195 protein-coding genes, 1 pseudogene and 1 riboswitch (2 of these 197 running past the window's edge) are annotated in these 230,686 nt (G+C 73.4%); of the genes and pseudogenes, 74 read left to right on the plus strand and 122 right to left on the minus strand.

The window, feature by feature from the left end; translation table 11 throughout:
• From ACQPXD_RS36835 to ACQPXD_RS36860, 6 genes are all read left to right on the plus strand, one after another.
• Positions 1-717: the 3' portion of a CaiB/BaiF CoA transferase family protein gene (locus ACQPXD_RS36835; protein WP_432826290.1), read on the plus strand. It extends 498 nt beyond the left edge of the window; the window shows 717 of its 1,215 coding nt (coding positions 499-1,215); its start codon lies beyond the left edge, outside the window; the stop codon is at positions 715-717.
• Positions 714-2,345 carry a CocE/NonD family hydrolase gene (locus ACQPXD_RS36840; RefSeq protein WP_432826292.1) on the plus strand — a complete coding sequence of 544 codons (1,632 nt, stop codon included), beginning with the start codon at positions 714-716 and terminating at the stop codon, positions 2,343-2,345. Before ACQPXD_RS36835 ends, ACQPXD_RS36840 begins: the two co-directional genes overlap by 4 nt.
• Entirely contained in the window at positions 2,342-2,884 is a 543-nt protein-coding gene (locus ACQPXD_RS36845; RefSeq protein ID WP_432826294.1) for a MaoC family dehydratase, read from the plus strand. Before ACQPXD_RS36840 ends, ACQPXD_RS36845 begins: the two co-directional genes overlap by 4 nt.
• Entirely contained in the window at positions 2,877-3,680 is an 804-nt protein-coding gene (locus ACQPXD_RS36850; RefSeq protein ID WP_432826296.1) for an HpcH/HpaI aldolase/citrate lyase family protein, read from the plus strand. Before ACQPXD_RS36845 ends, ACQPXD_RS36850 begins: the two co-directional genes overlap by 8 nt.
• 383 nt (positions 3,681-4,063) lie before the next feature.
• Positions 4,064-4,846 (plus strand): BtpA/SgcQ family protein, encoded by a 783-nt coding sequence (locus tag ACQPXD_RS36855; RefSeq protein ID WP_432826298.1) that lies wholly within the window; start codon positions 4,064-4,066, stop codon positions 4,844-4,846.
• Between the two features lie 19 nt (positions 4,847-4,865).
• A complete protein-coding gene (locus tag ACQPXD_RS36860; protein ID WP_432826300.1) occupies positions 4,866-6,350 on the plus strand; it encodes an FGGY-family carbohydrate kinase in 1,485 nt (494 codons plus the stop codon).
• Positions 6,351-6,356: 6 nt separating this feature from the next.
• Here the strand turns inward: ACQPXD_RS36860 and ACQPXD_RS36865 are convergent, their stop codons facing one another.
• From ACQPXD_RS36865 to ACQPXD_RS36885, 5 genes are all read right to left on the minus strand, one after another.
• A complete protein-coding gene (locus ACQPXD_RS36865; protein ID WP_432826302.1) occupies positions 6,357-7,367 on the minus strand; it encodes a LacI family DNA-binding transcriptional regulator in 1,011 nt (336 codons plus the stop codon).
• Positions 7,368-7,393: 26 nt separating this feature from the next.
• Entirely contained in the window at positions 7,394-8,182 is a 789-nt protein-coding gene (locus ACQPXD_RS36870) for an SDR family NAD(P)-dependent oxidoreductase (protein ID WP_432826304.1), read from the minus strand.
• Positions 8,183-8,219: 37 nt separating this feature from the next.
• The gene (locus tag ACQPXD_RS36875; RefSeq protein WP_432826306.1) at positions 8,220-9,056 is read right to left on the minus strand and encodes an arylamine N-acetyltransferase; all 837 of its coding nucleotides are present in this window, start codon (positions 9,054-9,056) and stop codon (positions 8,220-8,222) included.
• Positions 9,057-9,074: 18 nt separating this feature from the next.
• On the minus strand, positions 9,075-9,599 hold the full coding sequence (locus ACQPXD_RS36880; RefSeq protein ID WP_432826308.1) for an aromatic-ring-hydroxylating dioxygenase subunit beta: 525 nt from the start codon (positions 9,597-9,599) through the stop codon (positions 9,075-9,077).
• A 113-nt stretch (positions 9,600-9,712) separates the two neighbouring features.
• Positions 9,713-10,996, minus strand: coding sequence for an aromatic ring-hydroxylating oxygenase subunit alpha (locus tag ACQPXD_RS36885; protein ID WP_432826310.1), 1,284 nt, complete (start codon positions 10,994-10,996; stop codon positions 9,713-9,715).
• 246 nt (positions 10,997-11,242) lie between these two features.
• Here ACQPXD_RS36885 and ACQPXD_RS36890 point away from each other — a divergent pair, with 246 nt between their 5' ends.
• From ACQPXD_RS36890 to ACQPXD_RS36935, 10 genes are all read left to right on the plus strand, one after another.
• Positions 11,243-12,664, plus strand: a complete 1,422-nt coding sequence (locus ACQPXD_RS36890; protein ID WP_432826312.1) for an amidase — start codon at positions 11,243-11,245, stop codon at positions 12,662-12,664.
• Complete coding sequence (locus ACQPXD_RS36895; RefSeq protein ID WP_432826314.1) at positions 12,661-12,843, plus strand: hypothetical protein; 183 nt, start codon at positions 12,661-12,663, stop codon at positions 12,841-12,843. The genes ACQPXD_RS36890 and ACQPXD_RS36895 overlap by 4 nt, the downstream gene beginning before the upstream one ends.
• Positions 12,843-14,453 (plus strand): gamma-glutamyltransferase family protein, encoded by a 1,611-nt coding sequence (locus tag ACQPXD_RS36900; RefSeq protein WP_432826316.1) that lies wholly within the window; start codon positions 12,843-12,845, stop codon positions 14,451-14,453. Before ACQPXD_RS36895 ends, ACQPXD_RS36900 begins: the two co-directional genes overlap by 1 nt.
• Positions 14,453-15,187: a cysteine hydrolase family protein gene (locus ACQPXD_RS36905; RefSeq protein WP_432826318.1), complete on the plus strand. Its 735-nt coding sequence runs from the start codon at positions 14,453-14,455 to the stop codon at positions 15,185-15,187. Before ACQPXD_RS36900 ends, ACQPXD_RS36905 begins: the two co-directional genes overlap by 1 nt.
• A 132-nt stretch (positions 15,188-15,319) precedes the next feature.
• Positions 15,320-16,276 carry an ABC transporter permease gene (locus ACQPXD_RS36910; RefSeq protein ID WP_432826320.1) on the plus strand — a complete coding sequence of 319 codons (957 nt, stop codon included), beginning with the start codon at positions 15,320-15,322 and terminating at the stop codon, positions 16,274-16,276.
• A complete protein-coding gene (locus ACQPXD_RS36915; protein ID WP_432826322.1) occupies positions 16,273-17,151 on the plus strand; it encodes an ABC transporter permease in 879 nt (292 codons plus the stop codon). Before ACQPXD_RS36910 ends, ACQPXD_RS36915 begins: the two co-directional genes overlap by 4 nt.
• Complete coding sequence (locus ACQPXD_RS36920) at positions 17,151-18,200, plus strand: ABC transporter ATP-binding protein (RefSeq protein ID WP_432826324.1); 1,050 nt, start codon at positions 17,151-17,153, stop codon at positions 18,198-18,200. Before ACQPXD_RS36915 ends, ACQPXD_RS36920 begins: the two co-directional genes overlap by 1 nt.
• Positions 18,197-19,150: an ABC transporter ATP-binding protein gene (locus ACQPXD_RS36925; RefSeq protein WP_432826326.1), complete on the plus strand. Its 954-nt coding sequence runs from the start codon at positions 18,197-18,199 to the stop codon at positions 19,148-19,150. Before ACQPXD_RS36920 ends, ACQPXD_RS36925 begins: the two co-directional genes overlap by 4 nt.
• A gap of 110 nt (positions 19,151-19,260) precedes the next feature.
• Complete coding sequence (locus tag ACQPXD_RS36930; protein ID WP_432826328.1) at positions 19,261-20,814, plus strand: ABC transporter substrate-binding protein; 1,554 nt, start codon at positions 19,261-19,263, stop codon at positions 20,812-20,814.
• 73 nt (positions 20,815-20,887) lie between these two features.
• Positions 20,888-22,465, plus strand: a complete 1,578-nt coding sequence (locus ACQPXD_RS36935; RefSeq protein ID WP_432826330.1) for an amidase family protein — start codon at positions 20,888-20,890, stop codon at positions 22,463-22,465.
• 25 nt (positions 22,466-22,490) lie between these two features.
• On the opposite strand, the gene ACQPXD_RS36940 is transcribed toward ACQPXD_RS36935, so the two are convergent.
• From ACQPXD_RS36940 to ACQPXD_RS36970, 7 genes are all read right to left on the minus strand, one after another.
• Entirely contained in the window at positions 22,491-24,212 is a 1,722-nt protein-coding gene (locus ACQPXD_RS36940) for a glycosyltransferase family 2 protein (RefSeq protein WP_432826332.1), read from the minus strand.
• The gene (locus ACQPXD_RS36945) at positions 24,209-25,768 is read right to left on the minus strand and encodes a glycosyltransferase family 39 protein (RefSeq protein ID WP_432826334.1); all 1,560 of its coding nucleotides are present in this window, start codon (positions 25,766-25,768) and stop codon (positions 24,209-24,211) included. The genes ACQPXD_RS36940 and ACQPXD_RS36945 overlap by 4 nt, the downstream gene beginning before the upstream one ends.
• Positions 25,765-27,156 carry a glycosyltransferase family 4 protein gene (locus ACQPXD_RS36950; protein ID WP_432826336.1) on the minus strand — a complete coding sequence of 464 codons (1,392 nt, stop codon included), beginning with the start codon at positions 27,154-27,156 and terminating at the stop codon, positions 25,765-25,767. Before ACQPXD_RS36950 ends, ACQPXD_RS36945 begins: the two co-directional genes overlap by 4 nt.
• Before the next feature lie 37 nt (positions 27,157-27,193).
• Positions 27,194-28,066 (minus strand): glycosyltransferase, encoded by an 873-nt coding sequence (locus ACQPXD_RS36955; RefSeq protein ID WP_432826338.1) that lies wholly within the window; start codon positions 28,064-28,066, stop codon positions 27,194-27,196.
• 234 nt (positions 28,067-28,300) lie between these two features.
• A complete protein-coding gene (locus tag ACQPXD_RS36960) occupies positions 28,301-29,686 on the minus strand; it encodes a carbohydrate-binding domain-containing protein (protein ID WP_432826340.1) in 1,386 nt (461 codons plus the stop codon).
• Positions 29,683-31,167, minus strand: a complete 1,485-nt coding sequence (locus ACQPXD_RS36965; RefSeq protein ID WP_432844088.1) for an oligosaccharide flippase family protein — start codon at positions 31,165-31,167, stop codon at positions 29,683-29,685. The genes ACQPXD_RS36960 and ACQPXD_RS36965 overlap by 4 nt, the downstream gene beginning before the upstream one ends.
• Positions 31,168-31,400: 233 nt before the next feature.
• On the minus strand, positions 31,401-32,042 hold the full coding sequence (locus ACQPXD_RS36970) for a TetR/AcrR family transcriptional regulator (protein WP_432826342.1): 642 nt from the start codon (positions 32,040-32,042) through the stop codon (positions 31,401-31,403).
• Between the two features lie 120 nt (positions 32,043-32,162).
• Between ACQPXD_RS36970 and ACQPXD_RS36975 the strand changes: the two genes are divergently transcribed.
• On the plus strand, positions 32,163-32,921 hold the full coding sequence (locus ACQPXD_RS36975; protein WP_432826344.1) for an SDR family NAD(P)-dependent oxidoreductase: 759 nt from the start codon (positions 32,163-32,165) through the stop codon (positions 32,919-32,921).
• Between the two features lie 51 nt (positions 32,922-32,972).
• Here the strand turns inward: ACQPXD_RS36975 and ACQPXD_RS36980 are convergent, their stop codons facing one another.
• A complete protein-coding gene (locus ACQPXD_RS36980) occupies positions 32,973-33,329 on the minus strand; it encodes an ArsR/SmtB family transcription factor (RefSeq protein ID WP_432826346.1) in 357 nt (118 codons plus the stop codon).
• A 53-nt stretch (positions 33,330-33,382) separates the two neighbouring features.
• On the opposite strand from ACQPXD_RS36980, the gene ACQPXD_RS36985 reads away from it, so the two are divergent.
• Positions 33,383-34,414, plus strand: a complete 1,032-nt coding sequence (locus ACQPXD_RS36985) for a cation diffusion facilitator family transporter (protein ID WP_432826348.1) — start codon at positions 33,383-33,385, stop codon at positions 34,412-34,414.
• A gap of 192 nt (positions 34,415-34,606) precedes the next feature.
• Here ACQPXD_RS36985 and acuI read toward each other — a convergent pair whose 3' ends face one another.
• The 12 genes from acuI to ACQPXD_RS37045 form a co-directional block, all read right to left on the minus strand.
• On the minus strand, positions 34,607-35,590 hold the full coding sequence (acuI, locus tag ACQPXD_RS36990; RefSeq protein ID WP_432826350.1) for an acrylyl-CoA reductase (NADPH): 984 nt from the start codon (positions 35,588-35,590) through the stop codon (positions 34,607-34,609).
• Entirely contained in the window at positions 35,590-36,249 is a 660-nt protein-coding gene (gene acuR, locus ACQPXD_RS36995) for an acrylate utilization transcriptional regulator AcuR (RefSeq protein WP_432826352.1), read from the minus strand. Before acuR ends, acuI begins: the two co-directional genes overlap by 1 nt.
• Positions 36,250-36,352: 103 nt before the next feature.
• Positions 36,353-37,132 (minus strand): IclR family transcriptional regulator, encoded by a 780-nt coding sequence (locus ACQPXD_RS37000; RefSeq protein WP_432826354.1) that lies wholly within the window; start codon positions 37,130-37,132, stop codon positions 36,353-36,355.
• A gap of 13 nt (positions 37,133-37,145) precedes the next feature.
• Positions 37,146-37,967 (minus strand): alpha/beta fold hydrolase, encoded by an 822-nt coding sequence (locus tag ACQPXD_RS37005; RefSeq protein ID WP_432826356.1) that lies wholly within the window; start codon positions 37,965-37,967, stop codon positions 37,146-37,148.
• On the minus strand, positions 37,964-38,938 hold the full coding sequence (locus tag ACQPXD_RS37010) for an ABC transporter ATP-binding protein (RefSeq protein WP_432826358.1): 975 nt from the start codon (positions 38,936-38,938) through the stop codon (positions 37,964-37,966). The genes ACQPXD_RS37005 and ACQPXD_RS37010 overlap by 4 nt, the downstream gene beginning before the upstream one ends.
• Entirely contained in the window at positions 38,926-39,936 is a 1,011-nt protein-coding gene (locus ACQPXD_RS37015) for an ABC transporter ATP-binding protein (RefSeq protein ID WP_432826360.1), read from the minus strand. The genes ACQPXD_RS37010 and ACQPXD_RS37015 overlap by 13 nt, the downstream gene beginning before the upstream one ends.
• Positions 39,933-40,844 carry an ABC transporter permease gene (locus ACQPXD_RS37020; RefSeq protein WP_432826362.1) on the minus strand — a complete coding sequence of 304 codons (912 nt, stop codon included), beginning with the start codon at positions 40,842-40,844 and terminating at the stop codon, positions 39,933-39,935. Before ACQPXD_RS37020 ends, ACQPXD_RS37015 begins: the two co-directional genes overlap by 4 nt.
• Positions 40,841-41,773 (minus strand): ABC transporter permease, encoded by a 933-nt coding sequence (locus tag ACQPXD_RS37025; RefSeq protein WP_432826364.1) that lies wholly within the window; start codon positions 41,771-41,773, stop codon positions 40,841-40,843. The genes ACQPXD_RS37020 and ACQPXD_RS37025 overlap by 4 nt, the downstream gene beginning before the upstream one ends.
• A 43-nt stretch (positions 41,774-41,816) precedes the next feature.
• Complete coding sequence (locus ACQPXD_RS37030; protein WP_432826366.1) at positions 41,817-42,068, minus strand: hypothetical protein; 252 nt, start codon at positions 42,066-42,068, stop codon at positions 41,817-41,819.
• 1 nt (position 42,069) lies between these two features.
• A complete protein-coding gene (locus ACQPXD_RS37035) occupies positions 42,070-42,387 on the minus strand; it encodes a hypothetical protein (protein WP_432826368.1) in 318 nt (105 codons plus the stop codon).
• Positions 42,388-42,415: 28 nt separating this feature from the next.
• Positions 42,416-43,378 (minus strand): hypothetical protein, encoded by a 963-nt coding sequence (locus tag ACQPXD_RS37040; protein WP_432826370.1) that lies wholly within the window; start codon positions 43,376-43,378, stop codon positions 42,416-42,418.
• Between the two features lie 33 nt (positions 43,379-43,411).
• Positions 43,412-45,070: an ABC transporter substrate-binding protein gene (locus ACQPXD_RS37045; RefSeq protein ID WP_432826372.1), complete on the minus strand. Its 1,659-nt coding sequence runs from the start codon at positions 45,068-45,070 to the stop codon at positions 43,412-43,414.
• 245 nt (positions 45,071-45,315) lie between these two features.
• Between ACQPXD_RS37045 and ACQPXD_RS37050 the strand changes: the two genes are divergently transcribed.
• Entirely contained in the window at positions 45,316-46,686 is a 1,371-nt protein-coding gene (locus ACQPXD_RS37050) for an MFS transporter (protein WP_432826374.1), read from the plus strand.
• A gap of 24 nt (positions 46,687-46,710) precedes the next feature.
• Here ACQPXD_RS37050 and ACQPXD_RS37055 read toward each other — a convergent pair whose 3' ends face one another.
• From ACQPXD_RS37055 to ACQPXD_RS37065, 3 genes are all read right to left on the minus strand, one after another.
• Positions 46,711-47,628: a fumarylacetoacetate hydrolase family protein gene (locus tag ACQPXD_RS37055; RefSeq protein WP_432826376.1), complete on the minus strand. Its 918-nt coding sequence runs from the start codon at positions 47,626-47,628 to the stop codon at positions 46,711-46,713.
• A gap of 28 nt (positions 47,629-47,656) precedes the next feature.
• Entirely contained in the window at positions 47,657-48,697 is a 1,041-nt protein-coding gene (locus ACQPXD_RS37060; RefSeq protein ID WP_432826378.1) for a cupin domain-containing protein, read from the minus strand.
• Between the two features lie 76 nt (positions 48,698-48,773).
• Positions 48,774-49,622: a MarR family winged helix-turn-helix transcriptional regulator gene (locus tag ACQPXD_RS37065; RefSeq protein ID WP_432826380.1), complete on the minus strand. Its 849-nt coding sequence runs from the start codon at positions 49,620-49,622 to the stop codon at positions 48,774-48,776.
• 232 nt (positions 49,623-49,854) lie between these two features.
• Here ACQPXD_RS37065 and ACQPXD_RS37070 point away from each other — a divergent pair, with 232 nt between their 5' ends.
• Both ACQPXD_RS37070 and ACQPXD_RS37075 read left to right on the plus strand, forming a co-directional pair.
• A complete protein-coding gene (locus tag ACQPXD_RS37070) occupies positions 49,855-50,622 on the plus strand; it encodes a DUF2470 domain-containing protein (protein ID WP_432826382.1) in 768 nt (255 codons plus the stop codon).
• Between the two features lie 33 nt (positions 50,623-50,655).
• Positions 50,656-51,351 (plus strand): CbrC family protein, encoded by a 696-nt coding sequence (locus tag ACQPXD_RS37075; protein ID WP_432826384.1) that lies wholly within the window; start codon positions 50,656-50,658, stop codon positions 51,349-51,351.
• An 18-nt stretch (positions 51,352-51,369) separates the two neighbouring features.
• On the opposite strand, the gene ACQPXD_RS37080 is transcribed toward ACQPXD_RS37075, so the two are convergent.
• Positions 51,370-51,615 carry a DUF3040 domain-containing protein gene (locus ACQPXD_RS37080; protein WP_432826386.1) on the minus strand — a complete coding sequence of 82 codons (246 nt, stop codon included), beginning with the start codon at positions 51,613-51,615 and terminating at the stop codon, positions 51,370-51,372.
• A 114-nt stretch (positions 51,616-51,729) separates the two neighbouring features.
• Positions 51,730-52,620, minus strand: coding sequence for an NAD(P)H-binding protein (locus ACQPXD_RS37085; RefSeq protein ID WP_432826388.1), 891 nt, complete (start codon positions 52,618-52,620; stop codon positions 51,730-51,732).
• A gap of 147 nt (positions 52,621-52,767) precedes the next feature.
• On the opposite strand from ACQPXD_RS37085, the gene ACQPXD_RS37090 reads away from it, so the two are divergent.
• Both ACQPXD_RS37090 and ACQPXD_RS37095 read left to right on the plus strand, forming a co-directional pair.
• The gene (locus ACQPXD_RS37090) at positions 52,768-53,982 is read left to right on the plus strand and encodes an AAA family ATPase (protein ID WP_432826390.1); all 1,215 of its coding nucleotides are present in this window, start codon (positions 52,768-52,770) and stop codon (positions 53,980-53,982) included.
• Positions 53,979-55,082, plus strand: a complete 1,104-nt coding sequence (locus tag ACQPXD_RS37095; protein WP_432826392.1) for a tetratricopeptide repeat protein — start codon at positions 53,979-53,981, stop codon at positions 55,080-55,082. The genes ACQPXD_RS37090 and ACQPXD_RS37095 overlap by 4 nt, the downstream gene beginning before the upstream one ends.
• 18 nt (positions 55,083-55,100) lie before the next feature.
• On the opposite strand, the gene ACQPXD_RS37100 is transcribed toward ACQPXD_RS37095, so the two are convergent.
• Positions 55,101-56,357 (minus strand): PKD domain containing protein, encoded by a 1,257-nt coding sequence (locus ACQPXD_RS37100; protein ID WP_432826394.1) that lies wholly within the window; start codon positions 56,355-56,357, stop codon positions 55,101-55,103.
• 131 nt (positions 56,358-56,488) lie between these two features.
• Between ACQPXD_RS37100 and ACQPXD_RS37105 the strand changes: the two genes are divergently transcribed.
• Genes ACQPXD_RS37105 through ACQPXD_RS37115 form a run of 3 tightly spaced genes read left to right on the plus strand, consistent with a single transcriptional unit; the run spans position 56,489 to position 58,580 of the window.
• Positions 56,489-57,211, plus strand: a complete 723-nt coding sequence (locus ACQPXD_RS37105; protein WP_432844090.1) for a histidine phosphatase family protein — start codon at positions 56,489-56,491, stop codon at positions 57,209-57,211.
• A complete protein-coding gene (locus tag ACQPXD_RS37110) occupies positions 57,208-57,531 on the plus strand; it encodes a hypothetical protein (protein ID WP_432826396.1) in 324 nt (107 codons plus the stop codon). Before ACQPXD_RS37105 ends, ACQPXD_RS37110 begins: the two co-directional genes overlap by 4 nt.
• Positions 57,528-58,580, plus strand: a complete 1,053-nt coding sequence (locus tag ACQPXD_RS37115; RefSeq protein WP_432826398.1) for a zeta toxin family protein — start codon at positions 57,528-57,530, stop codon at positions 58,578-58,580. The genes ACQPXD_RS37110 and ACQPXD_RS37115 overlap by 4 nt, the downstream gene beginning before the upstream one ends.
• Positions 58,581-58,593: 13 nt before the next feature.
• Here ACQPXD_RS37115 and ACQPXD_RS37120 read toward each other — a convergent pair whose 3' ends face one another.
• On the minus strand, positions 58,594-59,577 hold the full coding sequence (locus ACQPXD_RS37120; protein ID WP_432826400.1) for a YihY/virulence factor BrkB family protein: 984 nt from the start codon (positions 59,575-59,577) through the stop codon (positions 58,594-58,596).
• A 168-nt stretch (positions 59,578-59,745) separates the two neighbouring features.
• Between ACQPXD_RS37120 and ACQPXD_RS37125 the strand changes: the two genes are divergently transcribed.
• Both ACQPXD_RS37125 and ACQPXD_RS37130 read left to right on the plus strand, forming a co-directional pair.
• Positions 59,746-60,321, plus strand: a complete 576-nt coding sequence (locus tag ACQPXD_RS37125) for a TetR/AcrR family transcriptional regulator (RefSeq protein WP_432826402.1) — start codon at positions 59,746-59,748, stop codon at positions 60,319-60,321.
• 205 nt (positions 60,322-60,526) lie between these two features.
• Complete coding sequence (locus ACQPXD_RS37130; RefSeq protein WP_432826404.1) at positions 60,527-65,935, plus strand: AAA family ATPase; 5,409 nt, start codon at positions 60,527-60,529, stop codon at positions 65,933-65,935.
• Here ACQPXD_RS37130 and ACQPXD_RS37135 read toward each other — a convergent pair.
• The 6 genes from ACQPXD_RS37135 to ACQPXD_RS37160 form a co-directional block, all read right to left on the minus strand.
• A complete protein-coding gene (locus tag ACQPXD_RS37135) occupies positions 65,925-68,171 on the minus strand; it encodes a M4 family metallopeptidase (RefSeq protein ID WP_432826406.1) in 2,247 nt (748 codons plus the stop codon). The genes ACQPXD_RS37130 and ACQPXD_RS37135 overlap by 11 nt on opposite strands.
• 188 nt (positions 68,172-68,359) lie before the next feature.
• Positions 68,360-69,994, minus strand: a complete 1,635-nt coding sequence (locus ACQPXD_RS37140; RefSeq protein ID WP_432826408.1) for an ABC transporter substrate-binding protein — start codon at positions 69,992-69,994, stop codon at positions 68,360-68,362.
• A gap of 75 nt (positions 69,995-70,069) precedes the next feature.
• Positions 70,070-70,825 (minus strand): ABC transporter ATP-binding protein, encoded by a 756-nt coding sequence (locus tag ACQPXD_RS37145; RefSeq protein ID WP_432826410.1) that lies wholly within the window; start codon positions 70,823-70,825, stop codon positions 70,070-70,072.
• The gene (locus tag ACQPXD_RS37150; RefSeq protein ID WP_432826412.1) at positions 70,822-71,841 is read right to left on the minus strand and encodes an ABC transporter ATP-binding protein; all 1,020 of its coding nucleotides are present in this window, start codon (positions 71,839-71,841) and stop codon (positions 70,822-70,824) included. Before ACQPXD_RS37150 ends, ACQPXD_RS37145 begins: the two co-directional genes overlap by 4 nt.
• The gene (locus tag ACQPXD_RS37155; protein WP_432826414.1) at positions 71,838-72,737 is read right to left on the minus strand and encodes an ABC transporter permease; all 900 of its coding nucleotides are present in this window, start codon (positions 72,735-72,737) and stop codon (positions 71,838-71,840) included. The genes ACQPXD_RS37150 and ACQPXD_RS37155 overlap by 4 nt, the downstream gene beginning before the upstream one ends.
• Entirely contained in the window at positions 72,734-73,714 is a 981-nt protein-coding gene (locus ACQPXD_RS37160; RefSeq protein ID WP_432826416.1) for an ABC transporter permease, read from the minus strand. Before ACQPXD_RS37160 ends, ACQPXD_RS37155 begins: the two co-directional genes overlap by 4 nt.
• 121 nt (positions 73,715-73,835) lie before the next feature.
• Between ACQPXD_RS37160 and ACQPXD_RS37165 the strand changes: the two genes are divergently transcribed.
• Positions 73,836-74,411: a PadR family transcriptional regulator gene (locus tag ACQPXD_RS37165; protein WP_432826418.1), complete on the plus strand. Its 576-nt coding sequence runs from the start codon at positions 73,836-73,838 to the stop codon at positions 74,409-74,411.
• Here ACQPXD_RS37165 and ACQPXD_RS37170 read toward each other — a convergent pair.
• Positions 74,394-75,878: an MFS transporter gene (locus ACQPXD_RS37170; protein WP_432826420.1), complete on the minus strand. Its 1,485-nt coding sequence runs from the start codon at positions 75,876-75,878 to the stop codon at positions 74,394-74,396. The two genes, ACQPXD_RS37165 and ACQPXD_RS37170, sit on opposite strands and share 18 nt — an antisense overlap.
• 158 nt (positions 75,879-76,036) lie before the next feature.
• On the opposite strand from ACQPXD_RS37170, the gene ACQPXD_RS37175 reads away from it, so the two are divergent.
• The 3 genes from ACQPXD_RS37175 (at position 76,037) to ACQPXD_RS37185 (ending at position 79,171) form a co-directional block, all read left to right on the plus strand.
• Positions 76,037-76,720, plus strand: coding sequence for a cysteine hydrolase family protein (locus tag ACQPXD_RS37175; protein ID WP_432826422.1), 684 nt, complete (start codon positions 76,037-76,039; stop codon positions 76,718-76,720).
• A gap of 137 nt (positions 76,721-76,857) precedes the next feature.
• Positions 76,858-78,069, plus strand: coding sequence for an acyltransferase family protein (locus ACQPXD_RS37180; RefSeq protein ID WP_432826424.1), 1,212 nt, complete (start codon positions 76,858-76,860; stop codon positions 78,067-78,069).
• Positions 78,056-79,171, plus strand: coding sequence for an acyltransferase family protein (locus tag ACQPXD_RS37185; protein ID WP_432826426.1), 1,116 nt, complete (start codon positions 78,056-78,058; stop codon positions 79,169-79,171). The genes ACQPXD_RS37180 and ACQPXD_RS37185 overlap by 14 nt, the downstream gene beginning before the upstream one ends.
• On the opposite strand, the gene ACQPXD_RS37190 is transcribed toward ACQPXD_RS37185, so the two are convergent.
• The 11 genes from ACQPXD_RS37190 to ACQPXD_RS37240 are packed head-to-tail and all read right to left on the minus strand — an operon-like array spanning position 79,113 to position 91,246.
• Positions 79,113-79,976, minus strand: coding sequence for a TylF/MycF/NovP-related O-methyltransferase (locus ACQPXD_RS37190; RefSeq protein ID WP_432826428.1), 864 nt, complete (start codon positions 79,974-79,976; stop codon positions 79,113-79,115). The genes ACQPXD_RS37185 and ACQPXD_RS37190 overlap by 59 nt on opposite strands.
• The gene (locus ACQPXD_RS37195) at positions 79,867-81,219 is read right to left on the minus strand and encodes a hypothetical protein (protein ID WP_432826430.1); all 1,353 of its coding nucleotides are present in this window, start codon (positions 81,217-81,219) and stop codon (positions 79,867-79,869) included. The genes ACQPXD_RS37190 and ACQPXD_RS37195 overlap by 110 nt, the downstream gene beginning before the upstream one ends.
• Positions 81,219-82,385: a glycosyltransferase family 4 protein gene (locus tag ACQPXD_RS37200; RefSeq protein ID WP_432826432.1), complete on the minus strand. Its 1,167-nt coding sequence runs from the start codon at positions 82,383-82,385 to the stop codon at positions 81,219-81,221. Before ACQPXD_RS37200 ends, ACQPXD_RS37195 begins: the two co-directional genes overlap by 1 nt.
• Positions 82,373-83,377: a glycosyltransferase family 2 protein gene (locus ACQPXD_RS37205; RefSeq protein WP_432826434.1), complete on the minus strand. Its 1,005-nt coding sequence runs from the start codon at positions 83,375-83,377 to the stop codon at positions 82,373-82,375. Before ACQPXD_RS37205 ends, ACQPXD_RS37200 begins: the two co-directional genes overlap by 13 nt.
• Positions 83,335-84,624 carry an O-antigen ligase family protein gene (locus ACQPXD_RS37210; RefSeq protein WP_432826436.1) on the minus strand — a complete coding sequence of 430 codons (1,290 nt, stop codon included), beginning with the start codon at positions 84,622-84,624 and terminating at the stop codon, positions 83,335-83,337. Before ACQPXD_RS37210 ends, ACQPXD_RS37205 begins: the two co-directional genes overlap by 43 nt.
• Positions 84,621-85,754, minus strand: a complete 1,134-nt coding sequence (locus ACQPXD_RS37215) for a glycosyltransferase (protein WP_432826438.1) — start codon at positions 85,752-85,754, stop codon at positions 84,621-84,623. Before ACQPXD_RS37215 ends, ACQPXD_RS37210 begins: the two co-directional genes overlap by 4 nt.
• A complete protein-coding gene (locus ACQPXD_RS37220; protein ID WP_432826440.1) occupies positions 85,741-87,024 on the minus strand; it encodes a glycosyltransferase family 2 protein in 1,284 nt (427 codons plus the stop codon). Before ACQPXD_RS37220 ends, ACQPXD_RS37215 begins: the two co-directional genes overlap by 14 nt.
• On the minus strand, positions 87,021-87,866 hold the full coding sequence (locus ACQPXD_RS37225; protein ID WP_432826442.1) for a class I SAM-dependent methyltransferase: 846 nt from the start codon (positions 87,864-87,866) through the stop codon (positions 87,021-87,023). The genes ACQPXD_RS37220 and ACQPXD_RS37225 overlap by 4 nt, the downstream gene beginning before the upstream one ends.
• Positions 87,863-88,753, minus strand: a complete 891-nt coding sequence (locus ACQPXD_RS37230) for a methyltransferase domain-containing protein (protein ID WP_432826444.1) — start codon at positions 88,751-88,753, stop codon at positions 87,863-87,865. Before ACQPXD_RS37230 ends, ACQPXD_RS37225 begins: the two co-directional genes overlap by 4 nt.
• Positions 88,750-90,279, minus strand: a complete 1,530-nt coding sequence (locus tag ACQPXD_RS37235) for a lipopolysaccharide biosynthesis protein (RefSeq protein ID WP_432826446.1) — start codon at positions 90,277-90,279, stop codon at positions 88,750-88,752. The genes ACQPXD_RS37230 and ACQPXD_RS37235 overlap by 4 nt, the downstream gene beginning before the upstream one ends.
• Positions 90,272-91,246, minus strand: coding sequence for a sugar transferase (locus tag ACQPXD_RS37240; protein WP_432826448.1), 975 nt, complete (start codon positions 91,244-91,246; stop codon positions 90,272-90,274). The genes ACQPXD_RS37235 and ACQPXD_RS37240 overlap by 8 nt, the downstream gene beginning before the upstream one ends.
• A 123-nt stretch (positions 91,247-91,369) precedes the next feature.
• Here ACQPXD_RS37240 and ACQPXD_RS37245 point away from each other — a divergent pair, with 123 nt between their 5' ends.
• Positions 91,370-93,160, plus strand: coding sequence for a DUF4012 domain-containing protein (locus ACQPXD_RS37245; RefSeq protein ID WP_432826450.1), 1,791 nt, complete (start codon positions 91,370-91,372; stop codon positions 93,158-93,160).
• 50 nt (positions 93,161-93,210) lie between these two features.
• Complete coding sequence (locus ACQPXD_RS37250) at positions 93,211-93,741, plus strand: hypothetical protein (protein WP_432826452.1); 531 nt, start codon at positions 93,211-93,213, stop codon at positions 93,739-93,741.
• A gap of 29 nt (positions 93,742-93,770) precedes the next feature.
• Here ACQPXD_RS37250 and ACQPXD_RS37255 read toward each other — a convergent pair whose 3' ends face one another.
• From ACQPXD_RS37255 to ACQPXD_RS37285, 7 genes are all read right to left on the minus strand, one after another.
• On the minus strand, positions 93,771-94,310 hold the full coding sequence (locus ACQPXD_RS37255) for a gamma carbonic anhydrase family protein (RefSeq protein ID WP_432826454.1): 540 nt from the start codon (positions 94,308-94,310) through the stop codon (positions 93,771-93,773).
• 28 nt (positions 94,311-94,338) lie between these two features.
• Positions 94,339-94,914, minus strand: a complete 576-nt coding sequence (locus ACQPXD_RS37260; protein WP_432826456.1) for a DUF5134 domain-containing protein — start codon at positions 94,912-94,914, stop codon at positions 94,339-94,341.
• A 14-nt stretch (positions 94,915-94,928) separates the two neighbouring features.
• Entirely contained in the window at positions 94,929-95,336 is a 408-nt protein-coding gene (locus ACQPXD_RS37265) for a four-helix bundle copper-binding protein (protein WP_432826458.1), read from the minus strand.
• 89 nt (positions 95,337-95,425) lie between these two features.
• Positions 95,426-96,211 (minus strand): ABC transporter permease, encoded by a 786-nt coding sequence (locus ACQPXD_RS37270; protein ID WP_432826460.1) that lies wholly within the window; start codon positions 96,209-96,211, stop codon positions 95,426-95,428.
• Positions 96,212-96,224: 13 nt separating this feature from the next.
• On the minus strand, positions 96,225-97,010 hold the full coding sequence (locus ACQPXD_RS37275) for an ABC transporter permease (RefSeq protein WP_432826462.1): 786 nt from the start codon (positions 97,008-97,010) through the stop codon (positions 96,225-96,227).
• A gap of 19 nt (positions 97,011-97,029) precedes the next feature.
• On the minus strand, positions 97,030-97,965 hold the full coding sequence (locus ACQPXD_RS37280; protein WP_432826464.1) for an ABC transporter ATP-binding protein: 936 nt from the start codon (positions 97,963-97,965) through the stop codon (positions 97,030-97,032).
• A gap of 107 nt (positions 97,966-98,072) precedes the next feature.
• Complete coding sequence (locus ACQPXD_RS37285) at positions 98,073-98,549, minus strand: Lrp/AsnC family transcriptional regulator (protein ID WP_432826466.1); 477 nt, start codon at positions 98,547-98,549, stop codon at positions 98,073-98,075.
• A 149-nt stretch (positions 98,550-98,698) separates the two neighbouring features.
• On the opposite strand from ACQPXD_RS37285, the gene ACQPXD_RS37290 reads away from it, so the two are divergent.
• Positions 98,699-102,106 (plus strand): indolepyruvate ferredoxin oxidoreductase family protein, encoded by a 3,408-nt coding sequence (locus ACQPXD_RS37290; protein WP_432844092.1) that lies wholly within the window; start codon positions 98,699-98,701, stop codon positions 102,104-102,106.
• A gap of 46 nt (positions 102,107-102,152) precedes the next feature.
• Here the strand turns inward: ACQPXD_RS37290 and ACQPXD_RS37295 are convergent, their stop codons facing one another.
• The 11 genes from ACQPXD_RS37295 to ACQPXD_RS37345 all read right to left on the minus strand — a co-directional run bounded on the left by ACQPXD_RS37295 (position 102,153) and on the right by ACQPXD_RS37345 (position 114,301).
• The gene (locus ACQPXD_RS37295) at positions 102,153-103,097 is read right to left on the minus strand and encodes an ABC transporter substrate-binding protein (protein ID WP_432826468.1); all 945 of its coding nucleotides are present in this window, start codon (positions 103,095-103,097) and stop codon (positions 102,153-102,155) included.
• A 15-nt stretch (positions 103,098-103,112) separates the two neighbouring features.
• Complete coding sequence (locus ACQPXD_RS37300) at positions 103,113-103,508, minus strand: RidA family protein (RefSeq protein ID WP_432826470.1); 396 nt, start codon at positions 103,506-103,508, stop codon at positions 103,113-103,115.
• A gap of 12 nt (positions 103,509-103,520) precedes the next feature.
• Positions 103,521-104,348, minus strand: coding sequence for an alpha/beta fold hydrolase (locus ACQPXD_RS37305; protein WP_432826473.1), 828 nt, complete (start codon positions 104,346-104,348; stop codon positions 103,521-103,523).
• Positions 104,349-104,364: 16 nt separating this feature from the next.
• Positions 104,365-105,297, minus strand: a complete 933-nt coding sequence (locus ACQPXD_RS37310; RefSeq protein WP_432826475.1) for a hypothetical protein — start codon at positions 105,295-105,297, stop codon at positions 104,365-104,367.
• 31 nt (positions 105,298-105,328) lie between these two features.
• Positions 105,329-107,449: a hydantoinase/oxoprolinase family protein gene (locus ACQPXD_RS37315; RefSeq protein ID WP_432826477.1), complete on the minus strand. Its 2,121-nt coding sequence runs from the start codon at positions 107,447-107,449 to the stop codon at positions 105,329-105,331.
• A 53-nt stretch (positions 107,450-107,502) separates the two neighbouring features.
• A complete protein-coding gene (locus ACQPXD_RS37320) occupies positions 107,503-109,701 on the minus strand; it encodes a hydantoinase B/oxoprolinase family protein (RefSeq protein ID WP_432826479.1) in 2,199 nt (732 codons plus the stop codon).
• A gap of 129 nt (positions 109,702-109,830) precedes the next feature.
• Positions 109,831-110,310 carry a flavin reductase family protein gene (locus ACQPXD_RS37325; RefSeq protein ID WP_432826481.1) on the minus strand — a complete coding sequence of 160 codons (480 nt, stop codon included), beginning with the start codon at positions 110,308-110,310 and terminating at the stop codon, positions 109,831-109,833.
• A gap of 68 nt (positions 110,311-110,378) precedes the next feature.
• The gene (locus ACQPXD_RS37330; RefSeq protein ID WP_432826483.1) at positions 110,379-111,611 is read right to left on the minus strand and encodes an LLM class flavin-dependent oxidoreductase; all 1,233 of its coding nucleotides are present in this window, start codon (positions 111,609-111,611) and stop codon (positions 110,379-110,381) included.
• 111 nt (positions 111,612-111,722) lie between these two features.
• Positions 111,723-112,988: a PucR family transcriptional regulator gene (locus tag ACQPXD_RS37335; protein ID WP_432826485.1), complete on the minus strand. Its 1,266-nt coding sequence runs from the start codon at positions 112,986-112,988 to the stop codon at positions 111,723-111,725.
• 5 nt (positions 112,989-112,993) lie between these two features.
• Entirely contained in the window at positions 112,994-113,290 is a 297-nt protein-coding gene (locus ACQPXD_RS37340) for a DUF1330 domain-containing protein (protein ID WP_432826487.1), read from the minus strand.
• Between the two features lie 12 nt (positions 113,291-113,302).
• Positions 113,303-114,301, minus strand: a complete 999-nt coding sequence (locus ACQPXD_RS37345) for a quinone oxidoreductase family protein (RefSeq protein WP_432826489.1) — start codon at positions 114,299-114,301, stop codon at positions 113,303-113,305.
• A gap of 83 nt (positions 114,302-114,384) precedes the next feature.
• Here ACQPXD_RS37345 and ACQPXD_RS37350 point away from each other — a divergent pair, with 83 nt between their 5' ends.
• Positions 114,385-115,020 (plus strand): MarR family winged helix-turn-helix transcriptional regulator, encoded by a 636-nt coding sequence (locus ACQPXD_RS37350; RefSeq protein WP_432826491.1) that lies wholly within the window; start codon positions 114,385-114,387, stop codon positions 115,018-115,020.
• Here the strand turns inward: ACQPXD_RS37350 and ACQPXD_RS37355 are convergent.
• Together ACQPXD_RS37355 and ACQPXD_RS37360 are read right to left on the minus strand one after the other, a co-directional pair.
• Positions 114,953-115,462 carry a MarR family winged helix-turn-helix transcriptional regulator gene (locus ACQPXD_RS37355; RefSeq protein WP_432826493.1) on the minus strand — a complete coding sequence of 170 codons (510 nt, stop codon included), beginning with the start codon at positions 115,460-115,462 and terminating at the stop codon, positions 114,953-114,955. The genes ACQPXD_RS37350 and ACQPXD_RS37355 overlap by 68 nt on opposite strands.
• Positions 115,463-115,541: 79 nt before the next feature.
• Positions 115,542-116,213, minus strand: coding sequence for a TetR/AcrR family transcriptional regulator (locus ACQPXD_RS37360; RefSeq protein ID WP_432826495.1), 672 nt, complete (start codon positions 116,211-116,213; stop codon positions 115,542-115,544).
• A gap of 104 nt (positions 116,214-116,317) precedes the next feature.
• Here ACQPXD_RS37360 and ACQPXD_RS37365 point away from each other — a divergent pair, with 104 nt between their 5' ends.
• Positions 116,318-117,916, plus strand: coding sequence for a carboxyl transferase domain-containing protein (locus tag ACQPXD_RS37365; RefSeq protein ID WP_432826497.1), 1,599 nt, complete (start codon positions 116,318-116,320; stop codon positions 117,914-117,916).
• Positions 117,917-117,921: 5 nt separating this feature from the next.
• The gene (locus ACQPXD_RS37370) at positions 117,922-119,916 is read left to right on the plus strand and encodes an acetyl/propionyl/methylcrotonyl-CoA carboxylase subunit alpha (RefSeq protein WP_432826499.1); all 1,995 of its coding nucleotides are present in this window, start codon (positions 117,922-117,924) and stop codon (positions 119,914-119,916) included.
• A gap of 16 nt (positions 119,917-119,932) precedes the next feature.
• Here ACQPXD_RS37370 and ACQPXD_RS37375 read toward each other — a convergent pair whose 3' ends face one another.
• The 11 genes from ACQPXD_RS37375 to ACQPXD_RS37425 all read right to left on the minus strand — a co-directional run bounded on the left by ACQPXD_RS37375 (position 119,933) and on the right by ACQPXD_RS37425 (position 133,668).
• On the minus strand, positions 119,933-120,946 hold the full coding sequence (locus tag ACQPXD_RS37375) for a dipeptidase (protein WP_432826501.1): 1,014 nt from the start codon (positions 120,944-120,946) through the stop codon (positions 119,933-119,935).
• Positions 120,943-122,055, minus strand: a complete 1,113-nt coding sequence (locus ACQPXD_RS37380; RefSeq protein WP_432826503.1) for an ABC transporter substrate-binding protein — start codon at positions 122,053-122,055, stop codon at positions 120,943-120,945. The genes ACQPXD_RS37375 and ACQPXD_RS37380 overlap by 4 nt, the downstream gene beginning before the upstream one ends.
• Positions 122,052-123,020, minus strand: coding sequence for an aminotransferase class IV (locus ACQPXD_RS37385; protein ID WP_432826505.1), 969 nt, complete (start codon positions 123,018-123,020; stop codon positions 122,052-122,054). The genes ACQPXD_RS37380 and ACQPXD_RS37385 overlap by 4 nt, the downstream gene beginning before the upstream one ends.
• A gap of 17 nt (positions 123,021-123,037) precedes the next feature.
• Complete coding sequence (locus ACQPXD_RS37390; protein WP_432826507.1) at positions 123,038-124,264, minus strand: M20 family metallopeptidase; 1,227 nt, start codon at positions 124,262-124,264, stop codon at positions 123,038-123,040.
• A gap of 108 nt (positions 124,265-124,372) precedes the next feature.
• On the minus strand, positions 124,373-125,182 hold the full coding sequence (locus tag ACQPXD_RS37395; RefSeq protein ID WP_432826509.1) for a sulfurtransferase: 810 nt from the start codon (positions 125,180-125,182) through the stop codon (positions 124,373-124,375).
• Positions 125,179-125,586 (minus strand): hypothetical protein, encoded by a 408-nt coding sequence (locus ACQPXD_RS37400; protein WP_432826511.1) that lies wholly within the window; start codon positions 125,584-125,586, stop codon positions 125,179-125,181. Before ACQPXD_RS37400 ends, ACQPXD_RS37395 begins: the two co-directional genes overlap by 4 nt.
• Entirely contained in the window at positions 125,573-125,971 is a 399-nt protein-coding gene (locus ACQPXD_RS37405) for a cyclophilin-like fold protein (RefSeq protein ID WP_432826513.1), read from the minus strand. The genes ACQPXD_RS37400 and ACQPXD_RS37405 overlap by 14 nt, the downstream gene beginning before the upstream one ends.
• Positions 125,968-128,052, minus strand: coding sequence for a hydantoinase/oxoprolinase family protein (locus ACQPXD_RS37410; protein ID WP_432826515.1), 2,085 nt, complete (start codon positions 128,050-128,052; stop codon positions 125,968-125,970). Before ACQPXD_RS37410 ends, ACQPXD_RS37405 begins: the two co-directional genes overlap by 4 nt.
• A 56-nt stretch (positions 128,053-128,108) precedes the next feature.
• Positions 128,109-130,412, minus strand: coding sequence for a molybdopterin guanine dinucleotide-containing S/N-oxide reductase (locus ACQPXD_RS37415; RefSeq protein ID WP_432826517.1), 2,304 nt, complete (start codon positions 130,410-130,412; stop codon positions 128,109-128,111).
• Positions 130,409-132,151, minus strand: a complete 1,743-nt coding sequence (locus ACQPXD_RS37420; protein ID WP_432826519.1) for an FAD/NAD(P)-binding protein — start codon at positions 132,149-132,151, stop codon at positions 130,409-130,411. The genes ACQPXD_RS37415 and ACQPXD_RS37420 overlap by 4 nt, the downstream gene beginning before the upstream one ends.
• A 62-nt stretch (positions 132,152-132,213) precedes the next feature.
• Positions 132,214-133,668, minus strand: a complete 1,455-nt coding sequence (locus ACQPXD_RS37425) for a PLP-dependent aminotransferase family protein (protein ID WP_432826521.1) — start codon at positions 133,666-133,668, stop codon at positions 132,214-132,216.
• Between the two features lie 335 nt (positions 133,669-134,003).
• Between ACQPXD_RS37425 and ACQPXD_RS37430 the strand changes: the two genes are divergently transcribed.
• The 7 genes from ACQPXD_RS37430 (at position 134,004) to ACQPXD_RS37460 (ending at position 142,900) form a co-directional block, all read left to right on the plus strand.
• Positions 134,004-134,768 carry a PucR family transcriptional regulator gene (locus tag ACQPXD_RS37430; RefSeq protein WP_432826523.1) on the plus strand — a complete coding sequence of 255 codons (765 nt, stop codon included), beginning with the start codon at positions 134,004-134,006 and terminating at the stop codon, positions 134,766-134,768.
• A gap of 28 nt (positions 134,769-134,796) precedes the next feature.
• Positions 134,797-136,443, plus strand: a complete 1,647-nt coding sequence (locus ACQPXD_RS37435; protein WP_432826525.1) for a hydantoinase B/oxoprolinase family protein — start codon at positions 134,797-134,799, stop codon at positions 136,441-136,443.
• On the plus strand, positions 136,440-137,582 hold the full coding sequence (locus ACQPXD_RS37440; protein ID WP_432826527.1) for an ABC transporter ATP-binding protein: 1,143 nt from the start codon (positions 136,440-136,442) through the stop codon (positions 137,580-137,582). Before ACQPXD_RS37435 ends, ACQPXD_RS37440 begins: the two co-directional genes overlap by 4 nt.
• Entirely contained in the window at positions 137,579-138,463 is an 885-nt protein-coding gene (locus ACQPXD_RS37445; protein ID WP_432826529.1) for an ABC transporter permease, read from the plus strand. The genes ACQPXD_RS37440 and ACQPXD_RS37445 overlap by 4 nt, the downstream gene beginning before the upstream one ends.
• Positions 138,460-139,263 (plus strand): ABC transporter permease, encoded by an 804-nt coding sequence (locus ACQPXD_RS37450; protein ID WP_432826531.1) that lies wholly within the window; start codon positions 138,460-138,462, stop codon positions 139,261-139,263. The genes ACQPXD_RS37445 and ACQPXD_RS37450 overlap by 4 nt, the downstream gene beginning before the upstream one ends.
• 117 nt (positions 139,264-139,380) lie before the next feature.
• Positions 139,381-140,562: a S8 family peptidase gene (locus ACQPXD_RS37455; RefSeq protein ID WP_432826533.1), complete on the plus strand. Its 1,182-nt coding sequence runs from the start codon at positions 139,381-139,383 to the stop codon at positions 140,560-140,562.
• 262 nt (positions 140,563-140,824) lie between these two features.
• A complete protein-coding gene (locus ACQPXD_RS37460; RefSeq protein WP_432826535.1) occupies positions 140,825-142,900 on the plus strand; it encodes a WD40 repeat domain-containing protein in 2,076 nt (691 codons plus the stop codon).
• On the opposite strand, the gene ACQPXD_RS37465 is transcribed toward ACQPXD_RS37460, so the two are convergent.
• Entirely contained in the window at positions 142,897-145,326 is a 2,430-nt protein-coding gene (locus ACQPXD_RS37465) for a glycoside hydrolase family 65 protein (protein ID WP_432826537.1), read from the minus strand. The two genes, ACQPXD_RS37460 and ACQPXD_RS37465, sit on opposite strands and share 4 nt — an antisense overlap.
• 148 nt (positions 145,327-145,474) lie before the next feature.
• On the opposite strand from ACQPXD_RS37465, the gene ACQPXD_RS37470 reads away from it, so the two are divergent.
• A complete protein-coding gene (locus ACQPXD_RS37470; protein WP_432826540.1) occupies positions 145,475-146,620 on the plus strand; it encodes a site-2 protease family protein in 1,146 nt (381 codons plus the stop codon).
• 22 nt (positions 146,621-146,642) lie between these two features.
• Here ACQPXD_RS37470 and ACQPXD_RS37475 read toward each other — a convergent pair whose 3' ends face one another.
• The 10 genes from ACQPXD_RS37475 to ACQPXD_RS37520 form a co-directional block, all read right to left on the minus strand.
• Positions 146,643-149,273 carry a GNAT family N-acetyltransferase gene (locus ACQPXD_RS37475; protein WP_432826542.1) on the minus strand — a complete coding sequence of 877 codons (2,631 nt, stop codon included), beginning with the start codon at positions 149,271-149,273 and terminating at the stop codon, positions 146,643-146,645.
• 44 nt (positions 149,274-149,317) lie between these two features.
• Entirely contained in the window at positions 149,318-149,515 is a 198-nt protein-coding gene (locus tag ACQPXD_RS37480) for a hypothetical protein (protein WP_432826544.1), read from the minus strand.
• Positions 149,516-149,614: 99 nt separating this feature from the next.
• Entirely contained in the window at positions 149,615-150,238 is a 624-nt protein-coding gene (locus ACQPXD_RS37485) for a V-type ATP synthase subunit D (protein WP_432826545.1), read from the minus strand.
• The gene (locus ACQPXD_RS37490) at positions 150,235-151,635 is read right to left on the minus strand and encodes a V-type ATP synthase subunit B (protein WP_432826547.1); all 1,401 of its coding nucleotides are present in this window, start codon (positions 151,633-151,635) and stop codon (positions 150,235-150,237) included. Before ACQPXD_RS37490 ends, ACQPXD_RS37485 begins: the two co-directional genes overlap by 4 nt.
• Complete coding sequence (locus ACQPXD_RS37495; protein WP_432826548.1) at positions 151,632-153,434, minus strand: V-type ATP synthase subunit A; 1,803 nt, start codon at positions 153,432-153,434, stop codon at positions 151,632-151,634. Before ACQPXD_RS37495 ends, ACQPXD_RS37490 begins: the two co-directional genes overlap by 4 nt.
• Positions 153,431-154,018 (minus strand): hypothetical protein, encoded by a 588-nt coding sequence (locus ACQPXD_RS37500; protein ID WP_432826550.1) that lies wholly within the window; start codon positions 154,016-154,018, stop codon positions 153,431-153,433. Before ACQPXD_RS37500 ends, ACQPXD_RS37495 begins: the two co-directional genes overlap by 4 nt.
• Positions 154,015-154,248 (minus strand): V-type ATP synthase subunit F, encoded by a 234-nt coding sequence (locus ACQPXD_RS37505; RefSeq protein WP_432826552.1) that lies wholly within the window; start codon positions 154,246-154,248, stop codon positions 154,015-154,017. The genes ACQPXD_RS37500 and ACQPXD_RS37505 overlap by 4 nt, the downstream gene beginning before the upstream one ends.
• Before the next feature lie 2 nt (positions 154,249-154,250).
• Complete coding sequence (locus ACQPXD_RS37510) at positions 154,251-154,664, minus strand: ATP synthase subunit C (RefSeq protein ID WP_432826554.1); 414 nt, start codon at positions 154,662-154,664, stop codon at positions 154,251-154,253.
• On the minus strand, positions 154,661-155,944 hold the full coding sequence (locus tag ACQPXD_RS37515; protein ID WP_432826556.1) for a V-type ATPase 116kDa subunit family protein: 1,284 nt from the start codon (positions 155,942-155,944) through the stop codon (positions 154,661-154,663). Before ACQPXD_RS37515 ends, ACQPXD_RS37510 begins: the two co-directional genes overlap by 4 nt.
• Positions 155,941-156,405 (minus strand): hypothetical protein, encoded by a 465-nt coding sequence (locus tag ACQPXD_RS37520; RefSeq protein ID WP_432826558.1) that lies wholly within the window; start codon positions 156,403-156,405, stop codon positions 155,941-155,943. The genes ACQPXD_RS37515 and ACQPXD_RS37520 overlap by 4 nt, the downstream gene beginning before the upstream one ends.
• 141 nt (positions 156,406-156,546) lie before the next feature.
• Here ACQPXD_RS37520 and ACQPXD_RS37525 point away from each other — a divergent pair, with 141 nt between their 5' ends.
• The gene (locus tag ACQPXD_RS37525; protein WP_432826560.1) at positions 156,547-157,458 is read left to right on the plus strand and encodes a hypothetical protein; all 912 of its coding nucleotides are present in this window, start codon (positions 156,547-156,549) and stop codon (positions 157,456-157,458) included.
• 188 nt (positions 157,459-157,646) lie between these two features.
• Complete coding sequence (locus tag ACQPXD_RS37530; RefSeq protein WP_432826562.1) at positions 157,647-158,363, plus strand: hypothetical protein; 717 nt, start codon at positions 157,647-157,649, stop codon at positions 158,361-158,363.
• Between the two features lie 341 nt (positions 158,364-158,704).
• On the opposite strand, the gene ACQPXD_RS37535 is transcribed toward ACQPXD_RS37530, so the two are convergent.
• The 4 genes from ACQPXD_RS37535 to ACQPXD_RS37550 all read right to left on the minus strand — a co-directional run bounded on the left by ACQPXD_RS37535 (position 158,705) and on the right by ACQPXD_RS37550 (position 162,318).
• Positions 158,705-159,586: an SRPBCC family protein gene (locus tag ACQPXD_RS37535; RefSeq protein ID WP_432826564.1), complete on the minus strand. Its 882-nt coding sequence runs from the start codon at positions 159,584-159,586 to the stop codon at positions 158,705-158,707.
• Positions 159,583-160,167, minus strand: coding sequence for an ArsR/SmtB family transcription factor (locus ACQPXD_RS37540; protein WP_432826566.1), 585 nt, complete (start codon positions 160,165-160,167; stop codon positions 159,583-159,585). Before ACQPXD_RS37540 ends, ACQPXD_RS37535 begins: the two co-directional genes overlap by 4 nt.
• Before the next feature lie 78 nt (positions 160,168-160,245).
• Positions 160,246-160,845 carry a hypothetical protein gene (locus tag ACQPXD_RS37545; protein WP_432826568.1) on the minus strand — a complete coding sequence of 200 codons (600 nt, stop codon included), beginning with the start codon at positions 160,843-160,845 and terminating at the stop codon, positions 160,246-160,248.
• A 423-nt stretch (positions 160,846-161,268) separates the two neighbouring features.
• Positions 161,269-162,318, minus strand: a complete 1,050-nt coding sequence (locus ACQPXD_RS37550) for a DMT family transporter (RefSeq protein ID WP_432826570.1) — start codon at positions 162,316-162,318, stop codon at positions 161,269-161,271.
• Between ACQPXD_RS37550 and ACQPXD_RS37555 the strand changes: the two genes are divergently transcribed.
• Complete coding sequence (locus tag ACQPXD_RS37555; RefSeq protein ID WP_432826572.1) at positions 162,317-163,720, plus strand: PLP-dependent aminotransferase family protein; 1,404 nt, start codon at positions 162,317-162,319, stop codon at positions 163,718-163,720. The two genes, ACQPXD_RS37550 and ACQPXD_RS37555, sit on opposite strands and share 2 nt — an antisense overlap.
• On the opposite strand, the gene ACQPXD_RS37560 is transcribed toward ACQPXD_RS37555, so the two are convergent.
• Positions 163,712-164,092 (minus strand): STAS domain-containing protein, encoded by a 381-nt coding sequence (locus ACQPXD_RS37560; RefSeq protein ID WP_432826574.1) that lies wholly within the window; start codon positions 164,090-164,092, stop codon positions 163,712-163,714. The genes ACQPXD_RS37555 and ACQPXD_RS37560 overlap by 9 nt on opposite strands.
• 123 nt (positions 164,093-164,215) lie before the next feature.
• Here ACQPXD_RS37560 and ACQPXD_RS37565 point away from each other — a divergent pair, with 123 nt between their 5' ends.
• The 4 genes from ACQPXD_RS37565 (at position 164,216) to ACQPXD_RS37580 (ending at position 169,461) form a co-directional block, all read left to right on the plus strand.
• Entirely contained in the window at positions 164,216-165,205 is a 990-nt protein-coding gene (locus ACQPXD_RS37565; protein WP_432826576.1) for a hypothetical protein, read from the plus strand.
• A 14-nt stretch (positions 165,206-165,219) separates the two neighbouring features.
• Positions 165,220-165,642, plus strand: a complete 423-nt coding sequence (locus ACQPXD_RS37570; protein ID WP_432826578.1) for a DUF1003 domain-containing protein — start codon at positions 165,220-165,222, stop codon at positions 165,640-165,642.
• A gap of 153 nt (positions 165,643-165,795) precedes the next feature.
• Entirely contained in the window at positions 165,796-167,439 is a 1,644-nt protein-coding gene (locus ACQPXD_RS37575) for a hypothetical protein (RefSeq protein WP_432826580.1), read from the plus strand.
• A 123-nt stretch (positions 167,440-167,562) separates the two neighbouring features.
• Positions 167,563-169,461, plus strand: coding sequence for a glycoside hydrolase family 5 protein (locus ACQPXD_RS37580; protein WP_432826582.1), 1,899 nt, complete (start codon positions 167,563-167,565; stop codon positions 169,459-169,461).
• A 473-nt stretch (positions 169,462-169,934) separates the two neighbouring features.
• Here the strand turns inward: ACQPXD_RS37580 and ACQPXD_RS37585 are convergent.
• The 3 genes and pseudogenes from ACQPXD_RS37585 to ACQPXD_RS37595 all read right to left on the minus strand — a co-directional run.
• Positions 169,935-170,558 (minus strand): annotated as a pseudogene (locus ACQPXD_RS37585) (cation transporter); the annotation flags it as partial.
• A 139-nt stretch (positions 170,559-170,697) separates the two neighbouring features.
• On the minus strand, positions 170,698-171,063 hold the full coding sequence (locus ACQPXD_RS37590; RefSeq protein WP_432844094.1) for an ArsR/SmtB family transcription factor: 366 nt from the start codon (positions 171,061-171,063) through the stop codon (positions 170,698-170,700).
• 24 nt (positions 171,064-171,087) lie between these two features.
• Positions 171,088-171,402: a hypothetical protein gene (locus ACQPXD_RS37595; protein WP_432826584.1), complete on the minus strand. Its 315-nt coding sequence runs from the start codon at positions 171,400-171,402 to the stop codon at positions 171,088-171,090.
• An 82-nt stretch (positions 171,403-171,484) separates the two neighbouring features.
• On the opposite strand from ACQPXD_RS37595, the gene ACQPXD_RS37600 reads away from it, so the two are divergent.
• From ACQPXD_RS37600 to ACQPXD_RS37610, 3 genes are all read left to right on the plus strand, one after another.
• Positions 171,485-172,519 (plus strand): helix-turn-helix domain-containing protein, encoded by a 1,035-nt coding sequence (locus ACQPXD_RS37600; RefSeq protein WP_432826586.1) that lies wholly within the window; start codon positions 171,485-171,487, stop codon positions 172,517-172,519.
• Positions 172,520-172,665: 146 nt separating this feature from the next.
• Entirely contained in the window at positions 172,666-172,968 is a 303-nt protein-coding gene (locus tag ACQPXD_RS37605; RefSeq protein ID WP_432826588.1) for a hypothetical protein, read from the plus strand.
• Between the two features lie 165 nt (positions 172,969-173,133).
• Positions 173,134-173,994: an LLM class flavin-dependent oxidoreductase gene (locus ACQPXD_RS37610; RefSeq protein WP_432826590.1), complete on the plus strand. Its 861-nt coding sequence runs from the start codon at positions 173,134-173,136 to the stop codon at positions 173,992-173,994.
• Between the two features lie 27 nt (positions 173,995-174,021).
• On the opposite strand, the gene ACQPXD_RS37615 is transcribed toward ACQPXD_RS37610, so the two are convergent.
• Positions 174,022-174,348, minus strand: a complete 327-nt coding sequence (locus ACQPXD_RS37615; RefSeq protein WP_432826592.1) for a hypothetical protein — start codon at positions 174,346-174,348, stop codon at positions 174,022-174,024.
• Positions 174,349-174,499: 151 nt separating this feature from the next.
• Here ACQPXD_RS37615 and ACQPXD_RS37620 point away from each other — a divergent pair, with 151 nt between their 5' ends.
• From ACQPXD_RS37620 to ACQPXD_RS37650, 7 genes are all read left to right on the plus strand, one after another.
• Complete coding sequence (locus tag ACQPXD_RS37620) at positions 174,500-175,699, plus strand: cytochrome P450 (RefSeq protein WP_432826594.1); 1,200 nt, start codon at positions 174,500-174,502, stop codon at positions 175,697-175,699.
• Positions 175,700-175,779: 80 nt separating this feature from the next.
• Positions 175,780-177,162, plus strand: coding sequence for an AAA family ATPase (locus ACQPXD_RS37625; protein WP_432826596.1), 1,383 nt, complete (start codon positions 175,780-175,782; stop codon positions 177,160-177,162).
• Between the two features lie 1,045 nt (positions 177,163-178,207).
• Complete coding sequence (locus tag ACQPXD_RS37630) at positions 178,208-179,773, plus strand: DUF1996 domain-containing protein (RefSeq protein ID WP_432826598.1); 1,566 nt, start codon at positions 178,208-178,210, stop codon at positions 179,771-179,773.
• An 88-nt stretch (positions 179,774-179,861) separates the two neighbouring features.
• Positions 179,862-180,485 (plus strand): hypothetical protein, encoded by a 624-nt coding sequence (locus ACQPXD_RS37635; protein WP_432826600.1) that lies wholly within the window; start codon positions 179,862-179,864, stop codon positions 180,483-180,485.
• Positions 180,486-180,574: 89 nt separating this feature from the next.
• Positions 180,575-181,795 carry a sensor histidine kinase gene (locus ACQPXD_RS37640; protein WP_432826602.1) on the plus strand — a complete coding sequence of 407 codons (1,221 nt, stop codon included), beginning with the start codon at positions 180,575-180,577 and terminating at the stop codon, positions 181,793-181,795.
• A 4-nt stretch (positions 181,796-181,799) separates the two neighbouring features.
• Positions 181,800-182,453 (plus strand): response regulator, encoded by a 654-nt coding sequence (locus ACQPXD_RS37645; protein ID WP_432826604.1) that lies wholly within the window; start codon positions 181,800-181,802, stop codon positions 182,451-182,453.
• A gap of 68 nt (positions 182,454-182,521) precedes the next feature.
• The gene (locus tag ACQPXD_RS37650; RefSeq protein WP_432826606.1) at positions 182,522-183,151 is read left to right on the plus strand and encodes an alpha-ketoglutarate-dependent dioxygenase AlkB; all 630 of its coding nucleotides are present in this window, start codon (positions 182,522-182,524) and stop codon (positions 183,149-183,151) included.
• A 571-nt stretch (positions 183,152-183,722) separates the two neighbouring features.
• On the opposite strand, the gene ACQPXD_RS37655 is transcribed toward ACQPXD_RS37650, so the two are convergent.
• Together ACQPXD_RS37655 and ACQPXD_RS37660 are read right to left on the minus strand one after the other, a co-directional pair.
• The gene (locus ACQPXD_RS37655) at positions 183,723-183,956 is read right to left on the minus strand and encodes a hypothetical protein (protein ID WP_432826608.1); all 234 of its coding nucleotides are present in this window, start codon (positions 183,954-183,956) and stop codon (positions 183,723-183,725) included.
• 164 nt (positions 183,957-184,120) lie between these two features.
• A complete protein-coding gene (locus tag ACQPXD_RS37660) occupies positions 184,121-185,455 on the minus strand; it encodes an ROK family protein (protein WP_432826610.1) in 1,335 nt (444 codons plus the stop codon).
• Positions 185,456-186,148: 693 nt separating this feature from the next.
• Here ACQPXD_RS37660 and ACQPXD_RS37665 point away from each other — a divergent pair.
• Both ACQPXD_RS37665 and ACQPXD_RS37670 read left to right on the plus strand, forming a co-directional pair.
• The gene (locus ACQPXD_RS37665) at positions 186,149-190,450 is read left to right on the plus strand and encodes a discoidin domain-containing protein (RefSeq protein ID WP_432826612.1); all 4,302 of its coding nucleotides are present in this window, start codon (positions 186,149-186,151) and stop codon (positions 190,448-190,450) included.
• A gap of 110 nt (positions 190,451-190,560) precedes the next feature.
• Positions 190,561-192,600 (plus strand): cytochrome c oxidase assembly protein, encoded by a 2,040-nt coding sequence (locus tag ACQPXD_RS37670; protein ID WP_432826614.1) that lies wholly within the window; start codon positions 190,561-190,563, stop codon positions 192,598-192,600.
• On the opposite strand, the gene ACQPXD_RS37675 is transcribed toward ACQPXD_RS37670, so the two are convergent.
• Positions 192,552-193,133: a copper resistance CopC family protein gene (locus ACQPXD_RS37675; RefSeq protein WP_432826616.1), complete on the minus strand. Its 582-nt coding sequence runs from the start codon at positions 193,131-193,133 to the stop codon at positions 192,552-192,554. The two genes, ACQPXD_RS37670 and ACQPXD_RS37675, sit on opposite strands and share 49 nt — an antisense overlap.
• A 131-nt stretch (positions 193,134-193,264) precedes the next feature.
• Here ACQPXD_RS37675 and ACQPXD_RS37680 point away from each other — a divergent pair, with 131 nt between their 5' ends.
• Both ACQPXD_RS37680 and ACQPXD_RS37685 read left to right on the plus strand, forming a co-directional pair.
• The gene (locus tag ACQPXD_RS37680; protein WP_432826618.1) at positions 193,265-193,807 is read left to right on the plus strand and encodes a copper chaperone PCu(A)C; all 543 of its coding nucleotides are present in this window, start codon (positions 193,265-193,267) and stop codon (positions 193,805-193,807) included.
• 41 nt (positions 193,808-193,848) lie between these two features.
• A complete protein-coding gene (locus tag ACQPXD_RS37685) occupies positions 193,849-195,057 on the plus strand; it encodes a Dyp-type peroxidase (RefSeq protein WP_432844096.1) in 1,209 nt (402 codons plus the stop codon).
• Between the two features lie 570 nt (positions 195,058-195,627).
• Here ACQPXD_RS37685 and ACQPXD_RS37690 read toward each other — a convergent pair.
• Together ACQPXD_RS37690 and ACQPXD_RS37695 are read right to left on the minus strand one after the other, a co-directional pair.
• Positions 195,628-196,464, minus strand: coding sequence for a histidinol-phosphatase HisJ family protein (locus tag ACQPXD_RS37690; protein ID WP_432826620.1), 837 nt, complete (start codon positions 196,462-196,464; stop codon positions 195,628-195,630).
• A gap of 128 nt (positions 196,465-196,592) precedes the next feature.
• The gene (locus ACQPXD_RS37695; protein ID WP_432844098.1) at positions 196,593-197,378 is read right to left on the minus strand and encodes a class I SAM-dependent methyltransferase; all 786 of its coding nucleotides are present in this window, start codon (positions 197,376-197,378) and stop codon (positions 196,593-196,595) included.
• 148 nt (positions 197,379-197,526) lie between these two features.
• On the opposite strand from ACQPXD_RS37695, the gene ACQPXD_RS37700 reads away from it, so the two are divergent.
• The 4 genes from ACQPXD_RS37700 to ACQPXD_RS37715 all read left to right on the plus strand — a co-directional run bounded on the left by ACQPXD_RS37700 (position 197,527) and on the right by ACQPXD_RS37715 (position 201,097).
• Positions 197,527-198,114, plus strand: a complete 588-nt coding sequence (locus ACQPXD_RS37700; protein WP_432826622.1) for a cysteine hydrolase family protein — start codon at positions 197,527-197,529, stop codon at positions 198,112-198,114.
• Positions 198,111-199,016 (plus strand): GlxA family transcriptional regulator, encoded by a 906-nt coding sequence (locus ACQPXD_RS37705; RefSeq protein WP_432826624.1) that lies wholly within the window; start codon positions 198,111-198,113, stop codon positions 199,014-199,016. The genes ACQPXD_RS37700 and ACQPXD_RS37705 overlap by 4 nt, the downstream gene beginning before the upstream one ends.
• Positions 199,017-199,117: 101 nt before the next feature.
• Complete coding sequence (locus ACQPXD_RS37710; protein ID WP_432826626.1) at positions 199,118-200,122, plus strand: metallophosphoesterase family protein; 1,005 nt, start codon at positions 199,118-199,120, stop codon at positions 200,120-200,122.
• Between the two features lie 495 nt (positions 200,123-200,617).
• Entirely contained in the window at positions 200,618-201,097 is a 480-nt protein-coding gene (locus ACQPXD_RS37715; RefSeq protein WP_432826628.1) for a hypothetical protein, read from the plus strand.
• 9 nt (positions 201,098-201,106) lie between these two features.
• On the opposite strand, the gene cobN is transcribed toward ACQPXD_RS37715, so the two are convergent.
• Positions 201,107-204,670, minus strand: a complete 3,564-nt coding sequence (gene cobN, locus ACQPXD_RS37720) for a cobaltochelatase subunit CobN (RefSeq protein WP_432826630.1) — start codon at positions 204,668-204,670, stop codon at positions 201,107-201,109.
• A 39-nt stretch (positions 204,671-204,709) separates the two neighbouring features.
• A riboswitch (cobalamin riboswitch) is annotated at positions 204,710-204,901 on the minus strand.
• 697 nt (positions 204,902-205,598) lie between these two features.
• On the opposite strand from cobN, the gene ACQPXD_RS37725 reads away from it, so the two are divergent.
• The 3 genes from ACQPXD_RS37725 to ACQPXD_RS37735 are packed head-to-tail and all read left to right on the plus strand — an operon-like array spanning position 205,599 to position 209,171.
• Positions 205,599-206,993 carry a precorrin-3B synthase gene (locus ACQPXD_RS37725; protein WP_432826632.1) on the plus strand — a complete coding sequence of 465 codons (1,395 nt, stop codon included), beginning with the start codon at positions 205,599-205,601 and terminating at the stop codon, positions 206,991-206,993.
• Positions 206,990-207,610, plus strand: a complete 621-nt coding sequence (locus tag ACQPXD_RS37730; RefSeq protein ID WP_432826634.1) for a precorrin-8X methylmutase — start codon at positions 206,990-206,992, stop codon at positions 207,608-207,610. Before ACQPXD_RS37725 ends, ACQPXD_RS37730 begins: the two co-directional genes overlap by 4 nt.
• A 43-nt stretch (positions 207,611-207,653) precedes the next feature.
• On the plus strand, positions 207,654-209,171 hold the full coding sequence (locus tag ACQPXD_RS37735) for a precorrin-2 C(20)-methyltransferase (RefSeq protein WP_432826636.1): 1,518 nt from the start codon (positions 207,654-207,656) through the stop codon (positions 209,169-209,171).
• Here ACQPXD_RS37735 and ACQPXD_RS37740 read toward each other — a convergent pair.
• The 15 genes from ACQPXD_RS37740 to ACQPXD_RS37810 all read right to left on the minus strand — a co-directional run.
• Positions 209,158-212,646: a DUF2961 domain-containing protein gene (locus tag ACQPXD_RS37740; RefSeq protein WP_432826638.1), complete on the minus strand. Its 3,489-nt coding sequence runs from the start codon at positions 212,644-212,646 to the stop codon at positions 209,158-209,160. The two genes, ACQPXD_RS37735 and ACQPXD_RS37740, sit on opposite strands and share 14 nt — an antisense overlap.
• 103 nt (positions 212,647-212,749) lie before the next feature.
• The gene (locus ACQPXD_RS37745) at positions 212,750-215,341 is read right to left on the minus strand and encodes an ATP-binding protein (protein ID WP_432826640.1); all 2,592 of its coding nucleotides are present in this window, start codon (positions 215,339-215,341) and stop codon (positions 212,750-212,752) included.
• Between the two features lie 13 nt (positions 215,342-215,354).
• The gene (locus ACQPXD_RS37750) at positions 215,355-216,971 is read right to left on the minus strand and encodes a GAF domain-containing protein (protein ID WP_432826642.1); all 1,617 of its coding nucleotides are present in this window, start codon (positions 216,969-216,971) and stop codon (positions 215,355-215,357) included.
• Between the two features lie 229 nt (positions 216,972-217,200).
• Complete coding sequence (locus ACQPXD_RS37755; RefSeq protein WP_432826644.1) at positions 217,201-217,971, minus strand: hypothetical protein; 771 nt, start codon at positions 217,969-217,971, stop codon at positions 217,201-217,203.
• A 7-nt stretch (positions 217,972-217,978) separates the two neighbouring features.
• Positions 217,979-218,395, minus strand: a complete 417-nt coding sequence (locus ACQPXD_RS37760) for a PPOX class F420-dependent oxidoreductase (RefSeq protein WP_432844100.1) — start codon at positions 218,393-218,395, stop codon at positions 217,979-217,981.
• 58 nt (positions 218,396-218,453) lie between these two features.
• A complete protein-coding gene (locus ACQPXD_RS37765; protein WP_432826646.1) occupies positions 218,454-220,682 on the minus strand; it encodes a hypothetical protein in 2,229 nt (742 codons plus the stop codon).
• A 1,130-nt stretch (positions 220,683-221,812) separates the two neighbouring features.
• Positions 221,813-222,787 carry an ornithine cyclodeaminase family protein gene (locus ACQPXD_RS37770; protein WP_432826648.1) on the minus strand — a complete coding sequence of 325 codons (975 nt, stop codon included), beginning with the start codon at positions 222,785-222,787 and terminating at the stop codon, positions 221,813-221,815.
• A complete protein-coding gene (locus tag ACQPXD_RS37775; RefSeq protein ID WP_432826650.1) occupies positions 222,787-224,016 on the minus strand; it encodes a threonine synthase in 1,230 nt (409 codons plus the stop codon). Before ACQPXD_RS37775 ends, ACQPXD_RS37770 begins: the two co-directional genes overlap by 1 nt.
• Positions 224,013-225,017 (minus strand): LLM class flavin-dependent oxidoreductase, encoded by a 1,005-nt coding sequence (locus ACQPXD_RS37780; protein WP_432826652.1) that lies wholly within the window; start codon positions 225,015-225,017, stop codon positions 224,013-224,015. Before ACQPXD_RS37780 ends, ACQPXD_RS37775 begins: the two co-directional genes overlap by 4 nt.
• The gene (locus ACQPXD_RS37785; RefSeq protein WP_432826654.1) at positions 225,017-225,331 is read right to left on the minus strand and encodes an NIPSNAP family protein; all 315 of its coding nucleotides are present in this window, start codon (positions 225,329-225,331) and stop codon (positions 225,017-225,019) included. Before ACQPXD_RS37785 ends, ACQPXD_RS37780 begins: the two co-directional genes overlap by 1 nt.
• Before the next feature lie 2 nt (positions 225,332-225,333).
• Complete coding sequence (locus ACQPXD_RS37790; protein ID WP_432826656.1) at positions 225,334-226,554, minus strand: amidohydrolase family protein; 1,221 nt, start codon at positions 226,552-226,554, stop codon at positions 225,334-225,336.
• Positions 226,551-227,345: an ABC transporter ATP-binding protein gene (locus ACQPXD_RS37795; RefSeq protein ID WP_432826658.1), complete on the minus strand. Its 795-nt coding sequence runs from the start codon at positions 227,343-227,345 to the stop codon at positions 226,551-226,553. Before ACQPXD_RS37795 ends, ACQPXD_RS37790 begins: the two co-directional genes overlap by 4 nt.
• Positions 227,332-229,188 (minus strand): dipeptide/oligopeptide/nickel ABC transporter permease/ATP-binding protein, encoded by a 1,857-nt coding sequence (locus tag ACQPXD_RS37800; RefSeq protein WP_432826661.1) that lies wholly within the window; start codon positions 229,186-229,188, stop codon positions 227,332-227,334. The genes ACQPXD_RS37795 and ACQPXD_RS37800 overlap by 14 nt, the downstream gene beginning before the upstream one ends.
• 2 nt (positions 229,189-229,190) lie before the next feature.
• The gene (locus ACQPXD_RS37805; protein WP_432826663.1) at positions 229,191-230,102 is read right to left on the minus strand and encodes an ABC transporter permease; all 912 of its coding nucleotides are present in this window, start codon (positions 230,100-230,102) and stop codon (positions 229,191-229,193) included.
• Positions 230,103-230,192: 90 nt separating this feature from the next.
• On the minus strand, positions 230,193-230,686 hold the final stretch of the coding sequence (locus tag ACQPXD_RS37810) for an ABC transporter substrate-binding protein (protein WP_432826665.1). The gene runs 1,123 nt beyond the window's last position; the window shows 494 of its 1,617 coding nt (coding positions 1,124-1,617); the start codon falls outside the window, past its right edge; its stop codon occupies positions 230,193-230,195.

The raw sequence follows: 230,686 nt of genomic DNA on the forward strand, positions 1-230,686 counted from the left end.
CCTCCCGCGCGGGTCGGCATCGGAGCCATCGACCTCGGCGCCGCGCTGTGGGCTTCGATCGGCATCCAGGCAGCGCTCATGCAGCGCGACGCCACCGGTGCGGGCTCCCACATTCAGACCAGCCTGTTCGAGACCGCGACCTGGTGGATGAGCTACCACCTGGTGGGCTACCTCGCGACCGGGCAACCGCCCGGCCGGCAAGGCACGGGTACCCCGTTCATCGCGCCCTACGAGACCTTCCCCACCGCCGACGGCGATCTCCTGGTCGCCGCCGCCAACGACGGCCTGTTCGCCGGCTTGATCGCCGAGCTCGGGCTGCCCGCCATCGGCGGCGACGCCCGATTCGCGACCAATCCCGCACGGGTACGCCACCGCGGCGAACTGCGCGCCCTGCTCGCGCCCGCTTTCCTGCTGCGTACCGCGGCCGCGTGGGAGCGGCTGCTGACCAAGCGTGGCATCCCGTGCAGCCGCGTGCGGACCGTGGCCGACCTGGCGGCCGACCCCCAGCTCGACGCCCTCGGCATGCTGGTCCCCTACCCGCATCCCGCCGTTCCCGGCCTGCGCCTCGTACCCGTGCCGGTCAGCCTCGACGGCGGGCGTGGCGCGACCCGGAACCCGCCGCCGCGGCTCGGTGAGCACACCGACGCCGTCCTCGACGAACTGGACATCGATGCGGCCACCCGAGACCGGTGGCGCCGGCAAGGAGTGGTCGCATGACCGCGGCAGACACGATCGACGACGAGCTCCGGGCGGCCGCCGAGCATGCGATGGGCGGTCTCGGCGAGCACAACGTGCTGCACGAGACGGCCGAGGTCAGCACCCGCGACGGGACTGCGCTCAGCACCGACGTCTTCCACCCGGCCGGCGCGGAGCGGGGCCCGGCCATCCTGATGCGGACGCCCTACGGCCGCGGCAACTGGCACAACGACGGCGTCTACTGGGCCTCCCACGGCTACCGCCTCGTGCTCCAGGACTGCCGGGGCACCAGTTCCTACTTCGCCGAGGCCGGCGACGGCGCCGACACGGCGGCCTGGATCGAGCGCGCCCCCTGGTTCGACGGGTCCCTGTTCCTGCACGGCGCCAGCTACCTCGGGTTCACCGCCTGGGCAACGGCTTCGAACCGCCCGGCATCGCTGCGCGCCATGTCGGTGCAGATCTACAGCGCCGACCGCGTCTCCTCCTGGTACCCCGGCGGAACATTCGGCCTCGACATCGCGCTCCCCTGGTCGGCGAGCCAGGCCAGCGCGGAGGACAAGCCGGAACGGCGTGCCCTGACCGCCGCCTCGCCCACCGAAGGGATCGACGCCGCGTTCAATCACCTCCCCCTCCAGGAGGCCGACGTCGCGCTCGGCGGCGCCGTCATCCCGTTCTACCGCGAGCGCCTGCGCTACGGCGGCGACGACCCCCACTGGGCCCCGCTCAACTTCAGCGACCTGCTGTCCGGCCTCGACGTGCCCGTTCTGCTCATCGACGGCTGGTACGACTACCACCGCCGCTACATGTGGCAGGACTACCAGACGCTGCGGTCCCGGCCACACGCCGATACCCGCCTGGTGATGGGCCCCTGGTTCCACATCGGAACGGATCCGCACGTGGTCAACGAGGAGACGCGGCGCTGGTTCGACCGCCACCGGCACGCCGTCCCCGCGGACGCGAAGCTCTCCGTGCGGCTCTACGTCACCCCGGATCGCGGCTGGGTCGAGGCGCCGGGGTGGCCGCCGGCCGGCTCCACATCCACCACCCTGTACCTGAGCGCGGGCCGGGCCGCCGCCTCCGTAGCCGATGCGGACGCGGCGGCCGACACCTACACCTACGACCCGGGCGACCCCACGCCATCGGTCGGGATCTCCAGCTTCGGCGGCCCGGACGCGGCCCTGCCCACCGACAACCGTGCCCTCGAGGCCCGGCCCGACGTGCTCGTCTACACCGCCGAGGCGTTCGACCAGGCGGTCACGATCGTGGGGGCGGTACGAGCGCGGCTCTTCGTCAACTCCACCGAGCCCACCGCCGACTTCTTCGTCCGCATCACCGACGTCCACCCGGACGGGACCAGCATGAACGTCGTCGACGGCATCACTCGCATCCCGCACACGCCGCGGCTGGCCGGGGACGAGCCCGTCGAGATCGAGGTCGACCTCGGTCCCGTCGCGCACCGGATCGACGCCGGCCACGCCATCCGGATCCAGGTCTCCAGCGGCGCCCACCCGATGTACGCGCGCAACCCGGGCGGCACCGAGTCGCCCGCGACGACCATGCGACTGTTCCCCGCCACCCAGACGGTGCACCTGGGCGGCGACCGCGCTTCGAGAGTCCTCCTCGACCTCTACACCGAGGAGAACCCGTGAGCAGCACACCGGTCCGGAACCAGCCGCCGGAGCGGCCCAGGGTCGAGCAACGCGGGCTCTGGTTCGACGAGCTCGACCTCGGGGTCACCTACGAGCACCGCCCCGGCCGCACCATGACCGAGTACGACAACGTCTTGTTCAGCACCCTGTCGATGAACCCGCAAGCCCTCCACCTCGATGCGGCCTACAGCGCGACCCAGCCCTTCGGGCGGCAACTGATCAACAGCATGTTCACGCTGGCCACCCTGGTCGGACTCTCCGTCGCCCACCTCACCCGCGGCACCATCGTGGCCAACCTCGGGTTCAGCGACGTCCGGTTCCCCGCCCCGATGTTCCACGGAGACACCCTCTACGGCGAAAGCATTGTCGTGGACAGGCGAGTCTCCCGCTCCCGCCCCGGGGCCGGCGTCGTGACCCTCGAGCACACCGGCCGCAACCAGCACGGAACGGTGGTGGCGGTCGCGACACGACAGGTCATGATGCTGCGATCGCCCGCCGCACGGCCGGTCGCTCCCGGAGGCGAGGGAGCCGATGCCTGAGGGAGTCGCCTGGCTGTTCTGCCCGGCCAACAAACCCGGCCGGTTCGCCAAGGCGGCCGACCGCGCCGACGTGGTGATCCTCGACCTCGAGGACGCCGTCGGCCCCGGCGACCGCCCCGCGGCCCGACGGGCCCTCGCCGAACAGCGACTCGACCCGGACCGGACGGTGGTGCGGATCAACCCGGCCGGATCGCCGGATCACGACCTCGACCTTGCCGCCCTCAACGAGACGTCCTACACCACGGTGATGCTCGCGAAGACCGAGTCGGCCGCCGACGCGCGGGCTCTGGCGCCGCTGCGGGTTGTGGCGCTGTGCGAGACTCCCGCGGGGGTACGCAACGCCGGCGCGATCGCGGCCACCGGCAACGTGGAGGCCCTGATGTGGGGCGCCGAAGACCTCATCGCGGCCCTCGGCGGCACCTCCAGCCGGTTCCCGGGCGGACGCTACCGGGACGTCGCGCGCCACGCCCGCAGCAGCGTGCTGCTCGCGGCCGGCGCCGCGGGCAAGCTCGCCATCGACGCGGTCTACCTCGACATCCCCGACCTCGACGGACTGAACGACGAGTCGATCGATGCGGCCGCGAGCGGCTTCGGTGCCAAGGCCTGCATCCATCCCAGCCAGGTACCGATCGTCCGTGCCGCCTACGCCCCCACCAGCGAAGAGCTGCACTGGGCCAACCGCGTGCTCGCCGCATCGGCGTCCGGCGGCGACGCCTTCACCCTCGACGGCCGGATGATCGACGAACCCGTCCTGCGCCAGGCCCGACGCATCCTCGCCCGGGCCGTCGTCCGCTAGCACCCCTCGGGCGTTGCACGCCGGCCAGCACAGCGCAGCGACCGAAGATCGGCGCGGGGCGGGCGGACGTATTTCTCCGTGATCATGATGCCCGCGGTGGCCGCACCGCGGGTTTGCCATGATCCCGGAGACTTTCGGTACACGGGGGTACATCAACATTCCGTGATCATGAAAAACCGTTGGTGTCGATGCCGGGTTGCGCATGATCACGGAGACTTTCATCCGCCCCGGCCGCGCGGCGGCGGCAGGCTGCCACCCGATGGTTTCCGGCGGATCAACAATCTCGGCGAAGGGGCCACAACGGTCAGTCGTGCGTTGCCAAAGGTTCGTCGTGGCCGGTAGCGTCCGCCTCGGAGAAAAACGTTTTTGGTGGGAGTTGCCGAATGTTCGATCGCAAGCCCGTCGTGGCGATGGTGCACTTTCCGCCGCTGCCCGGCACGCCGGACTACGACGCGGCCGCAGGCGTCGCGGGGATCTACGACGCGGTGGCCCGCGACCTCGAGTACCTCCTGGTCGACGGGATCGACGCCGTGATGTTCTGCAACGAGGGCGACCGGCCCTACCAGCTGCGGGCCGGCTCGGAGATCGTCGCCGCGATGGCGTTCGTGATCGGGCGGGTGACGCCGCTGGACCGGCCGTTCGGGGTGAACGTGCTGTGGGATCCGCGCGCCACGCTGGGCCTGGCCGCCGGCACGGGCGCCGCGTTCATGCGGGAGGTGGTCACCGGCGCGTACGAGTCCGACATGGGACTCTGGCAGCCCGGCGCCGGACAGCTGGGCCGGGATCGCCGCTACCTCGACGCGCGGGACGTGGAGCTGTGGTTCAACATCACGCCGGAGTACGCCGCGCGGCTGTCCGCCCGGCCGCTGGGCATGGTGGCCCGTTCGGTGGTGCAGAGCAGCATGCCCGAGGTGATCCTGGTGTCGGGCCCGATGGCCGGGGTGCAGCCGGACGTCTCCGCGGTCGCCGAGGCGAAGGAGGCGGTCGGCGCGCGGCAGCGGGTGTACGTCAACACGGGGGTCAAGGCCGCTACCGTCGCGGGCTTCCTCGGCGTCGCCGACGGCGTCATCGTCGGCAGCGACCTGAAAGTGGACGGCAACACGTGGAACGCGGTGGACCCGGACCGGGTCGCCCGCTTCGTCGACGCCGCGGCCGCGGCGCGCTGATCGCGGACCGTCAGCGCCTATGCCCGCGTACACGATCGGCATCGACCTCGGTACCACCGCCACCAAGACCGTGCTGGTCGACGGGTCGGGGGCCGTGGTCGCCGGCGCCGCCCGCGCCGCCCGGGTGGACTCGCCCGCACCGGGCCACGCCGAGATGGACCCGCATCAGTGGTGGTCGCACGTGGCCGAGACCGTCGCCGAGGTCCTCGCCGCCGCCGGGTCCGACGGGCGTGACGTCGCCGGCATCGGCGTGAGCGGCATGGTACCGACGCTCGTCGCGGTGGACGCGGGCCTGCGGGTGCTGCATCCCTCGATCCAGCAGAACGACGCGCGGGCGGTCGCGGAGATCGACGAGCTCGCCCGGGCGGTGCCGGACGCGCTCGCCCGCACCGGCAGCGCCGTCACGGCGCAGAGCATCGGGCCGAAGTGGCACTGGCTGGCGCGGCACCGCCCGCGGGTCGCCGCGGACTGTGTGACGCTGCTCGGCTCGTACGGCTGGGTGATCGCGCGGCTGACCGGCGAGCGGGTGGCCGACGAGAACTGGGCGCTGGAGAGCGGGCTGGCCGGCTACGACAGCGGATGGCAGGCGGACATCTGCGCCGCGGCCGGCCTGGACCCCGCGCTGCTGCCGCCGATCCGCCCCAGCGGCGCTGTCGTCGGGTCGCTGCGCGCCGACGTCGCGGCGCAGCTGGGACTGCCGGCCGGCGTACCGGTCACCGCCGGCTACGCCGACCACGTGGTGTCGGCCTTCGCCGCCGGCCTGCTCGCGCCCGGCGACACCCTGCTCAAGCTCGGCGGTGCCGGGGACATCCTCGCGGTGAGCGCGGCGCCGGTGTTCGACCCGCGCCTGTACCTCGACCGCCATCCGCTGCCCGGCTACTGGATGCCCAACGGGTGCATGGCCACCTCCGGCGCGACGCTGCGGTGGTTCCAGCGGGAGCTGGCCGGCGGCCGGGCTCTCGGCGCGCTGGACGCCGACGCCGACGCGGTGGGGCCGGGTGCGGGCGGCGTGCTGGCGCTGCCCTACTTCCTCGGCGAGAAGACGCCGGTCATGGACCCGCTGGCCCGCGGCGCCTTCGTCGGGCTGCACCTGGGGCACACCCGGGCGCACCTCTACCGGGCCCTGGTGGAGGCGGTCGCGTTCGGCTTCGCCCACCACGTCGAGGTGTTCGCCGAACGGGGCATCGCCGTGGACGAGGTCCGGGTGACCAACGGCGGCTCCCGCTCCGCGCTGTGGAAGCAGACCCTCGCCGACACGCTGGATCGTCCGCTCGGCTCGATCGCCGCGCACCCCGGGTCGAGCTGGGGTGCCGCGCTGCTCACCGCGGGCGCCGTCGGGCTGCTGGATCCGGCCGAGGCGGTGCGCCGGCTGGCCCGGGTGGACGAGGTCTTCGCGCCGAGTCCGGCGGCGCACCGCGTGCTGCGCGCGCACTACGAGCGCTACGGCGCGCTGCGCGAAGCCCTGGCCCCGATCTCCCACGACCTGGCCGCGCAGGCCTGGTAGCCGGCGTCAGGCGCGGCGGGTGCTGTCGCGCTCCAGGAGCTCGACCGGGAGCACGATCTCGCGCGGGGACGCCTCCATCGTGACCATCTGCAGCAGCAGCCGGGCCGCCTCGGCGCCGATCTGCTGCGACTGCTGCGCGACGGTGGTCAGCGACGGGCGCACCAGCGCTCCCCAGGCGATCCCGTCGAAGCCGCAGACCAGCACGTCGTCCGGGACCGCCCGGCCGGCGGCGGCGAGACCCTCCAGGGCGCCGACCGCCTGCAGGTCGTCGGCGGCGAAGATCGCGTCGATGCGCGCGTCGCGGCGCAGCAGCTCCGCCGTGGCGCTCTGACCGCCCTCGATGGTGTACGGCGCGTGGATGACGCGCTCGGCGGGCAGGCTCCGGCCGGCGGCGCGCAGTCCGGCGCCGTAGCCCTTCCGCCGCTCGTTCGAGGTCGGCAGCGTCTCCGGCCCGGTGATCATCGCGCAGCGCCGCGCGCCGCGGGCGGTCAGGTGGGCGGCGGCCAGCCGGCCTCCGGCGACGTTGTCCGAGAAGACCCCGCCGGTGCCGGCGACGCGGATGCGCTCGTCGCAGATGACCATCTGCACGTCGTTGTCCACAAGGGACTGGATCTGCGTCATGCGGCTGCCGGTGTTGGAGGTCGGAAAGAACAGGATCCCGTCCGAGGCGGTGGCCAGCCGGCGCAGGTAGTTGTCCTCGCGGTCCTCGTCAAGCTCGGTGTTGCCGAGATAGACCGACCAGCCCAGGGCGTTGGCCGCGGTCTCCGCGCCGTGGGCGATCTCGGCGAAGAACGGGTTGGTGACGTCGGGGACCACCAAGCCGATCGCGTGGTGAACCCCGGTGCGCAGCGAGTGGGCCGCGGTGTTGGGGCGGTAGCCCAGTTGCTGAGCGGCGTCCTGGATGCGCTGCCGGGTCACCTGGGAGACGACCCGCTGCCCGGACAGGGCGTTGCTGACGGTCGACACGCTGACGCCGGCCAGCTCAGCGACGTCACGGATGGTTACCACGCTGCGCATCAATGGCTCCTTCGACCGTGCCGATCCTAGTCCATGAACGCCCCGCCGTTGACGGCCAACGCCTCGCCGGTGATGAAGGCGGCGTCGGCGCCGCAGAGGAAGGCGACCGCGCGGGCCACGTCCACGGGCTGCTCCAGCCGGCCGAGCGGGGTGTCGGCGATCATCGCGGCGCGCACCGCGGCCTCGTCGGTGCCGCGCAGCCCGGCCTCCCAGACCAGCTCGCGGTCCTGCATGCCGGTGCTGACGTAGCCGGGGCACACGGCGTTGACCCGCAGGCCGGACGGGCCCAGCTCGTACGCCATCGCCTGGGTCAGCCCGACCACCGCGAACTTCGAGGCGACGTAATGCGCGAGGTAGGGCACCCGCCCCTGCTTGCCGGCCATGCTCGCGACGTTGACGATGACCCCGGGGCGGCGCAGCCGCGCCGCGGCGACCTGCCCGCAGATGAACACCCCGGTGGCGTTGACGTCGAGATTGTGCTGCCAGTCGGCGAGCGGGATGTCGCCGAAGCGGTGCATCGAGGAGACCCCGGCGTTGGAGACCCAGACGTCCAGCGGCCCCAGCGCGGCCTCGGCACCGTCGGCGGCCTCCCGCACCGACGCCGCGTCGCGCACGTCGCAGGCCAGCGGCACCGCGGTTCCGCCCTCGTCGCGGATGGCCTTGGCCACCCCGGCGGCGAGGCCGCCGTCGATGTCGGTGACGGTGACCGCGGCACCGCGAGCGGCGAGCTCGCGGGCGATGGCGGCGCCGATGCCGGATCCGGCGCCGGTGACGAGGGCGTGGCGGGCCGCGAACGGCGGCGAAGAGGCGGACACAGGGCTCCAATCGGTGGTGCGTCGTCGGGGTGGGTGGTCACAGGAACGCGGGGCCCGCCGCGCGGTCGGCGGGCAGCGCCGCGAGCACCGCCGGCGCCAGGCCGAAGCGCGCCGCGAGCAGCGCGTCCCGCTCCCGCGCGGGCACCGGCGTGGTCCGCACCGCGCCGGTGGCGTCGACGCTGACCAGCTTGCCCCGGCCGTAGGAGTCGATGCCGCCGTCCCGGTTGCGGCGCACGAAGAGCTGGTCGTTGAACAGGCTGTACCCGCGGGTGCGCTCGTGCCAGGCCCGCACCCGCTCCGGCGCCACCTCGGCCAGGCTGATCTCGCAGCCGACGAAGTCGCCGCGGTGGTGCCCGGGCAGCCACTCGACGACCCAGGTGTCCGCGCCGGAGCGCCGGGCGCGCACCGGGTGCAGCGGATCGTCGTGCCGGACGGGCGCGTCGGCCAGGCGCAGCGGGGTCTCGAAGAGCATCGAGCTGTCCACCAGGTACACCTCGCCGTCCAGCGTGACCGCGGTGCTGGCGTGGTTGGGCCGCACCCCCGGGTCGGTGAGCATCACGCCGGTCACCAGCCGGGCCGCGAACCCGTACCAGCGGGCCAGCGCGACCAGCCCGTAGGTGCTCGCCCAACAGGTGCCGCCGGTACCCCCGGCGAGGAAGTCGCGCAGGAAGCGCCCGGCGTCGCTGCCGGGCACCTCGCCGCGCCCGCCCGCGGCGAAGAACAGCCGTTTGCGGACGTTGTCGAACGGAACCGTGCGGCACCAGGCCCGGTACAGCAGGCCGAGCCCGTCGAGGCCGGCCGGCAGGCGTGCGGGCAGCGCCAGGCGGGCCGCGATTCGCGACAGGTCCGCCTCGTCGGCGTCGAACAGGGACATCGGGCTCCTTGCGCCGGTTCAGAAGGCGAACGCGATATTGCCGACGGGCTTGTCGCAGTTGAGCAGCAGGACCGTCTTGCGGCGGATGCGCCAGGCGCCCGCGACCGGCACCAGGTGGTGCTCGACCCGGGCGATCCAATGCCGCATCCGGTCGTCGCGCAGCTCGGCCAGGTTCAGCGTGGACTGGACCAGCCGGACGCCGTCGAGCTCCCAAGCCTCCACATTGGACACCTGCCGCACCGTGCGCGACGGCGGCGACTGGGCATGCAGGTACGCGGACTTGAGCCACACCACCCGGTCGGTGAGCCGGCGCCGGTCCTCGTAGGAGATCGCGAGCTGCTCGTCGGCGCCCCGGTCCGGGTCGGTGGGCACCCAGTGCAGGCAGTCGTCGGTGTACAGCTCCAGCCATTCGTCGAAACGCCGCTCCTCCAGCAGCCGCGCCTCGTAGGCGAGCAGGCAGGCGCACTCCCAGGCCAGCGCCGGGTCGGTGACGGGGCCGAGGCCGCGGGTGAGCACCGTGCCGGGCCCGAGCCGGGTTTCCATATTTGCGGGGCCCGGGTCCGCGTCACTCGCCGACCGTTCCTCCCGGACGACTCGCTCGGCGCTGGCGCGCCTCCCTGCGACTCCGCGGTGCCAAGAACCGCCTGGCGGCGTGCTCATGCCGGCACGAGGGCGGTGTCGGCCGACATCTGCCGCTGCCAGAGCCGCCAGTACGAGCGGATCGGCGCCTCGTCGGTGACCCGCACGGTCGTCCCGCCGTCCGCGCGCGGCTCCGCTCGCTCGCCGGTGCTGCCCCGGGAGATGTCGTTCCACTCCATCTCGGCGGCGGCGTAGCCGTGCTGCGCCCGTTCCCACATCTCGATGTCGTCGGGCTCGCCGAAGTTGACGAAGTCCTCGCAGAAGCGCAGCCGCAGCCAGTTCACCTCGGCCGGCACGCCGTCGAGGGTCACCGCGTGCTCGTGCATGACGCTGCGCTGCGGGCTCAACGGCTGCAGGGTGGTCACGAAGTTCGCGTTCACCAGCAGGTTGGGAAAGACCGAGAGGTTCATCCCGCCCGGCGGGGCGAGCTCCAGCCAGCGCTCCGCCTCGTCGCCGTAGCGCTCCCGCAGCGCGGCGACCGCGGCCTCGACGCCCGGCACCGGCTTGGCGTGCGACCACAGCCCGCCGCCGAGGCTCGGGCGCTGGTCGAGCAACGCGTGGCCGTTGCCGTAGTCGTACGTGCGCATCGGCAGGTCGTCCGGGTCGCCGTCGAAGTGTGACAGCGAGAGACCTTCCCGGTGCCGGTTGGCGACCTCCAGCAGCGAGCGGTGGGTGAACGCCGGGTGGTAGCCGTCCGCGGCGTTGTCCCACACCACCTTCCAGTTCGCCTCGACCAGCACCCGCCGGGCGCCGTGGCGCAGCCGGATGCGGCCGGTCGGCGAGCGGGCGCTCCACTCGGCCAGTGCGTCGGCGGCCGGGCCGAGGTACTCCGGCAGCGGCTGCGGATCCGCGGCGAGGGTGCCGAAGATGAAGCCGTGGCTGCGTTCGACCCGCAGCTTGCCCAGGCCGAGCGCGCTCTTGTCCAGTGCGTCGCCGTACCCGCGCGGATAGGGAACGCCGGTCAGTTCGCCGGTGTTGCGGTAGGTCCAGCCGTGGTATTCGCAGCGGAACGAGGTGGCGCTGCCGCAGTCGCGGGTGGCCAGGGTGACCGCGCGGTGGCGGCATCGGTTGAGCAACGCGTGCACCGCGCCGTCCCGGCCGCGGGTGACCAGCAGCGGCCGGGTGCCCAGCCAGGACCGCACGAACGTGTCCGGCTCGGGCAGCTGGCTGTCGTGCGCCAGGTAGACCCAGCCCGCGCCGTAGACCCGGTCCAGCTCCAGCGCGAAGATCCCCGGGTCCACGTAGGCCAGCCGGTGCACCCGGGTCGCCTCGACCAGCCGGGCCGGGTTGAGTTGCGTCATGCCGCCGCCTTACGGGAGGTACAAAAACGATTCGCTCAGGACGACAGCCTGAGTCGGCCGAGCCGTGCTGTCAACGGCGCGCCGGTGCGGGATGAGGCTTTGCGCCGACTATGTCCGGTGCCGGAACGGTGCTGTAACGCAGAGTTGACCCCGCGGAGATTGACGTCGCGCGGTCGCGGCGCGAGATTCAGCGAAACGTTTTTGGTACCCCTCCGCCGCAGCGCGGCGCAGGAAGGGACGGCTCAAGTGGGCAACGAGACGGACGCGGCGCCGTACCGGACGATCACCGGCGCGGCGGCCGCGCTGCGGGACGGCGAGATCAGCAGCGTCGAGCTGACCGAGGCATTCCTGGCCCGCATCGATCGGCACAACGACGCGGTCCGGGCCCTCGTCGAGGTCTACCCGCGGCAGGCGCTCGCCGCCGCCGCACGGGCCGATGCCGACCGGGCCGCCGGGGTGGTGCGCTCGCCGCTGCAGGGCGTCCCGATCGCGGTCAAGGACGTCATCGCCGTCGAGGAGGGCCCCACCCGAGGCGGCGGCAACGCCTGGTCGCCGCGGTGGCATCCCGGCGACGCCCTCGCCGTGGCCCGCCTGCGCGCCGCCGGCGCGATCGTCCTGGGCAAGTCCCTCACCATGGAGTTCGCCTGCGGCATGCCCGACGAACGCGACGGTACGCCGGTCAGCGCGAACCCCTGGAACCTCGCCAACTGGGCCGGCGGATCGAGCTCGGGCGCGGGCGCCGGGCTCGCCGCCGGCCTGTTCCTCGGCGGCCTGGGTACCGACACCGGCGGCAGCATCCGCTGTCCCGCCGCCTGGTGCGGGGTCAGCGGGATCAAGCCCAGCTACGGGCTGGTGCCCACCGAGGGCATGATCCCGTGGGCGTTCACCCTGGACCACCTCGGCCCGCTGGCCCGCTCCGCCGCCGACTGCGCGCTGCTGCTGGAGACGCTCGCCGACGGCCTGCCGGCCCCGGCCGGCCACGCCGAGCGGGCGCCCGGTGACCTCACCGGGCTGCGGATCGGCGTCGAGCGCGCCCACCACCTGACCTCCGAGGTGGTCGAGCCCGCCGTGCGGCAGCGCTTCGACGAGGCGCTCGCCGTGCTCGCCGACGCCGGTGCGCGGCTGAGCGAGGTGGAGCTGCCGCTGTACGACACCGCGGCCGAGGCGGCCATGCTCATCACGCCGGTGGAGGGGTACAGCTACCACCGGGAGAACCTGCGCGAGCGATGGAGCGACTACGGCCGCCAGACCCGGCTGCAGATCGCCGCGGGCGCGGTCATCGGCGCCGCCGACTACGTGCAGGCCCGCCGGGTGGCGGTGCTCGCCCAGCGGCGCCTCGCCGCCCTGTTCGCCGGCGTGGATCTCATCGTCATGCCGACCACCGCCACCGGCGCGCCCCCGATCGCCGCTCTCTACGGGGCGGACCTGCGCCACCTCATCACCTCGACCATCTACACGCCCTACTGGGACGTGGTCGGCAACCCCGCCCTGTCGGTACCGATGGGGCTCAACGCGGCCGGGCTACCGCTGGGCCTGCAGATCGCGGGCGCCCACGGGGCCGACGCCCTGGTCCTGCACGCCGGCGCGGCCTTCCAGGCGCGCACCGACCACCACCTCGCCGTGCCGCCGCTGCGCCCGGCGCCGAGCAGCGCGGCGGTGCCGGCATGAACGCGCCGGACGTCGTGCGGGCCGGCGTCGCCGAGCAGCTCGCCGCGCAGGGGCTGCCCTGCTCGGCCGAGGAGATCGACGAACTCACGCAGACCATGCTCTCGATGCGCGAGCGGGCGGCGCTGTGCGACCGCGCGCTCGCCGGGGAACCCGACAGCGATCTCGCGGGCGGGCACTGATGCCGGTGCCGTCCGCCGAGATCCCGGCCACGCCGACCTTCCACGCCCGCCGGGCGATGGTGACCACCACGGATCACCTCGCCACCGGCGCCGGCGTGGCGGCGCTGCGGGCCGGTGGCAGCGCCGCCGACGCGGCCGTCGCCGCCGCGGCGGTGCTCGCGGTCACCTCTCCGGAGAAGTGCGGCCTCGGCGGCGACCTCTTCGCCCTCGTGCACCGCGACGGCGAGGAGCGGCCGGCGGCGCTCAACGCCTCCGGGCGGGCCGGCTCGGGCGCCGACGCGCAACGGATGCGGGCCGAGGGGCACCGCAGCATGCCGATGCGCGGCGACATCCGCACCGTGACCGTGCCGGGCTGCGTGGACGGCTGGCTGGCCCTGCACGGACGCTTCGGGCGGCTCCCCCTGGCGGAGGTCTTCGGCCCGGCGGTGGAACTGGCCGAGGCGGGCTTCCCGATGTCGGCCACCCTGGCCCGGGCGATGGGCGAGCTCGACGAGACCGGCGACCTGCGGCACGCGCCGGCGGCGCTGCGGGAGGCGCCGCGGCGGGCCGGCACGCTGCTGCGCCGCCCCGGCCACGCGCAAACACTGCGGGCCATCGCGGCGCACGGCCGCGACGCCTTCTACGGCGGTACCTTCGGCGAAGGACTGCTCGCCCTGGGTGCCGGACTGTTCAGCCCGGCCGACCTGGCCCGCGGCCAGGCGGACTGGGTGGAGCCGCTGGGCGTGACGGTGTGGGGCGCGCGGCTGTGGAGCGTGCCGCCGAACTCCCAGGGCTACCTCACGCTGCTCGGCGCCGCCGTCGCGGCCAGGCTGCCGCTGCCCGCCGACCCCGACGAGGCGGCCTGGGCGCACCTGCTGGTCGAGGCGGCGGTGGCGGCCGGCCACGACCGGCCGTCGGTCCTGCACGAGCACGCCGACGTCGGCCCGCTGCTCGCCGACGCCGAGGTCGCCCGCCGGGCCGGGCTGGTCGACGCGCACCGCCGCGCGCCGATCGGGCTGCGCGCCGCCGCCGGCGACACCACGCAGCTGTGCGTGATCGACGGCGACCGGCTGGGCGTCTCGCTGATCCAGTCCAACGCGGCCAACTTCGGCTCCACCGTCTTCGAGCCGTCCACCGGCATCGAGCTGCACAACCGCGGGGTCGGCTTCAGCCTGCGCCCGGGGGACCCGGCCGAGTGGGGCCCGGGCCGCCGCCCGCCGCACACCCTCTCCCCCGCGCTGCTGACCCGCCCGGGCGGCGGGCTGCGCGCGGTCCTCGGCTCCGCCGGCGGCGACGCGCAGCCGCACGTGACCCTGCAGCTGCTGGCCCGGCTGCTGCACGCCGGGCAGACCCCGGGCGAGGCGGTCGGCGCGCCGCGCTTCCGCCTCGGCGCGCCGACCGGCACCGGCTTCGACACGTGGGAGCACCCGCAGGGCACCACCGTGCTGCTGGAGCGGGGCGCCCCGGCCGGCTGGACCGGCGGGCTCACCGCCCGCGGCCACGCCGTGCGGGTGCTGCCGGTCGCCGAGGCGTACGCCGGCCACGCCCACCTGCTCGAGGTGGGCGCCGACGGCGTGCTCGCCGGCGCCACCGAACCCCGCGCCGGCAACGGCGCGGTCGGGGGTCTGTGATGACGGCGGCCGGCACCGGGACGGTCGACCTGACCGGGTCGCGCCCGCCCGGCCGCGTGGTCCGGCTGGCCACCGAGCCGGAGCCGATCCGGGTCGACCTCGCCCGCAGCGCGCTGCTGGTGATCGACATGAGCAACGACTGCGCCCATCCCGAGGGCTGGGCGGGCGTGTACGGCGGCGACATACGCCCGGCCGCCGGACTGGTGGCGCCGATCGCCGCCACCTCCGCCGCGCTGCGTGGCGCCGGAGCCCGGGTCATCTGGGTGAACTGGGCCGTGCGCTCCGACGCGGCGAACCTGCCCGCGGGGCTGCGCCGCGCCTACCGGCGGGCCGGGGGCGGCGGGCTCGGCGCACCGGTCGCCGGGCGCGGCCATCCCGCGATGGGGCGCGGCGGCTGGGGCGCCCGGGTGCTCGACGCGCTGCCGGTCGGCGCTGCCGACATCGTCGTCGGCAAGCACCGGGTCAGCGGCTTCTTCGACACCGAACTCGACGGCGTGCTCCGCGCCCAGGACATCGGCGTGCTGTTCTTCGCCGGGGTCAACACCGACCAGTGCGTGCTCGCCACCCTGGTCGACGCGGCCTGCCTGGGCTACGAGTGCGTCCTGCTGACCGACTGCACCGCGACCACGTCGCCCGGCTACTGCCGCCGGGCGGCCCTGCACAACGTGCGCGAGTGCTACGGCCACCTCGGCCTCGGCCGCGACCTGCGCGCCGCGATCGGGGGCGAGCCATGAGACCTGGCGGCGTCGCGCGTTACGCGCTGTTCACCGACCCGGCACGGCGCCGATAAACCCCGATGGTCGCATGACCTCGTTGAAAAAACGTTATATCAACCACTTCACCAGGCATTCCGGGAAGGGAGACCGATGATCGGCTACCTGTCGCGCCGGGTCGCGCTGGCCCTGCCCATCCTGCTCGGCGTCTCCCTGCTCGTGTTCGCGCTGCTGCAGCTGGCCCCGGGCAGCCCGGTGGACTCGCTCGTCGGGCCGTACGCCACCACCGAGGACAAGGCGGAGCTGTCCGCCGCGCTCGGGCTGGACCGGCCGCTGCCGCTGCAGTACCTGAGCTGGCTCGGCGACGTGCTGCGCGGCGATCTCGGCCAGTCGATCTCCAAGCAGACCCCGGTGGCCGGGCTGCTGCTGCCGGCGCTGCTCAACACGCTGCTGCTGGCCGCCTTCGCCGCGGCGGTGGCCATCCTGCTCGGCGCCGGCGTGGGGGTGCTGTGGGCCCGCACCCGCCACCCGTGGGTGCGCCACCTCGCCGAGGGCATCGCCACCACCGCCTCGGCGATGCCGCAGTACGTGCTGGGTCTCGGCCTGGTGGCGCTGGCCGCACAGGTGCTCACCTGGTTCCCGGTCTCGGGAAAGAGCAGTCCGTCCGGCGCCGGTGCCGGTGGCGCCGGGGACGTACTGCGGCACCTGATCCTGCCCGGGTTCACCGCGTCGCTGGTGATGCTCGGCATCGTCGCCCGCATGGTCCGCGTCTCGCTCGCCGACGTGCTGGCGCAGCCGTGGGTGCAGACCATGACGGCGCGCGGGCTGCGGCCCCGGCGGGTGCTGCGCCACACCGTGCGCAACGCGCTCCCGCCGGTGCTGACCATCGTCGGGCTCCAGTTCGGCTACCTGGTCGGCGGCGTACTCTTCGTGGAGATCATCTTCTCCTGGCCGGGCCTGGGCACCCGCCTCTACGAGGCGATCAGCGCCCGCGACTATCCCGTCATCGAAGGTGGGGTACTGCTCGGCGCCGCCGGTTTCGTCCTCATCAACATCCTGGTCGACCTGGCCAGCGCCGCGATCGACCCGAGGCTGCGGAGCGCGACGTGAGCGCGGCCGAACGAGCCTCCGCCGCCGAACCCGCCGCGCCGGCCCGGGGCGGGCTGCTGCGCCGGCTGCGCCCGAGCCGGCTGGCGGCGGCCGGCTTCCTGCTCGCGGTGATGCTGGTGGCGCTGCTCGCGCCGATCCTGCCGCTCGCCGACCCCACCGCGGGCAACGTGAGCGAACGGCTGCTCGGCCTCGGCGCGCCCGGCCACCCGCTCGGCACGGACCGGCTCGGCCGCGACATCCTCAGCCGGATGGTCTGGGGCGCCCGGGTCTCGCTGCCGGCCGGCCTCGTGCCGGTGCTGGTGGGCAGCCTGCTGGGCACCGGCCTCGGCGTCGTCGCCGGCCTCGGCCCGCACTGGCTGCGCACCCTCGTCATGCGGTTCCTGGACATCTTCTTCGCCTTCCCGGCGCTGCTGCTGGCGATCGTGATCGCGGCGACGTTCCGGGCCGGGCTGCTCATCGTGCTCATCGCCATCACCGTGATCGTCGTCCCGCCGGTGGCGCGCGTCGCCGAGACCGAGACGATACGGGTGCGGCACAGCGAGTTCGTCGTCGTCGCCCGCGCGTCCGGCGCGACCTGGCCGACCGTCGCCCTGCGGCACGTGCTGCGCAACGTCGGCCCGGCCGTCATCGTCTACAGCACCTCGCTGGTCGGGCTGGCCATCGTCTACTCCGCCGGGCTGAGCTTCCTCGGCCTCGGCGTGGCACCCCCCACGGCCGACTGGGGCGGGATGGTCAACGAGCTGCGCGGCCTGGTCTTCCGGGCGCCGGCGCTGGCGCTGCTGCCGGCGGTACCCATCTTCGCCGTCTCGATCGCCTTCACCGTGCTCGGCAACGGCCTGCGCGACGCGCTCTCGGTGGAATCGGAGGTGCGCTGATGCCCGGCGCGGCACCACCCGACCTGCTGCGGCTGCAGCGGCTGTCGGTCGCCTTCGCCCACGGCCCGCACCGGGTCCGGCCGGTGCGCGACGTGTCCTTCGCGATCGCGCCCGGCGGCACCCGGGTGATCCTGGGCGAGAGCGGCAGCGGCAAGTCGGTGACCATCCGCACCATCCTCGGCCTGCACGAACACGCGCACGGCGCGGGGGGCGCCGAGGTGAGCGGCGAGCGCGTCTTCGACGGCCGAGACCTGGGCGCGCTGAGCGCCGCGCAGTGGCGCGAGGTGCGCGGGCGCGGGCTGGGGTTCGTGCCACAGAACCCGCGCCACGCCTTCGATCCCACCCGCCGCATCGGCGCGCAGCTCGGCGAGGCGCTGCGCGAGCACGGCATCGCCCGTGGGCGCCCCGCCGCGACCGCCCGCGCCGCCGAACTGCTCGGCCAGGCCGGCATCCCCGATCCGGCCGGCGCCCTGCGCGCCTACCCGCACGAGCTGTCCGGCGGGCTGTGCCAGCGGGCGGCGATCGCGATGGCCGTGGCCTGCGGGCCGAAGCTCCTGCTCGCCGACGAGCCGACCACCGCGCTGGACATGACGGTCCAGGCGCAGATCCTCGACCTGTTCCGCACCCTGCAGCGGCGCTCGGGCATGAGCCTGCTGCTGGTCACGCACGACGTCGGCGTGGCGATGGACCTGGGCGGCGAGGTCAGCGTGATGTACGCCGGCCGGATCGTGGAGGAGGGGCCGGCCGCGCAGGTGCTCGGCGATCCCCGCCACCCCTACGTGCGGGCCCTGCTGCGGGCCCAGCCCACCCCGGACAGCGTCCGCGGCGGCCTGGCGGCGATCGCGGGGCTGCCCCCGGCACCGACCGACCCGGAGCCGCCCGGCTGCGCCTACGCCCCCCGCTGCGACCGCGCCGTCGCCGGCTGCCGCGAGCACCGCCCACCGCTGCTCCCGGCCGGACCCGGCCGCGCCGTGGCCTGCCCGGTCCCGCCCCGGCCGGTGCCCGCATCGGCCGAGGTCGACGTCCCGCACGATCGGGAGGTCGTATGAGCGAGCCGGTCCTGCGGGTGACCGACCTGGTCAAGACCTACCCGAGCGGTGTGCGGGCGGTCGACGGGGTCAGCCTCACCGTCCCGGCGGGCGGCACGCTCGGCCTGGTCGGCGAGTCCGGCTGCGGAAAGTCCACCGTGGCCCGGTCCGTCCTGCGCCTGGTCGAGGCCGACGCCGGGCAGATCCTGTTCGAGGGCCGGGACCTGCGCACCCTGCGCGGCCGGGCGTTGCGCGAGGCCCGGTCGCGGGTGCAACTGGTCCCGCAGCACCCGGACAACTCGCTCAACCCGCGGATGACCATCGGCGAGTCGATCGAGTTCAACCTCCTCGTGCACGGCTGGCGCGGCCCGGCCCGGCGGGACCGGGTGGCGCGGATGCTCGACGCGGTCGGGCTGCCGGCGGCGCTGGCCTCCCGCTATCCCCACCAGATCTCCGGCGGGCAGGCGCAGCGGGTGGCCATCGCCCGGGCGCTGGCCACCCGGCCGTCGCTGATCATCTGCGACGAACCGGTGTCCGCGCTGGACAAGAGCGTGCAGGCGCAGGTGCTGAACCTGCTGTCCGAGCTGCAGCGCGACGTCGGCGTGGCGCTGCTGTTCATCTCGCACGACCTCGCCGTGGTGGAGCACATGGCCGACACCGTGGCGGTGATGTACCTCGGCCGCGTGGTCGAGGAGGCCGCGGCGGGCCACCTGTGGCGCGGCGCCCGCCACCCCTACACGCAGGCGCTGCTGTCGGCGGTGCCCGGCGGCGGCCGCACCCGGATCGTGCTGACCGGGGAGCCGCCCAGCCCCCGGCGGCGGCCGCCCGGCTGCGCCTTCGCCGCGCGCTGCCCCGCCGTCCACGCGGCATGTTCCACGACCGACCCGGCGCCGGTCCTGGTCGCGCCCGATCACCGGGCGGCCTGCCTGCTGGTGACGGCCGCGCACAACGGCGGCCGCGAACCGGCGTAGCGGCGCCGGCCGTACCCAAGAAATCGCATCCACACCACCCCCAGCCCGGACCGACCAAGAGAGGTCCCATGAAAAAACGATTTACACGAGCCTTGGCGGCGAGTGTAGCCGTGGCGTTACTGACCTCGGCGTGCTCCGGCGCGACCGAGGACACCAGCACCACCAAGGGCTCCGGCGGGACCCTCACCGTCGGCATGACCCTGACCGACCTGCCCAACCTCGACACCTCCTACGCCTTCAGCGTCGGCGGCGAGAGCATGCGCTGGGCCGGCCTGTCCCTGTACGAGGGCCTGACCGCGTTCGACCTGACCAGCACGGACAAGATTCCCGGCGTCATCGGCGGGCTGGCGGAGTCCTGGACGGCCAGTGCCGACGCCACGTCGTACACGTTCAAGCTGCGCAGCGGCGTGAAGTTCACCGACGGCACGCCGTGGAACGCCGACGCCGCGGTCTTCAACATCGACCGGTACGTCAACAAGAGCGCCCCGCAGTACTCCGCGGGCGCGGCCGGCGTCGCCGGGCTCTTCCTCGGCGGCGTCGGTTCGGTCAAGAAGGTCGACGAGATGACCATCGAGATCGATACCCCGAACCACCAGCCCCGCGCGTTCCTGCTCCAGGACCTGGCCCTGCTGCCGATGGGCAGCCCGACCGCGATCAAGGCGGAAGGGGCCGGCTTCTCGGACAAGCCCGTGGGCACCGGCCCGTTCATGTTCGAGTCGCGGGTGAAGGGGCAGAGCATCACCCTCAAGCGCAACCCGGACTACTGGAAGGGCGCCGCGAAGCTCGACAAGCTGGTGCTGCGCTTCATCCCCGACCAGACCGCCCGCACCGCGGCCCTGCGCAGCGGCGAGGTCAACTTCATCGAGACCACCGCGCCGGACGACATACCCGACCTCAAGGCCCAGGGCTTCACCGTGAGCCAGAACGCGTACTCCAACGTCTGGCGGGGCGTGTTCGACACCACCAAGGCGCCGTGGAACGACGTGCGGGTCCGCCAGGCGGCGAACCTCGCCGTCGACCGGGAGGCGCTGGCCACGAAGGTCATGTCCGGCACGGCGACCGCCGCCTACCAGGTCGCCTCGGCCGCCGACCCGGGCTTCGACGCGGCCATCGGCGAGCAGTACAAGTACAACCCCGACAAGGCCAAGCAGCTGCTCGCCGAGGCCGGCTACGCCAACGGTGTCAAGGCCACCATGTCCTATCCCTCGTCCGGCTCGGGCAGCATGGACGGCAACTCCATCGCCCAGTACATCCAGTCCGACCTGGCCAAGGTCGGCATCACCCTGGACCTGGTACCGATGGAGTTCGCCACCCTCTCGGCCGAGCAGAACTCCGGCAAGATGCCCGGCGGCGCCTCGGTCGCGGCCTGGTCGGGGACCTTCGTCCTGCCGTCACTGTGGGCGGTCGTCACCAGCACGTCCAAGCTCAACGTCGGCAAGTACAGCAATCCCAAGGCGGACGACCTGTTCACCCAGGCGCAGGCCCAGGCCGACCAGGCCAAGCAGACCGAGCTGTTCCGGCAGCTCAACATGCAGGTCACCACCGACGCCGCCTGGCTGCCGGTGCTCACCGACGAGAACCCGCGGGCCATGTCCGCCTCGGTGCACGACTTCGTCAACCCCAAGTCGTGGTTCCTGGACCTGCGTACCACCTGGGTCTCCTGACCATTGGCCCGATCACGGGTGGGGTGCGGCCCGCCGCACCCCACCCCGCTCCGCCGTCATGTGAGGAACGACAATGCTGACACCCGATCCCGATGAACTCGCCGCGACCGCCGCCCGGCTGGGCATCCCGCTCACCCGCGAGGAACTCGCCGTCCTGCACGACCGCCTCGGGCCGGAGCTGGAGACCGCCGAGCGGCTGATGAACCTGCGGCTGCCCGCGGCCCGCCTGCCGCTGCGGTTCCCGGCCCGGGAGCCCGGGCACGCGCCCACACCCGAGGAGGATCCCGGCCAGGCGTGGGTGTGGCGCTGCGAGATCGGCGGCGGCGAGGGATCGCTCGCCGGGCTGCGCTTCGGCGTCAAGGACCACGTCGCCGTCGCCGGGCTGCCGATGACATTCGCCGCGTACGCGATGAGCGGGCTCGTCGCGGACCTCGACGCGACCGTGGTGACCCGGATGCTCGACGCCGGCGCCCGGCTGGTCGGCAAGCTCAACATGGACAACTACTCCAGCGCCGCGACCGGCCTCGGCGGATTCGGCGACGGGCTGCGGGTGCACAACCCGCATCGGCGCGACCACATCGCCGGCGGCTCCTCGTCCGGCGCGGCCGCGGCCGTGGCCGCCGGGGACTGCGACATCGCCCTCGCCGGCGACCAGGCCGGTTCGATCCGGGTGCCCGCCGCCTGGTGCGGCATTCTCGGGCTCAAGCCGACGTTCGGGCTGGTGCCGCACACCGGCGTGGTGAGCGCGTCCGAGCCGACCATCGACCACATCGGCCCGCTGACCCGCACCGTCGCGCCGATGGCCGCCGCGATGGCGGTCCTCGCCGGGCCGGACGGCCACGACTCCCGGCAGGCCGAGGCCGGCGCGCACCTGCCCGGCTTCACCCTGCCGGACCGGCCCGGCATCGCCGGGCTGCGCATCGGGCTGCTGGCCGAGGGCTTCGCCGAACCGATCGACCCCGAGGTACTGGCCTGCATCGACGCCGCCGTCGCCACGCTGAGCGAGCTCGGCGCCGCGGTGAGCCGGGTGTCGGTCCCGCTGCACGACGTCGTGCCGGACGCCTACTCGGCGCTGACCGTGGAGGGCGCCCGGTTCCTCTGGGACACCAACTGGGTCGGCGCCTTCACCAGGGACTACCTGCCCGAGCGCATCAGCGCCGCGCTGGGCCGGATGCGCGACGCCGACCTCGCCTACCTGCCGCCCAACATGAAGCTCAACTACCTCGTCGCCGAGTACCGCCGCCACCGCTTCAAGGGCGCCGTCTACGCCCGGGCCCAGAACCTCCGGCCGGCCTTCACCGCCGCCTACGACGACGCGCTCGAGTCGGTGGACGTCCTGCTCATGCCCACCGCACCGATGACGGCGCCGCCCTTCGAACCGGCCACCTCCACGCTGGACGCGCTGGATCGCACCCTGTTCGGCGGCAAGACCGGCACGCAACTGGTCGGCATCGGACGCAACACGCTGCCGTTCAACTACACCGGCCACCCCGCGCTGTCCGTCCCGTGCGGAACGACCCGGACGGGGCGGATGCCGGTGGGGTTCCAGATCGTCGGCCGGCACTTCGCCGACGACCTGCTGCTGCGGGTCGCCGCCGCGTACGAGCACCGGGTCGGCGCCGTAGAACCGGTCCGGCCGGCATCCCGCTGAGTCCACCGGCACCCGCGCGGGTGGATCATGCGCTGACGTTCGTCTCGCTCGCATTCGGCGTACCGTCGCCGCCGCGCGGGACCGCGCCGTCCGCCGGGATGCGGGGCTTGGCGATCCCGTCGGCGGCGCGGCCGGACGGCAGCGGCTGGGCGGGCGCGGTCGAGGCATCGGCGAGCACCGGCGGCGCGGCGGGAACGCCGGGACGCTCGGCCGCCGGTTCGGCGGCGACGACCCTGCGGCGCAGCACGCGCAGCGCGGGCGCGGCGCCCCGCAGCAGGATGGCGGAGTGTACGGCCGCGAAGGCAACGGCGTTGAGGACTCCCGGCGTGGGATCGTGCAGCAGCCCCCACCCGGACACGGCGACGAGCACGCCGGCGGCGACGAGCGACGGCGCGACGGCGGCGGGCTGCCACCCCACGTCGCCGCGCTTGGGCGTCACGACGAACCGCGCCGGTCGCCGCAGCAGCGCCCGGACCGTGCACAGGACCCCTATCCAGAAGCTGGTCGCGGCCAGCGCGAAGGCCGTGAACGTGTACGTGCCGAACCCGGCCACCGCGACGCTGACGATGGAGAGCAGGAAGTACGGCGCGAAGTGGAGGAGGAAGTCGGCCGCGCTCGCCGACGCCACCGGCTGCCAGCCGAAGGCGATCCGCGCCAGCGGCATCAGCATGTACACCAGGAGGGTCCAGCCGTAGAGGAAGTACGAGGCGGACAGCAGGTACTGCAGCCGCAGCCGCAGCGGCAGCCGGGAGCGCAGCACGAGCGGAATCGCCGAGATGCATCCGCGGGACCAGCGCAGCTGCTGGCTCACGTAGGACGGCATGTCCTCCGGTCCCAGTCCCTGAGCCAGCACCTCCGGGACGTACACCGACTTCCAGCCGTCCGCGTGCAGCCGCACGGAGAGCTCGAAGTCCTCGGTGACGGTGTCCTCGGGAAAACCGCCGGCCCGCTCCAGCGCGGCGCGGCGGAAGACGATGTTGGTGCCGCAGCAGAACATCGCGTCGAGTCCGGCCTTGCCGTTGGCGATGCTGCCGAAGAACAGGGCCTGCTGCGACCAGGCGGCCCGCGCCACCTCGTTGTCGTCCGCGTTGGCGTAGTACTGCGGTGACTGCACGAACGCGACGTCACGCCGGCGGAAATGCCCGACGGTGGCCTCGAGGAAGCGCGGGCCGGGCACGTGGTCGCAGTCGAGGACCGCCACCAGCGGCGAGCTCGTGCGGGTCAGGGCGTCGTTGATGTTGCCGGCCTTGGCGCCCCGGTTGGACCAGCGCCGCAGGTACCTCGCCCCGTGCCGTTTCGCGAGGGCCTGCATGTCGGGGTTGTTGCCGTCGTCGAGGATCGCCACATGCGCCCGCGCGCCTTTGAGCCGGACCGCGGCCGCCACCACGGGCTCGACGACCTCCACGGGTTCGTTGTAGACGGGGATCAGCACGTCCACGTCCACGTTCGCGGTCCGGCCCACCCTGGGCCGCGGCCCCGCCCGGTTGTGCGCACAGGTCCACCAGAACCCGAGCGCCTGCACGAGGTTGAACGTCTCGGCCAGCACCAGCACCCAGTACAGGACGGGATGGCCCACCCGGCCGGGCTGCAGCAACCATCCGAAGTACCAGACGGATGCGGCCAGGCTCACCATGATGAGCAGCCGGTACGCCATCGCCTCACGCCGGCTGGCCTGTCTGGGCTGCCATCGGGGCGCGGCGGTTCTCGGGTCGGCTCGCCGGTCGGCTCTGTTCTCGGTCGTGGTCATCGCAGAATCCAGATCGTGACGTTCTCCAGGTGCTCCAGCCGCTGCACCGTCCGCCCTTCGGCGGCCAGCTGGGCCAGCGCCTGGCCCACGAGGCTCGCGTTGTCCGGGTTGTCGAGATAGCTGGCCATGAGGAACGTCCGGCCACCGTGCTGTTCCGGCAGTGGGACGCCGCCGCTGACCGGCACGGCGGTGACGGCCGGGTGGTAGTAGCGGACCAGCACCTCGAGGTAGGCGGGGGCGAACAGGATCAGGTCGCCGGTCCTGGCCTCCTGGTTCACCAGGCGGAAGGCGCCGTTGTAGTCGTAGAGCCGCGGGTTGGACGGGTTGAGTTGCTGGTCCCCGAGGCCGGCCACCATGCTCAGCGCGACCGCGGCGACCACCGTCGCCCTCGCGGTCGCGTTGCGAAGCCATCCGGTCGCGGCGCGGGCGGTGAGGATGAGCAGCGGCGGCAGCACCGAGATGAAGTACCGGATCTCGAAGAAGGTCCGCTGCTTCGAGCCGAGCAGGTACGCCAGCGCGAAGGGAACGACGACGAGCGACACCAGCAGGGCCGTGGAGCGGGAACGCCCCCTGCCCAGCAGGAGCAGCACGACGAGCAGGCCGATCGGCCACAGCGCGACCAACTGCTCCATCGCGGCGTCGGAGTGGTACCCCCACGTCGCCCAGACCAGGTTGGCGAGGGCTACGTAGAAGGAGACGAAGCGGTGACCGTCGCCGCCGGAAGCCGCGCCGCCGGCGGGCCCGGTCGAGCCCGAGTTGACGAAGGCTCCGACCTGTTCCGCCGCGTACGGGACCAGCGGCAGCAGCAGCGCGAGCGTGACCACGGTCGCCGACAGCCAGCCGACGAGCAGCCTCCGGCCCCCCGGTTCCCGCTTGAGCCGGCGGTGGATCACGATGGCGGCGAACGCCGCGTGCTGCGTGCACAGCTGGAGCAGCGAGAAGTAGTGCGTGTAGACGAGGCCGGCCGATGCGACCGCGAACAGGCCCCAGTCCAGCCATCCCCCGCGCCGGATCGCCCGCGCCTGCCCGAGCACGGCCAGGAGCGACCAGAAGATGTAGAACGCATACATCCGCGCTTCCGCGGAGTACCAGACGGCGATGGGCGAGACCGCGGCGAACAGTGCCGCCGCGACGCCCGCGCGCCGGTCGTAGAGCTCGCGGGCGACCAGGTACATCAAGGGAATGGTGAGGATGCCGGCGATCAGCGAAGGGACGCGCACGGCGAGCGGGCCGTCGCCCAGCAGGCGCATGTCCAGCCAGAGCACGCTGCCCCACAGCGGTGGATGGACGTCGGTCGAGCTCAGGTCGTGCAGCATCGCGAGGTACGGCAGGCGCGCCTGCTGAATGCTGATCGCCTCGTCGAGCCAGACGCTGCGCAGCGGGACCAAGCGCAGTAGCGCTCCGACCGCGACGATGACGGCCAGCGCCACCGCCAGGCGCGGTGATCGAGGTTCGTCCGCGCGCCCGGCGCCGACCGGCTCCGCCGCCTGCTCGAGCCGCTGAGCGGAGGATTCGTGCGCGATCGCCGTCAGTTCTCGGGTCGTGGCGTTGCTCACGCGTACTCCAGCAGGTCGTGCGGCCGGCCGACCCGGACGCTGACGCGGACGTGGTCGCCCGGCCGCACCCCGGCGCGTTGCAGCAGGGTGAGCACGTCGATCTCGTCGGCGCCGTGGATGAGTCCGACGATCTTGTCGCCGCGCACCGACCAGGTGTCGGTGCGCCGGCTCCGCATCCGCAGCTCGTCGGCGCTGGGCAGTGCCGCGCCGGTCAGCTCGACGACCGTGACGACATCGCCCGCCGAGCGGTGGTCGGGCCCGCGCAGTGCCAGCCGGGTGGCTTCGGCCTCCAGTACCAGCCGGATCCGGCGGGCGGTCCGGTCCCACGTGAACCGCGCGGACCACGCCTGGGCCCGCGCTGCCCAGGCCTTCGCCTCCGACACGTCGCTGAGGCGCTCGATCAGGGCGACGATCGCGTCGGCGAGCTGCGACTCGTCATCGACCAGCACGCCGGTCCGGCCGTCGCGGACCGCGTCCTGGACCCCGGGCACCCGCAACGCCACGGCCGGCACCCCCAGCGCGGCCGCCTCCAGGATGCTCAGCCCCCATCCTTCGCCGGCGGACGCGCTGACGGTGATCCACGCCGTGCCCAGGATCGCCGATCGCTGGGCGTCGGTGACGCGTCCATGGACCAGGACGGAATCGTCAAGTCCGAGCCGCTTGATGTGCGCGCGAACGCTGTCCAACTCGGGGCCGTCGCCGACCAGGGACAGCTCGAGGTCGGTCAACACCGTCCTGGCCTTGGCGACGGCTTCGAGCAGGAGGTCCATGCGCTTGTGCGGCACGAGGCGGCTGACGCAGACGATGCGCGGCCGGGCCGCGCGCCGTCCGACGTCCGGCCCGTCGGGGCCGTCCATCCCGCACGGGACGACGAAGACGTCTCCCGTGAGGCGGAGTTCCCGGCGAATCGCGTCCCGCGAGGAGGGCGAGACGGTCACGATCGCGCGGCGGCCGTAGACGTATCCCGTGGCGTTCTTCTCCAGCCACCGGCCGATCCACCGCATCGGCCAGCCGAAGTACTCGGCGAACTGCCGCCGGTGGACGTGATGGATCAGCAGCACCACCGGGACCCGCCACCCCACGGCGAGCGGGGAGAAGAACGGAATCCCATTCTGCGAATCGACGACGCCGTCGACATGCTTGCGGTTGCGCCACAGCCACACCAGCACCGCCAGGTAAACCGTGAACGTCCCGCCCATGCGGATGATGCGATAGCCGTTTCGCTCTTCGACGGCGGCCCGGCCAGGTATTCGGGCCGTCAGATAGGTGACCGCCGCCCCCTGCCGGACCAGGTGTTGCGCTATTTGTTCGCAGTAAAGTTCGGCTCCGCCGGCGCGTGCGTGGCTCCTGTCCCGCCAATTGAGCACAGCGATGTGCTGAACGGTCACCGCGTTCCCCCGTAATGTCGAATGCAGCAGCTGCGCGTCATGTGCGGACGAGTACCGGCTCGCGCTCGCGGATCTGGCCGATGATTCCGGGCCGCAGCGCCAGCGGGTCGCCTGCGGCCGCGCCGAGCAGACGCAGACTGATCAGTTCCAGATACGCACGGGAACCGTCCTTGACCAGGCGCAAGGTCGAGCCACCGTGCTCCGTCCAGTCGACCGGCAACTCGGTGATCGGAATGTTCGACCGATGCGCGAGTGCGAGCAGTTCGAGGTCGAACGCGAAGCCCGACAGGCGCGATTGCGTGAAGAGTTGCCGGGCGAGTGCCGCTTCGAAGAACTTGAAGCCGCATTGCGTGTCGGACAGGTCGCCGACCATGCCCCGGCTCAGCGACCGGAATCCGAGGCTGCCGAGGCGCCGGATCAGGGGCTGGCGGACGAGGAGCCGGCCGCCGCTGCAGTAGCGGGATCCGACGACGATGCGGTGACCGGTGAAGAGGAGCTCGGCGGCGCGCGGGATCAGCTCGGCCGGCGTCGAGGAGTCCGCGTCGCAGAATCCGACCCACCGGGCTCGCGAGGTCAGGATCCCGCGCCGCACGGCGGCCCCCTTGCCCCGCCGGGAGCAACCGATCACGCGGACGGGCAGGACGACGCGGGCGCGGTCGGCGACGTCCGCGGTGCGATCCGTGCAGCCGTTGTCGACGACCACGATGCCGCCGCTGCAGGGCAGCCGGGCGATCTCGCGGGCCACGTCCTGCAGCGTCGTGCTGATGCGGTCCTCTTCGTTGTACGCCGGGATGATCACCTCGAGATCCACGGCGGGCCGGGCGACGTCGGAAATGAGCGGTCCGCTGACGCCACCGGCCGCATGAGCAGGTTCAGAATTGTCCGGATTCCGTCGGTCCTGCAGGTACAAATTCACAAGCCTCACCTATGTGTACCGAAAAGAGTTGTACGCATGATTGGTGCAGCCGCGACCAACCGGGAGAGAAACAAGATCCTTGAATGCCGGCCGCCTGTGCGGCCTCGCCCACGGGCGGTCAACACGCCGGGCAGTAGCTTTGTCCCGAGCGTAGCAGCCGCTATATCGGGCGGCGGAAGAACCCCGAAGAATTCATTTCATAGTCCATGTGCAGGAATGCCGTGGCACTCAGTCGGGAAGGCCGGCCGTCGGAATGTGCGGCGACGGTGGAAGCGCCGCCGAGTAGCTGCCGATTAGACTTGTCGATGCCTGCCGGACCAGGCCGGGGTCATCGATGTAATGATCCATCATGAAATTCCACGCAAATAGCCCTTCGTTCGTCAGCTCGGCCATCGAAGTATCGGTGAACATCGCCTTGCTGAACTTGTCGAACGCCTGCACCTGGCACGCGGGGTCGCCCCACAGCTTGAAATGGGAGATCATGACCGGTTTGCCGTAGGCTCCCAGCTGCCGCACGGAACTGCGGATCTGGGCGACCAGCGCGTTCTGCCCGTCCTGCTCGTTGTCGCAGGCGTGCATCTGCTGCACCGCGGTGAAGTCGCTCGCGGCGATCGCGTCGGACCACGGCGCCAGGTCGCGGTCGCCCTCGCCGCCCCACTCGTAGCCGCCGAAGCCGAGCGCGACCCGCGCGTCGGCGTATTCGGCGTGGATGGCCGCGGCCGCCCTGAGGTACGCCGTCTTCAGGCGCCCGGGGTACTCCGGGTCGGATGAGTAGGTCTCCCACTCGGTGAAGAGGACGACGTAGAGCGGTCCGTAGTGCGGCCCGCTGCCTTTCAACGCCGAGGTGACCGCCGTGATGTCGCGTTGGAACTGTTCACTCACCGCATAGTCCGGATGGTCCGCGAGCCACACCACCAGCTCGACCGCCTTGCCCGAGCCGTACAGGTCGGAGATCGTCGGCGGCTGGGCGTAGCCGCTGATCCACTCCAGGTCATCGGGACCGTTGAACCAGGTGGTGACCATGTTGACGCCGGCGTCGCGGTAGAGCGGGGCCTCGACGGCGTCGCTGATCCCGGGACCCAGCCCCCAGAGCACCCGGGACGGCGACTGCGGCACCGCGCCCTGGCTCGCCGCGGCGAAGACGGCGCGATCGATGTGGAGGTTGCGATCGCACGCCTCGGTGACGAGGTCGTTCGCGAAGCTCAGGGTCAGCGTGTGCGCACCGGCTCCCCAGGATCCGGCGACGGGGTAGTCCGTCCAGGACGACGCATGCACCTGGACCGTCTCGACCACCCGGCCGTCCACCTGCACCCGCATGACCGGAGCCCCCGAGCACTGGTCTCCACGGGCGCGCACGACGAGCCGGGTCGCCGCGGGCGCGGTGAGTTGCGTGCTCGCGGTCGCGGCCGTCCACATCTGCAGGGCCGATCCGCCGGAGGCGGCAGGATCGCGGTAGGTGCCGGCCGCCCCGGACGTCACCCGCATCGACTCCGCCTCGAGATCCACGGCGGTGGGCCGGGCCCGCGAGCCGTGCATGAACAGGCCGTAGCCCAGCACCATGACCGCGACGCACGCCCACGCGACCCACTGCAACACCACGGCCCGCCGGCTCATGCCCGGGCCGCCCGTCGCTTCGGTCGCAGCCGCCGCAGGAATGTCCTGATGCGCGTCACATCCTCGTCCCGCAACAGCCGGACCCGCACGGCGGTGACCGCATAGAGGGCGAGGCCGACCGCGATCACCGCCAAGGCGGGCAGTTCCGGCACGACGTCGGCCGCGGGGAGCAGCGCGGCCAGTGGCACCAGGGCCAGCGGGTAGCGCATGGCAATGCTCCGGCTCGGCCAGGGCGCGCCGTACCGGCTGATGAACAGGTGGCCGAGCAGCGCCGCCCCGGCCCAGCTCCCCGCGGCGAAGGCGGCGGCGGCCCCCGTCGTTCCCCACCGGGGCACGGCGACGACGAGGGCGACCACCTCGACCAGCAGCGCGATCGGGAGCCGCCGGGCCAGCGGCGCCGTGAGACCACGCGCGTACAGCGTCTTGAGCAGCATGTCGGCGGTCAGCAGTCCAAGGCTGCCGACGGCGAGGAGGCGCAGGATGCCGGCGCCCCGCTCGTACGGCGCGGGGAAGAACAACGCCAGCGCGGTCTCGGGGGTGACCAGCAGGATCAACTGCAGGGGCACCAGCGCGAGCGGCACCCATCGATAGGCGGCCAGGAACCAGGATCGCACCGCGGCCGCGGTCTCCGCCCTCGCGATGAAGGGAAACACGGCGCTGCCGAGGGCCTCGGCCACGAAGTAGGGCGCTCGCGCGAGGACCGCCGCCGCCTGGTAGACCGCCACGTCGACCGCGCTCACGCCGTGCCCCTGGCCGAGGAGGCTCAGCGCGATGACATCGGTCGTCAGGATCAGGCTGACCGCGGAGGTGGCGACGGTCATCGGGAGTGCCCGGGTGGTGGTGGCGCGCCAGGCCATCGGGCCGCGCCCGGGCAGCCGGTCCCGCAGGGCCCAGGCACCGACGGCCGTCGCCGTCACGGCGCCGCCCAGGAAGCCGGCGGCCACTCCGCCGACCCGCAGCTGCACCAGGCTCACGAGCATCACGCTCAGCGCGACCTTGACACCGATGTCCGCCGTCTGCAGGAAGCTCAGGCCGTCGAAGCGCCGCTCTCCGTTCAACGCCCCCTGCAAGATCGTGCTCGCCGACGTCATGACGATGGTCGCCGCCATCAGCGCGACCGCCGCGCCGGACGCGCCGGGCACCACGCCGCGGGTGAGCTGAGCGCCGACGAAGGCCAGTGTGAGCACGACGCCGACGCCGACGTTGCCGACCAGGGCGGCCCGGTACACCGCGTCGACATCGGCCCGGGCGTCCGCCCGCGCGATGACGCCCGCGAGCGCCCAGGGGTAACCGGCCGACAGCAGCGCCGAGCAGAGAAACAGCAGGTTCTGCAGCACGCTGATGGAGCCGAACTGCGACGGCGTCAGCATCCAGGCCAGGACGACGCCGAGGCTGTAGTTGAGCACGGAGCCGACGCCGAACCGCAGCACGAGAACAACGCCGCCGGCCGCGGCCGAGCGTTGCCGGGAAAGACTAAGCACGCTGCTCAAGCACCTCGTTGCGGTTCGGATGATCGGGTCTCGCCTGGTGGCCGTGCCCGGTGGCGCGGGGGGCGCCCCCGTGCGGCGGACCGCCACCTGCCCGACGCCCACATGACGCAAACCTCCACGCGGAGGTGAGAATCCGGCGAACCGCGACCCACCCGTCGAACAGGCGGCGTCCTGCCGCCCGGACCCGGTCCGGCGGCGGTGCGGGCCCTGCCGGCGCCGCCGGGTCAGTGGCCGGCGCGGAGGAGCCGGAGCGCGCGGTCGACCCGGATGGCGGGGTCGATCAGGGGCAGCCCGCGGAGCGCTCCGGCCAGGAGCTGGATGCCCGCCTCGACGAGGGCCGGCACGGTGAACGGCTGTCCCGCCCGCAGCCAGTCGGCGGTGAGCCGGTCGATGCCGTCGCCGAAGGCCCGCATCGCCATCGTGACGGCGGGGTCGTCCGGGTCCAGCCCGAGCAGCGCGCCGATGTCGCGGCTGCCCTCCCGGCGCGCGGCCTCGAACTCCGCGGCGGCCTCGGGCGGGCCGGCGTGCGACAGGATCAGGTTCAGCGCCAGGTCCGGGTGGGCGGCCAGGTAGGCGAAGTGGCCTTCCCAGTAACGGCGGAGGCGGACCGGGGGCGGCAGGTCGGGCCCGGTGGCCGGCAGGGTGCCGAGGTTGCGGCGGGCCTCGTGCAGCGCGGCCACGTAGGCGCCGTGCTTGTTCGTGAAGTGATGGGCGAGCAGCCCCTGGGACACGCCGGCGTCGCGGGCGATGTCGCCGACGGTCACCTCCGTGTAGGGGCGGCGGGAGAACTGCTCGATCGCCGCGGCCAGCAGTCGCCGGCGGGTCTGCTCGGCGGCCGCCTGTCGCCGGGTGAGCGGTGCGGTCATCCGTGCAGTCTCGCACACGTCGTTGAACGCCGTTCAGTGATAGCAATCTCATTGAACGCCATTCAATGAGAGTCGTACCGTCCGAGCAGGAACACCAACCACGCACGAAGGAGGCACGAGATGGCAGGGAACCTGGCCGGGCGCACGGCGATCGTCACCGGCGGGGCGCAGGGCATCGGCGCGGGATCGGCGCGGGCGCTGCACGCCGCGGGCGCGTCCGTGGTGATCGCGGACGTGCGGGAGGCCGAGGGCGAGCAGGTCGCCGCCGAGCTGGGCGACCGGGCGCGGTTCGCGCCGCTGGACGTCCGCGACGCGGCGGCCTGGGCGCGGGTCGTGGCCGGCGCGGAGGACGCCTACGGGCGGGTCGACGTGCTGGTGAACAGCGCCGGCATCGCTCCCGTGGCGCCGTTCGCCGAGTACGGCGAGGACGCGTTCCGGCGCGCGCTCGACGTGAACGTGACGGGGCTGTTCCTGGGCATCACCGCCGTGGTCCCGGCCCTGCGGCGGGCCGGCGGCGGCTCGATCATCAACATCGGCTCGGCCGGCGGGTTCCGCGCGTACCCGCTGATGACCGGCTACATCACGAGCAAGTGGGCGGTTCGCGGGCTGACCAAGGTGACCGCGCTGGAACTCGGCGTGGACGGCATCCGGGTCAACGCCGTCCACCCGGGGCAGACCGACACGCCGATGACCGCGGGCGCCAACTTCGGCACCGCCCACGTGGCCCTCAAGCGCGTCGGTCTGCCGTCCGACATCGCCGGCGCCGTGCTGTTCCTCGCCGGCGACGACTCCCGGTTCATCACCGGCGCCGACCTCGTGGTGGACGGCGGCGACCTCGCCGGGTCGGCGGACTGGGCCTCCGTGCCCGACCGGAACTGACGCCGTGTGCGGCGTGAGCCGGCGGCCGGATCGACGGCGACCGCGGACGGGTCAGTCGTGCTCCGGGGCGCCGGTCAGGTGATGATCCGCGGCGTACAGCGCCTCGAGGACCAGCCGCCGCACGTGACCGCCGCGGGCGCGGTACAGCACCCGCCGCCCGTCCCGGCGCGTGCTGACCAGCCCGGCGAGCAACAGCTTGCCCAGATGCTGCGACACCGCCGGACGGGCGGCGCCGACCGCGGCCGTCAGCGTGGTGACGTCGTGCTCGCCGTCGCGCAGTTCCCACAGCAGCCGCAGCCGCGTCGGGTCGGCCAGCATGCGCAGGGCGGTGACCGCCGCGTCGACCTGCGCGCCCGACGGTGGCTGTTGCCCGTCACTGGCACCTGCAGCGTTGTCGCGTGCGTACATGAGCACATATCATGCCAGGGTCAACCGCCAACCGCCACCAGCGGGGAGACCCCATGGACCAGCAGCATGAGCACCACCACGGCCACCCCCACGGTGGCGCCGGGCACCACCGGCGGGGGCTGCGGCACCGGCTCGAGCACCTGCTGACGCCGCACTCGCACGACGCCGTCGACAAGGTCGACCCGGCCATGGAGTCCTCGCGCGAGGGCATGCGGGCGCTGTGGGTCTCACTGCTGGGCCTCGGGGCGACGGCGGCACTGCAGGTCGTCATCGTCATGGTGTCCGGTTCGGTGGCGCTGCTGGGCGACACGCTGCACAACTTCGCCGACGCCCTGACCGCGCTGCCGCTCGGCGTGGCGTTCGTGCTGGGCCGGCGGGCCGCGACCCGCCGCTACACCTACGGCTTCGGCCGCGCGGAGGACCTCGCCGGCATCGTCATCGTGGCGACCATCGCCGCGTCGGCGGTCCTGGCCGCCTACGCCGCCGTGGACCGGCTCATCCATCCGGCCCGCGTCAGCCACCTGGGCTGGGTCGCCGCCGCCGCGCTCATCGGGTGCATCGGCAACGAGGGCGTCGCCCGCTACCGGATCAGCGTCGGGCGGCGCATCGGCTCGGCCGCGCTCGTCGCCGACGGCCTGCACGCCCGCACCGACGGGTTCACCTCGCTCGCCGTGCTGGCCGGCGCGGGCGGCGTCGCGCTCGGGTGGCCCGTCGCCGACCCGGTCGTCGGGCTGCTCATCACCGTGGCCATCCTGTTCGTGCTCAAGGACGCCGCCCGCGAGGTGTACCGGCGGCTCATGGACGCCGTCGACCCGAACCTCGTCGGCACGGCCGAGGGCGCGCTGCGGGGCACGCCGGGCGTGCTCGGCGTCGCCGCCCTGCGGATGCGCTGGATCGGCCACCGGCTGCACGCCGAGACCGACATCCTCGTCCCGCACACCCTCACCGTCGTCGAGGCGCACGCGATCGCCGTGGAGGCCGAACACCGGCTGCTGCACGCCGTTCCCCGCCTCACGGCGGCGACGATCCACACCGATCCCGACTCGACGGAGATCCACGACCTGGTCGCCCACCACCACCGGTAAGCGTCCGGCCGGACCTGGGCGGAAGCGGGCTAGCGGCCCGAGTCCGCGCGCTGCGTCGTTGGCGACCGGGGCAAAGAGGATCTGCCGCTGAGCGTCACCGTCCGGCTCAATACCAGGAGGGCTTGTCGCCGTCGGTGCCCGGCTTGTTCACGCCGAGCGAGGCGCGGATGCCGTCCGCCGGATGCTTCACGATCAGCGGTCCACGTCGACCGCGATGCGGCCTCTGATCCGGCCGGCGAGGAGATCGGATGCGGCCGGGATCGTCTCGCCGAGCCCGATCTCGTGGCTGATCTCCGTCAGCTGGTCCGCGTCCAGCTCGCGGCTCAGCCGGTCCCAGGCGATCACGCGCTTCGTGGAGGGCTGGGTGACGCTGTTGATGCCCAGCAGGCTCACTCCCCGCAGGATGAATGGCGCGACGCTGGCGGGAAGGTCCAGGCCCTGCGCCATGCCGCAGGCTGCGACGGCGCCTTCCGCCCGGGTGCCGGCGCAGACGTTGGCGAGCGTGTGGCTGCCGACGGAGTCGACGGCACCCGCCCATCGCTCCTTGCCGAGGGGGCGGCCGGGCTCCGACAGCTCGGCCCGGTCGATGACCGTCGTCGCGCCCAGGCGCGTCAGGTACCCGGCCTCGGACGGTCGGCCGGTCGACGCGATGACGGAGTAGCCGTTGCGCGCGAGAAGCGAGATCGCGAAGCTGCCCACGCCGCCGCCCGCGCCGGTGACGAGGACGTCGCCGGCGGCGGGCGTCAGGCCATGCGCCTCGAGCGCCATGAGCGAGAGCATCGCCGTGTAGCCGGCGGTCCCGATCGCCATCGCCTGCCGCTCGGTGAGGCCCACCGGCAGCGGGATGAGCCACTCGGATCTCACCCGAGCGAGCTGGGAGAGCCCGCCCCAGTGGCTCTCGCCGATGCCCCACCCGTTCAGGAGGACCCGATCGCCGGGCGCGTAGGCCGGGCTGCTGCTGGACTCCACGACGCCCGCGAGGTCGATCCCCGGCACCATCGGGAACCGGCGGACGACCGGACCCTCGCCGGTGATCGCCAGGGCGTCCTTGTAGTTGAGCGTGCTGTACGACACCCGCACCGTCACGTCTGCGTCGGGGAGCTGGGCCTCATCGAGATCGCGCCGTTCTGCGTGATACCCGGCGTCGCCCTTGTCGACCAGGATCGCGGTGAACATCACATCCCTTTCGATCGGAGCCGGACACCGGCGAGGAAGCCGGTGATGAACACGTCCAGCGGGCGGACGTCGCGAGCCAGTCGTGCCCGCAGGACCGCGCCCTCCCAGCCGATCCAGAAGAACGAGGCGAGCTCGTCGCAGTCGGAGTCGGCGGGGAGCTCGCCGGCTTCCACAGCCAGGCGCAGACAGGCCGCCAGGCGCCGCTCCCAGTCGCGGAGCACGTCTTCGAGCGCGGTGCGGAACGTGTCCGGCAGCGCCAGGATCTCCTGGCCGAGGTTGCCGACGAGGCAGCCGCGCTCGAAGTCGAACCTGGCCATCCCGGCCTTGGCGTCCTCGACGAAGCGCACCAGGCGCTGCAACGGCGCCTGGTCCTCCTCCAGCAGCCAGCGATCGAGCTTGCGCGCGAAGTAGTCCGCGTAGCGCTGCAGCACCTCCAGGCCGAACGCGTCCTTGCTGTCGAAGTAGTGGTAGAACGACCCCTTCGGCACGCCGACGCGCTTCAGGACGGTGTCGATGCCGGTCGCGCTCATGCCCTGCGCGGTCAGGACCTCCATGCCGCAGCGCAGCAGTGCCTCCCGCGTGTCGCCGTGTTCCCGGGCGATCTTCGGCGGCCGGCCGCGACGCGCGGGAGGCACCGCGGGAAGCACTGCACTACTCATACCGCCGAATTTAGACCGACCGTCTCTAAATATCAACAGCGCGCCCCCGGAAGCAGCGGAACGCCTCAGCGGGCCTCGAAGGCCGGTCCTCCGCGAGTACGCCTCAGTGCCGCGCCGGCCCCGAATCGGGGGTGTGCAGGAACTTGGCGCCTTCCAGCCGGTTCGCGACCTCGCGGAGGCCGGACACCATCGCCGGCCGGCGCCCGTCGCCGAATCGTGAGGTCGGGCCGGCCAGGGAGATGGCGGCGGTCACCGATCCGGACGGGCCGCGGGCGGCAACGGCAAGGCTGGACAGGCCTTCCTCGGCCTCGCCGTGGCTGATCGCGAAACCGTCGCGCTCGGCCTGGTCCCGCCAGCGCAGCAGGGTGTCGAGCAGCGCCGGCCCGGTCGGGGACTCCTGGGCGATGCGCTGCAGGTCGCCGGGCGGCGTGCTGATGAGCAGGATCCGTGACGGCGCGCCGACCCACAGCGGTCGCTCGACGCCGAGGTTGGCGACCTGCCGCAGGCCGGAGGTGCCCTCCTCGGCGGCGATGCACATCCGGTGGGTGTCGACGCGAATGTAGACGCTGACCGTCTCGCCGGTCGCGACGGCGAGGGACCGCATGGCCTCCCGGACGGTGGCCGGCAGTTCCCAGGCCCGCTTGGACAGCTGGGCCCAGCGCAGCAGGGCGGGGCCCGCGATGTAGCCGCTCTCGTTCTCCCAGAGCAGGCCCAGTTGGAGCAGCGTCTCGACCAGCCGCAGCACCGTGGTGCGCGGCAGGCCGGTCAGCTCGACCACCTGCCGGGGGGTCAGCACCGGTCGGGAGTCGCTCAGCAGCGACACAATTTCCAGCGCCCGGCGAGCGCTGCGCACACCGGTCATGGGTTCGGCGGCCGTCGTCATAGTCGGAGGGTACCTAACTGCATTGTGGCTGATACATGCGTCGGATGGCGTGCGCCACCAGGTCGGGTGCCTCGATGAGGCTGAGGTGTCGGACCCCGGGAATCACGTGGAGGGTGGACCGCCCGATGCGCGCGTGGAGGTCCTCGGCCATGGCGAGCGGCGTCGCGTAGTCGTGCTCCCCCACCACGACGGCGGTGTCGACGGCGATGCCCTCCACCGCGGCCCGCAGGTCGGCGCCGCCCATCATGCGGCAGGCGGCGGCGTAGCAGCCGGCGTCGCCCGCGAGCAGGTCGTCGACCCAGCGTCGCGTCCCGGCCGGGTCGCGGGCCCGCAGTTCGTCGGTGAACCACCGGGACAGCTGGAACTCCACCACCGACGGCAGGCCGTTCTCCTCGACCGCGCGGGCCCGGGCTTCCCACCGCTGCGGCGCGTCCGGCCCGTACCACGCGGTCGTGTCGACCAGGGCCAGCCCGCCGACCCGGGCGGGGTGGCGGACCGCGAAGGCCTGCGCGACCATGCCGCCCATCGAGGCGCCGCCGACGCTCACCCGCGACCAGCCGACCGCGTCCAGGACGTCGCCGAGGTCGTCGGCGAAGGTGTCCAATGTGTACGGTCCGGGCAGGCGGGCGGACCGGCCGTGACCCCGGCAGTCGTAGGTGAGCGCGACCGTGTCGCCCAGTGCGGCGACGACCGGCCGCCAGACGTCCCCGGTGAGCCCGAGCGAGTGGACCAGGGCCAGCCGCGGCCCGTTCCCGGCCCCGTCGGGGGTGTGGATCGTGTAGGCGAGCTCGGCCCCATCCCGGGCCGTGGCCACGCCCCGCCGCTCCGTGATCACCGCTGGACCCCCAGGTGACAGGCGTACCAGTGGCCGTCCGGCGTGCGCTGCAGCGGCGGGCGCTGCACGGTGCACCGGTCCATGACGAACGGGCAGCGGGGATGGAACGCGCAGCCGGTCGGCGGGTGCAGCGGCGAGGGCACCTCCCCGGTCAGCACGAGGTCGGCCTTCCCGTCGTCCGGGTGGGCCGGCAGCGACGCGGCGAACAGCGCCCGGGTGTAGGGGTGCACCGGGCGCTGGAACAGTTCCTCGGCCGGGGCCCGTTCGACGATCCGGCCGAGGTACATCACCGCCACCTCGGTGGCCAGGTAGCGCACCGTGGCCAGATCGTGCGCGACGAGGATGAACGCCACGCCGTGGTCGCGCTGGAGGTCCTTGAGCAGGTTCATCACCTGGGCCCGGATGGATACGTCCAGGGCCGACACCGGCTCGTCGAGCACGATGAGCTTGGGCCGGGAGACCAGGGCGGCCGCCACGGCGATGCGCTGGCGCTGGCCGCCGCTGAACTCGTGCGGGTAGCGCACGGCGAGGTCCGGGCGGAGGCCGACCTGCTCCAGCGCCTCGGCGACGCGCCGGCGCCGGTCGGCGCGGGTGCCGATCCGGTTGGCCGCCATGGCCTCGGCCACGATGTCGCCGACCCGCATGCGCGGGTTCAGCGACGCCCACGGGTCCTGGAAGACGGCCTGCACGTCGGTGCGGTAGCCGCGCAGTTCGTTGCCGCGCAGCGACTCGATGTCCCTGCCCTCCAGCAGAATCCGGCCCGAGGTCGGGGTCAGCAGGCGCAACAGCATCCGGGTCGTGGTGGTCTTGCCCGACCCCGACTCGCCGACGATGGCCAGGGTCTGGCCGGCCTCGACCGAGAAGCTGACCTCGTCGACGGCGTTGACGTAGCCCGTCACCCGCCCGGTGAGCGGGTGGTGCGGCCCGGGGAACCGCTTGGCCAGGTTCTCCACCGTCATCAGGCCGGCCATGACGGATCCAGCCTCCAGCACGCCGCCGTGTGGTTGAGCGACACGTCGTACACCTCCGGATATTGCTGCGTGCACTGCGGGCGGGCGTGCCGGCACCGGTCGGCGAACCGGCAGCCCACCGGCAGCGCGGCCGGGTCGGGCGGGTAGCCGCCGAGGGAGTACAGCCGGTCCACCCGTTCGGTCAGCTTCGGCACCGACGCGATGAGGGCCTCGGTGTACGGGTGGGCCGGGTGGTCGAAGATGTCCCGGACCGGCCCCTGCTCGACGATCCGGCCCGCGTACATCACCGCCACCCGGTCGCACATCTTGGCCACGATGCCGAAGTCGTGGGTGATGAACAGGATCGCCATCCCGGTCCGCTCCTGGATGCCGCGCAGCAGGTCCAGGTACTGCAGCTGGATGGTCACGTCCAGCGCGGTGGTCGGCTCGTCGGCGATGAGCAGCTCCGGCGCGCCGGCCGTGGCGATCGCCCCGACGACCCGCTGTTTCATCCCGCCGCTGAGCTGGTGCGGATAGGCGCGCAGGCGGCTCTCCGGGGCGGCGATGCGCACGTCCCGCAGCGCCGCCACGGCCCGCTGCCGCGGCTCGCCGCCGCCCTCCCCCGCCGTGGCCAGCGCCTCGATGACCTGGTTGCCGATCGTGAACACCGGATTGAGCGAGGTGTGCGGGTCCTGCAGGATCATCGAGATGTGCCGCCCGCGGACCATCCGCATGTCCCGGTCGGGCAGCGTCACCAGGTCGACGCCGTTGAACCGGATCTCGCCGCCCACGATGCGGGGGCCGCGCCGGGGCAGCAGGCGGAGGATGGACAGCGCGGTCATCGTCTTGCCCGACCCGGACTCCCCCACGATGCCGAGGGTCTCGCCGGGCATGACGTCGAAGCTGACCCCGTCGACCGCGCGGACCGGGCCGCGGGCCGTGCGCACCTGGGTCCGCAGGTCGCGGACCTGCAGCAGCGGGGCGCCGTCCGGGCGGTCGAACACGGGTGTTGCGCTCATAGCCCGACATTCCTCTGCTTGGGATCGAAGCGCTCCCGCACCCAGTCGCCGACCAGGTTCAGCGACAGCACGGTGAGCAGGATGGTCAGGCCCGGGAAGAACGACACCCACCACGAGTCGATGATCAGCGACCGGCCGTCGGCCACCATCGTCCCCCAGGACGGGTTGGGCCGGGGCACGCCGACCCCGAGGAAGCTCAGCGTCGACTCCAGCAGGATGACCTGACCGACCTCGAGCGTGGCCAGCACCACGACGGTGTTGAGGATGTTCGGCAGCACGTGCCGCCGCATGATCGACAGGCTCGAGCTGCCGGCGACCCGGGCCCGGTCAACGAAGTCCCGCCGGCGGATGCTCAGCGTCTCGCCCCGCACGATCCGGGCGAACGGCGTCCACGACACCAGCGCGATGACCGTGATCACCGTGGCGAAGCTCGGCCCGAACACGGCGGCCAGCACCATCGCGATGAGGATGGTGTGGAATGAGTTCATGATGTCGCACAGCCGCATGATGATCATCTCGACCCAGCCGCCCAGGTAGCCGGCGAGCACCCCGAGCAGGGAGCCGAGCATCGCGGCCAGCAGGATCGAGGCGCCGGCGACGAGCAGCGAGACCCGGGCGCCGAAGACGAGCCGGCTGAGGATGTCCCGCCCGATCATGTCGGTGCCCAGCGGGTGGGCGGTGCTCCCGCCCGGGACGGTGCCCAGCCCCTCGAGGGTGTGCGGGGCCACCCAGGCCGGCGGCAGCAGCCGGTCGGACAGCGTGCCCTGCACCGGGCTGGGGATCACGTGCCAGGCCACCAGCACGTTGGCGAAGACGGCCGGCACGATCAGCACCAGGAACAGCAGCACGAACGGGACCACCGGCAGGCCGCGCAGCCGCGACCGGCGGGTGCGCATCACGTCGGTCATGACCGGCCTCCCACCGCTCGGATCCGTGGGTCTATGACGCCGTAGAGGAGGTCGATGACGAAGGTCATCACGACGTACACCAGGGCAAAAAACATGACCACCGTCTGCACCACCGGGAAATCGCGCGCCTGCACCGCCTCGATGGACAGCAGTCCCACGCCGGGCCAGGCGAAGACGGTCTCGGCCACGACCGAGCCGGACACCAGCGAGGCCAGGATCAGCCCGAAGTAGGTGACCGGAGCGAGCGCCGCGTTGCGCAGGCAGTGCTTCCAGATCACCAGCGTCTCGGACAGCCCTTTGATCCGGGCCAGCTTGACGTATTCGGTGTCCAGAACCTCCAACATGGACGATCGCAGCAGCCTGGTCAGCGCGGCGACCGGGAACAGGCCCATCGTGACGGCCGGCAGCACCAGGTGGGTCCAGTCGCCGATCCCGGACGTGGGCAGCCAGCCCAGCTCGACCGAGAACAGCCACATCAGCATGATGCCGAGCCAGAACGTCGGCATCGACTGGCCGAGCAGGGTGCTCCCCATGGCCGTCCGGTCCAGCAGGGTCCCCCGCCGCACGGCGGTGAGCACCCCCAGCGGCAGGGCCACGACCAGGCAGACCACGATGGCGGCGCCGGCCAGCTCCAGGGTCGCGGGGAGCCGGCTCACCAGCAGGCTCCCCGCGCTGGACCCGGTCCACTTGAGCGACTCGCCGCCGCCGCGGGTGAACAGGTTGCCCAGGTAGACCAGGTACTGCGTGACCAGGGGCCGGTCCAGCCCCCAGGCCCGGCTGACCCGGGCCACGTCGTCCGGGGTCGACTCCGGGCCGAGCAACACCTGCAGGGGGTCGCCGGTGAGCCTGGTCAGGAAGAAGCCGACCACGCTCACCGCCCACAGGGTGACCACCGCCTGGAGGGCGCGCTTCACCGTGTACCGGAACAAGGACCCTCCCCGGGTGGCTGTGTCCGCTCGGCCCGGCCGACGCTCATCTCGTCGCCAGCGATCCGTGCCAGATCGAGTGCAGGCCCTCGGTCGAGCGGATGCCCTTGCTGCGCAGCGAGGCCCGCAGCGCGTTCGGGCTGTCCGCGTCGACGAGCACGAACAGGTACCCGTCCTCGGTCAGGTGGACGTTGGCGTACCGCACGCCGAAGTCGTCCGGTGCGGCCGGGTCGGAGTCCATCAGCCGCTCGATCTCCTCGGCCGCCGCGTTCGGCCGGACCATCACGGACCAGCGCATCTCACACCACCTTGCGGACGTTGTCGATGGGGGCCACCTCGGCCAGGCTGCGCACCACGCGGTGCACCTCCGCCGGGCCGATCGGCATGCCCCGCGCCTTGTGCGAGTCCACCACCGCCTGGGCGTCCGGGGCGTCGCTCACGCAGCACCCGTGGCCGTCCATGGCCATGAGGATGTTGAAGTACCGCACCCCGAACTCGTCCACCTTGCCCTCGCGGACCTCGGTGATGACCTGCTTCATCAGCACACCCATGGCGTCGGAGTGGTACGCGTCCTGCCAGACCACCGGTTCCTCGTGAAAATCAATGAACGTCGCCATCGATCAGCCTTTCCTCCCGTCTGCCGAACTAGTCGAGCCGGACACACTTGTGCACGGTGTGGTGGTTGGCGAGGTAGATGTTTCCCTGCGAGTCCAGCGCCATGCTGTGCGCGAACCCGGCCGGCAGCTTCGCCTGCACTTCCCCGTCCGGGCTGAAGATGGTGATGTAGAACGGGACGGAGAAGTCGATCTCGTCGAGGAAGTAGTCGCTGGGGTGCTCGCAGACGGCGATGTTGCCGTCCGCGAGCTGGGCCAGCGAGGCCGGCGTGCGCACGTCGGTCCACATGTCGATGAAGCCGCCGTAGCGGTCGAACACCTGCACGTTGTTGCCGAAGCGGCTGGCGACGTACACCCGGCCGTCCCCGGTGGCGAGGACGGCGTGCGGCAGGTGGAAGTTGCCGGCCCCCTTGCGCCCCCACTTCCCCCACGACTGGATCAGCTGCCCGTTGCTGTGGAACCGGTGCACCCGGGCGTTCTTGTAGCCGTCGGCGACGTAGAGGTCACCCCAGGGGCTCGGCACGATCTGGGCGGGGTAGTTGAACGGCCCCGCCTCCTTCGTGACCGGGTCTCCCTTGTGGACGGCGCCGGTGTCGGCGTGCACCCGGTGCTCGCCGATCACCCGCAGGATCTTGCCGTCCAGGGTGTAGATCAGGCACTTCGACGCGTCCTTGTCGCAGACGTAGAGCATGTCGTTGGCGATGTGCAGGCCATGCGCGCTGATCGTGGCGCCGGTTCCCCAGCTGTCGATCTGGTTGCCCTCCGAGTCGCAGATGAAGATCAGCGGCATGTCGGCGGACTCGATCAGCCCTTTGTCACCCCGCCGGTCCTGAGGGACGCTGATGAATACCCGGTCGCGGGAGTCGACCGCGACGTCGCACGGATGCGCTCCGCCCGGGGTCGTCGGCTTCAGCCAGTTCCTGATCACCTGGTAGCGGTACTTGCCGTCCGAGATGATCTCGACCTCTTGTGTCTCGGTGCCTACGTCGAGCATGACCTTCCTGTCCTCTAGTGCCGGGCGATTCCGCTAGTGCCGGGCGTTTTCGAAGTGGGAGTACACCGCGGCGATGTCGCCCGGGAACTGGTAGTCCGAGACCACGCCCGGGTCGCGGACGATCTGCCCCGGGATCCACAGCAGCGGCAGTTCGGCGTACAGATCGAACTTCAGGTCGCCGATCCGCTGCATCAGCGCCGTGCGCTGCGCCGAGTCCGACGACGCGGCGAGCTGCTTGTAGGCGTCGTCGATCTCCTTCACCGGTTCGGCGGTCACCGAGCCGTCGGAGCCGGACTGGGTGTAGGACTGCAGCAGCTGCAGGGTCGGCCGATAGCTCACCAGCCACGGCACCAGGACGTTGCGCAGCTTCGGATCCTTGGCCTTGGACATCGCGATGACGTCCTGGCTCTGGTACGTCTGGAGCTTCACCTTGAGCCCGATCGCGGTGAGATTCTGCGCGATGGTCTCGGAGATGGACGCCGACTCGGGCAGCGCCGTGTAGCTCACGGTGGCCACGGTGAGGTCGAACCCGTTCGGGTAGCCGGCCTCGGCCAGCAGGGCCTTGGCCTTGCCGGGGTCGTAGCCGTACTTGCTGTCGAACTCGTCGTCCCAGCGGGAGTTCCAGTAGTCGCCGGTCGGGTAGTACGACATGTTCTTCATCAGCTGGACGCCGCCGGTGGAGAAGAACGCCTTCACGATGCCGTTGCGGTCGACCGCCCGGTTGATCGCCTCGCGGACCTTCGGGTTGACCACCGGCACCGACGCGTCGTAGTTGGGCAGGCCCGGGTAGAGCACCCCGCCCATGGTGAACTCGACCCCGGTGGACGGGTTGGCCGCGGTGGTGATCTTCTTGCCGCTCTCGACCAGCCGGGGCTGCAGGGCCCGCGGTACCGCCACCATGTGGGCTTCCTTGTTGAGCCCCATCGCCTGCATGGTCGCCGCCTCCGGGACGAACCGCAGCTCCAGCTCGTCGAAGTCGGGCGTCTGGCGCCAGTGGTTCGGCACCTTCTTGAACAGCATGGACTGGCCCTGCGCCCGGCTGACGAACTCCCACGGCCCCGTGCCGACCGGCCCGACCGTGGGGTTGCGGATGGCCGCCACCCCGTCCTTCTGCAGCTGCTTGCCGCTGTGCATGAACAGGGTGCCGACCTTGGCCGACATCATGAACGGGAAGTCGACGTAGGGCTTGAGCAGGTGGAAGACCACGGTGTGGTCGTCCTTGACCTCGATGTTCTTGCGGACCTCGTCGGGCGTCTGGCCCAGCAGGCTGCGCAGCCGCCCGGCGTCGCTGGTCACCGCGCCGTCCTGGGTGGTGAGGGCGTAGTTCTCCACGACATCGGCCGCGGTGAACTCGCCGTAGCCGCGGTGGAACTGGACTCCCTTGCGCAGGGTCACCGTCCAGGTCTTCGCGTCGCCGGCCTGCTCCCATTTCTCGGCCAGCCCGGGCACCAGCTTGCCGGTCTTGGCCTCGACCGCGATCAGCGCCTCGAGGCAGTGCCGTAATTGCAGGTTCGTCGCCTGGGAAAGGCCTTCCCAGGTGACATTCGTCTCTTTGTCCGGCGGGCCGAGGGCGACAATCAGCCGGCCGGTGGAACTGGTGCTGGAGGGTCCCGTCTTACAGGCACCCAGGACGGCCAGACTCGACAGGCCGAGCGCACCGAGCAACACATTGCGCCGAGATATCTCGATCATTCGTTTCCTCCTTCCGTCGCTGTGGACGGACAGCTGAACAATGCTTGACGGCCGCTCCCTGGCGTGGGTTGGGGTGTCCACCAGGCGGTTAGTCTTGACTGTAGAGCGGACGGTTGAGGTACTATAGGTTGCCCGCTCAAGCGCCGTCAAGCGCCCTTGACCTGCATTGCAGGGTAGGAGAGACATGTCGAACCGTGCCTAGCCCCCCGGGTCCACTTCCCGGGCGGACGAGGGTGTTCGTTCTGGTGACAGCGACGTTGTTCACCGTTTCCATCGACCAGACCTCGGTGCTTTCCGGGCTCACCGCGATCCGTTCCGGACTCGGCGTCGCCCTGCCCTGGGTCGCCTGGGTGGTGGCCGGCTATTCATTGGGCCAGATGATCGCGCTGCCCACCGCCGGGCTATTCGGCGCCCGGTTCCCCCGCAAGCGGATATTCCTCATCGCGGTGGCGGTTTTCGCCGTGACCGGCTGCGCGGCGGCCGGCGCCGGAAATATCTATGAACTGATCGCCTGCCGGACTATTCAGGGATTCGCCTACGGCACGCTCGTGCCCACCGCGACCGGAATCGTCTCGCACTATTACGGCGCGGGGCGCAAGCGGGCCATCGCCCTGTTCACCAGCGCCATCACCACCGGCGCGATCATCGGCCCGGCGGTCGGCTCGGCCGTCGTGCTGGGCCCCGGCTGGCGGGCGCTGTTCCTGGTGTCGGTGCTGCCGCTGGCCCTGGCCTTCGCCGCCGGCACGGCGCTGATCGGCCACACCGGGGCGCCCGGCGCCGCCAAGGCCCTGGACGTGCCGGGCGTGCTGCTGCTGGCCGCGACCGTGCTCACCGCGACGCTGGCCATCACCGTGCTGGGCAAGGGCGAGCTCCCGCTCGCCATCATGCTCGCGCTGCTGGCCGGGCCCGGAGTCTGGCTGATCCTGCGCCGGTCCCGGCGCCACTGCGCGCCGCTGATCCCGGCCGCACTGCTGACCGGCCGGCACTTCGGCGCGCTCAACCTCACCAACCTGCTCTTCGGCGCGGCCGCGATCGGCTCCAACGCGATGGTGCCGACCTACGCCCAGCTGCGCTACGGCCTCGGCGCCGCCGCGGCGGGGACGCTGTTGACGGTCCGTGCCATCGGCATGGCCGGCTCGTCCACCGTCACCTCGCTGCTGATCCGCCGCTACGGCTCCCGCCGCCCGGCGCTGGCCGGCCTGGCCGGCCTCGTGGCCGGCCTGCTCATCCTGGTCCTGCCGCCGCCGCTCGGCCTGCCGCACTATCCGTGGCTGCTGGCGGCGGCCGGGCTCAGCGGCGTCTGCGCCGGGCTGGCCGCGCCCGGGATCACCGTGGCCCTGCTGCACGTGGCCCCGGCGCAGACCGCCACCATCACCGGCATGCGCAGCATGTTCCGCCAGACCGGGTCGATCCTCGCCGTCTCGCTCACCGCCGCGGTCGCCGGGCTGAGCGCCGACCAGGGCGCCGCGCAGGCGTGCGCGTTCGCGGTGCTGGCCGGGCTGGCCGCGCTCGCCTTCCTGTTCCTGCGCACCGTGCCCGAGGACGCCCCGGCCGACGAGGCCGGGAACGCGGAGGCCGGGCACGAGGAGACCGGTCAGGCCGCCCGCGCGGCCTGACCGGTCGTCCCGGCCGGAGCCGGATCAGCGGCGCTCGCGGACCGCGGTCAGGGCCGCCGGCGGGACCGGCCCGCGGCCCCGGCCCAGGGTGGGGCAGGCGGCCGTGGTGGTGGCGTCGACCGTCGCCGCGAGCCGCCCGACCCGGGTGATCTCGACGACCACCTCGTCGCCGTCGTCGACCTCGCCGACCCCGGCCGGCGTGCCGGTCGCGATGACATCGCCCGGCAGCAGTTGCATGACCGAGCTGATGTAGCCGATGAGCCGGGGCACGTCCCACACCAGGTCGGCCAGGTCGGCGCGCTGGCGCAGCCGCCCGTTGACCCAGGTGTGCAGCTCCAGCTCGGCCACGTCGCCGACCTCGTCCGGGGTGACCAGCCGGGGCCCGGCCGGGGTGAACGTGTCGAACGACTTGCGGGTCGAGCGGTCCTCGCCGCCGCGCATCGTCATGTCCAGCAGGCACGTGTAGCCGGCCACGTACCGCAGCGCGTCGGCGGGCGCGACGTGGCTGGCCGGCCGGCCGATCACCACGGCCAGCTCGCCCTCCTGGTCGAAGCGGCGGTCCGCGTAGGGCAGCCGCACCACCGCGCCGTCCCCGACCAGCGACGACGGTGCCTTGAGGAACACGCCGAGCCCGTCCACGGCGAAGTCCGAGCTCATCTCGGCCTGGTGGTCGCGGTAGTTGACGGGCGCCGCGACGATCTTGCTCGGGTCGGGCACGGGCGGCAGCAGCCGCGCCACGTCGGCCACGCCGGCCGACGCCGCGAACGTGCTCAGCGCGGCCGGATCGAGGCCGGCGGTCAGCAGGCGCCGCATGAGGCTGACGCCGCCGGCCGGGCCCAGCGCGCCCACCAGCGGTGCGGTGATGTCGCGGACGGTACCGTCGCGATCGGCCACGCCGAGCCGCTCCTGCCCCGCCGGGTCGAGGAAACTCAACAGCTGCATGGATTGCCTTTCCTGAGACGGTATCCGGTCACGATTGCTGCTCCCGGTAGAGCCCGAGCGCCGCCAGCACCGGCGCGTCGCTGGTCACGAAGAGGTCGAGGTCGGCCTCGGCGGTCAACCGCAGCGGAGCCCAGGACGGGATCGCCACGATGTCGCCCTCGGACAGCGCGAAGGACCGCCCGCCGATCTCGGCCCGCGCGGTTCCGTGCAGCACGCAGCCGACCCGCGCCCCGGTCTGCCGGTGCTCCGGGACCGCCACGCCGGCCGGCACGCGCAGCATCTCGCACCGCATGGTCGGCATGACGTCCCGGCCCGAGGCGGGGTCGCTGAACCGCACGTGCGCGTAGCGGGCGCCCGCGTCGAGCCGGCGGACCAGGGCCCGCTCGGTGTCGGCCCACCGGTAGGCCAGCAGCGGCGAGCGGCCGGCCGGCGGCTCGACCCCGACCGGCACCAGGCCCGGCCCCCCGCCGTGCAGCCGCTCCGACCGGCTCGAGTCCGGGGTGGACACCGTCACCGTTTCGCTCTCCCCCTCCTCGAAGAAGACCGCGTCGAGCGCGGCCACCATCGGCAGGTCGAGCACGTCGAGCCACATCATCGGCGCGTCGCCCGAGTTGTGGTGCTCGTGGAAGGTCCAGCTCGGCGTGAGGACCAGATCGCCGGCCTCCATCGGGATCGGATCGCCGTCGACCACCGTCCACACTCCGCGGCCCGCGAGCACGAACCGCAGCGCGGCCGGCGTGTGCCGGTGGGCCGGCGCCTGTTCGCCGGCGCCGAGGTACTGCACCGCCGCCCACAGCGTCCCGACCGCGTACGGCTGGCCGTCGAGCCCCGGGTTCGCGCACGACAGCACGCGCCGGTCGCCGCCCCGGTCGACCGGGATCAGCTCCCCCGCCCGGCCGGCCAGCTGGAGCAGCACGTCCGACTTCCACGCGAACGGCACGGCGCGCGTCCTCGGCTGCGGGGTGAGCAGACCGTGCAGCTCCCAGAGCGGCTGCAGGTCGTGCTCGGCGAGCTGCTTGTACAGCAGGTCGACGTCGGGGTCCTCGGACGCGAATCGCTTGGTGGCCATGGCCCTCCTCGCCGAATAAACCGTGTACGTACTATATCGATCGTAGGAAGGTACGACGCGGGGCGTCAAGCGACGATCAGCCGAGCCGGGTCAGCAGCGAGACCAGCGAGGCCCCCTGCGCCGCGGTCAGCGGCTCCAGCAACGCCTCCTGCACCTGCCGCACCTTCGGCGTCAGCCGGGTCAGCACGCGCCGGCCGGCGGCGGTCAGCTCCAGCTCACTGCGCCGCGGATCCCGGGCCTGCGTGCGATGGTGCAGCAGCGCCCGGCCGGCCAGCCGGGCGACCACGTCGGCCGCGGACGACTGATCCAGCCAGGCGAGCGAGCACAGCGTCACCTGGTCCATCCCGGGCCGTTCGGCCAGGCTCACGAGCACGCCGTACTGCGGTCCGGTCAGCTCCCGGCCGACCAGATCGGCCCACAGCGCGGTGTGCACCTGCTGCGAGCGGCGCAGCAGGTAGCCGGGGGTGGTGGCGAACGCGAGCACCGGCGCCTCCGCCGCCGGCACGGCCGGCGCCGGCCCGCCCCGGAACGCGAGCAGGCGCAGCAGGCGGACCAGCGCCGGCCGCTGGGCGGCCGTCAACCCGCCCAGCAGGTCGGACTGGACGAGCGCCGCCTGCTCGGTGATCCCGGGCAGCTCCCGCTCGGCGTCCTCGGACAGCCGCCACAGCCGGCGCCGCCGGTCGGCCGGATCGGCCGCGCCGGCCAGCCAGCCCCGCTGGTCCAGCCGCCGCACCACGTCGCTGGCCGTGTTCTTGTCCAGCCCGGTCAGCTCGCCGAGCCGCCGCTGGTCGATCGGCCCTTCGGTCGCCAGCGCGGCCAGGACGCCGTACTGCGGGCCGGTCAGCGCCCGCTGGAAACGCCCCTGCCACAGCAGCACGTGCACCTGCTGCGCGCGGCGGATGAGGAAGCCCGGAGCCGTCCTCATCGCGACATACCGTTCGGTCGCGGTCACCATCTCTGTTCATCTGTCGTGCCGGGAGCCGGGGTCAAGAGGCCCAGCCTACGGCACGCTCGGCGTCGGCCAGTCCGCCGCCGCGGCCGAGCGACCCCGTCGCGCGTCGGTGTCCGCCCTCAGCTCGTGTCGCGCGGCGGCGCGGCCCATGATGTAGGTTAGGCTAACCTAAATTGCGCTCGGCCTGAACGAGGAGGTGGCCGCCATGGGGCCGACCCGTGCGGAAGTGGCCCGGACACTGGCGTACGGACGGCTGCCGGGCAAGCTCCAGCGGGCCGGGTCGTGGGACGTCGTGCCCGTCGCACATGCCACCGACAGCGCGGGGCGTCCGCTGCTGCTCGCCCGGACCGGCAGCGGCGCGGATCGCGACCTGTCGGACCTGGCCCGCCGGCGGTCGACCGTCGTGCTCACCGTCGACGACGTACCACCGCTGCCGAACTCGCCGAGCCTGGGCCGTGTCCGCGTCGCCGGCCACCCGGTCCGGCTCGATCCGGTCGAGGCCCGCGCGGCCGCCCTCGAGTTCGCGCGGGCGAACCCGGCAGCCGATCTGCTCGACGTCGGCCTCGGCACCACGATGTACCGCGCGGAAGTCGAGCGGGCCGCCATCCGGGACGGACACGTCTGGCACGACCTCGAGCCGTCCGACTACGCGTCGGCGTCACCCGACCCGCTCCACGAGGACGAGCAGGACCTGCTGCTCGACCTCGCCGGGCACCACGCCGCCGAGATCGGCGCCTATCTCACCCGCCGCCTGGCCGCGACCGGCCTGCAGGTCCGCCCGGCGGGCACCATGCCGGTCCGGCTGGACCGCTACGGCTTCACGATCGACACCACCACCGCCACCGTCACCGCCCGCACGCCGCGCTGGCTCCGCCTCGACTTCCCGCAACCGGTCCGCGACCGGCCCGAGCTCGCCCACGTCCTGCACGGCGTGCTGTTCCACGGCGACACGCACATCGACACCGGCCAGTGACCGGCCCGCAGCGGGATGGCATGCTGCGGACCCATGGCCACCTTCGTTGAGCTCGGCATCTCGGTGCCGCTGTTTCTGGGCGATGTCACGTGCGTCGAGGGCTTGGCGGAGGCGCGCAACTGCGCGCTGTGCGGCCGGCGAGGCCCGTGTCCCCCGCTCGACGACGTGCTCGTGCCCTGCCCCGGCTGCGGGGCTCAGGTGTGCGTACGCCCCAGGAAACGGGCAACCGACCGACGGGATCCCTGCCCGCGCTGCCACACGCAGGCCGACCTGCACGGCGTGCTCACGCCGGACGTGGCCGAAGCGCTGCGACAGGGACTGCCAGCGCGGCTGCACGGCTGCGTGTGGTGCCTGCGGGCCGGCCGGTGGGCGCAGGCTCACGTGACCGAGGCGGGCGCGGTCGGCTGGGAGCACGGCGGCGGACCGGACTGGCGGACCGACCTGCTCCGCACCCCCCGCTACGCGACCTTTCAGGGTGAACGCTGGCTGTTCTGCCACGAGCTTCCCATGGTGTACCTCGGCGAGTGGGGACGCCTCGACTTCGACGCCGCGCGGCCCGGCGCCGGACGCGAACTCTTCGCCGGCATCGTCCTCGACGTCGACCCGGCCGACGTCGAGGACGCGTGGGAGTCCGGCCTCGGACCGACGGGCGACGCGTCCGACCTCAAGGTCTACGCGTTCCGTTGCCAGCGATGCGCGGCGCTGAGGACGCACAGCGACGCCGGCTGACCGGGGTGGCGGTCAGCGCTACGGGTACCACAGACCCGCGCCGACGCCGAGCATCGAGACGGTCAGCAGCATCAGGCTCAGGTCGCGGGCGAGCAGCCCGGCCGGGATGCCGCAGGCGCCCGAGAGCATCGCCGCCGTCGCCAGGCGGTAGCGCCAGCGGCGCACCGGCTCGAACCGGGTCAGGGCGCGCGAAAGCGCCGGGTCGTCGTCGGCCAGCTGCCGCTCCAGCTGCCACAGACGCCACCGTTCGTCGTCGCTGAGCACACGTCACCCGTTCGCCCCGGCTGCCTGGACGAGCGACATTCTCGACACCGATTACGACGAACCTGCGGAGACATTGTGACAATGCCGCGACACCCGCGGGGCGGCGTGGCCGGTTCACGCCGCGGCCTGCTCCCGCAGGGCGAGCCGGACGGCATCGTCGAAGCCGATCGGCGGGTCCGGGACGATGTCGTCGATGCTGTGCTCGTGAACCACGACCTCGGTGCGCAGCGAGTCGACGAGGTTGCGGGCGGTCGGCATGTCGACGTCGGTCACCAGCGCCAGCCACGCCGCGGACAGCCGCGGGGTGAGCAGCGGCACGGTGACGTTCGGGACGGGCCGGCCGCGGATCCGGGCGGTGCGCTGGAGCATGTCGACATACCGCAGCACCTCCGGGCCGCCGATTTCGTACACCCGGCCGCGCGCCGGCCGCGGTTCGAGCACCCCGACCAGGTAGCGGATCACGTCCGGCAGCGCGATCGGCTGGGTGCGGGTGCCGGCCCAGCGGGGTGTGACCAGCATCGGCAGGTGCTCTACCAGCTGCCGGGTGATCTCCCAGGCGATACTGCCGGGCCCGATCACCACCGCGGCCCGCAGCGCGGTCACCGGCACCCGGCCGGCCATCAGCAACCGCTCCACCTCGCGCCGGGATCGCAGGTGCTCGCTCAGCCGCGTGCCGCTTTCACCGAGCCCGCCCAGATACACGATCCGCTCGAGGCCGGCGTCCGCGGCGGCGGCGGCGAAGTTCCGGGCGGCCTGCGCATCCCTGGCCGCGAAATCCGCCGACCCCAGCGCGTGGACCAGGTAGTAGGCGGCGTCCGTCCCGTCCAGCGCACCGGACAGGCTCGCGGGGTCGCTGACGTCGCCGTAGACCGGCACGCCGGCGCCCCGGTAGCGGTCCGGATGCCGGGTCATCGCCCGGACCGCGTACCCGCGCTCCACCAGCGCCGGCGCGAGATGGGACCCGATGAAGCCGGAAGCGCCCGTCACCAGAACAACCCGTGCCACCCGCACGCCATACCCCGCCACAGCGCCCACGAACCGGCACGCCCCGGTTGCCGGGCCGAATCCAATGTGACGGTCGTCGATGGGACGCCGCCGCGCCCGGCGGTCCGGTATTCTCGCCCGGCGAAGGCGTGGAAGGGACGTGACGGGGTGTCTGGCGCGCTGATCGACAGTCTGCGTGCGGCCGTGGCGGCGCGGCCCGACGACGTGACGCTCCGGGTGCACCTGGCGGGCGTGCTGCTCGACGCCGGCCGGCAGGGCGAGGCGGTCGCCGAGGCCGCCCAGGCGCTGCAGCGCGACCCGGCCAGTCCCGCCGCTCAGGACCTGATGCGGCGGGCGCTCTCCTCCCCCGCCGCGCCACCCGCGGACGACGCCCCGGACCCGCTGGCCGCCTACGAGCAGGAGCTCTCCGGCGTCGTTCCGCCGCCCTTCGACCGCTCGCCGCGGCCGGGCGTCGCCGAGCCGGTGGCCGGGGACGCGGACCGGATCTTCGACGTCGAGCGGGTCCGTGCCCGGCTGGCCGACGTGGGCGGCATGGAGGCGGTGAAGCGGCGGCTCGAAGTGGCGTTCCTCGGCCCGATGCGCGACCCCGCGCTGCGCCGGCTGTTCGGCAAGAGCCTGCGCGGGGGCCTGCTGCTCTACGGCCCGCCCGGCTGCGGCAAGACCTTCCTGGCCCGGGCGCTGGCCGGCGAGCTCGGCGCCGCGTTCATCTCGGTGGGGATCGCCGAGGTCCTGGACCTGTGGATCGGCAGCTCCGAGCGCAACCTGCACAGCCTCTTCGAGGCGGCCCGCCGCAGCGCTCCCTGCGTGCTGTTCCTCGACGAGATCGACGCCCTGGGCCACAGGCGCAGCAGCCTCGGCTCCGGCGCGATGCGCACCGTCGCCAACCAGCTGCTGGCCGAGCTCGACGGCGTCGACAGCGTCAACGAGGGCGTCTTCGTTCTCGCCGCGACCAACGCGCCGTGGGACGTCGACCCCGCGCTGCGCCGCCCCGGCCGGCTGGACCGCACCGTCTTCGTCGCGCCCCCGGACGCCGAGGCCCGGGCCGCGATCCTCGAGTACCATCTGCGCGACCGTCCGATCGCGGCGATCCAGATCGATCCGCTGGTCCGCGCCACCGCCAACTTCTCCGGCGCCGACCTGGCCCACCTGTGCGACGCCGCCGCCGAGCTCGCCCTGCACGACTCGCTGACCACCGGTGAGGTGCGCATGATCGAGCAGCGCGACCTCGTGGCGGCCCGGCGAGAGGTCCGCCCCTCGATCGGCAGCTGGCTGGACACGGCCCGCAACGTCGTGCGGTTCGCCAACGAGGGCGGCGCCTACGACGACCTGGCCGCCTACCTCAAGCAGCGCAAGCTGCTGTGAGCACCCCCACCACCGGCCAGAGCGCGCGGGCCACGGCCCTGCGCTCCGCCCGCAACCTGCACGACATCGGCCGCTACGCGCAGGCCGAGCGCGTGCTGCGCGACCTGCTGGCCACCGACCCCGACGACGCCGAAGCCCTCACGAGCCTGGCCGACTGCCTGCGGCACCGCAACGACCAGGCCGGCGCGGTGCGCGCCGCGGCCGCCGCGGTCGCCGCCGCCCCCGGCAACGTCGAGGCCCACCGCCAGCACGCCTTCTCCCTCAGCGCGGCCGGCTGGCACAACAGGGCCGTTGCCGCCGCGGACCGCGCCCTCGCGCTGAGCCGGACCGCGCTCACCCACGGCTGCCGCGCCACGGTGCTGGAGGCCGCCGGCCGCCTGGCGGAGGCGTATCCCGCGGCCAAGGAGGCGGTGCGCCTCGATCCCACCAACTCCGGCCTGCTGACCCTGCTCGGCGACATCCTGCTCGCAGCCGGCGATGTCCGGGGCGCCCGGCACGCCTACCGCCGGGCGCTGCGCGCCGCACCCGACAAACCGGGTGGTTTGGGCATCCTCGCCTACACCTACGAGGCCGGCTGGCGCGACGGCACCGCCATCCGCCTCTACCCGCAGGTCATCCGCGACAAGCCGACCAACCCGTATTACCCCGCCGCGCTCGAGCGCGCCCTGCAGCGCTACCCCTGCCGCTGGGCCCTGCCCGGTGCCGTCGTCGCCGTCGTCGCCGCGGTCGCGGCCGCTGCCACCCCGGCACCCGCCGTCGCGCTGGCCGTGGCCGGCATCGCGCTGCACGCCGCGCTGCTGACCTGGGCCTATCGCGGCGTGTGGCGGATCCAGCGCCACCACCGGGCCGCCGGCGACGGCCGGTTCGCCCGGTTCGCCTCGCCGCTGACCGTGGCGCTGGTGCCGTTCGTCCTCCTGGCACTCCCGCCCGTCGTCCCGCTCGCAGCCGGCCCGCTGGCCCTGCTGGTGAGCATCCTGGCGCTGGCGTGCTCCTTCCCCGGCCTGTTCTTCCTCGGCGTCAGCACCGAGCAGGCCGCCCAGCGCCTGGGCAAGCGCATCCGCTTCCGGCGCGAATTGCGCACTCACCGCAGCACCGCCTAGCGGCCGGTCCGGCGCCGGCTACGCCGTGGGCAGCAGGCCGATGCGGCCGTGGTACTCCCCGCCCATCCGGTCGGTGTCGGAGCCGACGATCAGCCCGGCCGGGCAGGCGACCAGCACGCCGACCCCGACCCCGCGGCTATGCGTGGGGTTCCACGGCAGCGCGGCGCCGGTGGCCGGATCGAGGGCGGCGATGCCGGGCCGGGACACCGCGCCCGGGCCCGCGCTCTTGTGCCCGGCCGGGTTGTCCATCCACTGCTGGTGCCCGCCGACGTAGACGGCGGCCCCGGTGACCGCGACCGACCACAGCGTGTTGCCGCCGGTGCGGTTCACCCACACCGGCGGATGGTCGCCGCTCCCGGCGAGGTCGAACCGGGCGGCGCTGTCGCACATCCGGGTCCGCCCGGACAGGCCGCCGGTGGCCGTGACGGCGAACCAGGTGCCGTCCGGGGCGAAGTCCACACCGCGCAGATAGCTGTCGTACAGCGAGTTGCACCGGGAGGTGTAGGCGCCGGTGGACCAGTCGGCCACCGCGGGCGCCGGGCCGGCGAGGTCGGCGACGAGGAGCTGCGCGCGGCGCCGGCCGGCGGCGGTGTCGAAGGCGCCGACGGCGGCCAGCCGCGCGCCTCCGGCGGTGACCGCGACCGCCTCCACCTTGACCAGGCCCCGGTCGGCGCGGGCCAGCCGCAGGTCGAACGCCGGGTCGGTGGCGCCGGTGGCCGCGTCGAGGCGGGCCAGGCCGACCCGGGGCAGGCCGCCGATGGTGGTGAAGGTGCCCCCGGCGTACAGCCACGGCCCGGCGGCGGCGAGCGTGCGGATCTGTCCCTTGCCGGTCGTGGCGGTGAACCCGGGCACGACCTGCCCGGTGGCCGGGTCCAGCTGCACGAGCCCGGTCCGCGGCACGCCGTTGACGTGCCCGAACCGGCCGGCGACGAACACCCCGCCGCCCGGCGCCGCCGCGAGGGCCGTGACCGGCCCGTCCAGGTCCGGGGCGGCGTCGAGGATGCGGCCGGTGCCGAGCTGGAACGCGAACAGGTGCTTGCGCCGGTAGCGGACCCCGGTGGCGGCGTCGGCGACCGCGCTGAAGTTGCCGCCGACCACGACCAGGTCGCCGGTCACGGCGATCGCGTCCACCGTGCCGTCCAGCACGTTCGGCGTCCAGGCCACCGGCCGCTCGCTCACCACACCGGACTGCTCGAGCCCGGCCGCCGCCGGACCGGCCAGCGCGAGGGCGAGCAGCAACACCGCCGGAGCGAACAGCCGACGTACCGCGATCACAGTCTCTCCTCACCGCCGCTGCCTGACCACAGGTCCAACGAGCCGCCACCGCCGCTGGTGGCGGGCGACCGTCACACCGCACGGAAACGCTGGTGGGCCGGGCAGACGGCTGACAGTATCGATGCGTGAGCATGGGACTCGCGGCGCTGGCGATCGTGCGGCACGGCCAGAGCGAGGCGAACGCCGCGTTCGCGGCCGCGGCGGCAGCGGGCCGGCTGGACAGCGGCATCACCGGCCGGGACGCCGACGTCCCGCTGACGCGGCTCGGGCAGGCGCAGCTGGCGATGCTGGGCGCGTGGCTGGCCGAGCAGTCCGCCGACGAGCGGCCGCAGGTCGTCGTGTGCTCGCCGTTCCGCCGTGCGGTGCAGAGCTGGCAGGCGGCGCGGGCCGCGGCCGAAGCGCGGGGGGTGCGGCTGCCGGACGCGACGGTCGACGCCCGGCTGGGCGATCGGCACATGGGCGAGCTGGAGCTGATGACCGCGGCGGCGATCGCCGCGCGGTTTCCGGCCGAGGCGGCCCGGCGCGCCCGGGAGGGTGAATTCGGCTACCGGCCGCCCGGTGGCGAGTCCTTCCAGGACATCGCCGGCCGCCTGTCCGCGGCCCTGGCCGATCTGGACCGCGACCATCCCGGGCAGCGGGTGTGGTTGATCGCGCACGACGCCGTCGTGTTGACGGCCCGGTTCGTGCTCGAACCGCTCTCGGTCGCCGAGCTGGTCGCCGTCATGGCGGCCGGCGCGGTGGAGAATGGCTCGGTCACTCGGTTCCACCGGGACGAAGGCGTCCTGCGATTGACCGAGTACAACATCGTTCGTCATCTGACCGGCCTCGCCACGGACTCGAGGAGACAGCAGTGACCACGCCCGACCCGGAACGCGAAGACGACTCGGTGCTCGGCCGGCTGCCATCGGCGAGCTACGACCCGGATACGGTCGCCGCGTTCGAGCTCACGCAGCAGCTGCTGCGCAACGCGATCGGCGTCTGCTCGGCGCGCCGGTGGGAGCTCGAACATCCCGGGCCGGACGACCGGGTCGACCCCGGCGAGCTCAGCGCGACGATCGCCGCGCAGTCGCGGTTCGCCGACCTGTTGCGGGACCTCGACCTTGACGATCCGGCGCGGGTGGCACAGATCCGCGAGGAGTGCGCCGCCTTCCTGCGCGAGGCGTATCAGCGGTGACCGGGGCGGCGGACGACACGCTCCCCGAGGAGGAGAACGAGCGGATCTTCCGGCAGGAGATCGTGCCGCGCTACCTCGACCGGGCCGTGCCGCAGCAGCGTCCGGTGGTGGTCATCGTCGGTGGCCAGACCGGTGCCGGAAAGTCGGCGGTCACGAAGATGGTGGAACGCGCCATGGGCGAGCGGGGCTCGTTCGCCAAGATCAATATGGATGACTACAACCCCTGGCATCCCCGGTTCACGCAGTGGCAGCGCGAGGACGAGGCCGCCGCCAGCGCGCGGGTGCGCCCCGACGGCGACCGGTGGTGGGAGAAGGCGCAGCAGTACGCGATCGACAACCGGTTCAACGTGGTCCTGGAATCCGCGATGCGGTCCCCGGCCGAGTTCGAGGAGATCGCCGAGCGGTTCCGCGGCGCGGACTACCACGTCGAGGCGGCGGTTGTCGCGGTGTCCCCGGCGACGAGCCGTCTGGGCATCCTGAGCCGGTACCAGGACGAGCTCGAGGCGACCGGTCGCGGCAGGTACATCGAGCCGGCCGTGCACGACGAGTGCCTCGACGGGGTCGCGCGCGGCGCCGCGGCCGTCGACACCGGGCGGCTGGCGCACACCGCGTTCGCGTTCCGCCGGTCCGGTGAGGTGGTCTACGCCAATCAGATCGGCCCCGACGGGGCCTGGAAAGCCCCGGCCGGCTTCGCCACAGCCATCGAGCAGGAGCAGCGCAGGCCCTGGACGGACGCGGAACGCGCGTGGTACCGGCGGGAGACGTCGTCGCTGCGCGATCGGGTCGATCCGGCGCACCGGTCCGAGCTGGACGCCATCGACCGGGTCGCCGAGCCGAATCTCGCGGACCCTGAGGAGCCGCAGGCATTCGATGCGGCGGCCGAGCGCCTGCAGCGCGCTCGAGCGTCGCTCGCTCAGGCACGGGAGCGATACGAGCAGGATGCCGCGGCCGAGGAGCGCGAGCGCCGCGACGGCCTCGACGAGCGGGGCGAGCACCGGCGCCCGGCCGAGCCCCAGGCTCGCGAGCCCGAGCAGCAGCCCGAACGCTGATCACCCCGTTGGGTCACCGCGCCTCGGAGCGCGACCAGCCGACCTTGATCTGCTCGAAACCCTTGAACCGCTGGGCTTCGGCGTACATCGTGTACGCGCGCCGGTCGGCCTCGGTGAGGTCGGCGTTGTCCGTGAACGGGGTCAGCAGGGCCCGCGGCCACAGCCGGTGGTTCGCCACCATGTTGATCTCGGCCGAGAGCATCAGCACGAACGCCTGCAGATAGATCCAGGCGAAGGCCGCCAGCACCACGCCGAACACGCCGTAGAGCGCGCTGGCGTGGCTGAGGCGGTGGGTGACGAAGCGGGTCCCCTCCGTCTGCAGCACCGCCCAGCAGGCCGCGGCGATCAGCCCGCCCGTGACGACCCGGCGGGTCGGCAGGTCCCGGGCCGTCAGCAGCCGCATCGCGGCGGTGAACAGTGCGGCGTTGATCGCGAACGACAGCAGGTAACCCAGCAGCCGCAGGCCCGGACCCAGGGCCGCGGTGACCGCGCCGACGACGGCGACCAGCGTCGTGGCCACCGTCGACAGCAGCACCGCGCCCCCGAGCATCAGCAGCAGCACGAAGCTGCGCAACCGGGACCGTACCGGATTCGGCTGCGCGTTGCGGGGTACCGCGTAGATCTGGTTGAACCCGGCCTGCGCGGACTGCATCGCGCCGAGCCCGCCGTAGAGCGCGCCGGCCACCGTGATCACGAGCCGGGTGCCGCTGCCGCGCAGCTCGCGGACGTTGCCGTGCAGCTGTGGCCCGATGACCGGCACGCCGGCCAGCGCGGACTGCGCCAGCTGGTGCCGCAGACCGGGATTGGCCTCCAGGAAGAACCCGAGTGCGCTGAGGAACAGCAGCACCAGCGGGAACAGCGAGACGAAGCCGTAGTACGTCACCATCGCGGCGAGGTACGGGCCGCGGTCGTCGAAGAACTTGTACGCGACGGCGATCGGAAAACCCACCCAGCTGTGCTCGCGCTGGTACCGGTCGAGGCGGGCGGCGACTGTCACGCCGACGCCCTACCCGCCCGCCACCTGGTCACGCCGCCTGGAACCGTTCCTCGTCGGCCAGGTTGATCGAGGCGATGAAGCCGACGGCCAGCACATCCCATTACGAGACACCGTGCTCGGTAACGATAACCAAATCGGTACACCGTGTCCAGTAAGTAGGATGGCGCGATGGATGCGAAGCACGGTCGAGTCGGCAGACCGCGCAGCGAGGCGGCCCGGGCGGCCGTGCTCTATGCGGTCGACGACCTCCTCGTCGAGGAGGGCTATGCGGCCATGACCCTCAAGGGCATCGCGGAGCGCGCGGGAGTCTCGCGGCAGACGATCTACCGCTGGTGGTCGACCAAGGCCGAGATCCTCTTCGAGGCCTCCTGGACGGATGCCGCGGAAGAACTCGCCGTCCCGGCCGGCGACACACCGCTGGCCGAGATCACCGCATTCCTGGAGGCACTGGTCCGCTTTCTGGTCCGCTCTCCGGCCGGCGCCGCCTATCGTGCCCTGCTGGGTGAGGCCCAGCACGATGCCGCCGTCGCCGGGCTGCTCGCCTCGAAAGACGTCCTCGGCGACAGCGCGAAGGTGGTGATCGAGCGGGCGATCGGAACCGGCGCGCTGCCGGTCTCCGTGGACCAGGCGAGCGCCCTCCTGGTCGGCCCCGTCTTCTTCTGGATGCTCAGCGGACGGGACCCCGCCGCGCTGGAGGTGCCGCGCCTCGCGGAGCGGTTCCTCGCCGACATGCGGCAGCGGTAGCCGGGCCGCGGCCCGGCAATGTACTCCTCGCCGTTGCGGTCGAATGGGTGTAAGCAGGGCATAAGGTGGGTCCGACGGAGTGTGGGAGTGTCGCATGGGGCCGGTCGCGTCGCCGACGGGGCGGGATCCGCCCGTTCGGGCCGAAACAGTCCGTGAGAGCGAACGAACACGCGTCACGCGCCTCGTCGCCGCCGGCGGCGCCGTCGTGCGCAAGGAGCCGCTGGGGCCGAACGCCCCGCAGCGGCTGGAGCATGAGCTGGCCATCCTGGAGCGGTTGCGCGGGGTCGACGGGGTGGCGCAGCTGGTGGATGCGCCGCGGCATCCGGGGTCGATCCTGCTGGCGGACGTCGGTGACACGATGCTGTCCGACCTGGCGAAGCCGCTGGCGGTCGACGACCTGATCGGGCTGGCGGTGCGACTGGCCCGGGCGGTGGCGGGGATGCACCGGCGGGGCGTGATGCACCGGGACATCGCGCCGGCGAACGTCGTGATCGCGCCCGGCGGCACCCCGTGCCTGGTGGACTTCGACCTGGCGACGACGCTGGCCGAGATACGTCCCGAATTCACCCACCACACCGAGATCGTGGGGACGCTGGCGTATCTGGCGCCGGAGCAGACCGGGCGGACCGGCCGGTGGGTGGATCAGCGCGCCGACCTCTACGCGTTGGGTGCGACGCTGTACGAGCTGGCCACGGGTGCGCCGCCGTTCGGCTCCGGCGATCCGCTGCGGCTCACGCATGATCATTTGGCTCGGGTGCCGGTGCCGCCGGAGCGGGTCAACCCGGCCGTGCCCGCGCCGCTGTCCGAGATCATCATGCACCTGCTGGAGAAGGAACCGGACAATCGGTACCAGACGGCCGAAGGCGTGGTCTACGACCTGGAGCGGCTGCGGGACCCGCGCACGCGTGCCGCGGCCGGGCTGCGGGCCGGCGCGCGGGATGTGCCACTGCGGCTGCTGCCGCCGTCGCGGCTGGTGGGACGCGATGCGGAAGTGGCGGCGCTGTCCGCGGCGTTCGACGAGGCGCTGGCCGGCCGGTGCCGCGGGCTGCTGGTCGGCGGGGCGGCGGGGGTCGGCAAGACGGCGCTGGTGGATGAGCTGCGGCCGGTGGTGACGGGCCGGGACGGCTGGTTCATCTCCGGCAAGTCCGACCAGTACCGGCGGGATCTGGAGTTCGACGCGGTGTATCAGGCGCTGCGCGGGTTGGGGCGGCTGTTGCTGGCCGAGCCGGAGGACGAGCTGGCCCAGGTCCGTGGGCGGATCCTGGAGGGGCTCGGGCCGAATGCCGGCCTGCTGACGGCGATCGTGCCGGAGTTCGCCGCGCTGCTCGGGGTGCCGGCGGATCCCGGGGATCCGCTGACCGCGCAGGTCCGGGCGAATCGCGTGGCGGTGGCGGTGCTGCGGGCGGTCGCCTCGCCGAAGCGACCGCTGGTGATGTTCATCGATGACCTGCAGTGGGCGGGCCGGACCCCGCTCCACCTCGTCGACCTGCTGCTGAGCGGGGAGCCGATCGACGGTCTGTTGCTGGTGGGTGCGTACCGCGAGGAGGAGGTGGGCCCGGCGCATCCGCTGGCGGCGCCGCTGTCCCGGTGGCGTGACCAACCCGTGCGGCACGTGCGGCTGGGCAACCTGCCCGTCGCGAGCCTCATCACCATGGTCGCGGAGATGCTGCACGTGGACGAGGCCGCGGCGGCGGGCCTGGGCGAGGCGATCAACCCCTACACGTCCGGCAACCCGTACGAGACGGTGGAACTGCTCAACGCGCTGCGCCGCGACGGTCTGCTGACGGCGGCCGCCGGGTGGCGCTGGGACACGGCGGAGGTGCGGGCTCACCTGGGCCGGTCCGACGTGACCGCGTTGCTGGGGGCGCGGGTCGAGGCCCTACCGGCACCGGCGCGGCGGGTGGTGGAGGCGATGGCGTGTCTCGGCGCGAAAGCCGAGCTGAGCGTGCTGCGGACCGCCGTCGGCGCCCGGGCGGGCGGGGTGGAACGGCGGCTGGCGCCCGCCCTCGACGAGGGCCTGCTGGTGGTGGAGCCCGGGATGCACGAGGCGGTGCGGTTCCGCCACGACCGGATCCGCGAGGCGCTCCTGTGCGGGCTGGGTCCCCGCCGGCGGCGCACCCTGCAACTGGCGATGGCGCGGCGGCTGGCCACGGTGCCGGAGTTGTTCGCGGTCGCGGCGGAACAGTACCTGGCGGTGGCCGACGCGGTCAACGACCCCGCGGAGCGGCGCCGGGTGGTCGGGCTGCTGCGGCGCGCGGTCGACCAGGCGGCGTTGATCGGCGACTATCCCCTGGTCGAGGCGCTGCTGGCGGCCGCGCTGCGGGTGATCGACCCGGATGAGACCGCCACCGTCGTCGAGATGCACATCGGCCGGCACGCCGCGCTCTACAGCCTGGGGCGCCTGGAGGAGGCGGACGAGGAGTACCGCACGATCGAGCGGCTGTGCACCAGCGCCACGGACCGGGCGGGCGCGACATGTGTGCAGGTGTTCAGCCTGGCCCACCGGAGCCGCCTGCCCGAGGCGATCGGGCTGGGTGTCGAGTCGCTGCGCGAGCTCGGCATCACGGTACCGGCGGCGGACCGGCTCCCGGCCGAGGTCGACCGCCAGTTCGAGCGGCTGTACCGGCGGCTGAACCGGTGGCTGGACCACACCGACCCCGCGGACGACCTGGCTCGCCCGGAGATCACCGACCCGACCCTGCTCGCCACCGCCCGCCAGATCACCGCGATCCTGCCGGGGGCCTACTTCGCCGGTGAGTACGACACCTACAGCTGGCTGAGCCTGGAAGCGCTGCGGATCTGGCTCGAGCACGGACTGAACCCCACCCTGGTCGGCCCCGCGAGCCATGCCGCCCTGTACGTCGTGGTGCTGCGCGCCGGCTACGCGGCCGCCGGGTACCGGGCGATGCGGCGGATCCTGGCGCTGGGCGAGGCACGCGGCCACGAGCCCGACACCTCACAGGCGCGCTTCGTGTTCTCCCTGGTCTCCTGCTGGTTCGAGCCGATCGAGAACGGTATCCAGGCGGCGCGGCAGGCCCGCGAGGGGCTGATCGCGGCGGGTGAGCTGACCCGCGCCGGCTACACCTACTACCCGGCCGTCCTGGGCCTGCTGGACAGCGCGCCGTCGCTGGACACCTACGCCGCCGAGGTGGAGGCGGGGCTTGCCTTCGTGCGGCGTACCGGCGACGAGCAAACCGGCCGATGGCTCGACAGCCACCGGTGGCTGGCCGGTGTGCTGCGCGGCGAAAGCGCGGCCGCGGCCGGCGACGCGGCGCCCGACCGGCGCGTCGACGACGCGTTCGCGCTGTTCCACGCGCACGTCAACCATGCGGTCGCCGCCGCCGTCTTCGACGATCCGGTCGCCCTGGCCCGGCACTCCGCGGCGGCGATGGCGCCGCTGCCGAACGCCCCGGGCCTCTACCCGACCGCCGTGGCCCACCTGCTGCGCGGGCTGGCCCTGGCCGGGCAGGCCCGCAACGGCCACGCCGACGAGCGCGGCGCCGCGCTGCGCGAACTGGACGAGGTGACCCGCTGGCTGGCCGCCCGCGCCGCGGGCGCACCGGCGAACTTCCAGCATCTGCTGCATCTGGTCGAGGCCGAGCGGGCCTGGGCCGTCGGCGACTTCCGCGTCGCCGCCCTCGCCTTCGACGCCGCCCGGCGCGAGGTCGCCCGCTTGCAGCGGCCCTGGCACCAGGCCCTGATCACCGAACGCACGGCCCGCTTCCACCTCGCCCACGGCCTCGACACCGCCGGCTACAACCTGCTGGTCGAGGCGCGGCGGGAGTACCTCGTCTGGGGTGCCACCGCGAAAGTCGACCAGCTCGACTGGGCGTACCCGGCCCTGCGGCCGCAACCCGGCGCGGCCACCGCGCGATCCATCGGCCGGCCCGGTGACGTCGTGCGTCAGCGGCCCGTCGTCACCACCGGAACGCTCGACCTGCTCGGCGTCCTGTCCGCCTCGCAGGCGCTGAGCTCCGAGACGGGCATCGAACGGCTGCACGCCCGCGTGGTCCGGGTGCTCAGCGCGATGACCGGTGCCACCGCCGTCCACCTGGCGCTGTGGAGCGACGACCGGCAGCACTGGCTGCTGCCGGCACCGGGCGGCGGCACCATCCCCGGCGGCGCGAGCGGCCACGGACTCGCCTTGCCGATGTCCGTGCTGCGATACGTCCAGCGGCTGCGCGAACCGCTGGTCGTGGGCGACGCCACCCGCGACGACCGCTTCGCCGCCGACCCCTACTTCGCCGACCTCACCTGCTGCTCCCTGCTGGCCGTGCCCATCATCAGCCGCGGCACGCTCCGGGCGGTGCTGCTGCTGGAGAACCGCCTCATCCGCGGCGCGTTCACCACCGAGCGACTCGACGGGGTCAAGCTCATCGCCGGCCAGCTCGCCGTCTCCCTCGACAACGCCCAGCTCTACGCCGACTTTCGGCGCATCGCCGCCGAGCAGGCGGCGTTGCGGCGGGTGGCGACGCTGGTCGCTCGCGGGGTCGGCCCGGATCTCCTGTTCGCCTCGGTGGCCGACGAGGTGGGCGCGCTCTTCGGCGCCGACGGCACGACGGTCGTGCGGTTCGAGGCGGACGGGGACGTGACGGTGATGGGCGGCTACGGGCTCGAGCACGCCCGGCCGGGGTCGTGCGCCCGGCCCGGCCCCCAGTCGGTCATGGCGTCGGTGCAGGCGGCGGGCCGCGCCGCCCGCCGCGACGTGGACGACCCGGCGTCGGCACGCCTGCGCGAGGCCACCCTCGCGGGGCTGCGCTCCGCGGTCGCCAGCCCGATCGTGGTGGAGGGCCGGGTCTGGGGCGCCATGGGCGTCGGGTCGCGGCACGATCGGCTGCCCCAGGACACCGAGCAACGGCTGGCCGACTTCACCGCGCTCATCGCCACCGCCATCGCCAACGCCGACAGCCGGGCCGAGCTCACCGCGTCAAGGGCGCGGATCGCCGCCACCGCCGACCAGACGCGCCGGCGCATCGAACGGGACCTGCACGACGGCGCCCAGCAGCGACTGGTCGCCCTCCTGGTGCGGCTGCGCGCGGCGCGGACGGCGCTGGCCCCCGGCCTCGGCGCGCTCGGCGAGCAGCTCGACGGCGCCGTCGCCGAGGCGACCGGAGCGCTGGACGAGCTCCGCGAGGTCTCGCGCGGCATCCACCCGGCCATCCTGGCCGAGGGCGGCCTCCGCCCGGCGCTGCGCACCCTCGCCCGCCGTTCGCCGATCCCGGTCGACCTCCATGTGCACGCGCAGGCGCGACTGCCGGAGCATGTCGAGATCAACACCTACTACGTCATCGCCGAGGCCCTGACCAACGCGGCCAAGCACGCGCACGCCTCGACCGTCACGGTCACCGTCGAAACCGGCACCGAGGGCGGCGGGGCCGGCGGGACCGACGCCGTCCTGCGCGCCACGGTCCGCGACGACGGCGCCGGCGGTGCCGAGTTCGCCCACGGCACCGGCCTGCTCGGCCTGAAGGACCGCGTGGAGGCGCTCGGCGGCCGGATCTTCCTCGACAGCCCACGCGGAGCGGGAACCAGCCTGCGCGTGGAACTGCCGTGTCCCGGTCCGCGCCGTGACGTGACTGGCGCGGACCGGGACCCGGGTGCGGTCAGAGGGTGAGGGTCCAGGAGTTGATGTAGCCGGTGTCCAAGCTGGCCGCGTCCTGCACCCGCAGCTTCCAGGCGCCGTTGGCGGTCTCGCCGCTCAGGTTGACGGTGTAGGTCTGGTCGATGTTGTCGGTGCTGCTACCGGTGCGGTTGTGCAGCAGGTAGGTGCTGCCGTCCGGGGCGACCAGGTTGACCACCAGGTCACCGATCCAGGTGTGCACGATGTGCACCTCGACCGTGCTGGCCGTCGACGGGGCGCGCCCGCAGCCCGAGATCACGATGGCGCTCTCCACCGTGGTGTTGTCCGGGATCGCCACGTCGGTGCTGTTGCTGCCGGTGCAGCCGGGCACGCCGTTGACGGTCAGCGAGTACGTCGTGGCGCGGGTCGCTTCGGTGCCGGTACCGGTGATGGTGACCGCGTAGACGCCGCTCGGCGTGGCCGCCGTCGTGCTGATGGTCAGCGTGGACGAGCCGCCGTCGGAGGTGACCGTCGACGGGCTGAAGCTCGCCGTCGCGCCCGCCGGCAGGCCCGCGACGGACAGGTCCACCGCCTGCTCCGATCCCCTGATCAGGGTGGCCGACACGGTGCTGGTGACCGAGCTGCCCGGGTCCACCGAGCCGGAGCCCGGGGACGCCGCGAGGGTGAAGTCGTTCGCCGCGCAGCTGGTGTCGTTGCCCGCCACGTTCACCGCGGTCCAGGCCGCCTGGACGGCCTTGTACTCGGCCGAGCAGAGACCGTACAGGTCGGTGGCCGCCTGCAAGGAGTACGCCCGGGCCGTGTTGGACGGGGTGGTGGTGTTCACGTACGACGTGGTGGAGGTGAAGTAGACGTCCAGGGCGCGGAACCAGATCTGCTCCGCCTTGGCGCGGCCGATCCCGGCCACCGCCGGAGCGGAGCCGCAGACCGGCGAGGTGCCGTATGCCGTGGCGCCGGTGCCCTCGGCCAGGTCGAAGAAGAAGTGGTTGGCCGGGCCGGAGGAGTAGTGCACGTCGACGTTCTTGGTGGTCGTGGACCAGCAGGTGTGCGAGGCGCCGTCGAGGCCCGGGTTGTACATGTAGCGCAGCGGGGTCCCGTTGCCGTTGATGTTGATCTTCTCGCCGATGTCGTAGTCGCCCGGGTCGGCGGTGCTGTTGGCGTAGAACTCGACCATCGAGCCGAAGATGTCGCTGGTCGCCTCGTTGAGGCCGCCGGACTCGCCGGAGTAGACCAGGCCGGCGACCGCCTCGGTGACGCCGTGGCTCATCTCGTGGCCGGCCACGTCCAGCGCGACCAGCGGCCGGGCGTTGCCGGCCCCGTCGCCGTAGGTCATCTGGGCGCCGTCCCAGAACGCGTTGATGTAGGCGTTGCCGTAGTGCACCCGGCTCGGCACGCCGGTACCGTTGCCGAAGATGCCGTTACGGCCGTGCACGTTCTTGTAGTAGTCGAACGTCGTCGCCGCGCCGAAGGCCGCGTCCACCCCGGCCGACTGGCGGCTGGCGTTGGTACCGTCGCCCCAGACGTTGTCCGCGTCGGTGAACGTGGTGCAGGTCGACGTGCCGTTGTTCATGTCGCAGGTGCGCCCGTTGCCGCGGGTCGGGTCGATGAGCTGGTAGCTGCTGCCGGACTGGGTCGTGTCGACGCCGACCGCGCCCGAGTAGATGCTGTTGCCGGTGCCGAGGATGGACTCGATCTCGTCGAACGACCCGATGTACGCGCCGGTGGTCGCGTCGGTGATCACGTGCAGCTTCGACGGGGTCTGCCCGTCCGGGGCCCAGCCGCTGATCACCGTCTCCCAGGCCAGCCGCCCGCGGCCGGAGCTGGCGTCGACGAACAGCTCGGAGCCGTCCACCGCGGTGATCCGGCCGGAGAACCCGGCCCTCGCCGCCTGCTCCGCGCCGGCCTTGCTCACCTTCGCGGTGGTGCTGACCGACAGCGGAGCGGCCAGGCCCACGGAGGTGCCGGCGTAGCTGCCGCCGGGCGCCGTGTGCACGACGATGTCCCCGCCGTACACGCGCAGCCCCTGGTACGTGCGGGAGTAGCGGACGTGCGCCGCACCGTTGGCGTCGACCTCGCTCCTGACGGCCACGAACCGGTCGGCGGCCGAGGCGCGCGCCTCGCCCAGGTGCCGGCCGAGCGCCTGGTCCGCCGCCGCGACCGCCCCCGGCGAACCGGGTTGCGGCGGTGGCGCCGCCGCCGCTGGCGTGCCGGCACCGCTCAGCAGCGCACCCGCGAGCAGTGCGACACCGACGACCGCTGTGCGTCTCTTCACGCGTTCCTCCTCAACCAGGGCAGCACGTGGCGGCGCGCCACACATCAACACATGGCTATATAGAAGGATAGCGATAGATGCCCGCCCGCGCGACGATCCGGGGGATCCACGGACGAAACTACGCAGATGATGCGAACCGCCGGGCGCCGCGCCCGGCCGCGGTCACCGAACCGACGGCACCCGCGCGGTCATCCGATGTCGACGGTGTTGAACGGCACCCACCAGCTCTTGGGCTGCACGTAGCCGCGGACGCTGCCCGCCATGGCCCGCGGTGCGGTGTCGTTGACGACGTACATCCACGCCGCGTCCGCCGTCGCGAGGTGTCCGCACTGGGTGAGCAACTTGGCCCGCGCCGCGTCGTCGGTGGTGCCCAGCGCCTGCTTCCACAGCGCGTCGAACTCGCTGTTGCCGTAGCCGAAGTAGTTCTGGCCGGTGATGAACAGCCACGACCAGCTCGACGGCTGTTCGAGGCTGAATGCCTGGTTGACCGCCTGCCATCCGGTGTTGCCGGCGCCGAGCTTCGCGTACATGCCGGCGAAGTCGACCGGGTCGAGCGTCACGCGGATGCCCACCTTCGCCAGCTGCGCCTGCAGGGCCTCGTTCATCGCCTTCGCCTGCATGGCCCCCGACCCGGCGGTGATGTAGCCGACCTTGATGTCGAGGCCGCCGGCGTATCCGGCGTCGGTGAGCAGTTGCTTGGCCTTGTCCGGGTCGTACTTGTAGAGGTTGTCGGCCTCGGTGTAGAACGGGCTCGCCGCGGCGAAGGTCTGGTAGGCGGGCGCGGCCGTGCCGTGCAGCAGGTCCTTCGCGATCGCCTCGCGGTCGATGGCGTAGTTCATCGCCTGGCGGACCCGCAGGTCGTCGAACGGCTTCTGGTTGACCATGAGCTGCCACGACCACTCCCAGTCGAAGGCGTTCTGCGCGGTCTTGAACCCGGCGGCCTGCAGACCGGCGAAGTCGTCCGGGTTCGCGGCCTCGATCCAGTTCACCCGGCCCGACCGCAGCGCGGCGCTGCGGGCGGCGGCGTCCGGGATCAGCTGGACGACGATCTGGTTGAGCTTCGGCGGCCCGCCCCAGTAGCCGGGGTTCCTGGTCATGGTGATCTGCTGGTTGGGCGTGAGCGAGGTGAAGGTGAACGGCCCGGTGCCGACGGGATGGTTGGCCTGGCCCGCGCTGCCGTCCTTGTCCAGCGAGGTGGGGCTGGCGAAGTAGACGTTGTAGAGGTCGGTGAGGAAGTAGGCGAACTTCTCCTTGAGATTGAACGTCACCGTCATCTCGTCGACCTTCTTGACGTCCTTCACGTACGTCAGCACCGTGTAGTAGGTGCCGAGCGCCTTCACGTAGTGCGGGTCGCCGGGGTTGGTGTACCGGTTGATGTTGTAGAGGAGGGCGTCGGCGTTCCACGGCGCGCCGTCGTGGAAGGTCACGCCGGTTCGCAAGCTGAACGTGTAGGACAGGCCGTCCGCGGCGACCTGCCACGACGTGGCGAGCGCGGGGGCCAGCCCGGCCGGCTTGTTCGGGTCGGACACGTCGCGCTTGGTGAGGCCCTCGTAGATCAGGTTTCCGATCAGCCGCTGCCCTTCGTAACCGGCCAGGGTGATCGCGCCGGTGTCGAGGCTCGGGAACGAGGCCATCTGCGAACCGATCACCAGGATCTGGTTCTTCGACGCGGTGCCGCCCGCGCTGTCGCCGCCGGAACAGGCGTCGAGCAGGGCGGCGAGGCCGGCGCCGGCGCCGAGTGCGAGGAAGCCGCGCCGGCTCAGCGACCACCCGGATCGCTCGGCGTCGCGGGCGGGTCGTGCGGGCAATGCCGTTTCGTACACAGGATTCTCCTTCGGTGGGGGGTGATACCCTTCGCCGCCGGCGGCCACCGGGCCCGGCGTGTCCGCCCGATCGGGCTAGGCAAGCGTGGTGCGAGTTGCCAGGAGCTCGCGGGTGTAGTCGTCGCCGGGCTCGCGCAGCACGTCCGCGGTAGGACCGGACTCGACGACACGGCCGCGGTTGAGGACGAGGACGTCGTCGCTCATGTGCTCGACCACGGCCAGGTCATGGGTGATGAACAGCATCGCGACACCGGTCTGGCGTTGCAGGTCGGCGAGGGTGTTGAGCACCTGCGCCTGGACCGACTTGTCCAGGGCGGAGACCGCCTCGTCGCAGACGAGGACGTCGGGCCGGCTGGCGATCGCCCGGGCGATCGCGACCCGCTGGGCCTGCCCGCCGGACAGCTCGTACGGGTAGGCGTGCAGGTAGTCGGCGGGCAGCGAGACGTCGGCGAGCAGACCGGCCGACCGGGCGGCCCACTGCCGGCGCGGCACGCCCTGGGCGCGCAGCTGGAAGTTCAGCGTCTGCTGGACGGTCATGGCCGGGTTGAGCGACGTGCGCGGATCCTGCGGTACCAGCTGGATCAGCCGCCGCGCCCGGCGCAGCTCGGCCCGGTTGAGGGCGAACAGGTCGCGGCCGGCGAGCGTCACGCGGCCGCGATCGGCGGCGACGAGTCGCATGACCACCCGGACCAGCGTGGACTTGCCGCTGCCCGACTCGCCGACGACGCCGAGCGTGCGGCCGGCGGCCAGCGTGAAGCTCACGTCGTCGAGGGCGGTGAAGCCGCCGAAGGTCTTGACGATCCCGCTCGCGGCGAGCAGCGGCTCGCTCATCCGGTCACCTCCGCGCGGGAAAGCCCGGCCTCCGCCGCGCCGTGCCGCAGCGCGACGGCGTGCCCCGGTGCGACGTCGACCAGTTCGCCCCAGTCGCGGGCGTAGCGGATGGCGTCGGGTACGACCGCCAGCTGGCCGCGGGGCGTGCGGGCGGACGGCTCGGCGGCGATCAGCGCGCGGGTGTACGGGTGGCCCGCGGCGGTGAGCACCTGCTGGGCGTAGCCCAGCTCGACGACCCGGCCGCCCAGCATCACCGCCATGCGGTCCTGGGACCGGTGGGCGATCCGCGCCGCGATGCCGATGTCGTGCGTGATGAACAGGATCGCCGTGCCGAGCCGTTCCCGCAGGTCGTCGAGCAGGTCGACCACCCTGGCTCCGACCGAGGCGTCGAGGGCGCTGGACGGCTCGTCGGCGATGATCAACTCGGGCTCGCAGCAGATCGCGATGGCGATGGCGACGCGCTGCCGCATGCCGCCGGACAGCTCGTGCGGGTAGCGGTGGGCGACCCGGACGGGGTCGCGGATCTGGACCAGCTCCAGCAGCTCGAGCATCCGGGCGCGCGCGGCGGCCCGGTCCGGCGCGGCGCGGTGCTGCACGATCGTCTCGACGATCTGCGCGCCGACGCGGCGCATCGGGTCCAGCGACGAGTTCGGGTCCTGTGGCACCATGCCGATCCGGTCGCCGTGGACCGCGCGGAGCCGCCGCCGGTGCAGGGCGAGCAGGTTCATGCCGTCGAAGACGGCGTTACCCGTGACCCGGGCACCGCGTGGCGGCAGGCCGGCCACGGTCCTGGCGAACACGGTCTTGCCGCTGCCGGACTCGCCGATGAGCACGGTCACCTGGCCGCGTTCGAGGCCCAGGCCGACACGGTCGACCACCCGGCTCCACCGGCCGCGGTGCCCGCGGAAGGACACGCACACCGCCGTCGCGTCCAGTGCCAGCGGTACACCCGGGGCCAGTTGGCCGTGGGCCGCGGTCCGTCCCGTCGCCGCTTCGGGCGCGTCGATGTCCGTCACGAGTCCCCTCCCCTGCCGGCGATCGCGTCGCGCAACCCGTCGCCGACGATCGGGAAGAGGATCGACAGGGCCAGCACGACCACGACCGGGGCGAGCGACAGGGTCGGATGGGCGTAGATCTGTCCCTGCATCTCCTGCAGCATCGAGCCGAGTTCGGGGGTGGGTGTCCGCACGCCGAGGCCGATGAAGCCGAGGCCGCCGGTGATCGCGATGTTCGCGCCGACCAGCGAGGTCGAGTACGCGACGATGGCGGGCAGGGCGACCGGGATGACCTGCCGCACGAGGATGGCGGCGAAGGAGGCGCCGCTGGAACGCGCCGCCGCCATGAAGTCGAGGTCCTTGATGCGGATCACCTCGGTCTCCGCGATCCGCGCGACCGGGGCGATCCAGACGAGCGTGAGCGCGATGATCAGCGTCCGGACGCCGACGCCGAGCTTGATCGCCAGGAGCAGGGAGAGCAGTACGCCCGGGAAGGCGAACAGCACGTCGAGGGCGCGCATCATGACGGTGTTGACGATCCGCCCGGCCAGCGCGGCCAGGGTGCCCCAGACGAGGCCGAGGACCGTCGCGATGACGATCGGGGCGACCCCGGCGAACAGCGATGTGCGGGTTCCGTAGACGAGGCGGCTGACCATGTCCCGGCCCTGGGTGTCCGTGCCCAGCGGGTGACCCGGCGCGCCGAAGTTTCGCAGCCGGTCGGCGAGTTCGCCCGCCAGCGGGTCGTCGAGCGGCAGGACGGGTGCGCAGACGGCGGCGACCACGACGAGGCCGAGGACCGCCAGCGCCACCTTGGAGCGCAGGGGCATACGCGCGACGACCGACCGCCGCCGGAACTGGATGCGGGCCGGCTGTGCCGCCGGCGGCGCCGGCGCACCGACCACCGAGGCCGCGGTCACAGGACCCGCACCCGCAGCCGTGGATCGAGCAGCGCGTTGAGCAGGTCGCTGACGAGCAGCACCACGATGAACAGGACCGCGATGATGAGCGCGGCACCCTGCACGAGCTGATAGTCGCGCAGGCTCACCGACTGCACGATCAGGTTGCCCAGCCCGGGGATGCTGAAGATGGTCTCGACGAAGAGGGCGCCGCCGAGCATGCCGCCGACCTGGATCCCCATCACCGTGACCATCGGCGGCAGCGCGTTGTGGTGGGCGTGCAGGGCCAGCCGCAGCAGGCTGAGCCCGCGTCCCCGCAACGCCGGCAGCAGCTCGGTCGCCTGCAGCGTCGCGATCGACGTCTTGAGCGAGCGCGCCATCTGCGCGCCGGGTGCGAGGGCGAGCGCGATCGACGGCAGCACCAGGTGGCTGGCCGTGTCGGCGGCACCGGAGCCGCCCAGCGAGGACAGCCCACCGGCCGGGAACACGTGCCAGACCACCGCGAAGACGATGAGCAGCACCAGCGACACCGCGTACTGCGGTGCGGAGAGGAAGATCGCCTCGAACCAGTCGGTCGCCCTGCGCACCACGCGGCTGCCGCTGGTGGCCAGGTTGCCCATCACGAGCCCCAGCCCGATCGCCAGGAGGCTGGCGCAGCCACCGAGCAGCAGCGTGTTCGTCAGCGCCGGGGTCACCACCTCGCTCACCGGCCGCGCCTGCGAGAAGGAGTAGCCGAGGTCCCCGGTGACGATGTGGCCGAGCCAGATGAAGAACTGCACGGGCAGCGGCCGGTCGAGGCCCATCACCTGCCGCAGCGCGGCGCGCTGCTCGGGGGTGCTGTTGGTGCCCAGCACGTTCATCGCGGGGTCGCCGGGCAGGGTGTGGATCGCGAAGAACACCACGACGGCGACGAAGACCGCCGTCGACGCGGCGAGCGCGAGACGGCTCGCCAGATACCGCAGCAGGCGACTTCGAACGCCGACCTTGTAGTCCTGCATAGTAGTACCATGGCGGGGTACTATTGCGGTCTCATTGCTCGTTGATTACGAGCCCGGGTGCGTAGCGCGGGTATCCTGTCGCGCATAGCTGCGGACCCGTGGCATACGGAGGTGTGTGTCGGTGGCGCTTCGCCACGCAATCCTGTCGGCGCTCTCACGCGGGGAGCCGCGCACCGGCTACGAGCTCAACGCGAGCTTCCGCAGCAACGTCGACCGGGCCTGGCAGGCCAGTCCCTCACAGGTGTACGCGGAACTCACGCGCATGGAGCAGGCCGGCTACATCAAGATAAACGAGCGGGACGAACGCGGTCGCACCGAATACGTGATCACCGCCGGGGGCATGGACGAGCTGCGCCGCTGGCTGGTGCACGACAACGTCGACCGGTCGATCCGCGACGACGCGATCCTGCGGCTGCTGACCGTGTGGGTGCTCGACGACGAGACCGCGCGGTACATCATCGAGGCGGAGATCGCCTACCAGCGCAAGCGGCAGATGGACCTGCGCCGCCTCATCGAGACGTGGAACTCGATGCGGGAGGACAACCGGGTGTGGCGCACCAGACGCGCCATGCACGACCTCTGGCTGGCGGAGGTCAACGTGATGCTCCGCTGGCTCAACGGGCTGCTGAAGTCGTTCGAGGAACCGCAGCGCGACATCGCCGAGATCTTCGACGAGACGTCACTGCTGGACGGGTAGGGCCGCCGCCCGGCCGGCCGGTGCGGGCTCCGGACCGGCCGCCTGCCCGGCGTCCCGGTCCAGCACCGCGACCACCGCGGCCAGCACCGAGAACGCGCCGCAGACCGCCACGGCGATCGTCGGGCCGAGCGTGTCCCGGCCGTAGCCGTAGTAGATGATCAGCGCGACCGCCATGCCCAGCGCGGACCCGATCCGCTGGGACGCCTGCAACATCGAGGCGGCGATGCTCGAGCGGTACGGCGGGACGAACTGCAGCGACCGGACCTGGTTGGGCGACTGCGCGAAACTGCCGCCGAACGACTTGGCCAGCAGGACCGCGGCGATGACGGCCGGGAGCGCCGACATCGGCAGGCCGGCGATCGCGCCGGCGACGACGATGAGCCCGACGCCGTTGGCGGCCGAGCCCAGCACGACCATGCCCCGATTGGCCCGCATCGGCGCCCGGGCCGCGAACCACGAGCCGAAGATCATCGCCACCGCCGACGGGAGCATCCAGGCCGCGGTGCGCAGCGGGCTCTCGCCGGCGTACTCCTCGTAGAACAGGGTCACCGTCAACGTGCCGGCGGTGCCGTTGGCATACGACAGCCCCGATATCAGCACGCCCGCCGGGAAATGCCGGGCGCGCAGGAGCGACAGGTCGACGAGCGGCTCCAGCGCCGAACGCGCCAGCCGCCGCTCGTGCGCCAGCAACGCGGCGCCGCACGCCAGTCCGGCCGCCACGCACACCGCCATCCACGGCGCGAAGGGCGTGTCCTTGGAGATCATGCTGACCGGCATCACGGTGAGTGCGATCGCCGGCACGAGCAGCACCACGCCCACCACGTCGAAGCCGGGCCGCCGTGGCGCCCGCGGCTCACGCAGGAGCCACCACGCCAGCGGCAGGGCGACCCCCTCGCCCGCGACGTCGATCCAGAACAGCAGCCGCCAGCCCAGCTCGGGTCCCGCCGCGTCGATCACGAGCCCGGCGATCACCGGGCCGACGGTGGCCGTCGTCGCGGTGACCGCCGCGAGCAGGGCCAGCGGCTTCGCCCGCCGATCCCGGGGAAACAGGTGCTGGATGATGCCGAGCACCTGCGGCATCAGGATGCCGGCACCGGCCCCCTGCACCAGCCGGCCGGCCACGAGCAGACCGGCCGACTGGGCCAGCGCACACCAGACGCTGGCGCAGGCGAACACCGCCGAGCCGACGAGAAACACCGCCTTGCGCGGCACGATGTCGCCGAGGCGCCCGCTGGGCAGCAGGAACACGGCGTAGGCGACCGTGTAGCCGACCACCATCAGCTGGATCGAGCCGTCGCTGCCGTGCACCGCGTCCCGGATGACCGGCAGCGCCACGCCGACCTTCGAGACATCCATAATCGTCAGTGCTGACGTCAGACCGAGCACGGCGAACGCCAGCCACGGTCTGACCGGCAGTCCGTCGGCGCCGTCCCCACCTTCGTCCCGCCGGGTCGCGACCGAGGCCATGGGCACGCCTTTCCCCAACTCGCACCGGACGCCGTCACGGCCGCGGCGCCCAACTGGAACACCGCCGAAACGTCGAGGTAGTAGAACGGTTATGGACTCCAATAATGTACTACAGACCAGTGGTACGCGCTATAACTAGCATCCGGAGGTACAGACCCATGACGACGACCGCCCTGCTCATGATCGATATGCAGAAGATGTACCTTGAGCAGCACAAACGCGATGTGTTCGGCTGGCCGCCGATCTGGCGGCTCGAGGAGGTCACCGAGGAGTGCCGCCGGCTGCTGGCCGCGGCCCGGACCCGGGGCATTCCGGTCATCTACACCCGGGCGGTCGGCCGGCCGGACGGCGCCGACGCGATGCCGAGCATGCGGCGGCTGATGGCGACCGTCTCGCCCGACGGGGCCTCGCCCATCGCCGACCGGACCGCGGCGTCGGAGATCCTCGACGCGGTCGCCCCCGAGCCCGGCGACATCGTCCTCGACAAGCTGCGGTGGGACGCGTTCCACTTCACCGAGCTGGAGCCGATCCTGCGCAACCTCGGCGCCCGGCGCCTGATCATCGCCGGGCTGCAGACCAACGTGTGCATCGAGACCACCGCGCGCACGGCGATGATGCGCAACTTCGAGGTGGCGGTGCCCGAGGACGCGGTGTCCACCGACGGCGTCGACCTGCACTTCAACGCCTTGAACTCGATGCGCGTGCTCTACGTCGAGATCGCGCCGTGGCGCGAGCTCCTCGCCCCGGACGCCGCGTGGGACCGGGCGTTCACCACCCCCGGCTACGGCCGCTCCGATCCGGCGACCACCGCCTTCGCCGGCACCGGGCCGGATCCGCGGTAAAGACTTCTGCCTGATTTGTGGGGAAAACGCCCGTACGGCGCTCCGAGTTTCTACGCTGACGCTGCGGTGCTGCCGCCGATGGCGTCGCGACAGATCCCCCGGTCATCACCATGGCCCGGACCTCCAGGAGCCCTTCCGTGCGCCTACCGATCACCACCCCGCGTGGCCTGCCGACGCTGGCGGAGCGGTACTCGCCCCGGCAGAACGCGTTCGGCGCGCTGCGGCTCGCGTTCGCCGTCGCGGTGCTCGTAGCGCACGCCTGGTCGCTGGGGTACGGCAAGGCCAGCCCGGGCTACTGGCTGACGTCGACCCAGACCGAGCTCGGCGCGTTCGCGCTCTACGGCTTCTTCCTGATCTCCGGCTTCCTGGTCACCGACAGCGCGCTGCGCTCGTCCCTGGCCGGCTACCTGTGGGCCCGGTGCGTGCGCGTCTTCCCCGGCCTGTGGGCGTGCCTGCTGGTGACGGCCTTCGTGTTCGCCCCCGCGGTGGCGCTGTACGAGCGCGGCACGCTCGACGGGTTCGCGAACGCCCCGGACGGGCCGCTGCGCTACGTCGCCGTCAACTGGCTCGGGTCGATGGACCAGTACACGATCTCCGGACTGCTCTCCACGACGCCGTTCGGGCGGCTCGTGCACGGGCCGAGCGCGTTCGACGGTGCGCTGTGGACGCTGCGGTACGACCTCGCCTTCTACGGCGTGGTCGCCGTCCTCGTCGTGACCGGCGCGCTGCGCGGCGCTCCGCGTGTCGTGCCGGTGCTGGCCGCCGGCTGCTACGTGCTCATCCTGCGGGACCTGTTCAGCACGCCGGGCTGGACCGTGCGGCCGCCGGCACACGGTTCGATCCACGTCCCGCTGGCCGGCTCCTTCGCCGCCGACTGGACGCTCTATCTCGGCTTCGTGTTCCTGCTCGGCGTGGCTTTGCGGCTGTACGCCCACCGCATCCCCGTGCACGCCGCCGTGGCGGCCGCCGCGGCCGTCGTGCTCGCCGGGTCGCTGTGGCTCGGCGGGTTCATCGCCGTGGGCATCCCCGCGTACGCGTACCTCGTGGTCTACGCCGCGGTCACGCTGCCGAGCAGCCGCACGGCCGGCCGGCGCGACTACACCTACGGCATGTACATCTACGGGTTCCCGGTACAGCAGAGCCTCGCCCTGCTCGGCGCCAACCGGTTCGGCGTCGCCGCGTTCATCGCGTTCAGCCTCCTCGGCACGCTCGGGTTCGCGGTGCTGTCGTGGCACCTGGTCGAGCGCCCGGCCCTGCGCTGGAAGCAACGGCGAGCGGTGTCCGGGCAACTCGTGCCCGCCCGTGAGCCGGACCAGCCGCATGCCGGTGAGGCCGTTGCGACCCGGTAGCCGCCCGGGCCGGGACCGGTACCTGGACCTCTGGCGCGCCGCCGCGATCCTGCGCGTCGTCGCGTTCCACGCCACCGGCTGGGCGTGGCTCAACCTCGCGTTCCCCGCCATGGGCCTGATGTTCGGCATCGCCGGTTCGCTGATGGCGGCCTCCGCCGACCGGTACGGGCACCGGGCGGTGGTCAGGCGCATGCGCCGGTTCCTCGTCCCGCTGTGGGTCTACGCGGCGGTGACCGTCGCGGTGCTCGTCGCCGCGGGCTGGTCCATCCCGGACCTCGGCCCGGCCGCGCTGGTGTGGTGGGTCGTCCCGGCGCGGGTGCCGCCGACCGGCGGGCCGGCGTGGGCCTGGGCGTTCAACGTCGGCCTGTGGTACCTGGTGACCTACTTCTGGCTGGTGCTGCTCTCGCCGCTGCTGCTGCGGCTGTTCCGCCGGTGGCCCTGGCCGTGCCTCGCGGTCGCGACCGTCCTGCCGCTGCCCTACCTGTTCGCCCCGGCCGCCAGCGGCTACTTCGTCGCCACCTACCTGTCCTGCTGGCTGCTCGGCTTCGCCCACCACGACGGGCTGCTGCGGCGGCTGCCGGCCCGCGCGTGCGTCGCGGCGATCGCCGGGCTGGCCGTGGCGGGCGGCGGCGGGCTGCTGGTGGCCGCCCGCGCCGGTTCCGGGTTCGATCCCACCGCCACGCCGGGCGCCTGGACGCTGTGGTCGATGGCGTTCGTCGCCGCCGTGCTGCGGTTCCGGCCCCGGGCCGGCCAGCACGGCCGCCGGGCGCGCGGCGGATTCGCGGACCGGGCCGCCGGTCTCGTCAACGCCCGGGCCGTCACCATCTACCTGTGGCACATTCCCGGCGGCGTGCTGATCGCGGGCCTGCTCGTGCCCGTCCTCACCGGCGATCCGCTGGTGGGCGAGGTACTGCGCGCGCTCGGCCCGGCCGCGGCGATCGCGGTCGCGGTGCCGCTGCTGGGCTGGGTGGAGGATCTGGCCGGGGGCCGGCGCCGAGCACCGGCCCCCGCACCGGCCGGCTCGGCGCCGGCCGGGCCGGCGGCTACGCCGTGCGCTGCCAGTACCGGCAGGTCCAGTCGACGGGCCGCAGTTCGTCGGTGATCGCGTGCTCGGCCCGGAAGTCGTCCACGGCCTGCTTGCAGCCCCGCACCGCGTGGTAGTCGTCGACGATGACGTATCCGCCCACGGACAGTTTCGGGTAGAGCGAGCGCAGCGCGACCATCGTCGAGTCGTACAGGTCACCGTCGAGGCGCAGCACCGCCAGCCGCTCGACCGGCAGGGTCGGCAGCGTGTCCTCGAACCAGCCGGGCGCGAACCGCACCCGGTCGTCGAGCAGCCCGTACCGCCGGAAGTTCTGCTCGACCCGGGAGAGCGGCACGGCCAGGAACGGCTCGCGCCACAGGGCGTCCTCCACGTCGGTGGTGCGGTCCGGGTGCGGCCGCGGCAGCCCGCGGAACGAGTCGGCGACCCACACGGTGCGGTCCGTGTCGCCGTAGGCCTGCAGGACGCCCCGCATGAAGATCACCGATCCCCCGCGCCACACGCCGGTCTCGATGAGGTCGCCCGGGACGCCGCGGCCGATCACGTCGGTGATGCACTCCCGCAGGTTGTCCAGGCGGCGCAGGCCGACCATCGTCTCCGCCTCCGGCGGCCAGTCCTGGCCCTCCGCCCGGGCCTGCGCGCTGAACACGTAGCGGTGCACCAGTTCCAGCCCGCGGCGGCGCAGGAGCCGGTGTACCTGGCGGTAGACGCCCGCGCGCCAGGAGCGCGGCCGGGGGCGGTACGGCGTGTAGGTCTCACCGAACGCGTACCGCGTCAGGGTGTTCCTCAGCAGGTCGCAGTACAGCCGCCGCGGATCCTCGGCCGCGGGTTCGACGGTTCGCTCGACGGACAGCGTCTCGGTCATGCTCATTCCTTCGGTCCTCGTTCGGTGCTTGCTCGGTGTCGGTCTCGGTCGTTTCGGGTCGGTCGGGCGCGGCGGCGGCCGGCCACTCGGTCGGGTGTTCGGCCGGGTGCCCGGGCCGGGCCGCCTCGCCGGTGGCGTTGACCACGACCACCCCGACCAGCGGCGTGCCCAGCCGCTCCAGCAGCATCACGGCGCGGCGCGCCTCGCTCGCGCGGCTCACGCCGTTCTGCACCACCAGCAGCACGCCGTCGGCGCCGCGGGCCAGCTCGGCCAGTCGCGGACCGGCGAGCACCGGCGGCGCCGCCGTCACGACCAGGTCCGGCCCGCCGCCGTCGCCCGCGGCGTCCTCCCCCGCGGCGGCCCGGGATGCGGCGTGCGCCAGCAGCTCGGCGACGACGTCCTCGCGGTCGCCGCCCTCCGCGCTGGTGACCAGGATCCGCTGCCGTCGCGGCGGACCGGTGAGCACGGCCAGCGCCGCCACCGTCGCGTCGAGGGCACCGGCGACGTCGGGGCGGCCCGCCATCGCCTCGGTGCCGCGTCGCACGAGCCGCTGGGACAGCCGCGGGAACACCGCGAGCACCGGCCGGCCGAACAGGGTCGCGGTCCGGCTCAGGCCGTGCAGCCGGCCGTCGATGCGGTCCCGCAGCGACCGCAGGCCGAAGCCGCCGAGGAGCCCGACCAGCGCGCCGAGCACGCCGTTGGTCAGCGGCTTGGGCGACACGGGCCGCGAGGGCGGGTCGGCGGCGTCCAGCGGCCGGGCGGTCACCGGGGTACCCCCGCCCATCCGCAGCTGCGGCAGCTGGCGGCTCAGCGCCTGCGTGGCGGCGTTGGCGATCGCCGCGGCGTGCTCGGCGGAGCCGGCGGTCGCCGTCACGGTGATGACCTGCAGCCCCGGCTCGTAGGAGCTCTTGAGGTGACCGATGACCTCCCGGCCGGGCAGGTGCAGCCGGGCCGCCGCCTCGGTCGCCACCTCGCGGGACTCGGCCACCCGGGCGATGGTCGGCAGCAGCGCCTGCGCCAGGGTCAGCTCCAGCGGAGCGGCCGCCGCCGGCTGGTCGTCGGCGGCCGGTGCGCCCGGCGCCGCGGCGGCGATCAGGACCGACGCCTCCGCCTTGTAGGTACGGGGCAGCACCGCGGTGATCGCGAGCGCCCCGATCACACCGGCGCACAGCCCGGCGGCCGGGAAGGCGGTGTATCCCAGGAGCGTCCGGAACACGGACCGCATGTGCGTGGTCAGCCTCACTACAGCATCACCTCTCGCTCGGCCGGCACGGGCTGCGCGATCAGCCCGTGCCAGACCTCTGACATGCCTTCGGCGATGTGCCTCCAGCTGAACTCGGTGGCGGCCCGGTGCACGCCGCGCCCGGCCATCCGCGCGGCGGCGGCGGGATCGTCCCGCAGCGCCGCCAGCCGCCGTGCCAGCGCGGCGGCGTCACCGGCCGGGAAGATGTGCCCCGCGTCGCCGACGACGTGCGGTATCTCGCCCTGGTCGCTGCCGACGACCGGCACGCCGCAGGCCATCGCCTCGACCAGCACCCGGCCGAACTGCTCCTGCCAGCGGATCCCGATCCACGGCAGCACGTTGCGCTGCATCAGCTCGACGGAGGGCAGCACGAGCGCGTCCATGCGGTGCAGCAGCGAGGGCAGTTCGGCGTGGCCGGCCCAGCCGTGCACGGTGATGCGCCCCGGCCGGCGGGCCGCGGCGGCGGCGATCTGCTCACGCAGGCTGCCGTCGCCGACCAGCAGCACGTCGCAGTCGATGCGCTCGGCCGCCGCGAGCAGCGTCGGCAGGCCCTTGTTGGCCTCGAACCGGCCGACGAAGCCGGCGGTGAAGCGCCGGCGCGCCGGCGGGCGGACGGCGGGGCGGAACAGGTCCGTGTCGACGCCGAGGGGCACGATCGTGGCCGGGCCCCGGTAGCCCTTCGCCCGGATCACGCGCAGCGCCGCCGGCGTGATCGGCAGGACGTGGTCGACGGCGCGGAACGCCCGCCGCTCCAGCCACGGGAATGGCGGCGGGAACCGCATCACGAGGTTCTGCGCCGCGTAGAGCGTCACCGGCACCGACGGCCACCGGCGGCGCAGGTTCAGCACCTGCCGGGTGGAGAGGTACCCGGCCTCGCCGATGATGTGGACGACCTGCGGCGGCCGCGGCAGCAGCCGGCGCAGCGCGCCGGGCCGGAACACCACCGACGCCATGTGCCCGGTGCGGTCCTCGCCGATGAGGTACGGCACGACGTGGTGGCGCAGCCCGGGGTAGCGCGCGGCCAGCCGGGAGAGCTCCGGCAGGGTGCCGGCCGACACGTCGGCCACCGCCAGGGTGAGCTCGATGTCCGGCCGCTCGCACAGGGCGGCGAACAGCTCCGTCCAGTGCTCGGTCCGCTTGCCGACGACGGTGATCAGGACGCGCATGGGCGGCGCTCCAACGACTCCGGGGTCGCCCGGTAGGCGATGCGCAGGATGTGGGCCCACGCGCGGGCGCGGGCGGCGCCGTCCTCGCGGTGCCAGGCCGAGCGGACCGCGGCCAGCCCGATGCCGAGCAGTGCCCGGACCAGGACGGCCAGCCGGACCGCGGAGAACGCCGGACGCCGGTGCCGGGCGAAGAACAGCAGCATGCTGCGGTACAGGTGCGGCCAGATGTGCGCCGGATCGCGGCTGCTCGCCCCGCCGGTGTGCCGGGCCTGCACCGTGGGCACGTACACCACGCTGTAGGCCTGCTGCCACGCCCGCAGGCACAGCTCCTCGTCCTCGTAGTACAGGAAGTACCCGTCGTCGAGGCCGCCGACGGTGACCAGCAGCTCGGTCCGCACGGCCAGGCACGCGCCGGCCAGCCAGTCGACGCAGTGCGGCTCCCGGGGCCGGCGGCAGGCGTCGTAGGCGCGCCGCCGCTTCGCGCCGCACAGCAGCCGGCGGACCCCGACCGGCACGAGCGTGCCGCCGAACCGCGACGCGACGACGGTGGCCAGCGACTCGAACGGGTGGGCGCTGATCGCCACCCGCCCGTCGGTGCCGACCAGCCGGGGCCCGGCGATGCCGACCGACGGCCGGTCCCGCACGTAGCGCACCAGCGCCCGGGCGGTGTCCGGCGGCACCACGCAGTCGGGGTTGACCAGCAGGACGACGTCCGCGCAGCCGCGGCGCATCGCCTGGTTGACCGCGCGGGCGAACCCGGCGTTGGTGTCGTTGACGATCAGGTCGACCTGCGGGAACCGGGCGGCGACCAGGGCCGCCGTGCCGTCCGGCGAGGCGTTGTCGACCACCCGGACCGACATGCCGGTGGCGAGCAGCGCCGTGAGCGCCTCCGCGACGTACCCGGCCGAGTTGTAGGTGACGACGATCGCCGTGCAGTGCAGCGGATCCGTCACCGGATCGGCAACGCCCGCGCCGGCGTCCACTGTGTACATGTGCTGTCCCCCGTGTGTTGGAGCGTCAGTAGCGTCAGGGCCGGCAGGAGGCCCAGCTCCCAGTGGCCTCCGGTGGGGCTGGCGAACACCGCGGCGGCGAGGAAGCCGCACGTCAGCCCGGAGAACGCCAGCGCCAGGTCGTGCCGCCCGCCGAGGCCCGCGCGCAGGGCGCGCAGCAGCGGCCACAGCACCACGCACATGCCGACCAGCCCGACGTTCGCCAGGATCATCACGTAGAAGGCGTGGTACACCGGGCCGACGTCGGTGACCGTGAAGCCCGGCAGGTAGATGTCCGGGGTCGACTGGCCGAGCCCCGCGCCCAGCAGCGGGTTGTCGGTGAAGACGGTCAGCCCGACCGCGGCCTCCGACGCGCGGTGACCGGCCGAGCGCCGCAGCGCCTCGGCCACGTTGGTCGAGCGGGCGCTGAGGTCGACGAGCGTGATGAGCACGATGCCCAGCACGGCCAGGCCGGCCGCCGCACCGGCGAGGCCGCGCCGGACGGCGGCACGGCCGCGCAGCGCCAGCACCAGGCCGGCGATGCCGGCGGCGACCCAGATCCCGCGGTAGGACGCGAGCACCACGTCGGCGACGAAGAGCGCGGCCAGCAGCGCGGCCCCGGCCCGGAGCCAGCCCCCGGTGCGGCCGATGGCGACGATCAGCGGCGGGACGGCGATCAGCGGGATCAGCCCGCCGTGCCGGTCCGGTGCGGTCAGCCCGGCGAGTGTCAGCAGGCCGCACGCGCTCACGTAGAGCAGCCCGGCGTTGCGCAGCTCGCGGTCGTCGCGCAGGGTGCCGGTGGCGAGGAAGAAGTACGTCGGGATGACACCGAACTGGTAGGTGGTGACGGCCACCCGCTCGGGCGCGTTGCCCCGGGCCAGCCCGTACACCGCCGCGAGGACCGCCAGCACGGCCAGCCCGGCCATCGCGCCGTCGGCGACCGTGCGCCGCCGGGGCGGCTCGCCGGGCAGCAGCAGCCACCGGGTCAGCACCGCGGCGCCGCCGGTGCCGAGGATCAGCAGCTGCGTCGCGACCACCGCCTGGACGCTGCCGCCGCCGATCAGCGCGCCGGCGAGCGTGCCGCCGATGATGCCGACGGGCAGGACGGCCCACGGCCACAGCGCGAAGCCGAGCCAGCACAGCAGCAGCCCGACGGCCGCGAGACCGGCCGGCGCCGGCAGGGTGCTCAGCAGCCCGGCGGCCAGCGCGCCCAGGCCGCCGGCCGCCGCCGCGATCCACCCGATCCTCACGACGCCGCCAGCAGCTCGTCGAGCAGCGGCCGCAGGACGTTGCCGCGAACCGCCCAGGTGTTGTCCAGCGCGACCGCCCGGCGCCGGGCGGCGGCCCGCGGGCAGGCGGCGGCCGGCAGCGCCGCGGCGATGGCGGCGGCGAACCGGGCGGGCCCGGCAGCGAGCCGCACGGCCCCGCCGGCCGGGTCCGAGAGGCCGCTCAGGGCCGGCAACGGGGTGGCCACCACCGGCTTGCCCAGCGCCAGGTACTCGAAGCACTTCTTCGGGTGCACGTAGTCGACCAGGCCGCCGAGCCGGTACGGGATCAGCCCGACGTCGCAGGTGCGCAGCAGGTCCGGCACCGCGGGGTACGGCACCGGGCCGGTGAGGTGGACGTTGGGCAGGCGGCGCAGCGGCGCCCGGCCGGCCCGGGTCGACGGCCCGGCGAGCACGAACGTCCACTCCGGATGGTCCCGGGCGACCGCGGCCACCAGCTCGGCGTCGAACGCCCGCCGGTCGATCGCGCCGGCGTAGCCGAGCAGCGGGCGCGGCAGCCCGGCCAGCCGCGGGAGCGTCGCACCGTCCGGCGTGAACAGGTCCGGGTCGCAGCCGTTGGCGAGCACCGCCGGCGCCCGGCGGGCCGGCGGCAGCCGCTCGGGCAGCGCCGACGACGAGGCGATGACCAGGTCCGCGGCGCCGACCGCGGCGCGCAGGCCGGCCCGCAGGTGCCGGCGGTTCCACGGCCTGGTGAACGTCCAGTCGAGGTCGGCGGCGTCGTACACGACGGCGGACTCGCCGACCCGGCCGGCGACCGGCGCGGCGAGGTCCTCGTCCAGCCAGAGCACCCGGCGGGCCGGGCGGCGGTCGAGCCAGCGGCGCAGCGCCGCCGCGGCGGCCACCCGGGCGAGCCGGTTCGCCGGCGGCAGGTGGCGGACCAGCGGCAGCACCGTGGGCACGACCGCGTGCCACAGGCGCTCCCCCACCGGGCGGACGGTGAGCCGCAGCCGCGGCCGCAGCCCCGGCGGGTCGACGAACAGCACCCGCCGCGTGGCGGCCAGCTCCCGGGCCAAAGCGTGCTGCCGGTGCGCGCCGCCGCGCCACGGGGTACCGCTGAACAGGACGACCCAGTCCGGACCGTCATCGGTGTGCATGGCTCACCACGCCGTCCTCCACCAGCCGGCCCAGCACGCACCTGGCCCGCGCGTCGCCGAGGTGCAGCAGCCGGGGCCCGGCGAACCCGTCCAGCCAGCGGCGCAGCGCGGCCGTGGCGGCCCGGCGGTTGAAGCGGTCGACGGCCGCGCTGCGGTCGCCGAAGGGCAGGACGGTCGCCGGGCGCGCCACCCAGATCGACGGTGCCGCCCCGGTCACCGTCGCCGGCCAGCGGGGCCGGGTGCCGGGCGGCTCCACGAACAGCACCCGCCGCCCGGCGGCCACCTGCGCGGCGATCGGCGCCGGCACCGCCGCACCGGTCCACGGCTCGGCGCTGAAGTGCACGAACCACTCCCGGGTGTCGCCGTCCGGCAGCGGGCCGGCGTCGCCGCGCAGCGCCGCGACGAGGTCGGGCCACGCCAAGGTGACCGGCCGGCCGGCCATCCGCTTGAGCAGGTGATCGGCGACCACCAGGGCCCGGAACAGCGGTATGCGGTAGCCCGGGCCGGTTTCGCGCAGGTAGCCCACCATGCTGCCGAGCAGGTGCCGCTGCCGCACGGTCGGGCCGAGCAGCCGGCAGGAGGCGCCCCGGGTGTGGGTCACCACCGCGTCGGGCAGCATCCACAGCCGGTGCCCAGCGGCGGCGAGGTCGCGGGCCAGCAGGGCGTCGTTCCAGTAGATCGGGAACCGCTCGTCGAACACCCGGCCGGCCGGCAGGATCGAGCGGCGCAGCAGCATGCAGCTGCCGGAGGCGAGCTCGCGCGGCCGGGAGAAGTCCTCGCCCCGCATCTCGAAGCGGTGGCGGGCCTGCCGGAACCCGGGCAGCCGCCAGAGCACGGTGACCAGGCCGAGTGCGGCGGCCAGGCCGGGCTGCTGCACGTAGTGCTGCTGAAAGGTGCCGTCCGGGTTGAGGTACAGCGGGCTCACCCCGGCGATGTCGGGCCGGTCCCGCAGCAGGTCGAGCATGGTGTCCAGCGCCCCGGGATGGAACCGGACGTCGCTGTTGAGCAGCAGCACGAGCGGCGCGGTCGCGGCCCGGTAGGCCTGGTTGACCGCGGCGGCGAAGCCCACGTTGCGGTCGTTGCGCAGCAGCCGCACCTGGGGGTCGGCGGCCAGCAGGTCCGCCGAGCCGTCCCGGGAGCCGTTGTCGACCGCGATGACCTCGTACCGGCACCCCGGCTTGATGGTGGACGCCAGCGAGTCGAGGCAGGCGCGGGTCTCCTCGCGCGTGTTCCAGCTGACCAGCAGCACGGAGAGGTCCACCGGGGTCACGCCGCCGCCCCGTCGTAGCGGCGGGCGAAGAGCCGCAGCAGGTCGCCGCGGCGCGGATGGGCGACCCGCGCCGAGCCGGTCGCGACGAGGTCGGCGAGGAACAGTTCGCGGGCGTGCGCCCAGCGGGCCGGCGCCCGCCAGTAGAACCGCGAGAAGACGGTGTCGTGGCCGACCACCCGGAACCCGCGCTCGGCCAGCAGCGCGCCGAGCGTCTCCGGCGCGAAGTGCCAGCGGTGGTGGCGCAGGTCCCAGCCGGGCCAGCCCGCGCCGAGCCGGGAGGCCGCCGCGGCGGCGGCGTTCGGCACCTCCAGGGCCAGCCAGCCACCCGGTACCAGGACGGAGCGGGCGGCGTCGAGGAACGCCCGCGGATCCTCGACGTGCTCCAGAACGTGGAACGCCGTCACCGCGTCGACCGGCGGCAGCGCCGGCGCGACCGCCTCGAACGTGCCGTGCCGCACCGGGATCCGCAGCGTCTCGCCCGCGTAGCGGGCGGCGGCCGCCGAGACCTCCACGCCGGCCGCGTCGATGCCCGCGGCCCGCGCCGCCGCGACGAAGAACCCGCCCGCGCAGCCGGCGTCGACCAGCGTGGCCGGCCGGGCCACCGAGGTCAGCCAGCGCAGCCGCCGGGCCGACTCGAAGCGCCGCTGCGGGCCGTCGAAGTAGTCCGGGTACCCGGCGCCGGTGAAGTACGCCTCGTCGTACAGCTCCGCCGGCGGCGGCAGCTGGCCCGCCGTCCACCGCAGCCCGCAGGACGAGCACTCCCGCAGCGCGCCGCCGAGGGCGCCGCGATGGCTCACCGGGCCACAGAGCAGGCAGCGGACGTCGGTCCGGATCGTGGTCAACGGTTCCCTCCCGGGTTCGTGTCGGTTCGGCGCCGGCCGGCCCGCTGCGCGACGATCCGCAGCAGGTCGCCGCGCCGGGGGTGGGTCAGCCGCGCGGAGCGCAGGTCGCGCAGGTCGGCCGGCAGCAGGCGGTGCAGATGGCGCAGCCGGTACGGCACGGGCATGTAGTAGCGGAAGACGGCGGTGTCGCGGTGCACGACCCGGAACCCGCACCCGGCCAGCAGCGCGGTGAGCGTCTCCGGCGTGAAGTGCCAGCGGTGGTACCGCGGCTGCAGGGCCGGCCAGTCCAGGCCCAGCCGCTGGGCCGCGGCGGAGGCGATGTTGGGCACCTCCAGCGCGAGCCAGCCGCCGGGCCGCAGGACGGCGCCGGCCGCCGCGAGGAACCGCAGCGGATCCTCGACGTGCTCCAGGACGTGGAACGCGCACACCGCGTCGACCGGCGGCAGCGCCGGCGCGACCGACTCGAACGTGCCGTGCCGCACCGGCACGCGCAGCTGAGCCTCCGCGTACCGTACCGCCGCCGCGGAAACCTCGACGCCGGTCGCGCGGATGCCGGCCGACCGCGCGGCCTCGACGAAGAACCCGCCGGCGGATCCGGCCTCCAGCAACGACTCCGGAGCCGCGATGCGGCCACGGCGGGACAGCGAGCGCAGCCAGCGGACCCGCCGGCCGGCCTCGAACCGGCGCGGCCGCGGGTGGAAGTAGTCGGCGTTGCCGCCGCCGGCGAAGTAGTCCTCGTCGTAGAGGGTCGCCGGGTCCGGTGCCGCGCCGGCGGTCCACCGCAGCCCGCACGACCGGCAGCGGCGCAGGACACCGCCGAGCGCCGGGTCGCACGCTGCCTCCGGACCGCACAGCGGGCAGCGGGTGGCGTTGATGGTCCCGGTCACGGCGCCAGCTCCCGGCGCCGGTCGCGGGCCAGGAACAGCAGCGCCGCCGCGATCGCCAGGACCAGCGCGCCGCGGCTGCCGACGGCCGCCGCGGCGCCGGCCCGGCCGGGGCCGTCGGGCAGGTCGCCGGCCACCGCCGCCACGAGCGCTCCGGCGGCCGCCGCCGCGAGCACCGCCCGCCCGGTCACCCGCAGGATCGCGCCGAACGGCCGGCCCGTCGTGCGGTGGAAGTACCCGACGAAGTAGGCGGTGCTCGCCGTCACCGCGACGGCGGTCGCCACGGACACCCCGAGGGGGCCGGCCAGCCACAGCAGGGGCGCGGTGAGCGCTACGTTCAGCACCGCCGACAGCACGACGTAGCGGGTCTCCCGGCCGGGCCGGCCCTCGGCGCGGGTGACGACGGTCGCGGCGCCCGCCACGAGGCTGAGCGCGTGGGACGGCGCGAGGATCGCCAGGTTCGCCGCGGCCCAGGGCATTGGATGGCCGAGCCACAGCCGCACCAGCGGATCGGCGCAGACCACCAGCGCGGCGGCGCCGGGCGCGATGCAGGCGGCCAGCGCGGCGGTGGCCTTGACGTAGAACCGGTCCAGCCAGGCCGGGCCGTGCCGGGCCGCGCCCTCGACCGCCACCGGGAAGAGCGCCGTCAGCACCAGCCCCGGCGGGAGCCGCAGCAGGTTGAGCAGCCTCGTGCCGACGCCGAACGGGCCGGCCATCGCCGGTCCGAAGCAGCCGGCGAGCACCAGCGCGTCCACCTCGGTGTTGGTCAGGGCCGCGGCGTTGGAGACCTGCACCGGCAGGCCGTACCCGGCCGCGCGGCGCAGGTCGGCGGCGCGGATCAGGGCGGGTCGCGGGCGCCACTGCGGCCGGTACCGGCGGGCGGTCGCGACGGTGGCGGCGGCCCGCATCACGGCCGTCGCGGCGCTCGACGCCGCGAGCAGCACCAGGCCGCCGGAGCGGACCGCGGCGACGGCGAGCCCGGCGCCGAGCACCGCGGAGCCGCCGGCGATCCAGGCCACCGCCTCGAAGCGCTGGGAGCCCTCGAGCACGGCCCGCCAGGGCAGTTCCACCCCGCCGGCCAGCACGCCGGCCGACAGCCACAGCATCGCGTGCCACGCCTCGACGCCCACCGCGCCGAGGCCGAACAGGCGGCCGGCGACCGGCCCGCAGGCGGCGGTGACGGCCAGCACGACCAGCCCGAGGCCGATCCCCCAGGCCAGCCCGACGCCGAGCAGGGCGTCCAGCCGGCGGTCGCCGCCGTCCGCGGCGGTCCGCGCCACCTCGCGGGTGAGCATCGAGGAGAGCCCGAGATCGGTGAGCGCCAGGATCGTCACGAACCCGCTGAGCAGGATCCACACCCCGAAGCGGTGCTCGCCCAGGCGGCCGTACAGCAGCGGCAGCGTGACCACGGCGGCGGCCGCCATCGCCGCGCGCGACAGCAGCATCGCGGCGCTGTTGCGGGTGACCCGCAGCCGCACGAGCGCGGCGATGCCGGCGTGCGCCCGCCGCAGCGTCATCGGTTCAGCCACGCGGGAACCCGAGCAGGAACTCGACGGCGGTCAGCACCAGCAGCTTCAGGTCCAGCCGCAGCGAGCGGCAGTTGAGGTACAGCAGGTCGCAGCGCAGCTTCTCCTCGGCGGTGGCGGAGTAGCCGTTGGTGAGCTGCGCGATGCCGGTGAGGCCGGGCCGGACCGCGATCCGCAGCTCGTAGGAGCGCAGGCGCAGATGGTCGGTGATGAACTCCGGCCGCTCCGGGCGCGGGCCGACGAGGCTCATGTCGCCGCGCAGCACGTTCCACAGCTGGGGCAGCTCGTCCAGGCGCAGCCGGCGCAGGAACCGCCCGACCGGTGTCACCCGCTCGTCGCCGGGCGCGCACAGCACCGGCCCGGTGCCGTGCTCGGCGTCCACCCGCATGGTGCGGAACTTGACCATCCGGAAGAGCCGGCCGTGCCGGCCGACCCGCTGCTGCCGGTACAGCGGCGGCCCGCCGATGCCGGCGATCAGCGCGATGAGGAGCATGAGCGGCACCGACAGCGGGGCGGTCGCCAGCACCAGCGCGAGATCGAGCCACCGCCGGGCCGCGGCGGACCCGGGCCGTTCGTCGCCGCCGCGCAGCCGGATCCAGGGCAGGCCGCCGAGCCGGCGCAGCCGCCCGGGCTGCAGCAGCCCGTACACCGGCAGCGCCAGCACCAGCACCGTCACGCCGTTGGCCCGGCAGGCGACGACGACCCGCTCGTCGATGCGGTCCAGGCCGCACTTCACCAGCAGCAGGCGGGGCCGGTGGTGGGCGAGCAGCGCGCACAGCCGCTCCGGCCGGTCGGTCGCGGCCACCCGGCACACCACGTGGCAGTCCGCGTCGAGCAGGTCCGGCTGCGCCGACGGCCCGGCCGCCTCCAGGACGACCACACGGGGCCGGCGCTGCCCCGACACCGCCTCGACCGCCTCCGCGATCGCGGGAGGCGACACCGGCATCGTCCCGACGCTGTCAACGTCCACGTGCCCCAACCTCCTCCGCAGGTCGCAGCGCCCACTGGCGTGTCCACAGACACTATGGATCAGGGCCGGACGTATCGGGCACAAATGGCAGGAAATATCGGTAAACGGTCTAAAGTCGCGTTCATGCTCGTTCGGACCAAGGAACCGTCGCGCCGCCGCGGCTGGAAACGGCCGGTCGGTCTCGGCCTGGCACTGGCGCTCGTCGTCGCGCTCGCCGGCGGTGGCTGGACCGGCGTGCGCGGCCTGCGGGCGGCCGACGACCTCACCCGCGCCGCGGCGCTGTTCCAGCAACTGGCCGCGCAGCTCACCGCGGGCGACGCCGGCGCGGCGGCGGCCACGCTCAGCGCCCTGCAGGCGCGGACCCGCGCGGCGCGGGAGCGGACCGGCGGCGCCGCCTGGCGCCTGGCCGGGCACGTTCCCGCCGTCGGCGACGAGCTGAGCGCGGTGGCGACCGTGGCCGAGGTGCTCGACGATCTCGCCCGCCGCGCGCTGCCCCCGCTCATCGAAACGGCCGGATCGGTCGGCTCCGGCGCGCTCCTGCCCCGCGGCGGCCGCCTGCAGCTACCGGCCCTGCGGGCCGCCACGCCCAGGCTGGCCGCGGCCGACGCCGTGCTGCGCCGGGACCGGGACCGGATCGCGGCGGTACCGCTGCGCGGGCTCGACGCGCGGGTCCGCGACCGGATCGAGCAGCTGCGCGGCTATCTGGAGCGGGCCATCGCGATCACCGGGCCGCTCGCCCGCGCCGCCGCGCTGCTGCCCGCGATGATGGGCGCCGACGGTCCGCGCACCTATCTCGTGCTGTTCCAGAACCTCGCCGAGGTGCGCGCGACCGGCGGCCTGCCGGGCGCGTTCGTGGTGCTGGGCGCCGACCGGGGCGCGATCAGCATCATCGAGCAGGGCACCGCCTTCACCACGCTCGGCGAGTTCGACCGGCCCGTGCTGCCGCTCCCGGCCGCCCAGCGCGACCTCTACACCGACCGGGTGGGCAAGGTGGCCGGCGACGCGAACTTCACACCCTATTTCCCGGCGGCGGCCGCCACCCTGCGCGAGATGTACCGGCTGCGCTCCGGCCGGACCGTCGACGGCGTCCTGGCCACCGATCCCGTCGCGCTGTCCTACGTGATGGCCGCCACCGGGCCGATCGCGGTGCCGCGCGGCGGGCCGCTCACCGCCCGCACCGCGGTGCGGACCCTGCTGTCGGACGCGTACGCGACGTGGCGGACCGACGCGGAACAGGACCGCTACTTCGCCGGTGTGGCCCGCGCGGTGTTCGACCGGCTGACCGCGCTCGACGCCGAACCGCGGGCGCTGCTGGCCGCGCTGCGGCGCGCCACCGGCGAACGGCGCATGCTGGTGTGGAGCGCGCACCCGGACGAGCAGCGCCTCATCACCGGCACGGCGCTGGAGGGCGCGCTGCCGCCCGAGGACGGCCCGGACCCGACCGTCGGCGTGTTCCTCAACGACGGGACCGGCGGCAAGCTCAGCTACTACCTCAGCCCGGCGGCCTCCGTGTCGGTCGGCGCGTGCCGCCCGGACGGCCGGCGGGAGCTGACGGTCCGGGTCACGCTGTCCTCGTCCGCACCCAGCTCCGGCCTGCCGGAGACCGTGACCGGCCTGGCCCAGGCGGGGCCGTACGTCGCCCGGAGCAACGTGCTGGTCTTCGCGCCGACCGGCGGTGCCATCGCGTCGGCCGCCCTCGACGGGGCACCCGCGCCGATGGGCACCGGCGTCGAACGCGGCCGCATGGTGGGTGTCGTGACGCTGGACGTGCCGCCCGGCGGCCGGCGGACCGTCGAGCTGACGGTGCTGACCCGGGACACCCGCACCGGCCCGGCGCGCATCGAGCCCCGGCTGCAGACCACGCCGATGGCCCGGCCTTGGGCGATTACCACCGGTTCGACACAAAGGTGCTGATTATCCGATACGTTGGGAACGGCTGATCGTTCGTCCCGTGAGGGGAAGACATGCGTCCGCACCGTCCACTTCGGTCACTGCTCGTCGCGGCGACCGGTGTCCTGCTGTCGTCGGCGCTGCTGTGGGCCGCCCGGCCCGCGGCGGCCGAGCCGTATCCGGCCGTACCGCCGCAGATCACCACCTCGACCGGTGCGGTCAGCGGCGGGGGCGCGGTCCACTTCACCGGGACCGGTTTCATTCCCGGCGAGGAAATCGAGATCACCGTCGCCTACGGCGAAGCCCAGAGCCGCGTGCTCAAGACCGTCAACGCCGACGCCAACGGCGACTTCAGCACCGACGTGACGCTGACCGAGCCCGGCACCGCCACCGTCGCGGCGTTCGGCAAGCTCTCCCTGGTGCGTGCCGTCGCCACCGTCACCGTGCTGACACCGGTCGCGGCCGTCCTGCCGGCCGGCGACCTCCCCACGACCGGCGACAGCTGGCACCGCCTGGCCTGGGAGGTCGGCGGTGGCGCCGCCGCGCTGGGGGCCGGCAGCGCGCTGCTCTGGCTGACCGCGCGCCGGCGGCGGACGGCGGCCTGAGCCGCGCCCCGCGGGGCGCGGTCCTCGGGTCACCCGAGCGGGACCGCCTGACGGTGGGCCTCGGCGAGATACACGTAGTGCTTCGCGCCGTGCTCGATCATCGCCCGTTCCCCGTCGTTCACCGGGCGGGCCACGCGGGCCGGCGCGCCGAGCACCAGGGAGCCCGGCGGGATCTCGGTGCCCTGCGTCACCACCGCCCCGGCCCCGATGACGGAGCCGGTCCCGATCCGGGCGCCGTTCATGACGACGCAGCCCATGCCGATCAGGACGCCGTCCTCCACCGTGGCGCCGTGGAGGACGACGCGGTGCCCGACCGTCACCCGCCGGCCGATGGTCAGCGGGGCGCCCGGGTCGGCGTGCAGCACGGAGCCGTCCTGCACGTTGGACTCCTCGCCGATCTCGATGGGTGCCGAGTCGCCGCGAACCACGGCCGCATACCAGACGCTCGCCAGCGCCGCGATCGTCACGTCACCGACGACCACGGCCCCGAGGGCGAGGAAGGCGCTGGCGTCGATCCGCGGCACCATGTCGGTCAGCCCCAGCACGATCCCGTCCTGCGAACTCGCCATCACGTCTCTCCTGCTCGCTAGCCGGGCGTCACATGGGCAGCATGACGATCAGCGAGGCGCCCATGGCGGCCGCCATCGCCGCCTGGTAGCCCGGTGCGGTGACGCCGCCGCGGCGAGCCGGGCGGTTCGCCAGCGCGAACGATCGCGTCGTCCACAGCACCGACGCGGCGATGAGTGCCACGGCCAGCGTACCGGTCACCGCCGGGCCGAATTCCGCCCGGTCCGGCCCGGGCAGGTGCGCGCCGGGCATCGGCGCGGCCGCGCCGTGCGGGCCGGGCAGCAGCATCCAGCACATGGACGACATCATGATCGCCTGCGTCAGGGAACTCCAGCGATCCGGGTGACCGCCGGGTGCCGCGGCGACGAGCCGGACGACGTGCCACCCGGCGGCGACGGCGAACACGGTCAGCTGCACGCCCCACGGATCACCGGCGATGCCGAACAGCATCGCCACCATGACGGCGCACATCGCCCCGTGCAGCAGGTCGGCCAGCCGGGCCGGCCACGGGTGCCGGGACCGCAAGCACCGGGGCAGGCAGTACAGCCCGGCGACGGCGAACGTCGTCACCAGCGCGATGCGGACCATCGCCTCCGACCCGGCCATCCTCAGACCATGGTTCACCCGTGCAATCCGTGCAAGACCTGCCGGCAGGCCTCGGCGCAGCGCAGCGTCGCCTGCGAGCACATGCGGCAGTGCTCGTGATGGTGGGAGTGCCGCGCGCACAGCTCGGCGCTGTGCTCGCACGCCGCCAGGCACGCCTCGAGCTGCGAGCTCAGCAGCGCGGCGTCGCTGCCGCGGGCGAGGACGCGCCGGGTGGCGGCCACGACGTCGGCGCAGTTCAGATCGCGGGTGATCGCCTCCCGCAGCGCCTGGACGTCATCCTCGGTCACCATGGCGGCCGCGCACGCCGTGACCGCCTCCTCACACTCGGCCATGGCGTCGATGGCGGCCGCCAGGCGCTCGCTGCTCACCTCCGGGCGGAACTGCAGGGTGAGGGTGCCAAGGAGATCCCGGGTCTGCGACATTGCGATCCTCCCGATGCCGGGCTGCGGTGACCGAACGCACCTACCACCGAACCGGGCGCCGAAACCGCCGCCGCGCGCCGGCCTGCCCGTCAGCGGCGCAGCGTGCGCTCCAGGCGGCGGACGGCGAGGGCGAGCGCGAGGACGCCGAGCAGCGCGAGGTAGGCGGCCGGCAGCAGCAGCCGCGGGCCGGCGTGGCCGAGGAACGGCTGCCGGGTCAGCTCGATCGCGTGGTACAGCGGCAGGGCCTCCACCAGCCACCGGATCGGCCGCGGGTACACGCCGACCGGGAAGAATGTCGTGGCGAACAGGAACATCGGCAGCATGACCAGCTGGATCAGCTGGAAGTCCTGCCAGCTGCGCAGGAAGGTGACGACGAGCAGGCCGATGGCGGCGAACGCGAAGCCGATGAGCAGCGCGGCCGGGACGACGAGGAGGACCGCGGCGGTGTGCACCAGGCCGAGCAGGCCGACCACGACGAGGAAGCCGGCGGTGACCAGCGTGCCGCGCAGCAGCGCCCACCACACCTCGCCGAGCGCGACCGAGCGCACGGTCATCGGCGTGGTCAGGATCGACTCGTAGGTCTTGTCGGTGGTGAGCTTGCCGAACATGTTGAACGTCGTCTCGTTCATCGCGCCGTTCATCGCCGCGGTGGCCAGCAGCGCGGGCGCGACGAACCGCGGGTAGGACACGGTGGTGTCGGCGAGGCCGGGCACCGTGCCGACGAGCGCGCCGATGCCGACGCCGAACGCCAGCAGGTACAGCACCGGCTCGAACACCTCGGCGAGCAGCATCACCCAGGTGTGGCGGTAGATGAGCAGGTTGCGTTCGACCATGGCGCGGGCGCGCCCGGGCCGGAGCACGTCGATGGTGGTCACGATGCTTCCCCGTTCAGCGGTGCAGTGCCCGGCGGTAGTTGCGGCGGGCGAGGACGAGGCCGGCGGCGGCCAGGGCGCCGAGGTACAGCAGGTGCACCACCGTCGGCACGGGGCGGGCGGTGCCGGTCGACAGCGTCCGGCACAGTTCCACGCCGTGCCACAGCGGCGTGCACTCCACGACCCGCCGCAGCCAGACCGGCATCTGCTCGACGGCGAAGAAGGTCCCGGAGAACATGAACATCGGCATGATGACGAAGCGCAGCATCGTGGTCAGCAGCTGCGGCCGCGTGACGGTGACCGCCCAGGCGGCGACCGGCGGCGCGAAGGCGCAGCCGATGAGCAGCGCGGCGAGCACCACCAACGGTGCCCGCACCGGGTCCACGGCGCCGAAGCCGACGCCGACGGCGGTGAACACGACCGCGGTGAGCGCGACCCGCACCAGCATGAACAGCAGATGCCCGTGCAGGATGTCCGCCGGGCGCAGCGGTGTGGCCGCCGCGGCGCGGTAGTTGCCGCCGGCCCGCGCCGAGGTGAAGACCGGCCCGGCCGCCTCGACGTAGGTCGTCTGCATGACCGCGGCGGCGAGCAGGCCGGGGACGATGAACTGCAGATAGGTCAGGCCGTGCAGGTGGCCGCCGTCGTCGACGAGCCGGCCCAGGCCGAGGCCGATGGCGGTGAGGAACAGCAGCGGGTTGGCGATGCTGATGACGACCGTGCCGCGCCACGTGCGGCGGTAGCGGAACAGCCAGTACGCGAGCTCCCGCAGCGCCGGGGACGGCGCGGAGGCGATGCTGGGCATGGAACGGGTCCCCTCGGCGTCAGTCGACCAGCGTGCGGCCGGTCAGGGTGAGGAACACGTCCTCCAGGGTGGAGCGGCGCACCAGCGCGGTGACCGGCCGGACCCCGCGGGCGTGGACGGCGGTCAGGGTCGCCTCGCCGTCGCCGGTGTAGAGCAGCAGGCGGTCGGGCAGCTCCTCGACCCGGCCGACCAGTCCCTGCGCCTTCTCCACCATCGTCTGTTTCTCGTGCGCCGCGAAGCGCAGCTCCAGGACCTCACGCGTGGTGTACCGCTCGATGAGGCCGGCCGGCGTGCCCTCGGCCACGATCCGGCCGGCGTCCATGACGACGAGCCGGTCGCACAGCTGCTCGGCCTCGTCCATGTAGTGCGTGGTGAGCAGCAGCGTCACGCCGTCCTGCTTGAGCTGGAACAGCCGCTCCCACAGCAGGTGCCGCGCCTGCGGATCGAGGCCGGTGGTGGGCTCGTCGAGCAGCACGATGTCGGGCTCGTTGATCAGCGCCCGGGCGATGGTGAGCCGCCGGCGCATGCCGCCGGACAGCGCGGCCACCGACTCGCCGGCCTTCTCCCGCAGCCGGGCGAAGTCGAGCAGCTCGTCGCTGCGGCGACGCAGGACCTTCCACGGGATGCCGAAGTAGCGGCCGTAGATGAGCAGGTTCTCCCGCACGGTGAGGTCGGTGTCCACGGTGTCGTCCTGCGGGACGACACCGAGCCGGGCGCGGATCGCCGCCCCGTCCGTGGCCGCGTCCCGGCCGAGGATGCGCAACGTGCCGCCGGTGATCGGCGAGACGCAGGCGAGCATCCGCATGGTCGAGGACTTGCCGGCACCGTTGGCGCCCAGCACGCCGAACGCCTCGCCGCGATGTACCGCGAAGTCGATGCCGTCCACGGCGACGAGTGCGCCGTAGGTCTTGCGCAGGGCGTGGGCGGCAATCATCGGTGCTGCGGCTTCGGACATCACTTGGCTCCCCCGGCGTCGCTGTCACGAGTCCGAGGGCTCACGGTACTGAGACGATCCGGGATTTTCAACGTCTTATTCAGATTTTGACGTGCTTATGAAACTGGTTACGAGTCCGCTCGGCGGGCGGCCTGGTGCAGCAAGGGCAGGACGCGGTAGGGCACCCGTTGACTGAGTGAGATCTCGGTGCGGGTGCGGACCACGCCGGGGATGGCGAGCAGCGTCTGCACCAGCGCTTCGATGCCGCTGTTGCTTTCCGCCACGACCCGGCACAGGACGTCGCCGTCACCGGTCGTCGAGTGCGCCTCCAGGATCTGCGGGATCTCGGTGAGCCGGGCCGTGACGTCGTCCAGCTTGCCCTGCGCCAGATGCAGGTGGATGAACGCTTCGACGCCGTAGCCCAGCCCGGCGGGTGAGACCTGGGCGGCGTAGCCGGTCACGGTGCCGGCGCGTTCGAGCCGGGCGATGCGCGATGCCACCGTTCCGCGGGCGATGCCGAGCAGGCGGGCGTACTCGCGGCTGCCGGCGCGCGGCTCTTCGACGAGCAGCCGGAGCAGCGCCAGATCCACGTCGTCGAGCTGCATGGTCACTCGGCCTTTCGCGCGGCAGCCGTTCGAATCAAATTCTGGACCGATGGCCCAGTCATTCCCGGCGTCCATGGTTTCAATGTTCAACGGATCCTATAGTCACTCTCACATTGGATCAATATCCGATCGGAGCCCCCGTGACGTCCATGCGCGCTGCTTCCGGCGGCGGATTCTCCCTCGACGACCGCTACGCCAGCGACGGCGGCGCCGTGTACCTGACCGGCATCCAGGCGCTCGTCCGGATGCTGCTCGACCGGGCGGCCGTGGACCGCCGCGACGGCGTTCAGACCGCGACGTACGTGTCCGGATACGAGGGTTCACCGCTGGCCGGCTACGACCTCGAACTCGCTCGGCAACGGGCGCGGCTGCAGGCGCTCGGCATCGTGCACCAGCCGGGCCTCAACGAGGAACTGGCGGCGACCGCGGTGTCGGGAACCCAGCTCGCCCGCACGATCGGCACGCTGCGCCCCGACGGCGTGACGGGAGTCTGGTACGGCAAGGCGCCGGGTCTGGACCGCGCGACCGACGCACTGCGCCACGCCAACCTCATCGGCACGGACCCGCGCGGCGGTGCGGTGGCGCTCGTCGGTGACGACCCCGCCGCGAAGTCGTCCAGCGTCCCGTGTTCGTCGGAGTTCGCCCTGGCCGACCTCGCCATCCCCACGTTCAGCCCGGCCGACCCGGCCGAGATCGTCGAGCACGGGCTCCACGCCGTCGAGCTGTCGCGCGCGAGCGGCCTGTGGTCGGCGATGCGGATCGCCACGGTGGTGGCGGACGGCGCCGCCACCACCGAACTGCTGCCCGGCTGGACCGCCCCGTCGATGGACGACCTTCCCGGGGGTTTGACGGCGTATTCCCACGAGCCGTCGGCCCACCTGCTGGGCACGCGGCTGGAAGCGCTGGAGCGGTCGTTCCACCGCTCGAGGTTGCCGGTCGCGGTCGAGTACGTTCGCCGCAGCGGCCTCAACCGCATCCGCGGCGCACGCGACGGGCGGATCGGCATCGCCGCCGCCGGCTCGACCTACCTCGCCGTGCGCCAGGCCCTGACCTCGCTCGGCCTCGACGACGCGGCGCTGGAGCGGGCCGGGGTCCGCCTGTTACAGCTCGCCGTCGTGTTCCCGGTGGAACCGGCGATCGTGCGCGAGTTCGCGGCCGGACTGGAGGCGCTGGTCGTCGTCGAGGACAAGCGGGCGTTCCTCGAGGACGCGATCAAGGCGATCCTCTACCGGACGGCGGACGCTCCGCCCGTCTACGGCAAGCGGGGCGAGGACGGCTCGGCGTTGTTCGCCGCGGACGGCGAGCACGACGCCGACACCGTCTCGGCCGGGCTGTGGCGCTTCCTGAACGCTCGCGACGTGACGGGCCTCAAGCGCCCGCCCGCACCGCGCGAGCGGCTGAACCTGGTGGCCGCGCACCGGATGCCCTACTTCTGCTCCGGGTGCCCGCACAACTCGTCCACCGAGGTGGCCCCGGGCACCACCGTCGGCGGCGGCATCGGCTGCCACGCGATGCTGCTGCTGATGCCCGGCGATCGGGCCGGCAAGGTCACCGGCCTGTCCCAGATGGGCGGCGAAGGCGCCCAGTGGATCGGTGCCACGCACTTCGTCGAGCAGGACCACTTCGTGCAGAACCTCGGCGACGGCACCTTCGCGCACTCCGGCAGCCTCGCCGTCCGGGCCGCCGTCGACGCCGGCGCCAACGTCACGTTCAAGGTGTTGCGCAACTCGGCGGTCGCCATGACCGGCGGGCAGCGGCCGGTCGGCGAGAAGACCCTCCCGGACCTGGTCGCCCTGCTGCGCGCCGAAGGCGTCCGGCGCATCGTGGTGACCACCGACGACCCCAAGGCGGTGCGAAAGCAGGTCGGGCGGGCCGTGCCGGTCCGGCACCGCGACGATCTCCTCGACGTCCAGCGCGAACTGGCCGGGGTCCCCGGCGTCACCGTGCTGATCCACGACCAGGAATGCGCCGCGGAGAAACGCCGCAAGCGCCGCCGCGGCAAGGCGCCGCTACCGGCGCGGCGGGTGCTGATCAACGAGCGGGTGTGCGAGGGGTGCGGCGACTGCGGCGCCAAGTCGAACTGCCTGTCCGTGGAGCCGGTCGCGACGGAGTTCGGCCGGAAGACCCGGATCAACCAGTCGTCGTGCAACCTCGACTTCTCCTGCCTCGAGGGTGACTGCCCGTCCTTCCTGACCGTCGTTCCGGGCCGCCGCACGGCACGCGACCTCGCCGAGGTGGCGGCGCCGCCGGAACCGGCCCGCGTGGTGCCGGCCGAGCCGTTCACGATGCGGATCACCGGCATCGGCGGGACCGGCATCGTCACCGTGTCGCAGATCCTCGCGACCGCGGCCGCGATCGACGGCCGCGCCGTGCGCGCCCTCGACCAGACCGGGCTCGCGCAGAAGGGTGGCGCGGTCGTATCCGACCTGGTCATCACCGCGTCGCCGACCGCGCGGTCGCCGAAGCTGGCGGCCCGCGAGTGCGATCTCTACCTGGGCTGCGACGCGCTGGTGGCGACCGACGCCAAGCACCTGGCCGCCGCCGATGCCACGCGCACGGTCGCGGTCCTGTCCAGCGCGCCGGTGCCGACCGGAGCGATGGTCACCGACCCCGCCGTGCCGTATCCGGGCCGGGCCGGCATCGAGGCGACGATGCGCTCGGCCTCCCGCGCCCTGCATGTCCTGGACGCGGCGGCCGCCTCGCGCACCCACCTGGGCAGCGAGCAGTACGCCAACGTGATCCTGGTCGGGGCGGCTTACCAGGTCGGTGCCCTGCCGCTGACCGCGGAGTCGATCGAGGCGGCGATCCGGCTCAACGGGACCGCCGTCGACGCCAACATCGCCGCGTTCCGCCGGGGACGCCGGCTCGTCGCCGAGCCGGGGGACGCGGGCGCGGACCCGCGGACGTTCGGTGTGACCTCCGAGCGGCCGGCGTCGGTGGACTGCGACCGGCTGCGCGACGACCTCGCCGCCTACCAGAACGCCCGGTACGCCGAGCGTTTCCTCGATCGCGTCCGGCGGGTCCGGGCGCGAGAGGCCGAGGTGACCGGCTCGACCGCGCTCGGCGACGCGGTCGCGGTCAACCTGCACAAGCTGATGGCCTACAAGGACGAGTACGAGGTCGCGCGGCTCTCCCTCGATCCGCAGCTGGGCGGGACCATCACCGACGCCTTCGGCGAGGGGGCCCGCGTCAGGTACCGGCTGCACCCGCCGATGCTGCGCGCGCTCGGCCTGCGGCACAAGATCAGCCTCGGGCCGTGGATGCGGCCGGTGTTCCGCGTCCTGATCGCGATGCGTCACCTGCGCGGAACGCGGCTCGACCCGTTCGGGTTCGCCGCCGTCCGCAGGACGGAGCGCGAGCTGGTCGGCGACTACCAGTCCGCCGTCGACGTCCTGCTCGACGGGCTCACCGCGGACAACCACGAGCTGGCCGTCCGGATCGCGACGCTGCCCGACCTGGTCCGCGGCTACGAGGACATCAAGCTGCGCAACGTCGAGCGGTACCGCAGCCGGAAGGCCGAACTGCTGCGGGAGTTCGCGAATACGGCGGCGGCCTGACCGCGGGCGCGGTCAGGCCGTTCCCTGCCTGGCGTCTCGGAACCGGTCACCGCCGAGCGGCGCGCCTGTCGATGGCCCGCCGCGCGAAACCGAGATCCCACATGATCATCGGGTGGTACCGTTCGAGCTCCGGCGCCGACCCGAGCCGGATCCGGCGGGCGACCGATACGCCCTCCGGCGTGGGAACGGGCCAGTCCGACAGCTCGTCCCGCAGGATCTCCTGGAGCCGGGCGAGCCGGGCGTCGTCCAGCTCGCCGAAGTGCTCCGCGAGCAGTTCGCGGCACTCCGACCGCATGATGTCCACGACCTGCTGCGGATCCGACCTGAACAGCTCGGTCGCGTCGAAGGCCGCATCCACCAGCGCCTGGACGGCGTCCGCCCGCTCCGCGGCGACCGCCTCGGTCGTCGTGAGGGTGACGGTGCCCCCCTCGAAGGGGTACGGCTCGTACGGCAGCTCACGCAGGCCGGCGGCCAGCGCCTCGTCGGCGTAGAGGTTCGTCACGAAGCAGGCATCGCACTCCCCCTCCACCACCTTGCGCCAGTGGCCCATCCGCCCGAACTCCCGGTCGGAATAGGTGACGAACTCGATCGACGGGCCGAGGCCGGCGTCGCGGGCCCACAGCTGCGGCAGCAGCGCCTGCGGACCTGGTGAGCGCAGCGCGAACCGCCTGCCCCGCAGGTCGTCCAGCGATTCGATGCCCGGCCCGACGAGCAGCTTCTCCAGCCACCTGCTCGAGGTCGAGGCGACGCAGATCAGGGGCAGCCCGCGGGCGCGGTAGCTCTGCAAACCCCAGTAGTTCTCCGCGATGACCTCGATCTCGCCGTCGAGCAGCAGGTCCCCCCAGTCGTGGCCGGTGGGCCCCGCCGTCAGCCGTGACATGTCGTACCGGACGATCCGCAGGTCCAGGCCCAGCTTCTCCGCGCAGCGGCGCAACGTGAACAGGTAGGGCGTCCGGTCGACGTCCCGATAGGTCACGCTCAGCGGTTGCATGGCGGAACCACCCGCTCAGCCGGCCAGCGCGATGACGTCGAGCGCGAAGTGCGCGTTGCCGCCCGGGGCGGGGCTCGCGTCGGCGACCTGGACGGCCGTGCGGGCGGGCGGGTCGGCCGGGAAATACTCCAGCCAGACATCATGGAAATCTTTGCGGTACTTCAGGTCGGTCAGGTAGAGCATGACGTGCACGACGTGCCGCAGGCTGGACCCGGCGCCGTCGAGAATCACCTTCAGGTTCTCGAAGGCCTGCCGCGCCTGCGTTGCCGGATCGTCGCTGAGGGTGTTCGTCTCGGGGTCCCGGCCGCGCACGGCCGACAGGAAGATGAACCCGTTGGCGCGCACGCCCGGCACCATGCCCTTGATGCGTTCGGGCGCGCCGGGCGGGTTGGGAATCGTTTGGCGGTCCACAGTGGAGCTCCTTTACCTCAGCAGGAAGTCGGTGACGAGCCGGGCGAAGTCCTCGGGGTGCTCGGTCGCGACGAAGTGGCCGCTGTTGCCGCCCCAGAGATGGGCCCGCACGTTGGGGATCTCCTCGAGCGCGGCGAGGATCCCGGCGACCGGGATCATTCCGTCGTGGTTGCCCCAGGTCACGAGGACCTCGGTGGTCAGGGAGCGGAGCTCCCCGACGAGGTCGGAGTTGGAGGCGGCGTTCATCTCGAGACGGCTCTGGAGGTGGTCCGGGTTGTTGGCCGCGCGGAAGCGGGCCTCGGTCGCCGCGCGGGTGCGCAGTTCGGGGTTCGGGGTGAACTGCTCCATCATCCGCTCCATGTTCGCCATCGAGGGTTCCTTGGCGAACTCGCCCACGGCCTTCAGCCCGGCAGTGGGGCCGGGGTGCTGGCTCGGCGCGTAGGCCTGGATGACGATCCGGCCGACCCGGCCGGGGTAGTCGATGCCGAAGCGCAGCGCGGCGGCGCTGAAGGCCGACGACCCGTAGAGGTGGGCCTTGTCGATGCCGAGGTGGTCGATGAAGCCCCTCTTCAGCCGGGCGCAGAAGATGTCCATGGGGACGCCTTCGCGGCTGACGTGCATCTGGGACTCGCCGAAGCCCGGCATGTCGATGAGGAAGACCCGGAAGTGCTCGGCGAGCGCATCGAGGACCCACTTGGTGTTGTCCCACGCGTTCGCGCCGGGCCCGCCGCCGTGGGTGCAGATGAGCGCCGGACCGTCGCCGGCCTCGTTGTAGTGCAGCCGGATGCCGTCGATCTCGACGAACCGGTCGGTCTCTTCCTTGGTGTACTTGCGGTCCATTGCCGGCCCTTTCGGTCTAGAAGCGCCAGAAACCGACGCCCATCCCCATCAGCCCGCGGTACATCGGCTCGTAGACGAGCGTTGCCGGCTTGAGGGTCTGCAGGGCGCCGAGCAGGACGATCCACTGCCGCAGCTCGACCTCGCCGTTGTCGAGCAGGTCGCGCGACGACAGACTCTTCAGCGCGGCGCCGTCGCCCCGCTCGATCCAGCCCAGGACGCGGCGGTCGAAGTCCTCGCAGATGTCACCCATCGACAGGGAACCGCCGTACTCCTTGTACGGGTAGCCGGCGCTGAAGTGGGACAGGCCGCCGGAGGCGTAGAGCACCACCCGCTCCGCGCCGGGCAGCCCGCCGAGGCAGCTGCGGATGCCCTCGCCGAACTCGTAGCAGCGGTTCGGCGTCGCCGCCGGCAGGTTGATCGCGTTGACGAACACCAGCACGACCGGCGCGGTCGGCCGCAGCAACGTGAGCACCTGGGCGTGCGCGTGGGAGATCAGCAGGTCGTCGGGGAACGCGCTGGACGACGTCACGTCGAAGCCCTGCTCGACCAGGCCCGCGTGCAGCGCCCTGGCCAGAGCCGCGTCGCACCGGTAGCCGGTGGTCTCCTTCGACTCCGGGTCGTAGGCGTTGACGTGTCCACCGGTGTAGATGGCGAACTGCGGGACGGTGTCGGTGTAGTTCTCCTCCTGGTCGTCGCCGATGATGATCAGCGTGTCGGGCGCCAGCCGGACGAGCTCGTCCCGCAGCTGCCGGAACGCGTCGCCGAGCTTTCCGAACCGCTCGGCGCTCTGCTCGGCGGGCTCGCCGGCGAGCCTCGGGTGCTCGGCGGGGACGGTGCCGTACTTCGCCGCGAATCGCTGCCGGCTCAGTTCCCTCCTCGTGTCCCAGGTCTGCGGATTGAGCAGGGCGTAGGCGTGCGAGGACGCCATTGCCCCCACGATGTCGGCCATGTGTGTGGTCTCCTTCGCGATTCGCGTGCGGCTATTTGCCCGCGGGCGTGATGACGATGTGGCCGTCCCGGTCCGCGACAGCCTTCTGGTCGGGGCCGATCACGACGGTCGTGCCGGGGAACTCGGCGATCGCCGGCCCGGCGATGGCGACGCCGGCCGGGAGCCGCTCGCCGGCATAGACGGTGGTGGACAGCGGCGTTCCGGAGAACACGACGCTGCGGCTGCCGATCGGGGCCGGGACATCCGTGTGCTCGGCGACGGTGGTCCGGCCCGCGCCGGTCACCCCGGTCGACCGCGCCGGGATGCGGCCTTCGAGCCGGAACGTATTGATCTCGACGCCGGCCTCGGGGAGGCTCGTTGCGGGGCCGTAGATCCGCTCGTAGCTCTGCCGGAAGTCGACCAGCAGCCGGTCGAAGTCCTCGGCGGTGAGCGTGTGGTCCGGCACGGCGATCGGCAGCTCGTGCGCCTGGCGGTTGAACCGGAAGTAGAGGGTGCGGTTGAGCCGAAGCTCCGGGTGGTCCTTCATCGCGGCCCGGCACTGCCGCTCGAGCTCCTCGAACTTGCGGTTGATGCGCCCGAGGTCCAGGTGCTCCGCCGGCCTCGCGCTGCCGGGCGGGGTTCGCTGCGGGTCGCTGCCCTGGAACGACCGGTACCGGTCGCAGGACACGGCGCCGAAGGCCGAGTGCGTCGTGCCGGTGTAGGGCACCACGATCGTGTCGATGCCGGCCTCCTCCGCGAACGCGTAGGCGTGGGTGGGCCCGGCTCCGCCGTAGGCGAAGACGACGAAGTCGCGGGGGTCGTACCCCTGCTGCACGGTCACGGCCCGCAGCAGGTCGGCCATCTGGTTGTCGGCGACGCGACGGATGCCGACCGCGGCCTCGACGACGCTCAGTCCGAGCGGTTCGGCGATGTACCTGCCGACCGCCTCCTCGGCCAGTTCGCGATGCAGCTTGAAGCGGCCGCCGAGGAAGAAGTCGGGATCGATGATGCCCAGGACGACGTCGGCGTCGGTCACCGTCGGGCGTTTGCCGCCCTTGCCGTAGCACGCCGGGCCGGGGTCCGCGCCGGCGCTTTCCGGGCCGACGACGAGGATGCCGCCCTCGTCGACGCTCGCGATACTGCCGCCGCCGGAGCCGATCGCGGTCACCTGGACGCGGGGCGTCGCCAGGTGGTAGCGGTCGGCGATGCTGGTCGTCGTCACCAGCGGCTCGCCGTCGACGATCAGGCCGGCGTCGAAACTGGTACCGCCCATGTCGCTGGTGATGACGTTCGGGTACCCGAGCTTGCGGGCCAGCGCCGCCGAGGCGAGGACGCCGCCGGCCGGGCCGGACATGATCATGCCGACCGCCCGGTCGCCGGCCTCGTCGGCGTCCATGACCCCGCCGGTGGAGTCGAGCACGGTGAAGTCGCCGACGAACCCCATGTCCTTCAGACGGTGTTCGAGCAGCCGGATGTACCGGCTGATGACCGGGCCCAGATAGGAGTTGATCACCGTGGTGGCGGTGCGCTCGTACTCGCCGATGACCGGCGCGATCTCGCTCGAGCTCGTCAGGAACACGTCCGGCCACTCCTGCCTGACGAGGCGGGCCGCGTCACGTTCGTGCTCCGGATTCACGAACGACCACAGGAAGGAGACGGCGACCGCTTTCGCCCCGGCGTCGCGCAGTCGCCGCGCCGCCGCCCGGACCTGCTCGGCGTCGAGCCGGACGATCTCGTCGCCCTCGAAGTCGCGCCGCTCGTCGACGCCGATGATGAGCGACCGGTCCACCAGGGGGTCGGGGTTGCGCCGGCGGCTGTAGTGCCCGGAGACCTGCCCGATCCCGGTCCACGACCCCATCGACCGCTGCACGAGCAGCGTGTCCTCCATGCCGCGGGTGGTGATGATGCCGGTCGGTTCGCCCTTGCGCTCGATCAGCGCGTTCGTGGCGGCGGTGGTACCGTGCGCGAAGTAGACGACGCGCGCGGCGAATTCGGCCGGCGAGATGCCGAACTCCGCGGCGGCCAGGTTGAACGCGTCGACCACGCCCTGGCTGCGGTCCGACGGGGTCGTCGGTGTCTTGAACTGGTGCACGACGTTGCGGTCGTCGATGACGACCATGTCGGTGAACGTGCCACCGATGTCGGTGCCTACGGAGAACTTGCTGGCGGTCACCTTGTCTCCAGCCGTCGGACGGACGTTTGCTCTGTGGTCGGGGTGCGCATCGGCTACCGGGCCCCGTGGCGCGGCGCCGCCGCGGCCAGCCGCACGTCGTCCGGGTCGGCGGAGTCCGCCGGGACGAGGTCGACGCTGTGGCACAGTCCGCACCCGGGGCAGAAGTAGCGCCGGAACTCGACCGACTTGTGCACCATCAGCGTCACGGCGACGTCGGAGCCGGCCGCCACGTCGGAGGTCGCGTACAGCCGCCAGTTCTCCTCCGCGGGCGCCAGCACGTGCCCGCAGGCGCACCGGGTCCACAGGCGGCCGCCCGGGTCGCGGGCGACCTGGCGGCGGTCGCCGACCGGGCCCACCCGGGTGAGCGGGCCGCCGGCCGGGCCGGCGTCGAGCTGCCGCTTCGCGGCGAGGCCGCGGCGCGCCTGCCGGACCGCCGCCCGGCGGGCCTCGGTCGCGTCCGGGTCGACGCGCCCGCCGGCGTCCAGCTCGACGTGGTAGAGCCGGCGGGCGCCCTCGGCGGTGACGGCGCCGCCGCGCAGGTCCGCCTCGACGCGCTGCGCCGGCCGCTCGATCGGGTCGCCCCAGCCGGCACCGGACTCGGCCGTCACGATCAGCACGTCGTCGCTGAACAGCGGCCCGCGCAGTTCGGCGGCCGGGATGCGGTCGCCGGCCAGCTCGCCGATCGTGGGGATGTGCCCCGCCGCGAGTGACGCGCGCACGTTCGCGCCGCGGACGACCGTCTGGGCCGGCTGCGCGCCGGGCAGGCCGCCGAAGACGCCGTGGTTGTCCGGCACCTGGAACACCTGCGCGCCGAGGGGTACGAACGAGGTGACCTTGTGCGGCACGTACATGGTGCCGATGCTCTGGCCGCCGCGGTGCCGTCCGGCGCCGCTGTCGGGCGCGAGGCCACGCCAGAGGTACAGCAGCGGGTAGTCGAACTCGAGCGACTCGACGTTGGAGATGTTCGTGCGCTCGATGTCGTGGTGGCCCTGCACGGCGACGCCGTCGTGGTCGTGGTAGGCCGAGCCGCCGGAGGCGAGATTGTCGAGGGTGAAGCCGATGACGTGCTGCCCGTCGTCCTTCAGCCCGAGGAAGGCCCACATGCTGGGCCGCCCGCCCGGGCTGGCCTCCGCCTCCCCCAGGTATTCGTCGCTGCAGGCCAGCAGCTTCGACAGGGCCGCGATCGTCGCGATCTGCACCTCGTAGGCGGCGCCGGCGATGTTCGCGCTGACGGCGGCGGGCTTGCGGGCGTTGCAGACGCGGCCCTCGGGGCAGCTGACCTCCAGCGGCTCGTACAGTCCCGCGTTCCAGGGAATGTCGTAGGCGATGGTCGGCAGCAGCGCCGCCGAGATGCCGGCCATCAGCCCGGCCCAGGTGCAGTTCTTCGCGTCGGGTCGCTGGTCCGTGGAGCCGGAGAAGTCCAGGATCATCCGGTCGCCGGCCTTGGTGAGGGTCACGGCGACCCGGGGAACCTCGCCGCTCGCGTCGCTGACCTCGAGGTAGCCCACGCCTTCGACGGTGACGTCGGGCAGTTCGAGCAGGCGGCGGCGCATCCGCTCCGCGGAGCCGCGGATGAGGGCCGCCATGACGTTGCGCAGCTCGTCCACGCCGTAACGCTGCACGAGCTTGCCGATGCCGTCGCCCGCGGCGTGGTTGGCCGCCATCAGCCCCTTCAGGTCGAGCGCCATCGCCGCGGCGGCCCGGCTCTGCGCGAGGATCATGTTCCAGACGTCGGAGCGGATCCGGCCGCCCTCGACGAGCTTGATGGGCGGCAGCAGCAGCCCTTCCTGGTAGCTCTCGGTCGCGTCCAGGCCGATGCCGCCCTGCCGCATGCCGCCGATGTCGGGCATGTGCATGAGGCCGCCGGACCAGAAGATGAGCTCGCCGCCGGCGAAGATGGGCGCCACGATCGCCATGTCGGGGCCGTGGACGGCGCCCTTCCACGGGTTGTTGACGACGAACATGTCCCCCGGGTTGATGCCGGGGTTCTCCGCGCAGTCCGCCATGACGTGGCGGACCATCGAACCCATCGAGGAGGCGTGGAACAGGATGGTGCGGCCCATGACCGCGACGGCCCCGTCGGGCAGGTAGATGCCGACGTTGAAGTCGGACATCTCCGTGACGTTCTTCGACCCGGAGATGGCCGAGAGCCTGGCCGCCTGCTCGTCGACGATGCCCAGCAGGCGGTGCCGGATCACCTCGAACGTGACCGGATCGACGTCGGTGAGCGCACCTTCGGTGGACGATGTCATTGGTGCTCCAGTCGCGTAGTGGCGGGGTGTGACCAACGTGACCGATAGGTTGCCAGCCTGTGACGGCCAGAAATAGTCGGTGCCCGGCACAAATTGCGTGCCTCGCACTTGTGTCGCTGACACGAACGTTCAGCTCACGTAGTGGCCGCGGTGGTACAACAACGGGCGGCGGTCCATAGTGGACTGCAACGCCCGCACCCGGCCGACGACGATGGTGTGGTCGCCGCCGTCGTATTCGGCGTGCAGGCTGCAGTCGACCCACGCCACGACCCCGTCGAGCACCGGGGAGCCCGAGGGGGCGGGACTCCAGGCGAGCCCGTCGTACTTGTCGCCACCGGAGTGGGCGAACGCGCGGCTCACCGGTTCCTGGTCGTCGGCCAGGATGTTGACGCAGAACCGGCCGGCCCGGCGGATGCGTGGCCACGTCGTCGAGGTCCGCGCCGGGCTGAAGCTGATGAGCGCCGGGCTCAGCGACAGCGAGGCGAACGACTGGCAGGTGAACCCGAGCGGCCCGCCGGGGTCGACGGCGGTGACGACCACGACTCCCGTCACGAAATGGCCGAGGACGGCGCGGACGCGTGCCGCGTCGAACGATGCGATGTCTTCCATCTCTGCCCTTTCCCCTGCCGGCGCGGCCGGATCCGTCCCCCGCCGGACCCCGGCCGCGCGGGCGCGGCTCACCGGAACGCCGGCATGACCTGCTTGGCGTAGGTCTCCAGCTGGTAGCGCTGCACGGCGTCCCAGTCGTCGAACGGCATCGACTGGCCCCACGACTCCCAGATCAGCCAGTCGAGCCGGCCCTGGCCGTAGAGCGTCGCCATATCGGCGAGCTGCTCGCTGACCTGCTCGGGGGTCCCGCACAGCAGCTGGCCCGCCTCGTACATGCGCTGCGTCAGGGCGCGCTCGTCGGCGAAGCGCAGCGGACGCTCGGGCGGATCGGTGTCGACGCGGTAGCCCTCGTTGAACCAGAACTTCTGGAAGATGTGCTGGTACCAGAACCCGGCGGTCCGGACCGCGAAGTCGAACGCCTCGTCGAAGGTGTCGCCGAGGGCGATCTTCGCGACGACGCCGAACTTGTCGCCGAGCCGCACGTCACGGCCGGCCTCGCGGGCGGCGTCACGGTAGGTCGTCGCGACGTGGAGGATGCGGTCCCGGCCGCCGGCGGCCACGAACAGGGTACGTCCGTGGCGGCCGGAGTCGATGATCGTCTGCTCCGAGCGGGTGCTGGGGATGAAGATCTCGGGCCGGCTCAGCAGCTTCGGCGTGATGCCGATGCGGTGGATCGTGCCGTCGGCGTCGACGTCTCCGGGCACGCCGAACTCGCGGGTCCAGTCCGCCAGGGGCCAGTCCGGGATGCCGGTCGCCGGGAAGGGCGCCTGGTAGTTCGGGCCGTTGTGGTTGAACGAGTCCAGGGTCCACGCCTTCTCGATGATCTCGAGGAACTCGTCGAACTTCTGCCGGTTGGCCGCCTCCGACGCGGGGAGGTGGGCCACGGCGTTCTCGGTCTGCGAGAGGGTCTGCACCCACCGGGTCTGGAACCCGCGCGCGAAGGCCACCCCGAGCCGGCCGGGGAACATGTGGCTGAACAGGGCCAGGTCCTCGGCGACCCGGATCGGGTCGTGCGCGTTGACGACGACCGACATCGGCACGAAGGTGATGTCCTTGGTGAGCGCGGCCAGCTTGGCGTAGAGCAGCAGGTTGTTCGGGATCGACTCGCCACCCTCGTACTGGAAGTGGTGCTCGGTGCTCCCGAACGCGTCGATACCCAGCTCGTCCGCCCAGAGCGCGAGCTTCTCGTAGCCCTGCAGCATGTTGCGGAACGCGTCGTTGTCGCGCGACACCGGCCGCTTGGCGCGGCGCTCCTGCGGGGTGACCGGGATCGCCGAGCTGGTCATGAACATCGTTTTCATGCGAACTCCTCGCTTCCTCGACGGCTTCGTCGCCGTAGTTACTATAGCGCTGAAAATTATAGCGTTAAAAGATCGAGCCGAGAGACGACCACCACACCCGCCGGCGGCCGGTCAGGGGCCGTCCGCGCGCAGCGACTCGACGATCTTCACGGCGACGTGCGCGCTGAGCCGGTCGTCAGGATCGCTGAGGTCCAGACAGGTCAGCGACTCGATGCGCTGGATCCGGTACGACACCGTGTTGACGTGGACGCGGAGCACGCGCGCGGTCTGTTTCGGGCTGCCGTTCTGGTCCAGGTAGATCGACAGCGTGCGGATCAGGTCGGGCTTGTGCAGCGCGTCGTAGTCGAGCAGCGTTCCCAGGACGTCCTCGGCGTAGGCGCGCATGTGGTGCAGGTCGCCCACCTGGAGCAGGAGCCGGAAGATGCCCAGCTCCTCGTACCGGATCGTTTCGCCGAACCGGCCGAGGCGCGTGCCGAGATCCGCCGCGCGCTGTGCCTGCCGCAGCGCGTGCGGCGCCCGCTCGGGCAGGGCTTGTTCGCTCAGACCGATGGTGAGCCGGGCGTCACCGGCCGGCTCGGCCCGAAACGCGGCGAACGGATCGTCCCGGCCGCGGTGCGCGGTGTCGCGACGCGCGCCGGCCGCGGCGGGAGCCGGGTCCGGCAGCAGCATCACCAACTCGGTGCCCCGCAGGACCGAGGCGAACGGAACGCCGGCGACGAGGCGGCCGAGCACCGCCTCCGCGACCCCGGGGTCGTCGCGCCTCCCGGTGCGCGCCGGGCTCACCCGCGCGACCGCGATGCGGAACTGTCCGGCGTCGGCGGTACCGAGGACACGAGCCTTGCCGCGCGCGTCGGCGCGGTCTTCGAAGTCGCCCCCGACGAGCGCGTCGAGCATCGCCGACCGGTAGCGCCCGCCCAGGTGGTGATCCGGGCGTTGCCGGGACATGGCGAGCCCGAACATCCGCGCCAGGTAGCTCACGGCGACGAGGCCGAGGCGGTGGTCCGCCGCGCTGGAGTCCTCGACGACGACCAGGTAGCCGAGCAGGTCGCCGGCCGCGATGACCGGGGTGACGAGCCAGTCCCCGGGCTCCGTCGCGGACGGGTGGGGCACCCGCACGGGCCGCCGGTCGGCGGCCAGGACCCGCAGCAGTTCGGGCGCGCGCATCGCGGCGGCGCGCCAGCTGCCGAGGCCGCCGGGCGGGGTGCTGTCGGACAGCGCGAGCGGCGCGAAGTCGAGGTCGAGCAGGACGACCGCTTTCGCCGACGCGTCCGCCACGGCTTTCGCGAGCTCGGCCGGGCCGGCGTCTTGAGCGACCGCGGCGGCGACGCTGTCGCAGGTGGCGATGGCGTAGGCGAGCTGAGGTCTCGATGCGTACACGACGGCTACGGCTCATCGAGGCCCGCGGTGATGAGCAGCGGCCCGCTCGCGCAACGCAGTCGTCGTTCGCGCAACCGGCGGTACTCGGGTGAGCCGTACCAGGCCTCGGCCCGCTCGACGCTCGGGAAGCGGAGGATGACGACGCGCCGCGCGGGCAGGTCTCCCTCCCAGGACTCGGACCGGCCGCCCCGGGCGAGGTACTCGCCTCCGTAGGCGGCGACCGTCGCCGGCGCGTGCGCCACGTACTCGGCGAACGCCGCGGCGTCGGCCACGTCGAAGTTGGCGAACACATAGGCGGACATGCGCGCTCCTCGTCAGTCGAACGTCAGGATGATCTTTCCGAAGTGCTGACCGGACTCCATGCGCTCGTGCGCGGCGACGACATCGCCGAACGCGAACGTGGAGTCGATGACCGGCCGCCACGGGTTGCCGTCGAGCCAGCCGAGCAGCTCGTCGAACTCCCGTCCCGTGCCGAGGGTGGTGGCGACGATGGAGCGCTGGCTGAAGTAGAACTCGCGCAGGTCGAACGACGCCACCGCGCCCACCGGCGCGCCGAAGACGACGAGCCGTCCCCCGGGCCGCACGCAGCGCAGCGACGCCGCCGTGTCCCGCCCGACCGTGTCGATGACCAGGTCCGCGCCCGCACCGGCCGGGGTCAGCGCCCGGATCCGGTCGGTCCAGCCGGGATCGTCGTAGACGGCGCCGCCGGCGGCGCCGAGCTCGCGGGTCGCCCGCGCGATCTTGTCCGCGCTGGACGAGGTGACCAGGACCCGCGCGCCGGCGGCCGCGGCCATCGCGATCACGAACGTGGCGATGCCGCCGCCCGTGCCGAGCATCACGATCGTTTCGCCGGCCTTGAGACCGCCGCGGGTGAACAGGCCCCGGTAGACGGTGAGCCCGGCGGTGGGCAGGGCGGCCGCCTCGGCCCAGGTCCAGCCGGCCGGTTTCGGCCGGAGGTTCTCCTCGGGCAGGGCGATGAGCTCCGCGTAGGTGCCCTGCCTCCGGTCGCCCAGGATGCTCCAGCCGGGCCCGGGCGCGGCCGGATCGGGGCCCCAGTCGAGCGACGGCTGGATGATCACCGCTTCGCCGGTGTCGCACCGCACTCCGGCGCCGTCCACCCCCATGACCAGGGGGAGCCGCATGCCCAGCCCCGACCGCCGGAGCAGCACGTCGTGGTAGTTCAGGGCCGCGCCGCGCAACCGGACGAGCACCTCGCCGGCGGCCGGAACCGGGTCGGGAACCTCCTCGATGCGCAGCACCTCGGGGCCTCCGTGCTCTCGGATGAGCGCCGCACGCATGGTCACACTCCGCACTCGTCGATTGTGTTATCTTAGCGCCGAACTGTTCTACGCTAAAATATATGACGTTCGCGTACCGGAATCCATGGGGAGGCCCGATGGCCGATCGAAAACCGGATCGGGTCGACCCGATCCTGGCGTACCTGCGGGAGCTGGAGCCGGATCGCGACCTGCTGGCCAAGGCCGTGGCCATGCGCCTGCGGCGGGCCGCGCACTACGTGAACAGCCAGATCCGGCGCCGGCTCACGCCGCTGGAGATGGACCTGTGGGAGCTCGAACTGCTCTCCACGCTGCTCCGCGTCGGCGGAAGCGCCCCGGTCGCCACGCTGCAGGACGCGGCGCAGCTGACCGCGGGCGCGATCACCAACCGGATCACCCGGCTCGAGCGCGACGGCCACGTCACCCGGACCATCGACCCGGGAGACCGGCGGCAGATCATCGTGACGCTGACCGCGGCGGGCCACCGGCATGCCGCCGAGGTCATCGAGGCCAACGACCACGCACAGCGCGCGACGCTGGATCAGATCGACCCGGAGATCCTGCACCGCCTCGCCGACGACCTGCGCACGTTCCTGATCGCGGTCGAACGACCACGCCGGCTACCGCCCCGGGGCGCGGCGGTCCCGGCCCAGCCATCCCCGGCGGATCCGCATCCGGAGCGTGCGCTCAGCCCCAGGGATCCGGTCCCTCGACCGCGAGCAGGAAGGTCCGCAGATCGTCGGCGAGCCGGTTGAGGATCCGCGGGTCGATGCGGTCGAGGGTCGCTCGTTGCGCGTGGTCGTTGGCCTCGATGACCTCGGCGGCGTGCTGGCGGCCCTCGTCCGTCAGGGTCACGATGATCTGTCGCCGATCCGCGGGGTCGATGGCGCGGGTGACATAGCCGTCGCGCTCGAGCCGGGTGATCCGGTTGGTGATCGCGCCCGCGGTCAGCTGCGCCGCGTCCTGCAGGTGCCCGACCGGCAGCGTGCCGCCCTTGCGCAGCAGCGTCGAGAGCAGTTCCAGCTCCCAGATCTCGATGTCGGATCGGGAGAGCTCGCGCCGGATCTGCGTGTCCACGTAGTGCGCGGCCCGCCGCAGGCGCATGGCCACGGCCTTCGCCAGCAGATCACGACCCGGGTCCAGGTTCCTCAGGTACGTGAGGATCGGGTCGATTCTGTCCGGTGTCTCGTCGGTCAAGCGTGACTCCGCCAGATAGTTCCGCCAGATAGTTCAGCGATAGGATTCTTTACGCTGAAATATAGCAGTGCCGCTACGGTCAGCCGGGGAGGCGGCCCGGTGCGCGGCGCACGGTCTCGACGGCGTGCGCGATCGTCGCGTCGAGACCGGGATCCTCATCCGGCGGGTGGGCGAGGCCGCCCAGGATGTCGCGCGCGAACTGGCGCGCGATCTCCTCCACCGGCTTCGGGCCGTCCGGCCGATACCAGGTCCACGCGTAGTTGCACATCCCGAAGATCTGCAGGGCCGCCATCCGCGCGTCGCCGGCGTGCAGGACGCCGCGCCGCACGCCGTCCTGGATGATGTCCACCAGGATCCGCGTATAGGCGGCCCGCTGCTTGCCGACGTACTCGTTGAGCTCGCCCTCGAAGTACCGGACAAGTTCGCGCAGGCAGGCCAGACTGGCGGCGCGGTCGTCGCGGTGCGCGGCGAGCAGGGCGTAGATCATCGCGACGAGCCGGCCGGCCGGATCGTCGATCTCGGCCAGAATGAAATCGGCTTCGGCGAACCGGCGCCCGAAGTAGGCGACATGCAGCTCGCCGAGCAGCGCCTCCTTGCTGCGGAAGTGGTGGACGATCGTGCCCTTGCTCAACCCCAGCTCCGAGGCGATGTCGCCCAGGCTCGTGTCGGCGTACCCACGCTCGGCCACGTGCTCGGCGAACGCTCGCAGGATCGCGTCGCGCGAGCTCGCACGCGGGGATCGTCCAGCCACCCGCCCACTATACGGAGCCGGCCGGGGTACCACACCCTCTTGCTGACCGTACGTGCGGTCAGTTATCGTCGCGCCGTTCGTCATCGACGAGGAAAGAGCACTCGATGATCACAACACCGCGGGCCGCGCCCCGATCGACCGCCCCGATCCTGGGCACGAAGGCCGACCCCGGCAGCGCCCGGTTCCACCGGAACGAGACGTCGCACCGGGCGCTCGTCGCCGACCTGAACGCGAAGCTGGCCGCCGCACGGCTCGGCGGCCCGGAGCGATCTCGCGCCCGGCACGTCCAGCGAGGCAAGCTCCTCCCCCGCGATCGGGTGGACACCCTGGTCGATCCGTCGTCGCCGTTCCTCGAGCTCTCGGCGCTCGCCGCCAACGGCCTCTACGACGAGCAGGCGCCGGCGGCCGGGATCATCACGGGCGTCGGGCGGGTGGCCGGCCGCGAGTGCGTGATCGTCGCGAACGACGCCACCGTCAAGGGCGGCACCTACTACCCGATGACGGTGAAGAAGCACCTGCGCGCGCAGGAGGTGGCGCTGCACAACCGCCTGCCGTGCATCTATCTGGTCGACTCCGGCGGCGCGTTCCTGCCCCGGCAGGACGAGGTGTTCCCCGATCGGGACCATTTCGGCCGGATCTTCTACAACCAGGCCCAGCTGTCCGCACAGCGGATCCCGCAGATCGCCGCGGTGCTGGGTTCGTGCACCGCCGGCGGGGCCTACGTCCCCGCGATGTCGGACGAGGCGGTGATCGTCCGCAACCAGGGGACGATCTTTCTCGGCGGCCCGCCGCTGGTGAAGGCCGCGACGGGCGAGGTGGTCACCGCGGAGGAGCTCGGCGGCGGGGACCTGCACGCGAAGGTGTCCGGTGTCGTCGACCACCTCGCCGACGACGACGCGGGCGCGTTGCGCATCGTGCGGACGATCGTGCAGACGTTCGGGCCGCGGGTCTCCCCGCCGTGGCAGCGCATCCCGACCGAGGAGCCGGCGGTCGATCCGGCGGAGCTCTACGGCGTCGTACCGACCGACACGCGGACCCCGTACGACGTGCGCGAGGTGATCGCGCGGATCGTCGACGGCTCGCGGTTCGCCGAGTTCAAGCCCGACTACGGCACCACGCTGGTGACCGGGTTCGCGCACGTTCACGGTCACCCGGTCGGCGTCGTGGCGAACAACGGCGTGCTCTTCTCCGACTCCGCCGTCAAGGGCGCCCACTTCATCGAGCTGTGCGACCAGCGCGGGATCCCGCTGGTGTTCCTGCAGAACATCACCGGCTTCATGGTCGGGCGCGAGTATGAGGCGGGTGGGATCGCGAAGCACGGCGCGAAGATGGTGACGGCCGTGGCGACGACGCGGGTACCGAAGCTGACCGTCGTGATCGGCGGATCGTTCGGCGCCGGGAACTACTCGATGTGCGGCCGGGCCTACTCGCCGCGGTTCCTGTTCATGTGGCCCAACGCCCGGATCTCCGTGATGGGCGGCGAGCAGGCGGCCACCGTGCTGGGGACCGTCGGCGACGGCACCGACCCGGACGCGATCCGGGCGCAGTACGAAACCCAGGGCCACCCCTACTACTCCACCGCCCGGATCTGGGACGACGGCGTGATCGACCCGGCCGACACGCGCACCGTCCTCGGGCTGTCCCTGTCCATCGCCGCCAACGCGCCGCTGGCCGACCCGGCCTTCGGCGTCTTCCGGATGTGAGTGCGATGCGTATGTTCGGCACAGTGCTGGTCGCCAACCGCGGCGAGATCGCCGTGCGGGTGCTGCGCACGCTGCGGCGCCTGGGGATCCGCTCGGTCGCGGTCCACTCCGACGCGGACACGCACGCTGCGCACGTCGCCGCCGCGGATCTGGCGGTGCGCATCGGACCGGCCGCGGCGGCCGAGTCCTACCTGTCGATCGAGAGGATCGTCGCGGCCGCGGTGGCGACCGGCGCCGAGGCCATCCACCCCGGCTACGGCTTCCTGTCCGAGAACACCGCGTTCGCCGCCGCGTGCGACGCCGCCGGGATCGTGTTCATCGGCCCCCCGGCGGCGGCGATCGCGGCGATGGGCGACAAGATCCGGGCCAAGCAGACCGTCGCCAAAGCCGGGGTACCCGTCGTCCCCGGATCCGACGGCGCCGCCCTGTCCGACGACGAGCTCGCCTCCGTCGCCGCCGAGACCGGCTTCCCCGTGCTGCTCAAACCGTCGGCGGGCGGCGGCGGCAAGGGCATGCGCGAGGTGCACCGCGCCGAGGACCTGCCGGCCGCGATCGCCAGTGCCCGGCGCGAGGCGCGGGGATCCTTCGGCGACGACACGCTGCTCGTGGAGCGGCTGGTCACCAACCCGCGCCACATCGAGATCCAGGTGATGGCCGACGGCCACGGCAACGTCGTCCATCTCGGCGAGCGCGAATGCTCGCTGCAGCGACGTCACCAGAAGATCGTCGAGGAGGCGCCGTCACCGCTGCTGACCGGCCGCCAGCGGGCGGCGATGGGCGCCGCCGCGTGCGACGCCGCCCGCGCTGTGGGCTACGTCGGCGCCGGCACGGTGGAGTTCATCGTCGCCGGTGACCGGCCGGACGACTGGTTCTTCATGGAGATGAACACCCGCCTGCAGGTCGAGCATCCGGTCACCGAGGAGGTGTACGGCGTCGACCTGGTCGAGCTGCAGCTGCGGGTGGCCGCCGGGCAGCCGGAGCCCTGGCCCGCCGAGTTCCGCCCGCAGGGACACGCGGTCGAGGTCCGCGTCTATGCCGAAGACCCCGCCGCCGGCTTCCTGCCCACCGGCGGACGCATCCTCGCCCTCCGCGAACCGCACGGCCTCCCGGGCATCCGCGTCGATTCCGGCATCCGCGAAGGCGACGAGGTCGGCTCGGCCTACGACCCGATGCTGGCGAAGATCATCGCGCACGGCGCCGACCGGACCGAGGCGCTGCGCCGGCTCGACGCGGCGCTCGGCCGGACCGTCGTCCTCGGGCTCGGCACGAACGTCGGGTTCCTGCGGGCGCTGCTCGCCGACCCCGACGTCCGCGCGGGGAACCTCGACACCGGACTGGTCGGTCGCCGCCTGGAGTCGCTGGTGCGGCGGGGCGTCCCGCCGGACGTGCTGGGTGCCGCCACCGGCCTCGGGCTGTGGCGCCTCGAGCCGCAGGGCGGCGACCCGGACCCGGTGGTCGATCCCTTCGACATTCCCGGCGGCTGGCGGATCGGCGAACCCGCCTGGACGACGTGGCGGCTGACGGTGGCCGGAGCCGCCACCTACGAGGTGCGCCACCGCGGCCGGGCCGCCGACGCCGAGATCACGATCGACGGCAGCGAGGTCATCCGGATCGCGACCACCCCGGCCGGCCGGCACCGCCAGGACGGGGTCACCCGGTCGTACGAGATCGCGCACGACCCGGACGGGACGCTCTGGCTCGGGCGGGACGGGCTGGCCTGGGCGATCCGGCAGCACGAGGCCCTCGCGGACCCGGACCAGGCCGTCGCCGGAACCGGCGGGCCCGTGGTCTCCCCCATGCCCGGCACGGTGACCGTCCTGGCGGTCGCCGAGGGCGAATCGGTCACCGCCGGGCAGACGCTCGCCGTCGTCGAGGCGATGAAGATGGAGCACGTGCTCACCGCGCCGATCGACGGCACGGTCACCGAACTGCGGGCCCGGGCCGGCGCGAGCGTCGCCAAGGACGCCGTCCTCATGACCATCGAAGGAGCCGGGACGTAGCCGCCGCGGGGACGCGTCAGCCGCGCCACACCTGCCGGAAGACGCGCAGCAGGTTGCCGCCGAGGATGCCGCGCAGCCGCGCCTCGTCGAGGCCGAGCCGGTCCGCGAGCCGGTCGGCGACGCGCGGCCAGTCGCGGCATCCGTCGGCGCCCTCGACGGAGCGGGTGTCGTAGCCGTACCAGTCGCCCAGCGTCGCGGTGACCGAAGGGTAGTCCCCGCCGGAGCTCACCGCCGGCGACCACGTGTCCCGTGGCCGGCCCTCGCCGTGGTCGGAGCTGACCGAAACGTGCTCGGGGCCGACCAGGTCGAGGACGTGCGCGACATGCCGCACGTAGTCGTCGAGGGCCGGCCGCCCGCCCGCCGCCCGCCCCGGCCCGACGAGCGCGGACCACAGGCACAGGCCCACGACGCCGCCGGCGGCGGCCACCCGGACGATCAGCTCGTCGGAGATGTTGCGCGGGCTCGCGTAGAGGGCGGCGGGGTTGGCGTGCGAGACGATCACCGGGTCGCGGGAGGCCTCCAGCGTCTCCAGCGCCGTGCGGGGCCCGGCGTGCGACAGGTCGATGACCACGCCGAGCCGGTTCAGCTCGGCCACGGCCTCACGGCCGAGGCCGCTCAGGCCCGCGTCGGCCGGCTCGACGCAGCCGTCGCCGAACGCGGTGTGCAGGTTGTACGTGAGCTGCAGCACCCGCACGCCGACCGCGTGCAGGACCGTGAGGTGGTGCGGGCTCCCGGCGGCCAGCTGGGCGTTCTGCGGGCCGAGGATCAGCCCGACGCGGCCGGACGCCTTGGCCGCGTCGATGTCGCCGGCCGAGCGGACCAGCACGACCTCGTCCGGGTGGGCCGCGACGGCGTCCAGCGCCCGGCCGATGTGGGCCAGCCCGGTCGAGAGGGTGGAGTCCGGCGGGCAGACCGTCCAGACGAAGGCGGTGACGCCGGACTCCCTCATGCGGCGCAGGTGGTCGGGGGCGAACATGTCCTCGGGGCACACCGAGCCGTCGATGACCACCGCCCCCCGGTACACACTCACTTGACCAGGAACTCCAGCCATCGCTTGTCGACCTCGGCCTGGTTCTTGACCCACCATTCGACGTTGCGCACGACGCCGAGCTTGGCCCGCTCCGGGGTCGCGGGCAGCTTGTCCAGCACCGCCTGCGGGATGAGCGGGTAGCTCTTGTCGCACAGCGGGGAGTACCCGGTGTACTCGGCGAGCTTGGCCAGCACCGCCGGCTGCAGCGAGTAGTCGACGAGCTTGTAGGCGTTGTCGAGGTTCGGCGCGCCCTTGGTGATGCCGAGGCCGTCGGTGCTCTGCAGGTTCTGGTTCCACTCGATTTCCATCGGGCTGCCGCCGTCCTTGAGCACCTGGATGCGGCCGTTCCAGCCCATGCCGAGCACGGCCGTGCCGGCGCGGTACAGCTGCACCTGCTCGTCGCCGCTGCCGTAGAACTTGGCCACGTTGGGCTTGATCTCGGCCATCTTGCGGAAGGCGCGGTCGAGGTCCAGCGGGTAGAGCTGATCGATCGGCACGCCGTCGGCCAGCAGCGGCGCCTCCAGCTCGATCAGCCCGGACGAGGAGTCGGAGAAGGTCCGCTTACCCGGGAACGCGCCGACGTTCCACACGTCGGCCCAGGTCTTCGGGGTCTTGTCCGCGAAGCTCTTGGTGTTGTAGGCGATGACGCTGGCCCACGCGATGGTGCCGATGTAGTAGTCCTCGACCAGCCGGATGTCCTTCGGGTCGGTGCGCTGGAAGCGCGAGTAGTCCAGCTTCTGCACGGCCTCGCCGACCCGGAGCAGCTCCAGCTGGCGCACGCCGAGCTGCAGCACGTCGATCTGCACGTTGCCGGCCTTCGCCGCGGCGGTGATCTTCTCGACCGGGTCGGAGGCCGTCACGATCTTGATGCCGGTGTCCTTCTCGAAGGGCTCGAAGCAGGCCTTGCGCCAGCCCTCCTCGTAGGAGCCGCCGGCGGTGCGGACGACGACCTGGCCGGAGCCGGACTTCGAGCTGCCGCCGGCGCCGCACGCGGTGAGCAGCCGGCCGGCGCCGACGCCGGCGCCGATGCCGACCGCGGCGCGCAGCAGTTGCCGACGGCTGGCGGTCCCGCCCAGCTGTCTGCGCCAGTCGGTGGGGTGCGCGGTCATGATTCCTCCATGGCTTGGGTACTGCGGGCCGACTCCAGTAGTGCTTCACGCTCGGCGGCGGGCAGCAGGCCCACGGCCCGGCCGACGATGTCGACGCCGACGGCCTCGGACCACGCCGTCACCAGCCGGCGGTACATGGGCCCGGGCCGCCCGGTGCCGATGGCCAGCCCGTTGAGCGTCGAGACCGGCACGATGCAGTCCTTGGTGTTGGTGGTGAACGCCTCGTCGGCGCTGTAAACATCGAAGGTGGTGTAGTCGCCCTCGCGGATCTCGATGCCCAGCCGCGCGGCGAGCTCCAGGGTGAAGCCCATCGCGCTGCTGTCCAGCGTGTTGCGGCGGTTCGGCACGTGGATGACGCCGTCGGTGGCGAACAGGAAGCCGGAGCCGGGCGCGCACGTGGTGACGTTGCCGTGCTGGTCGAGGACGAGCGCCTGGGCCTCGGGGTCCAGCGCCATCACCTCCAGCCAGGCGAGCATGAGGCTCATCTTGTTGGCGATCTTGACCCGCGGGGTCAGCGCCGCGGCCGGGACGCGCTGCACGCCGGGCGTGATGAGCCGCTTGCCGAGCAGGTACGTGCGGGCCAGCGTGCTCATGTCCAGCAGCTGGGTGTAGATGATCACCGTCGGCGGGCCGGACAGCAGGTTCTTGGTGTTGCCGCGGGTGATGATCTGGCACGACACCAGATCGAGGTCGGGGCCAGCCACCCGGGCGTTGTGCTCGACCAGCTTCGCGGTCGCGGTGCCCAGCTCCTCGGGCGTCAGTCGCGGGTCGATCCGGGTGTAGTGCAGGGCCTTGAACAGCCGCCGCATGTGCCCGTCGAGGCCGTGCAGGCGGCCGTTGAAGGTCCGCTGCACCTCGTAGACGTGGTCGCCCGAGCGGAACGCGCGGTCGAACACCGAAACCTTGGCCTCGTCCTCGGGCACGAACTCCCCGTTGACGTAGGCGTGCAGAACCTCACCGTCCATCGCGGCTTCCTTCCCTGTCACGCGCAGACATCGACGATGCTCAACGCGTAGATCTTCGCGGCGGCGAGCAGCTCGTCGATCTCGACCCGTTCGTCGGGCATGGTGTTGTACTTGCCGCCGGGCCCGCACACCACGCCGACGGTCTGCGGCGCGTGCCGCGTGATGTGGCCCGCGTCCGTGCCGTAGATCCGGTAGGGCGCGACGTCGCCGGCCCGCGGCGGGACGCCGGTCACCTCCTCGTGGGTGCGGATGAGCCGCTGCACGAACGGCTCGTCGAGGGAGACCTCGAACGGCGCCATGAACTCCTTCACCGGGTTCACCCCGACCTCGAACTCGATGTCGGGGTCGTCGGCCTTGAGCTCCTCCAGGGCGGCGATGACGTCGGCGACCGCGCTCTGCTCGGTCTGCGTGGGCGCGATCCGCCCGGCGACCTTGATGGTGCAGAAGTCGGGCACCATCGACGGCTGCCAGTCCACGTACTCGCGGGTCATGCCGCCGCGGATGGCGCCGACGCAGAACTGGTTGAGGCTCGCGTACTTGGGATCCTCGGCGCCGGAGAACGTCATCGTCCGGAGCCGCTCGATCACCTTGTACATCTTGTCGATCGCGCTGACGCTCTCCTCGATGCGCGTCATGTGCCGCATCCGGCCGATGACGTTGATCCACAGCTCGATGGGGCCGGCGTGCAGGGTCAGGATCGACAGCTCCGTCGGCTCGCCGACGATGAAGTGGTCGGTGCGCGTGCCGGCGCGCATCATGTGCGCCGACCCCTGCCCGCCCAGGATCTCGCCGCAGACGAGTGCCACGCACAGGTCGCCGCGCAGCGCCGCGCCGGCCTGCACGACCGCGGTGGCGGCCTCGATCATCGCCGCGTCGGCGGCCTTCATGTTGGACACGCCGATGCCGTAGACGCAGCCGTCGGCCACCTCGCCGCCGAACGGGTCCTTGGTCCAGCCCTCGCCCGCCGGGTTGGTGTCGATGTGGCCGTTGAGCATGAGGCTGGACCCGCCGCCGGTGCCGCGCAGCCAGCCCAGCGTGTTGTACCGCCCGGGCGAGAGCTCCTGGTGCTCCACGTCCAGGCCGCGCTCCCGCAGCAGCTCGCCGAGCTTGCGCGCCAGCTCGCCCTCGCCGGGCGTGAGGGGGAGGCTGGGCTGGCGGACCATCTCCTGCAGCGTCCGCACGAGGCGGTCGGCGTCCACGGCGGCCAGCACGCGTTCGCGCAGCACGGCGGCGTCGTCGGTCACGGGCTTCTCCAAGTTGCTCAGTCCTGCTTCGGTGCGTTGTGCTGGTTCGGACGCTAACGATCGGCGGTGCCGGCGGTGGCGCTCGTGTGTGCAGATGCGACACAGCCGTCAGGGCGAGAGCTGCACCGGAAGGTCCGCCCGGTTGCCCCACTCGGACCAGGAGCCCAGGTACACCCTGACCCGGTCGAAGCCCGCGTGCCGCAAGGCGATGAGCGTGTGGGCGGCCCGCCACCCGCCGTGGCAGTAGGTGATGATCTCGTCCCCCGCGGCGAGCCCGCGGGCCTCGAAGAACGCCCGGAGCACGTCTCGCGGCTCCAGCTGGTGCGTGCTCAGCGCCTCGTACCACGGGATGTGCAGCGAGCCGGGTATCCAGCCGGCCCGGGCGCTGCGCCGCAGCACGCCGATGCGCTCCTTGGCCGAGCGCACGTCGACGACGCGCACCCCCGGCTCGTGCAGCCGCCCGGCGACCTCCTCGGCGGTCGCCAGCCGGCCCGGGTCGACGGCCGCGCCGAACCCGGCCGACCCCTCGGCGACCGGGCCCGGCGCGGCGGCGGTGACCGGCAGCGACTCGCGGGCCCAGCCGATCAGCCCGCCGTCGAGCAGCGCCGCGTCGGCGACGCCGGCGTAGCGCAGGCACCAGACCGCGAACGCCGCGTAGTAGCCGGCGGTGGACTCGTAGCAGACCACCGGCCGGCCCGGCCCGGCGCCGATGTCGCGCAGGTGCCCGCGCAGGTCGCCGGCGAAGCGGTCCAGGCCCTCGGGGGTGGTCGCGTAGTACGGCCACGACCCGACGCCCAGGTGAACGGCGCCGGGGATGTGGCCGGCGTCGTACTCCGCCCGGGACCGGCAGTCCACGACGCGCACCGGCCCGTCCGCCATCCGCCGGGCGAGGTCCCGGGCCCCGAGCAGCTGCGTCATCCGGACTCCTGCGCATCGGCCGCGGCGAACGCCTCGGCGAGGGCGGCGGGCGGGATGCCCTCGTCGATGCGGAAGTTCAGCTCGCCGATGCGGGCCGCGACGCCCGCGAGGACGGCCTCGGCGGAGGCTCCGCCGAGCAGCGCGTCGCGGGCGGTGTCCAGCGCCGCCGCGGCGTCGCTCAGGCCGTACATCCCCCGGAACCGGCGCCCGTAGAACTCCAGCAGCTCGGCGGCCAGCACCGCGACGGCCGGCGCGCCGGCCCGGCTGTGCCGCAGCACCCACAGCGCGTTGACCAGCGCCCGGGTGTCCGACTCGGCGTAGGCGTGGACGAAGTACGTCAGCCCGAACGGCCCGGGCCGCTCCCGCAGGGCGGCGAGGTCGGCGTCGTGCTCAGCCGCGCTCATCGGTCAGCCCCGAAAAGTGGATGGTGCCGCCCTGGCGCAGCCACGCGGCGCGGCCCTCGGCGATGATGCCCTCGAGGTTGTCCACCACCCGGGCCACCGGCGTCACCTGGCCCGCGCCGGGCATGTCCGCGTAGAAGACGCACAGCGTCTGGCGCAGCGGGTAGTACCCGATGTTCCCGCTCTGCTGTGCCACGACCGGCGACTCCAGCTCCTCGTGGAACGGCACGAAGCAGAAGAACTCCTCGCCGGCCACCTTCGCGTGGTTGACCCGGCTGGTCAGCGGCAGCGCGTCGGCCAGCCGCCCGCACGTGCGCGGCGACACGTCGTCGAGCAGTTCGGCCACCGCGGTCTGCGACCCGATGCGGATCGTGAAGCGTCGTGTCATCGGCTCTCCCTGGTGTCGACGATGTTGCGGAACGGATCGACCCGGGCCGTTCGGCCCGGAAACAGCACGTAGGTGGAGCCGGGCTCCTGGATGACGGCCGGGCCGGCGACGGCGTTGCCGGGCCGCAGGCGGGTGCGGTCGTACACCGGGCACGGCACGAACGCGTCGCCGAAGTGCACCGGGCGCCGGCCGAGCAGCGCACGGGCGGGGTCCGGGCCGTCGAGCGGCTCGGCGTCGATCGCGGGCCGCTCGCGCGGGGCCGTGACCGTGACCCGCAGGTTGACGACCTCGGTCGGCCCGGAGGTGGCGAACCCGTAGGTGTCGCGGTGCCGGGCGTGGAAGCGCTCCTCGGCGCCGGCGAGGCCCTCGGGCGTGACGGGGCCGTCGGGCAGCGGTACCGCCAGCTCGTAGCTCTGCCCCTCGTAGCGCAGGTCCGCCGTGCGCCGCACCGCGACCCCGGGCTCGCCCAGCGTGGCGCCCAGCTCGCGGGCCGCGCCGGCGGCCAGCTCGTCCAGCACGGCGTCCAGCTCGCCGGCCCGCACCGCGGCGGTCGCCCGCAGCCAGGTGCGCACCTGCTGCGCCCGCGGCTGCGCCCACAGGAAGCCGATGGCGGAGAAGACGCCCGGCGACGGCGGCAGCACGATCTCGGCGATGGCGAGCTCCTCGGCGATCTGCCCCACGTGGGCGGGGGCGGCACCGCCGGAGGCGACGAGGGTGAACTCCCGCGCGTCGTGGCCGCGCTCGACGGTGACCAGCCGGACGCCGCGGACCATCGTGGCGTTGGCGACCGCGACGATGCCCTCCGCGGCCCGCTCGGGGGTGAGCCCCAGCCGGTCGGCGAGCGCCGCCACCGCCGCGCGGGCCAGGCCGGCGTCGAGGCGCATGTCGCTGCCGAGGAACCCGGTGGGGTCGATCCGGCCGAGGACCACGTTCGCGTCGGTGACGGTCGGCTCGGTACCGCCGCGGTCGTAGCAGGCCGGGCCCGGCACCGAGCCGGCGCTGTGCGGGCCGACCCGCAGGCTGCCGCCGCTGTCGATCCAGGCGATGCTGCCGCCACCGGCGCCGACCTCGACCAGGTCGACCACCGGGGTGCGCACCGGGTAGCCGCTGCCGGCCACCAGGCGGTCGCCGGCCAGCTGCTGGCAGACCTCGTAGTCGCCGGTCAGGCTGGGCTCGCCGTGCAGGACCAGGCTCGCCTTCGTGGTGGTGCCGCCCATGTCGAGCGCGATCACCCGGTCCCGCCCGGCCCGGGCGCCGACCGTGGCGGCGCCGATCACCCCGCCCGCCGGGCCCGACTCGATCGTGCGGACCGGCTGGCGGCGGGCCAGCCCGGGCGACATGAGCCCGCCGTCGGCCTGCATGATCGACAGGCCGGCGCAGCCCAGGTCGCGCAGCGCCGTCTCCAGGTTGCGCACGTATCCCGCGGTGAGCGGGCCGATGTAGGCGTTGATGACCGTGGTACTCATCCGCTCGTACTCCCGGAACTCCTGCAGCAGCTCCGCGGATGTGCAGACGAAGGTCCCGGGGAGGGCGTCGCGCAGGGCCCGGGCCAGCTCGCGCTCGTGGCGCGGCTCGGCGTAGGAGTGCAGCAGGCAGATCGCCACCGCCTCGACCCCTTCGGCGCGCAGGTCGCGCGCCAGCCCGGCGATCGCCTGCGGGTCCAGCGGGGTGCGGACCGACCCGTCGTACATGACGCGCTCGCGCACCTCGAACCGGTGCCGGCGGGGCACGAGCGGCGGGAGCCGGTCGAGGGTGAGGTCGTAGAGCGCGGGCCGGGTCTGGCGCCCGATGTGCAGCACGTCGCGGAAGCCCTCCGTGGTCACCAGGGCGACCCGGGCGCCGCGGCGCTGGATGATCGCGTTGATGCCGACGGTACTGCCGTGGATGACGCCGGTGACGTCGCGCGGGCGGACGCCCTCGGCGTCGAGGATGCGGCGCACGCCGTCGAGCACGCCCGCCGACGGGTCGGGATACGTGGTCGGCACCTTGAGTACCGCGAGGCGGCCGTGGCCGAACAGCACGACGTCGGTGAACGTCCCGCCGACGTCGACACCGCAGGTGACCTGTGGATCGTCGTTCATCGCGCCGAACGTAACCGGGCCGGCGCCCGCGCGGGGCCCGGCAGTGTTCAGTGTGCCTACAACCCGGCGGGCGGGGCGAACGCGTCCGGCGCCGGGGCCGGTCCGCGCACCGGCTCCACCTCGACCAGCGTGGAGTGCGCGGACGGGCCCTGGCCCAGCCGGGAGGTGCCCCGGTCGGGCGTGAGGACGTTGGGGTTGCCGTGCAGCTCCAGGCTGTCGGCGGCGGGGTCGGCCGGGGTGAACCAGGCGCCGGTGGACAGCTGTACCACACCCTCCATGACCGCGTCGTCGAGCACGGCGCCGGCCAGGCACGCGCCGCGGTCGTTGAAGATCCGCACGGTATCGCCGGGCGCGATGCCGCGCGCCCGCGCGTCCCGCGGGTGCATCCGGCAGGGCTCCCGCCCGTCGATCTTGCTGGCCGCGCTCACGCCCGCCATGTCCAGCTGTGAGTGCAGGCGGGTGGCCGGCTGGTTGGACAGCAGGTGCAGCGGGTACCGCGCGGCCAGCGGCGCGCCGAGCCACTCGCGCGGCGGGATCCAGGCCGCGTGCCCGGGGGTCTCGGCGTACCCGTAGCCGGCGACGACCTCGGAGTACAGCTCGATCCGCCCGGACGGGGTGTGCAGCGGATGCCGCCGCGGGTCGGCGCGGAAGTCGCCGAGCAGCACGGTGCGCGCGCCGGGCCACACCCGGATCCGCCCCGCCGCCCAGAACTCGTCGAACTCCGGCAGCGTGGCGCCGTGCCGCGCCGCGCCGGCCCGGAAGTCGTCGTAGATGCGCCGCAGCCAGCCCATCTCGTCGAGCCCCTCGGTGAAGGCGGCGCCCACGCCGAGGCGGGCGGCGACACCGGCGAAGATGTCGTGGTCGTGGCGGGCGTCGTGCAGCGGCCCGATCGCCCGGCGCATCGCCACCAGGTGGGCGTCGCGCGACGAGGCGGCGATGTCGTTGCGTTCGAGCGTGCTCGTGGCCGGCAGCACGATGTCGGCCCGCCGGGCGGTCGCGGTCCACCAGATCTCGTTGACGACGACCGTCTCCGGGCGCCGCCACGCCGCCGCGAGCCGGTTGAGGTCCTGGTGGTGATGGAAGGGGTTGCCGCCGGCCCAGTAGACGAGCCGGGTGTCGGGGTAGGTGCGGGTCTGCCCGGCGAACTCGTAGGACTGCCCGGGATGCAGCAGCATGTCGGCGATGCGGGCCACCGGGATCGCGCTGCCGGCCGGGTTCACCCCGCGCGGCAGCTCGGGCGCGGGGAACGGGTAGCGGGTGCTGCCGATGCCGTCCTCGCAGCCGTACGCGAAGCCGAAGCCGCCGCCGGGCAGGCCGATCTGGCCCAGCATCGCGGCGAGGGTGATGAGCATCCAGTACGGCTGCTCGCCGTTGTCGGCCCGCTGCAGCGACCAGGTGGCGCTCAGCATGGTCCGGTGCCGGGCCATCGCCGCGGCCAGCCGGCGGACGACCGCCTCCGGCACGCCGGTGACGCGCCCGGCCCAGCCCGGGGTCTTGGGCACGCCGTCGGCGTCCCCGGTCAGGTAGGCGCGCACCCGGGGCCAGCCGGTGCAGTACCGGCGCAGGAACTCCTCGTCGTGCCACCGCCGTTCCAAAAGCGTGAAGGCGATGCCGAGCAGCAGCGCGGTGTCGGTGCCCGGCCGGATCGGGATCCACTCGGCGTCGAGGTGGGCGGGCGCGTCGTCGCGGATCGGGCTCACGCACACGAACCGGCAGCCGGCCCGCCGCACGGCCCGCAGGTTGGCCGCGTAGCCGTGCCGGAGCGTGCCGCCGCCCTCGACCTGGGTGTTCTTCGCCGGCAGCCCGCCGAGGGCGACCCACAGCCGGGTGTGTCCGGCCAGCACGTCCCAGGACGTCACGTGGCCGCCGCCCGGGCGGGCGGTGCCGAGCACGTGCGGCAGGACCGCGTCGGCCGCGGCGAAGCTGTAGTTGCTGATCTGCGCGGTGCACCCGCCGAGCAGGTTCAGCAGCCGGGCCAGCTGGGTCTTGGCGTGGTGGAAGCGGCCGGCGCTGGACCAGCCGTACGAGCCGCCGAAGATCGCCGGGTTGCCGTGCTCGCGCCGGACCCGGTCCAGCTCCCCGGCGACCAGGTCCAGCGCCCGGTCCCAGGAGACCGGGACGAACTCGTCGGCGCCGCGCCGCGCCGACGTGGCGCCCGGGCCGTGCTCCAGCCAGCCGCGGCGCACGACCGGCGTGCGGATGCGCGCGGCGGAGTTGACCGCCTCGGCGATGCCGCCGACGATCGGCGTCGGGTCCGGGTCGTCGGCGCGCGGGCGGGTCGCCACGAGCCGCCCGTCGCGCACGACCGCCTCGAACGCGCCCCAGTGCGAGCCGTGCGGGACCGCGTCAGCGCCGGTCACGGCGCGAGGCCCAGCCGGCGCAGGACCGCGACCGCGACCCGGTCGGCGCCGCGCAGCGACGGGTCCTCGCGGTGGGCGACGGGCAGCGCCGCGGTCAGCCAGTGCACGCCCTCCAGCGGCACACCGAGGGCGAACACCCGCTCGTCGGCGGCACCGCCCGCGCCGAGGAGGCACAGGTCGTCGCGGGTGACATCGAGCGCGGCGGTCGGCACCGCCGGACCGTGCGCGGCGGGCAGCCGCAGCGGCCGGGCCCGCCCGGCGCGCACCAGGGCGGCCGTCAGCGGGTCGCCCGGCCGGCGGGCGTCGGGAGCGAACAGCCGTGCCTCGACGACGGCGTCGAAGTGGAGGGTGGTGCCGAGGTTGGGGCACTCGACGCCGAATCCTGGCCCGTCGTCGAACAGGCGGACCCGGCCGCCGACGAAGCGCACCAGGCCGGCCCGGACGAGGGCGCCGAGCTGCTCGAAGCGCACCACCGGCGGCCCGGAGGAGAGGTGGGCGACAATGCCGTTGAACCAGCCCTCGACGTCGCGCACATACGAGCGGCCGTCGATACGACCGGCGGCGACCAGCGTGCGCACGGCCGGAGCCAGCGCCGAGAGCATCTCGCCGACGGCGCGCATCGGCCCGCGCGGCCGGGCGACGGACTCGGCCGCGTCGGCGGCGAGGAAGTCCGCCATCCACGCGGTGAGCGCGTCCGCACTGCCGAACTCGGCCGGCGCTGCGCCGGGAGCGAGCGGGTGGAGCACCCGGTCGATGTCCAGCGGGCCGCCACCGGCGTCCGCGTGGGCCGCGACCAGGTCCCGCTCGATCAGCGGCCACACCTCGGCCCGGAAGTCGAGCGGCCGGGAACGCGCCAGCAAGTTGCGGAGGGCATCCTCGGTGCAGTGCCGCGGCCGGGCGGGCAGCGGCTCCCGGGCGCGGCTGAGATGCGGCACGCCCCGGCGCGACCCCACGAACAGCAGCGGCTCCGCGCCGCCGGGCCGGTAGTGCAGCGTGCCGGCGGCATCGGCCTCGAACCGGCCACCGCGGCCCTCGGTGAGGGCGGCGACGAGGTCGAAGCAGTTCAGGCCGGCACCCAGCACGGCCACCCGGCGGCCGGGGCCGAGCGGATCCAGGTCGAGCTCGCCGATCATGTGCGGCGGGGCGAAGAACGCGCCGGTGGGCCCGGCCCGGCGGTGGGTGGTGGCGGCCTCGTGGTGGCCGGTGGCGAGCACCACCGCGTCGGCGTCGAGCGCGTCGGTGGCTCCGGCCGCGGTGACCAGGCTGAGCCGCCGCTTCGTCCCGTGCGGCGCGTCCACCAGGTCGACGACCCGGGCCCGGTGGGACACGACCTCGACGCCCGGGGCGGGCAGCGCCGCGAGGTGCGTGCGGGCCCAGGCCAGGTGCCGGCCGAACGCGGCGCGGGTGGCGAAGCCGGCCGGCCCGGGCGGGTCCTCGCCGGCTCGGCCGGCCAGCCAGGTCAGGAAGTCCATGCCCCCGGCCACGGCCGGCAGGTCGGGCATGGCGGCGTCGCTGAACAGCGTCACGTCCCGGGTCCGGCTGTTCATCAGCAGGTACTCGGGCAGGTCGGCCGGCCACACCCGGCCGTTGTCGAACGGGTCGATGAGGTGGATGCGCACCGGCCGGCGCGGGCTCTCGCCGGCCCCGCCGGCGGTGAGCCGGGCCAGGAGCCGGCCGAGCACGATCACGCCGCGCGGCCCGCCGCCCACGATCGCGACGACGGCCGGGCTCACGGGCATGGCGCCGATCGTAGGCGCGCCACCCGCCCGGCCGGGCCGTCCGCTGGTCGATGTGCACACCGTCAGCCGACCAGCGTCGGCAGGCGCCGGTCCTCGCGGGAGCTCAGGTACTGCGCCCACGCCTGCGCCAGGCGGCGGGCGCCCTCGGCGAGGGCCTGCGGGTCCTGCACGAACGACAGCCGCAGCTGCTGCTCCATCCGGGTGGTCGGGGACAGCATCGGGCCGGGCGCGACGCGTACCCCGTGCCGGCGCGCCACCGCCGCGAAGTCGACGGCGTCGCCCTGCGGCAGGGTGACCCACAGCGACAGCCCGCCGGCCGGCGGGTCCCAGCTCCAGCTCGGCAGGTGGGCGCGCAGCTCGTCCTCCAGCACCGCCAGGCGGGCCCGGCTGGCCTCGATGCGCGCCGCGCGGACGGCGTCGATGTCGCGCAGCAGCTCCACCGCGAGCAGCTGGTCGAGCACCGGCCCGCCCTGGTCGACGGTGAGCTTGATCCGGGAGAGCCGGCCGATGAGTTTCTCGTCGGCCCGGACCCACCCGACGCGCAGCCCGCCCCACAGCACCTTGCTCAGCGAGCCGATGCTCAGCACCGGCACCTTGGCCTCCAGCGCCGCGATCGGCGGCGGCGTGGGCCCGAAGGCGAGCTCGGCGAGGGTGTTGTCCTCGATGATCGCCGTCGAGTTGCGCTCGGCGAGGGCGACCAGCTCCCGGCGGCGCCGCTCGCTCATGATGACGCCGGTCGGGTTGTTCAGCGACGGGCTGACGTGGAACACCGGGATGCGTTCCCGCCCGACGGCCTCGGTGTACTCCGCGGTGCGCGCGCCCTCGCGGTCCAGCAGCGCCCCGATCACCCGCGCCCGGGCGGCACGGTACGCGTCGATGCTGCCCAGCCACGTCGGGTCCTCGACGACGACGAGGTCGCCGGGGCGGACGAACAGCTGCGCGCACAGGTACAGCGCCTGCTGCGCGCCGGTGGTCACGACGACCTGCTCCGGCGTGGTCGGCGTGCCGCACCGGCTGAGCCGCTCCGCGATCGCCGCGCGCAGCTCGGGCAGGCCGGCCGCGGAGTACCCGTGCCCCTGGCTCGCCCGCCGGAACCCGGCCTGCAGGCCGGCCAGGGCGCCGTCGGGGAAGACGCCGTCGCCCATCGGCGCCGAGTTGGAGAAGTCGATCTCGTCCGGCGGGTCGGCCTGCGGCGCGTCGCCGCCGCCGAGCATCGTGCGCGCGGCCAGCGAGCCGCCGCCGTAGTAGCCGACGTAGGTGCCCGCGCCCTGCCGGCGGGCCACGACCTCGCGCTGCCGCAGCAGCTCGTAGGCGGCGGCGACGGTGGTCCGGCTGATCGCCAGCACCTCGGCCAGCGGCCGCTCGGCCGGTAGCCGGGAGCCCAGTGGCAGCTGGCCGCTCTGCACCGCGCGCTGGATCGCGTCGGCCAGCAGCACGTAGAGCGGGCCGCTGGCCTCGTGCCAGGGGCCGAGCATGTATCGCAGCAGCTGGGTCGGGTTCGACGTCGGCTCGACCACACCCGCCTCCCGTCCGGCGCGCAGCGCACCCGAGGCGGGCGGCCACCCGGCCGTCCGCCATGCCAATCGGTGGGAAACCAATCCAATCGATCGACTCCCCCGCCGCAACCACGGTAATGGCCTGAGTGAGTGCAGGCCATTCCCGCGAGCCCACCGGACCGCGGCAAACCCGCCGTTTCGGTGTTTTTCCTGGCAGACAGCCTGAGGAAGTCGTGTTACCGTTCTGTTTACGCTCCTTTACGAGGCTGTTTGATCTCCGTTGATCAGACGCCAATCCAGCCAATTCCGATCTATTGGCTATTGGATCACCCCGGACACGGGCGCATATTTGCCCGATGGATCCAACCCGAACGGCAGCGATCGGGCCGCCCGGCCGGCCCGTCGAGTACCTCGTGCTCGTCTGCGACCTGGGCGAGCACCGCTCCCCCGCGGCCCACCAGGTGGTACGGCGTGCCCTCACGCCCCGCCCGGCGCGCTGCGAGGAGGTGCCCGAGGGGCTCATGGTGACCGCCCCGGTCACCGGCATGCACGAGCGCCGCGCGCTGGCCCAGACGGTCTGGCGGGCGCTGCGGCAGTACCTGCCCGGGGTCGCCGTCACCGTCGCGGGCGGCGCCGCGTGGCGGCTGCGCGGCACGGACTCCGCGGCGATCCTGCAGGCCCAGCAGACCCTCGTGGCCGGGCGGGCCATCCGCGGCCCGGGCCGGGTCATCCTCATCGACGACCTGGGCGCGCTCGCCTTCCTCGTCGGCCGGCCGGTCGCCCACCTGCAGTACTTCTACGGCGGGGTGCTGGGCCCGCTGGCCGAGATCGACGACGAGCGGACCGAGGCGCTGCTGGAGACCACCAGCCTGTACCTGCGGCTGGGCTGCAACCTCGCCGACACCGCGCGGCTGCTCAGCCTGCACCGCAACACCGTGCAGCAGCGCCTGGCGCGCATCGCCACGCTGACCGGGCTGGACCCGCACGACCCCGACGCCCGGCTGACCCTGCAGAACGCGATCCTGGCCCGCCGGCTCGTCGCGCTGCTCACCGGCCCCGGCCACCCGGGCCTGACGACCACGGCCGCGCCCGGCGCGGGCGTGGCGGCCCCGGCCGCCTGATCCTTCCCACGCCCGCACGGAGGTGCCGATGAAGCCCGACGCCGACGCTGTCGACCCGGTACGGCTCGAGGTGATGCGCAACGCGCTGGCATCGATCGCCGAGGAGATGGGCGCGACCCTGATCCGCTCGGCGTACTCGACCAACATCAAGGACCGGCGCGACTGCTCGTGCGCGATCTACCTGGACGGCGCCATGATCGCCCAGGGCGAGCACATCCCGTACCACCTGGGATTCATGCACTCGGCCGGCCGCGAGCTGTGGCGGCGCCTCGGCGCGGACACCCTGGCCGAGGGCGACGTGATCGTCACGAACGACCCGTGGATCACCGGCTCGCACCTGTGCGACATCCTGGTGTACTCGCCGGTGTTCCACGACGGCCGGGCGATCGCGTTCGTCGCGACCATGGCGCACCACGTCGACGTGGGCGGCATGGCCTCCGGCAGCTGCCCGCCGCTGGCGACCCAGATCTACCAGGAGGGCGTGCGCATCCCGCCGGTGCACGTCCAGCGCGGCGGCCGGTTCGTCGAGGACGTGGTCGAGCTGGTGGCCGCCAACCTGCGCACCCCGCGGGACTTCCGCGGCGACCTGCGCGCCCAGGTCGCCGCCAACACGGTCGGCGCCCGCCGCATCGGCGAGCTGGTGGGCCGGCACGGCGCGGAGGCGTTCGCCGCGCTGGCGGACGCGATCGCCGACTACTCGGAGCGGCGGATGCGGGCCGCGATCGCCGCGCTGCCCGACGGTGAGGCGACGTTCGAGGACTACATCGAGGGCGACGGCCTGACCGACGAGCTCATCCCGATCCGCTGCACGGTGCGGATCGACGGATCCGACGTCCACATCGACTTCACCGGATCGGCGCCGCCCGCCGCCGGCTCCGTGAACGCCCCGCCCGCGCTGCCGCACTCGTGCGCCTACTTCGTGGTCAAGGCGGTCGCCGACCCGCACGTGCCCAGCAACGACGGCGCCTACCGGCCGATCCACGTGCACCTGCCCGAGCACAGCATCGTCAACGCGCCGGCCGGCGCCGCCGTCTCCAACGCCAACCCGGTCACCGGGCTGCGGGTGGCCGACGCCCTCTTCGGCGCCTTCGCCCAGCTCGTGCCCGGCCGGGTGGGCGCGGCGTCCTCGGGCTCGCTCAGCGCGCTGCTCATCGGCGGCCGCGACCCCCGCCACGACCGCCCGTACGCCTACATCGAGACATACGGCGGCGGGCAGGGCGCCCACGCCGGCCAGGACGGGTTCGACGCGATCCAGACCAACATGTCCAACACGGCCAACGCGCCGGTCGAGGCCATCGAGCTGGCCTATCCGCTGCTCATCGAGCGGTACGGCCTGGTCGAGGACTCCGGCGGGGCCGGCCGGCACCGCGGCGGGCTCGGCATCCACCGGGAGGTGCGCGTCCTCGGCCACCGGGCGCAGGTGACCATCGCCGGCGACCGCGGCCGCATCGGGCCGTGGGGGCTCGACGGCGGGCGGCCCGGGATGCCGTCGTCGTGGACCCGGGTCACCGCCGGCGGCGAGCGCGTCGCGCTGGGCTCGAAGGTGATCCTCGACGCCGACCCGGGCGACCTGCTCATCCTGCGCACCGCCGGCGGCGGTGGCCACGGCGACCCGGCGCGGCGCGACCCGGGCGCCGCCGAGCACGACCGCCGCGAGGGCCTGGTGACGGCATGAACACCCCGCCCGAGATGACCGCGCCGCCCGAGATCGCCGGCGTCGCGCCCGCCCCGGCCCCGGCCGTCGCCGTGGAGCTGCGGCACCTGAGCCACCGCTACGGCGAGGTCCTCGCCGTGGACGACGTGAGCCTCGACATCATCGAGGGCGAGTTCCTCACCCTGCTCGGGCCCAGCGGATCGGGGAAGTCCACGCTGCTGATGATGATCGCCGGCTTCCTCGCGCCCACGTCCGGGCACATCCTCATGTCCGGCCGGGACATCGGCGCGATCCCGCCGTACCGCCGCGAAATGGGCATGGTGTTCCAGAACTATGCGCTGTTCCCGCACATGACGGTGGCGGCGAACATTGGCTACCCGCTGCGGCTGCGCAAGCTGCCCCGGGCCGAGATCCGCCGCCGGGTGGACGAGGCGCTGGACATGGTCGGCCTCGGCGGGCTGGGCGGCCGGACGCCGCGGCAGCTGTCCGGCGGGCAGCAGCAGCGCGTGGCGCTCGCCCGGGCGTTCGTGTTCGAGCCCAAGGTCCTGCTCATGGACGAGCCCCTCGGCGCGCTGGACAAGAAGCTGCGCCAGCAGATGCAGGTCGAGCTCAAGCGCATCCACCGGCAGCTGGGGGTCACCGTCGTCTACGTCACCCACGACCAGGAGGAGGCGCTGACGATGTCCGACCGCATCGTCGTCATGCGGACCGGGCGGCTGGAGCAGGTCGGACCGCCGGCCGAGGTCTACAACGCGCCCCGGTCGGCGTTCGCGGCTGACTTCCTCGGCGACTCCAACCTCGTCACCGGCCGGTGCGTGGAACGGGCCGGCGAGCTGGTGCGCATCGCGGTCGGCGACGACCGGTCGCTGTGGGCCGCCGGCGGCTGCGCCGTCGACGCGACGGTCACCGTGAGCATCCGGCCCGAGCAGCTGCACATCGCGCCCGCCGGCGGCGCCGCCGCGGACGCGCTCAACCGTTGGCCGGGCACCATCACCGACAAGGTGTACCTCGGCGACGCCGTCCGCTACCGGGTCGACACCGGCGGGACGTTCCTGCTCGCCAAGCGCCAGGAGGGCGGCGCGACCCGCCAGCTGGACGTCGGCGCCGGCGTCGAGCTGACCTGGCCGCCCGAGCGCGCCACCGTCCTGGAGGCACCGTGAGCACCGCCGGCACGATCGAGCGGTCCGCGGCGCCGGCCCGGCCGCGCCGGCGGCCGCGGCTGGCCCGGGCGGCGCTGCTGCTGCCGGCCGGCGTCCTGCTCGGCGTCTTCTTCGCCTACCCGCTGATCAGCATGGTCGTCACGAGCTTCATGGGGGACGGCGGCGGGCTCACGCTGGACAAGTACCGCGAGGTCCTCGAGGTGCCCACCTACCTGACGGTCTTCCGGATCACCTTCGAGATCGCCGCCCTGGTGACGGTCGCGACGGCGCTGGTCGCCTACCCGCTGACCTACGTGATCGTCACCGGCCCGAAGCTGCTCGGCAGCATCCTGCGCGGCCTGGTCATCATCCCGTTCTTCGTCAGCCTGCTCGTGCGGACCTACGCCTGGCTGGTGGTGCTCTCCCCGGACGGGATCGTCAACCAGACGCTGCACGCGCTCGGAGCCGGGCCGGTGCAGCTGCTGTACAACCGCACCGGCGTGATCATCGGCATGACGTACGCGTTGCTGCCGTACATGGTCTTCGCCCTCTACGGCAACATGCGCTCGGTCGACACGCGGCTGCTGCAGGCGGCGCAGAACCTCGGCGCCGGTCCGTGGCGGGCCTTCCGCACGGTCTTCCTGCCGCTGACGTTCCCGGGCATCGCGGCCGGGTCGATCCTGGTGTTCATCCTGGCGTGCGGGTTCTTCATCACCCCGAAGCTCATGGGCGGCCCGGGCGACGTCATGATCGGCTCGCTGATCACCACGCTCGTCTCCGAGCGGGGCCAGGTCGACGACGTCGCGGCGATCGGCACCGTGCTGCTGGCGATCACGGTCGTCGGCTTTCTCGCCGCCAGCCGCTTCGTCGGGCTGCGCGCCCTGCTGGAAAGCCGGGAGTGAGCGCCGTGGGCCGGGCACTGCTCTACGGCTTCGCCGTGCTGGTCGGCATCCTGCTGATCGTACCGCTGGTCATCGTCATCGCCGTCTCGTTCTCCTCCTCCGAGTTCCTCGCGTTCCCGCCGCCCGGGCTGTCCCTGCGCTGGTACGACGAGCTGCTCAGCCGGCCCCAGTGGTCGCAGACGCTGTGGACCAGCGTCGTCGTCGCGGCCCTGGCCACGGCGATCTCGGTCGTCGTCGGTGTGTGCGCGGCGGTCGCCCTGGTGCGCGGCCGGTTCCCGTTCAAGTCCGCGATCTACGTCGCGATCCTCACGCCGCTGATCGTTCCCGAGATCGTGACGTCGATCGCGATGTTCTTCCTGTTCTCCGACCTGCACCTGACCGACACCGTCGTCGCGGTCGCGATCGGCCAGTCCGTCGTGGCGCTGCCGCTGGTGGTGCTCATGGTCTCGGCGACGCTGCAGGGCTTCGACGAGACCCTGGAGCGGGCCGCGCAGGGCCTCGGCGCCACGCCGCTCGTGGCCTTCCGCACCACCACGCTGCCGATCATCGCACCGGCCGTGCTCTCGGCGGCCCTGTTCGCCTTCCTGACCTCCTTCGACAACCTGCTCATCGGGCTGTTCATGGGCGGCCCGTCCACCCGGACCCTGCCGGTGCAGATCTGGACCTCCGTCGTGATGTACGTGGAGCCGGTCATCGCCGCCATCGGCACCGTCCTCGTCGTCGGGCCGGTGGCCCTGTTCGCCCTGGCCGCCGGGTTGCGCCGGATGTCGGCCGCCCGCGGCCGGCAGAGCGGCCCCTGACCGCCCGGGCGGGCGATTTCGGCCGCCACGGCGGCGATGCGGCGGGTGACGCTGCCCGGTCGCTGCGGTGCGGGCGCCCGGCCCGCTCATACGGTGGCAGAAACCTGGGGAGGTCGCATGGGGTCTGCCACACGAATCCGGGCGGCGGCGATCGGCGCCGCGGCGGTCGCCGTCGCGACGGCGCTGGCGGCGCTGCCGGCATCCGCCAGCCCGGCGACCGGCACGGTCTACCACGCCGGCAGCGGCACGGCGGTGGACGGCAGCTATCTCGTCGTGCTCAGGGACGGCCGGGTCGACCACGGCCGGGCGACCGCCCTGACCGCCCGCTACGGCGGCGGCGTCACGCGGGTGTACGGCCACGCCGTGCCCGGGTACGCCGCCAACCTGACCGCGGCGCAGGCCGCCCGGCTGGCCGCCGATCCGGCGGTCGACCGGGTCGAGGCCGACCAGGTGGTGCGGGTCGCCGACACGCAGGCATACCCGCCGTCGTGGGGCCTGGACCGCATCGACCAGCGGCAGCTGCCGCTGAACGCGTCCTACGAATACGGCCCGAGCGCCGGCGTCACCGTGTACGTCATCGACACCGGCGTGCGGATCAACCACCCCGACTTCGGCGGTCGCGCCGCCTACGGCTACGACGCCGTGGACGGCGACTCCACCGCGCAGGACGGCAACGGGCACGGCACCTTCGTGGCCGGGGTCGCGGCCGGCGCGCGGTTCGGCGTGGCCAAGTCGGCGCGGATCGTCGCGGTGCGCGTGCTCGACGACAACGGCTCCGGCACCACGGCGGGCGTCATCGCCGGGATCGACTGGGTCACCGAGCACGCCGCGCCCGGCGAGTCGGTGGCCAACCTCAGCCTCAGCGGCGGTGTCAGCCCCACCCTGGACGCCGCGGTGCTGCGGTCCATCGACGCCGGCATCACCTACACCATCGCCGCGGGCAACGCCGGCGCCGACGCGGCGAACGCCTCCCCGGCCCGGGTCGGCGAGGCGCTGACCGTCGGCGCCACCGACCGCACCGACACCCGGCCGTCGTGGTCCAACTACGGCAGCGCGGTGGACCTCTTCGCCCCCGGCGTGGACATCACCTCCGACTGGCGGACCGCCGGGACCTACACCGCCAGCGGCACGTCCTTCTCCGCCCCGCACGTCGCCGGGGCGGCGGCGCTCTACCTCGACGCCCACCCCGGCGCCACGCCGGAGACCGTCGAGGCGGCGATCACCGCCGCCGCCACGGCCGGCGCCGTCGCCGACCCGGGCACCGGCTCGCCGAACCTCCTGCTCTACACCGGATCGTGATGTGTCACGCCTGCACGGCGGAGTTTGCCAGGGCGTCCGGGCGGACGTATGTCTCCGTGATCATGATGCACGTGGTAGCCGCACCCCGGGTTTGCCATGATCCCGGAGACTTTCGGTACACAGGGGTACATCAGGGCTCCGTGATCATGAAAAACCGTTGGTGTCGGTGGCGGGTACAGCATGATCGCGGAGACTTCCGGTCGCCCTGTCACGTGGCGGCCCCGGGCGAAGGTGGGGCACTGCGCGCTCTAGACTCGCCGCCGTGACCGGCGACGAAGACGTGGTGCGGCGTTTCCGAGTGGTTTATCAAGCGGTCGGTACTCCGACGTGCCTGGCCGTCGGCGGGGTGGCCGGGGGCGGTGCGGTCGCCGTCGCCGGGCGGGACGCGGCGGTCGAGGTGCTCGACCTCGCCTCCGGCGAGCCGGTCCAGGTGTTCGGCACCGGCATCGACTACCTCGAGTCGATCGCGGTGGCGGAGCTGGACGGCCGGCCGGTGGCCGTCTGCGCCGACCGGCGGTGCGTGCGCGTCTTCGACATCGCGACCGGAGCGCTGGTAGCGGAGCCGGTGCCGGCCGACGAGGAGTACCTGTGGGCGGTCGCCACGGCGGCGGTGGCCGGCCGGCCGGTCGTCGTGACCGCCGGCAGCGACGGGCTGCTCCGGCTGCGTGACCTCACCACCGGGGAGGCGGCCGGCGAGCCGGTCGCCGGCCTCGGCGCCAGCCGGCTGGCCGTCGCCGCGCTGGACGGGCGTGCGGTGGCCGTCGCCGGCGGCCGGGACGGCGTGCTGCGGGTGGTCGACCTGGCCGCCGGTACCGTGGCCGCGGTGTCGCCGGCCGCGGACGCGGGTGCGATTGTCGCCGTCGCGGTCGGCGCCGCCGGCGGGCGGCCGGTCGTGGTCAGCGCCGCCGACGGTGAGCGGGTGCTGCGGGTGCACGACCTGGCGACCGGCGCCGCGGTCGGTGAGCCGATCCCGCTGCCCCGCGGGCCGGTCGCCGCGCTCGCCGTCGCCGAGGTCGGCGGCCGGCCGGTCGCGGCCGGGGTAGCCGGGGCGGCGGTGTGGCTGTGGGACATCGCCACCGGCGAGGCGGTCGGTGAGCCGCTGGCGCACCCCGACCGGGTCGAGGCGCTCGCGCTCGCCCGGGTCGGCGATGGGGCGATGCTGGTCAGTGCCGCCCTCGACGACGCGGTACGGGTGTGGCAGCTGCCCGGCGGCGTCCCGGTGGGCACACCGAGCCGGGGCGGGTCCTCGCCGGTCACGGCGCTGACCGCCGGATCGGCCGGCGGACGGGTCGTGGCGGTCAGCGGCCACGACGACGGCGCGCTGCGGCGATGGGACCTGACCGCGCTGGCGCCGGTCGGCCCGCCACTGATCGGGCACGAGGGAGCGATCGACGGGCTCGCCCTCGTCGAGCTGGACGGACGGCCCGCGGTGGTCAGCGCCGCCGACACCACGGTGCGGGTGTGGGACCTGGCCACCGGCGACCCGCTCCGCGCGCCGATCGACGCCGGGCCGCGGACCCGGGTGATGGGCGCCGCCCGCTGGAAGGACCGCACGATCCTGGTGTGCCTCGGCGACGACGGCCGGGCGCGGGTCTGGGATCTGGACACCGGTGAGCTCGCGGCCGGGCCGATGGACGACTGGGCCGGCGCGCACGCGTTCGTCTACCACGGCGGCGTCGTCCACGCCGTGGTCGAGGACCACCCGTACGACAGCGACGCCGACGACTACGACTTCGACGAGATCGCGCTGCAGGTATGGGATTTCGCCGAAGGTACCCAGGTCGGCGCGCCCCTGATCGGCGGCGGGGTCGGCGGGAACGTCATGCGGCCGCCGGTCACCATCGCCGGCCTGGGCACGGGGCCGGTGCTGCTGTCCGGCGCCGGTGCCGACGGGCGGCTGCGGGTGTGGGACCTGACCACCGGCACCGCGGTCAGCCGGCCGCCGGCCCGGCACCGCGGGCAACTCACCGCGCTCGCCGTCCTGGCCCCGGGCGCGCACCCGCACGCCGTGACCGGCGGCCGCGACGGGACGCTGCGCACCTGGGACCTGAGCACCGGCGACCCGGTTGGTGACCCGGTGACCGCCCACCACGGCACGGTGACCGCGATCGCCACCGCCGGCGCGGACGGGCGGGCGCTCGTGCTGAGCGCCGGCACCGACGCGACGATCCGCGTCTGGGACTGGACCGGCGGCACCGGCACCGCCGTGGCCGCCCTCGTCCGCCTCGACGGCGCCGGGTGGGCGCGGCTGCACGCCGACGGCACCCACGAGATCCACGGCGACCCGGGCGGCCGCTTCCGGCTCAGCGGTCAGGAGCCGGGCCCGGCGACCGCCTAGCGGCCCGGGTGCTGGTCGCCGCCGTCGCCCGGTGCGACGGGGAACTCGATCGTTTCGCCGGGGCCGAGCAGCACCGTCTCGCCGCGGCAGCTGAGGCGGACCGGGGGTTGCCGGGCGGCGCCCGCGTCGACCCGGATCGTGTCGCCGGTGATCCGCAGGGTCAGCGGGTGTTCGCGGTAGCGGATGCCGAACTCCAAGGTGCCGAGGTGGCCCGGCCAGTAGGGATTGAGCAGGAGGGTGTCGTCGCGGGTCTCCACGCCGGCGAAGCAGCGCTGCAGAATGTCCACGGACCCGGCCATCGCCGCCAGGTGGACGCCTTCGGCGGTGGTACCGCCCTGGATGTCGGCGACGTCGCTGCCGAGGGCCTCGACGAAGTAGCGCAGCGCCTCCGCCCGGTGGGCGCGGGCCAGGACCCACGCGTGCACGACGGCGCTGAGCGTGGAGCCGTGGGAGGTGCGGGCCAGGTAGTACTCGATGTTCTTCGGGATGGCGTCGCACGGCAGCCAGTAGCCCAGCCGATCGAACAGCTCCGCGAGCTCGTCGGCCGACATCAGGTAGAACAGCATCAGCACGTCGGCCTGCTTGGAGGCCTGGTACCGGTTGGGGCTGTCGCCCTCGGACTCCAGGATGCGGTCCAGCCGGCGGATGTCGCCGTAGCGGTCGCGGTAGCCGGCCCAGTCCAGTTCGGCGAGCGCCGCGTAGCCCTCGAACTGCTCGATGATCCCGTCGGGCCGGATCGGCACGTACATGCGGCGGGAGATGTCGTCCCAGCGCTGCGGCTCGGCGGCGGCGATGCACAGCGTCTCACTCAGCTCGGCGCGGCGGTCGGGGCCGAGCAGGTCCAGCACGTCCAGGGCGCGCCGCATCGCCCACGCGGCCAGCACGTTGGTGTAGGCGTTGTTGTCGATGCCCTCCCGGTCGCTGCCGGGGTAGCCGGTGTGGAACTCGTCCGGGCCCATCACCCCGCGGATGACGTACCGGTCGCGCCCGTGGTCGTACTCGGCCAGGCCGGCGAAGCAGCGGGCGATCTCGAGGATCATCTCCGCGCCGTAGTGGCCGAGGAACTCGGCGTCGCCGGTCGCCTGGTAGTAGTGCCAGACGTTGTACGCCACGGCCAGCCCGACGTGCCGCTGCAGCCGGGAGGCGTCCGGAACCCACCGGCCCGACAGCGGGTTGAGGTGCAACCGCTGGCTCTCCTCGCGGCCGTCGCTGCCGGACTGCCACGGATACAGGGCGCCGCCGAGGCCGGCGTCCCGGGCGGCGGCGCGGGCCTGCGGCAGCCGCCGGTAGCGGTAGCGCAGCAGCGCCCGGCTCAGCAACGGCATCCGCAGGTTGAGGATGGGGAAGACGAACAGCTCGTCCCACAGCACGTGGCCGCGGTACGCCTCGCCGTGCAGTCCTCTGGCCGGTACCCCCGCATCGACGTCGACGCTGTTGGCCGACACCGTCTGCAGCAGGTGGAACAGGTGCAGCCGGACGACCGGCAGCGCCGGGCTGTGCTCCGCCCGCAACGAGATGCGGAACCGCCGCCACAGCTGCCGCCATGCCAGCGCGTGCTCGTCGAGCAGCCGGTCGAAGCCGTCGAGCCGGTGTAAGCGCTGTACCGCCGCGTCCATGGGATCGGAGGTGGCGCTGTCCCGCGACGTGTGGACGGCGACCAGCTTCTCGACGGTGTACTGCTGCCCGGCGCGGACGGCGACACCGATCTCGTGCCCGATGCGGCCCGGCTCCTCGTAGACCTCGCGCGCGGCGTCGACCGGCCGGCCCAGGCTGAGCACGCGGGTGCGCGCGGCCTCGGCGACGCGGATGTGCGACTGGTTGGTCTCCACCGCGCACAGCACGGCGTCGGTGCCGGCCGTCTCCGTGGCCACCGGGGTGAAATGCCGCGCGGACAGCCCCCGGTAGCGGCTCACCCCGGTGTTGGCGACCGTGGCGTCCAGCCCGGAGCGCACGGCCAGCGTCCCGGACCAGTTCTCGGGCGTGAGCGTGGTCTGCAGCCCGCACAGGTGCTCGTGGCGCAGGTGGACGAACCGCCGCTGCACCACCGCCGTGATCCGCCCGGCGCCGTCACGCGAGCGGAACCGGCGGGTCAGCACCCCGCGCCGCAGGTCGAGCTCGTGGTACTCGTCGGACAGCTCCACCCCGGGCCGGCCCAGCCACGGGCCGTCGTCGGCCCGGAACGTCAGCGGCAGCCAGTTGGGCAGGTTCACCAGGCTCTCGTTGCTGATCGTCCCGCCGGCCGCGGTGTCGGCGAGGCGGTTGTAGCAGCCGGCCACGTACGTGCCCGGATAGTGCACGCCACCGGCGTCGCGCTCCGGCACCGCGCCGCGCGTGGCGAGGTAGCCGTTGCCCAGCGTGCACAGGGCCTCCCGGACACCTTCCCGATCCGGGTCGAACCCGTCGAACTCCAGTGTCCACGCGCCCATCGCCCGCGCCCTTCAGCTCGAATGTCTGCAGGTTCCCGGCGCCGGAACCGGCGAAACGTCGCCGCGCCGCGGCGGGCCGCCGACATCGTTTCGGTGGGGGTCCGGCCGGGTACCGAGCACGGGCGGATGACCCGTTGAGGAGGGTCTGGTGAGACAGAGCCTGCGGCTTGGCACCATCGCCGGCATCCGGATCGGCCTGAACTGGTCGGTGCTGCTCGTCATGCTGTTGCTGGCGCAGATCCTCGCGTTCACGGTCGTCCCGCGGGCCACGCCCGGAGTGCCGGGGGCCGTGGCGTGGCTGCTGGGCGTGGCGGGGGCGGTCGTGTTCCTGCTGTCGCTGCTGGCTCACGAGCTGGCGCACTCGCTGGTCGCCCGCGTGTTCGGAGTACCGGTCGAGCGGGTGACGCTGTGGCTGCTCGGCGGGGCCTCCGAGCTGGGCGGGGAGCCGCCGACCGCCCGGGCCGACCTGCTGATCGCGGTTGCCGGGCCGGCCACCAGCGCGCTGCTCGGCGTCGGATTCGGCGGGCTGGCGCTGGCCCTGGGCACGGTCGGCGCGCCGGCCGGCGTCGTCGCGGTGTCCTCCTGGCTGGCCGGGATCAACGTCCTGCTGGCCGTGTTCAACCTGCTGCCCGGCGCGCCGCTGGACGGCGGCCGGGTGCTGCGCGCGGCGTTGTGGCACTGGCGCGGCGACCGCTACTGGGCGGCCGTCACCGCGGCCCGGGCCGGCCGGGCGATCGGGCTCGGGCTGATCGTCCTCGGCGCCGTGCAGGTGGTGCTGACGGGCATGCTCGGCGGGCTGTGGTTCGCCCTCATCGGATGGTTCCTGATGGCCGCGGCGACCGCCGAGGCGAACACGGACCGGTACCGGGCGATGCTGGGCCGGGTGCCGGTGTCCGCCGCCATGCACACCGACGTGACGTATGCCGAGCCGGACCGCAGCGTGGCCCAGGCCGTGGCCGACATCTACACGGCGCCGGGCGCCGTCATCGCGCTGCGCACCAGCGACGGGCGGCCCGCCGGCCTGGTCCGACCGATGGATCTCGCCCGCGTGCCGGAGCCCGCGCGTATCGACACCCCGGTCTCGAAGGTGGCGACGCCGCCGCCGGCGGTACCGGTGGTCGAGGCGTCGCAGCCGCTCGCCGACGTCGCCTACATGGTCTCCCGGGCCGGCACCACGCTCGTCGTCGACCACGGGCTGCTCGTCGGCGTGCTGGACCCGAGCGACGTGGCGCACGCCACCGAGCGGTCCGCCCTGCACCCTCCGCGCCCGGACGACACCCGCCGGCCCACCTGACCGCGGCCGCGACCCGGTCGGGTCATCCGGGAGCGGCCGGGAGGCGGCGCAGGTGGCGGACGTACGACTCGGGCTCCGCGCCGACCGCGGCCAGCCGCAGCTTGACGTCGACGGCGGTGCAGCCGTGCGGCCCGGCCAGCACCGGGTTCAGGTCGAGCTCGGCGATCTCGGGGAAGTCCTCGGCGAGCCGCCCGAGCCGCAGCAGCAGGTCCTCCACGGCGCCGGTGTCCGCGGGCGGGGCGCCGCGGTAGCCGGCCAGCAGCGCGGCGCCGCGCAGCGCCCGCCACATGGCCGGGGCGTCACGGTCGGTGATCGGCGGCAGCCGCAGCACCCGGTCGCCGAGGAGTTCGGTGTGCAGGCCGCCGAGACCGAGCAGTACCACCGAACCGAACAGCGGGTCGTGCACCAGACCGGCCACCAGTTCGACGCCCGGCTCGGCCATCGGCTGCACGACGACGGCGGGCGCCGGCACGCCGAGCGCGGCGGCGATCTCCCGGTACGCCTGCCGGACGGCGGCCTCGTCGCCGAGCCCGAGCCGCACGGCGCCGATGTCGCTCTTGTGGACCAGGCCGGGGTCCGCGGCCTTGACGGCGACCGGGCCGCAGAGGTCCGCGGCGTGGCGGGCGGCCTGGTCGGCGTCGGCCGCCGGGCGGGTGTCGACGACGGGGATGCCGTAGCAGCCGAGCAGCGACCGGGCCAGTTCGGCCGGCTGCCAGCCCAGCCCGGACCGCAGCGCGCGCTGCACGATGTCGCGGGCCCGGCCGCGGTCGAGGCCCGGCAGCGCGGGCCGGGTCCCGGCCGGTTGGCGTCGCCACGCGGCGTAGCGTGCGGCCCGGCCGAGCGCCAGGACGGCCGGCTCGGGAAGGTCGAACACCGGCACCCGCCGCCGGCCCAGGCTGCGGGGCGCGTCCGCGGCGCCGACCACGACCACCGCCGCCGGCAGTTGCGGGCTGTCGTCGAGGGCGGCGGCCATGGCGGCCATCGACGCGGCGCAGTCGTTGGTGCGGGTCGCGACGAACGTGACGACGAGCAGGTCCGCGTCGGCCGATCCGGCGACGGTACGGATGGCGCCGGCGAATGCCTCGGGCGCGGCCTCGGCGCCGAGGTCGGCCGGGTTCGCGGCGCCGCCGGCGAGGCCCGGCACCGTGAGCGCCGCGGCGTCGGCGGCGTCGGCGGCCAGGACGTTGAGGCCCCCGGCATTGCCGGCGATGGCGAGGCGGTGACCGGCGGGCAGCGGCTGGTCGGTCAGCACGCGGGCGGCGTCGAGCAGTTCGCCCAGCGTGTCGGTGCGGATCACGCCGGCCTGCTCGAACAGCGCCGTGACGGTGGCGTCCGGCGCGGCGGAGGCCGCGGTGTGGGATGCGCCGGCCCGCCGGCCGCTCTCGGAGCGGCCGCTCTTGACGGCGAGGACCGGCTTGCGCCGGGCGAGCGCCCGGGCGGTCCAGGCGAACCGGCGCGGGTTGCCGAACGATTCCAGATAGATGGCGACGGCGCGGGTGGCCGGGTCGTCGTACCAGTAGGCGAGCAGGTCGTTGCTGCTGACGTCGGCCTTGTCGCCCAGCGACACGAAGCTGGAGATGCCGGCGCCGCAGCGGGCGGCGGCCTGCAGGATGGCCACGCCGACGGCGCCGGACTGGGTGGCGACCGCGAGGCCGCCCGGCGCGGGCGCGGCGGGGGTGAAGGCGGCGGACAGCCGCACCGCCGGGTCGGTGTTGATCACGCCGAGGCAGTTCGGGCCCACGATGCGCATGCCTCGGGCGCGGGCGGCGTGCACGAGGTCGTCCGTGGCCGCCGGGCTCAGCCCGGCGGTGAGCACCACCGCGACGCGGACCCCCGCCGCGCCGCACCGGTGGATCACCTTCGGGACCGCCGCGGCCGGGACGGCGACCACGGCCAGGTCCACGGCGGCGCCGATCGCGTCCACCGACGGGAAGGCGGGGACGCCGGCGACGGTGTCGGCGTGCGGGTTCACGGCGTAGAGCGCGCCGGAGTAGAGGCCGTCGCGCAGGGCGGTGAGGACCTCGTGACCGATCCCGCCGGGGCGCCGGCCGGCGCCGATGACGGCGACCGAAGACGGCGCGAACAGCGGCCGCAGCGAGTGGTGCGCCGCGGTGCGGTCCCGGGCGCCGACCGCGGCCAGCGCCGCCTCGTCGGGCAGGGTGGGCACGCACACGCGCACGGTCCCGCCGCCGACGGTGAACCGCCGGGCCACGCCGGGCGCCAGGTCGCCGCTCACCCGCAGCATCGCGGCGTTCTCCGGCAGGACGTCGCCGATCAGCTCCGCGATGCCGGCGCGGCGGGCGACGGCCGCGAGGTGCTCCAGCAGCAGCGTGCCGAGGCCCTCGCCGTGCCGTCCGGCGGCGACCACGAGCGCGAAGTCGGCCCGATCGGCGTCGATCCGCTCGTACGAGCCGGCGGCCACGACGGTGCCGGCGTCCTCGGCGAGGAGGCTCACGTGCTGCGCGCCGCTCGGGCGCACGAGCCGGCGTACCTCCGCGTCGACGGCCACGCCGGCGCTGAAGAACCGCAGGTACCGCTCGTGCGGCGAGAGCGCCTGATGCAGGGCGAGCAGCGCGGGCGCGTCGGCGGGCCGCACGGTGCGGATATGCACGACGCGGCCGTTCATGGTCAGGCAGTCAACGCCCTCGTCCATCGGGCCACCCCTTCACGATCGGCCGGGACCGGTCCCGGCCGGGTTCACGGATGCAGGCGGGACAGGGCCCTGCCGATCAGCTCGGCGCGCTCCTCGGCGCGTTCGAGCAGGCCGGCGAGGTCGCCGACGGCCGCCTCCAGGGCCGCGACGCGCTCCTCGAGGTGGCGCAGGCGCACGAGCGGGTCCGCGGCAAGCGCGGGCGGCGCCCAGTCGATGCCCAGCGGGTTGTCCGGCCCGGTCATCTCGCACCTCCGACCAACGAACCGATGCGTCCAGCGTCGCCCCGCCGCGCCCGGCCGGGCCAGGGCCGGGCGTCCCGCCGGGACGGGACCGGCGACCCGTCACGGTCGTGCGGCGCGGATACCGTCGCCGGCCGCCTGCCGGCGCCGGATCGCGTCGGCGGCCTCCAGCTCGGCCAGCTGCGCCTGGGTGGCGGCGAGGGCGCTCTCCAGCCGGGGGATCCAGCGCCGGTCCAGCGCGCGGACGCGCTGCCGGGTGACCGACAGCGCGGCGTCGGCGGCGGCGAGCGCCTGAGCGGCGGCGGCGTGCCGGACGGCGGCCTCGGCGGCCGCCCGGTAGGCGGTCGCCGCCTCCAGCAGCGCGGCGCCGCCGGGCGGGTCCGCCGGGACGCCGGGTCGCACCTGCGGGGTGTCGGCGCAGCGGACCCCGAGCAGCATGGTCCAGCGGGGCACGACGGTCAGCGGCGGGGCGTCGGCCGCCGCGGCCGCGAAGGCGTCGGCGCCGTCGAGCGCGGCGGCGCGCGCCAGCCAGGTGCGGGCGGTCGCGTCGGCCGCCGCCCAGTCCCGGCCGGTCCGGTCGGCCCGTTCGCGCAGCCGGTCCCGCTGGGCGGTGAGCATCGCCAGCTTGCGGCGCAGCACGTCGCTGCCCCGCCGGGCGGTGAGCAGCCGGCGGCGCAGCCACAGCAGCCCGGCCCGGCCGGGCGGCAGGCCACGCACGGCACTCACGTCCCGCTCCCCGCGACGGTGGTGGTCGTGCGGTGCGCGGCGAGCAGGTCGGCGGGCAGCATGGTCAGCTCGTGGTCGGGCAGCACGAGCAGCGCCCGCCAGGCCCGGTCGAGGGTGTCGTCGAGGTCGCGGCGCTCGTCGGCGCGCTGGCCGAGCAGCTCGCGGTCGACGGTGCGGGCGAAGTCGAGGTACCCCCGGTCGGTGTCGGTCAGGCCGGGCACGCCGACGAGGTCGGCGAGCTCGCGGGCCTGTGCGGCGCGGGCCAGCGCGGCGACGAGCTGCGCGGCGACGGCCAGGTGGTCCGCGCGGGTCCGGCCGGGCCCGGCGCCGTGCCGCATGAGCCGGGACAGGGAGGCGAGCGGCTCGACGGGCGGATAGACACCACGGCTGTGCGCCTCGGCCGACAGCACGATCTGGCCCTCGGTGATGTAGCCGGTCAGGTCGGGCACCGGGTGGGTGATGTCGCCGGCCGGCATGGTCAGCACCGGCACGATCGTGACGGAGCCGGGCCGGTCCCGGATGCGGCCGCAGCGTTCGTACAGCGACGCGAGGTCGCTGTACAGGTATCCGGGGTAGGCGCGGCGGGCCGGCATCTCGCCGCGGGCCGCGGACACCTCGCGCAGCGCCTCGGCGTAGCTGGTCATGTCGGTCATGACGACGAGCACGTCCCGCCCGCCGGTGAAGGCGAGGTCCTCGGCGACGGTGAGCGCGAGCCGGGGCGTCAGGATGCGTTCGACGACGGGGTCGTCGGCGGTGTTGAGCAGCAGCACCAGCTCGCCGGCGCCGGCCCGCTCGGCGAGGGCGTCGCGGACGTAGGCGGTGTCGGCGTGGGTCAGCCCCATCGCGGCGAACACGACGCTGAACCGCCCGCCGCCGGCGTCGGCCTGCGCGGCGATCTGGCAGGCCAGCTCCAGCGACGGCAGCCCGGCGACGGCGAACACCGGCAGCTTCTGCCCGCGCACGAGCGTGGTGAGGGCGTCGATGGCGGACACGCCGGTGACGACCGGCTCGGCGGGCGGCAGCCGCAGCACCGGGTTCAGCGGGTCGCCGGCGACGGCGGCGCTGCGCTCGCCGGTGATGGGTGGCCCGCCGTCGATCGGTTCGCCGCGGCCGTTGCAGGTACGGCCGAGCCACTGCTCCCCGACGGGGATGCGCATCGGCGAGCCGGTGAACGCGACCCGGCTGCCGGAGCGGGCCATGCCGGCGGTGCCCTCCTGCACCTGGACCACCGCCAGGTCGCCGTCCACGTCGAGCACGACGCCGTGCCGGTGCTCGCCGCCGGGCAGCCGGACCTCGGCCACCTCGTCGAAGCCCACCCCGTCGACGCCGCCGATGACCAGCAGCGGCCCGTGCAGCTCGCGGACGCCGGTGTACTCCACGACCGGCCAGCCGTTCATGCCGGCCCCCCGGCGCCGGCGGAGCCGGCCGCGTCCAGGGCGGCGAGGACGCGGGCGGCGCGCCCGGCCACCCCGGCGGCGTCGCCGGGCCCGGTCTCCTCCCGGGCGCGCAGCAGCGGGCCGAAGTCGAACCGTTCGATCTCGGCCGGATCGAGGCCGGCGTCGACCCTGGCGTGGCAGCGCTCGCCGGCGGCCAGCGCCGCGTCCAGCAGCGCCGCCGCCTTCTCGGCGGTGCAGAAGGCGTCGTTGTCGACCAGCGCGTTCTGCTGCAGCACCGCCTCCCGGACCAGCCGACCGGCGACGAGGGTGGCCCGCTCGTGCTCGGGCAGGCCGGCCACGCCGATGAGGTCGGCGAGCGCGCCGACGCGGTCGGCGCCGGCGAGCAGTTCCAGGGCGCGGTCGCGCCGGCCGGCCCAGGCGCCGTCGCCGTGGCGGGTGTGGTGGGCGGCGGCCGCCGCGGCGTCGCGGGAGAAGGAGCCCGACCAGCTCACGGCGGGGTAGTGCCGGGCGTAGGCGAGGTCCCGGTCGAGGCTCCACCGGCAGCGCACGAAGCGCTCGGTGTTCGCGGTGACCGGCTCGGTGAGGTCTCCGCCCGGCGGTGACACCGCGCCCAGGATCGTGACGCTGCCGTGGGTACCGCCGAGCGTCGTCACCGCCCCGGCCCGCTCGTAGAAGGCGGCGAGGGCGGAGGCGAGGTCGGCGGGGTAGCCCTCCTCGGCCGGCAGGGCGCCGGTGCGGGCGGCGAACTCGCGCAGCGCCTCGGCCCACCGGGAGGTGGAGTCGGCGATGAGGACCACGTCGTAGCCCATGTCCCGGAAGTGCTCGGCGACGGTGACGCCGGTGTAGACGCCCGCCTCGCGGGCCATCATGGGCATGTTCGAGGTGTTCGCGACGACCACGGTGCGCGCGAGCAGCGGCCCGCCGGTGCGGGGGTCGGCCAGCTCGGCCAGCTCGCCGACCACGTCGGCCATCTCGTTGCCGCGCTCGCCGCAGCCGACGTAGACGATGACGTCGGCGTCGCACCACTTCGCGATCTGCTGCAGCAGCATGGTCTTGCCGGTGCCGAAGCCGCCCGGCACGGCGGCGGTGCTGCCCTTGACGATCGGGAAGAGCAGGTCCACCGCGCGCTGGCCGGTGTGCAGCGGCTCGGTGCCGGGCCGGCGCTCCCGGCTCGGCAGCGGGGTGCGCACCGGCCAGCGCAGGGTCAGGCCGACCGGCCGGCCGGCGACGGTCGCCACGGTGTCGTCCGGGCCGTACCGGCCGGCGCCGGCGATCCGCTCGACCGTGCCCGGAGCATCCGAGCCGGGCGGGACGAGCACCCGGTAGTCGACCGGGCCGCCGGTGGCGACGGTGCCGAGCAGGGTTCCCGGGCCGACCCGCGCGCCGGCGGCGACGGCGGGGGTGAACGCCCACCGGGCCGCGGCGTCCGGTGTGTCGCGCACGGCGCCTGCGGCCAGCCACACGGGCGCGCCGGTCAGCGGCCGCAGCAGCCCGTCGAAGATGCCGCCGAGCAGCCACGGCCCGAGCCGGGCGGCCAGCGGATGGCCCAGCGGCGCGGCCGGGTCGCCGGGGTGCATGCCGCCGGTGTACTCGTACGCCTGCGCGGTCAGCGTGCCGCCCCGGATGCCGACGACCTCGCCGGGCAGCCCGGCCGGGCCGAGCGCGACGAGCTCGTGCATGGCGACGTCGGCGGGGCCGTCGAACTCGATCAAAGGCCCGGCGACCCGGGTGATCCGCGGGGTCGCGCCGGGTTGGGTGGTCCGCGGGGTCATGTCGGGTTGGGGGATCCGCGGGGTCATGTCCATGCCTCCTCGATCCGGCCGGCCGCCGCCGCCATCGCGTGATCGACGAGCGCGGACAGTGAGCAGTCCACGGTCCGGTCGGCCGCGGTACCGATCAGGCCGCCGTCCGGGGCGGCGGTGATCGTCGCGCCGGGGCCGAGCGCGCCGGTGATGCGCTCCCGCAGCACCCCGTCGAGGCCGGCCGCCCGCAGCCGGCGCAGGGCCAGCCGGCGCACCTCGTCGTAGCGCTCCTGCCGGGCCGACAGCAGCAGCGTCCGCGCCTTCCGGCCGCGGCGGGCGAGTTCGCCGGTCGCGACGGCGGCGGCGTCGGCCGCGCCGGCCCGGCGGGCCGAGCGCAGGATCTCCTCGGCGGCGGCCCGGGCCTGCGCGAGGGCGGCGCCGGCGCGTTCCCCGGCCGCCCGGTGGCGCTCGGCGGCGTCGGCCTCCGCGGCCCGCAGGATCGCCGCGCGGACCGGGTCGAGCGCCGGGCCGGTCGGCTCCGCGCCCACGGCCCGGTGGCGCTCGGCGGCGTCGGCCTCCGCGGCCCGCAGGATCGCCGCGCGGACCGGGTCGAGCGCCGGGCCGGTCGGCTCCGCGCTCACGGCCCGGCGGCTTCCGGGAGGACGGCGAGCATGGGCAGCGGGCCGGTGACGGGCCCGATCGCCGCGGCGGCCGGGCGGGTGAGGACGACGACGGCGACGTCCGCGCCCAGCGCCCGCCAGGCGGCGCGGGCGCCGGCCGGGCTCGTGGCGGGGACGACGGTGACGCCGGCGAGCGCGTAGCCGCGCAGCCGCGCCGGGTCGCCGATCGCCACCACCGCACCGGCGGCCACGGTCAGGCCCTGCCGATCAGGATGATGGCGACGATCAGGCCGTAGATGGCGATGCCCTCGGCGAGGCCGACGATGACCATCGCGCGGCCGAACAGCTCGGGCCGTTCGCTGAGCGCGGCCAGCGCGGCCGCGCCGGTGTAGGCGACGGCGATCGCGGCGCCGATGGACGAGCCGGCGACGGCGATCGCCGCGCCGAGCAGCGCGGCCCAGTTGCCGGCGCCCCCGGCGCCCGGGGCCTGCGCGGCGGCCGGCGCGGAGAAGAGCAGCACGACCGCGAGGGTGGTCAGCGCGGACAGCAGCAGGGCGCCGGCCACGGCCGGCAGCCAGCGCCGCACCCGGGGGCGGCGGGCGCCGAGCCGCAGCAGCCCCGCGGTGAGCAGTACCGCCGGTAGCGCGGCGAGCCAGACGGCGTTCATGTCGGTACCCCCTTCTCGGGCGGCGCGATCCGCCACGGCCGGAACGGCCGGCCGGTCGTCTCGAACACCCGGGAGAACAGTTCGTAGTACTCCAGCCGCAGCGCCTGGACCCCGGCCACGAGGGCCTCGAGGCCGAACGTCACGGCGTTGCCGGCGGCGAACAGCACCACGGCGGCGACCGGCCAGCCGCCGCCGCGATGCCACAGCCCCGTGGTGCCCTGCCACACCACCGCGCCGAGCGCGGCGTGGGTCAGTCCGAACGCGGCCAGCCGGGCGAACGACACCGCGTTGGAGCACACCCGCACCACCAGGTCGAACAGCTGCACCACGGTCTGCGCGGCGCCCGCCGCACCGGGCCCGGCGGCGGCGCGCAGCCCGGCGCCGGCCAGCCCCAGCCCGGCCACCGCGAGGATCGCCCCGGCGGCGGCCAGCGGCGTCGAGCGGAAGTACCAGCCGGCGGCCAGCGCGGCGAACCCGGCGAACAGCCCGGCCCCGGCGACCCCGGACGGCGCGTAGAGCGCGAAGGCGGCCGAACCCTCCCGCCACCGGTTGACCACCCCGACGGCGTAGGCGACGGCCAGCAGCGCGCCGCCGAGCACGATCCCGGCGACGAGCAGCCGGACCGGCTCGGCGAGCGGCTCCAGCCACAGCGCGGGGGCGAGCCCGGTCGGCCCGAAGTACTCGCCGTAGAGCGCACCGAAGGCGGTGCTGGCCAGCCCGGCGCCGGCCAGGAACAGCCAGGCGCCGCGCCACCTGGCCAGCCGCCGGGGCGGGCGCAGCCGCAGCACGAGCCCGGCGGCCAGCAGCAGCAGGCCCTGCCCGGCGTCGCCGAACATCATGCCGAACATGAGCACGTAGGCGATCCCGGCCGGCACCGTCGGGTCGACGTCGTCGTAGGGCACGACACCGTAGGTGCGCACCAGCGGCGCGAAGGCGCGGTGCGCCGGCCCGGCCTCGGCCAGCTGGGTCGGCGGGTCGACGCCGCGCGGCGCGGGCAGGGGCACCAGGGCACCGCCCAGCGGCGCGATCCGGTCCGCGAGCGCGGCCCGGTCCTCCTGCGGGCACCAACCCGGCAGCGCCGCGCAGCCGTCCCGGCGGACCGCACCGGCCGCGATGTCCGCCGGTGAGGCGTCCGGCGCGGCGTCCCCGGCGGGCAGCGGCTCCAGCTGTACCGCACCGGCGGCGCCGACCACGTCCAGCACCGCGCCGAGGTCCTCGTCCCGCGCGACCAGCGCCACCCGCTGCATGCGCACCGGCCGCAGCCGCGCGCCGGCGCTCACGGCGATCCCGTCCGGGCGTCCGGTGCCGGGCCCGGCGCGGCGCCGATGGCCGCCAGCGCCGCCCGTACCACCGCGTCGGCGGCCCGGTCGAGCGCATCGGGGTCCCGGGCGCGCAGGCCCGCCGCCTGCTCCCGAGCGGCCGTCACCAGCGCCGCGCCGGTCCGCTCGACGTCGCGTTGCGCCAGGCTGAACGCCTCATCGCGGACGGACCGGGCGGCGTCCTGCGCGGCGGCGATGATCCGCCCGGCCTCCGCCGCCGCGGACCGCTCCCGCTCCTCGGCGTCGTGCGCGGCGCTCGCGCGGATGCCCGCGGCCTCGGCGCGGGCCGCGGCGAGGGCGTTGAACACCGGCCCGAGCTCGGCGGCCGCCTGCTGCTCGGGATTCGCCGGGACGGCGGCGGGCGCCGCGGCACCCGGCGTGCCCGCTGGGCGGAACCGGCGCAACAGCTCCCACATGCCCATGGCGGCGTTCCTTCCCCGCCGGCCGGCTTTCACCGGGCCCGCGGTCTCTCACCGGCCACGCTAGGTGGCGTCCGGCGGGTGGTGCAGGGCCGAAGGTCACTCCCGGGCGGGCCGCGCGCGGCGGAGGCTGGACCTGTGGGTATGACCGCGGGGTATACGGCCGGGGCCGTCCGCGCGCACGCCATGACCCGGCGGCGCATCGGCGCGGCCGCGCGTGACGTCGCGACGCGGCCGGGGCTCGCCGCGGCGCTGGACGCGTTGCACGACACGCCGTACGGCCACGACGTGCGGCCCGGACAGTCGCTGGCCGAGGCGCAGGACGCGGTCGCCGCCACGCTGCTGTGGCACCTGCGCGTGCTGGCCGGGTGGCTGCCGCCCGGCGGCGCCGAGCCGCTGCGCGCCGCCGCCGGCTGGTTCGAGATCGCCAACGTCGAGCGCCGGCTGCGCCGCCTGCGCGGCCGTCCGGCCGGCGCCGCGTTCCGGCTCGGCGCGCTGGCCACCGCGTGGCCGCGGCTGGCGGCGGCACCGGACGCCGCCGCGCTGCGCGGCGAGCTGGTGGCGTCGGGGTGGTGCGGCCGGGACGCGGACACCGATCGGGCCCTCATGACCGGCATGCGGCTCACCTGGGCGCGGCGGACGGCCGCGCTGCCAGAGGCCGGCGCCTGGGCGGCGGGCGGCGCCGCGCTGCTGGTCGCGCGGGAGCGCTGGCTGGCCGGGGCCGAGCGGGTGCCGGAGGTACCGCTGATCGGTCCCGCGGCCCGTGCGCCGTCGTTCGAAGGCTACGTGGCGGCCCTGCCGGCCCGGGCCGCCTGGCCGTTCGACGGCGTGGACGGCCCGGCGCGGCTGTGGCTGGGCGAGGCGGCGTGGTGGCGGCGCCTGGACGGTGACGGCCGGGCGCTGCTGCGCCGCGGCGGATTCGGCACCGGGCCCGTGCTCGGCGCGGTGGCCGTCCTGGCCGCCGACGCCTGGCGGGTGCGGGCCGCGCTCGCCTGCGCCGCCGACGGCGGCGACCCGGCCGCGTTCGACACGATCGCCGCGGGGGATGCCGGGTGAGCCGGCGCCGCGGTGCATCGACGCCGGCGAGCCCCGGCGGCGCGGTGCGGACCGGCCGCGGCGGGTGACCCGGCTGCGGCGGGGCAATCACATGCCGCTACCGACCGGCCCAGGTGTGGCGATGACCGGCACGGGTAGCGCGGGCGGGAAACGCCGGCCCGACCGGCCTATCCGACTGGAGGTTGTCCATGCCCGCCGTACAGACGCGCCACTACCGCTTGCCAGAGCTCGCCTCGACCGGATTCGAGATACTGCAGCCGTTCCGCGGGGTGCTCGACCCGGTCGAGTGGGAGAGCCTGCAGTACCTCGACTGGAAGTCCGGCGGCGACACCAACTTCGCGGTGCTGGCCTCGGCGCTGGGCGAGGACGACCCGCGGGGATTCTGGGAGCACGGCCGGCCGGACAAGGACGCGGTGTGGACCGCGAACGCCGCGCTCGCGCCGACGCTGCGCGAGTGGGTGACGTCGATCGGTGCCCGGTTCGGCCGGGTCCGCATCATCAAGCTGTGGCCGTCGACCGACGTGGCCACGGTCGTGAGCCGGCACCTGCACCAGGACGACAACAACCGGCTGAACCCCGAGGGCGAGGGCTGGGTGGTACGCGCCTGGCTGAACCTGACGCACGACCCGGACAGCTACATGATCCTGCGGGAGGACCGCGACGACCCGGCGAGCGAGCACCGCGTCCCGCTGCCGTACGGCGCCCAGTTCGTCGTCGACACCGAGCGGCTGTGGCACGCCGCCTTCCACACGGGCCCGCGACCGCGGTACGCGATGATCGCCAGCCTCGAGTCCGGCCCGGCCCTGCAGTCCTGGATGCATGAGCGCCAGGCGTCACGGCTGGTCCGCCAGGCGGCACCGGCCGACGAAGTCGAGGCCGACCCGCGGGGCAGCGCATCCGCCTGACAACGACGGTGCGGCCCGCCTCGGAACGGGGTGGCCCTGGCCAACTGGCCGGGGCCACCCCTCGTGTGCGATAGCGTGACCGGTGGTCACGGACACCGGCCTGCGTGTCGCAATACGCTGGGCGGGCACCACTCGGCCGCCACGCCCACCGGCGGCCGGCGGTGCCGGCGCCCTGGCCACCTCATCCACCACGCCGGCGGACGTGACCGCGCGAGGCCGCGACGGCGCAACTCGGGGCGGACCGTTGCGCCGCCAGGGGCGGACCGTTGCGCCGCGCCGGCAGGCCGCGAGCGAGGCGGACCGTTGCCCCGCCGCGGCAAAGCCGCGAGCGGGGCGGCGGATCAGTCCTTCGGGATGGTGAGGATCTCCTGCGGCACGCCCGGCGCGTCGAGGGCCACCCAGGTCTGCCGCCAGCCGGGCAGCTCGTGGTAGCGGCGCAGCTCGGCCACCCCGCCCAGCCAGCCGGCCCAGCCGGTGTAGGGCGGGTTGGCCGGGTCGAAGCCGCTCTGCACGAAGGTCAGCCGCGTCCTGCCGTCGCTGTCGGCCAGCTCCCAGGTGGAGACGACACCGGCCGGCCACTCTATCGACATGCTCCGGCCCGGCTCCAGGGCCACGATCCGCGCGCCCTGCGGGTCGGCCTCGAAGCCGCCCATCGAGAACCGGCCGCCGACGTGCGGCTCGATGCCGACCTTGGCGCCGAACCAGCGCTCGAACTGCTCCGGCTCGACCAGCGAGGCGTACACCCGCTCCGGCAGCGCGTCGATGAGAATGTCCGCCCGCAGCACCGGGCTGGTGAAGTCGACCTTCGGCGTGAGCGGCCGGCCCTCCACGTGGTCGACCAGGTTGGCCAGCGCGAGCCCCCAGAACGTGTGCAGCACGCTGCGCACGCTGGTCTCGGCCCAGCCGACCATGTCGCTCTGGCTCAGCGCCACGATGGTGCCGCCGTCCTCGCCATCGCTAAGGGTGAACTCCACGGTCGTGTCGACGCCGTCGAGCCGCCACGCGAAGCGCACGGTCCGCTCGTCGACGTGCAACGGACGCTGGTGCGGCTCGGCGCCGTCGGGCGTATACCGGCCCCAGAACGCATACCGGTGCGGCAGGTCCGCCTCGGCGTGCTCGGCCAGCCACACGCGCAGCTCGGCGGCGTCGGTGAGCGCGTGCGCCACCTCCTTCAGCGGCGCGCTGGTGCGCAGCTTCACGCGCATCGTGGTGTCGTCGGTCATGTCTCGTCCCCTTTCCGGTGCTCCCCGCCCTGGCGCGGGACGTACGGATAACAGGCCACAGCGAGCCGGAAGGCGTCTCCCTCGGCGCCGCCGTAGCGGGCGAACAGGTCTTGCAGGGTCTGCTTGAGATCGGCGAGAAACGCCGGCCGGTCCTCGGGCCGCACCCGGATCTCGCCGGACACCCCGATCGAGGGCAGCTCCGGCGCGCCGTGATCCAGCGCGGCCACGTCGGCCTGGACCTGCTCCATGAGGTCCAGCAGGTGCCCGAGGCTGAGCTCGTCGGAGGCCCGGCGCAGGCCGAGCCGCCCGACCAGCCGCGGCGACAGCCAGTAGGACCGGGCGCCGGCCTGGTAGATCCCCTCGTGGATGCCGCGCACCCGCCGCTCGGAGACCTGGTCGACCAGGCCGGCCTCGACCAGCCGCTTGACGTGGTAGTAGACGCGCTGCGGCGTCTGCTCCAGCCGTGTGGCGACCTCGGTGCACGAATGCGGCTCGGCCAGCTCCCGCAGCACGTCGATGCGCTGCGGCTTGAGCAGCGCTTCGGCCTGCTCGATCCGCTCGAGGTACAGCACGTCTCTCACAAAAAAGAGCTTGTACGTAAAACTAGATTTTGTCAATCGCGCACGGCTCATTTCCCCCGGCCGGGGGCCTCGAGGACCCTAGGGGCTGATGGTCAGGAACTCGCCGACCAGCGGCTCCATCTCGCGCGCGGCGGCGTCGACCTCAGCGCCCGGGAACAGGAACGCGATGAGCACGCCGGGCCCGAGCCAGGTGCACACCGCGTACGCCGTGCCGCGCGAGTCGGTGCGGGCGCATGCCGACTTGCCACCGATGTGGCCGTCGACCCACTTCGGCACGCCCGGCCGGCTGGCACCGAGCCGCTTGTTCAGCGCCGCGTAGAACGCGTCCTCCTGGATCGTCTCGTCCTCGGGCTGAAAGCGCGCCGCGAGGCCCCCGAGCACGATCAGCGTCCGGGGTGGTTCGCCGGTTTGCTGGTACTGCACGCCGAACGTGCTTTTCGCGTCGGTGAACGCCCCGGCCAGCGACCCGGCGACCGACTGATCGGCCGGCTGCCGCCACGACCCGAGACTCGCCGGCGCGCTCAGCGTCACCTTCGGCGTCGCCCCGACGTTCCGGGCCGGCGCCGCGCCCCCGCCGCCGGCCCCGGTCGCGGGACCCGGCAGGCCACAGCCCGCGACAAGCACCGTAGCCAGCGCCAACGCCGGCACGGCGACCCAGGCGCCCCGGCTGACCACCATGTCGGTCCCTCCCCGCGCCGGGCCGCCCGGCTCACGCGCGGACGAGTCTTGACGCCCGGCACCGCCACAGTCAATGGGCCGAAGGCCCAGGTCAAGCCCCGCCGGACCGTTGCCGCGAGGCCCCGCGAACCGAAAGCGCCACCCCACGCTCCCCACGAACCGAAAGCGCCACCCCAGCAGACCGAAAGCGCCCGGCCAGACCGGAAGCGCCAGCCCAGCAGACCGGAAGCACCACTCGGACAGACCGGGCAGACCGGAAACGCCATCCCCAGCGGACCGGAAAGCACCGCCGGTCGCCGCCGTCGAGCGTGTCGAGCGCGGCCGCACCGGCGCGGCGGGCGCGGGGAGCCGCCGGCTCACGACAAGCGCTGGGAATCCCGGCTCGCCCGGGGCGGCGGCGTGGACCCGCCACCCGGGACAGCGTCACAGACCACCCGCCCGCGGACTCGGCACGGACGCGCCACCCGGGGACAGCGGCGCGGGGGCGCCGCCCGGGGCAGCCGCACGAACCACCGGCCGCGGACTCGGCGCGGGCGCGCCGGCCGGGGGCAGTGGCGCGGGGGCGCCGCTCGGGGTCGCGCGCAGGCGCTGGGTGGCGGCGACGCACAGCAGGACCGCGACCGCCGCGACCGCGGCCCGCGGCGGGACGGGCTCGTGCAGCAGCAGGGCCGACCAGCACAGGGTCAGCACCGGCTGGGCCAGCTGCACCTGGCCGACGCGGGCGACGCCGCCGCGGGCCAGCCCGGCGTACCACGCGAAGAACCCGAGGAACATCGACACCACCGTGAGGTAGCCCAGGCCGGCCCAGGCGGCCGCCGGCGTCGTGGCGTGCGGCGGGTGGTGCAGCGCCGACAGCGCCGTGACCGGGATCGTCACCGGCAGGGCCAGCACGAGGGCCCAGCAGATCGTGCGCGCGCCGCCCAGCTCGCGGGACAGGGCGCCGCCCTCGGCGTACCCCAGGCCACAACAACCGATCGCGGCGAGCAGGAAAAGGTCCGCCGGTCCCGCGGCGCCGGAGACCGCGCCGCCGAGGACCAGGAAGGCCAGCACGGCGAGCAGGCCGGCCGCGCCCGCGAACCAGAAGGCGGGGGCCGGGCGCTCGCGGGCGCGCAGGACGGCGAAGCCGGCGGTGACGGCGGGCAGCAGGGCGATGACGACGGCGCCGTGCGCGGCGGTGCTGGTCTGCAGCGCGAGCGAGGTGAACAGCGGGAAGCCGGCCACCACGCCGAACGCGACGATCGCGAGGCGGCGCCACTGGGCCGGGGTCGGGCGCGGGGCGCGGACGAGCGCGAGGTAGGCCACGGCGAGCAGGCCGGCGCCGACCGCCCGGCCGAACGCGACGAGCCACGGGTCGAGGTCCGCCACGGCCACCCGCGTCGCGGGCAGGGACATGCTGAAGCCGAGCACCCCGAGCGCGCCCAGGGCCGCCCCCGTTATCGCCCCGTGGCGAGTAACGTTATCCTTGTCTCTCATGAGTGACGATAACGCAGCGGCACGCGTTATCCAAGATCTGCGTTCGCTGGCGGCCCGGTCGGGCGCGGGGGCGCGGCTGCCGACCGTGCGTGAGCTCACCGCGCGGCACCACGCGTCGCCGATCACGGTGAGCCGCGCGATCCGGGCGCTGGCCGCGGAGGGGCTGCTCGACACGCAGCCCGGCCGCGGCACCTATGTCGCCGCCTCCGCGCGCGACGCCGGCCCGGCCGACCTGTCGTGGCAGTCGATCGCGCTGGGGCCGCGGCCGGCCGGCGAGGACGCGCTGGCGACCCTGCTCGCCCTGCCGCGCCCGGGCGCGATCGTGTTGTCCAGCGGGTACCTCGACGCCGACCTCCAGCCGGCCGCCGCCCTCGGCGCCGCGCTCGCCCGGGCGGCCCGCCATCCGGCGAGCTGGGGGCGCGGGCCCGTCGAGGGCCGGGAGGACCTGCGCGCGTGGTTCGCCCGTACCGCCGGCGGATCGATGCGCGCCGAGGACCTCGTCATCTGTCCGGGCGGGCAGTCCGCGCTGTCCACCGCGTTCCGCGCGCTCGCCGCGCCCGGGGACGCGGTGCTGGTGGAGTCGCCGACGTACCTGGGCGCGCTGGCCGCGGCGCGCGCGGCCGGGCTGCGGGTGGTGCCGGTGCCGGCGGACCGCGACGGGGTGCGGCCCGACCTGCTGGCCGCGGCGCTGCGCCGCACGGGCGCCCGGCTGTTCTACTGCCAGCCGCTGTTCGCCAACCCGCACGGCGCGACGCTCGCCCCGGCCCGCCGGGCCGCGGTGCTGGCGGAGATCCGCGCCGCGGGCGCCTTCCTGCTGGAGGACGACTACGCCCGGGACCTGGCCATCGACGGCGATCCCCCGCCGCCGCTGGTCGCCGACGACCCGGGCGGGCACGTGGTGTACCTCCGCTCACTGACGAAATCCGCCGCCCCGGGACTGCGCGTGGCCGCGATCGGCGCCCGCGGCCCGGCCGGTGCACGGCTGCGCTCGGCGCGCGTGCTGGACGACTTCTTCGTCGCCGGTCCCCTGCAGCAGGCGGCGCTGGACTTCGTCACCTCGCCGGCCTGGCCGCGCCATCTGCGCACGCTGCGCGCCGAGCTACGGGCCCGCCGCGACGCGCTCCTGGACGCCATCCGCCGTCACCTGCCGGATGTCATTGCGCCGTTGGTACCGCGCGGAGGCCTCCACGCCTGGCTCCGCCTCCCCGACGGCATGGACGACGTGGCGGCGACCACCGCCGCGGCCGCGCACGACGTCGTGGTGTTCCCGGGCCGGCCGTGGTACGCCGCCGAGCCCGACGCCCCGCACCTGCGGCTGACCTTCGCCGCGGCGCCGCCGGACCGGCTGGACGAGGGGGTGCGCCGGCTGGCCCGGGCGCTCGACCGGTCCGCCTCAGGCTGACTTCGGCGGCGCCCAGCCGCTGCCGCCGTCGGGGGTGGCCAGGATGTCGAGCAGGCCGAGCAGGCTCAGCACGCGCCGCACGCCCGGGCTCGGGTTGGTGATCCATAGGTCGCTGCCGCTGGTGAGGGCGTGCGCCCGCGCGGCGACGAGCTTGCCGATGCCGGTCGAGTCGATGAACGTGACGAGCCCGAGGTCGACCTCGACCGCTTTGGCCCGCACGTCGTCGACGGCCCGGACGAGCACGCTGCGCAGCTGCGCGACGTTCTCCACGGTCACCTCCCCGGCGACCCGGACGCGGATGCCTTGCCCCGGCAGGGGATCCACGGTGATGTGCAACTCGGGAAACACGGCGAAGCGATCGGCGGGACTCATGCTGGCTCACCTTCCACAATCCGAGCCGCTCTCACGATACGGGCATTCGCGAGCCACGTCACCTGGAGGCGATCGATCGCCGTCACATCAGTAGGCTGCTGGTCTTCGGCGGCAGGAGTGGACATGGTGACGGAACCGTTGGCGCTGCCGCCGTGCGGGCCCGGCGGCCCCGACCCGGAAGCGATCGCGGCCTCGATCGGCGCGTGGGTGACCTCGCCCGCGCTGGCGGAGCTGGTCGCCCGCTTCGGCGGTACGGTGCCGGGCACCCCGGTCGCCGATGCGCTGGAGCACGTGGCCGAGTTCTCCCGGGTGTGGGACTTCCGCGGCGGGGTCAGGGAGCGCTTCGACACCGAGCGCATCGACTACGGCGGCGAGCTGGACGCGCGGCTGCGGGCCCTGATCCACGCGCTGGGCCTGAGCGGCAGCCACCGCCCCGCGCACGACCGGTACGACCACGTCGTGGTCCTCGGCGGCGGCATCCGGGTCACGCTGGGCCGCACCGAGTACGCCGCCCGCCTCCTCACCGAGGGGCTCGCCGCGCGCGCGGTCACCGGCCTGGGCAGCCTGCGCCGGCGCGACGACCGCGAGCACCGCGAGGCGCTGCGGCTGGGCCTCGACCCGGTGGAGACCGAGGCCGACATGATGACGGCCGGCCTGCGCCGCGCCCTGGACCTGCCGGAGCCGGCCGCCGTCCGCGGCGGCGACGACTGGTGGCACCGAAGCTGGCCCGCGCCGCGCCCCAGCACGGCGGAGGTCCACGTGCTGGCCGCCGCGTCGACCCGCCCGCCGCTGCGCGCGAACACGGCCGACACCCTGCTGGGCTGGGCCGAGCACGTCCACACGCCGGTCCCGGGCGAGCGCCTGCTGTTCGTCACCAACGATCCCTACGTGCTGCACCAGCACTGCGACGTGATCCGGCTGGTGGGCGCCCGCTACGGCTGCGGGGTCGAGACGATCGGCTTCGACGAGGCCACGATGCGGGCCTGGGGCCGCCCGCTGAGCACCACGGAGCTGCTGCAGGAGGTACGTTCCGCGCTGCTGGCCATGCGCAACCTCCACGCCGCGCTCTACCTTGACGACCGTAACGACGTTCGCACCGCGCGACGTCCCTGATCGAGGAGCCGGTCATGACGAGCCCCCAGCCCCACCACCCTGTCGTCGCCGAGCACATGGAGCAGCGGGCGGCCAGCCTGCAGCTGCGGATCGCCGACGCGATCACGGCGTTCGCCGGGTCGATGTGGTTCGTGTACGTCCACATCGTGCTGTTCGCGGTCTGGATGCTGTTCGCCGAGCGCAACCCGTGGCCGACGCTGACCCTGGTCGTGTCGCTGGAGGCGATCTTCCTGTCCACGTTCGTGATGATCGGGCAGAACCGGCAGGCCGCGTTCCAGCAGGCCAAGGCCGATCACGACTTCACCGAGCAGGAGCTGGAGCTCAAGACCAACACCGAGCTGACCCGCGCCATCCACGTGCTCACCACGGAGCTGCACCGGCGCCTGATCGAGGAGGCCGGACCGCAGGCCACCCCATCCGGCGCCACCTCCCGGTGACCCGCCGCCTGCCCGCGCGCCGCCACCACAACCCCGAGCCACCGCGGGCGTGAGGTGCCGGGAAATGGGTGATTTTCCGGATTAAATGGGCTATGTCCCCTAATCTCGGGCGAATGCGCCTGAGTACGGCGCCTCAACGGGGGAAAACAGCTCATGATCGATCCATCTCGGCCGGCCCGCGTCCGCGGGCCGCTGGCCGGTCTCCTGGCGGCGGGCGCGGTCGCCCTCGCCGCCGCGGCCGGCGCGCAGCCCGCCGGAGCCGCACCGGCCAAGCCGGAGAACGCCGTGCCGTCGACGCTCACCGCCAAGTTCAGCCCGGAGATGATCGCGCCCGGGGGCGCCTCCGACCTTGGGCTGACGCTGCACGACGACACGGACGACGACTCCACCGGCCTCGGGTACACCTTCACGCTGCCCGACGGCGTCACACTGGTCGGCACCGGGACCGCCCGCTACGACAACACGTGCTCCGGCACCGTCGACGTGGCCGGGAGCGGCGGAGCCACCACGGTCACGCTCGCCGGCGGCTCCGTCTACGCCCACGAAGACTGCATGCTGACCCTGCACGTCACGTCCTCGATCTCCGGCGACTACGCCGTCTCCGAGTCCTCGTTCTCCGCACTGACCGACAACGCCTCCGCCACCGGCGCGTCGGCCACGCTGACCGTCGACAAGCTGCCCGGCCTGCTGCCGTACTTCGACGACCCGAGCGTCGACGTGCCCGGCTCCACGTGGCTGACCCTGCGGCTGACCCGCCGCGACGACGACACCTCCTGGTCGGTGCCGGACATCAGCTACACCGCCACGCTGCCCACCGGCCTGAAGATCGGCACCGGCACCATCCCGAGCGGCATCGGGTACTGCCCAGGCGTCGAGGCCACCGAGGGCGGCACCACCGTGGCGGTCGCCGGCGCGAACCTGCCCGATCCCGGCGACTCGTGCCGGGTCCGGGTGCCGATCTCGGTCACGACCGGCGGCACCTGGCAGGCCGCGGACTTCACGCTCGACGTCACCGCCGGCGTCGCCGAACTGGACACCACCGCCGACGTCAGCTGCGCCACGATGGACTGCGGCAGCCGTACCCTGACCGCCGTCCTGCCCACGCCCGCGGCGCCGGTGCTCACCGGCGGGGTGTCGTCGCTCACCGCGACCTGGCAGGCGCCGACCGGCGTCACGGGCATCATCGGGTACCGCGTCGTCGCCCAGCCGGGCCCGGCCACCTGCACGACGACCGGCGCGCTGACCTGCGTGCTCGGCGCGACCGCCGGCCAGACCTACACGGTCACGGTGATCACCCGCACGGCCGGCGCCGACTCGGCCGCCAGCCCGAACTCCAACGAGGCGATCGCGACCGCGCCGGTGGCCCCGCCCGAACCGCCCGCCACCGACCTGACCCTGACCACCGACAAGGGCGACATCAACCGGGCCGAACCGGGCCAGAACATCGTGGTCATCGGCACCGGCTTCGCCGCCCACTCGACGGTGACGATCAACCTGTACTCCAGCCCGATCCAGCTCGGCACCGTGGTCACCGACGGCAACGGCAACTTCGCCAAGCCGGTCACCATCCCGGCCGACCTGGCCACCGGGCTGCACACCGCGATCGCCCAGGGCGTGGCCCCCGACGGCACGCCGCGGGCGATGAAGCTCGCCATCACGGTCACGCCCCGCGCGGCCTCGATCCTGCCGGTCACCGGCCCCGCCGTCTCCGGCCTGCTCACCCTGGCCCTGGTCCTGCTGGCGGCCGGCGCCGGCCTGGTGCTGCTGGGCCGCACCCGCGGCCCGGTCGCCGCCTGAGTCACGCTCGCGGCCCCGGCTCCGTTCGCGACGCGGACGGATCCGGGGCCTCATGCCTAGCGCAGCCCGAAAGTTCGCCATAACATACACGATCATTGATTGATGTCGTGAGAGGCGGCAGCCGTGGCGCGCTCGGTGCTGGGGTCCTTCGTTGTTGCGGCGGTCGTTGTGGCGCTGGTGCCGCTCGTGTCGGCCGACCGGGCCGAGGGCGGGGAGCGGGCGGCTGCGGCCGCGGCGGCGGACTGGACGGCGCCGCTGAGCACCCGCGGGCGGTACATCGTGGATGCCAACGGGCAGCGGTTCAAGCTCAAGGCCGGCAACTGGCACGGCGCGAGCGGTACCTGGAACGGCTCGGGCGATCCGGAGGTGGACGCCAACCATCACGCCGGGGAGAACTCCGGACGGATGCCGCTCGGGCTCGACCGCGTGCCGCTGGCGCAGATCGTGGCGCAGTTCCGGGCGATCGGCATCAACAGCATCCGGCTGCAGTTCTCCAACGAGATGGTGCACGACCAGCGGCCGGTGTCCGACGCCGCGGTGGCCGCCAACCCCGGGCTGCGGGGGCTGACGCCGTTGCAGGTGTACGACGCCGTGGTCGCCGCGCTGACCGGCGCCGGGCTCGCGGTGATCCTCAACAACCACACCAACACCACGCGCTGGTGCTGCGGCGTGGACGGCAACGAGCGCTGGAATGCCAGCCAGTCCACGCAGACGTGGGAGGAAGACTGGCTCTTCATGGTTCGGCGGTACCATGCCAATCCGCGCGTGGTCGGCGCCGACCTCTACAACGAGGTGCGCCGCTCGGTGTGGGACGACCCGAACTGGGGCCTCGGCGACAACCACGACTGGTATGCCGCCGCCCAGCACGTCGGCGACCGCATCCTGCAGGAGGCCAACCCCGACCTGCTCATCATCGTCGAGGGCATCAACTGGACCGGCATCCCGGTCGACGGGTTCGCGCACGGGCGCCCGACGCTGGAGCCGGTGCGGGACCTGTCGCCGACCCTGGTCCGCTCCGGCAAGCTGGTCTTCTCGGCCCACTTCTACGACTACACCGGCCCGCACCACAGCGGGGCGACCGGCATCGGCGAGACCAGCGACCCGCGCTACCGCGACCTGAGCCGCGACGAGCTGTACTCCGTGCTCAACCAGGAGGCGTTCTACGTCGCCGCGCAGAGCGCCCAGCACTTCACCGCGCCGCTGTGGATCAGCGAGTTCGGCATCGGGCGGTTCACCGACGCCGGCCCGTCGCGGACCTGGTTCGAGAACTTCGTGGACTACCTGGTCGCCAACGACACCGATTTCGCCTATTGGCCGCTCGTCGGCTGGCAGGACAACGGCACCGGCAACGGCTGGGCGCTGCTGAGCTGGGACCGCGCGGGCAACCTGATGGGCATCGACGACGGCGGCGACTGGCGCTCCGCGGCGTGGCACCGCCTGGTGGACGCCCCCGGGCGGACCGGTTATGTGGATCCGGTACCACGCTGGTCGATGCTCAGCCCGGACCACGGCGACTTCATCGCGTCGCTGCGCATGCGGGCCGTGCCGGACTGGGACTCCGGCGCCCGCAAGGCGGCCTGCCCCGACGGCCAGCGGCTCATCGGCCTGGCCCACGACGGCAACCGCGGCCTGTGCACCGACGCCGGCGCCGGCGACCTGTGGCCGTCGGGCGCCGGCTACCAGGTGGTCACCGACGAGCGGTACGTCAGCCCGGACTGGGCCGGCGGCTACACCAAGCTGCAGTGCCCGGCCGGCGCGTTCCTGATCGGCTACGCCGTGCGCGGCGCCGCCGTGTCCAGCGCCCTGTGCGCCGCGTCCGGCACCACCTTCCCAGCCGGCGGCCGGACCGTGTGGTTCGACCGCGGCGACAACCGCCCGTCGGACGGCCACGGCGGCGACTTCGCCTACGGCCACTACAAGGGCCAGTGCGGCGACAACGAGTACACGGCGGGCATTGCCTTCACCCGCCGGATCGGCTCCAACGGTTCACCCGCCGCCCTGTACTGCCGCCCGCTGCGCTGACCACCGTTCGCCGCCCGGCGAGATCGGCCCCGGTCGCACCTTCGCCGGTGCGCCAAGCCGGGCGGACCTCCGCTTCCGCACCGCACCTCCCAACCACCACCCCGCGCCATTGCCGCGTCCCCACCACCCCGCGCCATTGCCGCGTCCCCACCACCCCGCGCCATTGCCGCGTCCCCACCACCCCGCGCCAGCGCTGCGTCGCCACCACCTCGCGCCTTCGCTGCGTCCCCACCGCCTTCGCCCCGCGCCTTCGCCGCGGCCGCCCGCCAGCGGCGGCTGGCGGAGGCGCTTCAGCACTGGAGCCGCACACCGCAGTCGCAGCCGGAGGCGGCCCGCAGCGCCAGCAGGCGCAGACGCTCAAGCGCTGGCTGGTCGGCCGCACTCGGCGCAGTCGCAGCCGGTCCCGGAGGCCGCGGCGCGGCGGGCGGTGCGGCCTGTACCTGGGTACCGGTTGCAAGCCCGGCTCAACCGCAGCAGTCGTCGCACTGCTCACCGCGCCACGCCTCGACCCCTTCGCGCACCGCGACGGCGGCGATGACCAGGGCCGCGGCCGGGTCGGCCCACCACCAACCGAGGACGGCGTCCAGCGCCAGACCGGCCAGTACCGTTGCCGACAAATAGGTGCACAACATGGTCTGCACGCTGTCGGCCACCACGGTCACCGACCCGAGCTCCCGGCCGGTGCGCCGTTTCGCCCACACCAGCAGCGGCATGACGACGACCGATGCGGCAGCGGTACCGATCCCGAGCGGCGATGTCGCGGGATGCTCACCGCCGGCCAGGGACCGGATCGCCTCCACGGCGACCCAGGCGGCCAGGGCGAAGAACGAGACCGCGATGCCGCGCAGCGCCAGCCGCTCCCGCGCCTGCGGCACCTGGGCGTGGAACTGCCAGATCACCACCAGCGCGCTGAACACCTCGACGAACGAGTCCAGCCCGAACCCGAGCAGCGCCGTCGACCCCGCCGCGGCCCCGGCCGCCACCGCGAGCAGACCTTCCACCAGGTTGTAGCCGGCGGTGGCGTACGCCAGACGCAGGCTGCGCCGGTTCAGCACCCGCCGCCGCTCGGCGGTCAGCACGGCCACCGGCGTGCTCATACGGTTCGCTCCCGCCCGGCAGCGCTGCGGACCGAATACGGGCCCACGGCGCCATCGGTCAGCTCATGCGGTGCACTCCCGCCCAGCGATGCCGCGGACCGAATATATGCCCGGGGCGCCGCCGGTCGGCACGGCCGCCTCATGCGGTGCACTCCCGCTCGGTATTGCCGTAGACCGGGCACAGGTCCACGGCGTTGCCGGTCGCCGCGAGCAGCCGCTCGGCCGCGTCGAGCAGGGTCAGCAGCTCCGGCTGGGCGAGCCGGTAGAGCATCTGCCGGCCGACCGCCCGGCCCTCCACCAGGCCGCAGTCGCGCAGGCACGCCACGTGCGCCGACACCGTCGACTGCGCCAGGCCGAGGGTGCGGGTGAGGTCGACGACGCGGCGCTCACCACCCGCCAGCTCGTGCACGATTGTCAGCCGCGTCTCGTCGCCCAGGCTGCGGAACAGCGCCACCGCCGGCGACAGCTCCGCCCGGCGTGCGGGATCGCGCTCACCCATTGTCATCGTCACCAGGCGATGATAAGCCCGTCAGGCCGGCAGCGGGATACTTTCGACGAACCGGACCTGCTCCGACTCCACGATCGCGGCGAGCTCCGCGACCACCTTGGGCCCTTCGGTCCGCTGCCGCATCCCTTCGAAGGCCCGCGCGACGTGCCCCTGGTCGTCGATCTCCCACAGGTTCCACGTCTCGTACAGCGGACCGACCCGGGTGACCAGGCTGTGCCGCAGCCTGACGCCCTGGCTCTCGAAGAGGGTCCGCAGGTCGGGCAGGATCGCCGTGTAACGCTCGAGGTACTGGTGGCCGTACCGCAGCCGCAGCTGCGCGAGGAGGAAATGGGTCACGCCGACGACCGTATCGGCGGCCCCGGCCCGCGCGGGTATCCTCGCGTCCAAGATCCTTGACCGATCGTCCGCGAGGTGGCCGATGCAGCGCTGGGTCCGGCTCGAGGCGCGAGGTTCGTGGCGCGTCCGCGTCGCACTGCGCTCGAGCGCCTGGATCGCCATGGTCACGACGGGAACCGTTTCCCTGACCACGCGCGCCGGCGGCACGACGACAACCCTGTCCACCGGCGACTGTTTCATCGCCCGCGGCAGCGAGGACTTCGTGATCGCCGACTCCCCCGGGCGCAGTGCGACCAGCGGCGCTCCGGGGTTCGGTATGGCCAGCGGCACCCCGGGACTCGGCATGGCCAGCGGCACCCCGGGACTCGGCATGGCCAGCGGCACCCCGGGACTCGGCATGGCCGGCGGCGCCCCGGGACTCGGCGTGGCCGGCGGCGCGGTCGGGTGCGCCGAGGTGTCCGGCGGCACCCTGAGCTTCGGCGCGGGACAACCCGGCCGGCCGGCGGCAATGACGGCGGTCCGCGCCTCCTTCCAGGCCGTCCCCGGCGCGGCGGTCACGGGCGCGCTGCCGCCGCTGCTCCGGCTCGACACCGACCGCGCTGCGGCGGAGGCGCTGCGGGCCACGTTCGGACTGATCGAACGCGAGCGGGCCCACTCCGACGCGGCCACCGACCTGATGGCGACCCGGCTCGCCGACGTGCTGACCGTGCAGGCGATGCGGGCCCTGTCCGCCACGGCCGCGCCGGGCTCCACCGACCCGCTCCGGCTGCTGCGCGACCCGCGGCTGGTCCGCGCGGTGCGCGCGATGCACGACGACCTCGCCCGCCCGTGGACCGTGGCGTCGCTGGCCCGCGAGGCGACAATGTCCCGCTCGGGCTTCGCCGCGGCGTTCCGGACGGCGGCGGGCGAGAGCCCGCTCGGCTACCTGGCCCACTGGCGGGTATGCCGCGCCAAACGCCTGCTCCGGGAGACCTCACTCGGCGTCGCCGAAATCGCCGGGCTGGTCGGCTACGAGTCGGCCTCGGCCCTGAGCCGCGCCTTCAGCCGGCGCGAGGGCATCGCCCCCAGCACCTGGCGCAACCTGGCCGGTTCGTGCCTGCGTCAAAGTGGGCGGTGATGGCGGACCGCTCTGAGGTTCGGGCGCGTCGAGATCGACAACGAGCAAGGTCTCCGGTCGCTGGTGAACGGCCCCCGGCGGCGCTTTCTTTCCACGATCATGCCGAGGAGCGTCCCGAATGGCGGGATCTCCATGATCGTGGAGTGATGATGTACCAGGAGCGGCACTATCACTCCGCGATCATGAGGATCCCAGCCAGTGGACGCTTCCGGTGCATGATCACGGAAGCAAAACGCCGCACCGCCTACACGCCGCACCGCCTACACGCCGCCCGCCCGCACGCCGCACCACCCGCACGCCGCACCACCCGCACGTCGCACCGGCCGCAGGGGCCACCAGCGCCGCGCGCGGCGGGCGGGGCCGCTGGGGTCGCGCCGCTCTGGATCGACGGGGTTGAGCCGGCCCACGAAACCGCGGTGCACATCGCCGCGATCAACGAATGGCTGTGACCGACCTTGATACAGGCCCCAACCCTGCCCGCCACGAACTCGACGCCACTACCGACCGAACGTCACCGCCGACCCGAACCCGCCGACCCGAACCCGCCGACCCGAACCCGGCGACCCGGCGACCGGCGCCATTGCTGAGCCGGTGACCGGGCTTACCGTGGTCCGGTGCGAATCGGTATCACGCTGCCGATGTCCGAATCGGACGGACCGGGTCGGATGCCCGGCTGGACCGATGTGCGGGCGCTGGCCCTCCACGCGGAATCAACGGGCGTGGATTCGGTCTGGATCTGCGACCACTTCCTGAGCGAACCCGAAGGGCGGCCGCCCGAGGGCGTGCTGGAAGCCTGGACCGTCCTCTCGGCGCTGGCCGCGGCCACCCGGCGGGTGACGGTCGGCACGCTGGTCACCTGCGGTACGTTCCGGTCTCCGGCGCTGCTGGCCAAAATGGCGGCGACCGCCGACGGGATCAGCGGCGGACGGCTCGTGCTCGGGCTCGGCGCCGGATCCCCCGGGCTGGAGCACGGGATGTACGGTCTGCCGGACGGCGACCGCCTGGCCCGCTTCGAGGAGACCCTGCGGATCGTCGGCGGCCTGTTGCGGGGTGGCGAACCGGTGACCACCTCCGGGGGATTTCACCGGCTGCGCGACGCAGCGCTGCTACCACCGCCGGACCGACCGATTCCGCTGCTGGTCGCCGGCGGCGGCCCGCGCCTGCTGCGGCTGGCCGCCCGGTACGCCGAGGCCTGGAACACCGCCTGGTACGGCACGCCGGACGACCGGTTGCGCGACCGCCTCGCCGCGATGGCGCGGGCCCTGGCGGACGAGGGCCGCGAGCCGGGTTCGCTCCGCGTAACGGTCGGCATGTCCGCCGCCGAGCCGGACCATTCGGACCCGAATCGGTTCGCCCGGCTCATCGACGACTACGCCGCCCTGGGCATCGACGAGCTCATCGTCGCGCTGGAGCCGCGGACCGAACGGTCGGTGGACCACCTGGTCCGCGCGCTCACCCTCCGCGGAGGCGGTTGACGCCCGTCCGGATGCAGGAAACCGGCGCTAACGGACGACGCGGCACACCAGCGCGTCGGAGGTGCCGCGGAAGGCGCTCATCACCACGTCGGTGGTGAGGTACTTGCACGCGAGGTACGGATCGCCGGACCCGACATACTGCTGCGGCGAGGGCGAACCGGAGTAGCAGCGCAGCCCGGCGCTCTCGTAGAAGCCGATCCAGGCCGCCGGGTACCGCGAATGGCAATAATCGCCGATCGACAGCGGACCGAAAGTGACGTCCGCGACCGCGGCGTGGGCGGGCGTGGCGATCGCGAGCGCTGCGGCGCCGGCCAGCGTCGTGCCGGCGGCGAGGGTCAGCAGGCGTCGAAACACGGATGAACCTCCACGGACGAGTTGGGGTTGGCGCCAATTATCAATAAGGAATCTTTCCTTATCAATGGATGGGCTCCCAGGGCATCCGGGTTTGCTGCCGGGCCGGCCGGGTAGGCCCGGGTGCCGGAACGATCTGCGGAGGTGTACCGCGATGCCGACCCCCACCCTCACCGAACTGCACGCCTGGCTGGAACGGTCGCGACGGCAGGGCTCGGTGCAGTACCACCAAGGTGAACACAGCTGCTCGGTGCTGGGGCATCCTGAAGCCGTCGCCGTGCTGGCCGATCCTGCCACCTACTCCTCGGATCTGGGTGACCTGCGGCCCCGGCAGGAGGACCTGGACCTGTTCGAGCGCGGCAACTTCGTGCGGATGGACCCGCCCCGGCACGACACCCTGCGCCGCCTGGTCGGCCAGGCGTTCACGCCCCGGGTGGTGGCGGGGCTGGAGCCGCGCATCGCCGAGGTCGCGACCGGGCTGCTGGACGAGGTGGCGGGCGAGCGCCGGTTCGACCTCATCGAGGACCTCGCCTATCCGCTGCCGGTCATCGTGATCGCCGAGTTGCTCGGCATCCCGGCGACGGACCGGCCGCTGTTCCGCACCTGGGCCGACCGCCTGTTCGAGCGCTCCGACGCGGGTCCGGACGAGTCGCTCGCGCGGCTGACGAGCCCGGAGCGGATGGAGGCGGCGGCACCGGCGGTACGCGAGATGAACGGCTATCTGCTGGAACACATCCGGGCCCGCCGGTCCGCCCCGCGCGAGGACCTGATCAGCCGGCTCGTGCTCGCCGAGGCCGACGGCGAACGCCTGGTCGACGAGGAGATCGTCGGATTCGCCGGGGTACTGCTGCTCGCTGGGCACGTCACCACGACCGCCACCCTCGGCAACACGGTGCTGTGCCTCGACGCGCACCCCGGCGCCGCGGCGGAGGTGCGGGCCGAACCGCCACTGCTGCCCACGGCGATCGAGGAGGTGATTCGGTTGTACACCCCGTTCCCGCGACTGGTCCGCCGGACGACGACCGACACCACCGCCGGCGGGACCGCCGTGCCGGCCGGCGCGATCGTCATGATCTGGCTGGCGGCGGCCAACCGTGACGGGCGCGTGTTCACCGATCCCGACCGGTTCGACCCGCACCGGTCGCCGAACCCGCACCTCGGCTTCGGTCACGGCCTGCACTTCTGCCTCGGGGCGCCGCTGGCCCGCCTGGAGGCGCGGGTCGCCATGGAGTTGCTGCTGCGACGGTACTCCGAGATCGCCGTCGAATCCGCAGAGTACCGCAACCCATGGGTGATGGTCAGCCCCACCCGGCTCCCCGTCACCGTCAGTGAAAGCCGCGCGACCGTCAGCTGATAGTCACAAACCAATCCCCCACTGCCCCGACAACTTCGCCATCATGGATGCACACGCGCCGGCGAACATCGGGGGATGCAGTGGACGAGCGCACGGAGGCCTTTCTTTCGGCGTACCAGGTATTTCTGGACGAGGTCGTCAACGAACATCGGCAACGGCAGACGGCGGACGAGTCGTCGCTCAATGCGGTGCTGCGCCGGCACCTGGGCGCCGACCCGCTCGGGCTGGCCGTGGTCACCGACGACGTCAGGCCCCAGCTGACCGCCGACCTCGACGTCGCGCTGAGCGAGGTCCAGCGGCGCTCGGAGCACCACGAGGTGATCGGCATCGGCGGCGGGGAGCAGCGCCGCCAGCAGTCGCTGAGCGAGATCCTCAACCACGCCGGGCGCTTCGGCCAGTTCCCCGTCGCCGCGGTCGACTACACCACCATCGCCACCGGCCCGGACACCACCCGCCAGGCGGTCTCCTTCGGGCTGCGCCTGTTCACCCACGGCGGGGCTCCGGTGGCGGTGCTGCAGCGCTCGCCGGAGCCGCGAATCGGCCAGATGCTCGCGCGGATGGAGGTCGTCACCCCGGCTGAGGGCATCGCGGCCGACCTGATCGCCACCGTGCACGCCCTCATGCTGAGCCATTCGGTGCTGCGCGGACAGGTGCTGTCGCTGGGCGGCTCCGCCTACGCGCGCAGCAACGGCGAGGTCACCTTCCACCGGCGACCGGCCGTGCGCGAGGAGGAGATCGTCCTGCCCGCCGGCGTGCTGGACCGGGTCCGCCGCCACATCACCGGCATCGCCGAGCACCGCGACCGGCTGCGCGCCGCCGGCCAGCACCTCAAGCGCGGCCTGCTGCTCTACGGCCCGCCCGGCACCGGCAAGACCCACACGGTGCGTTACCTGCTCAACGCGCTGCCCGAGCTCACCGTGCTGCTGCTGGCCGGCCCGGCCATCGTTCACGTCGCGGAGGCCGCCCGGATGGCCCGCGCCCTGCAGCCCGCACTGGTCGTGCTGGAGGACTGCGACCTGGTCGCCGAGGACCGCGACCGGCACGGCGGCCCCCAGCCGCTGCTCTTCACGGTCCTGGAGACCCTCGACGGCCTCGGCGACGACGCCGACGTCGCCTTCCTGCTCACCACCAACCGGGTCAGTGTGCTCGAGCCCGCCCTCGCCCAGCGCCCCGGCCGCGTCGACCTGGCCGTCGAGATCCCGCTCCCCGACACCGACGCCCGCCGCCGTCTCGTGCGCCTCTACGCCCGCGACCTGCCGTTCACCGCAGCCGCCCTGGACCGCGCCGCCGACCGATCCGCCGGCGTCACCGCCTCCTTCGCCAAGGAACTCCTCCGCCGCGCCGTCCTGATCGCCGCCGACGCCGGCCACACCCCCACCGACGCCGACCTCGACCAAGCCTTGGACGAGATGCTGTCCCAAGCCGAATCCGTGACCCGCTCCCTCCTCGGCACCGCCCCTTAGCCCCTCCGCCACCACCGCCCACCCCACCCCGCCGCACCCCACCGCCGCCGACCACGCCGCGCGCCGCCCCACCCCGCCGCCTCACCGACCACGCCGCCGGCCGCACCGCGCCGCCTACGCCGCCCCGCCACCCCGCACCACCGGCCGCACCGCCGCCCCGGCCGCACCGCCGCCCCGCCCTGCCCCGCACCGCCGCCCCGCCCTGCCCCGCGCGGCCGCAGACCACGCCCCGCGCCGCCCCGCCCCATCGACCACGCCGGCGGCCGCACCGCACCGCCGCTGCCCGCCCGACACCGCCCCGCCGCGCCGCCCGCCGCCCCACCGCGCCGCACGCCGCCGCGCCGCCCCACCACCCGACCGCGCCGCTCGCCGCCGCCGCACCGCGCCGCTCGGCGCCGCCCCACCGCGCCGCCCCACCGCGCCGCCCGCCGCCGCCCCACCGCGCCGCCCGCCGCCGCCCCACCGCGCCGCCCGCCGCCGCCCCACCGCGCCGCCCGCCGCCGCCCCACCGCGCCGCCCGCCGCACCCGCGCCGTCCCACGGGCCGCGCCGCCGACCACGCCTCCCTGCGACCGGTGCACCGCCGCCCATCGCCCGCCGCCGTGCTGGGCGCTCTGCCACGCCCGCCTGCGGCGCGGCCGGCCGTTGCCGCCTCGCCATCCGCCGGCATTGCCCGCCGTGCGGAGCGCAGCGACCAGAAGTCTCCGCGATCATGCCGCATTCGCATCGACACCAAGGGTTTTTCATGATCGTGGAGTGTTGATGTACACCTGTGTACCTTAAGTCTCCGGGATCATGAGAAACCCGGGCTGCGACCACCGCGAGCATCATGATCCCGGAGAGTTTCGGCCGCCCCGGCCGACCCGATCGGATGTTTCGCCCGGCGAGTGACGGCTGCGCTGCCGCGCCGGGCGAAGTGGTGGCCGTTGCCTGCCGTCGGGCCGGGCTTTCGGGCATGAATCGGCGCGAAAACCCAGGCGTTGGGTCCTGCGCTGGGCCTTTGGGCCCAAGCCGGGGGCGCGGGCCGCCGCTAGCGTCCGGTTTGCGTGAAGCGTTCGATCAACCAAACGGGAGCATTGATGACCCTGTCCCTCCGACGCCTGCCGCGGTCGCGGCTGTTCATGCTGGCCGGCATCACGGTCGCGCTCGTTGGCTTCCTCGGCTGGTTCGCCACCGGCGCGCTGCGTACGGCCCGCGCCGACGAGAAGCCGCTGTCCCAGGGCAAGCCGGCGACCGCCTCGTCCGAAGAGGGGCGGGCCTTCCCGGCCTCGGCCGCGGTCGACGGCGACACCGGCACCCGGTGGTCGAGCGCGTTCGCCGACCCGCAATGGATCCAGGTCGACCTCGGCGCCCCGACCGCCGTCAGCCGGGTGGTGCTGAACTGGGAACGCGCCTACGCCACGGCGTACCAGATCCAGCTCTCGGCGGACGGCACCTCATGGACGCCGGTGTACTCCACCACCACCTCCACCGGCGGCAAGCAGACGCTCGCGGTGACCGGCCAGGGCCGCTACGTGCGGCTCTACGGCACGGCCCGGTCCTCCGGCTACGGCTACTCGCTGTGGGAGTTCCAGGTGTTCGGGGCGTCCTCGGCGCCGGCGACCGCGACGGTGAATCCGCCCGCGCCGCCGGCCAGCGCGTCGGCTTCCGCGAGCGCGGGAGCGGGAGCGGGCCCGTCGTCGGCCGCGCCGGGCACGACGAACGCCGCCGGGTACATCATGGCGCCGAACCCGGTGACCAACGTCAAGCCATCACACGAGGTACCCCCGAATAAAGGCGGTTTCCACGAGTTCCAGGCCAACTGTTCGGTCAGCCGGTCCAACGTCGGGGACGACCCGATCGTCTTCCCGAACCTGCCGGGCGCCTCGCACTCGCACACGTTCATGGGCAACACCACCACGAACGCGGCCTCGACGATCGACTCGCTGAGCAAGGGGCAGACCACCTGCAAGGCCAAGGGTGACCTGTCCGCCTACTGGATGCCGACGCTGTACAACGGCGACACCGCGGTCAACCCGGAGGGCCTGCAGGTCATCTACTACAAGACCGGCGTGACCGACTACCGCAGCGTGCGGGCGTTCCCGAAGGGTCTGCGGTTCGTCGTCGGCGACGCGAAGAACACCGACGCGGACAAGTTCCTCGCCGCGACCGAGAAGGGCTTCGAGTGCGGGGACAGCTACGAGAACAAGAACATCCCGCTGACCTGCCCGACCGACCGTAGCGTCAAGCTCAACATCCGCTACCAGGCGCCGAGTTGCTGGGACGGGCTGCACCTGGACTCGCCCAACCACCAGAGCCACATGGCCTACCCGATCGACAGCCACACCGCCGCGGGCATGGTGTGCCCGGACGACCACCCGGTCGCCGTGCCGAAGCTCGAGTTCAAGATGGCCTGGCCGGTCAACGGTGACATGTCGAAGGTGCACTTCGCCAGCGGCGCCGGCCCGACGTTCCACTATGACTTCATCAACGACTGGGACGACCGGACCCTGACCGCGATGATCAACGGGTGCATCGTGGCGGCCCGGCAGTGCGACCCCCAGGGGCACGACGGTCGCGACGACCAGCAGCCCGCGCCGTACGTCCTCAACAACGACTACGTCCTGCCCTAACGGTCAGGCGCCGCCGCCCCGGGTTCCTGCGGAGCCGGGGCGGCGGCGCCGTTTCGCCGTGCAGTATTCTCGGCGCGGTGGAGGGCCAGTGACTGACGGCAGCCTGCCCGACCTGTTGCGCGGCCGGGTCGGCCCGCCGCCGCGTCGCCGGTCGCGCCAGTGGATCGGGCTGACCGTGGTGGCCATCGGCATGGCGGCCGCGACCGTCGCGGTGCCGCCGCTGATCGCCCCGCGGGGCGGGAAGACCGACACCGCCGCCCCGCCGGCCGGCCCCGCGTCGCCGCCGCAATCCGTGTCGCCGTCTCCGCCGGCCGCGAGCCCGAGCGCTCCGCCGCGGTTCGCCCCGATCAGCATCCAGGCCGAGGACCCCGGCAACCGCCTGTCCGGCGGCGCTTCGGCCGTCGCCTGCGCCACCTGCCGGGGCGGCCACCGGGTCCGCTACCTGTGCGCCACCTGCGCGCTGCTCGTGCGCACCACCCTGCCCGTCGCCGGACAGCGCACGGTGACGGTGTACTACGAGGTCGACGGCCCGCGCTCGATCAAGATCAGCATCAACGGCGGACCGGCCCGCGGCTGGCCGGTGACCGGCCCCGACTGGACGACGCCGCAAGCCTTCCACTTCACCGTCGAGCTGCCCGCCGGCGAGCTGCAGCTGCGGTTCTACAACGACGACTCGCCCGCACCGGACCTCGACGAGGTGGTCGTCTCCTGAATTAGCCGACCTTGAGCCCCGGCTCAAATTCCGATTAAGCCGCGTGCCCGGACTTCGCCGCCGCCCGGGCGCCCAGTAGCGTTCGTCCGGTGGTGGGTACCGACCGCGAAATCGCTGCGGCGGCGTTGGGCCGGGCCGTCCTCATAGGCCGCGCGGTGGCCACGATGACCGCGGCGGCGGCCGGATTGCTGCTGGTCGACGACCGGTGGCGAGTGGTCGCCGTGCTCGTCCTGGTGGCCGTGGCCACCGCCGTGCAACTGGGCGCGCTGGCCCGGTGGCCGGCCCTGGTCGGCCGGCCGGTGATCGCGGTCGTCGCCGATTTTCTGGTCATTTTCGCGGTACTCGCCATCAGCCGCGGCAGCATCGCCTACTTCTGCTTCGCCGCCGGGGCCGGCGCGCTGGCCGGGGTCCTGCTCGGCATGCGGGCACTGCCGGTGTGGGCGGCCCACGCGGCGCTGAGCTTCACCGTGATCGCCCAGGTGCTGCACCGCACCGAGCCGCCCGCCGAGATCACCGCGTTCGTGGTCGCTTTCCCGATGGCGGGCGCGCTGGCCGGCATCGGCGCGTCGATGGCCACCGCCGCGCTGACCCGCTACCTCGAGCTCTCCACCCGCCTGGTCGCCTCCGCCCAGCGCTCGGCCGCCGCCTCCGAACGGGCCCGGCTGGCCCGGGAGCTGCACGACTCGGTCACCAAGACGCTGCGCGGCGTGTCGCTGGCCGCGCTGGCGCTGCCCTCGTCGCTGCGCCGCCAGCCCGCCTTGGCCGAGCATCTGGCGGGTACCGTCGCCGCCGGGGCCACGGCGGCCGCCCGGCAGGCCCGGGAACTGCTGGAGGAGATGCGGCTCGACGTGCCCGACCGTGACCTGGCCACGAGCGTCGAGCAGCTGTGCACGACCTGGAGCGCGGCGACCGGCACCCCGGTGCGGACCGTGCTGGCCGCGGTCGACCCGCCGATCACGGTGGGGTACGAGCTGACCAGCATCCTGCGCGAGGCGCTGGCCAACGTCGCCCGTCACTCCTACGCCCGGCGGGTCCTGGTGCGGCTGGCGCCGATCGGCCCGGGCGTGCTGCTGGAGATCGCCGACGACGGCGTCGGGTTCGCCGTACCGCGGGACCTGTCCGGGCTGCAGTCGGCCGGCCACTTCGGCATCGTCGGCATGGCCGAGCGGGCCCGCACGGTGGGCGGCGAGCTGTCCATCGACTCGGCGCCGGACGCCGGCACGACCATCACGGTGCGCGTGCCACTGCCGGCCCGTGACGAGCCGCCGCGCCGGGCCGGCGCCCACCGTTCCGCCGTCGGCGCGCGGTGAAGCGGTGAACCGGTACCCCCCGACCGGAGTCCTCGTCGTCGACGACAACCCGATCGTGCGGGCCGCGCTGCACGGCATCCTCGACGGCGACGACGAGCTGCGGGTGGTGGCCGAGGCCGCCAACGGCCAGGAGGCGCTCGCCGCGGCCCGGCGGCTGCGCCCGGAGGTCACCCTGCTCGACCACCGGATGCCGATCGCCGACGGGCTGTCGGTCATCGGCCTGCTCGCGCAGTACTCCTCCGTGCTCGTGCTGACCAGCGACGACGACGCGGAGCTGATCTCCGGCATGCTGCGCCAGGGCGCGCGGGGGTACCTCGTGCACGGCCAGTTCGAGCCGCCCGAGCTGCTGCGCGCGGTGCGCGAGGTGGCCGGCGGCCGCGGCTGGCTCTCCCCGATCGCCGCGTCCGTGGCCGCCTCGATGGTGCGCGACCAGCTCGCCCGCGAGCGGGTGCAGCAGCACGCCCGCACCCGCTTCGGCCTCACCGACCGGGAGGAGGACGTGATGATCCTGCTGTGCCAGGGCCTGTCCAACGCCTCGATCGCCCGGCGGCTGCTGCTCACCGAGAAGACGGTGAAGAACCACCTCAACCACGTGTTCGCCAAGCTGCAGGTGACCAGCCGCACGGAGGCCGTCGTCCGCTGGACCGCCGTAACCTAACCACCACCCTCCGCCACAATCGGCGATTCCCTCGTACGCCTGTTCTAACCCGCGCTACACTTCAACCCATGATTGACCTCGCCTACCAGCCGTCGATGTTCGACGTCGCGGGCCCCTCCCTGGGGTCGCTCACCGGCCAGGTGACCCGCCACCACCTGAGCCGCGGCGCCTGGGTCGACCACCTGCCCGGCTGGGTGCTGGGCTCCGACGCGATCCTCGACACCCTGCTGCACGAGGTCGAGTGGCGCGCCGAGCGCCGCAAGATGTATGACGACGTGGTCGACGTGCCGCGCCTCCTGCGGTGGTATGGCGCCGACGAGACCCTCCCCCACCCACTGCTCACCGAGGCCCGCCGCCGCCTGACCGCCTACTACGTGGAGGAGCTCGGCGAGCCCTTCATGACCGCCGGCATGTGCCTCTACCGCGACGGCCGCGACAGCGTCGCCTGGCACGGCGACACGATCGGCCGCGGCGCCCGCTTCGACACGATGGTCGCCATCGTGTCCTTCGGCTCCCCCCGCTCCTTGCTGCTCCGCCCCCGCGGCGGCGGCGACAGCATCCGCTTCCCCCTCGGCCACGGCGACCTGATCGTGATGGGCGGCTCCTGCCAGCGCACCTGGGAGCACGCGATCCCGAAGACAGCCCGCCCCGTTGGCCCGCGCGTGAGCGTCCAATTCCGCCCATCCGGCGTCGCCTAACCCGCGCCCAAGCCCGGGGGGCCGGGGCCGGGGCCCGGGGGGCCGGGGCCGAGGGCCGGGGGGCCGGGGCCGAGGGCCGGGGGGCCGGGGCCGAGGGCCGGGGGGCCGGGGCCGAGGGCCGGGGGGCCGGGGCCGAGGGCCGGGGGGCCGGGGCCGGGGGGGCCGGGGCCGGGGGGGCCGGGGGGCCGGGGCCGGGGGGCCGGGGGGCCGGGGGGGCCGGGGGGCCGGGGCCAGGGAGCCAGGGAGCCAGGGAGCCAGAAAGCAAGTGGGCCGAGCCGGAGGCGAAGGTGGGACTGGGGCCGAGGGCCGAGCCAGCGGCCGGGTCGAGCTAGGGCGGAGGCTGGGGCTGGGCCGCGCCGGGGCGAGGTGAGGCCGTGCCGGGGGCGGGGGCGAGCCGGACGCGGAGCCGGGACCGAGGCCCCGGGCCGGACCTGGGCCACGTCCGGACATGAGCCGGCCCGAGGCTGAGCGGAGCCCGCCCGGCGGGCCCGCTCGCGCGAAGCGCGATGGAGGGTCGGCTGGGTGCTGCCCAGGCGAAGCCAATCCAGCCTGGGAGCCAACTCATCCCGGTTTAGCCGGAATTGGCGCCACTCACTTGCATTTGTCGCTGCGTGACTGGCGCGCTGAACACGTCCGCGGCGCACAATCCGCCGGCAGCAGCGAGGTCGGCGGCGGTCAGGCGGCTCGTCGCGATCGGCAGACACGCACAGTCCGTGAATGCGCACAGCGGCGAAGCCGTCTCGGGCCGGCAGCCATAAGTCTCCGCGATCACGCACGCGCTCGTCTCGATGGCGCGGTTTCTCATGATCGTGGAGACATATGGTACCTATAGGTACATAGACACTCCGCGATCATGAAAAACTCGTGGTGTCAGGTGCCAGTCGAGCATGATCGCGGAAACTTACTGCCGCTTTCGAGGCTCAACGGCGCTTCGGGCCCGGCGGGCGGGGGCTGAGCGGGGTGGACAGGTCAGCGGACGGTGGCCAGGGAGGGTGGGGCGGTCAGGGGGACTGCGGTCGGGTCCTCGATCATGCGCTCCACCACCACGCCGGCGCCGCCGCGGGAGGCGGCGGTGAAGCCCAGGTGCGAGGCGACGAAGTGGCAGCGGGCGGCCGTTGAGGCGACCGCCAGGCGGGCCAGGTTGGCCTGGGCCGAGGGGATCAGGTGGTCGGCCAGCTCGGCGAAGTACCCCCCAAGGACAATGACCCTCGGGTTGAACAGGTTGACCAGGATCGCGCCGCCGTGGCCCAGCCAGTGGCCGACCTCGGCCACCGCGTCCGTCGCGGCGCGGTCGCCGCTGGTGAGGCGGCGGGAGATCTCGGCGATGCGCTCCTGCGGGTCGGGGATCGGGCCGTCGGCGGGGCCGTAAGCGGCGTCCGGTGCGGCGCGGCGGACCAGTTGGGCCAGGCCGACCTTCGTCTCCCAGCAGCCGATGCGGCCGCAGCCGCACGGGGCGCCGCCGGGCTCCACCGGGAGGTGGCCGACCTCGCCGGAGAAGCCGTCGGCGCCGCGCAGCAGGTGGCCGTTGACGATCACGCCGCCGCCGACGCCGACCTCGCCGGTGAGGTAGACCAGGTCGTCGGTGCCGGCCGCCACGCCCCAGGTGTACTCGGCCAGGGCGGCCAGGTTGGCGTCGTTGTCGACGCCGATCCACAGGTCTGGCGCCAGGCCGTGGGCCAGGCGGGTGGCCACCGGCACGTCGCGCCAGCCCAGGTTGGGCGCCAGCACCACCACGCCGCGCGTCACGTCCACCAGGCCGGGCACCGCGACCGTCAGGCCCACCGGGGTCACCCCCCGGCGCGTCAGCTCCGCCAGGGAGCGCTGAGCGGCCTGCGTGAGGTCGTCCAGGCAGCGCTCGACGTCGCGGTGCATGGCGTCGAAGCTGACCCGCTTCTCGATGACCGTGCGGCCGGTGAGGTCGCTGCCGTGGACGGCCAGGTAATCGACGTTGATCTCGATGCCGACGGCGCCCACGTCGGAGCTCAGGGCGATGCCGCGGCCGGGGCGGCCGGCGCCGCCGGAGTGCTCGGTGCCGATCTCGCGGACCAGGCGGCGGGCGATGAGCTCGTCGACGAGGCTGGAGACGGTCGCCTTGTGCAGGCCGGTGGCGGCGGCGATCGCGGCGCGGGAGCGGGGGCCGTTGGCGCGCAGGTGCCGCAGCGTGCGGGTCAGGTTGGCGCGGCGCAGGGCGAGCTGGTCGGTCGGCTCCTCGGCGGAACCGGCGCCGGCCCGCTGCTTGCTCACCATGGCAACCCTCCCCGGCGCGGCCTCGCCCGGCTCAACCGCGACGACGACGTCAGTCATCGGATGAATCCGGCATCGACGCGCCTAATTGTCGGTCCAGTCCGACGAATGAACCATGAAACATCCCAGCAACACCAGACCTCGGCGCAACGAATCAGGAACGTTTCGAAAAGTCGGCACGATCCGGGGCGGCAACCGCACGCGATGGCACACAACGAGTTCCTTCGACTCGGAAGGCCGGAACCGTTGACGAGTCGGTAGCGAGTCTGCAACATTTGGCGCAACGCTGTGCAAGATTCCTACAACTGGTCGACAGACTTACCCTACTCTCCGCAACTCGGTCGCAGCCGGACCGCCAACCGGTCGTACCGCTCCCACACCCGCCTACGGAGAGGCCGAACCCCCGTGCAGTGGGCCTACCCGCCGCACGGTCGCGCACCACCCGCGCGATCGTGCACGAAACCGGCTCGGCAGTGACCGGGCCGTCAGCGCTGCCAGCACGTCACGTGGACGCCACCGCACAGGACCGCACCGCCGGAGGGCACCGCCAACCCCGCCCGGATCCCGAGCCAGGGAACCGGAACCGGGACGCCGTCCGGCGAACCGACGCCGACCCACCGCCAAGGCTTCGCCCGCGCCACGCCACCCCGTCATCGCGGGTCGCAGGTCGAGTCACGTCCGTCAGCACCGCGTCGCCACGCCCCGCACCACCTCACCCCGCTCGGACGTACGAGGTACGACGTAAGGATCCCGATGAGCAGAAGGCTCGTGACGCGGAGGGTGCTCGCGGCGTTCGCCGTGGCCGCCCTCGTCGCGGTGACCGCACAGGCGCTGCCGGCGCAGGCGGCCGGCGGACCCAACCTGGCAAGCGGCCGCCCCGCCACCTCCAGCAGCACCAACGGCGCAAACGGAATCGCCAACATCAACGACGGCAACCAGGCCACCTACTGGGAGAGCGCCAACAACTCCTGGCCGCAGTGGGCGCAGATCGACCTGGGCAGCGCCAAGAACATCGACCAGATCGTGCTCAAGCTGCCCGACCTGACCGCGTGGCAGACCCGCACGGAGACGCTGTCGGTCACCGGCAGCCTCGACGGGACCAGCTTCAGCACCGTCGTGGGCTCCGCCGGCTACGTCTTGGACCCGGCCACGCACAACACGGTGACCATCAACTTCACGGCCACGAACACCCGGTACGTGCGGCTGAACTTCACCGCCAACACCGGCTGGCCGGCCGCGCAGGTCGCCGAGTTCGAGATCTACGGCGTGTCGTCGTCCTCGACGAACCTGGCCGCCGGCAAGACGTTCACCTCCAGCAGCGTCAACTCGCCGTACGTGGCGAGCAACGGCGGCGACAGCAACCAGAGCACCTACTGGGAGGGCACGAACAACACCTTCCCGCAGTGGCTGCAGGTCGACCTCGGCTCGGCCGTCCCGGTCAGCTCGGTCGTGCTGAAGCTGCCCGCCTCGTGGGGCGCCCGCACCGAGACCCTCTCGGTCCAGGCGAGCACCACCGGCAGCACGTTCAACGACGTGGCCGCCTCCGCGGCGTACAACTTCGCCCCGGGCAGCTCGAACACGGTGACGATCCCGTTCACCCAGACGACGGCCCGCTACATCCGGGTCAACATCACGGCCAACACCGGCTGGCCCGCGGCACAGCTTTCGGAGCTCGAGGTGTACGGCCCGACCTCCGGCGACACGCAGGCGCCGACGGCACCGGGGAGCCTCGCGTACACCCAGCCGGCCAGCGGCCAGATCAAGCTCACCTGGACCGCGTCGACCGACAACAGCGGCTCCATCGCCGGGTACGACATCTACGCCAACAACACGCTGATCACCAGCGTGGCGGGCAACGTGCTGACCTACACCGACAGCCAGCCCGACTCGGCCACGGTCTCGTACTTCGTCAAGGCCCGTGACGCGGCCGGCAACCAGTCGCCGGCGAGCAACACGGTGACCCGCACCGGTACCACGCCGGACACCACGCCGCCGACCGCGCCCGGCAACCTCGCGTACACCCAGCCGGCCAGCGGCCAGATCAAGCTCACCTGGACCGCGTCGACCGACAACAGCGGCTCGATCGCCGGGTACGACATCTACGCGAACAACTCGCTGCGGGCGAGCGTCGCCGGCAACGTGCTGACCTACACAGACAACCAGCCGGATTCGGCCACGGTGTCGTACTACGTGAAGGCCCGCGACGCGGCGAACAACGCCTCCGCCGCCAGCAACACGGTGACCCGCACCGGCACCGGCAACCCGCCGCCGGGCACCAACGTGGCGCTGGGCAAGGCGGTCGAGGCCAGCGGTTCGGTGTTCACGTTCGTGCCGGCCAACGCCAACGACAACAGCGTCACGACCTACTGGGAGGGCGCGGCCGGCTACCCGGCGACCCTGACCGTGCACCTGGGCGCGAACAACGACATCAGCAAGATCACGCTGAAGCTCGACCCGAGCACGGCGTGGGGCGCGCGCACCCAGAACCTGCAGGTGCTGGGCCGCGAGCAGAGCGCGACCGGGTTCAGCAACCTGGTCTCGGCGGCCGACTACCGCTGGGACCCGGCGACCGGCAACTCGGTGGACATCACGGTGTCCGCCCGGGTGGCCGACGTGCAGCTGAAGTTCAACTCCAACACCGGCGCCCCGTCGGGCCAGGTGGCCGAGTTCCAGATCTTCGGTACCGCTGCGCCCAACCCCGACCTGCAGGTCACCGGCATCACCGCGGCGCCCGCGTCGCCGGTGGAGACCGACTCGGTGAATCTGACCGCGACCGTGCGCAACAACGGCTCCGCGGCGTCGGGCGCGACGAACGTCAACTTCTACCTCGCCACCGCCCAGGGCACGGTCCTGGCCGGTACCGCGAACGTGACCGCTCTCGCGGCCGGCGCGCAGGGCACGTTCACCGCGAACATCGGTCCGCGGACCGCGGGCACCTACACGGTGAGCGCGAAGGTCGACGAGGCCAACTCGGTCATCGAGACGGACGAGTCGAACAACGCCTTCACCAGCGGCACGAGCCTGGTGGTCCAGCCGGTGCAGAGCTCCGACCTGATCGCCTCGCCGGTGGCCTGGTCGCCGGGCAACCCGTCCGGCGGCAACACGGTCACGTTCAGCGTCGTGATCAAGAACCAGGGCACCCAGGCCACGGCCGGCGGTTCCCACGGCGTCACGCTCACGCTGCAGAACGCGACCGGCGGCACGGTGACCACGCTCACCGGGTCCTACACCGGCACGCTCGCCGCGGGCGCCAGCTCGCCGGTGATCACGCTGGGCACGTGGACGGCGGTCAACGGCAAGTACACGGTCCACACCGTGCTCGCCGCGGACACCAACGAGCTGTCCATCAAGCAGGCCAACAACACCAGCGACCTGTCGCTGTTCGTCGGGCGCGGCGCCAACATGCCCTACGACATGTACGAGGCCGAGGACGGCACGGTCGGCGGCGGCGCGCAGGTCGTCGGGCCGAACCGCACCATCGGTGACCTCGCGGGTGAGGCGTCCGGCCGCAAGGCCGTCACGCTGAACACGAACGGCTCCTTCGTGCAGTGGACGACCCGGGCCAGCACCAACACGCTGGTCACCCGGTTCTCGATCCCGGACGGCACCTCCTCGACGCTGAACATCTACGTCGACGGGAACTTCGCCAAGGCGATCTCGCTCACCTCGAAGTTCTCGTGGTTGTACGGCACCGAGAACACGCCGACCAACTCCCCCGGCGCCGGCCCGCGGCACATCTACGACGAGGCCAACATCATGCTGGACAGCACGGTGCCGGCCGGTCACACGATCAAGCTGCAGAAGGACAACACCAACAGCGGCACGTTCGCGATCGACTTCATCAACCTCGAGCAGGTCGCCCCGATCGCGAACCCGAACCCGTCGACCTACATCACGCCGGCCGGGTTCACGCAGCAGGACGTGCAGAACGCGTTCGACACCGCGCGGCAGAGCACCACGGCCGTCGGCGTCTACCTGCCGGCGGGCAACTACACCACCTCGAACAAGTTCAACGTCTACGGCAAGGCGATCCAGGTCGTCGGCGCCGGACCGTGGTACACCCGGTTCTACACGCCGCAGGACCAGTCCGACACCAACGCCGGCTTCGACGTGAACACGTCGGCGAACGGCACGACCTTCAAGAACCTGGCGTTCTTCGGCAACTACGTCGAGCGCATCGACGGCCCCGGCAAGGTGTGGGGCGAGCTCAAGGACAACCAGAACCTGACGATCGACAACGTCTGGGTCGAGCACACCGTCTGCATGTACTGGGGCGTGCACAACAACAACATCACCATCACCAACAGCCGGATCCGCGACACGTTCGCCGACGGCATCAACTTCACCAACGACACGACCAACACCCACCTGAACAACATCGACGCCCGCAGCACCGGTGACGACTCGTTCGCGCTGTTCTCGGCGATCGACTCCGGCGGCTCGGTGGGCAACCACGACAACACGTGGGAGAACCTGTCCGCGACGCTCACCTGGCGCGCGGCCGGCTTCGCGGTCTACGGCGGGTACAACAACACGTTCCGCAACATGTACATCGCGGACATGCTGTGCTACTCGGGCATCACGATCAGCTCCCTGGACTTCGGCTACGCGTTCGTCGGGTTCGGCACCCAGCCGACCACGATCCAGAACGTGTCGCTGATCCGCGACGGCGGCCACTTCTGGGGCCAGCAGACGTTCGGAGCGATCTGGGCCTTCTCGGCCTCGAAGGAGTTCCGCGGCATCCGGGTGTCCGACGTGGACATCGTGGACCCGACCTACTCCGGCATCATGTTCCAGACCAACTACAGCTCGCCCGGATCGCCCCAGAACCCCATCACCGACACCATCTTCACCAACGTCAGCATCACCGGCGCCCGGCGCTCCGGTGACGCGTTCGACGCGAAGTCGGGCATGGGAATCTGGGCCAACGAACTGCCCGAGCCCAACCAGGGCCCGGCGGTCGGCTCGGTGACGTTCAACCACCTCACCCTGGCCAACAACGCGGAGAACATCCGCAACAACACCAGCACCTTCACGATCACCATCAACCCGTAACCAGCGGCACCACCCAGACGGACGGCCGCCGGGCGATCCCCGGCGGCCGTTTCGCGTGTCCGCGGTCTCGTTCGGGAACCTTTTCGCCGTTCGCGGCGACCAACCGGACTGTGCAACGGTATGTGCGCCTGTCCGCGGGCGCGGTCGCGGTCGTCTGCCTGCTGCTGGCGCTGGTCGTGGGGCTGCGCCTCGGCGGCGGCGTCGCCGGCGACCGCATCCCCGGCCTGCCCGATCCCGGCACGTGGACGCGGTGGGGCCTGCCGGCCGCCCGGGCCGCGGTGGACGGTTTCGGCACGCTCACCGCCGGGGGGTGCGTGATGGCGGCCTTCCTGCTGCCCGGGGCGAGCGGCGAAGCCGGCCGGCACGGGCGCGGGCAGCTGATCGGACCGGCCGGCTACCGGCTGCTGCGCCGGGCCTCGTGGTGGGCCGCCGGGTGGGCGGTCGCGGCCGCCGCGATGCTGCCGCTCACCCTGTCCGACCTGCTCGGCGTGCCGGTGGACCGGGTGACCTGGGCGGGGGTGCGCAGCCTGGCCTGGTCGGTCGCCCAGGGCCAGTCGGCGCTGGCCCAGGCGGTGGCCGCCGCCGCGGTGGCCGTGTCCGCCCGGCTGGTGCTCACCCGGACCGGTGCCGGCGCGGTGGCGGTACTGGCCTGTGCCGGCCTGGTCCCGCCGGCACTCACCGGCCACGCGGCGGGCGCCGGCAACCACCAGCTGGCGGTGACCAGCCTGGCCGTGCACATCGTCGCCGCCGCGCTGTGGGCCGGCGGCCTCTGCGCGCTGCTGGTCCTGCGCTCCGACCGCGTGCTGGCCGTGGCCGCCCGCGGCTACAGCCGGCTGGCGCTCGCCTGCTTCGTGGCGGTCGCCGCGAGCGGTCTGGCCAACGCGGCGGTACGCCTGGGCGCCGCCGACCAGCTGTGGCACTCCCGCTACGGCCTCCTCGTGCTGGCCAAGGCCGCCGCGCTGGTCGCGGCCGGCGCTCTCGGCGCCGTGCACCGCGCCCGCACCCTGCCCGCGCTGCGCGCCGCCGCGACCGCCTCGCCCGCACCGCCCGGCCGGGCCGGCGCGTTCCGCCGGCTCGCCGCCGGTGAGCTGGTGCTCCTCGCCGCTGCCATCGGTCTGGCCGTGGCGCTGTCGCGTGACCCGACCCCGGTACCCACCGATCCGGTACAGACGGATCCGGTCACCGACCTCCTCGGCTTCACCGCGCCCGGACCGCTCACCGCCGTGCGGGTGTTCTGGCCACCGCTGCTCGACGCGTTCTTCCTCACCGTGGTCGTCGTCGGCTCCGGCGCGTACCTCATCGGGCTGTGGCGGCTGTACCGGTCCGGGCACCGGTGGCCGGTCGCCCGCACCGCGAGCTGGCTGGGCGGTATGGTCGTGCTCGGCCTGTTCACGACCGGCGGGTTCGCCCGCTACGCCTACGTGCTGTTCTCCGCGCACATGGCCCAGCACATGGTCCTCGGCATGGTCGTGCCGATCCTGCTGGTCGGCGGCGCCCCGCTCACCCTGGCCCTGCGCACGCTGCGGCCGAGCGCCGACCCGGGCGTGCGCGGCGCCCGCGACTGGCTGCTGCTGGTCATGCACAGCCGCCCGCTGCGGCTGCTGACGCACCCGCTGGTCGCGCTGGCCATATACGTGGTGAGCCTGTACGTGTTGTACTTCAGCAACCTGCTCGAGGTCCTGATGCGGTACCACCTCGGACACCTGTGGATGCTGACCCACTTCGTGCTGGCCGGGTTCCTGTTCTACTGGGTCCTCATCGGCGTCGACCCGGGCCGGCGCCCGGTCCCGCCGCCGCTGCTCGTGCTGCTGCACTTCGCCGGCATGGTCTTCCACGCCTTCCTCGGCCTCGCGCTCATGCAGTCCCGCACGGTGATCGCGCCCGGCTGGTACACCTCCGTCCACCCCGCGTGGGCCGCCGGCCTGCTGGACGACCAGCACCTCGGCGCCGGGCTGGCGTGGAGCTTCGGCGAGATCCCGGCCGCGGCGATCCTGCTGCTGCTCGTGCTGCGCTGGATCCGCGCCGACGAACGGGAGCAGCGCCGCCTGGACCGGGCCGCCGACCGCGCCGAGGCCACCGGCGAGGAGGACGACCTGGCCCGCTACAACGCTTTCCTGCGCGCCGCCGCCGCGGAGGCCGAACGCCGCTGAACCATTCGATACCAGAACCCGCCACCCACCACCGCCACGAGCGCAACCGCGGCGACGATCCACCACAGCCCCGCCGCCCGGTCCGATTGTCCCGCGGCTCCTTGCCGGCTCGGCGACGGACTCACGGCAGCAGCCGCGGCGGGGGAAGCGCTGCCGCCGGCGGCGGACGTGAAGGTGAACTGGCCCTCGATCGGATGGCCGTCGCTGGACACCGTGCGCCACACCACCCGCACCGGGCCGGGCGGCAGCGCCCCGACCCCCTGCGTCAGCGTGCTGTCCGTAGAGCGTGGCGCCCCCTGCCCGTGGCCGGCGCCGTCGGAGCCGGTGACCACGACCGTGCTGAACTGCTGCTTCACCGGCTGGTTGAAGGTCAGCGTCACGGCCATCACCGGCGTCGTCACGCTCGCCCCGTCGGCCGGATCGGTGGACAGCAGCTGCGCATGGGCCCAGGCCGGACGCGCCGGCAGCAGCGTCACGAGCAGCGCGGCGGCGGTCGCGGCGAGGGCCGCGCGGATGGTCGCGGGCAGTCGCATGCGCTCCATCTTCAACCACGGCAAGGCTTTTCGGACCGGTTGGGTGAGAAGACCAACTCGCCGGAACCAGGCGCGCCCGGGCGGCGACTACCCCGGTTGTCCATTGCCACCAAAGGTTTGAGGGAGTGCCGATGTCCCGGCCGTTGTACCGCTCGCTGCCCGCTCTTACGGTCTGCGCGATCCTGCTCGCCGGCTGTACCAGCGGCGATCCGGTCACCGCACCGCCGGCGCCCACCGCGACGGGCACGAGCGCCCAGCCCGCCCTGACGATACGGGACCCGTGGGTGAAGACCGCCGCATCGGGCATGAGCGCCGCCTACGGCACGCTGGTCAACACCAGCGGCCGGGACATCGTCGTCGTGGCCGCCACGTCGAGCGCGTCCCCGCACATGGAGCTGCACGAGACGACCACTGTGGACGGTAAGATGGCGATGCGGCCGAAGGCGGGCGGGTTCACCATCCCGGCCGGCGGCAGCCACGAGTTCAAGCCCGGCGGCGACCACTTCATGCTGATGGACGTCACCACCCCGGTCCGCCCCGGCGACGAGGTCACCTTCACGCTCACCCTCGCCGACGGCGGCACGATGCGGTTCACCGCCGTCGCCAAGGACTTCGCCGGCGGCAACGAGAGCTACCAGCCGGACGGGTCCGCGAGCCCGATGCGGATGGGCTGACCGGCGTGCCACGCGAAGCCGCCCCGCTCAGCCGCCGGGCGATGCTGACCGGCGGTGCCCTCACCGTCGGCGGCGCCCTCGCCGGAGCCGCCGCGGTCGGCGTCGTCGCAGCCGGGCGCACCGATACCGACGGCGGCTCGGGTGCCGCGGGGTCCACAGTGGACCTCGGCACGCAGACCGTCGCGTTCCACGGACCGCATCAGGCCGGTGTCGAGACCCCGGCGCAGGCGCACGCCGCGTTCGTCGCCCTCGACCTCAAGCCGGGCGCGGACCGGGCTTCGCTGGGCCGGCTCATGCGGCTGCTGACCGACGACGCGGCCCGGCTCACCGGCGGCGTCGCCCCGCTGGCCGATCCGCAGCCGGAGCTCGCGACCGTACCGGCCCGCCTCACCGTCACCTTCGGGTTCGGGCCGGGACTGTTCGACGCCGCCGGCCGTGCCGACCGGCGCCCCGGGTCGCTGCGGCCGCTGCCGCCGTTCACCGTCGACCGGCTCGACCCGCGCTGGTGCGGCGGCGACCTGCTGCTCCAGCTGTGCGCCGACGACCCGGTCGCCGTCATGCACGCGCAGCGGATGCTGGTCAAGGACGCCCGCGCGTTCGCCACGGTCCGGTGGGTACAGCGCGGGTTCCGCCACGGCCGCGGCATGCGGGACGACGGCGCCACCCAGCGCAACCCCCTCGGCCAGCTCGACGGCACCGCCAACCCGCCGCCCGGCAGCCCCGCGTTCGCCGGCGCGGTCTGGATCGGCGACGCGGACGGCCAGCCCGAATGGCTGCGCGGCGGAACCACGCTCGCCATCCGCCGCATCCGCGCCGAGCTCGAGACGTGGGACGCCGTCGACATCGCCGGCAAGGAGTTCGCCGTGGGCCGGCGACTGTCGGACGGCGCGCCGCTGACCGGCCGGCACGAGAGCGACCCGCCGGACTTCGCGGCCACCGACGCCGTCGGCCTCCCGGTGATCTCGGAGTTCTCGCACGTCGCCCGCGCACACGTGGCCGACGAACGGCTCCGGATCTTCCGCCGCCCGTACACCTACGACGAACCCCCGGCCGCCGACGGCACCGCGGACGCCGGCCTGATCTTCGCCGCCTACCAGCGGGACATCGGCGAGCAGTTCCTGCCGATCCAGCGCCGGCTCGCCGAGGCCGACCTGCTCAACGACTGGCTCACCCCGATCGGATCCGCCGTCTTCGCCATCCCGCCCGGCTGCGCTCCCGGCGGCTGGATCGGCCAGTCCCTGCTCGGCTGACCCCAGCCACCCCGCGGCCGACCTACTCGCACGTCCACCGCGCGGTGCCCCCTGGACGCGTTGCGTGGGGTGCGGCGGCGCCAACCGGTGCCTGCTCGAAGCACATGCGGTCGCACTGGGCGCGCACGCTGTCACCGCACTGCGTTCTGCGCCGCCCCGGCGCTTCGACGGCTGCCCGGCGACGCAGGCGCCGGAAGTCTCCGTGATCATGCGCAACCCGGCATCGACACCAACGGTTTTTCATGATCACGGAGTGCTGATGTACACCCGTGTACCGCAAGTCTCCGGGATCATGGCAAACCCGTGGTGTGGTCACCGCGGGCACCATGATCACGGAGACATACGTCCGGCCCCGGCCACCGCAGATCGGATCCGCAACGCCCGCCGCGCCGCCCAGGGGGTCGCCGCCCAGGGGGTCGGCACCCAGGGGGTCGGCACCCAGGGGGTCGGCGCCCAGGGGGTCGGCGCCGATGACCGCTCGCGCCCCCACCGGCGGCGATCGGCGCCCGGCCTGCGACGGCCGCGGCCGGCCGCGTGACATCGGCCGGCTTTGGTTCTTCGGCTTCGTGGTCAGCGCAACCAATGGTCGTACGGGTGGCGGCCGGGCCGGAAGCCGGCGGCGTCGGCCAGCGCGGCGGCCGCGGCGAAGTTCGACGCGACCAGATCCGGGCGGTGGGCGTCGCTGCCGAAGCTGATCGCGCGGCCGCCCGCCTCACGCCACCAGCGCAGCAGCGACGGCTCCAGCGTGCGGCGGGTGTTGACCTCGAGCGCCCGCTCCGTGCCGGCCAAAGCGGCGAGCACCTGGCGTACCTCGTCCTCGAAATCGGCGATCCGGAACTCGTATCCGGCCGGCAGGTAGCGGACCGGATAGTCGAGGTGGGTGAGGGTGGAGAAGCCGTCGAACCCCTCGATCATGCGGATCGCCTCGGCGAAGTAGTCGCGCAGGACCTCCGGGACGGGGCGCAGCGCGTACTCGTCCTCGACCAGGCGGTGCCGGTCCGCGACCCGCAGGGAGTGCAGCGAGCCGATCACCCGCTCGAACGGTACGGATGCCAGCAGCGTTTCGGTCTGCTCGGCGAACCAGTGCGGTTCGCCGAGCTCCACGCCGGTGATGATTTTCAGGGTCGGGTACCTGGCCCGGCAGCGGTCGACCGACTCCAGGTAACCGGCCACGTCGAGCGGGGGCGGGACCAGGTGGGTCGGGTCGGCCAGGTGGCGGGTCATGCGCTCCGACAGCCGGCCCGGGTCGACGGTCCACGAGATGAAATCGGTATGTTCGGTGAACGCGATCGCCGGCAGGCCCAGCTCGACCGCCCGGGCGCAGGAGCCCTCCATGTCCCCGGTCGTCGTGTCCCACGAAAATTGGGTGTGCGTGTGCAGGTCGGCGGGCAGTTGATCTCCGGTCACGGGTGCATGGTGTCACGGCCGGATGACGACGTCCTCCGGGACCTCGTACATCGGGGTGACCATCGCGCGAAACCCGCCGCCGTCGGGGCGGTCGCACCGCGGCGCGAAAACGGTTGGCCGGCGCTCGATCAGGCCACGGCGGGGCGGGCCAGGACCTCGCCGTGCACAATGGACAGCCATCCGTCGCCGTCGGCCGCCCATTGCCGCCAGCCGTCGGCGAGTCTGTCCAGCTCAGCCTGTGGTACGCCGGCGGCCAGGGCCTGGCGGGCCATTGCCGAGGAGCGGACGCGGTCCGCCCACATGCCGCCCCACCACGCGCGGTCCTCCGGGTTGGCGAAGCACCAGGTGCTGGAGGTGGCGGTGATGTCGGTGAACCCGGCCTGCCGGGCCCAGGCCAGCAGCCGCCGGCCGGCGTCGGGCTCGCCGCCGTTGGCGCGGGCCATCCGCTGGTACAGGGCCATCCAGTCGTCCAGCTCGGACATTCGCGGGTACCACGCGAAGGCCGAGTAGTCGCTGTCGCGCACGGCTACGTAGCCGCCCGGCTTGCACACCCGGTGCATCTCGCGCAGTGCCAGGACCGGGTCGGCGACGTGCTGCAGCACCTGGTGCGCGTGGACCACGCAGAAGGTGTCGTCCGGAAATGGCAGCGCGTGCACGTCGCCCAGCACCACGTCGGTGTTCGCGACCCCGGCCAGCCCCTCGCGGGCCACGACGATCGCCTCCTCGGTGACCTCGAGCGCGGTCACGTGCGCGACCCGGACGGCCAGGTCGCGGGTAATGGTCGCCGGGCCCGCGCCGACGTCGAGCACCTTCATGTTCGGGTTGAGGCTCGGCAGCAGGTACGCGGCGGAGTTCTCGGCGGTGCGCCACCGGTGCGAGCGCAGGACCGACTCGTGGTGCCCGTGGGTGTACACATTGGTTGGCATATCTCGGAATGTAGTATCGCTCTCCCATACTCCGGTACACTATTCTCATCATGTAGAACGCCAGGTGACCGGATCCGTCCGGCTCCGGGCCGGGCCGTGCCTGGTCCGCGGCCCGCGGGGCGGGCACGATCGGTCCATGCGAAGCGCACTGCTCATCATCGACATCCAGGAGTCCTTCCGGCAGCGGCCCAGCTGGCAGGCCGTCTCCAACCCGGACATCGTCGCCACCGTCAGACCGCTCATCGACGACGCCCGCGAGCGCGGCGACCTCGTGGTCTGGGTCCTGCACACCGAGCCGGGCACCGGCAACGTGTTCGACCCGCAGGCCGGCCACGACCACGTGCGGTACATGGCCGGCCTCGAGCCGCTGCCCGGCGAGCCGCAGCTGGTCAAGACCTCCGCGAACGCGTTCACCACCACCGGCCTGCAGCAGCTGCTGACCACCGAGGGCATCCGGCACCTCATCGTCACCGGCATCCAGACCGAATTGTGCTGCGAGACCACCACCCGCGTCGCCGGCGACCTCGGCTACGACGTCACCTTCGTCACCGAGGCCACCGCCACCTTCCCGATCGCCCACCGCGACGAGCGCGACCTGCCCTACGAGCAGATCCTGGCCAGCCCGCGCACCCTGGCGACCGCGGACGTGCAGGCCCGGACCGAATATGCTCTGGCCGGCCGGTTCGCGACCATCGAAACGGTCAAGGAGGTCCTCGCCCGGTGAAAGTGGTCTTCCTGCTCGTGCCGCAGGTGCACCTGCTCGACCTGGCCGGCCCCGCACAGGTGTTCTCCACCGTGCGGGACTTCGGTCTGGGCTACGAGCTGCACTACGTGGCCGAGCGGGAAGAGGTCCCGACCGCTCAGGGCGTACCGTTACGCGCCGCGGTCGACTGGCCGGACCTTTCCCGGCACGACCTGATCCTGGTCCCCGGCTGGCGCGGCCAGACCTTCGGCCGGCACGGCCGGTTGACCGGATCAACCCGGGCCCGGCTGGCCAGCCACCACGCCCGCGGCGGGACGGTGGCCAGCGTGTGCGCCGGCGCCGACGCGCTGGGCCAGGCCGGCCTGCTCGACGGCCGGCGCTGCACCACCCACCACGGCCTGCAGGACGACCTGGCCACCCGCTACCCGTCGGCCCGCGTGGTCCGCGACGTGCTCTACGTGGTCGACGACCGGGTCATCACCTCGGCCGGCATCGCCAGCGGCATCGACCTGGCGCTGCACCTGGTCGCGACCCGGCACGGCCCGGCCGTCGCCGCCCAGGTGGCCCGCGAAATGGTCGTGTACGCCCGCCGCAACGGCGACGCCTCGCAGAGCAGCGTCATGCTGCGCTACCGCGACCATTTGTCCGACGTGGTCCACCGCGTGCAGGACCTTATCGACGGCCGGTTCGCCGAACGCCTCCCACTGCGCGACCTGGCCGGCACCGCCGGCGTCAGCGAACGCACGCTGACCCGCGCATTCGGCGAGGCGACGGGCCTGACGCCACTGCGGTACCAGCAGCTGCTGCGCCTGGAACGCGCCGAGCACCTCATCGGGCACGGCGCGACCGTCGAGGCCGCGGCCCACGCCGCCGGGTTCGAGGACGCCCGCATGCTGCGCCGGCTACGGGCCAGGAGCCAATAGTCGACTCCGGTCCGCTGCGCTGTTCGCCGGCCCTGACCCCGCGCGGTCCGCGATCGGATACTCGGTTGTGGTCCGCGGCCGGACGCCAGACCATTGGCCGGATGGGACGTACCGTCGTCGTCGGGGACATTCACGGGTGCTTCGACGAGCTCGTGGAGCTGCTCGACCGTGTCGGTCTGCGCCCGGACGACCTGTTGGTGAGCGTCGGGGACCTGGTCGACCGCGGACCGAATCCGGCCGAGGTGATCCGGCTGTTCCGCGACCGGCCGAACTCGGTCGCCGTCATGGGCAACCACGAGCGCAAGCATGTGCGGGGCATCTTCTCGTACGCCCAGGAGATCACCCGCCTCCAGCTCGGCGACGGCTACGCCGAGGCGGTCGACTGGATGCGGACACTGCCCTACTTCTACGAGGACGACCGGGTGCGGGTCGTGCACGCGGCCGCGCTACCGGGCGTACCCTTGGCGGAACAGCCTGAAGAGATCCTCTGCGGCACGACCACGGGCGAGCGCGACCTGGCCGTGCGCTTCCCCGACGGCCATTGGCACGACCATTACGCCGACGCGAAACCGGTCGTCTTCGGCCACCACGTCACCGGCCCCGAGCCGCTGGTCCGCGACGGCCGGATATTCGGTCTGGACACCGGCGCCTGCCACGGCTGGAACCTCACCGCGCTCTCGATCCCGGACTTCACGGTCCAAGCGGTCGCGGCCCGGGCAGACCATTGGACGCTCGCGAAGCGGCACTGGCAGCTGCCGGTGCTGCGGACCCGCCCGTGGCACGACCTGCCGTGGGCCGAGGTGACCACGACCGCCGCACGCTACGCACCGAACGCCGACCCGGCCACGGCCGCGTGGCTCGCCGCGGTGGAGCGCTGGGCCGCGGAGCTCCGCGCGAGCTTCCCGGCGCTCACGGCCGCCGCCGGCGCCGCGGCCGCCGCCCTCGGCCCGGACGAGATGCGTGCCCACCCGGCCGCGCCCGCGCTGTACCAGGCCCGCGCGGGCCGCCTCGACGAGGCCGCCGTGGCCCGGCACTGCCAGACGCCGCGCCGCACGGCGACCCTGTTGGCCGCGCTGGGCCTGCCGGTGCCCGACTTCCCGGCCTGAACCGCCACCACCGCACCGCGCCACTGCGCGACCGCGCGACCGCCGCACCGCCCCACCGCGCGGTCACGTCCGCTGGTGTGGTGTATCAGGCCCGCGCCTGATCGTGGTACTTGATGCCAGGCGGCCGTCGCAGGCTGGGCGTCGGTGGCCGCTGGCGGGGCACCAGCAGTCATCGGCGCCGCCCCCTCCACAAGGCGCGGCGCCGGCCCCTCGGCGCGGCGCGGATGTCGCACCGCCAGGCGCAACCGCCGATCTGCCCGGCCAGGCCGGACATATCTTTCCGTGATCATGCTGCCCGCGGTGACCGCACCATGGGTTTGTCATGATCCCGGAACCTTTCGGTACACAGGGGTACATCACCACTCCACGATCATGAAAAACCGTTGGTGTCGACGCCCGGTACGCATGATCACGGAGACTTCCGGTCCGTGGGCCGGGCCTCGCGGTGTAGCGCCCGCCGGGTGGGACGTGACCGCCGATCGTGCCCGCCCGGAGATGTTGGGACGCGCAGGCTGGGCACCGCTTGGCCGCCGGGCGGACATCGCGGCCCAGCGGCGCCGGTTCCCGGGTGGCCGGATCGCCTTGTTCTGGAACGGTTTCGAGGTTCCCGCCGAGCTCGGTGAACGGTTCAACGAGGTGTACCGCCGGGTGCTGCCGGACATGCCGATGTTCCACCGCTGGACGGCGCTGGGCGGCAACGCCTACGCGGCGCTGGGCGTCAAGGCCGCCGAGGGCATGGCGCAGACCGGCGCGTTCGGCCCGGCGGAGCATTGGCAGGACCCGTGGGAGCGGCCGTATACCCGCGACGAGTGGCTCGACCAGCTGCCCACGACGGGCGGGCACAACCATTTGGCCCCGAACCAGCTGACCGAAATCCTCGACGGCATCGGCGCGGCGGTGGACGACGCGGGCGGCGGCTTCGTCATGCACTACACCACCGTGACCGTATCCGCCCTTCGCCTCGCCGGCTCCTGAGCGCCCGGCCTAGGCGTCCTCCAGGTCGCCTTCGGTCTGGAGGTACACCTCGCGCAGGCCGTCCAGTGTGGACTGTTCCGGGTGCTCCCACAGGCCCCGGTCGGCGGCCTCCAGGAGGCGTTCGGCGATGCCGTGCAGCGCCCACGGGTTCGATTCGGTCAGGAACTTGTGGTTGTCGGGGTCGAAGACGTAGGACTCGGCCAGCTTCTCGTACATCCAGTCCGCGACCACGCCGGCCGTGGCGTCGAAGCCGAACAGGTAGTCGACCGTGGCGGCGAGCTCGAAGGCGCCCTTGTAGCCGTGGCGGCGCATGGCGGCGATCCACCGGGGGTTGACCACCCGGGCGCGGAAGACGCGGGCGGTCTCCTCGCTCAGCGTTCGGGTCCGAACGGCGTCCGGGTTGGTGCTGTCGCCGACGTAGGCGGCGGGCGCACGGCCGGTCAGGGCGCGGACCGTTGCGACCATTCCGCCGTGGTACTGGAAGTAGTCGTCCGAGTCGGCGATGTCGTGCTCGCGGGTGTCGGTGTTCTTCACCGCGACGCTGATGCGGCGGTACGCCCCTTCCATGTCGGTGCGTGCCTCGACCCCGTCCACGCCGCGGCCGTAGGCGTAGCCGCCCCACACCGCGTAGACCTCGGCCAGGTCCCGATCGTCGCGCCAGTTCCGGCTGTCGATGAGCGGGAGGATGCCCGCGCCGTAGGCCCCCGGCTTGGACCCGAACACGCGCAGGGTGGCGCGCCGCTCGTCGCCGTGCGCGGCCAGGTCGGCGTGCACGTGCGCGCGCACGTAGTTGTCCTCTGTGGACTCCTCGGCGGCCGCGGCCAGCCGGACCGCGTCGTCGAGGAGCGCGACCACGTGCGGGAAGGCGTCGCGGAAGAAGCCGCTGATGCGCATGGTCACGTCGATGCGCGGGCGGCCCAGCTCGGCCAGGTCGACCAGCTCCAAGCGGGTGACCCGGCGCGACGCGTCGTCCCAGACCGGGCACACGCCGAGCAGCGCGAGCGCCTCGGCGATGTCGTCGCCCGCGGTGCGCATCGCGCTGGTGCCCCACATGGACAGGCCGACGGATTTCGGCCATTCGTCATGATCGCTGCGGTACCGTGCGAGCAGCGACTCGGCCATCGCCTGGCCCGTCTCCCACGCCAGCCGGCTGGGCACGGCCTTCGGGTCGACCGAGTAGAAGTTGCGCCCGGTCGGCAGCACGTTGATGAGGCCCCGCAACGGCGAGCCGCTCGGCCCCGCCGGGACGTATCCGCCGTCGAGCGCGTGCAGCACCATGGTCAGCTCGTCGGTGGTGCGGGCGAGCCGCGGCACGATCTCCTCGGCGGCGAACCTGAGCACGCGAACCACCTCGGGGTTGTCCGAGAGCTCGGCGATGCCGGCCGTGGCCCAGTCCCTCGCCTCCATCGCGGCGACCAGCTCGCGGGCCTTCGTCTCCGTCGCGTCCACAGCGGACCGGTCGCCGGTGGACTCGTCGAGGCCGAGCGCCTCGCGCAGGCCGGGCAGCGCGGCGACCTGGCCGGCCCACATCTGCCGGGCGCGCAGCATCGCCAGGACCAGGTCGACGCGCGCCGCGCCGGTCGGGGCCTGGCCGAGCACGTGCAGGCCGTCGCGGATCTGCACGTCCTTGACCTCGCACAGCCAGCCGTCGACGTGCAGGATGAACTCGTCGAACTCGGCGTCGTGCGGCCGGTCGGCCAGGCCGAGGTCGTGGTCCAGCCGGGCGGCCTGGATCAGGGTCCAGATCTGGGCCCGGATCGCGGGCAGCTTCGCCGGGTCGAGCGCGGCGATCGTTGCGTGCTCGTCGAGCAGCTGCTCCAGGCGGGCGATGTCACCGTACGAGTCGGCGCGGGCCATCGGCGGCACCAAATGGTCGACCAATGTGGCGTGGGCGCGGCGCTTGGCCTGCGTGCCCTCGCCCGGGTCGTTGACCAGGAACGGGTAGATCAACGGCAGGTTGCCCAGCGCCGCGTCCGCGCCGCAGGCGGCCGACATGCCAACGGTCTTGCCCGGCAACCATTCGAGGTTGCCGTGCTTTCCGACGTGGACGACCGCGTGCGCCCCGAAGCCGGCATCGGACGCGTCGGCGAGCCAGCGGTACGCGGCCAGGTAGTGATGGCTGGGCGGCAGGTCCGGGTCGTGGTAGATGGCAACCGGGTTCTCCCCGAAACCGCGCGGCGGCTGGACCATGACGACCACGTTGCCGCGGCGCAGGCCGGCCAGCACGATGTCGCCGTCGTCCGGGTCGACGAAGAGGTCGCCGGGCGGCGGTCCCCAGTGCCGTTCCATGCCGGCCCGCAGGTCGTCGGGCAGCGTCGCGAACCATTGGCCGTACCGTTGCGCGGAGATGCGGACCGGGTTGCCGTGCAGCTGCTCCTCGGTCAGCCAGTTGACGTCCTGGCCGCCCGCGGCGATCAGCTCGTGCATCAGGGCGTCGCCGTCGGTGGGGAAGCCCTCGCCCAGGTCGTAGCCCCGCCGGCGCATCGCCTCGAGCAGCCGCACGACGCTGGCCGGCGTGTCCAGGCCGACCGCGTTGCCGATGCGAGAGTGCTTGGTCGGATACGCGCTGAGCATCACCACGACCCGCTTCTGCGCGTTGGGCAGGCCGCGCAGCCGGGCGTGGGCGACCGCGACGCCGGCCACCCGCCGCGCCCGCTCGGGGTCGGCGACGTAGACGGTCAGGCCGTCCTCGTCGATCTCCTTGAACGAGAACGGTACGGTGATGATCCGGCCGTCGAACTCGGGAATGGCCACCTGGGTCGCCGTGTCCAGCGGCGACAGCCCGTCGTCGTTGGCATCCCACGACTCGCGGCTGCCGGTCAGGCACAGCCCCTGCAGAATCGGCACGTCGAGCGCCGCGAGCGCACCCACGTCCCAGGCGTCGTCCTCGCCGCCAGCCTGCGCGTCGGCGGGCCGGGTGCCGCCGGCCGCGAGCACGGTCACCACCAGCGCGTCGGCGCCGCGCAGCGTCTCGAGCAGCTCGGGCGGGGCGGTGCGCAGCGAGGCGGCGAAGACCGGCAGCGCGCGGGCGCCCTCCGCCTCGATGGCGTCGCAAAGGCCGCTCACGAACGCGGTGTTTCCGGCCATATGGTGCGCCCGGTAGTAGATGACCGCGACCGTGGGGCGGTGGGTCGGTTCGCTGCTCGCCGGACGGTCGAGCACGCCCCAGACCGGGGTCTCCACCGGCGGGCCGAAGCCGTGGCCGGTGAGCAGGACCGTGTCGGAGAGGAACCGGTGCAGCTCGCCGAGGTTGGCCGCGCCGCCGAAGGCCAGGTAGGCATGGGCCTGCGCGGCGAGGCCGGCGGGCACCGTGGAGTGGCTCATCAGCTCGGCGTCGGGGGCCTGCTCGCCGCCGAGGATCACCACCGGCCGGCCGGTGGCCAGCAGCGCGTCCAGGCCGTCGGCCCAGTCGCGGTATGCGCCGAGGAACCGCACGATCACCAGGTCCGCCTCGGCGGCCAGGCCGGGCAGGTCCTCCACCGCGGTCCGGGACGGGTTGGCCAGCCGGTAGTCGGCGCCGCTGGCCCGGGCGCTGAGCAGGTCGGTGTCGGACGTCGACAGCAGCAGGATCACGCCGGGGTCCTCCCTCGGGGTCCGCGCCCCAAGTCGGTACGGTTCGGTCCGGCGCCGGAGAGTCTCCTGGCTCCCGGATCGCCGCTCGCCCCCGAGCCTTCCCGGGCTCGCACCCGGTGGCCGTCGCGGTTGGAGGCTCACTCCCCGGTCACAGTGGCGGGACCGTCCCGGAATCGCACCGGGTTCCTCCACACGTCGCCGTTACAGCAGCCCAACTCTCCTCGAAACGGTCGCACCGCGTCAAGCCGGGTCACGTCCGCCGACGTCGGGGCGGGCGGGCCGGCGATCGCGTCCCGCCCGTCGGTTGCCGCGCGGCGCAGGGACCGGAAGGTAACTATTCAGGTACCCCGCCCATCTCGCTGACCTGCACCTACGCGGCGGTCGGAATTCGCGAATCGGGGAGATGGCCAACCGCTATCTCCCGCATTGAGTAGGTTTGTCGTCCACTGTGGAGTGTCCGACTAGCGCCAGCGCAAGGCTTTGACCAGCACGCCCTCCTCCGTTCGGAGGACCTGAATAGTTACACCGGAAGTCTCCGTGATCATGCGCAACCCGGCGTCGACACCAAGGGTTTTTCATGATCACGGAGTGCTGATGTACACCCGTGTACCACAAGTCTCCGGGATCATGACAAACCCGGTGTGAGTCACCGCGGGCAGCATGATCACGGAGACATACGTCCGGCCCGCCCGCGCGGATCGGAGGTTTCGACCGGCGGGTGCGACATCCGCGACGTCCGCGCCGCTCCCCGCCGGGATCACGCTGCGGTTGTGCCGCTGGCCACGAAGTTCGGTCACACCATTGCTGACGTGCGGCAGACCGCCGGCTGGTGGCAGGGGCGGTCCGGTGGTGCGCGGGGTGTGGTCCGGACCGTTTCTCCGGTGCGGGGCGGACCGATAAGGGCATCGGCGCAGGTAGTATCCGGCCCGTGCAGGCTGCCAGCGGACGTGACGCCCCCGACCGGTGCCCCGGTGCCGTGCAGGTACACCCGGCGGCCGACGGCGGGCTGGCGCGCGTGCGGCTGCCCGGTGGGCGGCTCACCGCGGCGCAGCTCGGCGTGCTCCGCGGTGCCGCCGCGGAGCTGGGTGACCCGGCGCTGGAGCTCACGTCGCGCGGAAACGTGCAGGTCAGGGCGCTTCGCCCGGGTGCGGAGCGGGAGTTGGCGGCGCGGCTGTTCGCGGCCGGGCTGCTGCCGTCGGAGTCGCACGAGCGGGTGCGCAACATCATCGCGAGTCCGCTAAGTGGCCTCGACGGGCGCGGAGAGGTCGACGTGCGGCCGATCGTGGCCGGGTTCGACGCGTTGCTGCGCGCGACGCCCGAGCTGGCCGGGCTGCCGGGACGGTTCCTGGCCACGATCGACGACGGCCGGGGCGACGTGACGCCGCTCGGCGGTGACGTCGGCCTGCACGGCTCGCGCCTGCTGCTCGCCGGGCGGCCGACCACCGCGGCCGGCGGCGCTGAGCTGCTCGTTCGTGCTGCCGCGGCGTTTCAGCAGGAGCGCGTGGCCCAGGGCTCCAGGGCGTGGCGGCTGGTGGAGCTCGAGGACGGCATCGCCCGGGTCGCCGCCCGGCTCGGCGTCACGATCACCGCAAACCCGATAAATCCGATACGTCCGGCAAACGCGGCATCACGCGCCACAAACGGACCGCTCGGCCGGGGCGCCGGCGACGCGGCGGGGCGACACACCAACAAAACAACCGAACAGACCAGCGGCGGAAGCACCAGCGGCAGCGGCGGGCGCGCCGCCGGGGTGACCGAGCAGGGCGGCGGTGGAAGCACCGGCGGCAGCGGCGGGGTGGTTGAGCAGAGCGACGGTGCGCTGGCGGTGGTGGTCGTGGTGCCGCTCGGGCTGCTGACCGCCGAACGGTCGGCGGTGCTGGCGGAGTCGGCGAACGAGATGATCGTCACGCCGTGGCGGACCGTTGTGCTGACGGGCGTACCGATGCGGGAAGCTGAGCGGACCATTGCGCGCCTGGCCGAGGTCGGGTTGGACGCCGATCCCGCCTCCCCGTGGGCCGGAGTGACAGCCTGCGCCGGCCGGCCGGGCTGCGCCAAGGCGCTCGCCGACGTCCGGGCCGACGCACGGGCGGCCGTGGCAGCGGCCGGCAAGCGGGAAGGTCCCGGCGCACGGGCGGCCGTGGCAGTGGCCGGCAAGCGGGAAGGTCCCGACAGGCGGGCGGCCGTGGCAGTGGCCGACGAGCGGGAAGGTCCCGGCGCGCTGCCGGTGCACTGGGCCGGATGCGAACGTCGATGCGGTGCGCCGAGAGGAAGACACGTGGAAATGGTCGCGACGGGAGCCGGGTACCGGAGCGCAACCGTATGACGGACTACATCCGGGACGGGGCCGAGATCTACCGGCGGTCGTTCGCGACGATCCGGGCCGAGGCGGATCTCTCCGGGCTGCCGGCCGACGTGGCTCAGGTGACGGTCCGGATGATCCACGCGTGCGGGATGGTCGACCTGCCCGCAGACGTCGGCTTCTCGGCCGGGGTCGTCACGGCGGCGCGGGCGGCCCTGCGCAACGGCGCGCCGATCCTGTGCGACGCCGAAATGGTCGCGTCGGGGGTGACCCGGGCGCGGCTGCCCCGGGACAACGAGGTGGTCTGCACGCTGCGCGATCCGGCCGTACCGGAACTGGCGAACAGGTTGGTGACCACGCGCAGCGCCGCCGCGCTGGAGTTGTGGCGCGGGCGGATCGACGGCGCGGTCGTGGCGATCGGCAACGCGCCGACCGCGCTGTTCCGGCTGCTGGAAATGGTCGCGGCGGGCGCCGGCCGGCCGGCCGCGGTGCTCGGCATCCCGGTCGGGTTCGTCGGGGCGGCCGAGTCGAAGGCCGCCCTGGCCGCCTCGGGGCTGGAGCACCTGGTCGTGCACGGGCGGCGGGGCGGCAGCGCGATGACGGCCGCCGCCGTCAACGCGATCGCGGACGAAAAGGAATGACCACAGTGGAACAGCCGGGCGACGGGCGACAGGAATGACCACGGTGGACAGCGGCAGGCTCTTCGGGGTCGGGCTGGGGCCGGGCGACCCGGAGCTCGTCACGGTCAAGGCCGCCCGGCTCATCGCCGCCGCGCCGGTCGTGGCCTACCACAGCGCCCGGCACGGGCGCAGCATCGCGCGCTCGATCGCCGCGCCGTACCTGCGGGCGGACCAGATCGAGGAGGCCCTGGTCTACCCGGTGACGACCGAGGACACCGCCGACTACCGCGGGGTCATCGAGGAGCACTACGACGCGTGGGCGGCGCGGCTGGCGGCGCACCTCGACGCGGGGCGGGACGTGGTGGTGCTGTGCGAGGGCGACCCGCTGTTCTACGGGTCGTACATGCACATGCACAAGCGGCTCAGCCGGCGATATGCCACGCAGGTCGTGCCGGGCGTGACCTCCGTGTCCGGCGCCTCGGCCGTGCTGGGGCGGCCGCTGGTGGAGCGCGACGAGATCCTCACCGTGCTGCCCGGTACCCTGCCGGGCGACGTGCTGGCCGAGCGGCTCGCCGCCACCGACTCGGCGGCGGTGATGAAGCTGGGGCGCACGTTCGGCAAGGTCCGCGACGCGTTCGAGCGGGCCGGGCGGCTCGCCGACGGCTGGTACGTCGAGCGGGCCACCGGCGCCGGCGAGCGGGTCGCCCCGCTGTCCGAAGTGGACCCGGCCACGGTCCCCTACTTCTCCATGGCGCTGCTGCCCAGCCGCGTGCACGAGGAGACCGCGGCCGCGCTCGAGCGGGCCGAGCCGGCGCCGCCGCGCGGCGAGGTCGTGGTCGTCGGGCTGGGGCCGGCCGGGCGCGACTGGCTCACCCCGGAGGCGCAGGCCGCGCTCGCCGCCGCCGACGACCTGGTCGGCTACGGACCGTATCTGGCCCGGGTCCCGGACAACCCGCGGCAGCGCCGGCACGCCTCCGACAACCGGGTCGAGGCGGAGCGCGCCGAGTTCGCCCTTGCCCTGGCCAAGGAGGGGCGGCGGGTCGCGGTCGTCTCCTCGGGCGACCCGGGTGTCTTCGCGATGGCGGCGGCGGTGCTGGAGGTGGCCGCCGAGCCGCGCTGGAAGGCGGTGCCGGTGCGGGTGCTGCCCGGCCTGACCGCCGCCCAGGCGGTGGCGAGCCGGGTCGGCGCGCCGCTGGGCCACGACTTCTGCGTGCTGTCGCTGTCGGACCGGCTCAAGCCGTGGGATGTCATCGCCGCCCGGCTGGAGGCCGCGGCCCGGGCCGATCTGGTCATCGCGGTCTACAACCCGGGCTCGCGCAGCCGCACCTGGCAGGTCGAGGCCGCCCGGACGCTGCTGCTGCGGCACCGCGCGGCCGACACGCCGGTCGTGGTCGGCCGCGACGTGGGCGGGCCGGCCGAATCGGTCCGCGTGGTCCGCCTGGCCGACCTGGATCCGTCCGAAGTGGACATGCGAACGCTGCTCATCATCGGCTCGTCGCAGACCCGCGTGCAGGACCGCGGGTCCGCGACCGCGGTCGTCTGGACGCCGCGAAGCTATCCGGACGTCCCTACGACACGGTGAGGTTCTGGAAGGTGGCCGATCCGGTCCAGACGTTCAGGCCGATCTGGCCCGAGGCGAGCGTGGTGTCGGTGAAGTCGAGGATCGGCGCGGTGCCGCCCGAGTAGCCGCTGAAGTAGACCTGGATGTGGCTGCCGGAGGCGACCACCTTCAGGTGGTAGGTCGTGTTGAGGGCGATCGACGCCGGCTGGGAGCGGCCGGCGACGCCCGGGCCCCAGAAGAGGACCCGCTGGTTCACCGAGTCGATGTTGGCCGCGTAGAACTGGGTGGCCGAGGCGTTGGCGCGCACGATGAGGGCGCCGGCGCCGGGGGTGGTCAGCCGGATGTCGGCCTCGACGGTGGCGCCGGCCGCGGTCTGGGAGTTCAGCCGCCAGGCGTCCGGGCCGGAGGTGCCCCGCAGGCCGCCGGCGACGTCGGTCCAGGTGCCGCCGACCGAGGTCCAGGTGCCGGTGAGGTTGTTGGTGAAGGTGGAGAGGGGGACGTGGAAGTCGTCCAGGTTCAGGTGGCCCCAGCCGCCGGTCGCGGCGTCGGTCGCCTTCAGGTACACCGTCGTGCCGACCCACTCGCCGGCGTCCATCACCACCGTCTTGTCGCCCTCGTAGCTGCGGCCGGTGGCGCTGAGCAGGACCCGGTCGTCGGCGGCGCGCACCAGGGCGAGGTTGAGCGCGGCGATGTCGTTGCCGCCGCCGATGAGGAACCGCAGCTTGCCGTCGCCGCCGAGGAGGAAGCTGGGCGTGCGCATGGTCCCGGTGGGGGTGTCGGTGGCGCCGCCGCCGTAGCCCCAGTAGTGGTACGTGCCGTGGTGGGCGAACGGTACGCCGTTCTGAACGGTCTGGGTGACCACCTGGTTGTTCGTGAAGGCCGTGCCGGTCGCGGTCCAGCCGGCAAGGGTTCCGCTCTCGAAGTCGGGGTTGGCGATGGTGACGGTCTGGCCGGGTGCGGGCGGGAGGGGCGCGCCGGCGCCGGTGAGGATCGTGTGGGCGGAGATTCGGTACTGGCTGAGCGGGTCGGACGAGGCCGTCCTGGTCAGCCGCACGGTGATCGACGATTTGCCGGCCGTGTAGCCGGCCGGGATGAGGAAATCGGTCTCCTTGAACCGGCTCTGGCTCGGGTTGCCGCCGATCGCCCGCCAGGTGCCGACCGCGGCGCCGTCGACGGAGACGGCGGCCTCCTGCACGAGGTAGGTCTGGTCGAATCGGTCGCGCAGCAGCACACCGTTGTTCGCCGGGTTGATGGCGAGGGTGAACTGGGAGTACCCCCCGACGGCCTTTCCGTCGTCGGTGTAGAAGACGTCGCGGTAGTCGCCCTCGAACGACTGGGTCCTGGTCGCCGCCGTCACGGTGCCGGAGGTCGTGTAGCCGTGCGCCGTCTCCGAGGCGGCCGCGCCGACGTCGAGCACGTCGGTGCGCACGGTGCGCAGGGTAGGCTTGTAGTAGTAGTAGACGAGCGTGCTGAGGTCGTCGATGCCGAAGTCGTTGACCAGGCCGTGCTCGAGGCTGAGCCGCACGTGGCTGGTGAAGTTCACCCGGTCGGCCAGCAGGATCCGGTGGAACGCCATGCGGTTGACCCAGTTGGTGGCGTCCACTCTGGACGCCCGGTAGGACGAGTAGCCGTGGGTCGGCGTGGCCAGGAAGCCGTGGTTCCAGGCGAATCCGGCGTTGGCGAAGTCCTCGACGCCGGTGCCGTGGGCCGGGGTCAGGTTGCCGTCCACATAGAACTTCTCGTCGCCCTCCACGTGGCCGAAGTAGCCGACCTGGTAGGCGCCGAGCGGCGGATACCCCTCGGGGTAGCTGCGGGACACGGCCGGGGTGTTCGGCGCGCCGCGGGCCGACATGACCAGGCCGACGACGGCGCCCTGGCCGTCGCGGTCGATGAGGTCGACGTCGTGGTTGAACGAGGCCGGGACGGTTTGGCTGCGGTACTCCGTGGTGAAGTACCCGACGTTGTCGAACGACCCGGCCTGCGTCTTGTGCTTGATCTCGTATTGCACGCCGGTCACCGCGGCGCCGGCGTTGGCCAGCACGACCGTGGCGTGGCTCGCGAACGGCATCGGGAAGTACAGGTACAGCCAGTTCGACGCGTCGATGCCGGCCATGAGGGTGCGCGGCGCCCGGGTGAAGCCGTAGTTGCCGGCCGCGAACAGCGAGCCCAGCGGCGCGTTCACGGCCGGGCTCGCCGCGCCGTCCCAGGTGATCCGCAGGCTCAATTGGTTGAGCAGGGCGGCGATGCCGTCGTCGTACGGGTAGTAAAAGGTCCGCGAGCCGCCGGCCCAGCTCGAACCGTTGATCGAGTAGGCGTGCGCCGCCTCGGACGCGGCGTTGAAGACGTCGACCGTATCGGTGAGCGCGGACGTGCCGCCGACGGTCGAGCGAACCCAGTAGGTGAACTCGTTCCAGTCGATCGCCGAGCTGATGAACGCGATCCGCACGGTGATGCGGGACTTCCCGGCGGTCAGCGCGGGCGGGATCGCGAAGGTGCTGTCCTTCCAGTGGACGTACTGGTCGTAGACGCTGCCCGAGGCGCCGTCCTGGTCGAACCAGACGCCGGCGAGGGCGCCGTCGACGTAGACGTTCGCCTGCTGGTCGGCGACGCCGTAGTCCAGCCGCCGGGTCAGCGTGACCCCGCTGCTGGCGGCGTCGACGGCGACGGTGAACTGCGAGGAACCGCCGGCGCCGAACGCGCGGCCGTCGTCGGTCACGGCGGTGGAGGTCGAGGTGATCGCGGGCAGCTTGAGCCGGATGGAGGAGATCGAGCGCGGGCCGGCGACGTCCAGCAGGGTGGTGGAGCCGGCGGCCGGGGCGGTGACGGTGCCCGAGACGGTGGTGGTGGCGGCCGGCGGCTTCGGGTCGGTGCCGGCGGCGTTCCACAGGTTGCGCACGTCGGTGCTGTCCTGGCCGCCGGTCTCCGCGCTGGTCCAGGTGGTCACCGGCGTGCCGGCGCTGTACTGCTGGTAGTTGACCTGCAGGTAGGCGGCGATGCCGGCCCGCTTGCGCAGCGCGACCCGCACCGACTGGGCGAACTGCATCGGCAGGTAGGAGACCCAGCCGCCGCTGGACTGGTCGGCGTTGAGGACGAGCGGCCCGCGGAACGGCGCGTTGGTGCCGTTGAAGAAGTCGAGCGCGGCCATGCTGACCCGCGGCGTGCTCTCGCCGTCGAGGTAGATGTGGATCTCGTCGGCGGGGTCGAGGGCGGTCGACCAGATCCGGGTGATCTCGCCCGGGCCGCGCAGGTCGGCGAAGACCCGGTCGGTGGCGTCCTCGTAGAGGTAGCCGTCGTGGTCGCTGTAGGTGCCGTCCCGGCCGTAGGTGCTCTCCATGCCGGAGCGGGCCTGGCTGTCGAGGTAGGGCAGGCGGTCGAGCTGTTCGAGCGCGTCGAGGCCGTGCGGCTCGGCCGACCCGGCGTGAGCGGCGCTCGGGGCGGCGGTGAGCAGCGCGGCGGTGATGATCAGGCTGACAATCCAGCTGGCACGTCGAGACATGGTGAACGCACCTTCCGGTACCGCAAATGGTCGGCAGATCATCATTGCCATCGATGAATGACTCTACCTTGCCCCCAGCCCCACCAGAACCGGCCGAGGCTGGTCAGCCGGCGACGGACGGCCGGCCGGGGAACGCGATGCCCAGCTCGCGCCCGATGGCGTCGAGGAGCTGACCGGCGCTCACCGGCTTGGTGAGCAGGGTGGCGCCGGGCGGCATGGTGCCCCGCGAGGCGAGGATGGTTTCGGTGTACCCCGACGTGTAGACGACCCGCACGCCCGGGTGCACCGCCCGGATCTCGTCGGCCAGCGCCGGGCCGTGCAGGTCGGGCAGGATCACGTCGGTGAGCAGCAGGTCGATCCGGGCGTGCGCGGTGGCGAGGCGCCGGGCGTCGTCGACCGTCCCCGCGGACAGCACGGTGTAGCCGCTGCGCTGCAGGATCCGCTCGGTCAGCGCGCGCAGGCTCTCGTCGTCCTCGACCAGCAGGATCGTCTCGCCCGAGCCGTGCGGGCGGGCGGCGGCCGGCGCGCCGGCGGTGTCCGCGGTGTCCTCGGTCGCCGGGAGCAGGGCGGTGACGGTGGTGCCGTGGCCGGGCTCGGAGTAGATCCGGGCGTGCCCGCCGGCCTGGGTGATGATGCCGTAGATGGTGGCCAGGCCGAGGCCGGTGCCCTGCCCCTTGGGCTTGGTGGTGAAGAACGGCTCGAACGCCCGCTCGAGCACCTCCCGGCTCATGCCGGTACCGGTGTCGCCGACCCGGACCTGCATGTACCGGCCGGGCCGCAGCCCGGGGTGCTGCGCCGCGTAGTGCGCGTCGACGACGACCGCCTCCGTTTCGATGGTGAGCGTGCCGCCGCCGGGCATCGCGTCGCGGGCGTTGACCGCCAGGTTGACCAGCACCTGCTCGAGCCGGCCCGGGTCGACCTTCACCGGCCACGACTGGGCGGCGAGCTCGGTGACCAGGTTGACGTCCTCGCCGAGCGCCCGGCGCAGCAGCGTCTCGATGTCGGCGACGACGGCGTTGAGGTCGACCACCCGCGTCTCGGGCGTCGGGTCGGCCCGGGCGAAGGCGAGCAGCTGCCGGTTGAGCGCGGTGGCCCGGTCGCCGGCGGCGACGATCTCGGTGAGGTCGGCGTGCAGCGTGCGGAAGGCGGGGTCGCGCTCGGCGAGCGGCTCGACGTCGGCGGCGGCCATGCCCGCGTAGCCGTTGATGATGGAGACCAGGTTGTTGAAGTCGTGCGCGATGCCGGCGGCGAGCTGGCCGAGGCTCTCCAGCCGCTCCGACTGGCGCAGCCGGCGCTCCAGGTGCTCGCGCTCGGTCACGTCGTCGACCACCGCGCAGCGCACCTTCCGGCCGCCGAACGAGGTGATGTACGACGTGATGCTGACCTCGGTGACCGTGCCGTCGTGCTTGACGTGCCGCTGCCGGCGGTTGCGCTCGACCGGCTCCGCGGCGTCGGCCGTGCCGTCCTCCCCGGGCGGGCGCAGATCGAGGTACGTCATGCCGGTCAGCTCGTCGCGCGGCCGGCCGTAGTAGGCCACCGCGGCGTCGTTGACCGCGACCAGGGCGAGCGTGCCCGGGTCGTACAACACGATGGGATAGGGGCTCGCGTCGAACATCTGCCGGTAGTTGCGCTCGTGCTCCAGCGCCGTCTCCTCGGCCCGCCGCCGCTCGTCGAGCTCCCGGTCCACGGTGGCCAGCAGGCCGTTGAACTCGTCGCCGAGCTCGGTGACCTCCCGCGCCCCGGTGACCGTCGCGGCCGGGTCGAGCCGGCCCGAGGCGGCGGCGTTGCGCACGGCGGCGCGCAGCCGGCCGACCGGCCGGGTGATGCGCCGCTGGACCAGCACGACGCCGAGCAGCCCGGCGAGCAGCCCCAGCCCGGCCACGAGCGCCTGGCGGCGGGCCAGCCGGTCGGCCGAGGCCAGGGTGGCGGCCCGGTCGGCGCCGGCGTACACGTGCCAGCCGGCGCCCGGAACGGTCTGCTCGGCGTAGACCGTCCGGCGGCCGGTCACGTCGATGCCGTCGGCGCCCGGCACGAACCGGCTGTCCCGCACGGCGGTGGCGGCCCAGCGGGCGCCCTCGGGCGAGCGGGTCAGGATGGTGGCGCCGTCGGTGCCGGTGAAGATGAACTCGAGGCCGCGGGCGCCGCCGAACTGCTCGCCGGAGGAGGTGCCCAGCACCGCCAGGTCGGCGAATGCCGCCACCACGCCGAGCCCGGGGATCGGCGCGGTGATGAGCACGGCGGGGCGGCCGGTGCGGGCGTCGTGCGCGGCCTCGATCGTGAGCGGCCCGCGCAGGGCGTCGGCCAGCCACGGCGCCCCGGCGTAGGCCCGGGCCTGCGCGGCGTCGGTCGCCGGGACGGAGGAGCACGCGACCGTGCCGTCGCTGCGCAGCACGTCGAGGTGGCCGCTGTCGGAGTCGCCGAGCGAGAACGCCAGGCGGCACGCGCCCGGGTCGCTGAACAGCTGCCCCACGGCGCTATTCGTGGCCACGCCGTCCACGCTGCCGCGCACCGAGACCAGCCCGACGTCGAGCTGGTGCGCCACGTTGCGGGCGGCGAAGGCCGCGTCGGCGCGGGCCTGCGCGAGCGCGTCCCGGCGGGCCTGCGACCAGCCCGACCAGACGCCGGCGCCGGCGGCGACGACGAACAGGCCGAGCAGGCCCACGAGGTACCACCGCAGCGGCAACCCCCGTCTCATCACCGGTTGCCGCTCAGCCGGTCTTCGCGGCGCCGACGATCTCGCGGGTCACGGCGGACTGCTCGGTGAGCACGCCGGCGATGGTGGCCTGGATCTCGTTGATGCGCCCCACGATGGTCTCGATGGCGGCGAGCGCCTCGACCACGCTGCCGGCGTCGCGCTGGATGGCATTGATGAGCCGGGCGACGTCCTCCGTGGCTCGGCCGGTACCCTGGGCAAGCTCCTTGACCTCGTTGGCGACCACGGCGAAGCCCTTGCCGGACTCGCCGGCGCGGGCGGCCTCGATCGTCGCGTTGAGGGCCAGCAGGTTCGTCTGGTCCGCGATGCCGTTGATGACCTTCACCACGTCGCCGACCTCGGTGCTGGACAGGCTGAGCCGGTTGACCGCCTGGTTGGCGTCGGCGGTCAGCGAGCTGGCCTCGCCGGCGACCGTGGTGGCCTGCACGACGTTGCGCTCGACCTCGTCGATCGAGGTCACCAGGTCCGCGCCGGCGGTGCCGATCCGGTTCGCCTCCCGGATGCGCTGCAGCGCCTGCGACACCAGAAAGGCGGTGTTGCGCAGGGCGTCGCGCCGGCTGTCGCTGAGGTCGAGGGTCTGCGAGGTGAAGAAGTCCATCGTGCCGACGATCGAGCCGTGCACGGTGATCGGCAGGCAGACGCCGGAGCGGATCCCGGCGCGCTGGGCGACCGGGGCCCGCACGCAGTCCTCGAGCTCGCCGAGGTCGCGGACGAACACCAGGTCGCGGGCCTTCCAGCAGCGCCCGGCGAGCCCGACGCCCTCGTGGAACGTCGCGGTGCGGGTCACCTGGCGGAACTCCTGGCCGGCGTCGCCGGACTCCAGCACGAACTTCAGCACCTGCTCCTGCTGGTCGACCGCCCAGTACGACCCGTAGCTCCAGCCGAACTCTCGCCGGATCGTGTCCAGCGCCCGCCGGATCGCCGACTCCTCGTCGGAGGCCACGGCGAGGTCCCGCAGCACGCTGTTCACCGCGGCGAGGTCGGCGGCCGCGGCCTCCTGCCGCTCGGTGTCCTCGGCGCGCTTCAGCGCCTGCGACACCAGCATCCCGATCAGCCGCAGCGTCTCCCGGCGCCGCTCCGGCAGCTCCGCCGTCGGACCGTTTCCCGGGCCGTGTCGTCCCGCGCTACCGTGCGCCTGCGCCGCCTGGTCGGTGGCGAAGAAGTCCATGGTGCCCATCACGTCGCCGCCGGCCATGATCGGGAAGCAGACGCCGCTGCGCACGCCGACCTTGCGGGCGGCCGGCGCGCGCACGCAGTCGGTCAGCGTGCCCAGGTCGGCGACGTACACCAGGTCGCGGGCGCGCCACGCCCGGCCGGAGAGCCCGACCCCCTCGGCGAACGACGCTTCCCGGGTCACCTGGCGAAACTCCGGCCCGACGTCGCCGGACTCGATGACGAACCGCAGCACCTTCGCACCGGGGTCGACCCGCCAGTACGACCCGTACGCCCAGCCGAACTGTTGGCGGACCGTGTCGAGCACGGTCTTGGCCGCCGAAGCCGAGGAGGTGGCACCGGCCAGCGCCCGCACCACTGAGGCGAGCGCCGTGAAGTCGGCGTCGGCCTCCGCCGGCCCGCCGGGGCCCGACCCGGCGGAACGCCCCCCGCGCAGCATTCCCATCGTCGTCGCCGCCCTTCCGTCGCAGCAGCCAGCATGATCAGCGTAACGGCCGCCTGGCCGCCGCGACTCCGCTTTGGTCCAGTCCGGTCGCCCGCTTTTGGTTCAGTCCGGTCCCGCGCTTTGGTTCAGTCCGGGTCGCGTGCCTTTTGGTTCAGTCCGGTCGCGCGCTTTGGTTCAGTCCGGGTCGCGTGCCTTTTGGTTCAGTCGGGGCGCGTGCCTTGGTTCAGTCCGGGTCGGGGCGGCCGGCGATCAGTTCGCTCAGCCGGGTTGCCGCGCGGGCGATCGGGCGGCGGAGGCGGTCCTCGCGGCGGCGGGACCGGGCGAGGCGGCGGGCCGCGCGCTCGCCGGGGCGGTGGTAGCGCCACCGGGCCCAGGGCGCGTGCGGCCGGGCCAGCCGGATCGCGCCGACCAGGAGCAGTACCGGGAAGAAGAGACCGAGGATGCCGGTCCAGAGCTTGCCCTTCAGCAGCGTGACCGTGGCGAGCCCGGCGTGGATCGCGGTCAGCACGCCGGCCGCGATCCACGCCGCCGCGCCGCCGCCGGTGCCGGTCTGGACGGCGTCGTCGAGGGCCTGCGGGCGCACCCCGACGAGGAGCAGACCGATGACCGCCAGCGCCACGAACACCGCGTCGATCGAGGCGCGGCCCTGGTCGGTCCAGTAGACGTCCCGCAGCCGCAGGATGAGCGCGAACTCGTCCAGCACGAGGGCCGCCCCGACGCCGAAGAGCGCGGCCACGGCCGAGCGCCAGCCGGTGCCGCCACCGGTGGCGGCGATCCCGGCGATCCCGCCCGCGAGCATCATGCCGACGCCGAACACGGCGTGGTGGATGTGCAGGCCGCCGGGCGTGACGTTGCCCGGCCACCAGCGCACCCCGGCCCGGATCATCCGCGTCGAGCTGCGGATGAACACGAAGCCGGCGATCATCCCGACGAAGCAGCAGAACAGCGGCAGCCGCCCGGTGTCCACAATGGACGAGCGGAACCACTCCGCCACGCCGGCGTCAGTGCGCCGGCGCGGCCCAGGGGCCGACGCCGCCGATGCGCTGCACCTTGTAGCGCACGATGAAGCCCGGGCCGCGGGGCGCGGGGAACTCGGTGTCCGGCCCGACGTACACCTTCACCAGGCGGTTGAGCAGGTCCCACGCGCCGTCGCTGGCCTCGACGGTGGCGCTGGTGGTCAGCGAGGCGTAGTCCTGCATGAACTTGCCGGGCACCGCGGGCGCGTCGAACGACAGCACGACCCGCGGGTCGCGCTCGATGTTCTGCAGCTTGCGGTACCAGCCGAGGTGGCTGCTGACGATGTCGTCGCCGTCCAGGCCGATCCACACCACCGTGACCTGCGGGCTGCCGTCGGCGTTGATGGTGGTCACGTGGGCCATCGGGCCCGACTCGATCAGGGTGCGCAGTGACTCGGGCATCACGCGCGCAGCGTACCGGCGGAACGGGTGGGCCCGCGCGGAATTCCGGATCGGATTGTCAGGCGCTGCGCGTAAACCGGGTGAACGACAGGACGAAGACCGTGCTCAGCAGCCAGCCGGCCAGCGTCGCGAGGTTGAGCCACCACTCGGCCAGCCGGCCGTGCGGGGCGTACGGGCTGGGGTACCAGGTGGAGCGCTGACCGATCGAGATCAGCGGGACGACGGTGTCGACCGCGTACAGCAGCGGGTTGAAGCAGCGGACCTGCCCGTCGCCGCACGGGTCGGGCCGCGGCGTCCGGGCCGACGGCCGCGCGTCGGGCGCCGGGGGTCCCGCGTCCGGCTGATCGGCGGTCGCCAGCCGGCCGTCGACCGCGTACGTGTTGCCGCGCGCGTCGGTGGCCCGCAGCGTCCCGCTGACGTCGGGAACGTACAGCGACGCCGCGACGGCGACGAGCAGGGCCAGCAGCAGCCATACGGTCCGGCCGGGCCGGTAGCCGTAGCCGACCACCCAGCCGTAGAGCGCGTCGAGGACCGCGCGGGGCGCGAGCCGGTGCCGCCGGGCCGCGCGCCGCTCCCGGTGGCGCCGCTCGATCAGGATCGCCTCGGCGTCCCCGGCGTACCCGTGCCGGCGGAACACCCGGGCCAGCTGCTCGTAGGGGCCCGCGTCGTATTCGGCCTGCCCGCGCAGCCAGCGCAGCCGGGCCGCCCGGTCCCAGGACAGGTTGCCGAACCGGTCGTACGTCATCCCGGAGACGACGAACCGCTCCGGCCAGCGGTCCGGGTCGTCGTCCAGCACGGTCGTGGTGAGGCCGCGGAAGTCCACGCTCGGGCCGACCCGGTCCCAGCGCAGGTACACCCCGGCCCGCACGGTGGCGCCGACCGCCTGGATGGCGTGCCCGGCCGGGTTCTCCGCGGACGGGCCCGGGCACTCGAACGAGCCGCCCTGCAGGTTCAGCCGGCCCTCGACGACGCAGCGGTTCAGCACCACGACCCCGTTGGACCGGAAGCCGTCCGTCAGCCGCACCGAGCTCTTGACCACCGCCTGGCGCAGCCCGAGGGTCCGCCGGCCCGGGTTGTCCAGCACCGCGCCGCCGGCCTCGAACGCGCTGCCGATCATCGCGCCCCGGAAGGCCAGGAACCCGCCGGTGGCGCGCAGGCCGTAAAGCCGCACCCCACCGTCGACGACCACGCCCGAGCCCGAGATCAGGGCGCCGTCCGGCCGCGGCGAGCGCAGGGTGACCCCGCGCAGGGTCAGGTTGCCGTGGATGTGGGCCTGCGAGACCCGGACCGTGCCGTCGATCTCGGTGCCCGGCTCGACGGTGACGTCGGAGCGCACCTCGGTCCCGGTGAGGTCGAGCGCCGTGCGCCCCGGCGCGGCGAGCACGCAGCCGCCACCGACCGTCACGGTGGTGAAGCTGCCGTGCGAAAGGTCCAGCCCGCCGACCCGGCAGGCGCCCTCCAGGGTCAGCGGGCCGCCCACCGACAGGCGCGGCGCGACCAGGGCGGTCTGGCCGGCTCTCTCCAGCGTCGCGTCGCGGATCTCCAGGCGGCCGGCGATGCCGGCGTTGCCCAGCGCGATCCGCCCGCGGGTGCGCGGCGCGCGCCCGGTGCCCGCGTGCGGCACGAGGAACAGGCCGCCGCCGATGGTCGCCTCGCCGAGGTCCAACGCGGTGCCGTCGTGGTCGAGGTGGGCGCCGCTGAGGTCCAGCGATCCGGCGATCCGCGCGCCCCGCAGGCGCAGCTCGCCGGTGGCGGTGAACCCGTGCACCAGCCGCACGTTGCCCTCGATGTGGACCCGGTTGCCGTAGACGGCGCCGTGGCTACCGGCGTCGATGGTGGTGTCCAGGCAGAGCAGGCGGCCGCCGATGCGCGCCTCCGACAGCCAGACGGCGGCCCGGGCCGTGTTGCTGCCCGAGGCCGTGTGCGCGCCGGCGATCCGGGAGCCGGACAGGTCGAGGTCGCCGCCGACCCGCAGCCCGTTGGCGAGCAGCCCGGGCAGCCGCGGCGACCGGGTGACGGCGAGCGCGCGGACCGAGCCTCCGGTGAGGTCCAGCGGCTCGTCGAACCGGCAGCCGTCGAACACCAGCGGAAACCCGACGTCGACCCCGGCCAGGTCGAGCCGGCCGCGGACGTGCACACCGCGCAGGCGCAGGCCGCGCGGGTCGACCAGGCGGGCACCGGCGATGCAGCATTCGCGCAGCAGCCCGGCGTCGACGGACCCGCCGCGCAGCGGCGCACCCCGGCGGCTCGCGGCGAGCAGCGCGCGCCGCCGAGATACGAGCGACACCCGTGTCCAATCCAGCGCGTCGGCAGTCTCGAGGACGTGAGCCTACCGGGCCACCCCCACCAGCCAGCGCCACAGGTCGATGCCAAGAGCGCAACCGATAAGTCGGGCGCTCCGCGCCACGACTTATCGGATTTATACCCCGACAGGTCATATATCCGATTTGCCCGCGAGAAGTCTCCGCGATCATGCAAAAGCCGCCCGCACACCACGCGTTTTTCATGATCGCGGAGACAAGATGTACCCATGAGTACCAAATGTCTCCACGATCATGAAAAACCGGCCCCATCGAGCCGATCGCAAGCATGATCACGGACACTTAGCGTCGCCGACGCGGCGCGCTAGCAGCCAGACGCGTGCGGCTCGGCCGATTGTGGCGGGCCGCTGCCGAGCTACGGCCTCGTCCGGCGTCGCACCGATTCGGTCAAGACGCGCATCCGTCGCCGGACGACCGGCGATGAGAGCCCCGGTCGTTCGCGCCGTTCACGTCGACCGCATCCGACTCATGGAACAGGCGCCGCGAGAATCGGATATATCCCCTGTCAGGGTATAAATCCGAAAAGTCGTGGCGCGGAGCGCCCGACTTTTCGAAACAGCGAGCGGCCGGACGGGGGCCGCGTCCGCCGGCGTGGTGTATACGGGCAGCAACTGACCGTGGTGGTTCATGTCGGGCGGCGCGGCGGGCGAACGGTGCGGATGTCGGACCCGCCGGGCGCACCATCCGATCAGCGCGGGGCGGACGTATGTCTCCGTGATCATGATGCCCGCCGTGGCCACGCACCGGGTTTGCCATGATCCTGGAGACTTGTGGTACACGGGGGTACATCAGCACTCCGTGATCATGAAAAACCCTTGGTGTCGATGCCCGGGTGCTCATGATCACGGAGACTTCCGGTCACTGCGCCGTGCTCCGCGGCGGCCAGCGCCCGGCGCGTGGCGTGGGACGTGGGACGTGGGACGTGACCGCCGACCGCGCCCGGCCCAGCGCGCCGGGACGCGCCGGGCACCACTTGGCCGCCCTGCCCGCCGCGGCGCCGACGGCGCCCGCCCCCTGGGGGCGGGCGGAGTACGGAAGCCCCCGCCGGCAGTCGGTTGACGGGGCAAGAGATGATATATCCGATAAATCGGATATATCAGATCTCGACGTGCTGGCCGAGGCCGTGGGACCTGGCCTGGGCTACGGCGTGGCGGGCGGCGAAGAGGTCCTCGACGGGCAGGCCGACGGACTTGAACAGGGTGATCTCGTCGGGCGAGGTGCGGCCGGGGGCGGTGCCGATCAGGACCTCGCCGATGGAGGCGCTGATGGAGACGGCGGTCTCGGCGGCGGCGAACAGGTAGTCGCCGGTGTCGACGGCCACGGAGGCGGCGGAGTCGGCGAAGACCGTCGCCGAGGCCATCGTGGCCGTGTCGATCTCCCGGGTCGACGGGACCGAGGAGCCGATCGCGTTGACGTGCGTGCCAGGGCGGAGCCAGGAGCGGTCGAGGATCGGGGTCGGCGACGTGGTCGCGGTGACCACGACGTCGGCCGTGGCGACGGCGTCGGCCAGCGAATCGGCGGGCTCGACCGGCAGGTCCAGCTCGGCGGACAGGCGGGCACAGGCGGCCCGGGCCCGCTCGGCGTCGCGGGCGGCGAGGCGGATGCGGCGGAACGGGCGCACCCGGGCCAGGGCCCGCGCGTGGGAAACGCCCTGCACGCCCGCGCCCGCGATGACCAGCTCGGTCGCGTCGGGGCGGGCCAGCAGGTCGGTGGCGACCGCGGTCACGGCCGGAGTACGCAGTTCCGTGACGGTCGAGGCGTTGAGGAGGGCGAGGGGCTCGCCGGTGGTACCGCTGAACAGCAGCACCGCCCCCTGGTGCGCGTCGAGGCCGGCGGCGGGGTTGCCCGGGAAGACGCAGACCGCCTTCAGGCCGAAGGCCGGCGTCGGGGCGGCGGTGTAGGCGGGCATCGCGGCCAGCAGGCCGGCGGCGCCCGGCGGGACCAGAACCGGGCGGCGGACCGGCTGCTCCACGTCGCCGCGGGCCAAGGCGGCCAGCGCCTCGCGCATGACCGGGATGCACTCCGCGGGCGGCAGCAGCCGGCGCAGGTCGGCCTCGGACAGGATGAGCATCAGGCCTCCTTGCCCAGCACGGCGTCGAGGGACGCCAAGGTGGGCTCGATGACGGGGACCGCCGGCAGCCGGGCGGCCGTGACGCCGATGTCCTTGAGACCGGTCGAGGTGCCCAGCAGCACGACCGTGTCGTCGGGCGCGATCGTGCCGGCGGCGACGAGCTTGCCGAGGACCGCGGCCGGCAGCGCCGAGGACGCCTCCAGGTAGATGCCTTCTTCGCGGGCGAGTGCCAGCTGGGCCGCCATGATCTCGTCGTCGGAGGCGGTGGCCGCGGCGCCGCCCGACAGGGCCGCGTAGCCCTGGTAGGTGGCGACCGGGGTGCCGATGGAGAAGGCGACGGTCGGACCGGCCGGCAGGAAATGGCCGGGGCGGAAGCCGTTGGCGAGCGCGTCGGCGTAGGGGCCGAACGGCTCGGCCGCCACCAGGCGCGGCACGTCCGGTACCACGCCGAGGGCGACCAGGTCCTCGAAGCCGCGCCGGATGCCGGCCAGGCCGTCGCCGTAGGCGGCCGGGACGACGAGCACATCGGGTGCGGCGCCGAGCGACTCGACGACCTCGTAGGCGATCGTCTTGTAGCCGTCGACGCCGAACGGGTTCGAGCCGGCCGGCGGGCTCAGGTAGCCCGACAGCGGCACCCAGCCGCGGGTGGCCACGCCCTCGGCCAGCACCTTCCAGCGGTCCGGCGCGGCGCGCAGCGCGACGACCGCCGCGCCGTAGCTCTGCATCAGCACCTTCATGGTCAGCGGTACCGACTCGAGCGTGAGCACCACGCACCGCAGCCCGGCGGCGCCGGCATAGGCGGCCGCGGCGGCGCCGTGGTTGCCGGTGCTGGCCACCGCGACCGTGGTGGCGCCGTCCTGCACGGCACGGGCCACGGCCACGGCGATCAGCCGGTCCTTGTACGACCACGTCGGGTTGCGCGACTCGTCCTTGAGGTAGAGCCGCGCGAGTCCCAGCCGGGCGGCGGTCCGGGCCAGCGGCAGCAGCGGCGTGCCGCCCTCGCCGAGCGACACCGGTGCGGTGCCGGGGCGCAGCGGCAGCAGGTGCTGCCAGCCGAAGACGCCGGGGCGGGCCGGGTCGCGGCGCCACTGCGCGCCGCTCAGGTCGTACACCGCGAACGGATTGACGTGAACGCCGTCGGCCAGGCAGGGCGCGCACGGCGCGTAGGGGTCGGTGTCGGCGCGCTCCGTGCCGCAGCGCACGCAGCGCAGCACCCCGGTGTAGGTCACCGGCTCCCCGCGATCACGTGCTCGGCGAACTCGCGCATCATGTTCAGCGTCTCCGGCACGTCGTTGGCGGCGAACAGCAGCCCGGCGAGGGTGGTCACGCCCGCCTCGGCGTACTGCGCGACCCGCTCCCGGATCTCGTCCGGCGTGCCGATGAGGTTGCGCTCGGCCCACGCGCCCTGCTGGTCGCGCAGCGTCGACTTCGACAGCGACAGCATGTGCTGGCACAGCTGCGAGCGCTCGAACCGCTCCCACGCCTCCTCGCGGGTACGCCCGATCGACACCGACAGCTGCGGTGCGACCTCGAAGTCGTCCGGGAGCGTGCGCCCGGCTTCCGCGGCGATCCCCCGGATCTCCGCGATGCCGGCCGCCACCTCCGCGGGGGTGAGCACGGCCGGGATCCAGCCGGTGCCGTGGAGCGCGGCCCGGCGCTTGGAACCGGGCGCGTTGCCGCCGGAGAGCACCGGCAGGCTCGCCTGGACGGGCTTGGGGTAGCTCTCCACATCGGCGAACTTGATGTACTCGCCGGCGAAGCTGGAGGAGCGCTCGGTCAGCAGCACGTTGATCGCCTGGATGAAGTCGTCGGCGTAGCGGCCCCGGTGCATGGTGGTGCCGGGGAACATGGCCTCGGTTTCCTCGCGGTAGGCGCCGATGCCGAGGCCGAGCAGGAACCGGCCGTGCGACAGCTGGTCCAATGTGGACGCCATCTTGGCCACGACGACCGGGTGGCGGAACGTCATCACGGTGACCGCGGTCGCCAGCCGGATCGTCGACGTGCGGGCGGCGACGTAGGCGAGGTAGAGGTAGGGGTCGTAGAAGCGCGGCGGCGTGTCGAACTCCGCGCGGACGTAGGCCTGCGTGCTGACGTGGTCGTTGCCCCACACCGAGTCGAAGCCGAGCGCCTCCGCCTCCACGGCGAGGCGCACGGCGTCGTCGGGGTCCGCGTACGGCACCGGGTACATCATGCCCTCGGTGCCGGTGGGGACGGCGAGTCCGAACCGCATCAGCGGTTGGGGGACTTGTCGGTGGGCGTGCCGAAGAACGCGGTGAAGCTCTCCTGCAGCGACAGCGACTTGTCGAACATGCCACCGAGCCAGTCCGGGCTCTCGTAGAAGGCCTTCCACTTCTCGGCCTTCTCCTCCTCGCTCTCCCACACGCGGGAGTAGGCGAAGAGGTCGGGGTCCTGGGTCGAGGTGTACACGCCGGTGATGTTCATCCCGACCGCCTGCATCCGCGGCAGGGCCTCCTCCTGGAAGAACGTCACGAACTCGTCGCGCTTGCCGGGGTGCAGCTTGTAGGTGCGGAACTCGACGATCACTGTTACCTCCCGAGATCGGTGTAGTCGCGGACCTGAACGCCGCGCTTGAACACGGCGCGGACGTTGCCCGGATATGCCGTGAAGTCGAACGGGTCGCCGGCCACCAGCGTCAGGTCGCCGCGCTTGCCGGCCTCGACCGAGCCGATGAGGTCGCCGTGCCGCATCAGCTCGGCGGCGGAGCTGGTGGCGGCGCGCAGCACGTCGGCCGGGGCCAGGCCGAGGGCGTGCATCTCGGCGAGCTCGCCGAGGTTGCGGCCGTGGCCGAGGGCGGCCGCGTCGCTGCCCATCGCGATGCGTACCCCGGCCTCGATGGCCCGCCGCACCGAGGACAGGTGCGCCTCCCGGCCCTCCTTGAGCTTGGCCACGACGGCGTCGGGCATGCTGGCGCCGGCCGCGATCCCGTCCAGCAGCGCGCCGACCACCCCGAGGGTCGGCACCAGCCACACGCCGTTGTCGAGCATCAGCTGGATGCACTCGTCGTCGAGGTAGGTGCCGTGCTCGATGGAGCGCACCCCGGCCCGCAGCGCGTTCTTCACGCCGTCGGTACCGTGCGCGTGCGCCATGACCGGGATGCCGACCGCGGTGGCCTCGGCGACCGCCTCGGCGATCTCGTCGGGGCGCAGCTGCGGGTGGCGCGGGTTGCCGCGCGGGGAGATGACGCCGCCGGAGACGTTGAGCTTGATGACGTTGGCGCCGGCCCGGATGACCTCGCGGACCCGCAGGCGCATCTGGTCGGGGCCGTCGACGACGCCGTCGGGGCGGCCGGGGTGGACCGGCAGCAGCGGCACGCACAGGCCGCTGGGCATCCAGAAGTCGGAGTGGCCGCCGGTCTGGCCCAGCGCCTGCACCGAGATGTCCAGGTCCGGGCCCTCGACCATGCCGTCGGCGACGGCGCGCTGCACGCCGAGGTCGGCGCCGTTGGCGTCGCGGACGTAGGTGATGCCGATGTCGAGGGTTTTGCGCAGCGTCTGCTCGGCGTAGTAGAAGAACTGCGAGAACGGGGTCTCCATCAGCCGTACCGTGTCGAAGTACGGCACCATCACGTGCACGTGGGCGTCGATGAGCCCGGGCAGCACGCTCAGCCCCGTGGCGTCGAACTCGGCGTCGCCTTCCAGCCCGGCGGCCACGCCGGCGATGCGCTCGCCGTCGAGGGCGACGTCGGCCGCCTGGAACTCGCCGGTGACCACGTCGAAGACCTGGCCGCCCCGGATGACGGTGCTCATGAGGCTGCCTCCATTGGCGATGCCGGGATCCGCAGGACGGGCACGGCCCGCAGCAGTTCCCTCGTGTACTCGTGGGTGGGTGCCTCGACGACCCGCTCGGTCGGGCCCGACTCGACCAGCCGGCCGCGATACATGACGCCGATCTCGTCGGAGATGTACCGCACGGTCGCGAGGTTGTGCGAGATGAACAGCATCGACAGGCCCTCGGCCTGCTGGATCTCGCGGATGACGTTGAGCACGTGCGCCTGCACGGACACGTCCAGGGCCGAGGTGATCTCGTCGGCCACGATGAGCTTCGGCCGCACGGCCAGGGCGCGGGCGATCGCGACCCGCTGCCGCTGCCCGCCGGACAGCTCGCGGGGCAGCCGCCGGGCGTAGGCGGGCTCCAGGTTCACCAGCTCCAGCAGCCGGCCGATCTCGGCGTCGGCGCCGGCGCCCGACACGTCGGTGCGCAGGCGCAGCGACTCGCCGATGATCTGGCGGATCGTCATGCGCGGGTCGAGCGAGGAGTACGGGTCCTGGAAGATGAGCTGGACCCGGCGGGCGCGCTCCCGGCGGGCGTGGCGGCTCTCGCCGGTGACGCGCTGCCCGGCGACGGTGATGGCGCCGGCGGCGACGGGCAGCAGCCCGACGGTGGCCCGGGCGAGCGTCGACTTGCCCGAGCCCGACTCCCCCACCAGGCCGTAGACCTTGCCGGGCGCGACGGCGAGGCTGACGTCGTCGACCGCGGTGACGGCGTGCCGGCCGTGACCGTAGGTGACCGTCAGCCCCTCGATCTCAAGCGTGTTCACGGGCCACCCCCACCGGTTTCCAGCACTCGACCCGCCGGGTGGCGGACAGCTCGATCAGCGGCGGCTGCTCGGCCCGGCACCGGTCGTCGGCGAACGGGCAGCGCGGCGCGAACGAGCAGCCGGGCGGCATCTCGGCCAGGCTCGGCGGGCGGCCGGGGATGGTGGCCAGGGCCCGGTCCCGGTCGCTGGTCATCGTCGGGACGGCGGCCAGCAGCGCCCGGGCGTAGGGGTGCGCCGGCCCGGCCAGCAGTTCGTCGGAGGAGGCGTCCTCGACGACCCGCCCGCCGTACATCACCAGCACCCGGCTGCACCGGTTGGTGACCACGGCGATGTCGTGCGAGACGAGCAGCAGCGCCGCGCCGGTCTCCGCGTTGAGCCGCTCCAGCAGGTCGAGCACCTGCTGCTGCACGGTGACGTCGAGGGCGGTGGTCGGCTCGTCGGCGAGGATCAGCCGCGGCTCGCCCATCAGGCCCATGGCGATGACGGCCCGCTGGCGCATGCCGCCGGAGAACTCGTGCGGGAACTGCCGGGCCCGCCGCACCGGGTCGGTGATCTGGACGTGCTCGAGCTGCCGGACGGCCAGGTCGTTGGCGGCCGAGCGGCCCTTGCCCAGGTGGACCTGGGCGACCTCGGCGAGCTGCCGGCCGACCCGCAGCGCCGGGTTGAGCGCGGTCATCGGGTCCTGCGACACCATGGCCACCGACGCGCCGAGCAGCCGGCGGCGCTGCTGCGGCGCGGCGGCGACCAGGTCGACGCCGTTGATGCGCAGCTGCTGCCAGGTGACCCGGCCCGGGTAGGCGATGAGCTCGGCGATGCCCAGGACGGTGGTGCTCTTGCCGCTGCCGGACTCGCCGACGATGCCGACCCGCTCCCCCGGCCGCAGCGCGAACGAGACGTCGTCGACCGCGTCGAGCGGGGTGCCGTCGCGGGAGGGGTACTGCACGCGCAGCCCGGCGACGGCGACGGCCTCGTCGCCCGGCTCCCGCCCGGCGTGCGCGACCGGCTCCGCCGCGGCGCCCCGCAGCCGCGGCACCCGCCGGGCCAGGCTGGTCACCGACTCGCCGAGCAGGGCGAAGCCGAGCCCGCCGAGGACCACGAACAGCCCCGGTCCGAGCGCGCCCATCGGGTTGACGTAGATGCCCTGCAGGCCCTGGTTGAGCAGGTCGCCCCAGTCGTAGGAGGGTGCGCGCACGCCCAGGCCGAGGAAGCTCAGCGCGGAGATCTCCAGCAGGCACCAGCCGACCGACATGGTGCCGGTGAGGATCAGCGGCTCGGCGACGTTGGGCAGGATGTGGCGGAACAGCAGCGTGAACCGGCTCGCGCCGAGCATGCGGGCGGCGGCGACGTAGTCGCGGGCGGCGATGCCGGCCGAGGTGGTCTGCGCCAGGCGGGCCAGGGTCGGCGCGTTGGCGATGCCGATGCCCAGCACCGCGCCGGTCGCGCCGACGCCGATGATGGTGTTGACGAACAGGGCGAGCAGCAGCCCGGGCAGCGCCACCGACGCGGCGATGAACCCGGCCACCAGCCGCCGGACCCGGCCGCCGAGCACCGCGGGCAGGATGCCCAGCGGGATGCCGATGACCATGCCGATGACCGCGGCGGTGACCGCGAGCAGCAGGGAGAGGCGGGTCGCCACAAGCGTGCGGGCGAACAGGTCGCGGCCGAGCTGGTCGGTGCCGAACCAGTGCTCGCCGGAGAATCCGGCGCTGGCGTTGACGGCGTCGGTACGCTCCGCCTCGGCCGAGAAGAGGATCGGCCCGATGACGGCGAGGACGACCAGCAGCAGCAGCGCCACCGCGGCGGTCACGGTGATGGGGTTGGCCTTGCGCAGGAGGCTTCGCATCGTCAGCTCCGGCCGATCAGGGACTGCCGGTCGACGAGGCCGAGCAGCACGTCGACGAGCAGGTTGACGAGCAGGACGGCGGCGGCCAGGACCAGCAGCACGCCCTGCACCAGCGGATAGTCGCGGTCGATGATGGCCTGGATGATGGCGGTGCCGAGGCCCGCCCGGGCGAACACGCTCTCCACCACCACGCTGCCGGCGACCAGCACGCCGAGCAGCAGGCCGCCGATCGTCAGGGCGGCGGTGAGCAGGTTGGGCAGCGCGTGGCGCAGGTACAGCAGCCGCCACGGCAGCCGCTTGCCCCGCGCCACGGTCATGTAGTCCTCGCCCAGCACCACGTCGGTCTGGGCCCGCACGATGCGGGCCAGGCCCGCCGCCGGGCCGATCGACAGGGCGACCGCCGGCAGGATCAGCGACCGCCAGCCGGTGGAGCCGGCCACCGGCAGCGCCCGCAGCGTGACCGCGAACACGAACACCAGCAGGATGCCGATGAGGAAGGAGGGGATGGTGTTGAGGGCGCTGCTGACGACGGTGAACGTGACCAGCGTGCGGGGCCGGCGCCCGTTGTGGGTCACCGAGCCGAACACCATGCCGAACAGCACCGCCAGCACCAGCGTGAGCGCGATGGCCACGCCGACCAGCGTCGCGGTGGTGACCAGCCGATCGCCGATGGTCTGCGCCACCGGCCGGTCGGTGGCGATGGACTTGCCGAGGTTGCCGGTGAGCAGCCGCTGCCAGTAGTCGAGGAACTGGATCGGCAGCGGCTTGTCGAGGCCGAGCGCCGCCCGGCGCTGCTCGACGAGGCTCACCGGTGCGGTCGGCCCGAGGGCCGCCCGCACCGGATCGCCGGGGACGAGCGCGATCATGAAGAACACCACCGACGCCACGGCGAACAGCGAGACCACCAGACGCACAGCTCGTCGGAGGGTGAAGGCCAGCCATGGATGCGTGCGTTCGAGGGTGTCCAACACGGAGCGTCGTCCTGCCCTTCCGTACTCAGTGAGCTACTTGGTGACGCGGATACTCGTCGGGATGATCCGGCCCTGCATCGTCGAGAAGGACGACTTGGTGGTCACCCAGTTGGTGATGACCGGCGCGATCGGGATGGCGTCGACGTTGGAGAAGAGCGCCTGCTCCGCTTTGATCCACAGATCGCAGCCTTCCTTCCCGGTCGTCTGGTTCGCCTGGGTCGCGGTCTCCGTGAAGGTCTTGTTCGCGACATGTCCGGCATTGGTGCCGTTGGGCGGGAACGGCCCGCCGAGCAGACCGAAGACACCGGACTGGAACGGGATGGACAGCGCCAGCGTCGGCCAGATGTCGTAGTCGCCGGTGCTGAACAGCGTGGTCGACAGGGTGCCCTGGGTGACCGGGGTCAGCGTCAGCTTGATGCCGACCGCCTGCAGCTCCTGCGCCAGCAGCTCCGCGGCGGGCTGGTTGCCCGCGTAGGTGGACAGGTACGGCGCGTTGAGGTTGAGCTCCTTGCCGCCCTTGCTGCGCA

Source organism: Dactylosporangium sp. CA-092794, assembly GCF_050948465.1.
In the GTDB taxonomy this organism is placed as follows: Bacteria; Actinomycetota; Actinomycetes; order Mycobacteriales; family Micromonosporaceae; genus Dactylosporangium.

What these genes read in the sequence shown, in the direction of transcription:
- ACQPXD_RS36885 (WP_432826310.1), bottom strand. Translation starts at nt 10,996, where the DNA reads ATGACGCAACTCAACCCGGCCCGGCTGGTCGAGGCGACCCGGGTGCAC.
- ACQPXD_RS36875 (WP_432826306.1), bottom strand. Translation starts at nt 9,056, where the DNA reads ATGTCCCTGTTCGACGCCGACGAGGCGGACCTGTCGCGAATCGCGGCC.
- ACQPXD_RS37655 (WP_432826608.1), bottom strand. Translation starts at nt 183,956, where the DNA reads ATGAGAAACCGCGCCATCGAGACGAGCGCGTGCGTGATCGCGGAGACT.
- ACQPXD_RS37790 (WP_432826656.1), bottom strand. Translation starts at nt 226,554, where the DNA reads ATGAGCACCGTCATCCGGGGCGGCCAGGTCTTCGACGTGGTCACCGGC.
- ACQPXD_RS37400 (WP_432826511.1), bottom strand. Translation starts at nt 125,586, where the DNA reads ATGAGCGCGGCTGAGCACGACGCCGACCTCGCCGCCCTGCGGGAGCGG.
- ACQPXD_RS37550 (WP_432826570.1), bottom strand. Translation starts at nt 162,318, where the DNA reads ATGAGAGACAAGGATAACGTTACTCGCCACGGGGCGATAACGGGGGCG.
- ACQPXD_RS37620 (WP_432826594.1), top strand. Translation starts at nt 174,500, where the DNA reads ATGCCGACCCCCACCCTCACCGAACTGCACGCCTGGCTGGAACGGTCG.
- ACQPXD_RS37170 (WP_432826420.1), bottom strand. Translation starts at nt 75,878, where the DNA reads ATGGCCTCGGTCGCGACCCGGCGGGACGAAGGTGGGGACGGCGCCGAC.
- ACQPXD_RS37075 (WP_432826384.1), top strand. Translation starts at nt 50,656, where the DNA reads ATGGCCACCTTCGTTGAGCTCGGCATCTCGGTGCCGCTGTTTCTGGGC.
- ACQPXD_RS37190 (WP_432826428.1), bottom strand. Translation starts at nt 79,976, where the DNA reads ATGACCGAGACGCTGTCCGTCGAGCGAACCGTCGAACCCGCGGCCGAG.
- ACQPXD_RS37495 (WP_432826548.1), bottom strand. Translation starts at nt 153,434, where the DNA reads ATGACCCCGCGGATCCCCCAACCCGACATGACCCCGCGGACCACCCAA.
- ACQPXD_RS37480 (WP_432826544.1), bottom strand. Translation starts at nt 149,515, where the DNA reads ATGACCGGGCCGGACAACCCGCTGGGCATCGACTGGGCGCCGCCCGCG.
- ACQPXD_RS37010 (WP_432826358.1), bottom strand. Translation starts at nt 38,938, where the DNA reads ATGGCCGGCCTGATGACGGTGGAGAACCTGGCCAAGCGGTTCCCCGGG.
- ACQPXD_RS37205 (WP_432826434.1), bottom strand. Translation starts at nt 83,377, where the DNA reads ATGTACACAGTGGACGCCGGCGCGGGCGTTGCCGATCCGGTGACGGAT.
- ACQPXD_RS37780 (WP_432826652.1), bottom strand. Translation starts at nt 225,017, where the DNA reads ATGCGGTTCGGACTCGCCGTCCCCACCGGCACCGAGGGCATGATGTAC.
- ACQPXD_RS37475 (WP_432826542.1), bottom strand. Translation starts at nt 149,273, where the DNA reads ATGGACGAGGGCGTTGACTGCCTGACCATGAACGGCCGCGTCGTGCAT.
- ACQPXD_RS37395 (WP_432826509.1), bottom strand. Translation starts at nt 125,182, where the DNA reads ATGACGCAGCTGCTCGGGGCCCGGGACCTCGCCCGGCGGATGGCGGAC.
- ACQPXD_RS36850 (WP_432826296.1), top strand. Translation starts at nt 2,877, where the DNA reads ATGCCTGAGGGAGTCGCCTGGCTGTTCTGCCCGGCCAACAAACCCGGC.
- ACQPXD_RS36985 (WP_432826348.1), top strand. Translation starts at nt 33,383, where the DNA reads ATGGACCAGCAGCATGAGCACCACCACGGCCACCCCCACGGTGGCGCC.
- ACQPXD_RS37660 (WP_432826610.1), bottom strand. Translation starts at nt 185,455, where the DNA reads ATGACTGACGTCGTCGTCGCGGTTGAGCCGGGCGAGGCCGCGCCGGGG.
- ACQPXD_RS36935 (WP_432826330.1), top strand. Translation starts at nt 20,888, where the DNA reads ATGCTGACACCCGATCCCGATGAACTCGCCGCGACCGCCGCCCGGCTG.
- ACQPXD_RS37280 (WP_432826464.1), bottom strand. Translation starts at nt 97,965, where the DNA reads ATGTCCGAAGCCGCAGCACCGATGATTGCCGCCCACGCCCTGCGCAAG.
- ACQPXD_RS37715 (WP_432826628.1), top strand. Translation starts at nt 200,618, where the DNA reads ATGTTGGGACGCGCAGGCTGGGCACCGCTTGGCCGCCGGGCGGACATC.
- ACQPXD_RS37565 (WP_432826576.1), top strand. Translation starts at nt 164,216, where the DNA reads ATGGTGACGGAACCGTTGGCGCTGCCGCCGTGCGGGCCCGGCGGCCCC.
- ACQPXD_RS37215 (WP_432826438.1), bottom strand. Translation starts at nt 85,754, where the DNA reads ATGCACACCGATGACGGTCCGGACTGGGTCGTCCTGTTCAGCGGTACC.
- ACQPXD_RS37770 (WP_432826648.1), bottom strand. Translation starts at nt 222,787, where the DNA reads ATGCTCATCCTGTCCGAGGCCGACCTGCGCCGGCTGCTGCCGCCCGCG.
- ACQPXD_RS37290 (WP_432844092.1), top strand. Translation starts at nt 98,699, where the DNA reads ATGCGCGCTGCTTCCGGCGGCGGATTCTCCCTCGACGACCGCTACGCC.
- ACQPXD_RS37545 (WP_432826568.1), bottom strand. Translation starts at nt 160,845, where the DNA reads ATGGTGGTCAGCCGGGGCGCCTGGGTCGCCGTGCCGGCGTTGGCGCTG.
- ACQPXD_RS36975 (WP_432826344.1), top strand. Translation starts at nt 32,163, where the DNA reads ATGGCAGGGAACCTGGCCGGGCGCACGGCGATCGTCACCGGCGGGGCG.
- ACQPXD_RS37070 (WP_432826382.1), top strand. Translation starts at nt 49,855, where the DNA reads ATGGGGCCGACCCGTGCGGAAGTGGCCCGGACACTGGCGTACGGACGG.
- ACQPXD_RS37490 (WP_432826547.1), bottom strand. Translation starts at nt 151,635, where the DNA reads ATGAACGGCTGGCCGGTCGTGGAGTACACCGGCGTCCGCGAGCTGCAC.
- ACQPXD_RS37175 (WP_432826422.1), top strand. Translation starts at nt 76,037, where the DNA reads ATGACGACGACCGCCCTGCTCATGATCGATATGCAGAAGATGTACCTT.
- ACQPXD_RS37600 (WP_432826586.1), top strand. Translation starts at nt 171,485, where the DNA reads ATGCAGCGCTGGGTCCGGCTCGAGGCGCGAGGTTCGTGGCGCGTCCGC.
- ACQPXD_RS37510 (WP_432826554.1), bottom strand. Translation starts at nt 154,664, where the DNA reads ATGAACGCCGTCTGGCTCGCCGCGCTACCGGCGGTACTGCTCACCGCG.
- ACQPXD_RS37750 (WP_432826642.1), bottom strand. Translation starts at nt 216,971, where the DNA reads ATGCTGCGCGGGGGGCGTTCCGCCGGGTCGGGCCCCGGCGGGCCGGCG.
- ACQPXD_RS37560 (WP_432826574.1), bottom strand. Translation starts at nt 164,092, where the DNA reads ATGAGTCCCGCCGATCGCTTCGCCGTGTTTCCCGAGTTGCACATCACC.
- ACQPXD_RS37605 (WP_432826588.1), top strand. Translation starts at nt 172,666, where the DNA reads ATGATGTACCAGGAGCGGCACTATCACTCCGCGATCATGAGGATCCCA.
- ACQPXD_RS37430 (WP_432826523.1), top strand. Translation starts at nt 134,004, where the DNA reads ATGGATCCAACCCGAACGGCAGCGATCGGGCCGCCCGGCCGGCCCGTC.
- ACQPXD_RS37275 (WP_432826462.1), bottom strand. Translation starts at nt 97,010, where the DNA reads ATGCCCAGCATCGCCTCCGCGCCGTCCCCGGCGCTGCGGGAGCTCGCG.
- ACQPXD_RS36860 (WP_432826300.1), top strand. Translation starts at nt 4,866, where the DNA reads ATGCCCGCGTACACGATCGGCATCGACCTCGGTACCACCGCCACCAAG.
- ACQPXD_RS37730 (WP_432826634.1), top strand. Translation starts at nt 206,990, where the DNA reads ATGACGGACTACATCCGGGACGGGGCCGAGATCTACCGGCGGTCGTTC.
- ACQPXD_RS37435 (WP_432826525.1), top strand. Translation starts at nt 134,797, where the DNA reads ATGAAGCCCGACGCCGACGCTGTCGACCCGGTACGGCTCGAGGTGATG.
- ACQPXD_RS37575 (WP_432826580.1), top strand. Translation starts at nt 165,796, where the DNA reads ATGATCGATCCATCTCGGCCGGCCCGCGTCCGCGGGCCGCTGGCCGGT.
- ACQPXD_RS36865 (WP_432826302.1), bottom strand. Translation starts at nt 7,367, where the DNA reads ATGCGCAGCGTGGTAACCATCCGTGACGTCGCTGAGCTGGCCGGCGTC.
- ACQPXD_RS36960 (WP_432826340.1), bottom strand. Translation starts at nt 29,686, where the DNA reads ATGAGCCGGCGGGCCGTGGTGTTGCAGTGGGTCGCGTGGGCGTGCGTC.
- ACQPXD_RS37105 (WP_432844090.1), top strand. Translation starts at nt 56,489, where the DNA reads ATGGGACTCGCGGCGCTGGCGATCGTGCGGCACGGCCAGAGCGAGGCG.
- ACQPXD_RS37260 (WP_432826456.1), bottom strand. Translation starts at nt 94,914, where the DNA reads ATGGCCGGGTCGGAGGCGATGGTCCGCATCGCGCTGGTGACGACGTTC.
- ACQPXD_RS37380 (WP_432826503.1), bottom strand. Translation starts at nt 122,055, where the DNA reads ATGACCGCGCACCCCACCGACTGGCGCAGACAGCTGGGCGGGACCGCC.
- ACQPXD_RS36980 (WP_432826346.1), bottom strand. Translation starts at nt 33,329, where the DNA reads ATGTACGCACGCGACAACGCTGCAGGTGCCAGTGACGGGCAACAGCCA.
- ACQPXD_RS36840 (WP_432826292.1), top strand. Translation starts at nt 714, where the DNA reads ATGACCGCGGCAGACACGATCGACGACGAGCTCCGGGCGGCCGCCGAG.
- ACQPXD_RS37525 (WP_432826560.1), top strand. Translation starts at nt 156,547, where the DNA reads ATGACCGCGGGGTATACGGCCGGGGCCGTCCGCGCGCACGCCATGACC.
- ACQPXD_RS37035 (WP_432826368.1), bottom strand. Translation starts at nt 42,387, where the DNA reads ATGGCGACGTTCATTGATTTTCACGAGGAACCGGTGGTCTGGCAGGAC.
- ACQPXD_RS37255 (WP_432826454.1), bottom strand. Translation starts at nt 94,310, where the DNA reads ATGGCGAGTTCGCAGGACGGGATCGTGCTGGGGCTGACCGACATGGTG.
- ACQPXD_RS37330 (WP_432826483.1), bottom strand. Translation starts at nt 111,611, where the DNA reads ATGAAAACGATGTTCATGACCAGCTCGGCGATCCCGGTCACCCCGCAG.
- ACQPXD_RS37410 (WP_432826515.1), bottom strand. Translation starts at nt 128,052, where the DNA reads ATGAACGACGATCCACAGGTCACCTGCGGTGTCGACGTCGGCGGGACG.
- ACQPXD_RS37385 (WP_432826505.1), bottom strand. Translation starts at nt 123,020, where the DNA reads ATGGACGGTGAGGTTCTGCACGCCTACGTCAACGGGGAGTTCGTGCCC.
- ACQPXD_RS37295 (WP_432826468.1), bottom strand. Translation starts at nt 103,097, where the DNA reads ATGCAACCGCTGAGCGTGACCTATCGGGACGTCGACCGGACGCCCTAC.
- ACQPXD_RS37320 (WP_432826479.1), bottom strand. Translation starts at nt 109,701, where the DNA reads ATGACATCGTCCACCGAAGGTGCGCTCACCGACGTCGATCCGGTCACG.
- ACQPXD_RS37245 (WP_432826450.1), top strand. Translation starts at nt 91,370, where the DNA reads ATGCTCGTTCGGACCAAGGAACCGTCGCGCCGCCGCGGCTGGAAACGG.
- ACQPXD_RS37000 (WP_432826354.1), bottom strand. Translation starts at nt 37,132, where the DNA reads ATGACGACGGCCGCCGAACCCATGACCGGTGTGCGCAGCGCTCGCCGG.
- ACQPXD_RS37160 (WP_432826416.1), bottom strand. Translation starts at nt 73,714, where the DNA reads ATGCAGGACTACAAGGTCGGCGTTCGAAGTCGCCTGCTGCGGTATCTG.
- ACQPXD_RS37340 (WP_432826487.1), bottom strand. Translation starts at nt 113,290, where the DNA reads ATGTCCGCCTATGTGTTCGCCAACTTCGACGTGGCCGACGCCGCGGCG.
- ACQPXD_RS37200 (WP_432826432.1), bottom strand. Translation starts at nt 82,385, where the DNA reads ATGCGCGTCCTGATCACCGTCGTCGGCAAGCGGACCGAGCACTGGACG.
- ACQPXD_RS37065 (WP_432826380.1), bottom strand. Translation starts at nt 49,622, where the DNA reads ATGAGGACGGCTCCGGGCTTCCTCATCCGCCGCGCGCAGCAGGTGCAC.
- ACQPXD_RS37760 (WP_432844100.1), bottom strand. Translation starts at nt 218,395, where the DNA reads ATGCCCGAGTCACTGCGCACCCTGATCGAGTCGGGCCCGATGGCCCAC.
- ACQPXD_RS36905 (WP_432826318.1), top strand. Translation starts at nt 14,453, where the DNA reads ATGACGGCGGCCGGCACCGGGACGGTCGACCTGACCGGGTCGCGCCCG.
- ACQPXD_RS37145 (WP_432826410.1), bottom strand. Translation starts at nt 70,825, where the DNA reads ATGAGCGAGCCGCTGCTCGCCGCGAGCGGGATCGTCAAGACCTTCGGC.
- ACQPXD_RS37465 (WP_432826537.1), bottom strand. Translation starts at nt 145,326, where the DNA reads ATGGGCGCGTGGACACTGGAGTTCGACGGGTTCGACCCGGATCGGGAA.
- ACQPXD_RS36940 (WP_432826332.1), bottom strand. Translation starts at nt 24,212, where the DNA reads ATGACCACGACCGAGAACAGAGCCGACCGGCGAGCCGACCCGAGAACC.
- ACQPXD_RS37305 (WP_432826473.1), bottom strand. Translation starts at nt 104,348, where the DNA reads ATGGACCGCAAGTACACCAAGGAAGAGACCGACCGGTTCGTCGAGATC.
- ACQPXD_RS37570 (WP_432826578.1), top strand. Translation starts at nt 165,220, where the DNA reads ATGACGAGCCCCCAGCCCCACCACCCTGTCGTCGCCGAGCACATGGAG.
- ACQPXD_RS37055 (WP_432826376.1), bottom strand. Translation starts at nt 47,628, where the DNA reads ATGCAGCTGTTGAGTTTCCTCGACCCGGCGGGGCAGGAGCGGCTCGGC.
- ACQPXD_RS37530 (WP_432826562.1), top strand. Translation starts at nt 157,647, where the DNA reads ATGCCCGCCGTACAGACGCGCCACTACCGCTTGCCAGAGCTCGCCTCG.
- ACQPXD_RS36900 (WP_432826316.1), top strand. Translation starts at nt 12,843, where the DNA reads ATGCCGGTGCCGTCCGCCGAGATCCCGGCCACGCCGACCTTCCACGCC.
- ACQPXD_RS37020 (WP_432826362.1), bottom strand. Translation starts at nt 40,844, where the DNA reads ATGACCGACGTGATGCGCACCCGCCGGTCGCGGCTGCGCGGCCTGCCG.
- ACQPXD_RS37455 (WP_432826533.1), top strand. Translation starts at nt 139,381, where the DNA reads ATGGGGTCTGCCACACGAATCCGGGCGGCGGCGATCGGCGCCGCGGCG.
- ACQPXD_RS37555 (WP_432826572.1), top strand. Translation starts at nt 162,317, where the DNA reads ATGAGTGACGATAACGCAGCGGCACGCGTTATCCAAGATCTGCGTTCG.
- ACQPXD_RS37030 (WP_432826366.1), bottom strand. Translation starts at nt 42,068, where the DNA reads ATGCGCTGGTCCGTGATGGTCCGGCCGAACGCGGCGGCCGAGGAGATC.
- ACQPXD_RS37040 (WP_432826370.1), bottom strand. Translation starts at nt 43,378, where the DNA reads ATGCTCGACGTAGGCACCGAGACACAAGAGGTCGAGATCATCTCGGAC.
- ACQPXD_RS37535 (WP_432826564.1), bottom strand. Translation starts at nt 159,586, where the DNA reads ATGACCGACGACACCACGATGCGCGTGAAGCTGCGCACCAGCGCGCCG.
- ACQPXD_RS37420 (WP_432826519.1), bottom strand. Translation starts at nt 132,151, where the DNA reads ATGCCCGTGAGCCCGGCCGTCGTCGCGATCGTGGGCGGCGGGCCGCGC.
- ACQPXD_RS37675 (WP_432826616.1), bottom strand. Translation starts at nt 193,133, where the DNA reads ATGCGACTGCCCGCGACCATCCGCGCGGCCCTCGCCGCGACCGCCGCC.
- ACQPXD_RS37520 (WP_432826558.1), bottom strand. Translation starts at nt 156,405, where the DNA reads ATGGGCATGTGGGAGCTGTTGCGCCGGTTCCGCCCAGCGGGCACGCCG.
- ACQPXD_RS37015 (WP_432826360.1), bottom strand. Translation starts at nt 39,936, where the DNA reads ATGAGCGCAACACCCGTGTTCGACCGCCCGGACGGCGCCCCGCTGCTG.
- ACQPXD_RS36910 (WP_432826320.1), top strand. Translation starts at nt 15,320, where the DNA reads ATGATCGGCTACCTGTCGCGCCGGGTCGCGCTGGCCCTGCCCATCCTG.
- acuI (WP_432826350.1), bottom strand. Translation starts at nt 35,590, where the DNA reads ATGTTCACCGCGATCCTGGTCGACAAGGGCGACGCCGGGTATCACGCA.
- ACQPXD_RS37650 (WP_432826606.1), top strand. Translation starts at nt 182,522, where the DNA reads ATGATTGACCTCGCCTACCAGCCGTCGATGTTCGACGTCGCGGGCCCC.
- ACQPXD_RS37310 (WP_432826475.1), bottom strand. Translation starts at nt 105,297, where the DNA reads ATGGCCGACATCGTGGGGGCAATGGCGTCCTCGCACGCCTACGCCCTG.
- ACQPXD_RS37370 (WP_432826499.1), top strand. Translation starts at nt 117,922, where the DNA reads ATGCGTATGTTCGGCACAGTGCTGGTCGCCAACCGCGGCGAGATCGCC.
- ACQPXD_RS37285 (WP_432826466.1), bottom strand. Translation starts at nt 98,549, where the DNA reads ATGCAGCTCGACGACGTGGATCTGGCGCTGCTCCGGCTGCTCGTCGAA.
- ACQPXD_RS37665 (WP_432826612.1), top strand. Translation starts at nt 186,149, where the DNA reads ATGAGCAGAAGGCTCGTGACGCGGAGGGTGCTCGCGGCGTTCGCCGTG.
- ACQPXD_RS37440 (WP_432826527.1), top strand. Translation starts at nt 136,440, where the DNA reads ATGAACACCCCGCCCGAGATGACCGCGCCGCCCGAGATCGCCGGCGTC.
- ACQPXD_RS37590 (WP_432844094.1), bottom strand. Translation starts at nt 171,063, where the DNA reads ATGACAATGGGTGAGCGCGATCCCGCACGCCGGGCGGAGCTGTCGCCG.
- ACQPXD_RS37325 (WP_432826481.1), bottom strand. Translation starts at nt 110,310, where the DNA reads ATGGAAGACATCGCATCGTTCGACGCGGCACGCGTCCGCGCCGTCCTC.
- ACQPXD_RS37800 (WP_432826661.1), bottom strand. Translation starts at nt 229,188, where the DNA reads ATGCGAAGCCTCCTGCGCAAGGCCAACCCCATCACCGTGACCGCCGCG.
- ACQPXD_RS37700 (WP_432826622.1), top strand. Translation starts at nt 197,527, where the DNA reads ATGCGAAGCGCACTGCTCATCATCGACATCCAGGAGTCCTTCCGGCAG.
- ACQPXD_RS36895 (WP_432826314.1), top strand. Translation starts at nt 12,661, where the DNA reads ATGAACGCGCCGGACGTCGTGCGGGCCGGCGTCGCCGAGCAGCTCGCC.
- ACQPXD_RS37265 (WP_432826458.1), bottom strand. Translation starts at nt 95,336, where the DNA reads ATGTCGCAGACCCGGGATCTCCTTGGCACCCTCACCCTGCAGTTCCGC.
- ACQPXD_RS37125 (WP_432826402.1), top strand. Translation starts at nt 59,746, where the DNA reads ATGGATGCGAAGCACGGTCGAGTCGGCAGACCGCGCAGCGAGGCGGCC.
- ACQPXD_RS37365 (WP_432826497.1), top strand. Translation starts at nt 116,318, where the DNA reads ATGATCACAACACCGCGGGCCGCGCCCCGATCGACCGCCCCGATCCTG.
- ACQPXD_RS37740 (WP_432826638.1), bottom strand. Translation starts at nt 212,646, where the DNA reads ATGTCTCGACGTGCCAGCTGGATTGTCAGCCTGATCATCACCGCCGCG.
- ACQPXD_RS37680 (WP_432826618.1), top strand. Translation starts at nt 193,265, where the DNA reads ATGTCCCGGCCGTTGTACCGCTCGCTGCCCGCTCTTACGGTCTGCGCG.
- ACQPXD_RS36880 (WP_432826308.1), bottom strand. Translation starts at nt 9,599, where the DNA reads ATGGAAACCCGGCTCGGGCCCGGCACGGTGCTCACCCGCGGCCTCGGC.
- ACQPXD_RS37405 (WP_432826513.1), bottom strand. Translation starts at nt 125,971, where the DNA reads ATGACACGACGCTTCACGATCCGCATCGGGTCGCAGACCGCGGTGGCC.
- acuR (WP_432826352.1), bottom strand. Translation starts at nt 36,249, where the DNA reads ATGAGTAGTGCAGTGCTTCCCGCGGTGCCTCCCGCGCGTCGCGGCCGG.
- ACQPXD_RS37745 (WP_432826640.1), bottom strand. Translation starts at nt 215,341, where the DNA reads ATGAGACGGGGGTTGCCGCTGCGGTGGTACCTCGTGGGCCTGCTCGGC.
- ACQPXD_RS36920 (WP_432826324.1), top strand. Translation starts at nt 17,151, where the DNA reads ATGCCCGGCGCGGCACCACCCGACCTGCTGCGGCTGCAGCGGCTGTCG.
- ACQPXD_RS36925 (WP_432826326.1), top strand. Translation starts at nt 18,197, where the DNA reads ATGAGCGAGCCGGTCCTGCGGGTGACCGACCTGGTCAAGACCTACCCG.
- ACQPXD_RS37250 (WP_432826452.1), top strand. Translation starts at nt 93,211, where the DNA reads ATGCGTCCGCACCGTCCACTTCGGTCACTGCTCGTCGCGGCGACCGGT.
- ACQPXD_RS37350 (WP_432826491.1), top strand. Translation starts at nt 114,385, where the DNA reads ATGGCCGATCGAAAACCGGATCGGGTCGACCCGATCCTGGCGTACCTG.
- ACQPXD_RS37685 (WP_432844096.1), top strand. Translation starts at nt 193,849, where the DNA reads ATGCTGACCGGCGGTGCCCTCACCGTCGGCGGCGCCCTCGCCGGAGCC.
- ACQPXD_RS37060 (WP_432826378.1), bottom strand. Translation starts at nt 48,697, where the DNA reads ATGGCCACCAAGCGATTCGCGTCCGAGGACCCCGACGTCGACCTGCTG.
- ACQPXD_RS36970 (WP_432826342.1), bottom strand. Translation starts at nt 32,042, where the DNA reads ATGACCGCACCGCTCACCCGGCGACAGGCGGCCGCCGAGCAGACCCGC.
- ACQPXD_RS36855 (WP_432826298.1), top strand. Translation starts at nt 4,064, where the DNA reads ATGTTCGATCGCAAGCCCGTCGTGGCGATGGTGCACTTTCCGCCGCTG.
- ACQPXD_RS37045 (WP_432826372.1), bottom strand. Translation starts at nt 45,070, where the DNA reads ATGATCGAGATATCTCGGCGCAATGTGTTGCTCGGTGCGCTCGGCCTG.
- ACQPXD_RS37710 (WP_432826626.1), top strand. Translation starts at nt 199,118, where the DNA reads ATGGGACGTACCGTCGTCGTCGGGGACATTCACGGGTGCTTCGACGAG.